The 230,686-nt window shown below is 35.0% G+C and carries 181 protein-coding genes (2 of these 181 only partly in view); 81 read left to right on the plus strand and 100 right to left on the minus strand.

Annotated features, from left to right (window positions below):
- From Q9Q97_RS09075 to Q9Q97_RS09145, 15 genes are all read left to right on the plus strand, one after another.
- Positions 1-278, plus strand: partial view of a glycoside hydrolase family 78 protein gene (locus tag Q9Q97_RS09075; RefSeq protein WP_306156274.1) — the 3' end only. It extends 2,503 nt beyond the left edge of the window; only the last 278 of its 2,781 coding nucleotides appear in the window; its start codon lies beyond the left edge, outside the window; the stop codon is at positions 276-278.
- Positions 279-557: 279 nt separating this feature from the next.
- Positions 558-1,973 (plus strand): acetylxylan esterase, encoded by a 1,416-nt coding sequence (locus Q9Q97_RS09080; protein ID WP_306156275.1) that lies wholly within the window; start codon positions 558-560, stop codon positions 1,971-1,973.
- 255 nt (positions 1,974-2,228) lie between these two features.
- On the plus strand, positions 2,229-4,676 hold the full coding sequence (locus tag Q9Q97_RS09085) for a glycoside hydrolase family 95 protein (RefSeq protein ID WP_306156276.1): 2,448 nt from the start codon (positions 2,229-2,231) through the stop codon (positions 4,674-4,676).
- A 404-nt stretch (positions 4,677-5,080) separates the two neighbouring features.
- Complete coding sequence (locus tag Q9Q97_RS09090) at positions 5,081-6,646, plus strand: glycosyl hydrolase family 65 protein (protein WP_306156277.1); 1,566 nt, start codon at positions 5,081-5,083, stop codon at positions 6,644-6,646.
- Between the two features lie 107 nt (positions 6,647-6,753).
- Positions 6,754-7,377, plus strand: a complete 624-nt coding sequence (locus Q9Q97_RS09095; protein WP_306156278.1) for a hypothetical protein — start codon at positions 6,754-6,756, stop codon at positions 7,375-7,377.
- Between the two features lie 267 nt (positions 7,378-7,644).
- Positions 7,645-10,395, plus strand: coding sequence for a glycoside hydrolase family 78 protein (locus tag Q9Q97_RS09100; protein ID WP_306156279.1), 2,751 nt, complete (start codon positions 7,645-7,647; stop codon positions 10,393-10,395).
- 318 nt (positions 10,396-10,713) lie between these two features.
- Positions 10,714-11,859, plus strand: coding sequence for an exo-alpha-sialidase (locus Q9Q97_RS09105; RefSeq protein WP_306156280.1), 1,146 nt, complete (start codon positions 10,714-10,716; stop codon positions 11,857-11,859).
- A gap of 97 nt (positions 11,860-11,956) precedes the next feature.
- A complete protein-coding gene (locus tag Q9Q97_RS09110) occupies positions 11,957-12,844 on the plus strand; it encodes a sugar phosphate isomerase/epimerase (RefSeq protein ID WP_306156281.1) in 888 nt (295 codons plus the stop codon).
- A gap of 338 nt (positions 12,845-13,182) precedes the next feature.
- Positions 13,183-15,912: a glycoside hydrolase family 20 zincin-like fold domain-containing protein gene (locus Q9Q97_RS09115; RefSeq protein ID WP_306156282.1), complete on the plus strand. Its 2,730-nt coding sequence runs from the start codon at positions 13,183-13,185 to the stop codon at positions 15,910-15,912.
- 391 nt (positions 15,913-16,303) lie between these two features.
- The gene (locus tag Q9Q97_RS09120) at positions 16,304-19,744 is read left to right on the plus strand and encodes a malectin domain-containing carbohydrate-binding protein (RefSeq protein WP_306156283.1); all 3,441 of its coding nucleotides are present in this window, start codon (positions 16,304-16,306) and stop codon (positions 19,742-19,744) included.
- Between the two features lie 366 nt (positions 19,745-20,110).
- The gene (locus Q9Q97_RS09125) at positions 20,111-22,516 is read left to right on the plus strand and encodes a sugar-binding domain-containing protein (protein WP_306156284.1); all 2,406 of its coding nucleotides are present in this window, start codon (positions 20,111-20,113) and stop codon (positions 22,514-22,516) included.
- Between the two features lie 230 nt (positions 22,517-22,746).
- On the plus strand, positions 22,747-23,958 hold the full coding sequence (locus tag Q9Q97_RS09130) for a DUF4272 domain-containing protein (protein WP_306156285.1): 1,212 nt from the start codon (positions 22,747-22,749) through the stop codon (positions 23,956-23,958).
- A gap of 201 nt (positions 23,959-24,159) precedes the next feature.
- Positions 24,160-25,569 carry a hypothetical protein gene (locus tag Q9Q97_RS09135; RefSeq protein ID WP_306156286.1) on the plus strand — a complete coding sequence of 470 codons (1,410 nt, stop codon included), beginning with the start codon at positions 24,160-24,162 and terminating at the stop codon, positions 25,567-25,569.
- Between the two features lie 137 nt (positions 25,570-25,706).
- Positions 25,707-26,267 carry a YdeI family protein gene (locus Q9Q97_RS09140; protein ID WP_306156287.1) on the plus strand — a complete coding sequence of 187 codons (561 nt, stop codon included), beginning with the start codon at positions 25,707-25,709 and terminating at the stop codon, positions 26,265-26,267.
- 49 nt (positions 26,268-26,316) lie between these two features.
- Positions 26,317-26,955, plus strand: a complete 639-nt coding sequence (locus tag Q9Q97_RS09145; RefSeq protein ID WP_306156288.1) for a Pr6Pr family membrane protein — start codon at positions 26,317-26,319, stop codon at positions 26,953-26,955.
- Between the two features lie 9 nt (positions 26,956-26,964).
- On the opposite strand, the gene Q9Q97_RS09150 is transcribed toward Q9Q97_RS09145, so the two are convergent.
- The gene (locus Q9Q97_RS09150; RefSeq protein WP_306156289.1) at positions 26,965-28,332 is read right to left on the minus strand and encodes a hypothetical protein; all 1,368 of its coding nucleotides are present in this window, start codon (positions 28,330-28,332) and stop codon (positions 26,965-26,967) included.
- Positions 28,333-28,560: 228 nt separating this feature from the next.
- Here Q9Q97_RS09150 and Q9Q97_RS09155 point away from each other — a divergent pair, with 228 nt between their 5' ends.
- Both Q9Q97_RS09155 and nagB read left to right on the plus strand, forming a co-directional pair.
- Entirely contained in the window at positions 28,561-30,654 is a 2,094-nt protein-coding gene (locus Q9Q97_RS09155; RefSeq protein ID WP_306156290.1) for an alpha-L-fucosidase, read from the plus strand.
- Between the two features lie 139 nt (positions 30,655-30,793).
- Entirely contained in the window at positions 30,794-32,707 is a 1,914-nt protein-coding gene (nagB, locus tag Q9Q97_RS09160) for a glucosamine-6-phosphate deaminase (protein WP_306156291.1), read from the plus strand.
- A gap of 633 nt (positions 32,708-33,340) precedes the next feature.
- Here nagB and Q9Q97_RS09165 read toward each other — a convergent pair.
- Both Q9Q97_RS09165 and Q9Q97_RS09170 read right to left on the minus strand, forming a co-directional pair.
- The gene (locus Q9Q97_RS09165; protein WP_306156292.1) at positions 33,341-34,054 is read right to left on the minus strand and encodes a LytTR family DNA-binding domain-containing protein; all 714 of its coding nucleotides are present in this window, start codon (positions 34,052-34,054) and stop codon (positions 33,341-33,343) included.
- Positions 34,055-34,125: 71 nt separating this feature from the next.
- Entirely contained in the window at positions 34,126-35,184 is a 1,059-nt protein-coding gene (locus tag Q9Q97_RS09170) for a sensor histidine kinase (protein WP_306156293.1), read from the minus strand.
- A 130-nt stretch (positions 35,185-35,314) separates the two neighbouring features.
- On the opposite strand from Q9Q97_RS09170, the gene Q9Q97_RS09175 reads away from it, so the two are divergent.
- From Q9Q97_RS09175 to Q9Q97_RS09245, 15 genes are all read left to right on the plus strand, one after another.
- Entirely contained in the window at positions 35,315-37,555 is a 2,241-nt protein-coding gene (locus Q9Q97_RS09175) for a GH92 family glycosyl hydrolase (RefSeq protein WP_306156294.1), read from the plus strand.
- Positions 37,556-37,577: 22 nt separating this feature from the next.
- Positions 37,578-39,455, plus strand: a complete 1,878-nt coding sequence (locus Q9Q97_RS09180) for a sodium:solute symporter family protein (RefSeq protein ID WP_306156295.1) — start codon at positions 37,578-37,580, stop codon at positions 39,453-39,455.
- 336 nt (positions 39,456-39,791) lie between these two features.
- Entirely contained in the window at positions 39,792-40,757 is a 966-nt protein-coding gene (locus Q9Q97_RS09185) for a glycoside hydrolase family 130 protein (protein WP_306156296.1), read from the plus strand.
- A gap of 7 nt (positions 40,758-40,764) precedes the next feature.
- Positions 40,765-41,832, plus strand: coding sequence for a carbohydrate-binding family 9-like protein (locus Q9Q97_RS09190; RefSeq protein ID WP_306156297.1), 1,068 nt, complete (start codon positions 40,765-40,767; stop codon positions 41,830-41,832).
- Positions 41,807-42,925 carry a putative glycoside hydrolase gene (locus Q9Q97_RS09195; protein ID WP_306156298.1) on the plus strand — a complete coding sequence of 373 codons (1,119 nt, stop codon included), beginning with the start codon at positions 41,807-41,809 and terminating at the stop codon, positions 42,923-42,925. Before Q9Q97_RS09190 ends, Q9Q97_RS09195 begins: the two co-directional genes overlap by 26 nt.
- A 93-nt stretch (positions 42,926-43,018) precedes the next feature.
- Positions 43,019-44,038: an isoaspartyl peptidase/L-asparaginase family protein gene (locus Q9Q97_RS09200; RefSeq protein ID WP_306156299.1), complete on the plus strand. Its 1,020-nt coding sequence runs from the start codon at positions 43,019-43,021 to the stop codon at positions 44,036-44,038.
- A gap of 325 nt (positions 44,039-44,363) precedes the next feature.
- Entirely contained in the window at positions 44,364-46,676 is a 2,313-nt protein-coding gene (locus Q9Q97_RS09205; protein WP_306156300.1) for a beta-N-acetylhexosaminidase, read from the plus strand.
- 19 nt (positions 46,677-46,695) lie between these two features.
- Positions 46,696-48,546 carry a beta-galactosidase family protein gene (locus Q9Q97_RS09210; protein WP_306156301.1) on the plus strand — a complete coding sequence of 617 codons (1,851 nt, stop codon included), beginning with the start codon at positions 46,696-46,698 and terminating at the stop codon, positions 48,544-48,546.
- Between the two features lie 55 nt (positions 48,547-48,601).
- Positions 48,602-50,086: an alpha-L-fucosidase gene (locus Q9Q97_RS09215; RefSeq protein WP_306156302.1), complete on the plus strand. Its 1,485-nt coding sequence runs from the start codon at positions 48,602-48,604 to the stop codon at positions 50,084-50,086.
- 11 nt (positions 50,087-50,097) lie between these two features.
- The gene (locus tag Q9Q97_RS09220; RefSeq protein ID WP_306156303.1) at positions 50,098-52,341 is read left to right on the plus strand and encodes a GH92 family glycosyl hydrolase; all 2,244 of its coding nucleotides are present in this window, start codon (positions 50,098-50,100) and stop codon (positions 52,339-52,341) included.
- A gap of 13 nt (positions 52,342-52,354) precedes the next feature.
- Entirely contained in the window at positions 52,355-55,015 is a 2,661-nt protein-coding gene (locus Q9Q97_RS09225; protein WP_306156304.1) for a glycoside hydrolase family 3 N-terminal domain-containing protein, read from the plus strand.
- A 263-nt stretch (positions 55,016-55,278) separates the two neighbouring features.
- A complete protein-coding gene (locus Q9Q97_RS09230) occupies positions 55,279-58,365 on the plus strand; it encodes a SusC/RagA family TonB-linked outer membrane protein (RefSeq protein ID WP_306156305.1) in 3,087 nt (1,028 codons plus the stop codon).
- A 16-nt stretch (positions 58,366-58,381) separates the two neighbouring features.
- A complete protein-coding gene (locus Q9Q97_RS09235; RefSeq protein WP_306156306.1) occupies positions 58,382-59,968 on the plus strand; it encodes a SusD/RagB family nutrient-binding outer membrane lipoprotein in 1,587 nt (528 codons plus the stop codon).
- 230 nt (positions 59,969-60,198) lie between these two features.
- Positions 60,199-61,251, plus strand: a complete 1,053-nt coding sequence (locus Q9Q97_RS09240; protein ID WP_306156307.1) for an exo-alpha-sialidase — start codon at positions 60,199-60,201, stop codon at positions 61,249-61,251.
- A 333-nt stretch (positions 61,252-61,584) separates the two neighbouring features.
- Complete coding sequence (locus tag Q9Q97_RS09245; RefSeq protein WP_306156308.1) at positions 61,585-62,478, plus strand: M20/M25/M40 family metallo-hydrolase; 894 nt, start codon at positions 61,585-61,587, stop codon at positions 62,476-62,478.
- A 299-nt stretch (positions 62,479-62,777) separates the two neighbouring features.
- Here the strand turns inward: Q9Q97_RS09245 and Q9Q97_RS09250 are convergent, their stop codons facing one another.
- Positions 62,778-63,143: a helix-turn-helix domain-containing protein gene (locus Q9Q97_RS09250; RefSeq protein WP_125721855.1), complete on the minus strand. Its 366-nt coding sequence runs from the start codon at positions 63,141-63,143 to the stop codon at positions 62,778-62,780.
- A gap of 81 nt (positions 63,144-63,224) precedes the next feature.
- Here Q9Q97_RS09250 and Q9Q97_RS09255 point away from each other — a divergent pair, with 81 nt between their 5' ends.
- Positions 63,225-64,100, plus strand: a complete 876-nt coding sequence (locus Q9Q97_RS09255; protein WP_306156309.1) for an NAD(P)H-binding protein — start codon at positions 63,225-63,227, stop codon at positions 64,098-64,100.
- 268 nt (positions 64,101-64,368) lie between these two features.
- On the opposite strand, the gene Q9Q97_RS09260 is transcribed toward Q9Q97_RS09255, so the two are convergent.
- The 6 genes from Q9Q97_RS09260 to Q9Q97_RS09285 form a co-directional block, all read right to left on the minus strand.
- Entirely contained in the window at positions 64,369-65,703 is a 1,335-nt protein-coding gene (locus Q9Q97_RS09260; protein ID WP_306156310.1) for a hypothetical protein, read from the minus strand.
- A 37-nt stretch (positions 65,704-65,740) separates the two neighbouring features.
- Entirely contained in the window at positions 65,741-68,134 is a 2,394-nt protein-coding gene (locus Q9Q97_RS09265) for a TonB-dependent receptor plug domain-containing protein (RefSeq protein WP_306156311.1), read from the minus strand.
- A 287-nt stretch (positions 68,135-68,421) separates the two neighbouring features.
- On the minus strand, positions 68,422-69,411 hold the full coding sequence (locus Q9Q97_RS09270) for an FAD:protein FMN transferase (protein WP_306156312.1): 990 nt from the start codon (positions 69,409-69,411) through the stop codon (positions 68,422-68,424).
- A 256-nt stretch (positions 69,412-69,667) separates the two neighbouring features.
- A complete protein-coding gene (locus tag Q9Q97_RS09275; protein ID WP_306156313.1) occupies positions 69,668-71,851 on the minus strand; it encodes a PepSY domain-containing protein in 2,184 nt (727 codons plus the stop codon).
- Positions 71,852-71,878: 27 nt separating this feature from the next.
- Positions 71,879-72,361: a DUF2271 domain-containing protein gene (locus Q9Q97_RS09280; protein WP_306156314.1), complete on the minus strand. Its 483-nt coding sequence runs from the start codon at positions 72,359-72,361 to the stop codon at positions 71,879-71,881.
- Between the two features lie 109 nt (positions 72,362-72,470).
- Positions 72,471-73,961 carry an ankyrin repeat domain-containing protein gene (locus Q9Q97_RS09285; protein ID WP_306156315.1) on the minus strand — a complete coding sequence of 497 codons (1,491 nt, stop codon included), beginning with the start codon at positions 73,959-73,961 and terminating at the stop codon, positions 72,471-72,473.
- 824 nt (positions 73,962-74,785) lie between these two features.
- On the opposite strand from Q9Q97_RS09285, the gene Q9Q97_RS09290 reads away from it, so the two are divergent.
- From Q9Q97_RS09290 to Q9Q97_RS09300, 3 genes are all read left to right on the plus strand, one after another.
- Positions 74,786-75,760 carry a ribonucleotide-diphosphate reductase subunit beta gene (locus Q9Q97_RS09290; protein ID WP_306156316.1) on the plus strand — a complete coding sequence of 325 codons (975 nt, stop codon included), beginning with the start codon at positions 74,786-74,788 and terminating at the stop codon, positions 75,758-75,760.
- 18 nt (positions 75,761-75,778) lie between these two features.
- Positions 75,779-77,476: a ribonucleoside-diphosphate reductase subunit alpha gene (locus Q9Q97_RS09295; RefSeq protein WP_306156317.1), complete on the plus strand. Its 1,698-nt coding sequence runs from the start codon at positions 75,779-75,781 to the stop codon at positions 77,474-77,476.
- Between the two features lie 510 nt (positions 77,477-77,986).
- Complete coding sequence (locus Q9Q97_RS09300) at positions 77,987-79,591, plus strand: Na+/H+ antiporter (protein ID WP_306156318.1); 1,605 nt, start codon at positions 77,987-77,989, stop codon at positions 79,589-79,591.
- Positions 79,592-79,698: 107 nt separating this feature from the next.
- Here Q9Q97_RS09300 and Q9Q97_RS09305 read toward each other — a convergent pair whose 3' ends face one another.
- Positions 79,699-81,471: a DNA mismatch repair protein gene (locus Q9Q97_RS09305; RefSeq protein ID WP_306156319.1), complete on the minus strand. Its 1,773-nt coding sequence runs from the start codon at positions 81,469-81,471 to the stop codon at positions 79,699-79,701.
- A 61-nt stretch (positions 81,472-81,532) separates the two neighbouring features.
- On the minus strand, positions 81,533-82,366 hold the full coding sequence (locus Q9Q97_RS09310) for a universal stress protein (RefSeq protein WP_306156320.1): 834 nt from the start codon (positions 82,364-82,366) through the stop codon (positions 81,533-81,535).
- Between the two features lie 180 nt (positions 82,367-82,546).
- Between Q9Q97_RS09310 and mnmE the strand changes: the two genes are divergently transcribed.
- The 4 genes from mnmE to msrA all read left to right on the plus strand — a co-directional run bounded on the left by mnmE (position 82,547) and on the right by msrA (position 88,876).
- Entirely contained in the window at positions 82,547-83,947 is a 1,401-nt protein-coding gene (mnmE, locus tag Q9Q97_RS09315) for a tRNA uridine-5-carboxymethylaminomethyl(34) synthesis GTPase MnmE (RefSeq protein WP_306156321.1), read from the plus strand.
- Between the two features lie 188 nt (positions 83,948-84,135).
- Positions 84,136-87,381 carry an AsmA family protein gene (locus Q9Q97_RS09320; RefSeq protein ID WP_306156322.1) on the plus strand — a complete coding sequence of 1,082 codons (3,246 nt, stop codon included), beginning with the start codon at positions 84,136-84,138 and terminating at the stop codon, positions 87,379-87,381.
- A gap of 159 nt (positions 87,382-87,540) precedes the next feature.
- Complete coding sequence (rpiA, locus tag Q9Q97_RS09325; RefSeq protein ID WP_306156323.1) at positions 87,541-88,227, plus strand: ribose-5-phosphate isomerase RpiA; 687 nt, start codon at positions 87,541-87,543, stop codon at positions 88,225-88,227.
- 157 nt (positions 88,228-88,384) lie between these two features.
- Positions 88,385-88,876, plus strand: a complete 492-nt coding sequence (msrA, locus tag Q9Q97_RS09330) for a peptide-methionine (S)-S-oxide reductase MsrA (RefSeq protein WP_306156324.1) — start codon at positions 88,385-88,387, stop codon at positions 88,874-88,876.
- 117 nt (positions 88,877-88,993) lie between these two features.
- On the opposite strand, the gene Q9Q97_RS09335 is transcribed toward msrA, so the two are convergent.
- Entirely contained in the window at positions 88,994-89,257 is a 264-nt protein-coding gene (locus tag Q9Q97_RS09335; RefSeq protein ID WP_306156325.1) for a hypothetical protein, read from the minus strand.
- Between the two features lie 72 nt (positions 89,258-89,329).
- On the minus strand, positions 89,330-89,551 hold the full coding sequence (locus Q9Q97_RS09340; RefSeq protein ID WP_306156326.1) for a hypothetical protein: 222 nt from the start codon (positions 89,549-89,551) through the stop codon (positions 89,330-89,332).
- A gap of 503 nt (positions 89,552-90,054) precedes the next feature.
- Between Q9Q97_RS09340 and Q9Q97_RS09345 the strand changes: the two genes are divergently transcribed.
- Positions 90,055-90,702 carry an outer membrane beta-barrel protein gene (locus Q9Q97_RS09345; RefSeq protein ID WP_306156327.1) on the plus strand — a complete coding sequence of 216 codons (648 nt, stop codon included), beginning with the start codon at positions 90,055-90,057 and terminating at the stop codon, positions 90,700-90,702.
- 77 nt (positions 90,703-90,779) lie between these two features.
- Here the strand turns inward: Q9Q97_RS09345 and Q9Q97_RS09350 are convergent, their stop codons facing one another.
- Complete coding sequence (locus tag Q9Q97_RS09350; RefSeq protein ID WP_306156328.1) at positions 90,780-92,777, minus strand: GAF domain-containing hybrid sensor histidine kinase/response regulator; 1,998 nt, start codon at positions 92,775-92,777, stop codon at positions 90,780-90,782.
- 209 nt (positions 92,778-92,986) lie between these two features.
- Here Q9Q97_RS09350 and Q9Q97_RS09355 point away from each other — a divergent pair, with 209 nt between their 5' ends.
- The 5 genes from Q9Q97_RS09355 (at position 92,987) to Q9Q97_RS09375 (ending at position 95,807) form a co-directional block, all read left to right on the plus strand.
- Positions 92,987-93,598 carry a hypothetical protein gene (locus Q9Q97_RS09355; RefSeq protein ID WP_306156329.1) on the plus strand — a complete coding sequence of 204 codons (612 nt, stop codon included), beginning with the start codon at positions 92,987-92,989 and terminating at the stop codon, positions 93,596-93,598.
- Between the two features lie 39 nt (positions 93,599-93,637).
- Positions 93,638-94,123 carry a hypothetical protein gene (locus tag Q9Q97_RS09360; protein ID WP_306156330.1) on the plus strand — a complete coding sequence of 162 codons (486 nt, stop codon included), beginning with the start codon at positions 93,638-93,640 and terminating at the stop codon, positions 94,121-94,123.
- Positions 94,124-94,150: 27 nt separating this feature from the next.
- A complete protein-coding gene (locus Q9Q97_RS09365) occupies positions 94,151-94,879 on the plus strand; it encodes a hypothetical protein (protein ID WP_306156331.1) in 729 nt (242 codons plus the stop codon).
- Between the two features lie 182 nt (positions 94,880-95,061).
- The gene (locus Q9Q97_RS09370) at positions 95,062-95,232 is read left to right on the plus strand and encodes a hypothetical protein (RefSeq protein ID WP_306156332.1); all 171 of its coding nucleotides are present in this window, start codon (positions 95,062-95,064) and stop codon (positions 95,230-95,232) included.
- A 77-nt stretch (positions 95,233-95,309) separates the two neighbouring features.
- Positions 95,310-95,807 (plus strand): PRC-barrel domain-containing protein, encoded by a 498-nt coding sequence (locus tag Q9Q97_RS09375; RefSeq protein WP_306156333.1) that lies wholly within the window; start codon positions 95,310-95,312, stop codon positions 95,805-95,807.
- A 107-nt stretch (positions 95,808-95,914) separates the two neighbouring features.
- On the opposite strand, the gene Q9Q97_RS09380 is transcribed toward Q9Q97_RS09375, so the two are convergent.
- Positions 95,915-96,898 (minus strand): SDR family NAD(P)-dependent oxidoreductase, encoded by a 984-nt coding sequence (locus Q9Q97_RS09380; protein ID WP_306156334.1) that lies wholly within the window; start codon positions 96,896-96,898, stop codon positions 95,915-95,917.
- Between the two features lie 429 nt (positions 96,899-97,327).
- Here Q9Q97_RS09380 and Q9Q97_RS09385 point away from each other — a divergent pair, with 429 nt between their 5' ends.
- Both Q9Q97_RS09385 and Q9Q97_RS09390 read left to right on the plus strand, forming a co-directional pair.
- Positions 97,328-97,696, plus strand: coding sequence for a nuclear transport factor 2 family protein (locus tag Q9Q97_RS09385; RefSeq protein ID WP_306156335.1), 369 nt, complete (start codon positions 97,328-97,330; stop codon positions 97,694-97,696).
- A 208-nt stretch (positions 97,697-97,904) separates the two neighbouring features.
- Complete coding sequence (locus Q9Q97_RS09390; protein WP_306156336.1) at positions 97,905-98,540, plus strand: hypothetical protein; 636 nt, start codon at positions 97,905-97,907, stop codon at positions 98,538-98,540.
- Positions 98,541-98,544: 4 nt separating this feature from the next.
- Here the strand turns inward: Q9Q97_RS09390 and Q9Q97_RS09395 are convergent, their stop codons facing one another.
- The 5 genes from Q9Q97_RS09395 to Q9Q97_RS09415 all read right to left on the minus strand — a co-directional run bounded on the left by Q9Q97_RS09395 (position 98,545) and on the right by Q9Q97_RS09415 (position 102,701).
- Entirely contained in the window at positions 98,545-98,772 is a 228-nt protein-coding gene (locus Q9Q97_RS09395; protein WP_306156337.1) for a hypothetical protein, read from the minus strand.
- Between the two features lie 217 nt (positions 98,773-98,989).
- Positions 98,990-100,474, minus strand: coding sequence for a hypothetical protein (locus tag Q9Q97_RS09400; RefSeq protein WP_306156338.1), 1,485 nt, complete (start codon positions 100,472-100,474; stop codon positions 98,990-98,992).
- 37 nt (positions 100,475-100,511) lie between these two features.
- Positions 100,512-102,317: a T9SS type A sorting domain-containing protein gene (locus tag Q9Q97_RS09405; RefSeq protein ID WP_306156339.1), complete on the minus strand. Its 1,806-nt coding sequence runs from the start codon at positions 102,315-102,317 to the stop codon at positions 100,512-100,514.
- Positions 102,318-102,360: 43 nt separating this feature from the next.
- Positions 102,361-102,528 carry a hypothetical protein gene (locus Q9Q97_RS09410; RefSeq protein ID WP_306156340.1) on the minus strand — a complete coding sequence of 56 codons (168 nt, stop codon included), beginning with the start codon at positions 102,526-102,528 and terminating at the stop codon, positions 102,361-102,363.
- Between the two features lie 29 nt (positions 102,529-102,557).
- A complete protein-coding gene (locus Q9Q97_RS09415) occupies positions 102,558-102,701 on the minus strand; it encodes a hypothetical protein (RefSeq protein ID WP_306156341.1) in 144 nt (47 codons plus the stop codon).
- Positions 102,702-103,139: 438 nt separating this feature from the next.
- Here Q9Q97_RS09415 and Q9Q97_RS09420 point away from each other — a divergent pair, with 438 nt between their 5' ends.
- From Q9Q97_RS09420 to Q9Q97_RS09460, 9 genes are all read left to right on the plus strand, one after another.
- Positions 103,140-104,897: an FAD-dependent oxidoreductase gene (locus Q9Q97_RS09420; RefSeq protein ID WP_306156342.1), complete on the plus strand. Its 1,758-nt coding sequence runs from the start codon at positions 103,140-103,142 to the stop codon at positions 104,895-104,897.
- A gap of 6 nt (positions 104,898-104,903) precedes the next feature.
- Positions 104,904-106,085 (plus strand): sensor histidine kinase, encoded by a 1,182-nt coding sequence (locus Q9Q97_RS09425; RefSeq protein WP_306156343.1) that lies wholly within the window; start codon positions 104,904-104,906, stop codon positions 106,083-106,085.
- Positions 106,086-106,090: 5 nt separating this feature from the next.
- Positions 106,091-106,741 (plus strand): response regulator transcription factor, encoded by a 651-nt coding sequence (locus Q9Q97_RS09430; protein ID WP_306156344.1) that lies wholly within the window; start codon positions 106,091-106,093, stop codon positions 106,739-106,741.
- A 133-nt stretch (positions 106,742-106,874) separates the two neighbouring features.
- Positions 106,875-107,432: a hypothetical protein gene (locus tag Q9Q97_RS09435; protein WP_306156345.1), complete on the plus strand. Its 558-nt coding sequence runs from the start codon at positions 106,875-106,877 to the stop codon at positions 107,430-107,432.
- Positions 107,433-107,485: 53 nt separating this feature from the next.
- Entirely contained in the window at positions 107,486-107,914 is a 429-nt protein-coding gene (locus Q9Q97_RS09440; RefSeq protein WP_306156346.1) for a hypothetical protein, read from the plus strand.
- A gap of 5 nt (positions 107,915-107,919) precedes the next feature.
- The gene (locus Q9Q97_RS09445) at positions 107,920-108,375 is read left to right on the plus strand and encodes a hypothetical protein (RefSeq protein ID WP_306156347.1); all 456 of its coding nucleotides are present in this window, start codon (positions 107,920-107,922) and stop codon (positions 108,373-108,375) included.
- 97 nt (positions 108,376-108,472) lie between these two features.
- Positions 108,473-109,099: a hypothetical protein gene (locus Q9Q97_RS09450; RefSeq protein WP_306156348.1), complete on the plus strand. Its 627-nt coding sequence runs from the start codon at positions 108,473-108,475 to the stop codon at positions 109,097-109,099.
- A 41-nt stretch (positions 109,100-109,140) separates the two neighbouring features.
- The gene (locus Q9Q97_RS09455; RefSeq protein WP_306156349.1) at positions 109,141-109,467 is read left to right on the plus strand and encodes a hypothetical protein; all 327 of its coding nucleotides are present in this window, start codon (positions 109,141-109,143) and stop codon (positions 109,465-109,467) included.
- A 10-nt stretch (positions 109,468-109,477) separates the two neighbouring features.
- Complete coding sequence (locus Q9Q97_RS09460) at positions 109,478-110,422, plus strand: hypothetical protein (protein WP_306156350.1); 945 nt, start codon at positions 109,478-109,480, stop codon at positions 110,420-110,422.
- 86 nt (positions 110,423-110,508) lie between these two features.
- Here Q9Q97_RS09460 and Q9Q97_RS09465 read toward each other — a convergent pair whose 3' ends face one another.
- From Q9Q97_RS09465 to Q9Q97_RS09580, 24 genes are all read right to left on the minus strand, one after another.
- Positions 110,509-110,967 carry an RNA methyltransferase gene (locus tag Q9Q97_RS09465; RefSeq protein ID WP_306156351.1) on the minus strand — a complete coding sequence of 153 codons (459 nt, stop codon included), beginning with the start codon at positions 110,965-110,967 and terminating at the stop codon, positions 110,509-110,511.
- Between the two features lie 154 nt (positions 110,968-111,121).
- Positions 111,122-113,140: a DUF4157 domain-containing protein gene (locus Q9Q97_RS09470; RefSeq protein WP_306156352.1), complete on the minus strand. Its 2,019-nt coding sequence runs from the start codon at positions 113,138-113,140 to the stop codon at positions 111,122-111,124.
- Positions 113,141-113,266: 126 nt separating this feature from the next.
- Positions 113,267-114,379, minus strand: coding sequence for a hypothetical protein (locus tag Q9Q97_RS09475; RefSeq protein ID WP_306156353.1), 1,113 nt, complete (start codon positions 114,377-114,379; stop codon positions 113,267-113,269).
- Between the two features lie 26 nt (positions 114,380-114,405).
- Positions 114,406-115,884, minus strand: coding sequence for a DUF4157 domain-containing protein (locus tag Q9Q97_RS09480; protein ID WP_306156354.1), 1,479 nt, complete (start codon positions 115,882-115,884; stop codon positions 114,406-114,408).
- A 2-nt stretch (positions 115,885-115,886) separates the two neighbouring features.
- Positions 115,887-116,663, minus strand: coding sequence for a GH-E family nuclease (locus Q9Q97_RS09485; protein ID WP_306156355.1), 777 nt, complete (start codon positions 116,661-116,663; stop codon positions 115,887-115,889).
- A 49-nt stretch (positions 116,664-116,712) separates the two neighbouring features.
- Positions 116,713-117,270, minus strand: a complete 558-nt coding sequence (locus tag Q9Q97_RS09490) for a hypothetical protein (protein WP_306156356.1) — start codon at positions 117,268-117,270, stop codon at positions 116,713-116,715.
- Between the two features lie 6 nt (positions 117,271-117,276).
- Positions 117,277-118,644 (minus strand): ATP-binding protein, encoded by a 1,368-nt coding sequence (locus tag Q9Q97_RS09495; protein ID WP_306156357.1) that lies wholly within the window; start codon positions 118,642-118,644, stop codon positions 117,277-117,279.
- Positions 118,634-119,557: a hypothetical protein gene (locus Q9Q97_RS09500; protein WP_306156358.1), complete on the minus strand. Its 924-nt coding sequence runs from the start codon at positions 119,555-119,557 to the stop codon at positions 118,634-118,636. The genes Q9Q97_RS09495 and Q9Q97_RS09500 overlap by 11 nt, the downstream gene beginning before the upstream one ends.
- A 67-nt stretch (positions 119,558-119,624) precedes the next feature.
- The gene (locus Q9Q97_RS09505) at positions 119,625-120,464 is read right to left on the minus strand and encodes a hypothetical protein (protein ID WP_306156359.1); all 840 of its coding nucleotides are present in this window, start codon (positions 120,462-120,464) and stop codon (positions 119,625-119,627) included.
- An 11-nt stretch (positions 120,465-120,475) separates the two neighbouring features.
- On the minus strand, positions 120,476-122,410 hold the full coding sequence (locus tag Q9Q97_RS09510) for a hypothetical protein (protein WP_306156360.1): 1,935 nt from the start codon (positions 122,408-122,410) through the stop codon (positions 120,476-120,478).
- Positions 122,411-122,481: 71 nt separating this feature from the next.
- Entirely contained in the window at positions 122,482-126,174 is a 3,693-nt protein-coding gene (locus Q9Q97_RS09515; protein ID WP_306156361.1) for a contractile injection system tape measure protein, read from the minus strand.
- The gene (locus Q9Q97_RS09520; RefSeq protein ID WP_306156362.1) at positions 126,158-128,890 is read right to left on the minus strand and encodes a hypothetical protein; all 2,733 of its coding nucleotides are present in this window, start codon (positions 128,888-128,890) and stop codon (positions 126,158-126,160) included. Before Q9Q97_RS09520 ends, Q9Q97_RS09515 begins: the two co-directional genes overlap by 17 nt.
- Positions 128,891-132,610, minus strand: coding sequence for a hypothetical protein (locus Q9Q97_RS09525; protein ID WP_306156363.1), 3,720 nt, complete (start codon positions 132,608-132,610; stop codon positions 128,891-128,893).
- Positions 132,607-133,041, minus strand: coding sequence for a GPW/gp25 family protein (locus tag Q9Q97_RS09530; RefSeq protein ID WP_306156364.1), 435 nt, complete (start codon positions 133,039-133,041; stop codon positions 132,607-132,609). Before Q9Q97_RS09530 ends, Q9Q97_RS09525 begins: the two co-directional genes overlap by 4 nt.
- The gene (locus Q9Q97_RS09535) at positions 133,034-133,333 is read right to left on the minus strand and encodes a PAAR domain-containing protein (RefSeq protein ID WP_306156365.1); all 300 of its coding nucleotides are present in this window, start codon (positions 133,331-133,333) and stop codon (positions 133,034-133,036) included. Before Q9Q97_RS09535 ends, Q9Q97_RS09530 begins: the two co-directional genes overlap by 8 nt.
- A 169-nt stretch (positions 133,334-133,502) precedes the next feature.
- Positions 133,503-135,302 carry a type VI secretion system tip protein VgrG gene (vgrG, locus tag Q9Q97_RS09540; protein WP_306156366.1) on the minus strand — a complete coding sequence of 600 codons (1,800 nt, stop codon included), beginning with the start codon at positions 135,300-135,302 and terminating at the stop codon, positions 133,503-133,505.
- Positions 135,302-135,976 (minus strand): hypothetical protein, encoded by a 675-nt coding sequence (locus Q9Q97_RS09545; protein ID WP_306156367.1) that lies wholly within the window; start codon positions 135,974-135,976, stop codon positions 135,302-135,304. Before Q9Q97_RS09545 ends, vgrG begins: the two co-directional genes overlap by 1 nt.
- A 201-nt stretch (positions 135,977-136,177) precedes the next feature.
- A complete protein-coding gene (locus Q9Q97_RS09550) occupies positions 136,178-136,348 on the minus strand; it encodes a DUF5908 family protein (RefSeq protein ID WP_306156368.1) in 171 nt (56 codons plus the stop codon).
- A gap of 6 nt (positions 136,349-136,354) precedes the next feature.
- Complete coding sequence (locus Q9Q97_RS09555; RefSeq protein WP_306156369.1) at positions 136,355-136,825, minus strand: phage tail protein; 471 nt, start codon at positions 136,823-136,825, stop codon at positions 136,355-136,357.
- A complete protein-coding gene (locus Q9Q97_RS09560; protein ID WP_008469163.1) occupies positions 136,812-137,282 on the minus strand; it encodes a phage tail protein in 471 nt (156 codons plus the stop codon). The genes Q9Q97_RS09555 and Q9Q97_RS09560 overlap by 14 nt, the downstream gene beginning before the upstream one ends.
- 49 nt (positions 137,283-137,331) lie before the next feature.
- Positions 137,332-138,909: a phage tail sheath C-terminal domain-containing protein gene (locus Q9Q97_RS09565; RefSeq protein ID WP_306156370.1), complete on the minus strand. Its 1,578-nt coding sequence runs from the start codon at positions 138,907-138,909 to the stop codon at positions 137,332-137,334.
- A gap of 36 nt (positions 138,910-138,945) precedes the next feature.
- Complete coding sequence (locus tag Q9Q97_RS09570) at positions 138,946-139,776, minus strand: hypothetical protein (RefSeq protein ID WP_306156371.1); 831 nt, start codon at positions 139,774-139,776, stop codon at positions 138,946-138,948.
- Complete coding sequence (locus Q9Q97_RS09575; RefSeq protein WP_306156372.1) at positions 139,773-140,342, minus strand: Pvc16 family protein; 570 nt, start codon at positions 140,340-140,342, stop codon at positions 139,773-139,775. Before Q9Q97_RS09575 ends, Q9Q97_RS09570 begins: the two co-directional genes overlap by 4 nt.
- Before the next feature lie 380 nt (positions 140,343-140,722).
- On the minus strand, positions 140,723-141,583 hold the full coding sequence (locus tag Q9Q97_RS09580) for a LuxR C-terminal-related transcriptional regulator (RefSeq protein ID WP_306156373.1): 861 nt from the start codon (positions 141,581-141,583) through the stop codon (positions 140,723-140,725).
- Between the two features lie 667 nt (positions 141,584-142,250).
- On the opposite strand from Q9Q97_RS09580, the gene Q9Q97_RS09585 reads away from it, so the two are divergent.
- Positions 142,251-142,493 (plus strand): hypothetical protein, encoded by a 243-nt coding sequence (locus Q9Q97_RS09585; protein ID WP_306156376.1) that lies wholly within the window; start codon positions 142,251-142,253, stop codon positions 142,491-142,493.
- 6 nt (positions 142,494-142,499) lie between these two features.
- On the opposite strand, the gene Q9Q97_RS09590 is transcribed toward Q9Q97_RS09585, so the two are convergent.
- A complete protein-coding gene (locus Q9Q97_RS09590; RefSeq protein ID WP_306156378.1) occupies positions 142,500-143,009 on the minus strand; it encodes a DNA-deoxyinosine glycosylase in 510 nt (169 codons plus the stop codon).
- Positions 143,010-143,158: 149 nt separating this feature from the next.
- On the opposite strand from Q9Q97_RS09590, the gene Q9Q97_RS09595 reads away from it, so the two are divergent.
- Together Q9Q97_RS09595 and Q9Q97_RS09600 are read left to right on the plus strand one after the other, a co-directional pair.
- Positions 143,159-143,872 carry a hypothetical protein gene (locus Q9Q97_RS09595; protein WP_306156380.1) on the plus strand — a complete coding sequence of 238 codons (714 nt, stop codon included), beginning with the start codon at positions 143,159-143,161 and terminating at the stop codon, positions 143,870-143,872.
- Positions 143,873-143,887: 15 nt separating this feature from the next.
- Complete coding sequence (locus Q9Q97_RS09600) at positions 143,888-144,589, plus strand: hypothetical protein (RefSeq protein WP_306156382.1); 702 nt, start codon at positions 143,888-143,890, stop codon at positions 144,587-144,589.
- A 73-nt stretch (positions 144,590-144,662) separates the two neighbouring features.
- Here the strand turns inward: Q9Q97_RS09600 and bioB are convergent, their stop codons facing one another.
- Positions 144,663-145,652, minus strand: a complete 990-nt coding sequence (gene bioB / locus Q9Q97_RS09605; protein WP_306156383.1) for a biotin synthase BioB — start codon at positions 145,650-145,652, stop codon at positions 144,663-144,665.
- 402 nt (positions 145,653-146,054) lie between these two features.
- Here bioB and Q9Q97_RS09610 point away from each other — a divergent pair, with 402 nt between their 5' ends.
- The 4 genes from Q9Q97_RS09610 to Q9Q97_RS09625 all read left to right on the plus strand — a co-directional run bounded on the left by Q9Q97_RS09610 (position 146,055) and on the right by Q9Q97_RS09625 (position 150,717).
- Positions 146,055-146,657 (plus strand): murein L,D-transpeptidase catalytic domain-containing protein, encoded by a 603-nt coding sequence (locus tag Q9Q97_RS09610; protein ID WP_306156385.1) that lies wholly within the window; start codon positions 146,055-146,057, stop codon positions 146,655-146,657.
- A gap of 260 nt (positions 146,658-146,917) precedes the next feature.
- Complete coding sequence (locus Q9Q97_RS09615) at positions 146,918-147,943, plus strand: NAD(P)-dependent alcohol dehydrogenase (RefSeq protein WP_306156387.1); 1,026 nt, start codon at positions 146,918-146,920, stop codon at positions 147,941-147,943.
- 405 nt (positions 147,944-148,348) lie between these two features.
- Entirely contained in the window at positions 148,349-148,855 is a 507-nt protein-coding gene (locus tag Q9Q97_RS09620) for an ACT domain-containing protein (RefSeq protein WP_306156389.1), read from the plus strand.
- A gap of 77 nt (positions 148,856-148,932) precedes the next feature.
- The gene (locus tag Q9Q97_RS09625; protein WP_306156391.1) at positions 148,933-150,717 is read left to right on the plus strand and encodes a mechanosensitive ion channel family protein; all 1,785 of its coding nucleotides are present in this window, start codon (positions 148,933-148,935) and stop codon (positions 150,715-150,717) included.
- 59 nt (positions 150,718-150,776) lie between these two features.
- Here Q9Q97_RS09625 and Q9Q97_RS09630 read toward each other — a convergent pair whose 3' ends face one another.
- The 13 genes from Q9Q97_RS09630 to Q9Q97_RS09690 all read right to left on the minus strand — a co-directional run bounded on the left by Q9Q97_RS09630 (position 150,777) and on the right by Q9Q97_RS09690 (position 164,605).
- Positions 150,777-153,389 carry a beta-glucosidase gene (locus Q9Q97_RS09630; protein WP_306156393.1) on the minus strand — a complete coding sequence of 871 codons (2,613 nt, stop codon included), beginning with the start codon at positions 153,387-153,389 and terminating at the stop codon, positions 150,777-150,779.
- Between the two features lie 122 nt (positions 153,390-153,511).
- A complete protein-coding gene (locus tag Q9Q97_RS09635) occupies positions 153,512-154,870 on the minus strand; it encodes a hypothetical protein (RefSeq protein WP_306156395.1) in 1,359 nt (452 codons plus the stop codon).
- An 82-nt stretch (positions 154,871-154,952) separates the two neighbouring features.
- Entirely contained in the window at positions 154,953-156,023 is a 1,071-nt protein-coding gene (locus Q9Q97_RS09640) for a response regulator transcription factor (RefSeq protein ID WP_306156397.1), read from the minus strand.
- 141 nt (positions 156,024-156,164) lie between these two features.
- Positions 156,165-156,872, minus strand: a complete 708-nt coding sequence (locus tag Q9Q97_RS09645) for a DNA alkylation repair protein (protein WP_306156399.1) — start codon at positions 156,870-156,872, stop codon at positions 156,165-156,167.
- Positions 156,873-156,888: 16 nt separating this feature from the next.
- On the minus strand, positions 156,889-157,347 hold the full coding sequence (locus Q9Q97_RS09650) for a hypothetical protein (RefSeq protein WP_306156401.1): 459 nt from the start codon (positions 157,345-157,347) through the stop codon (positions 156,889-156,891).
- Between the two features lie 246 nt (positions 157,348-157,593).
- Complete coding sequence (locus tag Q9Q97_RS09655; protein ID WP_306156403.1) at positions 157,594-158,091, minus strand: 4'-phosphopantetheinyl transferase superfamily protein; 498 nt, start codon at positions 158,089-158,091, stop codon at positions 157,594-157,596.
- Entirely contained in the window at positions 158,088-158,342 is a 255-nt protein-coding gene (locus tag Q9Q97_RS09660; protein WP_306156405.1) for an acyl carrier protein, read from the minus strand. Before Q9Q97_RS09660 ends, Q9Q97_RS09655 begins: the two co-directional genes overlap by 4 nt.
- Position 158,343: 1 nt before the next feature.
- The gene (locus Q9Q97_RS09665) at positions 158,344-159,612 is read right to left on the minus strand and encodes a beta-ketoacyl synthase (RefSeq protein WP_306156407.1); all 1,269 of its coding nucleotides are present in this window, start codon (positions 159,610-159,612) and stop codon (positions 158,344-158,346) included.
- Positions 159,609-160,046, minus strand: a complete 438-nt coding sequence (locus Q9Q97_RS09670; RefSeq protein WP_306156409.1) for a 3-hydroxyacyl-ACP dehydratase FabZ family protein — start codon at positions 160,044-160,046, stop codon at positions 159,609-159,611. The genes Q9Q97_RS09665 and Q9Q97_RS09670 overlap by 4 nt, the downstream gene beginning before the upstream one ends.
- An 11-nt stretch (positions 160,047-160,057) precedes the next feature.
- Positions 160,058-161,110 carry a type III polyketide synthase gene (locus tag Q9Q97_RS09675; RefSeq protein ID WP_306156411.1) on the minus strand — a complete coding sequence of 351 codons (1,053 nt, stop codon included), beginning with the start codon at positions 161,108-161,110 and terminating at the stop codon, positions 160,058-160,060.
- Positions 161,107-161,820 (minus strand): methyltransferase domain-containing protein, encoded by a 714-nt coding sequence (locus tag Q9Q97_RS09680; RefSeq protein WP_306156414.1) that lies wholly within the window; start codon positions 161,818-161,820, stop codon positions 161,107-161,109. Before Q9Q97_RS09680 ends, Q9Q97_RS09675 begins: the two co-directional genes overlap by 4 nt.
- Positions 161,821-162,948 (minus strand): NAD(P)/FAD-dependent oxidoreductase, encoded by a 1,128-nt coding sequence (locus tag Q9Q97_RS09685; RefSeq protein WP_306156416.1) that lies wholly within the window; start codon positions 162,946-162,948, stop codon positions 161,821-161,823.
- Positions 162,949-163,204: 256 nt separating this feature from the next.
- Positions 163,205-164,605 (minus strand): alkaline phosphatase, encoded by a 1,401-nt coding sequence (locus tag Q9Q97_RS09690; protein WP_306156418.1) that lies wholly within the window; start codon positions 164,603-164,605, stop codon positions 163,205-163,207.
- Positions 164,606-164,817: 212 nt separating this feature from the next.
- On the opposite strand from Q9Q97_RS09690, the gene Q9Q97_RS09695 reads away from it, so the two are divergent.
- Positions 164,818-165,174 carry a hypothetical protein gene (locus tag Q9Q97_RS09695; RefSeq protein WP_306156420.1) on the plus strand — a complete coding sequence of 119 codons (357 nt, stop codon included), beginning with the start codon at positions 164,818-164,820 and terminating at the stop codon, positions 165,172-165,174.
- Between the two features lie 87 nt (positions 165,175-165,261).
- On the opposite strand, the gene Q9Q97_RS09700 is transcribed toward Q9Q97_RS09695, so the two are convergent.
- The 6 genes from Q9Q97_RS09700 to Q9Q97_RS09725 all read right to left on the minus strand — a co-directional run bounded on the left by Q9Q97_RS09700 (position 165,262) and on the right by Q9Q97_RS09725 (position 172,822).
- Complete coding sequence (locus Q9Q97_RS09700) at positions 165,262-165,960, minus strand: CPBP family intramembrane glutamic endopeptidase (protein ID WP_306156422.1); 699 nt, start codon at positions 165,958-165,960, stop codon at positions 165,262-165,264.
- Positions 165,961-166,036: 76 nt separating this feature from the next.
- Positions 166,037-166,627: a Crp/Fnr family transcriptional regulator gene (locus tag Q9Q97_RS09705; protein ID WP_306156424.1), complete on the minus strand. Its 591-nt coding sequence runs from the start codon at positions 166,625-166,627 to the stop codon at positions 166,037-166,039.
- 134 nt (positions 166,628-166,761) lie between these two features.
- A complete protein-coding gene (locus tag Q9Q97_RS09710) occupies positions 166,762-167,274 on the minus strand; it encodes a PPC domain-containing DNA-binding protein (protein WP_306156425.1) in 513 nt (170 codons plus the stop codon).
- Positions 167,275-167,784: 510 nt separating this feature from the next.
- A complete protein-coding gene (locus Q9Q97_RS09715) occupies positions 167,785-169,314 on the minus strand; it encodes a glycosyl hydrolase family 32 (protein ID WP_306156427.1) in 1,530 nt (509 codons plus the stop codon).
- A 202-nt stretch (positions 169,315-169,516) separates the two neighbouring features.
- The gene (locus Q9Q97_RS09720) at positions 169,517-171,697 is read right to left on the minus strand and encodes an HAD-IIB family hydrolase (protein ID WP_306156429.1); all 2,181 of its coding nucleotides are present in this window, start codon (positions 171,695-171,697) and stop codon (positions 169,517-169,519) included.
- A gap of 225 nt (positions 171,698-171,922) precedes the next feature.
- The gene (locus Q9Q97_RS09725) at positions 171,923-172,822 is read right to left on the minus strand and encodes a carbohydrate kinase (protein ID WP_306156431.1); all 900 of its coding nucleotides are present in this window, start codon (positions 172,820-172,822) and stop codon (positions 171,923-171,925) included.
- Between the two features lie 345 nt (positions 172,823-173,167).
- Between Q9Q97_RS09725 and Q9Q97_RS09730 the strand changes: the two genes are divergently transcribed.
- Entirely contained in the window at positions 173,168-173,650 is a 483-nt protein-coding gene (locus Q9Q97_RS09730) for a hypothetical protein (protein WP_306156433.1), read from the plus strand.
- A gap of 19 nt (positions 173,651-173,669) precedes the next feature.
- Here Q9Q97_RS09730 and Q9Q97_RS09735 read toward each other — a convergent pair whose 3' ends face one another.
- Positions 173,670-174,149: a hypothetical protein gene (locus Q9Q97_RS09735; protein ID WP_306156435.1), complete on the minus strand. Its 480-nt coding sequence runs from the start codon at positions 174,147-174,149 to the stop codon at positions 173,670-173,672.
- 220 nt (positions 174,150-174,369) lie between these two features.
- Between Q9Q97_RS09735 and Q9Q97_RS09740 the strand changes: the two genes are divergently transcribed.
- Positions 174,370-175,101, plus strand: coding sequence for a hypothetical protein (locus Q9Q97_RS09740; RefSeq protein ID WP_306156436.1), 732 nt, complete (start codon positions 174,370-174,372; stop codon positions 175,099-175,101).
- 161 nt (positions 175,102-175,262) lie between these two features.
- Here Q9Q97_RS09740 and Q9Q97_RS09745 read toward each other — a convergent pair whose 3' ends face one another.
- The 3 genes from Q9Q97_RS09745 to Q9Q97_RS09755 form a co-directional block, all read right to left on the minus strand.
- Positions 175,263-176,072, minus strand: a complete 810-nt coding sequence (locus Q9Q97_RS09745; protein ID WP_306156439.1) for an SDR family NAD(P)-dependent oxidoreductase — start codon at positions 176,070-176,072, stop codon at positions 175,263-175,265.
- A 70-nt stretch (positions 176,073-176,142) separates the two neighbouring features.
- On the minus strand, positions 176,143-176,730 hold the full coding sequence (locus tag Q9Q97_RS09750) for a TetR/AcrR family transcriptional regulator (RefSeq protein WP_306156441.1): 588 nt from the start codon (positions 176,728-176,730) through the stop codon (positions 176,143-176,145).
- Between the two features lie 164 nt (positions 176,731-176,894).
- Positions 176,895-179,282, minus strand: coding sequence for an outer membrane beta-barrel family protein (locus Q9Q97_RS09755; RefSeq protein ID WP_306156443.1), 2,388 nt, complete (start codon positions 179,280-179,282; stop codon positions 176,895-176,897).
- 141 nt (positions 179,283-179,423) lie between these two features.
- On the opposite strand from Q9Q97_RS09755, the gene Q9Q97_RS09760 reads away from it, so the two are divergent.
- The 4 genes from Q9Q97_RS09760 (at position 179,424) to aspT (ending at position 183,362) form a co-directional block, all read left to right on the plus strand.
- The gene (locus tag Q9Q97_RS09760) at positions 179,424-180,446 is read left to right on the plus strand and encodes a sensor histidine kinase (protein ID WP_306156445.1); all 1,023 of its coding nucleotides are present in this window, start codon (positions 179,424-179,426) and stop codon (positions 180,444-180,446) included.
- Entirely contained in the window at positions 180,443-181,138 is a 696-nt protein-coding gene (locus Q9Q97_RS09765; protein ID WP_306156447.1) for a LytTR family DNA-binding domain-containing protein, read from the plus strand. The genes Q9Q97_RS09760 and Q9Q97_RS09765 overlap by 4 nt, the downstream gene beginning before the upstream one ends.
- Before the next feature lie 38 nt (positions 181,139-181,176).
- Positions 181,177-181,548 carry a hypothetical protein gene (locus Q9Q97_RS09770; RefSeq protein ID WP_306156449.1) on the plus strand — a complete coding sequence of 124 codons (372 nt, stop codon included), beginning with the start codon at positions 181,177-181,179 and terminating at the stop codon, positions 181,546-181,548.
- A 137-nt stretch (positions 181,549-181,685) separates the two neighbouring features.
- On the plus strand, positions 181,686-183,362 hold the full coding sequence (aspT, locus tag Q9Q97_RS09775; protein ID WP_306156451.1) for an aspartate-alanine antiporter: 1,677 nt from the start codon (positions 181,686-181,688) through the stop codon (positions 183,360-183,362).
- Positions 183,363-183,400: 38 nt separating this feature from the next.
- Here the strand turns inward: aspT and Q9Q97_RS09780 are convergent, their stop codons facing one another.
- From Q9Q97_RS09780 to Q9Q97_RS09835, 12 genes are all read right to left on the minus strand, one after another.
- Complete coding sequence (locus Q9Q97_RS09780; RefSeq protein WP_306156453.1) at positions 183,401-183,847, minus strand: copper resistance protein CopD; 447 nt, start codon at positions 183,845-183,847, stop codon at positions 183,401-183,403.
- A 228-nt stretch (positions 183,848-184,075) separates the two neighbouring features.
- Positions 184,076-184,792 (minus strand): anaerobic ribonucleoside-triphosphate reductase activating protein, encoded by a 717-nt coding sequence (locus tag Q9Q97_RS09785; RefSeq protein ID WP_306156455.1) that lies wholly within the window; start codon positions 184,790-184,792, stop codon positions 184,076-184,078.
- A complete protein-coding gene (gene nrdD / locus Q9Q97_RS09790; RefSeq protein ID WP_306156457.1) occupies positions 184,749-184,913 on the minus strand; it encodes an anaerobic ribonucleoside-triphosphate reductase in 165 nt (54 codons plus the stop codon). The genes Q9Q97_RS09785 and nrdD overlap by 44 nt, the downstream gene beginning before the upstream one ends.
- On the minus strand, positions 184,894-187,017 hold the full coding sequence (locus Q9Q97_RS09795; protein WP_306156459.1) for a ribonucleoside triphosphate reductase: 2,124 nt from the start codon (positions 187,015-187,017) through the stop codon (positions 184,894-184,896). Before Q9Q97_RS09795 ends, nrdD begins: the two co-directional genes overlap by 20 nt.
- 243 nt (positions 187,018-187,260) lie before the next feature.
- Positions 187,261-187,992 carry an iron-sulfur cluster repair di-iron protein gene (gene ric / locus Q9Q97_RS09800; RefSeq protein WP_306156461.1) on the minus strand — a complete coding sequence of 244 codons (732 nt, stop codon included), beginning with the start codon at positions 187,990-187,992 and terminating at the stop codon, positions 187,261-187,263.
- Between the two features lie 29 nt (positions 187,993-188,021).
- The gene (nadB, locus tag Q9Q97_RS09805; protein ID WP_306156462.1) at positions 188,022-189,536 is read right to left on the minus strand and encodes an L-aspartate oxidase; all 1,515 of its coding nucleotides are present in this window, start codon (positions 189,534-189,536) and stop codon (positions 188,022-188,024) included.
- Between the two features lie 29 nt (positions 189,537-189,565).
- On the minus strand, positions 189,566-190,498 hold the full coding sequence (gene nadA / locus Q9Q97_RS09810; RefSeq protein WP_306156464.1) for a quinolinate synthase NadA: 933 nt from the start codon (positions 190,496-190,498) through the stop codon (positions 189,566-189,568).
- Between the two features lie 249 nt (positions 190,499-190,747).
- Positions 190,748-192,067, minus strand: coding sequence for an OmpA family protein (locus Q9Q97_RS09815; RefSeq protein ID WP_306156466.1), 1,320 nt, complete (start codon positions 192,065-192,067; stop codon positions 190,748-190,750).
- A 29-nt stretch (positions 192,068-192,096) separates the two neighbouring features.
- On the minus strand, positions 192,097-198,360 hold the full coding sequence (locus tag Q9Q97_RS09820; RefSeq protein ID WP_306156468.1) for an MBG domain-containing protein: 6,264 nt from the start codon (positions 198,358-198,360) through the stop codon (positions 192,097-192,099).
- A 14-nt stretch (positions 198,361-198,374) separates the two neighbouring features.
- Entirely contained in the window at positions 198,375-199,505 is a 1,131-nt protein-coding gene (locus tag Q9Q97_RS09825) for an ABC transporter substrate-binding protein (RefSeq protein WP_306156470.1), read from the minus strand.
- Positions 199,506-199,555: 50 nt separating this feature from the next.
- Positions 199,556-200,158: a phage tail protein gene (locus Q9Q97_RS09830; protein WP_306156472.1), complete on the minus strand. Its 603-nt coding sequence runs from the start codon at positions 200,156-200,158 to the stop codon at positions 199,556-199,558.
- Between the two features lie 209 nt (positions 200,159-200,367).
- The gene (locus Q9Q97_RS09835) at positions 200,368-202,722 is read right to left on the minus strand and encodes a mechanosensitive ion channel family protein (protein WP_306156474.1); all 2,355 of its coding nucleotides are present in this window, start codon (positions 202,720-202,722) and stop codon (positions 200,368-200,370) included.
- A gap of 398 nt (positions 202,723-203,120) precedes the next feature.
- Between Q9Q97_RS09835 and Q9Q97_RS09840 the strand changes: the two genes are divergently transcribed.
- A complete protein-coding gene (locus tag Q9Q97_RS09840; protein ID WP_306156475.1) occupies positions 203,121-203,414 on the plus strand; it encodes a helix-turn-helix domain-containing protein in 294 nt (97 codons plus the stop codon).
- A 209-nt stretch (positions 203,415-203,623) separates the two neighbouring features.
- Here the strand turns inward: Q9Q97_RS09840 and Q9Q97_RS09845 are convergent, their stop codons facing one another.
- The 11 genes from Q9Q97_RS09845 to Q9Q97_RS09895 all read right to left on the minus strand — a co-directional run bounded on the left by Q9Q97_RS09845 (position 203,624) and on the right by Q9Q97_RS09895 (position 215,304).
- Complete coding sequence (locus tag Q9Q97_RS09845) at positions 203,624-205,243, minus strand: ATP-binding protein (protein WP_306156478.1); 1,620 nt, start codon at positions 205,241-205,243, stop codon at positions 203,624-203,626.
- A 5-nt stretch (positions 205,244-205,248) separates the two neighbouring features.
- Positions 205,249-206,262 carry a SpoIIE family protein phosphatase gene (locus Q9Q97_RS09850; protein ID WP_306156480.1) on the minus strand — a complete coding sequence of 338 codons (1,014 nt, stop codon included), beginning with the start codon at positions 206,260-206,262 and terminating at the stop codon, positions 205,249-205,251.
- Complete coding sequence (locus Q9Q97_RS09855) at positions 206,255-206,671, minus strand: anti-sigma regulatory factor (RefSeq protein WP_306156482.1); 417 nt, start codon at positions 206,669-206,671, stop codon at positions 206,255-206,257. Before Q9Q97_RS09855 ends, Q9Q97_RS09850 begins: the two co-directional genes overlap by 8 nt.
- Positions 206,652-207,050 carry an STAS domain-containing protein gene (locus tag Q9Q97_RS09860; RefSeq protein WP_125723478.1) on the minus strand — a complete coding sequence of 133 codons (399 nt, stop codon included), beginning with the start codon at positions 207,048-207,050 and terminating at the stop codon, positions 206,652-206,654. Before Q9Q97_RS09860 ends, Q9Q97_RS09855 begins: the two co-directional genes overlap by 20 nt.
- Before the next feature lie 16 nt (positions 207,051-207,066).
- Positions 207,067-207,906, minus strand: a complete 840-nt coding sequence (locus Q9Q97_RS09865) for an STAS domain-containing protein (protein ID WP_306156484.1) — start codon at positions 207,904-207,906, stop codon at positions 207,067-207,069.
- Between the two features lie 197 nt (positions 207,907-208,103).
- Positions 208,104-208,745 (minus strand): ligase-associated DNA damage response endonuclease PdeM, encoded by a 642-nt coding sequence (gene pdeM, locus Q9Q97_RS09870; RefSeq protein WP_306156485.1) that lies wholly within the window; start codon positions 208,743-208,745, stop codon positions 208,104-208,106.
- 6 nt (positions 208,746-208,751) lie between these two features.
- A complete protein-coding gene (locus tag Q9Q97_RS09875; protein ID WP_306156487.1) occupies positions 208,752-211,211 on the minus strand; it encodes a ligase-associated DNA damage response DEXH box helicase in 2,460 nt (819 codons plus the stop codon).
- 624 nt (positions 211,212-211,835) lie between these two features.
- Positions 211,836-213,437: an ATP-dependent DNA ligase gene (locus Q9Q97_RS09880; RefSeq protein WP_306156489.1), complete on the minus strand. Its 1,602-nt coding sequence runs from the start codon at positions 213,435-213,437 to the stop codon at positions 211,836-211,838.
- A gap of 96 nt (positions 213,438-213,533) precedes the next feature.
- A complete protein-coding gene (locus Q9Q97_RS09885; RefSeq protein WP_306156490.1) occupies positions 213,534-214,538 on the minus strand; it encodes a ligase-associated DNA damage response exonuclease in 1,005 nt (334 codons plus the stop codon).
- Between the two features lie 47 nt (positions 214,539-214,585).
- A complete protein-coding gene (locus tag Q9Q97_RS09890; RefSeq protein WP_306156492.1) occupies positions 214,586-214,972 on the minus strand; it encodes a YidH family protein in 387 nt (128 codons plus the stop codon).
- A gap of 14 nt (positions 214,973-214,986) precedes the next feature.
- Entirely contained in the window at positions 214,987-215,304 is a 318-nt protein-coding gene (locus tag Q9Q97_RS09895; RefSeq protein WP_306156494.1) for a hypothetical protein, read from the minus strand.
- Between the two features lie 225 nt (positions 215,305-215,529).
- Between Q9Q97_RS09895 and Q9Q97_RS09900 the strand changes: the two genes are divergently transcribed.
- Complete coding sequence (locus tag Q9Q97_RS09900; protein ID WP_306156496.1) at positions 215,530-215,661, plus strand: hypothetical protein; 132 nt, start codon at positions 215,530-215,532, stop codon at positions 215,659-215,661.
- 86 nt (positions 215,662-215,747) lie between these two features.
- On the opposite strand, the gene Q9Q97_RS09905 is transcribed toward Q9Q97_RS09900, so the two are convergent.
- The 6 genes from Q9Q97_RS09905 to Q9Q97_RS09930 form a co-directional block, all read right to left on the minus strand.
- A complete protein-coding gene (locus tag Q9Q97_RS09905; RefSeq protein WP_306156498.1) occupies positions 215,748-216,377 on the minus strand; it encodes a DsbA family protein in 630 nt (209 codons plus the stop codon).
- Positions 216,378-216,875: 498 nt separating this feature from the next.
- Positions 216,876-217,994 (minus strand): DNA polymerase III subunit beta, encoded by a 1,119-nt coding sequence (gene dnaN, locus Q9Q97_RS09910; RefSeq protein ID WP_306156501.1) that lies wholly within the window; start codon positions 217,992-217,994, stop codon positions 216,876-216,878.
- Positions 217,995-218,069: 75 nt separating this feature from the next.
- Positions 218,070-219,755: a gliding motility-associated ABC transporter substrate-binding protein GldG gene (gene gldG, locus Q9Q97_RS09915; protein WP_306156503.1), complete on the minus strand. Its 1,686-nt coding sequence runs from the start codon at positions 219,753-219,755 to the stop codon at positions 218,070-218,072.
- Complete coding sequence (gene gldF / locus Q9Q97_RS09920; RefSeq protein ID WP_306156505.1) at positions 219,755-220,480, minus strand: gliding motility-associated ABC transporter permease subunit GldF; 726 nt, start codon at positions 220,478-220,480, stop codon at positions 219,755-219,757. Before gldF ends, gldG begins: the two co-directional genes overlap by 1 nt.
- A gap of 169 nt (positions 220,481-220,649) precedes the next feature.
- Complete coding sequence (locus tag Q9Q97_RS09925) at positions 220,650-220,946, minus strand: putative quinol monooxygenase (RefSeq protein ID WP_306156507.1); 297 nt, start codon at positions 220,944-220,946, stop codon at positions 220,650-220,652.
- Positions 220,947-221,136: 190 nt separating this feature from the next.
- Positions 221,137-221,964, minus strand: coding sequence for an S-adenosyl-l-methionine hydroxide adenosyltransferase family protein (locus Q9Q97_RS09930; protein WP_306156509.1), 828 nt, complete (start codon positions 221,962-221,964; stop codon positions 221,137-221,139).
- A gap of 252 nt (positions 221,965-222,216) precedes the next feature.
- On the opposite strand from Q9Q97_RS09930, the gene Q9Q97_RS09935 reads away from it, so the two are divergent.
- From Q9Q97_RS09935 to Q9Q97_RS09970, 8 genes are all read left to right on the plus strand, one after another.
- Positions 222,217-223,167: a PhoH family protein gene (locus tag Q9Q97_RS09935; protein WP_306156511.1), complete on the plus strand. Its 951-nt coding sequence runs from the start codon at positions 222,217-222,219 to the stop codon at positions 223,165-223,167.
- 137 nt (positions 223,168-223,304) lie between these two features.
- A complete protein-coding gene (locus Q9Q97_RS09940) occupies positions 223,305-224,708 on the plus strand; it encodes a P-loop NTPase fold protein (protein WP_306156513.1) in 1,404 nt (467 codons plus the stop codon).
- A gap of 120 nt (positions 224,709-224,828) precedes the next feature.
- A complete protein-coding gene (locus Q9Q97_RS09945; RefSeq protein ID WP_306156514.1) occupies positions 224,829-225,659 on the plus strand; it encodes a Cof-type HAD-IIB family hydrolase in 831 nt (276 codons plus the stop codon).
- A gap of 112 nt (positions 225,660-225,771) precedes the next feature.
- Positions 225,772-226,365, plus strand: a complete 594-nt coding sequence (locus Q9Q97_RS09950) for a hypothetical protein (RefSeq protein WP_306156516.1) — start codon at positions 225,772-225,774, stop codon at positions 226,363-226,365.
- Between the two features lie 93 nt (positions 226,366-226,458).
- Complete coding sequence (locus tag Q9Q97_RS09955) at positions 226,459-227,412, plus strand: phosphoribosylaminoimidazolesuccinocarboxamide synthase (protein ID WP_306156518.1); 954 nt, start codon at positions 226,459-226,461, stop codon at positions 227,410-227,412.
- 31 nt (positions 227,413-227,443) lie between these two features.
- Positions 227,444-228,577, plus strand: a complete 1,134-nt coding sequence (locus tag Q9Q97_RS09960) for a glycoside hydrolase family 26 protein (protein ID WP_306156520.1) — start codon at positions 227,444-227,446, stop codon at positions 228,575-228,577.
- Positions 228,578-228,724: 147 nt separating this feature from the next.
- Positions 228,725-229,123 carry an ankyrin repeat domain-containing protein gene (locus tag Q9Q97_RS09965; protein WP_306156522.1) on the plus strand — a complete coding sequence of 133 codons (399 nt, stop codon included), beginning with the start codon at positions 228,725-228,727 and terminating at the stop codon, positions 229,121-229,123.
- A 375-nt stretch (positions 229,124-229,498) separates the two neighbouring features.
- A complete protein-coding gene (locus Q9Q97_RS09970) occupies positions 229,499-229,879 on the plus strand; it encodes an ankyrin repeat domain-containing protein (RefSeq protein ID WP_306156524.1) in 381 nt (126 codons plus the stop codon).
- A gap of 161 nt (positions 229,880-230,040) precedes the next feature.
- Here Q9Q97_RS09970 and Q9Q97_RS09975 read toward each other — a convergent pair whose 3' ends face one another.
- Positions 230,041-230,686, minus strand: the 3' end of a protein-coding gene (locus Q9Q97_RS09975) for an efflux RND transporter permease subunit (RefSeq protein WP_306156526.1). Its footprint extends 2,453 nt past the window's final position; 646 of the gene's 3,099 nt are visible here — the last part of the coding sequence; the start codon falls outside the window, past its right edge; the stop codon is at positions 230,041-230,043.

Here is a 230,686-nt window from a genome sequence, read left to right on the forward strand (position 1 = left end):
TTATTCAGCCAGAAGTTGTCGGCGATATGACTTTCGCGAAAGCGGACTATCAATCGGTTTATGGAAAAATTGTTTCTTCTTGGGAAAAGAAAGACGGAAAGTTTATTCTAAATGTTGAAATTCCGGTAAATACAACAGCGACAATAAAATTGCCAGTTGCTAAGAATTCTGAGATAAAAATTGATGGTAAAAAGCTTAGGGTAGGTTTTGATGAAAAAGCTCAGAAACCGAGTTTAGAATTAGGTTCTGGAAAATATATAATTGAATGCACAATATAGAACGCGGATGACACGGATTCGCTATCGCGAAGACGCAGATTTTCACAGATTTTTTTAATTAAATCTATTGCCTCCAGTTTTAACTGGAGGTTATAAATAAGACAAGTAATAAGGCTTTAGCCAAATTTAAAGTTCGGCTAAAGCCAATTTAAAAGCTAATATATGTTCCTCCAGCTAAAGCAGGAGGCAATTGAAAAAATAGAATATAAAATTAAAAATCCGTTTTTATCCGCGTCTTTACGAAGTAAATCCGTTAAATCTGCGTACAATCTCATAACAATGAAAAAAATAAAATACATCTTCTTAGTTTCCATTTTTGCTTTGACATTTGCCAATGCACAGACTTCTGATACCAATTTTAGAAAACCAGTATCAGAAACGCTAAAGAAAATTGAAACTTTATTTAATGTAACGATCAACGATGACAGAGGTTTATTGAAAGGAAAAGAACTCGACTATGCCGACTGGAGAATTGAACCGGGAAGCCTGCCGTTGTCGCTGACCAATATTTTGGCACCATTCGAATTGATGTATTTCAAACAGCCGGATGGAACCTACATTATTCGTAAATATGAAAACCATAAAGTTTCTGTTGATAAAGGAAAAGAACGTTTGTTTTATTTAGAAAGCCTTTATTCGACTAAAGAACAATGGGAAAAACGCAAAATGGAGTTAAAAGCTTGTATGATTTCATCATTTGGTTTGGATAAGGCGCCCCCTACACCTAAGTCTAAGCCACTTTTAACTCCAAAGAGAATCTATAAAGACTACAGTGTCGAGAATATCGCTCTGGAGATTTTACCGGGTGTTTATGCAACGGGATCGATTTACAAACCGTATCCGTTGAACAAAAAAGCAGCTGTTATTATAACTCCAGACGGACATTTTGGCGACGGACGATATAGAAAAGATGAACAGTATAGATGTGCAATGATGGCAAAAATGGGGGCCATTGTTGTGGGTTACGATTTATTTGCTTGGGGAGAATCCTTATTGCAGTTTCCAGAAGAAACGCACAGAAACAGTATTGCATCAACCGTTCAGTTGTTGACAGGAATTCGTCTGCTGGATTATTTAGCAACGGTTAAAAATGCGGATATGACGAGAGTTGGTGTTACAGGAGGTTCAGGCGGAGGATCACATACGATGTTTTTAGCAGCGATTGATGATCGTGTAAAAGTTTCGGCTCCAGTGGTAATGGTTTCCTCTCACTTTTCTGGCGGATGTCCGTGCGAAAGCGGGCGCGGCATTCACTTATGTGGAAACGGAACAAACAACGCTGAAATCTCAGCTATGATGGCTCCAAAACCGCAATTGATCGTTTCAGATGGAAAAGATTGGACATTGGCAGTTCCAGAATTGGAATTTCCTTTTATCCAGAGAACTTATGAATTATACGGTAAAAAGGATTTGGTAGAAAATGCTCATTTTGCAAAAGAAGGACATGATTTCGGAATTTCGAAGCGTATGGCGTTGTATCCGTTTATGGCGAAATATTTGGATTTAGATTTGAATAAAGTAAAGAATGATAAAGGTGAAATCGATGAATCGACTTGTGTGATTGAACCGAAAGAAAAGTTGTTTGTTTTTGGAGATAAAGGTGAAAAATTGCCTAAAAATGCGCTTAAAGACATCAACAAATTATATGAAATGTTCGGAGAAAAAAATCTGAAGGTTTATGAGGTTAAGAAATAAAGGTTAGTTGCCACGAATTTCACGAATTACACGAATTTTTTTATGCCACAGATTAAAATGATTATCTGGATTTTATCTGCCAGATCTGCAAAATCTGCGAGAGTTAAATTTTTCCCGCAGATTTAGTAGATCTAGCAGATTTTTAATCAGTGAAAATCCTTTAATCTGTGGCAGAAAATTAGAGAAAATGAATTAAAAATTAAAAAAGAAATTAGTGCAATTCGTGTAATTAGTGGCGAAAAAAAATATATAAGTATGAATCTAAAAATTAAAATAACCGCAATCTGTTTAGGGATTTTTTCCTTTGCATCGGCACAAAATGATTTGAAACTTTGGTACAATAAACCAGCTGCAATCTGGAATGAAGCCTTACCATTAGGTAATGGACGTTTAGGCGCAATGGTTTTTGGCGATCCAGCTGTTGAGCGTTTACAATTGAATGAAGAAACCATTTGGGCGGGTTCTCCTAACAGTAATGCACATTCTAAATCTATAGAAGCTTTGCCAATTGTTCGTAAATTAATATTTGAAGGGAAATTTGATGAAGCGCAAGATTTGGCTACAAAAGATATCATGTCGCAGACCAATGACGGAATGCCATATCAGACTTTTGGGAGCGTTTATATTTCGTTTCCGGGGCATCAAAAATATTCGAATTATTATAGAGATTTAGATATTAGTAACGCTTCCGCGAAAGTGAAATACACCGTTAATGGAGTTGAATTTACACGCGAAATTATAAGTGCTTTTTCAGATCAGGTTATTGCTGTGAAGCTTTCTGCAAGCAAGCCGGGACAGATTACGTGCAATGTTTTCATGAACAGTCCAATTGATAAAACTGTTCCGTCAACAGAAGGAAACCAGATTATCCTTTCTGGAGTTGGGACTAATTTTGAAGGCGTAAAAGGAAAAGTAAAATTTCAGGGAAGATTAACGGCAAAAAATAAAGGTGGCGAAATCGATGCGAGCAACGGCGTTTTGAGTATTAATAAAGCTGATGAAGTGACACTTTATATTTCGATTGCTACGAATTTTAAAAATTATCAAGATATTTCTGGAGATGAAATTGCCAAAAGCAAAGATTATTTGGCTAAAGCCGAAATAAAAGATTTTGAAACCATTAAGAAATCTCACACTGAATATTACCAAAAATTCTTCAATAGAGTTGCTTTATATTTAGGTTCGAATGAAAATGCTAAGAAACCAACCAACGAAAGAATTAGAGATTTCTCTAAACAATTTGATCCGCAGTTGGCCGCATTATATTTCCAATTTGGACGTTATTTATTGATTTCGAGTTCACAGCCAGGTGGACAGCCAGCGAATTTACAGGGAATTTGGAACGATATGGTAACTCCGCCTTGGGACAGTAAATACACGACCAACATTAATGCTGAAATGAATTATTGGCCAGCACAGGTAACTAATTTGCAGGAAATGCACGAACCGTTTTTGCAGATGGCTAAAGAGTTAAGCGTTACAGGTGCAGAAACTGCCAGAATGATGTACAATGCTGGCGGATGGGTTTTACACCACAATACCGATATTTGGCGTGTAACCGCTCCAGTAGATTCAGCTGCTTCGGGAATGTGGCCGACAGGAGGAGCTTGGGTTTGTCAGGATTTATGGGAAAGATATTTGTATACGGGAGATAAAAAATATTTAGCAGAGATATATCCAATAATGAAAGGTGCTGCCGATTTCTTTTTGGATTTCATGATTATAGATCCAAACACAGGATATTTGGTTGTTGTACCTTCAAGTTCGCCTGAAAACACGCATGCGGGAGGAACAGGAAAATCGACTATTGCATCGGGAACGACAATGGATAATCAGTTGATATTTGATTTGTTTACACATGTAATCGAAGCTTCAAAACTGGTTGCTCAAGATGCTGCTTACGCGAAAAAAGTAAGCGATGTTTTGGCAAAAATGCCTCCAATGAAAGTTGGAAAACACAGTCAGTTACAGGAATGGCAAGACGATTGGGATAATCCGAAAGACAATCATAGACACGTTTCGCATTTGTACGGATTATATCCGAGTAATCAGATTTCGCCAATTAAAACACCTGAATTATTTGAAGCCGCAAAACAATCACTGATTTACAGAACAGACGAATCTACAGGTTGGTCAATGGGATGGAAAGTGAATTTATGGGCGAGACTCTTAGACGGAAATCACGCGTATAAACTGATTCAGGATCAATTGCATTTGGTAACGGCAGATCAGAGAAAAGGAGGAGGAACGTATCCGAATATGTTAGATGCGCATCAGCCTTTCCAAATCGATGGGAATTTTGGCTGTACAGCTGGAATCGCTGAAATGCTAATGCAGAGTCAGGAAGATGCGATTCAGTTACTGCCAGCGTTACCAACGGTTTGGAAAGACGGAAGCATAAAAGGTTTAGTGGCAAGAGGTGGTTTTGTAATCGATATGACTTGGAAAAACAATAAGGTTTCGACTTTAAAGATCTATTCGAAAATTGGTGGAAACTGTCGTTTAAAAGTAGAAAATACTTTGAAAGGGTCGTCAATAAAAAAAGCAAAAGGTAAAAATTCAAATGCTTTGTTTTATGATGTAGAAGTGAAGAAACCAATTATTTCGAATGAAGCGAAACTTGAAAAAGTAAAACTGCCGAATTACAATATTTACGATGTGAATATGAAAGCGGGGCAGACGTATACTTTTACTGGGAATTGATTTTTTGAAACCATATAAGTGATATAAGGTAGTTTAAAGTTTTTTTCCTGCAAGGTTTTCGAAACCTTGTAGGTATAAATTTCAGGTTCATTTTGTCATTTCGACCTTAGGGAGAAATCGCACGCGTAACCACAAAGATTGTCGAAAATTGTTGCGGAATTTCTAGTGTGATTTCTCCTTACGTCGAAATGACAAAACCATGAGATTAATCTCTTGGAACTAATAAACACCTACAAGGTTTCGAAAACCTTGCAGGAGAAATAAAGGTGTAGTGAAAACGTAAACGTCTCTCGCGTGAGTGATGGAAGTGGAGCTCTCCCGATTTTTCATCGGGAAGCGGGAACGGACAGCACGATTCGCCGCGGCGAACACGCCCAAAAAAATATTAAAATAATACAATTAAAATGTTACGAGATTTTAAATACAAAATAATAGCCCTTACGGTTTTAATAGCTTTAAACACAAGCTGTAAATCGGGTGTAGATCATTCTCAGAAAGGAAAATCAGCGGTTTTAAACTCGACGGATTACAAACATTATGTTGATTATTTCAACACGATGGAAGACGAAAATTTAAAATTTGCAGTTCCGAATGACAGTGCGTGGGCTTGGATGGATAAGAATATTCCGTTGTTTGAATGTCCGCAGCAGAATTTTGAGGAAATTTATTATTTCAGATGGTGGAGTGTTCGTAAACATATTAAACAAACACCACAAGGATTTGCGATTACAGAGTTTTTGGTAGACCGTTCGTATGCCGATAAATACAATATGATTAGTTGTGCTTTGGGGCATCATATTAATGAATTCCGTTGGGTTCATGATACGAAATATATTGAGCAGGATGTGAAAATTTGGTACCGTGGAAATGACGGAAAACCGATGAACAAATTGTATAAATTCAGCAGTTGGACGGCGGATGCTTTGTACAATCGTTATTTGGTGAATAAGGATGAAAAATTCTTGTTGGATATGTATCCAGACATGGTTACGGATTATGCGGTTTGGGAAAAAGACCGTCAGCGAAAAGATGGTTTGTTTTGGCAGCATGATGTAAAAGACGGAATGGAAGAATCTTTAAGTGGCGGACGAAAAGTGCAAAATGCAAGACCTACAATTAACAGTTATATGTACGGAAACGCCGTAGCGATTTCTAAAATGGCTGAAATGAAAGGTGATAAGGAAACAGAAGGAAAATTTAAAACAAAAGCTGATGAGTTACAGCAATTAGTGGAAACCAAATTGTGGAATCCAAAGAGTGAATTCTTTGAAACTTTGACACAGAAAGATACTCTGGCACAAGTTAGAGAAGCAATAGGATTTATTCCGTGGTATTTTAATCTTCCTGAAAAAGGAAAAGGATTTGAAAAAGCTTGGGAACAGATTAAAGATGAAAAAGGGTTTTCGGCACCTTTTGGATTAACAACGGCAGAAAGAAGAAGTCCGCGTTTTAGAACTCATGGAACTGGAACCTGCGAGTGGGACGGTGCTATTTGGCCATTTGCAAGTTCGCAGACTTTGACTGCAATGGCAAATGTTTTAAATGGTTACGATCAGAATTTTGTTGGAAAACCAGATTATTTCAAACAAATGGAATTGTATGTGCAGTCGCAGTATTACAGAGGAAAACCTTATCTTGGTGAATATTTAGACGAAACAACAGGCTATTGGTTGATGGGAGACAGAGAAAGAAGCCGTTATTACAATCATTCGACTTTTAACGATTTGATGATTACAGGAATGGTTGGTTTACGCCCGAGAGCAGATGAAAAGATTGAAGTGAATCCGTTGATTCCACAAGAAAAATGGGATTGGTTTTGTTTGGATAATGTTTTGTATCATGGAAATATTATTACCATTCTTTGGGACAAAACGGGAGAAAAATACAAAAAAGGAAAAGGTTTTAGAATTTATAAAAACGGAAAAGAAATTGCGTTTTCTGAGAAATTGGAGAAAGTAATTTCGGAGTAATTTTTTGCTGAGATTTGGTTTTACGCAGATTCTGCAGATTTTGCGGATTTTTTTTGATTTTTAAATTCTAACTCTTAAAAAATATTCTAAACCTTATTTGAAATATTATGATTGAGAAGAAAGCGGTTTTTAAGCCTATACATAACTTAGATCAGTTAATAACTCTTGATGAATATTATGATCTTGAATATGAAGAATCTGAGGAAGCTATAAAAGACGTTCAGAAACTAGCTGTAAAAGATTTAGAAGCGGTAAAGCGCTTTTGTGAAAACAATCTTTATGCACAGCCCGATAAAGTTAGGTTTGTCTATTATGCTTTGAGTGAGGATGAAGATCTTGATAAATGGGGAGATTTTCTTTCGGATGAATTCAGCAGGGTTTATCAAATAGGATTGGACCAGAATCGTATTAAAGAACTTTCTTCTGTTATCAATGAAATTTTAGTCGAAACTCTAGATACGTATCCTGCAGAAAGAGTGAGAGAAAAATTATTGAAAGGATTGGATCATAAAGATTTTGTCATTCGCTTAAATGCTTTAGAATTTTTAGAATATTGGATTGATGAATCCGTTTTGAAAAATAATCCATCTATAGTTTCTAAGTTGAGGCAAAAACTCAAGGACCCTGAGTGGAAAATGCGTTGGGAAACCAGTAAATTGTTAGAACGAAATAAAATTGCATTTGAAAGTTTGAGTACAATGGATAAATTGAGAAGGTTTATTAATCCATGATTTTTTAAAATATTACGTATAGTTTGTCATCCCGAGGAACGAGGGATCTCCACAAGAAGCTCTACAAAGATTATCGATTTTGATTGTGGAATTACAGTGCGTGTCCTTCGACTTCGCTCAGGATGACAAAAAATGAGAATAAAATTTACTCTCGCAGATTTGGTAGATATTGGAGATTTTTTTGCCACGGATTACACAGATTAAAATGATTTTTATCTGCTCAATCTGAAAAATCTGCAAAATCTGCGGGAAACAATAAACAATACCATGAAAAAGTTTTTTTTACATCTTACCCTAATAATTTCACTTTTTACTATTTCGGCGAAAGCCCAAAACAAGATTGTGGTGAGTGATTTAAAATGCGAAATGCTGACAAATCCCGAAGGAATTGACGTTTTGCAGCCAAGATTGAGTTGGAAAATAAAAACAGACGTAAACAATGTAAAACAAACGGCATATCAAATTATTGCTTCTTCAAGTTTAGAAAAACTAAATGCAGGAAATGGCGATTTATGGAATAGCGGAAAAGTGCAAAGTGATGCTTCTATAAATGTGATTTATAATGGAAAAAAACTAAAAGACCGTCAAGATGTTTTCTGGAAAGTAACAGTTTTTACCAATATAGGAGAAATTCAATCAAAAGAAAATGCTCATTTCAGCATTGGTATTCTGACTTACGCGGACTGGAAATCAACGAGATGGATTGGGTATGAAAAAGCTTCGCTTGGAGATAGCATTTCACAGTATTCGAGATTATCAGCTCGTTATTTGCGAAAAGAAATCAATCTGAAAAAGAAAGTCAAAAATGCCAAAGTCTATATCATGGGAATGGGCTTGTATGAGTTGTACATTAATGGAAATAAAATTGGAGATCAGGTTTTAGCGCCTGTTCCGACGGATTATACAAAGAATATAAAATACAATGTTTTTGATGTGACTTCGCAACTTCAGGAAGGTAAAAACATGTTGGGAACGATTTTAGGAAACGGACGTTTTTTTACCATGCGTCAGGATTATAAACCGTATAAAATTAAAACGTTTGGTTACCCGAAAATGGCTTTGCAATTGTTTGTAGAATATGCGGATGGAAATAAGGACATAATTCGTACGGATGACACTTGGAAAATTACAACCGACGGACCGATTTTATCGAATAACGAATACGACGGAGAGGAATACGACGCCCGCAAAGAAATGAAGGGTTGGAACACCATTAATTTTGATGATAAAAAATGGCTTTCAGCAGAATATGTTCAAGAACCGGGTGGATTTTACGAAGGTCAGATGTCGGCAAATATGAAGGTGAAACGTGAAGTAAAACCAATTTCAATTAAACAAACACCAAAAGGAACTTATATCTTAGATATGGGGCAAAATATGGTCGGCTGGCTACAATTGAAAGTGAAAGGAAAAAGCGGAGAGAAAATCACGATGAAGTTTGCAGAATCGCTTCAGCCTGACGGTTCGTTATACATTGCGAATCTGCGTGATGCGAAAACGACTGATATTTATACTTTAAAAGGTGAAGACGAAGAAGTTTGGGAACCTCGTTTTATTTTCCACGGATTTCGATTTGTTGAAATTTCTGGTTTTACTAGCAAACTGACTTTAGACAATTTCGTTGGAAAAGTCATTTATGATGACATTCAAACAACGGGAACTTTCGATTCTTCGAATCCAATAATGAATCAGATTTTTAAGAATGCGTGGTGGGGAATCAGCGGAAATTACAAAGGAATGCCAATTGATTGTCCGCAGAGAAACGAGCGTCAGCCTTGGCTGGGAGATAGGACAACAGGCGCTTATGGCGAAAGTTTCTTGTTTGATAATCAGGCTTTGTATGCAAAATGGCTGGACGATATTAAATATTCCCAAACTATAGATGGCGGACTCCCAGATGTGGCGCCTGCTTTCTGGCGTTATTACGGAGACAATGTAACCTGGCCGGGAACGTATATCACGGTTGCTGATATGCTGTATCAGCAATTTGGAGACGCAAAAGTGGTCGAAAAACAATATCCAAACATGAAAAAATGGATGGATTATATGGAAGAAAATTATCTGGTTGATGATATCATGACCAAAGATAAATACGGAGATTGGTGCGTTCCGCCAGAATCTTTAGAATTAATTCGTTCGAAAGATCCAATGCGTTTAACAGATGGGGAATTGATTTCAAGCGCATTTTATTATCAGTTGTTGAATATCATGAAGAAATTTGCGGTGATTGCAAATGCTGAAAATGATATAAAACATTATGATGAATTAGCTTTAAGAATCAAAAAAGCATTCAACGCTAAATATTTAAATAGTGATAAAAATAGTTACGCGAATAATACCGTAACCGCCAATTTACTGCCTTTGACTTTCGGAATGGTTGCAGACGGACTACAAACTAAAATATTCGAAAATTTAGTACACCAAGTAGAAGTGGTTAAAAATGGTCATATAAGTACAGGCGTTATCGGAACGCAGTTTTTAATGAGAACCTTAACCAATTTTGGACGCGGAGATTTGGCTTTCAAATTAGCATCGAATAAAACGTATCCAAGCTGGGGTTATATGGTCGAAAATGGAGCCACTACAATCTGGGAACTTTGGAACGGAAACACAGCAGATCCAGCAATGAATTCGCAAAACCACGTTATGCTTTTAGGCGATTTACTGATTTGGTATTACGAAAATATGGCGGGAATCAAAAGCAATCCTGAAACTCCAGGCTTCAAGCAAATTATCATGAAACCCGATTTTAATGCTGGATTAACGTATGTAAATGCTTCTTATGAATCTGTTTACGGAACTATAAAAAGCGACTGGAAAAAAGATAAAAAAGGTTTGGCTTGGAATATTACAATTCCGGCTAATAGTTCTGCTGTTGTATATCTTCCAACCAGTGATATTTCTACTGTTTCGATTAATAAACAAAGGTTGGATAAGACTTTTAATTCTAAAATAGAAAATAATACTATTATCCTGACTTTAGAATCAGGTTCTTATGTTTTGAATGTAAAACAATAAATTAAAGAAGAATTTTGTTGTTATCGTGTAGGCAACTTTTAAAAATGCTACAGATCATATAAAAAAAACAGACGCAAATTATAAAGCTAGAAAGTTACACAGGGACAATTTGTCCCCAGATAAAGATGCTTTAATAATAAAAAGCTTAAGATATTTTGCGATAAACGTTAAATAACTTGCATTTTTAGTATTTCGGGACAGTACAGGATACATTGTTAATTTTTTAGTGTTATTTTTACACTTAATAAATATTTTTACCTAAAAAAATGTTAGGTCTATATTTATAGTCAGAAAAAATAATTCATAATTTAATTAAGAATGAAGATTACAAAATTAGCATTTGTCTTGTTTGGACTTTTCCTTTTAGGAAGTTGTAAGTCGGCTTTAGAAAAGAAAACTTGGAAAGAAGGAATTTTAGTAGATCAGTTTGTTTACGATAAAGCGCCTTATCCGTCTTGCCACGCTATTACAATTGTCGAAGCAACAAATGGTGATTTAGTAGCTTCTTGGTTTGGCGGAACTCACGAGAGAAATCCTGATGTCTGCATTTATGTGGCAATCAAACCAAAAGGAAGCGATATTTGGAACGAAGGCGTAAAAGTAGCCGACGGCGTAATGAAAGAAGGCCCAAGATTACCAACTTGGAATCCTGTTTTATATCAAATTCCAGGTGGCGATTTAATGCTTTTCTACAAAATTGGACCAAAACCATCAGAATGGTGGGGCGTAATCAGAACTTCATCTGATGGCGGAAAAACATGGTCTGAAGCTCAAAAAATGCCAGATGGTTTCTTGGGACCAATCAAAAATAAACCAGTTTTATTAAGCAACGGAACTTTACTTTGTCCGTCAAGTATAGAAGGCGACGGCTGGAGACTTCGCATGGAATCGACTCCAGATTTCGGAAAAACTTGGGTAATGGGTGACACACTTTCGAGAGGAAAACAAAAAATCAATGCCATTCAGCCAAGTATTTTATTCCATAAAGACGGCAGTATTCAAGCAATTGGAAGAACCAGAAACAGAGCAATTTTCAGCACTTTCTCAAAAGACAACGGAAAAACTTGGTCAGATGTGGAGTTAATCGGACTTCCAAATAACAACTCAGGAACAGACGCTGTAACTCTTAAAGACGGAAGACATTTGTTAGTTTACAATCACGTTCTGCCTCCAGGAAAAGAAGCAAAAGGACCAAGAACGCCTTTGAATGTTTCGGTTTCTAAAGACGGAATTCACTGGAACGCGGCTTTAGTTTTAGAAGATTCAAAAATCAGCCAATATTCTTATCCTTCTATGATTCAAGGTTCAGACGGAATGGTGCATATTGTGTATACTTGGAGAAGAGAAAAACTTAAATACGTAAAAGTTGATCCGAGTAAATTGGTAGCGCTTCCAATCAAAAATGGAATCTGGCCAGGCGAAGAAGGAAAAGTAGTGACAGCCGTAAAAGCAGAAGAAGAGTAAAGAAAAAAGTTCGCCACGAATTCCACCAATTTTCACGAATTATTATTTAAAAAATTAGTGCAATTAGTGTAATTCGTGGCAGAAAAAAAATATACCCATGATATATAAAAAACATTTATTAATTGCATTGCTAGTTGTTCTATCAACAACATTCAACAGCTGCGCAACGGCTCAGGCATCAAAAAACAAACAGCAGTACAAAGTAGCGGTTTGCGATTGGATGATTTTAAAAAGACAGAAATTAGGTGCTTTCGGATTAGCAGCTGAAATAAAAGCAGACGGAATCGAAATGGATATGGGCGGTTTAGGAAAGCGTCCGACTTTTGACAGCAAATTGGGTGATCCTGTAGAAAGAAAAAAGTTCTTAGATAAATCGAAAGAGTTAAATGTCGGAATCAGCTCAATTGCCATGTCAGGTTTCTACGCACAGTCTTTTGCCAAAAGAGAAACTATCGAACCGATGATTAATGATTGCGTAGCGGCAATGAAAAACATGAAAGTAAAAGTCGCTTTTTTACCATTAGGAACAGAAAGTGATTTGACTAAAAATCCAGAACTGCGTCCGATTGTTATTGAAAGATTAAAATGGGCAGGAAAGCAAGTCGGTAAAATTGGCGGAGTGATTGCTATTGAAACTTCATTAAGCGCCACAGACGAGAAAAAGCTTTTAGAAGAAGTAGACTCAAAATACATTAAAAGTTCTTTCAATTTTGCCAATGCCGTAGATAACGGAAGAGATATAGCATCAGAATTAAAGATTTTAGGTAAAAAACATTTAGCACAGATTCACGCTTCAAATACCGATAAATTTTGGTTAGAAAACGATCCTGCGATCGACATGCCAAAAATCAAACAAACGCTAGATGAAATGAAATGGAGTGGTTGGCTGATTGTAGAACGTTCACGAGATGTAAATCAAGTTCATAACGTAAAAGCCAATTACGGAGCGAATGTAGCTTATTTGAAGAAAGTTTTTCAGAAATAAAAATAAATTGGTGAAAATATGTAATCGTTAAACAACACAATTTTTCACTTAAAAATCTGCGTGATGTTTTTGCGCAGATTTTACTCTCATTTTTGTCATCCCGAGGAACGAGGGATCTTCGCAAGATGCTCTACAAAGATTGTCGATTTAGTTTGCGGAGATTTCTCCTCCGTTAGAATGACAAAAAGACGAAAACAATCTTATGAAAATGAATGCCCTAGCCCCGATAGAAGTGGAAATCCTTTTTTATTTTTTCTTTAAAAATAAAAAAGATTGTAACGGATAGCGGGATTAGCTCCTGAAAAAAAATTGATTGCCAAGAATAAAACCAGAACACAATGAAACATTTACAATTACTTCTTTTATTTTTTTACGTCACTTTCGCGCAAGCGCAAAACATCACCATTGTGAGTGATGCCAATGCACCGAGAGCAAAATACGGTGCAGAGAAATTAGCTGAGACTTTAACTTCAAAAGGATTTCAGGTTACAGCTTCAGACAAATTCAAAAAATCAAAAGATAAAGTAATTGTTATTGGTGAAAAAGGAACTGATTTTTGGAAAAAAAACGCCAAAAGCGCTAAAATAGACGACAGCAAACTGACTAAAAAAGAAGGTTTCCAGATTCGTACTCAAAACAATATCACGTATATCGAAGGAACAGATGCGACTGGAGCGTTGTACGGCGCTTTGGAATTGGTAGACCGAATTAAAGATTCAGGTAAACTGCCATCAGATTTGAACGTCGACGACAGTCCAGAAATGGTTTTGCGTGGCGCTTGTATCGGAATGCAGAAACCCGTATATCTTCCTGGACGTGACGTTTACGAATATCCGTATACGCCAGAAACTTTTCCATGGTTTTACGATCAAAAATTATGGATTAAGTACTTGGATATGATGGTTGATAACCGCATGAATTCCTTATATTTATGGAACGGACACCCATTTGCTTCTTTGGTAAAACTAAAAGAATATCCGTTTGCTGTAGAAGTAAGCGACGAAGATTTCAAAAAGAACGAAGAAATCTATAAATTCCTGACTGTAGAAGCGAATAAAAGAGGAATCTGGGTAATTCAGATGTTTTACAACATCATTGTTTCTAAACCTTTTGCAGAGCATTACAACATCAAAACTCAGGATCGTTCACGACCAATTACACCTTTGTTGTCAGATTACACCAGAAAATCAATTGCTGCTTTTATCGAAAAATATCCAAATGTTGGTTTAATGGTTTGTTTGGGCGAAGCGATTAATACCGTTGATGACGACGTAGAATGGTTTACCAAAACCATTATTCCAGGTGTTCGCGATGGTTTACAGGCTTTAGGAAAAACAGAAGAACCGCCGATTATTTTGCGTTCGCACGATACAGACGGACCTTTGGTAATGGAAAAGTCGCTTCCGTTATACAAGAATTTATACACAGAAAGTAAATACACAGGAGAATCTCTAACGACTTACACGCCGGGCGGACCTTGGGGTGAAACGCACAAACAGTTGAGTTCTCTAAAATCGATTCATATTGAAAACGTGCATATTCTAGCGAATTTAGAGCCATTCAGATACGGTTCACCAGATTTTATTCAGAAAACGGTAAAAGCCATGCACAATATTCACGGAGCAAATGCTTTACACTTGTATCCGCAAGCTTCGTATTGGGATTGGCCATATTCTGCAGATAAAACCAAAACAGGCGAACGTTTATTAGAAATGGACCGCGATTGGATTTGGTACAAAGCGTGGGCAAGATACGCTTGGGACAGTCAAAGGGATAGAAATGAAGAGATTAAATATTGGGATAATGACTTAGCCACAAAATACGGAACAAGTCAGGAAGCAGCTAACAATATTCTAAAAGCCTACGAAGAAACGGGAGAAATCGCTCCAAAAACGTTAAGACGTTTCGGAATCACAGAAGGAAACCGTCAAACTTTATTGTTAGGAATGTTCGAAAGCCAGTTGGTAAATCCGTCGAAATGGAGAGTATATCCGGGATTCCACGAATCTTGCGGGCCTCCGGGCGAATTATTATTGGAATACGCTAAAAAAGAATGGAATAAAGAACCGCATTCTGGCGAACTTCCAACGCAGATTATTGCTGAAATTACAGAACACGGGAGATTGGCAGTTGAAGCGATCGATAAAGCCGAAGCAAGCGTAACCAAAGATAAAGACGAATTCTTACGTCTTAAAAACGATGTACATTGCTATAAAGCTTTCGCCGATTTCTTCTCAGAAAAAGTAAAAGCTGCGATTTTGGTTTTGCGTTACAGCTATTCAAATGACATTGCCGATTTAGATAAAGCGTTGCCGCATTTAGAAAAAAGCATCGAATATTACGAGCTTTTGGTAAATCTTACGAAAGATCATTATTGGTATGCCAACAGTATGCAGACCGCACAACGACGAATCCCGATTGGAGGTGACGACGGAAACAACAAAACTTGGGCAGAATTATTACCACATTATGAGCGCGAATTAGCAAATTTTAAAAGAAATTTAGAAAAGCTGAAATCGTCTAAAGACGGTAAAATCGAAACCAAAGAAGGAAAACCTTGGAAACCTGCCGAAGTAACTTTTATTGACGAAAAACCAGGATCTTATTTAGTAAAAACAGGAACAAAAGTATATGGAACAGATATTTCTGAATTAACCAAAATTGCTCCTGAACTTCAAAATCTAAAAGGATTCTCATTCGTAGAAAACGACCAGAACGAAAAAGGTACCCATTTGAAGTTCAGAAACACAAAAGCGGTTAAATTAGTAGTCGGTTATTTCAACTCCGATCAGAAGAGATTTTTGTTACCGCCAAGTTTAGAAACCGATGCTGCAGGAAATGCACACGGTCAGGCCGAAGTAATTTTGGCAAGCGCCATGAATTTGAAAGAGTTACCACGTGTAAACATTCATACGTACACTTTCCAGCCGGGCGAAAACAAACTCGATTTGGGTAAAGGCAAAGTATTGATTTTAGGTTTCATCGACGCAGATCAGACCATTACACCGCGTGATGTTGGATATATCGATGCAGGAGAAAAAGCAGCAATCGACTGGTTATTTTATTAATAATTTGGGCGTGTTCGCCGCGGCGAATCGGGCTTTCTGCTAAATCGGGAGATACCGCCTCAATCCCTCACGCAAACCAAACGTTACGCTAAACCTGACGGGTTTTTAAAACCCGTCAGGTTTAATAAGAACTAATATACTCAATCTTGTCATCCCGAGGAACGAGGGATCTCCCCAAGAAACTCGACAAAGATTGGCGACATACTTTGTAGAGCTACTAGCGAAGATTTCTCCTTCGTCGAAATGACAAAAAAAGCCGAAGGCTTTGCATAATAAACTAAAAACAACCTTATATAACTTATATGGTTTTAAAAATATGAACAGAATAGTTTTTTTTATTTTTTGTTTTTTCTCAAGTTTTTGCTCTGTTTGGAGTCAGGGCAAAAGTTCAGTGCGTAAAGAAATTTCGCTGAATTCATCTTGGGAGACCGTAATGCTGGATAATCTTCCGCTGAAAGAAGAAGATTTTGTAGAAAATCCAAAAACTGATTCCAATTGGCAAAAGGTAAGTGTGCCTCACAATTGGGATCAGTATTATGGTTTCAGGAGAACAAAACATGGAAATTTGCACGGAACTGCCTGGTACAAAAGAACTTTAAAACTGGATAAAATTACATCCGGACAAAAGTTCTTTTTGTTTTTTGAAGGCGTAAGTTCTTATGCAACAGTTTGGGTAAACGGAAAAAAAGCCGGCGAACACAAAGGTGGAAGAACGACTTTTACGCTTGATATTTCCAAATTAATTTATGCAAATAAAGAAAACCAGATTCTGGTAAAAGCATCGCATCCATCCTTTATTGCCGATCTTCCTTGGGTTTGCGGAGGCTGTTCGGGTGAATGGGGATTCTCGGAAGGTTCTCAGCCAATGGGGATTTTCAGACCTGTTTCTTTGGTTATCACAAACGATGTCAGAATTGAACCTTTTGGCGTTCATATTTGGAATGACAAAACGGTTTCTAAACAAAAAGCGATTTTACATACCACTACAGAAATCAAAAATTACGGCACTTCAAACCGAAATTTAACCGTAGAGAATACTCTTTTTGATGCTTCAGGAAAGAAAGTTTCAAGCATTAAAAATCAAATCAAATACAATTCGGGAGAGAAAAAAGAAGTGGCGCTGACCTTGCCTGAAATTCAAAATCCGAAATTGTGGTCGCCTTCAAATCCGTATTTGTATAAATTGGTTACGACTATTTCTGAAAACGGAAAAATTATCGATCAGTTAACGACACCTTACGGAATCCGTTGGGTGAGTTGGCCGGTTAGCCGTGACGGAAAAGACAATCGTTTTTTCATTAATGACGAACCTGTTTTTATCAATGGAGTTTGTGAATACGAACATCAGATAGGAAATAGTCATGCATTTTCAAACGAACAGATTCATGCTAGAATCGAGCAAATAAAAGCCGCTGGATTTAATGCTTTCCGTGAAGCGCATCAGCCTCATAATTTATTATACCAAAAAGAATTAGACGAAAACGGAATCTTATTCTGGAGCCAGTTTTCGGCGCATATTTGGTACGATGCACCAGAATTTAAAGAAAATTTTAAAACGCTTTTACGCGAATGGATTAAGGAACGCAGAAATAGCCCGTCGGTTGTGATGTGGGGTTTGCAGAATGAAAGCACAATTCCGAAAGAATTTGCAGAAGAATGCACGCAGATTATCCGCGAAATGGATCCGTTATCGGAGAAACAAAGAATTGTAACGACTTGCAACGGCGGAGAAGGAACCGATTGGAATGTGGTTCAAAACTGGTCTGGAACTTATGGCGGTGATCCGTTAAAATATCATCTGGAAATGACGACTCAGTTATTAAACGGAGAATATGGTGCATGGCGTTCGGCAGATTTGCATACCGAAGGCGAATTCGATCAAAAAGGAACTTTGAGCGAAAATCGTTTTTCTCAATTAATGGAAATTAAAGTCCGCGAAGCTGAATCGGTAAAAGATAAAATTGCAGGACAATTCAACTGGCTTTTTGCTTCGCATGAAAATCCAGGACGCGTGCAGAACGGAGAAGGATTTAGAGATATCGACAAAGTTGGACCAGTTAATTACAAAGGACTTTTTACGATTTGGGGCGAGCCTTTGGATGCGTATTATATGTACCGCGCCAATTATGTTTCGAACAAAACCAATCCGATGGTGTATATTGTTTCGCACACTTGGCCAAGCCGTTGGGAAAGTGCCGGAATCAAAAACGGAATCGATATTTACTCCAATTGCGACGAAGTAGAATTGTTTAATGACGTCAATAAAATGTCATTAGGAAAACTAAAAAATCCAGGAATAGGAAAACATTTTCAGTTTAACAATGTCAACGTTCAGTACAATGTTTTATATGCCGTTGGATACGTAAACGGAAAAGCCGTTGCGAAAGATTATGTTGTTTTAAATAATCTTCCAAAGGCACCAAATTTAGAAGCTTTAACACCAAACAAAACAGATATTTTAAAAGCGAAAAGCGATTTAAATTATATCTACAGAGTAAACTGCGGTGGTTCTGAATTCACAGATTCCAACGGAAACACTTGGTTAACCGATACACACAAAAGCGGAAAAAACAGCTGGGGTTCTTTATCATGGACAGATAATTTTGAAAAACTGCCAGATTTTTATGCAAGCCAAAGAAGTACTTTTGACCCAATCGACGGAACAAAAGATCAGTCTTTATTTCAAACTTTCAGATATGGGGTTGACAAATTAAGTTATGAATTTCCTGCACCAGATGGAGAATATGTAATCGAATTATACTTTACAGAACCTTGGTACGGAACGGGTGGAGGATTAGACTGCAAAGGCTGGCGTTTGTTTGATGTTGCCATAAACGATAATATAGTTTTAAAAGATTTCGATATTTGGGCAGAAGCGGGTCATGATAATGCTTTAAAGAAAACGTTGAAAGTAAAAAGCGTTGGCGGAAAAATTAAAATTTCGTTTCCAAATGTCAAAGTGGGGCAGGCGATTATTTCGGCAATTGCAATCGCAACCAAAGATTATCACGCGAGACCTGTTGAGGAATCAGCTAGAAATATTCAGAATGTAAGTTTAGATTCTAAAGATTTTAAAATCGCTTCTTGGTTAGATATCAATTCAAAACAATATCTAAACTCAGAAGTTGTATTTACAGAACTTCCGTCAGAACTTTTCGGAGCTGATTATGTACAGTTTTCTGCTGATTCAAAAGTTTTAGGCTCGTTTACAGCAAAAGAAGAATCGAATATTTATGTTTTAGTTGACAATAAAATAAAGACATTATCTTGGCTTTCGGATTGTAAAAAAATAGAAGAAAAAGCGAAAAATAATGCTGGAGTTTCTTTTGATGTTTTCACTAAAAAAGTAAAAAAAGGGGAGAAGGTTTCTTTTGATAATTCAGAAACGACGACTTCAATTGTCGTAGTTCCAACCTATGATATGGGCGAAAAAGACGATTCGAGACCTGTTGTAATCATCGAAGCCGAAAAAACGAAAACAACTGGAACTGGAATCGAAAAAGGAAATTTCAAAAAAGCAGATTATATTGAATTCACAAAAAAGACGAATAACAGTATTGAGTTTGAAGTAAAACCTGGAGTTGCGGGGATTTATTTGATGCGTTTCCGTTTTATGAACCGAAATGAAACGCCATTAAAAGTAAAATTCAAAATGGAAGATGCATACGGAATTTTAATGCGAAATGATACGATTGAGTTTTTCCCTTCGCCAGAAAAATGGAAAATATTAAACACAACATCAGGAGGTTATATCAACGCTGGAACGTATAAAATTACTTTGGAAGGAGATGATTTGAAAGGGTTAATGTTGGATAATTTCGAGTTTCAATAAAAGGTATTTGCCACGAAGACGCGAAGGCACAAAGGTTTTTAAACCATATAAGTCATATAAGTTCAATTAAGTTTGATCGCGTTAAGATTCCTTTGTCAGGCTGAGCGGAGTCGAAGCCCGCGCAAGAAGCTCGACAAAGATTGGCGATTAAGGTTACGGAATTACTTTGTGTGGGCTTCGACTCCGCTCAGCCTGACAAATAAAGAGTATAGATTTAAATTAGAATAAAAAAATAATCGCGCAAAGTCGCAAAGACGCTAAGAAATTAACCATATAAGTGATATAAGAAATTTTACGTTTTGCTAAAATAAACTTATATCACTTATATGGTTTCAAAAAAAACTTTGCGAGAGAAAAAATAAAAATATGGTTAAGAAAATTTTACTTGCATTTACAGTTTTGCTTTCAGCATCAATAATGGCTCAAAAACAAGCCAGAATTGTAGAAGACTTCAATAAAAACTGGAACTTCAAATTAGGAGATCATCCAGAAGCGATAAACGCAAACTACAATGCATCAGATTGGAGAACGCTTCAATTGCCACATGATTGGAGTATTGAAGGAGCTTTTGATAAAGATGCTAAAACTAAACAAGCGCAAGGTTTTTTACCTGCTGGAAAAGGCTGGTATCGCAAGACTTTTACTATTCCTGCAAGTTGGAAAAGCAAAACAATTTCGATTGAATTTGATGGAGTTTTTAAGAATAGCGAAGTGTTTATAAATGGTAAATCATTAGGAATGCGTCCAAATGGATATATCTCTTTTGGATATGATTTGTCTCTTTATTTGAATTATGGACAAGCCAATATTATCGCTGTTAAAGTTGATAATGATGCGCAACCCAATTCAAGATGGTACACAGGTTCTGGGATTTACAGAAATGTGAGATTGGTGGCTAGCGAAAAACTGCATGTTGGGAAGTGGGGAACTTTTGTAACTACGCCTGAAGTTTCAACAAACAAATCAAAAGTGCATTTAGAAGTTACAATTGATAATGATAATGATACCGCTAGAGAATTTACATTGGTGACTTCTATTTTAGATGCTAAGAATAAGGAAGTGGCTAATAAAATTTCGATAGAGAAAATTGAGGCTAAAACATTTGAAACTAAAGTGCATAATCTGGATGTTCTAAAACCGCAACTATGGAATACTGAAAATCCCTATTTGTATAAAGTTGTCACTAAAATCTACGAGAAATCTATACTAGTTGATAATTACGTAACACCACTTGGATTTAGATTTTTCAATTTCGATTCAGAAAAAGGATTTTCATTGAATGGTGTTCCGACTAAAATTTATGGAGTTTGTCTGCATCACGACAATGGCGCTTTGGGTGCGGTTGAAAATATTCATGCCGTTCGCAGAAAGTTGACGTTGATGAAAGAAATGGGTGCAAACGCCATCAGAATGTCTCATAATCCGCATTCTTTGGAAATGATGCAATTGTGCGACGAAATGGGATTCATCGTTCAGGACGAAGCTTTTGATGTTTGGAAAAAGAAAAAAGTAACCAACGATTACCACAAAGACTGGGATGCTTGGCACAAACAGGATTTGGAAGATTTTATTAAAAGAGATCGAAATCATCCGTCTGTAATGATGTGGAGTATTGGTAATGAAATCCGTGAACAGTTTGATTCGACTGGAATTGCGATTACTCGTGAATTAGCAAAAATCGTAAAAAATCTGGATACAACGCGTCCCGTAACTTCCGCTTTGACGGAGAATGTAATCGAGAAAAATTTTATTTACCAGTCGGGCGCTTTAGATTTATTAGGTTTCAATTATAAACACGAAGATTATAAAGATTTCCCCACGAAATTTAAAGGGCAAAAAATACTAGCTTCAGAAAGTGTTTCGGCTTTGGAAACGCGTGGACATTATGATTTTCCTGACGGAATAAAAGCTTGGCCGACCAAACACGGCGCTCCGTTTGACGGAAATGCTGACTGGACGGTTTCGGCGTACGATCAGGTGAAATCGTATTGGGGAGCAACGCACGAAGAAAACTGGAAAACAATCAAAAGTCAAGATTTTATGGCGGGAACTTTTATCTGGACAGGATTCGATTATATCGGAGAACCAGATCCGTACCCGTTTCCGGCAAGAAGTTCGTATTTCGGAATTGTAGATTTGGCCGGACTTCCAAAAGATGTGTATTATATGTACCAAAGCGAATGGTCAAAGAAAGACGTTCTGTATATTTTTCCGCATTGGAACTGGAAAAAAGATCAGGAAGTTGCTGTTTGGGCGTATTATAATAATGCAGATGAAGTGGAGCTTTTCTTAAACGGAAAATCTCTCGGCAAAAAAGCCAAACAAAATGATGATTTGCATATTTCGTGGAATGTGAAGTTCGAACCTGGAACGCTAAAAGCGGTTTCCAGAAAGAATGGAAAAGTAGTTTTAGAAAAAGAAATTCATACCGCTGGTGAAGCTGTTAAAATTGATTTAAAGGCAAATAAAACTTCTATCAAAAATGATACTTACGATTTGGTTTATGTGACAGTTTCTTTAGCCGATAAAGATGGAAACCTTTTGCCAAATGCCATGGACTTAATCAATTTTGAAGTTACTGGTGGAGGAAAATTAGTTGGGGTTGATAATGGTTATCAAGCCAATTTGGAATCGTTTAAAGCGAATTCTTGTAAGTTGTTTAACGGAAAATGTATTGCGATTATTCAGTCGAATGGGAAGAAAGAGAGTATTCGTTTGAAAGCTTCTGCCAATGGATTGTCGTCTTCAGAAATTACAATAAAAGTAAATTAAAAAAATCTCGCAAAGGCGCGAAGTCGCTAAGCTTTTTGAACCATATAAGTTATATAAGTAATTTTAAGTTTTGCCTTTATGATCTTAAATGACTTATATGGTTTTCTTTTTTGTATAATCTTTGCGCCTTCGCGCCTTTGCGAGATTTTTCATAATATGCTTTGAAGTATTTTTTGTGTTGTTTGTAGAATTAAACCTATATTAGCTTTATAATATTTAAAAGCCGAAAAATGATTTGTACAATTTATTCGCATCATTTAGGACTGGAAAAAATCAAGCAAATATTTCTTTCTCATGTTCCTAATGGCGTTTTTTCTACTAATGGTGAAAATCTAGAATTTGAAGTAAAAGGCGGAATCTTAAGTCCGTCAAAGAAAATAACATTATTTTACAGAGAAAGAGCTGTTCCTTCTTATCAAATTCCACAAATAGATGATTCTGAATTAACTGCCAATTTAAAAGGTCTGTATGGATTTGTAGATTCGTTACCGACTGAAAATGAAAAGGTAAAAGGATTATTTCTTCATAAAATACAAACGCTGAATTCAGAATTTTCGATTCGAGAAGATAAAGGAGAATTAAAGGAATTAAATACCATTATCGCTGATTTGGCAAAGGAATTTGACGCTGTTCTATTTGTTCAGCCAAAAACTATTATTAGCAAATCTGAAACGCAGCATTTTCTGGATAAAGATTTAAATCTGATTATTGATACAGACGGAAAATGTGAAATAGAGGATTTAAAAGTTAATATCAATTCGGAATATTTTGATAACGATCAAACGGATTTAGATGAAGATCAAATAGAAAGAAAAGCAAAAAACGAAGCAATTCTGGAAAGCGAAAATATAAAAATCAACAAACATTTGCCTTGCATTGAATCGGAAAGAGAAACTACAATTCGATCAGCAAAGGAAATTGCCGAAAGAGTAAGCGTTTTGGCTGTGACGAATTTAGTTGCTTTCAATAGTATTTCTTCTGAAGAAGCGGTTGATTATTTGCAGGAATATAAACTTTGGGAATCTGTAACTGAAGGTGAAAAGGAATTTCTAGCAAACCCAACGGAAGACAAAAAAATGTACGAAACTTGGAAATGTGAAGGTATTTGGACCTTGATGTGGGCTTTGAAAAAAGTAGATGCAATAGATTTTCCGAATGAGTTCTGTGATCTTGGAAATATTAGTTCGGAAAATTATCCTGTCGGACAAGACAAAAATCCTTTTGAATTTATAAACGCAGTTCATGAAGTTCGTTCTAAAAAAGAAATTTTAGACGCTGCCGATTTGTATTACAGATATAATTGGGCTTGTGTAGACGAAAGAATTAATGGAAGACAAATAGAAAACATTAATCCAGGAATTGTGTACGAAAGGCAATATGCGCTCAATTGGCTAATTCATTACATGGATCAAGATTGGGATAATGTTACCTGCGACACTTAAACATAAGCTGTGATTTTTTTTGAACCATATAAGTTATATAAGAATTTTTAAGTTTTTGGCTTAATTAAACTTACATGACTTATATGGTTTAATTTTTGTGAATATGTTTTTTGTGATAGAAATAATGTTATTTTAGCTAAAGATTAGTCGTGTTAAATAATTCACTTCACGACCTAGAAATACTAAATCATAAACGGTTTTATGGATAAAACACTTTGGGAAAAAGTTGTAGTATTTAGTTTTGATAATCCGAATGATGAATACGGATTTTCGACACGATTAGCATTAGAAAATCAATGGACATTATATTTTACTCAAAGTGCTATATTGGAGTATAAAAAGTTCATGTTTTTAGCAGCCACAAACAACGAAATGGTCTCGCCATCTGAAATAGTGGATATTGTCTGGCATCAGCATTTAATTTTTACCAATTCCTATTCTGATTTCTGCAATTTATTGGGAAAAAGAATCGAGCATATTCCGTCAACGCATAATAAGTCTGAGTTTGAGAAATTTCAAACGGCTAAAGAACGAACTGCGGCACTTTACGAAATCAATTTTGGAAAACAGCCCGCAGAAGTTTGGCATTATAACAATGAATTTGATTCTCTACAACTGCAAAGAAGTAAATTTGATGTCAAGAAACTGAGAAAAAACTTCTTTAAATATACTTTGATAGGATCTTTTCCTGTTTGTCTGATAATTTATTTTCTTTTAATAAAAATTCAGAATCCTCATTTCATAATTGGTTATTTGTTACTTTTTGTTGCAGTATTTTTATTGTTGAAAGATTATGTTCGAAATAAATTCAATGCTTTATATGCCGAATTAGAATCGAATGCAATTATAAAAAATCTTACTGTCTTTGAACTTATTTACTTTAGAGATAATAATTTAGATGCGGTAATTCACGGCGTCGTCAATAAATTGATTGAACGGAATAAGGTAAAGATTTTAGAGAACAAAAGACTGGAATTAATCGACGAAAGTTTGGGCGATAATCCATATGAAAACTGTGTTGTCGAAATTATGAAAGAGTTTGAGCCCATGCCGTACAAGCAACTGTGCTGGAATGTGAGACAGAAACCTATTTTTGAACAGCTTCAAAAAGCAACTTATAGAATAAAGGATAGAATTATCGCATCGAAACCATTCACGAATGTGATGATTACAGTAATGATTACTTTGGGAGCACTTTTAACTATTGGTTTTAGCAGACTTTTTTCTGGGCTTTGGAGAGACAAACCAGTTATATTTTTGCTGGTCGCTCTCGTGCCTTTAATTTTCATTGTATTTTACTATTTAAATCAGTTATTAAATCTAATTTTTGTAGATATTATTCCTTCTTCGATTAAAGAAAAAGTATTAAGCAGAGGCGAGAGTATGCGAGATTGGGAATGGGATTATTTTCTCTACGGAACTGCAGTGCTTTCTGCAGCCTTTATTCCGTTAGTGAATTATGCTTCACCGTCATCTACTTCTTCTGGTGATTATTTCAACTTTTCGAGTTCAACCGATTCAGGTTCCTGCGGTTCTTCTTGTGGGAGTTCTGGAAGTTCCTGTGGCTCCTCATGCGGAAGTTCCTGTGGAGGTTGCGGTGGCGGAGATTAATATTTTTTGAACCATATAAGTTATATAAGAATTTTAAGTTTTTGGCTTAATTAAACTTACATGACTTATATGGTTTAATTTTTTTAATTTTAAACTTTGCGTCTCCGCGACTTTGCGAGATTAAAATTTTAAACAAAATGACACCGACTTTTTTTGCAGATCAAAAAGATTTTAGAAAATGGCTAGAAAAGAACCATCAAAAAGAAAAAGAACTTTTAGTTGGTTTCTATAAAGTTTCAAGCAAAAAGCCCTCAATGAGTTGGTCAGAATCTGTAGATCAAGCGCTTTGTTTTGGCTGGATAGACGGCGTTCGCAGATCGATTAATGATGAAAGCTACAGCATTCGTTTTACTCCGAGAAGGCCTTCTAGTATTTGGAGTGCCATTAATGTTCAAAAAATGGAAGATTTGACTAAAGCAGGTTTAATGACAGATGCAGGTTTAAAAGCTTTTAGTTTTCTATCAGAAAATAAATCAAAAATATATTCGCACGAAAAGAAAGAACCTATACCGCTTTTAGAAGCTTACGAAAAGGAATTTAAAAGCAACAAAATAGCTTGGGAGTTTTTTGAGAAACAAGCACCATCCTACAAGAAAGTTATGATTCATTGGATTATGAGTGCCAAACAGGAAAAAACACAATTGTCAAGACTGGAAAAAACTATTGTGGAAAGCGAAAAGCATAAACGAGTGATGTAGTAAAATCCAATAAAATTCCTTATATTAGTGGTTTGACTTATAGTATAATATGGAAAAAGAAAATACCATTATAAAAGGAGAGATTTTGTTGGGTATTATTTTTGCCCTCGAATTATATGCTTTACCCGTACAATTTTATTTATTATTAAAAGGACCTGGTTTTACCTTTTTTAGTGCAGCCGTGCGTTTTTTCAGTTTTTTTACAATTACAACAAATACAATTGTTTTCTTTTGCACCGCTTTTTTATTATTTGGAGGCAGATGCAAGCTTAATGCGTTTTTCAAAAAATGCACCACAATTACAGCCGTAACCGTTTATATTCTAATTGTCGGAATGGTTTTTAATTTGCTTCTTCGTCACATCGTCGATTTAAAGGGACATCATCTTATTGTAAGCGAAATATTTCATTCGGTAGTGCCAGTTTTATTTTTCTCGTATTGGCTATTTTTTGTGAGTCCACAAAGAATCTCTTTTAAGGTTATTTTGGGATGGCTCGTTTATCCTATTCTCTATATTATTTATACTTTGTTTCACGGAATTACGACCAATTTTTACCCGTATCCGTTTATTGACGCAACTAAATTGGGCTTTAAAACTGCTCTCGTAAATGGATTATTCGTTTTAATTGCTTTTGTGGTTTTGTCAGTGATTTTAATTTCTATTTCAAGGCTAAGAAAAGAAGTTTAGAATTAGCCATTATAAATTAATTACAGATTCTAATGTTGATTTCTTTTGGTTTATAATGAACAGCTGGCTTTTATCGTCTAATAAAATTTTATAGTTAAATTCTTTTTCCGAATCAAACTTCCAGTTTTTTAGTTCTTTAAAACTTTTTTTAATCAATTTTAAGTTTTCACTATTATTCTTTGAAACAATTATCATTTTTGTTAATGCTGTTTCTTGCATTTTTTCAATAGAACTTTTTGAAATTTCCGTTTCATATTCGGTTCTAGAGCGAAAACGGAATTTTTTTTGAATAACGTTAAAATCATCTTCATTTTCAGAAATGACATATCTGTAACTCATTACATTATCTAATTCGTTTATCCAATCAGGAAATTTCTGCTCATAAATCGCAATGTAGCGGTCAATGAAACTTTTATCGATAGGTTTTTTCTGAGCGATATATTCATTTACCATTGGATAAATTTCCTTAGACATCAGATTGATATACTTTTGATAGTACCAATCTTTTTCATCTATTTTACCATTAAGCTTTCCGTAAACATACCCATTTCCCAATGCGGTCGCGAGCACTTCATTTAACAGCTGATAAGCATAATTGCTGTATTTGGACTTATTTTCTTTAAAAGCATTTGAGATTTCAGTTTTAACCTCGAGAGATTGTTCATTATAAATAATATGATACGTTTCGTGTAGCATTACACTAAAAAGATCTTTGTAATTTGTTAAGTCAGTTTGAATGGCGCTGATAAAATTATTTTCAAAAGATTGAGCTGTAAAGCCTTTAGAATTGGGAAGCGGATAAAAAGCAATTTCGAACGGAATTGACGTGTCCCAACTCGAATTGTAGAATAGTAAACCTATTGTAAAGTAATCCTGAATATTGTTTTCATTTGCATATTTAGTAATTTCGACAATTTGCTTTTCAAACTTCTCTTTGTTCGGATTGTAAATCAATTCATTATAAATTGGAGTAAATGCAGAAATAATTCTGGTTAGATCATTTAAAGTCTTGTTCGTTACAATTCCAATTGAACGCATTTTGAAATCTTTTAAATTCTCAGTTTCAATGAGATTTTTTCTTAAAAAATCTTTAGACTGCATTGGTTTTTTTGAGTCTTCAGGAAATCCATCAAATTTATAACTGTAATCGATAGCGAGTTTGTCAAATTCTGACACTAATTTTTGAAATTCTTCTGTATTATATTTCGACTTATGAAATTCGGTTTTGAAAACATTTTCGGGATAGTTTTCAGAAAGATTCTGTATAAAAACAAAAACGGCCAATTGCTCAGAATACTTTATATTGAATGTCGCTTTTTGCGCAAATGATAATGAAGATTGTACAAAAAAGAGGAAAATTAAAATTTGGAATTTCATTAAAGTCTAGATAAATTAAAAGAATATTTTTTTACAATTGCTTTTGTAAAACGAAATCAAATTTAATAAAATCATTGTGGAGAAAAAGATAAAAATATAAGAATGTTATTATAAATTTGGTTTTTTAACCAAAACTCTTCTAAAATAGTCATTGGTCGAAATTCTTTAAATCAAAATCCTTAATTCTAGTACATTTATAGTTTAGAATATATTAAAACCAAAACCCTAATGAAAAATATTTTCCTTTCGCTTTGTCTTTTTGGCGCTTTCACAAGCAGTTTCGGACAAGAATTACCAAATGCTCCAAAACCTTTTGGACCGCTTCCGACACAGAAACAAATCGATTGGCAGGAAATGGAATTTTATGCTTTTGTGCATTTTTCATTAAATACTTTTACCAATAAAGAATGGGGTTACGGAGACGAATCGCCAGAACTTTTTAATCCGTCACAATTAGATGTTCGACAGTGGGCTCGCATTGTGAAAGAGTCGGGAATGAAAGGAATTATTTTGGTTGCCAAACATCATGACGGTTTCTGTTTATGGCCTTCGGCGTATACAGAACGTTCAGTTAAAAATTCGCCTTGGGAAAATGGAAAAGGCGATTTGGTAAAAGAATTAGCCGCTGCTTGTAAAGAATACGATTTAAAATTAGGATTATATCTTTCGCCTTGGGACAGAAATCATCCGCAATACGGAAAACCCGAGTATATCACGTATTTCAGAAATCAGCTAAAAGAATTATTGACGAATTATGGAGATGTTTTCGAAATGTGGTTTGATGGCGCAAATGGTGGCGATGGCTACTACGGTGGAGCCAATGAAATGAGAAAGATCAATTCGTTAACTTATTACAACTGGGAGGAGACCTATAAATTAATTTATGACATAGCGCCAAAAACGTTGGTTTGGGGCGTTGGTCCGTCTGAAGCGAGATGGATTGGAAATGAAGAGGGTAGAGCGGGAAAAACCAATTGGTCATTATTGCGTCAGAAAGATGAATTGGCTGGAAAAGTGCATTATACCGAATTTATGTCGGGTCATGAAGACGGTGAAAAATGGGTTCCAGGAGAAGCCGATGTTTCGATCAGACCAGGATGGTTTTATCACTCCGTTGAAGATGATAAAGTGCGTTCGCTTGACGAAATGGTCGATATTTATTACGAATCGATTGGTCGAAATGCAACTTTGTTATTGAATCTTCCAGTTGATCAACGTGGTTTGGTTCATGAAAATGATGAAGCGAGATTGAAAGAATTAGTTGCTACAATTAAAGCCGATTTCAAAACAGAATTATTGGCAGATACACAAGTTCAAGCTTCAAATACAAAAGGAGCCGATTCTAATTTTGGCCCTCAAAATGTTATTGACGGAAATAAAAACACGTATTGGGCAACTGACGAAAAAGTAAAAGAAGCCACAATTGAATTTACGTTTAAAAAGCCAACTGCTATCAATAGAATTTTACTTCAGGAATATATTAAGCTAGGACAGAGAGTTAAATCTTTTTCTGTTGAAGCCAAAATTGATGGAAATTGGAAAACGATTGCCAATGAAACTACAATTGGCTACAAAAGAATTCTACGTTTGGATCGTGTTACAGCTTCGGCTATTCGAATTAATGTTTTAGATGCGAAAGCTGGATTTGTAATCAGTACGATCGAAGCCTATAATGCTCCGACCTTCGTTAGGGAACCTCAAATTCTTCGCGATAAAAATGGTTTGGTTACGATTAAATCGGAAGATGGAGCTGCTGTTTATTATTCGCTTGACGGAAAAAATCCTTCGGAAAAAAGCATTCTGTATAAAGCTCCATTCGTATATAATAAAGCAGTAGAAATAAAAGCGATTGCTAGAAACACAAAAGAGAAAATCAATAGTGCAGTAAAAACAGCTAAATATGGGGTTTCTAAAGAAAAATGGAAAGTAATTTCTGTTTCGAGTGGCGACAATACATCTGCTGAACGCATTATCGACGGAAATCCAAATACAGATTGGGGATTTGGAAATGATGAAAATAAATTGCCTCAAAGTGTTGTGATTGACATGGGAGAATTGGTAAGCATTAAAGGTTTTACGTATACGCCGCAACAGGTTGGCAACAACTTGAATCTGATCTCCAATTATGAATTGTATACGAGTGTTGACAGTTTTTATTGGGACAAACAATCAGAAGGGGAGTTCTCTAATATCAAACATAATCCAATTGAACAAATTAAGAGTTTTACTGCAGTTAAAGCAAGGTTTTTAAAGTTTGTCGCTACAGCTGGCGTTGGAAAATCACAAAGTGTTTCGATTTCTGAAATTGGAGTTGTCGAATAAAAGCTTTTTCGGAAACTTTAGAAATAGCTTAGCATTCTTATTTTGTCTTTTGCCGAAGCGCAGCCGTTATTAGTCGAATTTTTAAGACGAACGAATAATTTAATTCTACTTTTATCTTAGAAATTAAATGGCAAGGCAAATGATTAAAGAAGATATAGGTTTTAGAGAAGCAGGGAAATTTGAAGAAACTCGTTACGAGAAAATTCACAATGTTATTTTCGAATCTTCGCAAGAAGCTTCTTTACTTGTAGCGCAGGAAATTGCCAATTTAATTCAGAGAAAAAATGAACTGAACGAACCTTGTGTTTTAGGTTTGGCTACAGGTTCTTCGCCAATTAAGGTTTACGAAGAATTGGTAAGAATGCACAAAGAAGAAGGACTGAGTTTTGAAAACGTAGTGACTTTCAACTTAGATGAATATTATCCGATGGATAAAAATGATATTCAGAGTTATTATCATTTTATGCACGAGCATTTGTTCAATCACGTCAATATTCTTCCAAAAAATATAAATATTCCAGACGGGCAGGTGAGTGCCGAGGAATTACAGCAATATTGCATCGATTACGAAATGAAAATCAAGTCGTACGGCGGATTGGATTTTCAGCTTCTCGGAATCGGCAGAACAGGACATATCGGATTTAATGAACCAGGTTCTCACGTTAATTCGGGAACGAGAAGTATTACTTTGGATCATATAACCCGTGTCGATGCGGCTTCTTCTTTTTTAGGAATTGATAATGTTCCGAGAAAAGCCATTACAATGGGAATTGGAACCGTTAGGAATGCAAAAAGAATAGTTTTACTTGGTTGGGGAATCAGTAAAGCAGGAATTATAAAAAAGACAATCGAAGGACAGGTTTCTTCGCAAGTTCCAGCGACGTATTTACAAGAGCACAACAACACAACATTTGTTCTGGATACGGAAGCTTCGTCTGAATTGACACGAGTAAAAACACCTTGGCTGGTGAAATCTTGTGTTTGGACAGATGAATTAAAATTGAAAGCGGTGGCTTGGTTAAGTGAGCTGACTAAGAAACCATTTTTAAAACTGACAGACAAAGATTATAACGACAACGGAATGTCGAGTCTTTTGACGGAAGAAGGAACTGCATACGATTTGAACATTAAGATGTTTAATAAAATGCAACAGACAATCACTGGCTGGCCGGGCGGAAAACCCAACGCAGATGATACTTATCGACCGGAGCGTTCCACGCCGGAGAGAAAGAGGATCATTATTTTCAGCCCGCACCCAGATGATGATGTGATTTCGATGGGAGGAACTTTTGACCGTTTGGTCGAACAAGGACATGAGGTTCATGTGGCGTATCAGACTTCTGGAAATATTGCCGTTTCTAATGAAGAAGCTTTGAAGTTTGCAGAAATTTCTAAAGCATTGAATCCGAATTCTGAAGTTTCTCAGGAAATTATCGATTTTCTTAAAAACAGAACGGGGACAGAAATTGATTCGCCTGAGGTTAGAAAATTGAAAGGATTAATTAGAAGAAGCGAATCTTTTGGTGCAACACGTTACATTGGCTTGCCAGATTCAAATGTTAACTTTTTAGATCTTCCGTTTTACGAAACAGGAACGGTTAAAAAGAATAATCTTTCGGATGCAGATATCGAGATTATGTGCGATATCATTGAAAGAATAAAACCGCATCAAATTTATGCCGCTGGAGATTTAGCAGATCCGCACGGAACTCATAAAGTGTGTTTAGACAGTTTGTTTGAAGCTTTGAAAAGATTAAAACACAAAAGCTTTATGAATGATTGTTGGGTTTGGCTGTATCGAGGCGCTTGGCATGAATGGGAATCGTACCAAATTGACATGGCAGTACCAATGAGTCCTGACCAGGTTATGAAGAAACGACATGCTATTTTTTATCACCAGTCTCAAAAAGACGGCGTTATGTTTCAAGGTGATGACAGCAGGGAGTTTTGGGTGCGAGTTGAAGACAGAAATAGATTGACTGCAGAAAAATACCACAGCTTAGGTTTAGCAGATTATTCGGCTATAGAAGCGTTTAAAAGATATCACTTTTAGTGATTTTTTGCAGCAATGAAGATAATAGACTATTTCATGGTTTATTTTGGTTAGTTACCTATAATTGAGTAAAATGCGGTCGTGGTTGGCCGCATTTTTTTTTTTTTTTTACTGTGAATGGTTTTACCGCAGAGAGCGCTAAGGATACGCAAAGATTCGCAAATATTTTTTTAAAGTTTTGTCATCCTGAGCGTCCCGAAACTTCGGGAGAAGGGCGCAAAGGTTTTTCTCAAAGATTGTCTGTAGAGACGCACTGCAGTGCGTCTAACGTTTGTAATATAATCGCGCAAAGACGCAAAGTTTTTATAAAAACTTCAATATCAAAAAACAATAAAATTCCGTAGGAATGGACAATTTTGTAGCAACGGATTTTAATCCGTTGAAATGATAATTTTTGTTTTGAATTAGTTCCGTAGGAACGACATATATAAAAAACAAAAAATGCTTCGATCCTACGGATCTAATTTGTATTGGAATCCATCAATCCCGGGATTAAAATCCCGGGCTACAATATGAATCGAGCTTACAGCTCTTTTTTTTATTTTTATCTCTCCATAAAAAAAAATCGCAAAGCTTAAAAAATAAACTTTGCGACCTTTGCGTAATTCTTTGCGCTCTTTGCGGTTAAATCTACTATATCGAAGAATTCAAGATTTTCTGTTTCACTTCGTCAATATAAGATCTTCCTATAACGTAACGAAGTCCTTCAATTTCAATACTATTTCCTTCAACGGCGTCAATTTTGTCAATCGCAATGGTGTAAGATCTGTGGATTCTGATAAAATCTCTTTCGGGTAATAAACTTGTAAAATCGGATAAAGTGCTGTGAATGATAAACTTTCCAGAGGTTGTGCTTATTTTTAGATAATCTTTTAAACTTTCAATAACCAAAATTTCGTTCAAGAAAATCTTCTTCATTTTCTTTTTATCAATCTTAACGAAGATAAACGGATTTTCTTTACTGTTTTCTATAGGTGCTTTGGTATTGGCATTTAGACGTTTGCTGATTTTGTTTACTGCTTTCATCAAACGTGGAAACTCAATTGGCTTTACCAAATAATCTAATACGTCCAGTTCGTAAGTTTCAATAGCAAATTGGTCATAAGCGCTTGTAATTACCAATAAGGGCGGATTTTCTAAGCTTTTAATAAAATTAATACCGTCCAAAACAGGCATATTGATGTCTAAGAAAATTACATCAATCGTATTGTTTTTTAAAAAATTAAGGCCTTCAATAGAATTACTGAAAGTGCTTACCAATTCTAATTCTTCAATCTGCTCAATATAATTTTTAATAACGTTTATTGCCAATGGCTCATCATCGATAATTAAACACTTTATTTTCATTTGTACTGTTATTTTGGGCCAATGTGTGGTTATCTTGTAAGTATAATTTTAGTTATATCTAAAAGCAGGGGCTATGTGACTTTTATAACTAGTTTAACGACAAAAATATTCTTTTTATTTTTAAATGAAAGCTTATAGTCACTTTTATTATATCCCAATTCGAGTCTTTTTTTCACGTTTTCGATACCTATACCACTTGACTTGTTAAAATTATCTTTATGTACGGTAAATTCGGGCATTGGGTTTGAAATTGTAAAATGTAAGTAATCTCCTTTTACTTTAAATCTAATGTCAATTAGTACATTCCCAGTGTTTTTGTTCACTCCATGTTTGAATGCATTTTCGACGAAAGTCAAAAGTAAAACAGGCGAAATTTCCTTGTCATGAATATCTCCAGAAATTGACATATCGACTTCTAAGCGTTCTCCGTTGCGAATTCGTTCCAAATCCAGATAATTCTGAATGCACATGATTTCGTTTTCTAAAGTTTGTTTTTTGCCTTTTGTTTCATAAAGCATATAACGCATTAATTCAGAAAGTTTCAGAACGATTTTTGGAGTTTTGTTAGATTTTTCTACAGAAAGCGAATAGATATTATTTAAGGTGTTAAAGAAAAAATGCGGAGAAATCTGCGACTTCAAAAATAACAATTCCGTTTCTAGTTGCGATTTCTCAAGATCTGTAACACGTCTCTGTTCTTTTAAAAAATCCAAAGTGATTTTTATTGCAGTTACAAAAGTCATTACATACAATTCGCCCATCATCATATCTATAGTATAATTCAGCGTAAGTGTATTGATGGTTTGCGGACCTTCGGGCCAAACATCATGAGTAATCAGTAAATAAGTCAGATTGAATTTAAGAACCACCATGACAAAAATTGCGGACAATACACTTATAATATATAGGACATATTTTTTTTTGTAGACCAAATGTGGCATTAAAACCAAAATATTCAGATAACACAATGCCATGTGAATTGGGAATCCGAGTAAAGTGGTTTTTAAGGAGTAAACGTAGTCGTTAAAATAGCTTCCCCAGCGAAATGTATTGAATACAAAATACGTCAGCCAGAAATAAACATGATAGCGAATAGGTAAGCTGTATGGTTTGTTGGCATTAAAAATCATATGCGGTCTTTAAAGTGTCGTTTGTTACTATTTTTTGATGTTTAGAGCTGTTTAAATGTCGTCCGTCTAAAAATATTTTGGTAAAAGTTGAATTTATCTAAATTTAAAGTTAAATTAATATTGTTTTGATATGAAGAAAATTACTCTGCTTTCTTTAACGGTAATTTTTGCTGCAAGTTGCAAAATAAATGTAGATAAAAACAAAGATCGAAAAAGTTTTGCAACAAATTATGTAGATCCTTTTATAGGTACTGGCGGTCACGGACATACTTATCCTGGCGCAACAGTTCCGTTTGGGATGCTGCAAGTGAGTCCAGATAATGGAATTTCGAGCTGGGACTGGTGTTCTGGCTATCATTATTCAGACTCTATAGTTTCTGGATTTAGTCATTTACACTTAAGCGGAACAGGAATCGGTGATTTGGCAGATATTTTATTTATGCCGACAAACAAAAAGTTAGACTTAACCGCCAAAGCCGCTTCACGCGATTTCCTTCCGTATAAATCAAAATATAGCCATGCTAACGAAAAAGCAACACCGGGTTCTTACCAAGTTTTTCTTGAGGATCCTAAAATCAATGTAGAATTAACGTCTACGCAAAGAACCGCATATCATAAATATACCTATAATAATAACGACACACAATCTGTAGTTGTCGATTTAGGTTTTGCCATCAATTGGGACAAAGCGACCAAAACGGCTATTAAGATTGAAGATGAAAATACGATTAGCGGTTTCCGTTACAGTACAGGATGGGCAAAAAATCAGAAAGTATTTTTTGTAGCTAAATTTTCTAAACCTATTACAGAATCTATTTTAACAGCTGATAAAAAAGTAGTTTCTGGCGGAAATGCTGAAGGAGAAAATACAGCTTTGCAATTGTTCTTTGATTCTAAAAATTCGAATCAGTTAGATGTAAAAGTGGCTCTTTCTTCGGTAAGTATTGAAAATGCAAAATTGAATTTAGATACAGAAAAACAAGATTTTGAAAAAGTAAAATCGAAAGCTGCTGCAGACTGGAACAAAGCGTTAAGCAAAATTACAGTTGAAACTCCAGTGGATTCTTTAAAAACGATTTTCTATACGGCTTTGTATCACGCACAAGTGGCGCCTGTAACCTACAGCGACAAAAATGGTCAGTTTAGAACAGAAGATGATAAAATTGTAACCGCAAAAGATTTTACCGCTTATTCTACTTTATCACTTTGGGATACGTTTAGAGCAGAGAATCCTTTGTTGACGATTTTGGAACCAACAAAAGTTTCTGATTTAGTTAATTCGATGTTAGCGTATTACGAAACAAAAAAAATACTTCCAGTTTGGACGCTTTACGCGAATGAAACCAATACAATGACTGGATATCATTCAATCCCCGTTATTGCTGATGCTCATTTTAAAGGTATAAAAGGTTTTAATGCTGAAAAAGCTTATGAAGCGATGAAAGCAACGATGATGCAAGACGAACGCGGATTGAATTTCTACAAACAATACGGTTATATTCCGTACAATTTATTAGACGAATCGGTTACGATTACTTTAGAATACGCTTACGACGATTGGTGCGTGGCGCAAATGGCAAAAGCTTTAGGGAAACAAGCTGATTATGAGCTTTTCTCTAAACGCTCAAAAGCTTACGAATATTTATTTGATTCGAAATCTGGTTTCATGAGAGGAAAATCTCAAGACGGAAAATCTTGGAACGAACCTTTTGATCCGAAACACTCTAACCACAGAGAACATACAGATTACACAGAAGGAAACGCTTGGCAACATAGCTGGTTTGTGCCTCATAACGTAGATAATTTCATCAAACTTCACGGAGGAAATGAAACTTTCACCAAACGTCTAGAGCAATTGTTTACTGAAAGTTCTGAGATCACAGGAAGTAATGTTTCTGCTGATATTTCTGGATTGATCGGACAATATGCGCACGGAAACGAGCCGAGTCACCATATTGCGTACATGTTCAATCATGCGAAACAGCCTTGGAGAACACAATATTGGGTACGTCATATTTTAGACACACAATATAACACCACAGCAAACGGATTGAGCGGAAACGAAGACTGCGGACAAATGTCAGCTTGGTACGTGTTCAGTTCGATGGGATTGTATCCAATGAATCCTGCTTCTGGTGAATACGAAATCGGAAGTCCGATTTTCGAAAAATCAACTTTAAATCTTCCAAACGGAAAAACTTTTGTGATCGAAGCAGAAAATGTTTCAAAACAGAATTTCTATATCCAATCGGCTACCTTAAACGGAAAGCCGTTCAATAAAACAGCAATTTCTCATCAAGAAATGCTAAAGGGCGGTGTGCTTCATTTTGTAATGGGAGCAGAGCCAAACAAAAATTTCGGTCTAAACTAACTAACTCAAAATAAATATATTAATGAATATTATCGACGTATCAATCATTTTAATCTACATCGTCCTCTCGGTCGGTATAGGAATCTGGATTTCAAGAAAAGCATCCAAAGGCTTAGATGATTATTTCTTGGGAGGAAAATCAATCAAATGGTATTTTTTAGGGCTAAGTAATGGCTCTGGAATGTTTGATGTTTCGGGAACTTCCTGGATGATTGGCGTTCTGTTTTTATACGGAGTAAAAAGTTTCATGTTTATGTGGCTTTGGCCGATTTGGAATCAGATTTTCGTGATGATGTTCCTCGCAGTCTGGATCAGAAGATCGAAAGTAATGACGGGATCTGAGTGGATTCTGACGCGTTTTGGAAGTGATAAAGCTGGAAAAGCTTCTCATATTATTGTAGCGATTTTTGCGATTATTTCGACTATTGGTTTCATTGCTTATTTTTTCGTTGGAATCGGAAAATTTGTAACGATTATTTTACCTTGGGATTTGACCGTTCACATGAACGGATCCGTTTTCTTAACATCAGAACAGGCTTATGCGCTGTTAATCATTTTCTTAACGACAATTTACACGGTTAAAGGAGGAATGTTTTCCGTGGTTGCGACAGAGGTTGTACAATACATTATTATGATTGTAGCCGGAGTTTTGATCGCAGGTTATGCATTCATTAATTATACTGATATTCAAATCAATTCTGTGATTACGCCAGAATGGAAAAATGTTTTCTTCGGATGGGAATTTGAAACACAATGGAGCGATAAATTCGAAACTTTCAATAAATTAATTGATACGGAAGGTTACAAAATGTTTGGCGCATTTATCGGAATGACTTTGTTCAAAGGATTTTTTGCAAGTGTTGCTGGTCCAACTCCAAGTTACGATTTACAGCGTGTTCTTTCTACAAAATCAGTAAAAGAAGCGGCTTATATGAGTGGTTTTACCAACTTGATTTTATTCATTCCGAGATATTTATTGATTACAGGAATCGTAGTAATTGCTTTGGTGAATTTAGCGCCAGAATTAAATGCAAACGTAAATTTAACAGGTGCAGATTTAGAATTATTAATGCCGAAAGTCGTTAATCTTTATATCCCAGTTGGAATTAAAGGAATTCTTTTGGCTGGACTTTTAGCCGCTTTCATGTCTGGATTCTCAGCTTTCGTAAACGCAGGACCAGCGTATATTGTAAATGATATTTATAAAAAATATTTCAAGCCAGTTGCTTCAAACAAGCATTATATTAAAGTAAGTCAGATTTCATCTTTCTTAGTAGTTGGTTTAGGAGTTTTCATGGGATTCTTTGCGGATTCTATCAATTCGCTAACACTTTGGATTACAAGTGCTTTGTACGGAGGTTACGTTGCAGCGAACTTCTTAAAATGGATTTGGTGGCGTTTTAACGGATGGGGTTATTTCTGGGGAATGGTCGGCGGATTAATAGCAGCGTCTCTTCAGTTTGTTTTAGATCAGAACAAAGGAAATTTAGCAGCGGGAACTTTCTTGCATGATCTTTCGCAAGTGCCATCGATTTACTTATTCCCATTAATCTTCGGAATGTCGATTTTAGGTTGTCTTCTTGGAACTTACCTAAGCAAACCAACCGATATGGAAGTTTTAAAATCGTTCTACCATAACGTAAGACCTTGGGGATTTTGGGGGCCAGTTTACAAACAATTAAAAGCAGAAGATCATTCTTTCCAAAAAAATAATGATTTCTATTTAGATATGATGAATTGTATCATCGGAATCGTTTGGCAGTCAAGTATGATTTTGCTTCCGATTTATTTTATCATCAGAGATTATCCAAAAGCTCTAGTAGCGTTGGCAGTTTTCTTAGTGACAACGACAGTATTGAAATTTACTTGGTTGGATAGAGTTAGGAAGATAGAGGAGTAGATTTTAGAAAATAGAAAATAGAAAATAGATGCAAGAAGCAAGATTTCTTGGATTGAGATAAAAATTAAACATATAGAAACATAGATTTTTCTTTTGCTTGAAAAGGAGAAAGAAAGAAACTAGTTTCTAACACATAGCATTGAACATAGCCATAGTTTCAACTATGGGTACGCAAGATTGTCATTCTGAGCGGAGTCGAAGAACCGCGAGTAGCTCGACAAAGATTGGCGAAATACTGGATGGAGCTTCTTGCGGAGATCCTTCCTTCGTCAGGATGACAAAACTGGCGAACAACAAACAATAAACAAAAAACTACAAACAATAAACAATAAAAAAATGAGCACTATTCCTTGGCAAGACAGACCCGAAAACAGTAAAGATGTAATGTGGAGATATTCTGAGAATCCAATTATCGACAGATATTCGATTCCTTCTTCAAACAGTATTTTCAATAGTGCGGTTGTGCCTTTTGGAGATGGCTATGCTGGGGTTTTTAGATGTGATAATAAAGCAGTTCAGATGAACATTTTTGCTGGTTTCAGTAAAGACGGAATCAATTGGGACATCAACCACGAACCAATCGAGATGAAATCTGGAAACACAGAAATGATTGAGTCTGCTTATAAATACGATCCGCGTGTAGTTTGGATCGAAGATCGTTACTGGATTACTTGGTGTAATGGTTACAACGGACCAACAATCGGAATCGGATATACTTTCGATTTTAAAGAATTTTTCCAATGCGAAAATGCCTTTTTGCCATTCAACAGAAATGGAGTTTTGTTTCCACAAAAAATCAACGGAAAATATGCAATGTTAAGCCGTCCAAGTGATAATGGACACACACCTTTTGGAGATATCTGGATCAGCTACAGTCCAGACATGAAATATTGGGGAGAACACAGATTGGTAATGAAACCGTCTCCATTTGAGCAAAGTGCTTGGCAATGTACAAAAGTAGGAGCAGGACCAATTCCGATTTTAACTGACGAAGGCTGGTTAATGATCTACCACGGAGTTATAAATACTTGCAACGGTTTCCGTTATGCAATGGGTTCAGCACTTTTAGATGTTGATTCGCCAGATCAGGTAAAATACAGAACACAGCCTTATTTATTAGGACCTGCAGAAACGTATGAAATGGTTGGAGACGTTCCAAACGTAGTTTTCCCTTGTGCCGCTTTACACAGTATTGAAGAAGATAAATTAGCGGTTTATTACGGTGCAGCAGATACTCACGTAGCGATTGCTTTCGGAAAATTAAGCGAAGTAATTCAGTTTACAAAAGAAAATAGTTTATAATAAGAAGATGCATAGTAGAAGTAAATTATTGTCCCTTGCCGTATTTTTTGTTGCGTTGATGGGGTATGCGCAATCTGAAAAAGAGGTTTCACCAAAAAGTTATATTGCGTATAAAACATCTAAAGAAATTGTTATTGACGGCGATGAAGCAGATAAAGCTTGGGAAAAAGCATCTTGGACAACGCCTTTTGTCGACATAGAAGGTGTTGAAACTCCAAAATACAAAACTCAGGTCAAAATGCTCTGGGACGATAATTACTACTATATTCTCGCTAAAATGGAAGAGCCTCATGTTTGGGCAAATCTAAAACAGCGCGATACTATTATTTTTTATAATAATGATTTTGAGGTTTTTATCGATCCAGATAATGATACGCACAATTATTATGAATTAGAAATAAATGCTTTAAACACGGCTTGGGATTTATTTATAAATAAACCTTATCGTGAAAAAAACACGGTTCTAAACGACTGGAATATCGACGGATTAAAATCTGCCGTGAAAGTACACGGAACTTTAAATAATCCTTCGGATATTGATAAAGGCTGGACGCTGGAAATTGCGATTCCGTGGTCGGTTTACAAAACGTCTTATTTTGATAATATTGTTCCGAAAGATAAATTTTGGAAAGTCAATTTCTCGCGTGTGAATTGGCAGCACGATATTGTAGACGGAAAATACGAACGCAAAAAAGATAAAGAAGGAAAATTTCTCCCAGAATACAATTGGGTTTGGTCGCCTATGGGAGTCATAAATATGCATGAGCCCGAAAAGTGGGCTTATGTATACTTCTCTTCAAAAGAAAGCGAGGATACATTTACAATTCCGCAGGAAGAAAAAGTAAAATGGGAATTGTACACTTTGTATAGAGCTCAAAAAAGATATTTTGACAAGAATAAAACATGGGCTAAATCCCTAAAAGATATCAGTACAAAAAATATAATTGTTGACGGAAAAGTTTTAAAACCGACATTAGAGAATCATTTATCAGGATTTAATATTGCTGTAAAAAGCCCTTTTTCAAACAAAACCTTAATAATTAAAGAAGATGGTAAAATTATTACGAACGAATAAGTTACAGAATATTTCAAAAGTTATTGTTCTGGCGCTTTCGCTGAGTTTATTTTCATGCGGACAAAAAGATGCTAAAACAGCAGAAAACGGAAAATTCAATTTTGGAGTCTGGACAACTGCTGATCCTAAAAAATCGGATGCAGATTACACAACAGAATTCAAAAAATACAAAGACGGCGGTATTGATGAAGTTTTAATCAATACCAATACAGATCCGAAACTTTTAGGAAGATTGGTTCCGTTAGCGAAAAAAGAAGGTATAAAAGTTCACGCTTGGATTATGGCGATGAATCGTCCAAACGATTCAGTTGCATTACAGCATCCAGACTGGTACCAAGTTAGTAAAGAAGGAAAATCTTGTTTTGACAACCGTCCGTATGTAGATTATTACCAATGGCTTTGCCCGACTAAAGAAGAATCTAGAAACCACGTTTTAGGATTGGTTGAAGGTTTAGCAAAAGTAGAAGGAATCGAAAGCGTTCATTTAGATTACATTCGTTTCCCAGATATCTTTTTGCCAATCAGTTTGTTGCCAAAATACAATTTAGTTCAAGACGTAGAATTACCGCAATTTGATTTCTGTTATTGCGATGCTTGTGTTTCTAAATTCGAAAAAGAACATCATAAAAATCCAAAGAAAAGTCACAACACTTCAATCGATATGGAGTGGAAAAACTTTCGTTTAAATGCTGTAAAAGCAGTGGTTGACGATGCGTATAAAATTGCTCACAAACACAATGTAAAATTAACAGCAGCCGTTTTTCCTTATCCAGAAATGGCAGATCATATGGTGCGCCAACGTTGGGACAAATGGAATATTGACGAAGTATATCCGATGATTTACCACAGTTTCTATGACGAAGAAATTGACTGGGTTGGTTATGCAACTAAACAAGGTGTAGCCGATTTAGAAGGAAAACCTACGAAAGTAAATACGGGAATTTATATTCCAGGATTAAAATCGGATGCAGAATTGAAAGAAGCGATTCTTCAAGCTAAGAAAAATGGGGCGACTGGAGTTTCATTTTTTGACGGAAATGCTTTATCAGAAAGTAATTTAAAGACGATAAAAGCAGTAAAAGCAAGCTTATAAAAGATTTTACTGGGATAAAAATTTTTTACGAAGTAAATTAGCGACATCAAGAATAACTGAATTCTTAATGTTGAACCAAAAACAAAAAACCACATGTCAAATAGAAGAGATTTTATCAAGAAAACAGCTTTAGGCACCTTGGCCGTAAGTTCTGTTTTGGGCGTTAGCGGATTTGCTGCAAATCATGAAAATGAAGTTGAAGATGTAAAAGAGAAAAAACAGCAGAAACCGATCATTATTTCGACTTGGAATCATGGTCTTCCTGCCAACAAAGAATCTTGGAAAAATTTAAAAGAAGGAAAATCAGCTTTAGACGCAATTGAAGCTGGAATGAAAATACCTGAAGCAGATCCGACTGTTCGAAGCGTGGGTTACGGAGGATATCCAGACCGCGAAGGAAAAGTGACTTTGGATGCCTGCATTATGGATCATAATAGTAATTGCGGTTCGGTTTGTTTTCTTCAAGGAATCAAACACCCAATTTCTGTTGCCAAAAGAGTGCTTCAAAATACGCCTCACGTAATGTTAGCGGGACAAGGCGCATTGCAATTTGCTTTATCAGAAGGATTTAAAGAAGAAAATCTTTTAACTCCAGAATCTGAAAAAGACTGGAAAAAATGGCTGGAAGATTCAAAATACAAACCAGTTATCAATATAGAAAATCACGATACCATAAGCATGCTAATGTTAGACCAGGATGGCAATCTTTCGGGTGGATGTACCACGAGCGGTGCAGCTTGGAAAATGCACGGACGCGTCGGTGACTCCCCAATAATCGGCGCGGGTCTTTTCCTGGACAACGAAGTAGGAGCAGCTGCAGCAACTGGTTTAGGCGAAGCCGTGATCAGAACTGCGGGAAGTGCAATGGTAGTCGAATTAATGCGTCAGGGAAAATCTCCTTATGATGCTTGTAAAGAAATTACAGAACGTATTTACAACAAACATAAAAATCACAAAGACATGGAATACCTGCAAGTCGGTTTTATCGCTTTGAATAAAAACGGTGAATATGCAGGGTATAGTTTAAGATCTGGTTTCAATTTTGCCGTTTCTGATGACGTAAAAGGCCACAGAATGGAAGACGCGAAATTTAAAATGTCTTGGGAGAAATAATTATCAGGTTTATAATTTGCCAAAAATGATGGATTAAAATCCATCCCTACAATATGTTTCGAGCCGAAGGCTCTTTCGTAAGAGTTCCGGAGGAACGAACCATTTTGTAGCAACGGATTTTAATCCGTTGAAGGCCAAAGATTAAACGCATTTTTGTCATCCTGAGGAACGAAGGATCACACAAGAAACTCTACAAAGATTTGCGAGTTACTGTGAGGAATTACTAGTGTGATCCTTCGTTCCTCAGGATGACAAACTAAAACAAAAAACTATGTCTCTATGTGTTTAAAAACGAACCACAAAGAGACAAACCAAAAAACAAAGAATGAAAAAATTACTATTCCTATTAACCCTAATCACTTCAGTTTTCTCGGCGAATGCACAGAAAGTTTACACAGAAAGTGATATAAAGATCATTCCTAAACCGAGTCAGACTCTTATTAAAACAGGTGTTTTTGAGTTTACAAAAGACACAAAATTTGTCGTAAATGGTGATTTCCAAAAAGATGCAGCGAATGCTTTAGCTTCTAAATTTGAAATTGCTGCAGGATGGAAACCAGAAATTACGAACAAGATTCCGGCTGGAAATTTTGTTCAGTTTAAAGTAGATCCGAACTTAAAAAATGAAGCTTACGTTTTAGATGTAAATCCGACGAATATTGTGATTTCTGCAAAAGGAAATGTTGGTTTTCTTTACGGATTAGAAAGCGTTCGTCAATTACTTCCTGAAGCGATTGAAAGTAAATTTGCGATTACTTCTGCAAAATGGCAGATTCCGAGTTTAACGATTAATGACGAACCTCGTTTTAAATGGAGAGGTTTAATGTTGGATTTATCTCGTCATTTCTTTGATAAAAATTATGTTCTGGCGACAATTGATCGTTTAGCAATGCACAAAATGAACGTTTTGCACATGCATTTGGTTGATGATCAGGGTTGGAGAATCGAAATAAAAAAATATCCAAAATTAACAGAAGTTGGTGCGTGGAGAGTAGATCAGGAAAATGTTTCTTGGAATGCAAGATTAACTACAAATCCTGATGAAAAAGGAACGTACGGCGGATTTTTTACGCAAGATGAATTAAGAGAAATCGTAAAATACGCAGCTACAAAAGGAATCGAAGTAATTCCAGAAATCGAAATGCCGGCACACGTAAGCAGTGCGATTGCAGCCTATCCAGAATTGGCTTGTTTCAATCAGCGAATTGGTGTTCCGTCAGGCGGCGTTTGGCCTTTGACCGATATTTATTGCGCTGGAAAAGAAACCACTTTTGAATTTTTACAAAATGTCATTGACGAAGTAATCACGATTTTCCCTTCAAAATACATTCATATCGGCGGTGATGAAGCTACTAAAACCAATTGGGCAAAATGTCCGCATTGCCAAAAAAGAATCAAAGACGAGAAATTGAAAGATGTCAACGAATTACAAAGCTATTTTGTAAAACGGATGGAAAAATACATCAACTCAAAAGGTAAAAAAGTAATCGGTTGGGATGAGATTTTAGAAGGCGGTTTGGCTCCAGATGCAACGGTTATGAGCTGGAGAGGAATGAAAGGTGGAATCGAAGCAGCAGATCAAGGTCATGATGTAATTATGACTCCAGAATCTCCTTGTTATTTCAACTTTTATCAAGGGCCGCAAAACGAAGAACCTTTAGCATTTGATGCTTATAATCCGTTAAGTGAAGTTTACAAATTTGATCCTGTAGTTTCGACTATGACACCTCAGGAAGCAGCACACGTTTTAGGCGGACAAGCAAATCTTTGGGCAGAACATTTAGCCTTGCCAAAAGATTCAGAATACATGATTTTTCCAAGATTGGCCGCTTTATCAGAAACTTTATGGAGTCCGAAAGAAAAACGCAATTGGAATGATTTTACAACAAGATTGTTCTCTTTATTAAAACGTTACGATTATTTAGGAATCAATTATGCAAAAAGCGCTTATTTGGTAACCGCTTCTTCTACAGCTGATTTGGCCAATAAACAAATTAAAGTTGAGTTGAAAAATGAATTTCCTAATCCAGACATTCGTTACGTTTTAGGAGACAAAAGCATAGATCATCATGCGATAAAATATGTTGCACCAATTGAAATCAAAGAAACGACAGTTTTAAAAGCTTCTTTATTTCAAGATGACAAACCAGTCGGAAAAACTTATACCGATACGATTGTTTTCCACAAAGGATTTGCTAAAAAAGTAAAATACTTAACGCCTTACAATTCAAATTACAAAGGAGATGCGAATACTATGGTAAACACCATTCGCGGAAGCAAAAATTTCCATGATGGACAATGGCAAGCTTGGTTGGTAAACGATATGGAATTGGTTATCGATCTTGAAAAAGTAGAAAGCATCGAACAAGTATCAGTTGGAACTTTAGAAAGCCAAGGTGCTGGAGTTAATTTCCCAATTCAAGTTAAAGTCTTGATTTCTACAGATGGAGTTAAATATACTCAGGTAGGAAAAATTATGCGTCAGTATGCTGTAAATGCAGTTCCAGAATTGAAAGATTTCAAAATCAATTTCCAAAAACAAAATGCACGTTTTGTAAAAGTAATTGGAGGCAACTTAAAGAAAAGCCCAAAAGGAGAAAGCTCTTGGTTGTTTGTAGATGAAATTGTAATCAATTAATTATTTAGCGATATAAAAGATGAAGAAGATATTATTTAAGCTCGGGATATTATTGATTTGTTTGATGCCGTTTTTTAGCACAGCACAAACCAAAGGATTTTCTATATCTAATGGAGAATTTAAGCAAGACGGAAAAATTGTAAAAATACATTCTGGAGAGATGCACTATGCGCGTATTCCTAAAGAGTATTGGAGACATAGATTGCAAATGCTTAAAGCTATGGGAATGAATACCGTGGCGACTTATGTGTTTTGGAATTATCACGAAACAGCACCAGGTGTATGGGATTTTAAAACAGAAAATAGAGATTTAGGAGAGTTTTTACGTATCGCTAAAAGCGAAGGATTGTATGTGATTCTTAGACCAGGTCCGTATGCATGTGGCGAATGGGAATTTGGAGGATATCCTTGGTGGTTGCAAAATAATCCAGATTTAGTAATTCGTACCAATAACAAAGCATTTTTAGACGCTTGTAAAACGTATATTGAACATTTGTATGCAGAGGTAAAAGGACAATTTGCTAACCAAGGAGGGCCTATCATTATGGTTCAGGTTGAAAATGAATTTGGTTCTTATGTTTCTCAAAGAACAGATATTGCAGCTGCTGATCATGCAGCATACAAAACAGCAATTTACAATATGCTAAAACAAACTGGGTTTCAAGAGCCTTTTTTTACTTCTGATGGTTCTTGGTTGTTTGAAGGAGGTTTGGTTGATGGCGTGTTGCCAACTGCAAATGGAGAATCGAATATTGAAAATTTAAAGAAGCAAGTTGATAAATTTCATAAAGGGCAAGGACCTTATATGGTTGCAGAGTTTTATTCTGGCTGGTTGGATCATTGGGCAGAACCATTTATTAAAATTGGATCTGAGGAGATTGCAAGCCAGACTAAAAAGTACCTTGATGCAGGCGTTTCTTTTAATTATTATATGGTGCATGGCGGTACTAATTTCGGATTTACTTCAGGAGCAAATTATAATGAAGAAAGAGATATTCAGCCTGATATTACAAGCTATGATTATGATGCACCAATTAGCGAAGCGGGTTGGGCGACACCAAAATTTATGGCTATTCGCGATCTAATGCAAAAGTATTCTAAAGCAAAATTAGCGCCGATTCCAGAGAAAATACCAGTTGCAAAATATCCTAATCAGCCTATCAAATCTAGCATGGATGTTTTAAGTTGGATCAAAAAGGAGAAAGCTGTTGTAAATGATCAGCCTTTAACATTTGAAAAACTGGGTCAGGGACATGGATATGTTTTGTATAGAAAAAGATTTACGCAACCAATAACAGGCAAATTAAAAATTGAGGGATTAAGAGACTTTGCCACAGTTTATGTAAACGGAGTTAATGTTGGCGAGTTGAATAGAGTTTTCAATAACTACGAGTTGGAAGTCACTATTCCTTTTAACGGTATTTTAGAAATTCTAGTTGAAAATATGGGGCGTATTAATTACGGTGCCGAAATAGTTCATAATACGAAAGGAATCATTTCTCCAGTATTTATTAATGAATATGAAATTAGTGGCGGATGGGAAATGTATAAAATGCCTATGAATGAAGTTCCAGTTCTTAAAAATGAAAAGGTAAAAACTGGACGTCCAGTTATCTATGAATCTATTGTAAACATTGATAAACCAGCCGATACTTTTCTTGATATGACAAATTGGGGAAAAGGAATTGTATTTGTTAACGGACACAATCTTGGACGCTACTGGAAAGTAGGACCGCAGCAAACGCTTTATGTGCCAGGCTGTTGGTTGAAAAAAGGAGAAAATAAAGTTGTTGTGCTTGAGCAGCTTAATGAAAATAACAAAACAGAATTAACTTTTACAGACCAGCCGATACTTGAAAAGTTAAATTAAGAATACTATTAAACAAAAAACATAGAATAAATAAAACCTAATAAATAGATTAAAGATGAAAAGAGGAATATTCATTATCGCCCTTTTATTTTCAGCTCAGCTATTCGCGCAGGCGATATATGAAGATGAAAGATACGTACCAGAAACTGACCCGTTAGTATTGAAAAACTTAGATGAATGGCAAGGCAAAAAATTTGGTTTGCTAATGCACTGGGGAACTTACAGCCAGTGGGGTATTGTAGAGTCTTGGTCTATTTGTCCAGAAGATTACGGTTGGTGTGAGCGTAAAAAAGGAAGCAATCCATCAAATTATAATGATTATATAAAAGATTATGAAGGTTTAAGAAAAACTTTTAATCCAGTAAAATTTGATCCTGCAAAATGGGCTAAAGCAGCTAAATATGCGGGAATGAAATACATGGTTTTCACGACAAAACACCATGACGGATTTAATATGTACGATACTAAATATTCTGATTATAAAATTACTAGTAACGACGTTCCTTTCCACACAAATCCAAAAGCAGATGTTTTAAAAGAGATTTTCAACTCATTTAGAGGAGAAGGAATTTCTACTGGAGCTTATTTTTCTAAACCAGACTGGCATAACGAAAACTATTGGGATCCCTATTTTCCACCATTCGACAGAAACGTAAACTACGATCCGTCTTTATATCCAGAAAAATGGCAGAAATATGTTGATTTCACGCACAACCAAATTATGGAAATCTTGACTAACTACGGAAAAGTTGATATTCTTTGGTTAGACGGAGGATGGGTTCGTAAAAGAGACCAAGTGAACATCAAAGAAAACTACGATGAGAAGTTTGCAGAAAACGAATCTAAAAATGGTTTCATCAAACACAGAGTGGTAGATCAAGATCCAAAAATGGATGAATTGGTGGTTAAAGCACGTCAGAAACAACCAGGATTAATCGTAGTTGACAGAGCAGTTCACGGTAAAAATCAAAACTACTTAACGCCAGAAGGGCGTGTTCCTGCTAAAACATTGCCTTATCCATGGGAATCTTGTATTCCTGCTGGCGGCGGATGGTCTTATTCTTCAGGTGCTACTTACATGACTGGAAGACAAGGTATTCACATGTTAATTGATATCGTGGCAAAAGGCGGAAACTTATTATTAAACGTTGCTCCAAGTCCAGAAGGAGAATGGGATAAAGGGGCGTATGATTTGTTACAAGCTTACGGAGATTGGATGAAAGTAAACAGCACAGCGATTTACAACACCAAACCAATCGAGCCTTATAAAGAAGAAAACATTTGTTTTACACAAAATAAAGCGGGGAATGTATTTGCCTTTTATTTAGCTAAAGAAGGAGAAGACAAAATTCCTGCAACAGTTACAGTAAAATCGATTAGCCCTAAAAAAGGAACGAAAATTACAATGTTAGGTTCTAAAACTTCATTGAAATGGGTAAAATCAGATAACGGATTTACCGTTACTATTCCAGAAAGTTTAAGAAACAATCTTCCTGCAAAAGAAGCTTGGACTTTAAAAATCGAAGCGATTAACAGATAAGAACGAAGCCTATGGTTTTAAATACAAATAATAAATTCAAAACAGCATGTATTTTGTACCTGCTGTTTTTTAGCATCAGTATTTTTGCGCAGGAGCCTGCCGATTTTGTCAATCCAATTATTGGTACTTCCAATTTTGGAGTAGCATTTCCCGGACCAATTGCACCACGCGGAATGGCAAGTATTAGTCCGTTTAATGTGGCGGGAATAAAAGGTACACCGATGGAAAAAGACAGCCAATGGCTTTCTAATCCATATGTGAATGAAAATACGTTTTTGACAGGATTCAGTCAGGTGAATTTAAGCGGTGTCGGCTGTCCAGAATTGGGGGTTATTTTATTGATGCCAACGACTGGAGCAGTAGAAATCGATCATTTAAAATACGGTTCGACTTATTCTAAAGAAGTGGCAAAAGCGGCGTATTATAGCGTAAACATCGACAAGTATAAAGTAAAAGGCGAATTCACGGCTTCAAAACGAGCTGGGGTGAGCAGATTCACTTTCCCGAAAGGGCAATCAAACATTTTGCTAAATCTTGGATTAGGTTTAACGAATGAAGAAGGTGCGATGATAAAAGTAGTATCGCCGACAGAAATTGAAGGAATGCGTTCGGTTGGTTCGTTTTGCTACAACAGTCCAGAAGATGCTTATCCCGTTTATTTTGTGGCTCAATTTTCTAAACCTGCCGATAAATTTGGGATTTGGAAAAAACCTGCAAAATACAACGGCGTTGAAGCGCAATGGATGGGTTACAATGGAAAAGCGAGAATAATGGAAAATACAATCAAAACCGTTGTAGGTGATAGTATTGGAAGTTATTTTACTTATAAATTTGAAAAAGAAGAAACAGTTGAAGTGAAGATCGGAATTTCGTACGTAAGTATCGAAAATGCCCGTGAAAACTTAGCAAAAGAAGTAGGTAACAGATCTTTTGACGCCATTTATAAAGAAACCTACAACGAATGGAACGAAGAATTGTCTAAAATTTTGGTTGAAGGTGGTACAAAAGATGACAAAACGATTTTCTATACGGCTTTATACCACACTTTAATTCACCCTAATACATTAAATGATATTAACGGAGAATATCCCGTAATCAAAAGAACTAAAATTGGTAAAACCGATGGCACACGTTATACCGTATTTTCTTTATGGGATACGTATCGAAATGTGCACCAGTTGATGTCTTTGGTTTATCCAAAACAGCAATCTGATATGGTAAAAAGCATGTTGAGCATGTTTGATGAAAACGGCTGGTTACCGAAATGGGAATTGAATTCTACAGAAACTTTTACGATGGTTGGTGATCCTGCAAGTATTGTAATTACAGATACTTACTTAAAAGGAATTCGTGATTATGATGTCAATAAAGCGTATTACGCAATGTTGAAAGGCGCAGATCAGGTTGAGCATAATCCGCTTCGTCCAGGATTGAAAGATTATATCAAAAAAGGATATTTAACGACAGATAATAAAGGTCCGGTTTCGACGACTCAGGAATACAATATTTCAGATTATGCTATTTCGCTTATGGCTAACGAATTTGGGGACAAAGACAATGTAAAACGTTTTAAAAACCGATCATTATCATATAGAAAATTATTTGATAAGAATCTGAATTTACTTCGTCCAAGAACTGCAAACGGAGATTGGTACGAGCCTTTTGATCCTGCTTCTGGAGCCAATTTTGAAGAAAATGTTGGTTTTATCGAAGGAAATGCGTGGCAGTATAATTTCATGGTTCCTCATGATATCATCGGATTAAAGAAATTAATGGGCGGCGATCAAGCATTTTCGGCACAATTGCAGAAAATCTTCGACATGAAGCAATTTGATATGGCGAATGAGCCAGATATTGCCAATCCGTATTTGTTTAATTATGTGAAAGGTGAAGAATACAAAGCTCAGGATCATGTAAAAAGACTGGTTCGCGAATATTTCAAAAACGAACCAAAAGGATTGCCAGGAAATGATGATACCGGAACGATGTCGGCTTGGTTGGTGTATTCGATGATGGGAATTTATCCAATATCTCCGGGAGATCCAATTTACACTATTACAACGCCAATGTTTCATAGAGTGACGATTAAATTAGATCCAAGATATTATAAAAAAGAAAGCATTGTAATTGAAAGACAAGTCAATAATGATGGGAAAATCAATTCGATTGAGCTAAACGGAAAAACACTTAATACTTTTTTTATTTCACACGATGATTTTGTGAATGGAACAAAGCTTAAAGTGATTCAAAATTAAAATACACACAACTATGTTACAATTAAGAATGAGAAAAACAGCCATTATTTTTGTAATGGCTGTTGGCTTTTTTAACCAAAGCCATGCCCAGAAAAAGTATCCGTATCAGGATGCCAAACTGCCAGTAGAAGAGAGAGTGCAGGATTTGTTAAGCCGTATGACACTTGAAGAAAAAGTACGTCAGATGGATATGTACAGAGGAGATTTTTTTAAAGAAAAAGAAGATTTTGCTAAAGGTAAATCAGCTGAAAAAATCGGGAAATTAGGAATTGGAGCGATTCATGATCTTTATCCGCGTTCAGCGAAAATGATAAACGATCTTCAGACTAACGTAATTAAAGGAAACCGTTGGGGAATTCCTGCACTTATTATGTGCGAAATGCTCCACGGATATTTAGATGAAGGAAGTACTGCTTTTCCAATGAACATTGGACTTGGAGCAACTTGGGACGTAAATGTTCTGGATAAAGTGGGTAAAGTTATCGGTATGGAAGCCCGTGCTCATGGAGTTCACTTTGGTTTTGGTCCAAACTTAGATTTAGGACGTGAGCCAAGATGGGGGCGTGTTGCAGAAACTTTTGGTGAAGATGCTTTCTTAAACAGCGAAATTGGTTTGGCTTTCATTAAAGGATTACAAGGAGACGATTTAAAATCGGATCGTTCTATTATTGCAGAGCCTAAACACTTTGCAGTTCATGGTATTCCACAAGCGGGAGGAAATTCTTCTCCAATTTTGGTAGGAGAACGTTCGGCTCGTGAAGATCATTTGCCTTCTTTTAGAAAAGCGTTTACAAAAGGCGGTGCATTGGGAACAATGTGTGCGTATTCTGAGTTAGACGGAATTCCATGCGCGGCAAATCATTGGTTATTGACAGATGTTTTGAGAAAAGAATGGGGTTTTAAAGGAATTGTAGTTTCTGATTTAGGAGCTATTAAATACATTCAGACCACTCATAAAGTGGCTGATTCTCCAAAAGATGCTATTAGAGAAGCAGTTTCTTCTGGTGTTGATATGCAGTTTTATGATTTTTCAAACGAATTCTGGCAGAATACCATTATCGAATTGGTTAATGAGAAAAAATTAACTGAAGAAAACATCAATCGTGCTGCAGGTGGAGTTTTACGTTTGAAATTCTTATTAGGATTATTTGAAAATCCGTTTACAGATAAAAACTTAATTAAAGAGCGTTTTCATACCAAAGAAAATCAGGCTGTTGCTTTAGAAGCGGCTCAAAAATCGATGATTTTATTGAAGAATGAAAACAATCTTCTTCCATTGAAAAAAGATCTTAAAAACATCGCGGTTATCGGACCAAACGCCAATGCGTCAAGATTGGGAGGTTATTCTCCTAAAAATAGTGTTGGAACAACCGTTTTTGAAGGTATTCAGCAAGTAGTTGGAAAAACAGCAAATGTGGTTTACGAAGAAGGTGTGCCGCTGATTGTAAAAGGACAAGCAATTCCATCTAAATATTTATTTACTTCTGACGGATCTCAAAACGGATTAAAAGGGGAATATTTCAATAACAGAAATTTAGAAGGAACTCCAGCTTTAACTCGTATTGACAGCCAATTAGAATTTGACTGGCCTTGGGCTCCTGGTGATGGTGTGAATGTGGATGATTTCTCTATTCGTTGGACAGGTTATATTCAATCAGATAAATCATTTGACGGTTGGTTAGGTTTAAGTTCTGATGACGGAATCAGAATGTGGGTTGATGATGTATTGGTTGTTGACAACTGGACAAAAGGAGCGACAAGCATTGTAACCACTCCAAAAAATATTGAAGCTGGTAAGAAATACAAAGTCCGCATTGAAATGTGGGAAGGAGGCTGGGGAGCCAGAGCTCACTTGCGTTGGAACTTAGAAAAAGTAAACATGCAGCCAGCGATTGAAGCCGCTAAAAAAGCAGATGTTGCGATTGTAGTTTTAGGAGAATCTAACGAATTGGTAGAAGAAAACCGTGATGTTGCTGATTTGAATTTACACGGTATACAGCAAGAACTGATTGAAGCGATTCAGAAAACAGGAACTCCTGTAGTTTGTGTGTTATTAAACGGACGTCCGTTATCTACAAACTGGATTGCTGATAATATTCCAGCGATTATCGAAGGATGGTTCCCAGGAGAAAGTGGAGGTAGAGCTGTGGCTGATGTTTTATTCGGAGATTACAATCCGGCGGGAAGATTGCCAATTACGGTTCCAAAATCGGTTGGGCAGTTACCTATATATTATAACCAAAAACCTTCTGCAATACACAGATACGTTGCAGAGAGCGAAAATCCGTTATTCAATTTTGGTTTTGGTTTGAGTTTTACCAAGTTTGAATATTCGAATATGGCTATTAGTTCGACAGAAATTAAAAAAGACGGTGAATTGAAAGTTTCAGTTGATGTGAAAAACGTTGGAAATTTTGATGGAGACGAGGTTGTTCAGCTTTATGTAAATGATGTTTACAGCAGCGTTACAACACCAGAAAAAACATTAAAAGGATTCAAAAGGTTATTCATTAAAAAAGGAGAAACCAAACGTGTCGATTTTACACTTACAAAGGATGAGCTATCTCTCTGGAACAGAGAAATGAAGGAGGTTGTAGAGCCCGGAGATTTCGAAGTTTTAGTCGGCGGAAATTCGGTCGATTTGTTAAAATTAAAATTCAAGGTTTTGAACTAAAAACCCGAAAACGCCGAAGATATTTCGGCGTTTTTGCTTTAAAAAAATGAATACAATTATAAAAGGCTTAAATCTCTAAATTATTTGGGGTTTAGGCCTTGTAAATAAACAAGACTAGGATTACAAATGAAAACGTTTTCTTTCATTTTTGGACTAAAGATTCACCAACACCTTTTCAAAATTGTCATTTGTCGAAATTTTGATTCGTTAACAAAATGTATTCTTAAGTTTAACATGTTATTAACTCTAAAAAAACAACTAATATGATTAAAAGCGTACTAAAATTACTGTTGGTCATATGCCTTTTTGGTTTCCAAAGCCTAGAAGCGCAGACTACAGTAAAAGGAACGATAACAGATGCTCAAACTGGGATTCCAATTCCTGGAGCAAATATTATTGTTAAAGGAACTAAAACAAGTGCTTCTACCGATTTTGACGGTAAGTATGCGATTAGTGTTCCAAATCAATCAGCAGTTTTAGTTTTTACCTATGTAGGATCTGCTACAAAAGAAGTTGCTGTTGGATCACAAACTACAATTAATGTATCTTTAGGCCCAGATACACAGCAGTTAGGAGAGGTAGTTGTTACAGCTCTTGGTATTAAAAGAGAGAAAAAAGCAATTACGTATTCTGCACAGAACGTTTCTGTAGACGAGCTTTCTGAAGCAAGATCATTAAACGTTGCGAACTCACTTTCTGGTAAAGTAGCGGGTCTTAACTTCTCTACAACCTCAAATGGTGTTGGTTCTTCTTCTAGAATTACTTTAAGAGGTAACAGATCTCTTAACGGAAACAACCAGCCATTATATGTAGTAGACGGTGTGCCAATTAGTAATGGTACAACTACTGGTAATCCTGATATTGATACAGGAGGTACTACACAGCCAGATGGTATTTCTAACATTAACCCAGAAGATATTGCGTCGATGACTGTTCTTAAAGGACCATCTGCTGCGGCTCTTTACGGTTCTAGAGCATCAAATGGTGTAATCGTAATTACAACTAAATCGGGTAAATCTGGAAAAACTTCAGTTACATTATCATCTAACTTTATGGCATCTTCTGCTTATAATTTGATGAACTTGCAAAATGAGTACGGTCAAGGTACAAATGGAGCTTATGTTTCTAACTCAAGTTCAAGCTGGGGTGCACCTCTAGACGGACGTCAGGTTTCTGCATGGCAGTTGGTTCGTAACCCAAATTATGCTGGGCCAGCGACTCAAAGTTATATTGCACAGCCAAACAACGTTATTGATTTCTACAAAACAGGTTATAACTTAGCTAATACATTAACAGTAACTGCTGGTAACGAAAAAGCGCAAGGTTATTTCTCTTATACTAACACACGTGCTGAAGGTATTGTTGGAGGAAACCAAATGGACAGACACAATCTTAACTTAAGATTGACAAGCAAAATTTCTGATAAATTATCTTTGGATGTAAAAACAAACTACATCGTTCAAGACATCGATAACTTGTTAAGAACAGGTGAAGAATCTATCGGAACATCTGCTTACTTATTGCCTCGTAGTATCGCTTATAACGATTACAAAGATTTCGAATTCTTTGATGCTGCAGGACAAAGACAAGTAAACTATTTCTTAGACGAAACTGGAGCTCCAGGTGGAAACCCATTCTGGTCTGCTTTACGTGACGATGCTCGTACAGACAAAAGAAATAGATTTATTGGTTTAGCTTCTCTTAAATATGAGTTTACAAAAACGTTAAGCTTACAAGGTAGAGCTGGTTTAGACCAAATGACAAACAAAAACGTAAGAAACAGATATGCTACAAATGCATTTAACAGCAACATGGGTTCTTACAGCGAATCTTATGAAACGGTGAGCGAACTAAACATTGATGCTTTACTTTCTTACAGCGAAAAATTTGGAGATTTCTCTATTGGTCTTAATGGAGGAGCAAGTTCATTGCAACAAAACAGTTCAGCTTTAAACTCTGGCGGTGTTTTAAGTAAAAGAAACTTCTTCGCATTGTCAAACGTACAAACTGTTCAATCTACTTCTACAGCTTCAGAAAAAAGAATTAACTCTATCTACGGATTTGGTCAAATTGGTTTCAGAAACTACTTATTCTTAGATTTAACAGCTAGAAATGACTGGTCTTCTACATTGCCACAAGATTATTTCTACCCATCTTTCGGACTTTCTGCTGTACTTTCTGATATGTTTACATTGCCAGAAGTAATCAGTTTTGCAAAACTTAGAGCTTCTTACGCAGAAGTTGGTAACGATACAGATCCTTATCAGACACAGCAAAGATTCTCATACATCGGAGGTAACGGTGGTATGTTATACGGACAAAATACAAAAGCAAATCCAAACTTGAAGCCAGAGATTTCTTCTTCTAATGAGTTTGGTGCTGATGTTAGATTCTTCAACAACCGTTTAGGTTTAGATTTCACTTACTTTAAAACATTAACAAATAACCAAATTTTTTACATCAACACTCCTGAGTCTTCTGGATATTCTAGAGCAATCGTAAACGGTGGAGATATTGAAAATAAAGGTATTGAGTTAACGCTTTCTGCAACTCCAATTCAAACAGAAAACTTCTCTTGGGATATTACAGCAAACTACGCTTCTTATAAGTCAAAAGTTAAATCTATCTTTGAAGGACGTGATGAATTAGTAATTGGTGAAGGACGTTTAGTAAGAAGTAAAGTTGTTCAAGGTGGTGAGTACGGTGATTTATACATCAAAGGTTTCCAAAGAAACGAAGCTGGACAAATCATTGTAAACAGTGCAGGTATTCCATTAGCTACAAATGGTTTTGATGTTCGTGCTGGTAACTTTAACCCAGATTGGACTGCAGGTTTCAAAAACAACTTTAAATACAAAGATTTCTCTTTAAGCTTCTTAGTTGATTTCAGAATCGGTGGTGAAGTTATTTCATACACTCAAGCTAGACAAGCTGGTTTAGGGGTAAGCGATATTACGTTAGCAGGAAGAAATGGTGGAATCATTGTTGATGGTGTAGTAGATAACGGAAACGGAACTTACTCTCCAAACACAGCAAGCATCAATGCTGAACAATACTGGACAGCAATCGGACAAAGAACTCCAATCGCAGAGCCATTCGTTTATGATGCTACAAACATCAGATTAAGAGAGCTTGTTTTTGGTTATTCAATGCCAAAAAAATTATTAGGTAACTCAGGATTTACAAGCATCGATTTCTCATTAGTAGGTAGAAACTTGTTCTTCTTCTTAAACAAAGCAGAACACTTTGATCCAGAAGCTGGAGCAGGTACAGGAAACTTACAAGGGATAGAATCTTTCAACATTCCTTCAACGAGAGATTATGGAGTTAATGTTAAATTCGGATTTTAATTAAAAAAGAGATATCATGAAATATAGTTTTAAAATAAAAACACTAGGAATTGCTGTAGCGATGCTATCTACTTTTTCTAGCTGTACAAAGGACTTCGACGAAATAAACAAAGATCCTAATTCATTGACTGAAGATCAGTTGGATGCTACTTTAGCAGGTCCTGCATTTGCATCTGCACTATATGCAGGTATCCACAACGGTTCTTATTCGTCACCAGGTGTAGATGATCAAGGTACTTGGGGTATTGCAACAGGTATTTTATCATCAACATTTATCCACTACTTAAACTGTGGATACGGTACAGAAAGAAATGCTTTCGTAAACGGATACGAAGGTAGAGGATGGACAAGATTTTACACGGTTGCAGCTCCAGCTCTAACAAATGCTTTTAAAGCATCTGAAGGAAATGCAGAAGCTACTGCGGTATTAAAAATCTGGAAAGTTTTTATGTACAACCAAATGGTTGATGCTTACGGACCACTTCCTTACACTGAAGCTGGTAACGGAAAAGAAAAAGTTCCTTACGACAGCGTAGAGTTTATTTATGCAGACTTCTTTAAATTATTAGACGAAGCAAATGCTACATTAAGTTCTACTTCTGCAACTTCAGTTGCCTCTCTTGCCCCAAACGATAGAGTATACGCAGGAAGTGTTGACAAATGGAGAATCTTTGGAAACAGTATGAGATTACGTTTGGCTTTAAGAATTTCTGATAAAGAACCTACAACTGCAAAAACTCAGGCTGAAGCTGCTGTAGCTGCCGGAGTTATGCAAACAAACGATCAGAGTGCATTCTTTAAAGCAAGTAATATTACTCCAAACAACTTAAACATGATTGTAAATAGCTGGGGTTATGTAATGACTTCTTCTATGGAAAGTATCTTAGTAGGATACCAAGATCCACGTTTATCAAAATGGTTTGCCCCAATCGCATCAGGAGTATATAGAGGAAACCCAGTTGGAGGTTTAGAAGATCAATTTGGAACTACTGAATTTTCTAAATTTAATAATGACGAATTAGGGAATGGTCCAAATAATACACGTAGCGAAACTAAAAACATCGAAATCTTTATGGCCTCTGAAAACTACTTGAGTAGAGCAGAAGGAGCTTTAAATGGATGGAACATGGGTGGAGATGCAAAAACATTATACGAAACAGGAATTAGATTATCTCTTGCACAATGGGGATTCACAGATACTGCTGTAGTTAATGCTTACATCAACGGAACAAGTTTGCCAACATTGCCAAACATCTTAACAGTATATCCAACATTAGACTTACAAGATATTCCAGTTAAATTGCCAGTTGCATGGTCTGCATCTACTGCTGATCAGAGAACTCAGATTGCAGTTCAAAAATACTTAGCAATTTTCCCAGAATCTTGGGAAGCTTGGGCAGATTTAAGAAGAAGCGATGCTAAAGTTATCTATCCAGCTTTAAATACTGATAACCCAGATGCTGGAGTTGGTAAATCTTTGATGAAAAGAATTATTTACACTACAAATGAGTACTCATCAAACAAAGCGGCTGTAGAAGACGGAGTTTCTAAATTAGGAGGTCCAGATTCAGGTGGAACAAGACTTTGGTGGGACACAAAATAATTAATTTGGTAAAGTAAAAGATCAAAAGATTTGTTACTTGAGCAGAAGGAGAGGTAACTCTCCTTTTGTTTTATAATTAAGTTTCTAAGGTGCAAAGGCTCTAAGCTTCTGAGTTTCTTGGTAACTAATTAATACTAAAAATATAAATCCGTTTTTATCTGCGTTTTTACGAAGTAAATCCGTTTAATCCGCGTCAAAAGATTTTAACGAACGCATAAAAAAAATAAATAATGAATTTCAAATTAAAAACTACCGCTATCATTTTTGCAGCATTTTTATTTTCAAATAATGCAATAAATGCACAAATGAAAGCCGTAAATATAGAAAGCAGTTATATTGCAGATCCGCCTGTTACAGCAGCAAGCCATGCATCGACATTGGTAGAATACAAACCGAACGAAATTTTAGCAGCTTGGTTTGGCGGAAAATATGAAGGTGCAAAAGATGTCGGAATTTACATTTCGGCTTATAAAGACAAAAAGTGGTCGGCACCTATAAACCTCATTCGGCCGTTGATTAAAAACGGAGACACGCTTCCATGCTGGAATCCGGTTTTGTTTAAAAGCAAAAGCCAGAATTTGTATTTGTTTTATAAAATTGGAAAAAATCCGAGAGAATGGTTTGGCGCTATGATTGTTTCGAAAGATAACGGAACAACCTGGGGAGAACCGAAATATCTTCCAGACGGAATTTTAGGTCCAATTCGAAATAAACCAATCGAAACTACACCTGGCGTAATTTTATGCGGAAGCAGTACAGAAAGTGTCAATATAGACGAATGGCGCGTACATGTTGAAGAATACACAGAAGCAACCGATTCTTGGAAAAAAATAGCGGTAGAAAACAATCAGAACTTTGATATCATTCAGCCGACATTTTTAATTCACAGCGCTACAGATATTCAGATGTTGTCTCGAAGCAAACACAATAAAATAGTTGCCAGCTGGTCGGGAGACAATGGTAAAAGCTGGATTCGGACGAATACCATAAATGTTATTAATTCTAATTCTGGTATTGATGCTTTAACCGTCAATAAAAACACCTTTTTATTAGTAAATAATCCGTTACCAATGGGTAAAGATTGGTTTAACGGAAGAAATATTTTAGATGTTGAATTTTCTAGAGACGGATTAAGATGGAGTAAACTATTCGATCTCGAAAAACAAGAAAAAGGAGAATTCAGTTATCCGGCTATCATACAAACCACAGATAAAAGAATACATGTTTTATATACTTACGATCGAAAATATATCAAACATACCGTTTTTGAGCTTAGTTTATAACAACTTGCAATGGTACGCTGATAACGCAGATTCGCTATCGCGAAGACGCTGATTGAGCGGATTTTTTGTTTCACGCAGATTTAAAATAATTTAGGCAGATCTGACAGATTCTTTTTATTTAATTAAAAATGATTTAAAAAATAAATCTGCGCTTTCTGCTAAAATCTTTTTTAATCTGCGTGAAACAAAAAATCCGTTTTAATCCGCGTCTTTACGAAGTAAATCCGTTTTATCCGCGTCCCAAATTTTTAGATAACGAATATGAAAATTTTACAGAACATTATTATTGTATCCAGTTTCTTCTTTTTGAGCACTATTTCAAACGCTCAGAACATGGCACAAACGTTTTACAAACACGATAAATATTTATCATCTGATAAGATGGAAGGCCGTTTTCCTGGAACTAAGCAAAACAATAAAGCGGCGACTTACATTCAGAAGCATTTCAAAAAATATGGTTTGAAAGAGTTTAGAAACTCCTATTACCAGCCTTTCAAAGTTTTTGTAAAAGAAGGAATCAATAAAATGAAATCGGATAGCGTGACAACTCAAAATGTTGTGGGTTATGTCGAAGGTTCAGATCCGAAATTAAAAAACGAATACATCGTAATCGGTGCGCATTACGATCACTGGGGTTGGGGCGGACAAGGTTCGGGAAGCAAGAAGAAAGAAGCTTTTGCAATTCATAACGGAGCAGATGATAACGCTTCAGGAGTTTCGGCTTTGCTGTGCATTTTAGAAGAAGTTTCTAAAATGGAAGTAAAACCAAAACGAAGCATCATTTTTATTTCGTTCAGCGGAGAAGAAGAAGGATTAATAGGTTCAAAATATTTCGTAAATCATCTTCCAGTTGCCAAAGAAGCTGTAAAAGTAATGCTGAATATGGATATGGTCGGAAGATTAAACGATAAAAAAGAGCTTTACATGGGCGGTGCGGGAACTTTTCCTAACGGAGTAGAATTAATGAAAAAACTCCAAATAAACAGCGGATTAAATCCAGTTATACACGCAGGCGACGTGGGAGGTTCCGATCATGTTTCTTTTTATAAAGAATCTATTTCGGCGGTTGGTTTTCACACAGGCGGACATCCGCAATATCACACACCCGAAGATGATATTGATTTAATCAATTTTGAAGGCGGTGCATTAGTCTCAAAATATATTTTTAATGCATTAACAGCAATCGCAAATTACGATCAGGATTTGGTTTTTATTAAGCAAAACTAAATTGGATGGAACGCGGATGACACGGATTCGCTATTCGCGAAGACGCTGATTTACGCGGATTTTTATTTTTTTGTTTCACGCAGATTTTAAAATAATCTAGGCAGATTTAACAGATTCTTTTTTTTGTTTAATTAAAATGATTTAAGAATAATCTGCGCATTCTGCAAAAATTTTTTAAAATCTGCGTGAAACAAAAAAATCCGCTTTTATCCGCGTCTTTACGAAGTAAATCCGCGTCATCAGCGTCCTTAACAAGTTAAGTTAATTAGTTTTTGTTTTTTAAATGAAGGCGGTGTCTATCAAATGGTATAGACGCCGTCTTTGACTTTAAAAGCCCATGCAGCCATCGCATCAATAACGGGAAGCAAGCCTGTTCCAGCGTTGCTTAATTTATACGTTACAAATGGAGGCACAACGGGTTTCGCTTCACGAATTACCAATCCGTCTGCTTCTAATTGTTTTAAATGTTGAATGAGCATTTTTTCTGTAACTGCAGGAATGGCTCTTTTCAATTCGCTATAACGTTTATCTCCAGTCGATAAATGATATAAAATAATAGGCTTCCAGTAGCCTCCAATTTTCTCCATAACAAAAGTCACGGGACATTTTTCCAATGCATACTGCTTGTTTTCCTGAATAGTAGATGATTCTTTAATTGCGGTCATAATACATACTTTAGGGTAAGTACTTGTATAAAAGTAAGTACAAATATACCTTTGTCTTGTTAAATAAAAAAACATTTTAAGATGAAAATTATAATCTCAGGTTCATTAGGAAACATAGGAAAGCCATTAACGGCACAATTAGTACAGTCAGGACATGACGTAACGGTTATTAGCAGTAATGCAGATCGAAAAGAAGCAATTGAAAATCTGGGCGCAAAAGCCGCAATAGGATCAGTTAGTGATCCCGATTTTCTTTCTAAAACTTTTGTTGGAGCAGATGCTCTTTTTGCGATGACTCCTCCAAATATGGGTGGTGTCAATATTATTCAAAACACGACTGATGCTGGTACCGCTTTCGCGAAAGCAATCCAAACCGCCAACATTAAAAGAGTAGTAATGCTAAGCAGTATTGGAGCCGATTTGCCAACAGGAAACGGACCAATTGCAGGTTTGTATAATATTGAGAAGATTTACGAGAAATTAGACACTTCTATCACTTTTTTAAGAGCAGGATATTTCTATTTCAATTTCTTTAATGATATCCCGATGATAAAAGGAGCGGGGATAATGGGAGCCAATTTTCCTGCATCAAACCAAATTCCGCTAGTGCATCCAGAAGATATTGCTGCCGCTGCCGCAGAAGAATTGCAGAAAACTCAAGAAGGTAAAAACATTCGATATATTATTAGTGATGTAAAAATACCTTCAGAAATTGTAAAAGCGTTTGGAACTGCCATTGGCAAACCAGAACTTCCGTGGGTTGAATTTACAGACGAACAATATTTCGGTGGAATGACGCAAGCTGGCGTTCCAGAAGAAATGGCTGGTTTGTATACCGAAATGGGAACGGGCTTAAGAAACGAAACCATAGCTGCAGATTTCTTAAACAATGATGGAAAGGCAAATGGTAAAATCAAATTGGAAGATTTTGCAAAAGAATTCGCTTCAAAATTCTAGTGCTTTAAATATTTTAAACACATAGAAACATAGTTTTGCATACTTGAAAAAGGCGTTTCACTTATTTAAATGCACATAGCAGACTATTAAATTATTTGTTTCCTTCGCATATTTTGACATAAAAAGTCTATGTTTCTATGTGTTTAACTTAAAAACTATTTTAATAAAAAAAACATTCCGCTTGCTATAAATAGAAGCGGAATGTTCGATTAAAAAAAAACTCAAGTGAATGAAATCTTAGAGATTGTTATTCACAACCTTTTATTTTTTAGAATACCCCAATGTAGTGGTTTCCTGGTTTGTTTAGCAATTTAGCACCTTTAGTAACTTTTCCAGAAGGAATATCAATTACATAAATGTTACCATCTTTTCCAACTGGTGTTACAGCGATGTAGAAGTTGTTTCCATCAACAACAAAACCTTGGTATTGTCCGAAATTTAAATCAGCATCATAATCAATTCCTTCAACTTTTGTAGCAGTTTTTGCATTTAAGTCTAATCTAGCTAGATAACCTTGTTCAGTTCCCTCAAAAGTATATACCGCATACGCAATTCCGTTTCCAGCATATCTCCAAGCATCGATATAACTTCCTTTAACTCCTAAAGCTGTATCTAAACTAAATACATAAGAATTGTCATATTCGTTGTTTTGGTTGATTTTTAAGATGTAAGAACCTTTTTGAGCATCTCTTTGTGTTGCTTGGTAAATATTACCATCTGTAGCCACAAAACTGTTGAAACTTCTGTATCCGCTTGTATCTCCAAAACCTACAGTCGAAGTAATAACTTTTGGATTTTCTAACGAAGGGTAATCAACAACAACAGATTTTGAACCTAAACGAGTGAAAGAAGATGCATTTTGTCCTGTTGCAGGATCTGTTTTACGCATCCAAGTTCCAATGATTAATTTGTTTCCTGCTTTATTTAAAGTTGGAGCATCTAGACGGAAAATATGGTGTCCTTGTGCTTCTTCTTCAGCGCTTAACGGAATTTCATATTGTTTGAATGCAGAAATTAGAGTTTGCTTCATGTCTAAAGACAGTACTGTAGCTTTTCCTCTTGTATTTTTATAGGTCTTGTCTTCATTTGTATTTACTATTGGAGTACTTACGTTTACAGCCACACCCGTTTTATCTCCGTCAAAAAGTTTTACCCATCTTGGAGAAGTTCCAGCATATTGAGAAATATTTACTTTTGCATTAGATTCAATAAATTTATTTCCTCCAGTAACTTGGTACGTCATAAATTCTCCACCATTTGCACCGGTATACGTAATATTGAAAAGTGTGTTTCCATCTACAGAAGACTGTAAACGAGCCGTTCTATTCGATTGAACAGCAACTCCCTGATCGTAAACATTTACAGAGAAGTTAGGGTCAATTGCATTTTCTTTACTAATAGCGTAAACTCTAGTTCCACCGTTTCCATCACCTGGATCTGTTTGCATCAAAGCTCCTGCTACAGTAATCCATCTTCCGTCTGTTATTGGATTAACTGGTTCTGCATTTTCATTTTTGTTATCATCACTACTACATGATGCAGTCAGCGCTAATGCACCTAGTAATAAACCAGAGGTAAATAGTTTAAAGTTGTTCTTTTTCATATTTATGGATTTAAAAAATTAGTTATTTATAATGTGATTAAAATTTACTGATCGTGTAATTTAGCTTGATATAAAAAGCTCTTCCAGGTTTTTGAGCAGCAAAATTGTCATAAACCTGCTCGTCAAAAATATTTTTAGCATCAAAGCTTACTATAAATTGTTTGTTTGGAAATGCATAGCTTAAACCTAAATCCTGCGGAAATTGAGCTGTAGTTCTATCAATCTCAAGCCAAGAAGTATAGAAAGGTGCTACATAGCCACAATAGTAATAGAGGTTAAGTTCTGATTTGCTTTGAATTAAATTTTTGAAATTGTATTGCAGATTTCCATTTATATTAAAGAAAGGCTCATTTGGCAATTGCTTGTTATAATAAGAAAGCAGATTTCCGTTAGCGTCATATTTCTGTTTATAAACCGAATTGAATTTAGAAAGATTGACACCGGCAAATAATTTATCTTTAAACGAATATTGAACAGAAGTTTCAAAACCAACAGATTGAGATCTTCCTAAATTAATAAAAGGCGTTGCTTGAACAGCCTCATTAACACGATCACTAATTTGGCGAACAATTTTATCTTGGATATTTCTCCAAAAAGCATTTCCGTAAAATGAAAATTTATGATGATTGATTAGATACGGACCTAATCTTAAACCCACGTTAAGATTTTCACTTTGCTCAGGACCTAAATTAGGATTGCTTAGAACATTCTCGCCTGGTAGTCCAAAAATTTCATTTTCGTTAGGCAATCGAATAGCTCTTTCGGCAGAAAGCATTAACATTGCCTTTTGTAAAAAAGAATAAGAACCCGCAAAACCATAACCAGTAAAATTGGTATTTCTTGAATCGGCTTCAAATACTAGATTACTCTGACCATTTTGATTCACTAATCTAGGAGTAACCTGTTCTGTTTTTAAAGCGTAATTTTTTAGAAAAAGATTGGCTTTTAAGCGAGATTTGAAAGCCTGCATTTCGTACGAAGCTGAAAAAACATTTTTTTCTAAATCGCGTGTAGCTAAAAAATTACGAACCAATTCTGGCAACATTTCATCCAAATCATTTCGGTCCACGCTATAGAACATATTATTTACCAAAACTTTATGGTTGTCGGTAATAGTGTATGTTAAACCAGCTCGTGTATTAAAAATATCTGATCTTTGATGCAATATTGTTGGCGCTCCCTGTTGTGCTCCTTGAGTTGTTGTGGTAGGCTCGCCATAAAGACCCAGCGCTTTTTCGCCATCCCAATTATAATTCCATTTTACGGTGTCATTGATTACGTCATTTCTGTGGCTGTAAACAGAAATTAAAGAGAAATCAAGTTTTTTAATCAAGAAATCTTTTTTATTATAATTGATGCTGAAAACATTGGCAGCAGATTCGCTAAAGCGCCCTTTGTAAGGTTTGGTCATATATTGTCCGTGCTGAATCTGGTTGTAATCTTCAGAACCATTATAGCTGATCGAAAAATTATCGGCCCATTTTACATCTGTAAAACCTGCTTCGAGTCTTCCTCCATACGATCTGTACATACTTTCGAATCGTTTTGCTCGTATGTAATCGTAACGTCCGTTTGGCAGAATGTTATAGACGAATCTTCCCCAGACTTCATAATCATTATCAGAATAGTTTTGGAATCCGTTTGCTTTAACAGTAAAGCCAGATTTGTCTCTGTAAGTCGTACTGAAATTGGATTGTATCGTATTAAAAGAACCATAAGAAACAGACGCAGCAATCATATTTTTAGATCCCTTTTTAAGAATAACGTTAATAGCTCCTCCTAGCGAATCATCTGCTAAATACCCAGGAACTACACCTTTGTATACTTCAATTCTTTCAATTAAAGCGGGTGGAATGCTATTTAAGCTAAATGATGCCCCATAAGTCTGAATCGGAATTCCATCAATAAAGATGCGTATGGCATTTCCAGACATTCCATTAATGTTGTAGGTAACACTAGAGCCTAGACCTCCATTCTGTCTAATCCTTACGCCACCAGAACGATCCAATAAATCGTTGGTTTGCAGATTTCTTTGTGCTGCTTCCTGTGTTTCAATTACGTTTACAGCAAAACCTTTTTCCATTATTTCTTTTCTGATAGAAGACTTCTTAATTACAACTTCTTGTAAATCTTTAGGAGCATTTCTATCTAATGAAATGTTGAATTCGGTATTGGGTTTATTCACATTAATTTTGGTAATTCTTGTTTGGCCTTCCATAGAAGAAGTTTCTAAAATGTACTCGCCATACTTTAATCCTTTGAATTCATAACGTCCAAAATCATTTACAATAGCATATTTTTGGGTTCCTTTGATAATTACAGTAGAACCATAAGCTAATTCATCGGTTCCAAAAGTGACTTTTCCAGTAAGATTTCCAGATTGCGACCAAGCTGAAATAGTAAATAAAAATAGAAGTAAAGTTGTTCTCATATTGAGTCTGCATATAAAGGTGCCGCAAACTTATATGATAATTTAAATTTAATCTAAATAAAGCAATTAGAAGATTATTAGAATTGCATGGAGGATTCTAATGTTTTTTTAATGTTAATTTTTTGAAACCATATAGGTCAAGTAAGACTATTTATGTTTATAGTTTTTAACCGCAAAGAGCGCAAGAATTTTAGAGTAACTTTTAAAAGCGCAAAGTTCGCAAAGCTTTATCAAAAAAACTTTGCGAACTTTGCGTAAATCTTTGCAAACTTTGCGGTTAAATCAATCTACAATTTATAAGCAAAATTCTTAGACTTAATAACTTTCCCTTTATCAGTAATCATTACACAACTGTAATCAGGAAATTTTTGAAGTAAAAGCAAACCTTCTTTCTGGCCTAGAACCATCATAGAAGTGCTCAATCCATTAGCGGTTTCGGCATTTGGACCAAAAACCGTTACACTGCACAAACCCGTTGCGGGATAACCCGTTGCAGGATTTATAATGTGCGAATAACGTTTTCCGTTAAAAACCACAAACTTTTCATAACTGCCCGAAGTAGTGACAGCGCCCTCTTTAAGCGGAACAGCAGCTAAAATCTTCTCTGGTTTAAACGGATTCGTAATTCCGATTTTCCAATCTTTTCCGTTAGGCTGTTTTCCCCAAGTGCTCATGTCTCCAGAACCGTTTATAATTCCCGCCTGAACTCCTTTTGCAATCATCATGGCACGACATTTATCAGTTGCGTAACCTTCACCTAGAGCGCCAAAACCAATTTTCATTCCCTTTAACTTCAAGAAAATAGTTGATGCTGTACTGTCTAAAATGATGTTTTTGTAGCCCACTTTTTCTACCGATTTTTTTATGGCTTCCGCCGAAGGCATTTCGGTCATGGAACCGTCAAATTTCCAGATGCGATCTAAGGCAGCAAAACTAATATCAAATCCGCCGTTGGTTATTTCAGAAAATTTAATTGCCCTTTGCGTCAATTCGAAAACTTCTTTGTCCACTTTTATCGGTTTAATTCCCGCATTCTGATTGACTTCAGAAACCTGAGAATCGGATTTCCAATCGGAGATTAAGTTTTCAATTCGCGTAATTTCGCCAATAACAATATCAATATTCTGTTCAGCCGAAAGCGAGTCTTTATCGACAATACTAATGTCAAAACGTCCGCCCATAAGAAGCGTTGTTCTTTTTCGCAATACTTGAGAATGTGCTGAAAAGCAACAAAGAATAGTATATAGAAGCAAGAATTTATATGATATTTTATGCATAGAAAATTGATGGGAATACATATGTATCGGGTTTACTTCGTAAAGATACGGATTGAGTAGATTTTTTGTTTCACGCAGATTTTTAATGATTTAAGCAGATTTGATAGATTTTTTTTATTTAATTAAAATGATTTAAAAGAATAAATCTGCGCTTTCTGCTAAAATCTTTTTAAATCTGCGTGAAACAAAAAAATCCGTTTTATCTGTGTCTTCGCGATAGCGAATCAGTGTCATCTGCGTATTTATTACAATCAGATTAATAGCAATCTGTTAAAAACTGCTTATTAGCTTTATATTCTTCGAGTGTTTTTAATCCTTTTGTTAAACACAATTCACTTAAAATAGCTTCAACATCTTTCTGCATGGCAAGCGAACCGCAGATCATAACGACACCGCCTTTTTTTAATAAAGTCACAAAAAAAGAAGAATCTCTTTTAATTAAATCCATCACATAAATATGTTCCGCTTCGCGCGATAAGGCCACATGAAAATTGTCCAGATGTTCTTTCTGAATCATGATTCCAGCGAACTTTTTATAAGCCATTAAAGTTGGCGTTTCCATTCTAAAACCGCTGTATAAATGAAGTTCTTGTTTTGCTTTATTTTGTTCGATCATTCCTAAGAAAGGAGCAATTCCTGTTCCGTTTGAAATGAAAGCTACTCTAGAAGCTTTCTTTGGAAGGTGAAAAGCAGGATTTTTAACGATTTGAGCTTTTATCACATTTCCAGGTTCTAAAGCATTTAAGAAACCAGAACCCAATCCGTTTGGATGCAGTTTTACAACCAATTGAATATTTCCAGAATGATTTCCGATAGAGTAGAGTCGTTCTCTAGAATCGTTGGCAGGATAAATGGCCAATAAATCGCCAGAACTAAATTTAGCCCTTGCACTCGCTCTCAGCGTCAGAATAAATGTGTGTTCGGTTTCAGAAATTGGTGTTTTGTCTAAAACCATTAATTTTTGCAAACCTTTCGGAACATGGTTGTATAAAGAAGGTGTAGTTGCGAGCAGAATTCCCGTTTTTTCGCTCCATAATTTTACCCATTCTACAAATTCCACGGCCGATTTATCATTGACAGTCTGTAATTTCAAATAACGATCTGCCCATTTTTGTTTTTCTAAAAGCTGATCAATTTCAATGGCAAACTGGCAAAAATCAGGATAAGATTTAGAACCAAAACCTACAACAGAAAAATTAATATTTTGCTCTTGATTTTGTTTTTCTAGCAAAGTTTTAAATTGCGTTCCGTTAGAAGGCGCATCTCCCAAGCCATGAGTTGATGTAAAAACAATAATATGTTCGGCTTTCGGATAAACAGAAAACTTATTTAATTCGTTGACAAAAACTTTTTGTCCGTGATTAATTAATTGTTTCTGAATGGAATTGGCAAATCGGAATGTGCTTCCGTTTTCTGAACCGACCAAAAGGATAAACGTACTTTCGTTCGCTTTAAATTTATTCTTAATTCGGCTTGATCTTCTTTTCAAAGTAATAGCAAAACCAGAATAGATAAAGAATAGAATATTAAGGCAAGCAATAGCTAAAATTACAGCCCAGATTCCGTTAATTCTTCCCGTATGAAGATCTAAACTCAATGCAGCAAATTGTGCCGTCATTGGAGAAAGTTTTTCAGAAATTACAGCTCCTGTGACCTGATTTACTTCAACTTCTCGGTCTTTCAATTCAATAATATAATATTCTTCGGGATCATCCGTAAAGGGAAATTCGATCTTTTTTACATCAGATAATAAGGTCGTATTGAAGATTGAATTTGTTTTGGCTTTTTCTGAAAGTTCAGTTTTTACAGGTTTTGCTTTTTCTTCGCCCATAAAAAAATTAAATCTTTCCAGCGATAAATAAGTCCCTGTTAAGGCAATAATCAAAATCGGAATTAAAGCCAATCTTCCTAAAAGCACATGATAATATTGTGCAAAATATTCTTTGATTATTTTAGAAAAGAAATTTCGGATGCCGCGCTGTCTTTTTAAAACCAGAACGAAACCCGAAATAGCTATTAATAATAAGCAAAAAGAAATTACACCTACAAAAAAACGTCCAGCTTCATGAAGAAACAGCGAACGGTGCAGACTTGTAATCCAATTTATGAATTCGCTTTTCTTTACAGGAGTTCCAAGTGCTTTTCCAGTTTTTGGATCAATGTATACCTTAATGTCATTTCCGTCTGCATCAATGGCTTGAAGCGTTACAAATTGATTGTAATCTACACCCAATTCTGTAATTTCTGAATATTCTTTCTTTAAAACGGGTAGCGTTTCGCCCAGAGTTATTTTATTGAAATTTTCAGCTTTATACGGAAGTGTTTTTTCCTGAACCGCATCGACGGCCAAAATGATTCCAGTTACCGAAGCCAAAAGCAAAAAAATAGAAGAAAATAAGGCCAAAGCCAAGTGTGCGTAACGCCAAAAAGAAAGAGTCATTGAGTGTATTCTAGAAATGTAATCGTATTATATTTTACTTAATCTTACGTATTTGATGTAGCCTTTGCCATCTGTTTTATCAGCAAGACCTTCAGTTGAAAGCGGAATTTCAAGATCGCTGACATAGTATTTCTGATCTTCAACAGCAGTTTCAAAACGTAATTTGTATCCTTTATTAATTTTAGAATTTTCGATTTCGATGGTAGTCACGCTACGGTCACCGCCCGTTACAGAAGCACCAGTTTTAGCACTGATGTCATCATTTTTTACCGTGTGAAATTTATTCCATTCTTTCAATGATTTGTACCATTTCTTGTCGTCTCCCATTACATAAAGCGTTTTTTCGTATTCACCGCTTGCATTAATCAGAGAAACAACGATATAAGCGCCTTCTCCCATATAATTATTCATCTGCAGCATAATCTTGTATTTGTTTGATTGTGCTTGAGATTGAAAAGAAGCTAAAAAAATAAAAGCGCCCGCAAGAGCCATTTTTAATATTGATTTCATAAAAATTGTATGTATTGATTGGTAATTTAAATTCTAAAATTCAAATTCCAAATCCCAAAAATAGAGTTTGGAATTTGGAATTTCAAATATTGATTATTATCTAATTGTTTTATTTTAAAAATTCAACAGAAACGTTGTTTTTAGTAAGCAGTTCATTTTCTTTAGCTAAAGCGTAAGCCGTTTCGTCAAATTCTGTGCTGATGTCTTTTTTCGCCCCAGCAGAAACTAGATATTTTAAAATAGCATCGTCCTTAGAAGTCATGGCAGCTCTGTGCAAAGCGGTTAAACCATCTTTGTTTTTAGCATTAATATCAACTTTTAAATCAGTGATTTTTTTAAGAAGATCGACATCATTTTTCGTAATCGCTACATGATACAAAGTATTTCCGTCTTTTTGAGGAGCAGCCAGGTTTAGTCCTTTGTCTTGAAGCAGTTTTGCTTTTGCATCAAAAGGATCTGCTGTTGCTTTTTCTCTTCCCGCTGGGCGATAAGATTGTACTAAATAAACACCTAAATTATTTCCGTCTTTATCTTTAACATTAACATCGGCACCTTTAGCCAAAAGTAAACTTACCGCTTCTGGAGTTCCATATTGTACTGCTTTTGTTAAAGCCGATTCTCCTTTTAAATTCTGTGCATTTACGTTTTTTGCTTTCGGAAGAAAAAGCTCTAATACAGCAATTTCTCTTGCCGAAGCTGCAGCCATAACAGGCGTATTTCCTTCTTTATCAGCTTTGTTTACATCAACACCTTTATCTAAGAAATATTTAATAATTTCCGTCTGGTTTGGTTTTCCAGCTAAAATGTGAAATACATTTTGACCTGATTTATTTTGCGCAGTTGCTTTAATTTTTACTTCTTCAACCAAATATTTATACGTTTCAAGTGTATTTGTTTCTCTTCGGCTTCCTTGTGCAGCAACCAAAAGCGCTTCATCTGTTGGTTTGATTCCTTTTTCAAGAAGTTTTTTCAAAAGAGCAATATTTCCAGACCTTGCTGCATAAGTAAAAGCAGTATTTCCGTTAGCATCAACATCTTTTAGAGACATTCCTTTTGTAGAAAAATAGTCAGCAGCTTTTAAATCTTTGTCAGATGCAATAGCTAAAAGCAAAAGATTGGCACCGTTTGCATATTTTTTGGTCGGATTAACTCCTGCCTTAAAAAAAGCCTCATACATTTCTGGATTTGCTTGTCCGTTTGAAGCTGCAAAATCTGCTGGAGCAGTTCCGTGGCTGTCTTCAAAGTTTACATCAGAACCTTTTGCAATTAAATATTGCACTAATTCTGTATTGCCTTTGTAAGCTGCCCAGTGCAAGTAAATACGGTTATCGTGAGTTAATTTTGTAATTGAATTTCCTGGCTGATCGATTAAAAATTTGATGGTTTCTACTGGAGCTTCATTATTGATGGCTAAAGTCGTAACGTCAAAAGCATTTACATTGGCTTCTGCCGGATTATTTCCTTTTGCGATTTCAGCTTTCACAATTTCCGTATTTGGAGAAGTTTTCCAGAAATTGGCATCTAAAAGTGTATTTTTTTGCTGTGCACTTACAAATAATGTTGTTGCGAAGGCAAAAGAAACAAGTAGATTCTTTTTCATATCGAAATGTAATTTATGTTTGTTAGAATAATCTGTTTTGGATTTTCTTTATCTATTTAGAATAAATAAAAATAAAGGCAAATGTAAAGATTAATATTTTAAACCAACAACAATTTGAAGTAAAAAGCCTTTTCTCATTGATATTTACTAAATTTTAAGAATCGCTTAAGCGAATTTTAATCTTTCTTTAATTTAAGATGGAAAAGTAATTTTTGAAATGAGGCTTTTTTGAAATGTTCAAGGAAAATAGTTTTAACTGGAAATTAATTTTTAAGACGTTTCTAAACCTAAAATTGGAACAGTAGAATTTTAACTGTTAAAGTTGATTTAAATCATTAGTTTATTAAAATCAATTATTTTAAATTTTATTCATTTTTGTTTAAGTGATTGTTATAAAGTGGATTATGTTGAGTTTTAGAAACGCTTTAAAATTCTATTTAGAATCGTTATTAATAATTAGACGTTTTTTTCTACTCCAAAAAAGGATGAAAATTCGATTTTAAAAAAAGTATTGTTGATAACTTGTTTTCTGATTTGTTCCAAAATCGATGCTTTTTTGATGTTGATAACTTCCCGAAGTTTACATAGAAACTGCTAGCTCCATGCAAATTACAAAATGCTCGCGAGCTGTTGATAAAAATTCTTTTACAGCTCTTTTTTGAAGTTTTTAAACTGTTGATAATTGAGCTGATTTTTAACAACAAAAACTGGACATGAGAATATATGCGACTTAAATTTGTATAAATAGAAATACACGCTGCCACTTCCCCAAATACAGTGTTCTGTTTTTCTATCTTAAAAAAGTCACTTAAAACTCTATATATATGTCAATTTTTGATAAAAGAATCAATTATAAACCTTTTGAATATCCTGAGGTTCTGCAATTTACCGAAGCTATTAATAAAGCTTACTGGGTACACACTGAAGTAGATTTTACTGCCGATACGCAAGACTTTCATGCGCATTTAAATCTGGCAGAAAAAACGGCAATCAAAAATAGCTTATTGGCAATTGCGCAAATTGAGGTAGCTGTAAAAAGTTTTTGGGGTAATATATACGAGCATTTTCCAAAACCAGAATTCAACGGACTTGGAACTACTTTTGCAGAATGTGAATTTAGACATTCAGAAGCGTATTCTCGTTTATTAGAAGTTTTAGGTTATAATGACGAATTCGAAAAATTATTGGACGTTCCTGTGATTCGCAGACGTGTAGATTATCTTTCGAATGTATTAAAAGACACAAAGTCTCAGGACAACAGAAAATACATGGTTTCGCTGATTTTGTTCAGTATTTTGATCGAAAACGTGTCTTTATTCAGTCAGTTTGCCATTTTATTGTCGTTCACAAGATTCAAAGGATATATGAAGAATGTGAGCAATATTATTGCTTGGACTTCAATCGACGAACAGATTCATGCGAATGGTGGAATTTACATCATCAATAAAATTCGTGAAGAATTTCCAGAATATTTTGATGCGACAACTTTAGAATTAATTAGAGAAACTGTAAAAGAATCAATTACTGTTGAAGCCGATATTTTGGATTGGATTTTTGAAGATGGAGCAGTTGAAACAATAAATAAAGAAGATTTGGTAAACTTCATGAAATTTAGAATTGATGAAAGTTTGAAACAAATTAACATCGAACCTATTTTTAATGTTTCTCCAGATGAATATTCAAAAATGACTTGGTTTGAAGAAGAGGTTTTTGCCAACAGTCTAGACGATTTCTTTGCAAAACGTCCTGTCGAATATACGAAACACGATAAGAGTATCACAGCAAACGATCTTTTTTAATACAAGCCCATAATACACATGAATACGATAGACACAAACCCAGCAAATACTAATTTTGAGCCACAAAATGACAGCAAAATGTGGTGGAAAAATTCTGAAAGTGAACAGATTTTAAACCGCGGTTATCTTCTAAAAGGAGAAACTGTAGAGGGAGCGATCGATAGAATTTGTACTGCCGCAGCTAGAAGATTGTACAAGCCAGAATTGAAAGAATCTTTCATGGAAATGATCGAAAGAGGCTGGATGAGTATCAGTTCCCCAGTTTGGGCCAATATGGGAACAGAAAGAGGTTTGCCAATTTCTTGTTTTAATGTGCATGTCCCAGATAAAATTGAAGGCATTACGCATAAGCTTGGAGAGGTAATTATGCAGACGAAAATTGGAGGTGGAACTTCTGGTTACTTTGGTGAATTACGCGAACGCGGGAGTGCTGTAACAGATAACGGAAAGAGTAGTGGAGCAGTAAGTTTTATGAAGCTTTTTGATACGGCAATGGACACGATTTCTCAAGGTGGAGTTCGTCGTGGTGCATTTGCAGCTTATTTGGATGTGGATCACCCGGATATCGAAGAGTTTTTGAAAATTAAAAGTATCGGAAACCCAATTCAGAACTTGTTTACTGGAATCTGCGTGCCAGATTACTGGATGCAGGAAATGATTGACGGTGATGCAGAAAAAAGACAAATTTGGGCTAAAGTATTAGAAAGCCGTCAGCAAAAAGGGTTGCCTTATATTTTCTTTAGTGACAATGTAAATAAAAATAAACCACAAGTTTACAAAGACCAGAATCTTAGAATCAATGCCAGTAATTTATGCAGCGAGATTATGCTTCCGTCAACTCATGATGAATCATTTATCTGCTGTTTGTCTTCTATGAACTTAGAATTATATGAAGAATGGAAAGATACGGAAGCAGTAAAACTAGCGATCTTTTTCTTAGATGCCGTTTTGCAAGAATTTATCGAAAAAACAGAAGGCAACTATTATCTTTCGGCAGCGAATAAATTTGCTAAAAGACACCGTGCACTTGGCTTAGGCGTTTTAGGATGGCATTCTTATTTGCAGAAAAACATGATTCCGTTTGAAGGAATGGAAGCAAAAATGAAAACGACAGAGATTTTCAAACATATTAGCGATAAAGCCGACAAAGCAAGTCAGGAATTGGCTAGAATTTATGGCGAACCAGAATTGTTAAAAGGTTACGGAAGACGTAATACGACAACAATGGCAATTGCTCCAACAACATCTTCTTCGGCAATTTTAGGACAAACTTCGCCAGGAATTGAGCCTTTCAGCAGTAATTATTATAAAGCTGGATTAAGCAAAGGTAATTTTATGCGTAAAAATAAATACCTTAAAAAACTGTTGGAAGAAAAAGGCTTGGATAACGAAGAAGTTTGGAGAGGAATTATGCTAAACGGAGGAAGTGTCCAGCATATGGAACAATTGACTCAAGCTGAAAAAGATGTTTTTAAGACATTTAAAGAAATCAGCCAATTGGAAATTGTACAGCAAGCAGGAATTCGTCAGAAGTTTGTAGATCAAGGACAAAGTTTAAATCTTAATATTCCAGCCGAATTGGCAATTAAAGATGTAAACCGTTTAATGATCGAAGCTTGGCAGCAAGGAGTAAAAAGTTTGTACTACCAAAGAAGCCAAAGTGTTTCTAAAGAATTGGTTACAAGTCTTGTTTCGTGCAGCAGCTGCGAATCATAAATATCATAAAACCGGATCTTCTTAGATTCGGTTTTTTTATGTTGTGAATTTTACCACAAAGATTCGCTAAGATTAAGCAGAGGAACGCAAAGAGTTTTCCGCAGATTCTACAGATTTAAACAGATTTTTAAATAAAGTACTTTTGCGCTGTATGATTCCCATACTGTTTGTCAATGTCGACGAAGGAGACATCTTAGCAAGTAGCTCCGCAAAGTTTTTTTGCCACGACTCGAGCGATAGCGAACTGGCGAAGCAATTCACGAATTTCGCTAATTATTTTTAGCCACAGATTAAAATGATTCTCACAGATTTTAATCCTTTTAATCTGTGCAATCTGTGGCTAAACAAAAAGAAATTTGTGAAATTCGTGTAATTCGTGGCAAAAAAACTTAGAGCCATTGCGTCTTAGTGGCAACTCTATTTTTTTAAGGTTAAGCTAATTTAATTCTCATAAAATCTTAATTTAGTACCCAAATTCTATCATCCAAAATCTTATAAATACCACCTCAAATGGAGAATATTACCGTTATTATAATGTTGCTTTTTGGCGTTGCTTTTCTTAGCCTTGTTAGTAAAAGATATAATTTCCCAATTCCAATTGTTTTGGTTTTATGCGGTGTTGTTATTAGCGTTGTTCCTGGACTTCCTGTGATTGCGCTGAGTCCAGAAATCGTTTTTATCGTATTTCTTCCGCCACTTCTGTATCACGCTGCGTGGCATACTAGCTGGTCTGATTTTAAACAATCGATTCGTCCGATCACTTTTGCTGCTGTTGGTTTGGTGTTTTTTACAACAGGATTGGTTGCTGTGGTAGCACATTGGCTTATAGATGATATCTCTTGGCCGTTAGCGTTTTTGCTTGGTGCAATTGTTTCGCCTCCCGATGCGGTTTCAGCAACAGCAATTACAAAAGGTTTAGGACTTAATCCGAGATTGATTGCTATTTTGGAAGGAGAAAGTTTAGTAAACGATGCTAGTGGACTTGTAGCGTACAAATATGCTCTTACAGCGATTACTGCTGGAAATTTTGTTTTATGGCAGGCAGGATTAAATTTTGTACTAATGTCGGCTTTGGGTATCGCAATAGGTTTGGCTGTCGGTTATGTCATGTATTATATTCATAAAAGATTTGTTTGCGACGATATTATCGAGGTTACGCTTACTTTATTGACGCCATTTGCATCGTATTTGCTTGCAGAGCACTTTGAAGGTTCAGGAGTTTTGGCTGTTGTAACGACAGGTCTTTTTCTGGCGGCAAGGTCGGGAGCAATCTTTTCTCACGAAAGCCGAATTATGACCAATACGATTTGGGATGTATTAAATAATATTTTGAACGGTCTGATCTTTATTTTAATCGGACTCCAATTGAGGCAAATTATAGACGGAATCAGTAATTATTCTGGAAATTCGTTATTTATTTGGGGTGCGGTTATAAGTATTGTGGTTATTTTGGTTCGTTTTTTATGGGTAATTCCAGCAACTCTTATTCCGAGAATGATTAGTAAAAGAATTCGCGAAAAAGAAGAATTTGATTATCGAAATATGATCATTTTTGGATGGTCAGGAATGCGTGGCGTTGTTTCTATGGCCGCTGCTTTGGCGCTTCCGCTAATGCTGAACAAAACAGAAGAGTTTCCACTTCGAAATTTAATTATATATTTAGTTTTCTGCGTTATATTGTCCACTTTGGTTATACAAGGTCTTACGCTTCCGTGGCTGATTAAAAAGCTTAAAATTGAGCGTTATTCAATTCTTGCAGAAGAGTATAACATTCGTAATGTAATAGTTTCGGAAACCATTGCACATATCGAAGATAATTTCTCATTATTGAATGGCGAATTGCTTCACAACATTAAAAGCAAATACGAAGTAAAATTTAACCGTTTGCAAAAGACAGAACTTCCAGCAAATTTCTTCGGAAATGGAAAACTTCTTGGTGGTGAAATTTTTAATGATTTTACCAAAATTCAAATCGATCTGCTAAATGTAGAGCGTTCAAAATTAGAATCAATGCATAAATCAGGCTCAGTAAACGAAGAAATATTTCGTAAAATTGAAAAAGAATTAGATTTGGAAGAAACCCGTCTGTGGATGGAAATGTATGAGGAAAACTAATATTATTTATGAATTATGAGTTATAAATTATGAATTATAAATTTATTCTTTGCGTAAATACGATCAAAGTCATAATCCACAATTCATAACTCATAATTCATAACTCATTAAATAACTCCCATTTTCTGCATTAAGAAAGTCGCGCTTTTGTTTTTGCAGATTCCGTTTCGGAGTTTGTAATCGAAGTGCAAATCGTTATTTTGAATTTCAACTTCAAAACATTGATTGGTTAAAATTTCAGGAAATTCGTTTGTTGTTAGGCAAACTTCTATGTCGTGAGTTGCGATGGCGCCAATAGCTTTTTTCGAAATTATTTTCTTAACCACTTCAATTGTTCCGTTTCTTTTGTCATCAGAATTTGTACCTCTTAAAATTTCATCTAATAAAACAAAAGCAGGCTGATTTTCAAGCGCATCCATGATCTGTTTTAAACGTTTAATTTCAGCAAAGAAATAAGATTCGCTATCCGATAAAGAATCTGATAATCGCATTGAAACTAATACTGGAAGTGGATGAACTTTAGCTTCTGAAGCACAAATAACTGATCCAATTCCACTCAATACCATATTGATTCCTAAGCTTCTCAAAAATGTGCTTTTTCCAGACATGTTCGATCCAGTTAAAATCACGAAAGATTGCGGGTAAAATTGCGTATCATTTCCAATTCTTGTTGCAGGATTAAGCAACGGATGGCTCAAGTTTTTAAACTCAATTTTATATTCAGAATTGATTTCTGGGAAAACAAAATCATCGTTGTTATACGCTAAATTGGCTAAACTATTTAGGGCTTCAATTTCGCCAATAATAGAAATCCAATGGTTCATTTCAGAAGCATAATCTTCTTTCCATTTTAATAATGCTTTTAAAACATGAAGATTGAATAAAAATGTTCCGTTGAATAAAGTCGCGGTAACAAAATTATTTATAGTATCCATTCTCGAAAATAACTCAGAAAGCTGTTTTAAGTGCTGGCTAGCTTTGGCATTTTTAAAATTAAGCTGTTGCTGTAAATGAAGTAGCTTTTTGGATTGGAAAGACTCGCGTTCAATTTTTTCAATCAGTAAACTGTATTGTTTTATGATTTTATCAACGTTGTCTGCTTTTGCTATTTCCGACTGGATCCTTTTTAGACATCTTCCTAAAACAATCAGATTAGCAATAAAAATGTATGTCAGATAAGAAAGTATAATGGTTTTAGAAGTGATAAAATAAGCCGCTAAAAATCCAAAAAAAGTTACAGGAAGAATAATTGAAAGTGCAACTAGAACTTTAGGTAATGAATTGTTTTGAAAAGAAGTCCAATGTTTTATGGCTTCATAAGAAGCTTTGGAATCATTGCCAATAATGGCAAGCGCTTGAAATTCTTGTCTCCAGTCTATTTTGCTTTTCAATTCGTTAACCGATTCCTGATTTTCTAAAATTTCAGTTTCAGGCAACGTATGAAGCAATAGTTCTGCAAGCGTTTTTTTTCCGATAAAAGAAGCTGTTCTGTTGAGATTTTGAAATAAAGAATGTTCTCCAAAAATATCCAAATCGTACGCATAAGGATGATGAAAATCGATGAACTCGACGCCATTTTCAAAAGGTGTTTTTTCTCTTTTTAAGAAAGCAATTTCGTTTTGGTTAATTTTCAAAAGCGTTTCGGCCAGTAATTTTTTGAAAGAAAGCCTAGAATGTATTCGCATTAAAAAAAGAAAACCAGCAAAAGATAAAACAGCTAGAATGACATAAAGTATTTGATCTGTTTTGATGTAATAAAACATAAAAAACAAGAAAAGAAAAATACTTAATAGCCTCAAAAGACTTATGCTGTTATATTTTTTGTTGGTTTTATTATAGATTTCTGAGTATTTTGTAACGTTGTCTGTATATGCTTTCATTCTAATATTTTGCTTGAAATACAAATATAGCTTTTAAGTTACAAAATCATCATTTATTACATTAATCTTCATGCATAACCAAAATCGGAATCTGAACTTCTTTGGTAATCTTTTTGGTAAAACTTGAATCAAAAAGACTTTCAAAGAAAGAGCGTTTGTGTGTTATGGTAGTCAGAATATCAATGTCTTTATACAACACAAAATCGAGAATGGTTTCTTTTACATCATCACTTGGCAATACAAGAAATTCCACATTTTCTGCTGCAAACTCACTTTCAAATTCTTTTCGTACTTGATCTGTCACATCAGAATTAGATGTTTTGACATATAAACTTTTGACTTTAGCGTCCGTTTTTTTAGCAATTTTCAGAATCTTTTTCAGTTCTTTTTTATCTTTTTCGCGATAGCGCGTAGTAAAACCAATCGTTTTTACTTTTTTAAATTTAGCATCAATAGGAACACACAAAACCGGAACTTCAACTCCAGAAATTACAGATTCGGTATTTGATCCCGTAAAGAATTTTGTCCAGTCAGAAACGCTGTTGGTACCCATAATTACAAAATCTATTTGATCTTCTTCTACGGCATTTTTCAGGTTGTAAATCAGATCGCCATCCATTAAACGGTGTTTGATAACAATATCATCTAATTTGCGCTCAGCAGCAATTTCTCGAAGTTTAGGGATTTCATCTTTAAACATTTCAAATTTTGCCAATTCAATTGAGCTGTAAATAGAAGCATAATTCTCTGGAAAGAATTGGCTGTCGTAAACAGGAATCTCGAATGTATGAAGTAAGATTAGTTCGGCTTTTACGACTTTAGCAAATTCTAAAGCATGAACAAATGCATTGGTAGCAGCATCAGAGAAATCGGTTGGAAATAATATCTTTTTCATAGTATTAAGATTAAGGTTTGTCTCTCAAATTTACTCATTCTGCGAAGAAATCAACCTGATATTTATCAGTATTTTAACACTTAATGATTTAAAAATATCAATTATTTTAAAGATTTCTTTAGCGAATGGACGATAAGCTGCTATAGAAAATAAATTACAGTTTTTTTATACCTTTGCAGCATGATAAATCAAGATTCTATAGTTGCTTTAGCTACGCCTTCTGGAGCTGGAGCCATTGCCATAATTCGTATTTCTGGAGCTGATGCCATTACAATTGGTAATTCGGTTTTTAAATCTATTAAAAACAAAGATTTAACCAAGCAGAAAACGCATACGTTGCACTTAGGACATATTGTAGACGGGAGCAAAACGTTAGACGAAGTTTTGGTTTCGGTATTTAAAGGTCCGAACTCTTATACTGGTGAAAATACTATTGAAATTTCTTGCCATGGATCGACTTATATTCAGCAGCAGATTATTCAGTTATTGCTTAGAAATGGCTGTAGAATGGCCGATGCGGGCGAATTTACCTTGAGAGCTTTTCTTAATGGGAAATTAGATTTATCACAAGCAGAAGCAGTTGCCGATTTGATTTCGTCAGATAATGAAGCTTCTCATCAAATTGCAATGCAGCAAATGCGCGGCGGATTCAGTAATGAAATTGCCAAACTTAGAGAAGAACTTCTAAATTTTGCTTCTTTGATTGAATTGGAATTGGATTTTGCAGAAGAAGATGTGGAATTTGCTGATAGAACCCAATTTCATGAATTATTAAACCGAATCGAATTTGTTTTAAAACGTTTAATTGATTCGTTTGCTGTTGGAAATGTAATCAAAAACGGAATTCCAGTTGCTATTGTCGGTGAGCCAAATGTTGGGAAATCGACTCTTTTAAATGCTTTGTTGAACGAAGAACGCGCAATTGTTTCGGACATTGCGGGAACAACTCGTGATACGATCGAAGACGAATTGGTTATTGGCGGAATCGGATTCAGATTTATTGATACTGCCGGAATTCGTGATACCAAAGATGTTGTAGAAAGCATCGGAATCAAGAAAACTTTCGAAAAAATCGATCAGGCTCAAGTTGTAATTTACTTATTTGACGGATTAAAATTCCAAGCTTCAAGTTCTGAATTTGTCAATGAAATTGAGCAGATTAAGAACAAATATCCGCTAAAACCGCTCCTTATTGTCGTTAATAAAAAAGATATTTTATCTGCTGAAGAAGTGGCCAATATTACGAATCAGTTAGAAAATCTAAATGCTAAACTGCTATTGATTTCTGCGAAAGAAAAAATAGGAGTAGAGGATTTAAAAAATGAATTATTGTCTTTTGTAAATACTGGCGCACTTCGCAACAATGAAACCATTGTAACCAATACCAGACATTACGATTCATTATTAAAAGCTTTAGACGAAATCCAGAAAGTAAAATTTGGTTTAGAATCGGGTCTTTCAAGCGATTTAATGGCGCTTGATATTCGCGAAGCCTTATACCAATTTGGGTTGATTACCGGGCAGGTGTCAAACGACGAATTGCTGGGAAATATTTTTGCTAATTTTTGCATCGGCAAATAAATTTTGTAAAATTTTCACTGTTAACCTGTTTCTTAACCACTTTCATTAGGAGCCTTTAATGATATACTTTGTCATGTCATAATACAAAAGTTTATGCATTATGTTATTTTTGAGTTAATATCGATTTGAAGATTTTTTCATGGAAGTTAAATTGATATTTTTAAAATCTAAAAATATACTTTTTAAAAATGACCCTAAAGTTATTAAAGAAAACGGCCATAATTATTTCAACCTTATTTTTGCTTTTAATAATTGTTCTGACAGTTGTACCTTATATATTCAAAGATGAAATAACAGCTAAATTGGAAAGTTTAGCTAATGAAAAACTAGACGCAGACGTGCGTTTTGATGAAATTGGACTTTCTGTTTTCAAACATTTTCCAGCTTTAACGGTTTATGCAAAAAATGTAAGTATCGTCAATAAAAAGAACCATTTTACAGCAAGAAATGTTGTAAAAGCAGATAGAGTATCAGCTGGTGTAAATTTTTACAGCTTAATAAAAGGCAGGATTGTTCTCGATGCTGTGTATTTGGATCAAGCAGATTTAAATCTTGAAATTGATCCTAAAGGGAATGCCAATTTTAATATTTTAAAACCCAGCACTTCTACCGATACAACCGAAACAGAATTTAATATTAAAAGGATTGTTATAAAGCAAACAAACATATCGTACAATGACAAAAGTGCCCTTTTAAAATTCAAGGTTCAGGATCTTAACTATAAAGGAATAGGAGATTTGAGTGCAGCACATTTTGATCTTGATTCTAAAGTAAAAATAAAATCATTCGATTTCAGTTTAAACGGTGTTGATTACGTTCGTAGTAAACCGATCAATGCCGAAATTACCACTTATATAGATGCCAAAGCGCTTAAATTTAAGTTTGAGCGAAATGTCATTCGTATTAGAAATTTTCCATTTTCATTTAATGGATCTTTTGCATTTATAAAAGGAGGTTATGATTTTGATTTACGCATGCAGTCTAAAAATTCTACTTTAGAAGAAATGCTTTCGCTTGTGCCTCCAGCTTATGACAAATGGCGCGAACAAATGACCATTACGGGTAATATTGATTTTAGAATATTGGCACGAGGCAAATACATGCAAGATCAGTCAGAGAAACCGGTTGTTTCTGGAGATTTGCAGATTAATAATGGTGCAATTGTTTATAAAAGAATTAAAGATCCAGTAAAAGACATCAATATATCGGCTAAAGCGCAGGTCAGAGATTTAGATATCAATAAATTGAAATTTGATTTGGATAATCTGTCTTTTAATTTGGATAAAAAGCAGACCGTAATTAATTTTCATTCAGAGGGTTTCAAAAAACTGAAAATCAAAACCGCTGTAAAAGCAGCTATAGATTTAGCAAAATTAAAAGATGCTTTACATCTGAACGACCATGAGATTCGTGGAGAAGTAGCTCTAGATTTAAAAGCCGATGGTGTTTTTTTGAGAGACTTAGGTTTCAGTCCGCGTTTAAATAAAATAGATACCATAATTAAAAGTATTCCTAAGTTTCAATTAAACGCAAGCTTGAAAAATGGATATCTGAAAAATATAAAGAAAACAGAGGCAGTAAAAAACGTAAATTTCAATTTGAGCTTAACAGCTAAAGACAGTATTTTACGCAACGTTTCGGGTAAAGTAACCAACTTGAATGCAGAGGCTCTGAATAATTTTGTCCACGGGCGCTTTGAGCTTCATAAATTATATCCTTTTACTGTAGACACAGAATTGGAGTCTAAAATTAATCTGGCAGAAGTGCATAAATTTTATCCATTAGACAGCTTGGAGATTAAGGGAGATCTTAATTTAAAACTGAGTATGCATGGCATTTTAAACCGTAAGCAGAAAAAATATCCGTCATCAAAAGCAATCGTAAATATTAAAAATGGGTATTTAAAAATGCTTAAATACCCTAAAATACCGGTTGAAAATATAAACATAAATGCAACTGCCATAAGCCACAATGGAACTGGAGAAGATTTGAATGTAAAAATAGTGCCTGCGGAGTTTGTTCTGGCGGGATCACCGTTTAAAGTTCAGGGAGAAGTCACCAATCTATATGATTTAGTATATAATATTAAAACTCAAGGCACTTTGGATGTTGGTAAATTAACCCAGATATTTCCGGTAAAAGATATGAGCATTTCAGGAGTTATCCAGACCAATCTGATCGCGAAAGGCTCTAAAAAAGATATAGAGGCTAAAAACTACGGGAATATTAAAAATGGAGGAAAACTAGAAGCTAAAAATGTAGTGATCAAAAGCGCCATGTTTCCAGAACCATTTGAGGTTTCTAAAGGAACATTTAAGTTCTTTAAAGACAAAATGCGTTTTGAAGAATTCAATCTTACTTATGGCAAATCAGATGTTGTGCTAAACGGTTATATCCATAACGTATTGCGCTATCTATTTAATAGAAAGCATTTAAGGGAGTCCAACGAAAAACTTAAGGCAGATATTGAACTTTTCAGTAACCAGATTGACGCCAATGAGTTTTTTGATATGATTGCCAAATATACAGATCAGAAAGCGGAAGAAGAAACCCTGCAGCAAACAGATTCTGCTGCTGTTAAGGCAATTTCTAAAAACCCCACAGCGAAAAACAAAAACTACGTTATCAGGATACCAAGCACAGCCGATCTGAAAATTGCAGCAAAAGTAAATAACCTTCAGTTTGATACGTATAAGATTAAAGATTTTATAGGAACTCTGGCGGTTAATGACCGAAAAATTAAGATAACAGAAGCTGCTTTTAGTATGGCAGGCACCAAAATTGAAATGTCAGGAGAATATAAAGCTCTGCATAGGCGTTTGGCTAAATACAATGCGAATTTTAAAGCCAGCAATTTTGATATCCAGCGCGCTTATGCAGAGATTCCGATCTTTGCTGAATTGGTTAGTATGGCTAAGGATGCTTACGGTTTGGTTTCGGTTGATTACCAGCTTGGAGGCAATATCGATCAGAATATGGATATTGATTTTAAATCTATTGATGGTGAAGGAACGCTGACTTTGGAAGATATTAAATTTAAAAATTTTAAACTTTTAAACCATGTAGCGAAGAAAGCCGCTGCTGCCGACTTGGAAAAAGCTTCATTTAATAAAATTGCAATTCATTCCGCTATAAAGAATAATGTGATGACAATTACTCCTACAACTATGAAAATGGCGGGATTTAGGGGCAAACTCGAGGGGCAGGTTACTATGGATGGAAAAATAAACGTCGGGTTTCGTTTAGGATTGCCGCCAATGGGGCTTATAAATGTTCCGATGAAAATTACGGGTACCGCAGATGATTTTGAAATTTCGACAGGTAAATTTAAAGAAGATGAAACCTTTGCAGAAGAAAGTGAACTTAAAAATCTGAAGCCAGAATATCGTAGAAACAGAGTGAAAGATACTTTAAGTTTATCTGAAACAAAATAATAAAGGACTTTAAAGCACTATAAATTTTGTTTGGTCTTACTTTGATAATTGTTTATATTTAATAAAGTAGACGAAATATCAAAAGTTGAAATTAGTTTAAACAACGACTAAAGCGATTATGATTCAAGTAAAAGTTTATCTGAAATCCATTATTTTTTTATGAAAACAAAATCAGATTTTGAAAGAGAAAAGGAGCTTGCCGCCAAAGAAGCGGTAAAACTTATCGGAGATAATATGATCGTTGGTCTGGGAACAGGTTCGACCGCATATTATGCTATAATGGAAATAGGACAGAGAGTTAAAGAAGGACTAAAAATTAAAGCGGTGCCAACTTCAGAGGAAACGGAAAAATTGGCAGCTTCTCTAAATATAGAATTGATTGATATAAAAACGGTCGATGCAATTGACTTGACAATTGACGGTGCCGATGAATTTACCTCTGAGTTAATGATGATTAAAGGCGGGGGCGGGGCACTTTTTCGAGAGAAAATAGTGCTTTCTCTTACCAAAAAGAAAATTATTATTTCTGATTCTTCTAAAAAAGTGGAAATGCTAGGGAAGTTTAAAGTGCCTGTTGAAGTAGTGCCATTTGCTGCAAATTATGTGCTGAAGCAGATTGCATCTAAAGGTGGAAGTAGCGAGTTAAGGATGAAAGACGGCAGAGAATTTCTAACCGATCAAGAGAATTACATTATTGATGCGGACTTCGGACTGATAGATGATCCCAAGACTTTGTCGACATTACTAAATGGCATTGAGGGAGTACTTGCCCACGGACTTTTTATAGAATTGGCCGATCAAATAATTATGGGTGACGGTGATACTGCAATAGTTTTTGAGAAATGAAGCTGACATTTCTAAATGGATAAATTCTTTTACTTTTATCTATGACAGCATAAGATTTTGAAATCATTTCCATTTCTGTATTACGCATTATTATGCTAATTTTATATGCATTTAAAAATAGACAGATTATTTTATTAAAATTTCGAAAACAAATACTATGGAAAATTTGAAGAAAGCCTATATAGCTGGAGGATGTTTCTGGGGCATGGAAGACCTATTTAGGGTGCGTCCTGGAGTTGTAGATACCGAAGTGGGGTACATAGGAGGGAATAATGAAAATCCGACCTACGAAAATCACCCAGGTCATGCCGAAGGAATTGAAATTACATACGATACACGCGAAACTTCTTTTAAAGAGTTGCTAGATTACTTTTTCCGTGTGCATGATCCAACAACAGTCGACAGACAAGGAAATGACAGAGGATCAAGCTACAGATCGGCTCTATTTATTCAGAACGAAGAAGAGAAACAAACTGCAGAAGAAGTGATCAAAATAGTAGACGATTCTGGAAGATGGAATGGACCTGTTGTAACACAGCTGGAGCCTATTGCGAAGTTTTGGCCTGCCGAAGACTATCATCAAGACTATTTGGTTAAAAAACCAGACGGCTATACGTGTCATTTTGAGAGATTCGGGACGTTTTTATAAACGGAATAACATTCATTACATAATCAAAATAATCAAAGCTGTACGGATTAAAGATCTGCACAGCTTTTTTTACGTTTATGATTAAAGTTGATCTGAATTGTGATTAGTGAAAAGCAACTAATTTCTGATTGTTAGATTTAGAGTACTTGAATCTGTTGCTTGATCCAGTATGATCAGATTAATATCAGATAGGAAGAGTAATGCGTTCATTATGCGGGTGTGCTGCACTTTTTCTGCCACAGGATTTTCGGTTGAAAAGGGCTCTCCGCCTCCAGATAGGAAAAGAATGATGCATAATTCTTCAAAAGGCACTAAGCGGCCTTGGTTCAAACAGATGTATTTATAGATTTGGGCAGGCAGACGGTAGGAATTGACAGTCATAACAAGCTTTTATTTTATATACGAGAACTGCCCAAATTTGGTTTTAATCTATCTTTAGTCTTCAGATTCCGCCTAATAGTAACTCTGCTCCAAATACGGATCGTAGATGTCAGTATCCCACTCTCTGTCATTAAAGTCATCGGCAAATTCTTCATCTGGATCTGGATCAAGAATGCTCTCGTTTCCGCGAGCGTCAATGCTGTCGCCTGATAAAAATTCGCAGTCAAAATCTGGTTCGTCGTTAGGTCTGTTATATAAGGAAGTTATATTGTGTGATAATTGTGATGGCTTCATATTGTATTTAGTTACTGGTTTATAATGATTTATTGTAATCCAAAAATAGATAGACCAAGAACGTTTTAAATTACAGAATTATGTGGGGTTTTTATATAATTTTAAATGATAAGCAATGAGCGGAAATATTTCTATTCCTGATTCTGAAGTTGTTATAAATTAAGTATTTCTACCTTTTTATAGAGTGCTATACCGCAAGCATTCAGCAAATTATTTATGATTGTACTAAAACTTTAGGGTTAAAAAATGGTTTCATTTTATAATTTGCAACATCATTGAACCCGTTTCTTTAGCCCAAAATGTTTTTGTAGGATAACTTTGGGTCAGATAGATTTAGCATAATCCTTAAAAGCCCATGCCATGAAAGCAGTTTTAGATTTTTTATCAAATCTGACTTTTAAAGCTTCTAGAAAAAGTGAATATCAAATAGGATTGATTCTATCTAATTAGACTAGAAACCCAAAGTAAAACAAATCATTTATTGTAAATTAAAATTAGAAATTATGAAAAAGTATCTTTTATTAACTGTTGTTTTTTCCTTTTCATTGACGCTGTCGGCGCAAAGTGCCCAGTCGTTTTTGCTTAATCTTTACGGAGGTTATACCTTTTCTGATAAAGTAGATTTTGATCGCTCATACGCACGAGTAGAAGATGGCTTTGAGTATGGTATAGGTTTGGAATATTTTATAATGGATAACGCTTCTGTAGAATTAAAATATAATAGGCTTGATACCAAAATGCCATTGTATACAAAGATTGCTTTAGATGGTGGAATTGCACCTGGAACTCAGGTAAACGCTGGAGATGATAAAGGGGCTATTAATTACATATTAGCCGATTATACATACTATTTCGGAGCCAGTTCTCAAAAGGCGCTTCCGTTTCTAGGTGCAGGTTTAGGAGTTGCAATTCTTGAATCGCCAAATAGTGGTAATGGGACTTATTTTGCATGGGAAGTTAAGGCTGGTGTAAAAGTAAAAACCAATTCGCCTCTTTCAATTAACCTTCATGCGTATCTGCAATCTATGTCTGCTGCTGTTGGATATGATTACTATTGGGACTACTATTGGGGACCAGTAGAAGTTGCTGATTATGCCTCAACCTTTCAATTTGGATTAGGAGCGGCGATTAGTTATGATTTTAGTAAGTGATAACAATACATAAAATATAAGAGCTAAGGTTATTTAATGAATTATCTTGGCTCTTTTTAATTTAGAATATATTACAATTAATAATTCTCTTTTTGAAGATCCTTAATTATTTCATGAACGCTACAGTATATAATATCCAAATGATCTGCAGTTTCGGCTGTGAATTTTTTGGCAATGGCTTCTCTTTCTACAGCTTTAAGATCCATACTTAGCCCTTCTAAAAGAAAGAGATGTAGCCAAAGCTGAAGCTGTTCTGCAGTTTGAAGCACGGCATTATAGTCACCGCGTTTTACAGCGTTTTGGAGTTCTTCGAGTTCTGAGGGCGCTTTTTCTATGAATTGAGAAGTAACCTCTTTTTTCCAGCCTGGTTTCTGGCGATCGGTTTGTTCTATTTGTGATAAATCAGCTTTTGGGCGGCGCATCGGACGGCGTTCTTTTCTAATAACCGTTTTAATAGCCTCCAAAAGTTCATACTGTTTAAAAGGTTTCGGCACATAACCATCCATTCCCGCATTAAAACAGCGATCTTGTTCACCAGCAAGAGAATGTGCTGTCATAGCGATGATCGGAATAGCATTGTTCATTTCTCTACGAATAAATTCTGTTGTCTGATAACCGTCGCGTACTGGCATCTGTAAATCCATTAGCACCAGATCATATTTTTTATTCGAAAGCATTTCAATACCTTGATCGCCATTTTCGGCAGTATCGATTTCAAATCCGAAACCTTCAATTACATTCTGAGCTAGTTTTTGATTCAGACGATTGTCCTCGCAGAGCAGAATACTAAGCTTTCCAAGATCGTTGACAGGTTTAATTTCTGCTTGTACGTTCTCGTTTAATGCTTTTTTGTAAGCAATAGTAAAAAAGAATTCCGATCCGCGTCCTTCTCGGCTTTTAACCTCGATTTCCGAATCGTGAAGTTCTGTAAGCTGTTTTACAATGCTGAGTCCAAGTCCTGTACCTCCAAATTTTCGGGTCGTACTTTCTTCAGCTTGTGTAAAACGTTCAAAAATAGTGTCTAAATATTCTTCGGGTATTCCAATGCCGGTGTCTTTTACAGAGAAGCGAATCAGGTAGTTATCAGCGGTTTCTCCCGTTTTTTTTACGGAAATGGTCACTTCACCTTCAGTTGTAAATTTCAATGCGTTTCCAGCTAAATTGACGAGTATCTGATTGAGCCTTCCTTGGTCACCAGCAATCATTACCGGCAGATCTGCATCTAAATACAGATTAAATTCGACCCCTTCGGTTACCTTTACTTTAAGTAAATCGTAGATATGTCTTAGGGCTTTCGGTAAATCAAATGGCTGTAATTCTAAAGTAAGACCTCCAGATTCAATTTTAGAAAGATCCAAAATGTCATTTACGATAAGCAACAGGTTTTCTCCAGCAGTTTGCACATCCTGCACAAAGCTGCGCTGTTCTTGATCCAGTCTAGTACCCGAAAGCAGTTCGGTAAAACCGATAACGGCATTTAACGGAGTACGGATTTCATGACTCATGTTGGCCAGAAAGTTTTCTTTGGCTGCAACTGCTTGCTCGGCTATTTTTTTCTGGCGTGCAAGCTCATTATTCTTCGTTCCGAGCTCCAAAGTGTTGATTACATGTCGAGCCACGATTTTAAGTGCATTTCGCTGGCTCTCATTTAGTTTTTTTGGCATGTGGTCTGCCGCGCACAAAACTCCTATATGGTAGCCGTCTGGAGTGGTAAGAGGTACTCCAGCATAGAAGCGTATTTTAAAGCCGCCTGTTACATTGGGGTCATCTTTGAAGCGTTCGCTTAGTAGCGTGTCAGGAATTTCTACCAGTTCTGAATCCATGATCGTATAACGGCAAAAAGTAATCTCTCGTGGGACTTCAGAAACGCCCAATCCAATTTCAGATTTGAACCATTGGCGACTCTCATCAATAAAAGAAATATAAGCAATAGGAACTCCGCAAATGTACGAGACAAGCGCTGTAGCATCGTCAAAGGCATTATCAGGAAGTGTGTCCAGAATGTTATAGCGCTTTAAGGCATCAAGACGCTCAGCTTCATTATGAGGAATTACTGGTAGTGGGGCAGTATTCATAATACAGAAAATTAATCATAAAGATAGAAATAGCTGACGATGAGTTCTTTATATTCTTATCTGATGCTGTTATATAATTTACAGCTTCTTACTAATTATGAATTTTAAAATACATTATAAGTTATCGAATGTAGTAAAGATGTATTTCATTCAAAAAAAATAGGAAAAGGATGAGCATTTTTATATATTTAATTAATAAAGCTGATTTAATGAAAAACAAAATTATAAATTTTAGCTTATTCCAAAAGCTGTTTTGTGACAGCCGTTACGGAGTCATTCTATTTGTTCTGATTTTATTTTCTTCTTGCGCAAAAGAGATTTATCAAAAAGCAGATTATACTTTTTACGATCAAAATTTTAAGCTTGACAATTCCACTTCGTTGAGAACAGATGGTGTTTATGTGTTGAAATCCATTTGGACAGATGAAGATGGCGGTAAGCTCAAACAGCCTGAAGATCATCGTTTCTATAAATTTTATCCGACTGGACAATGCAATCTGACATTGGATTCTTCCTTTAAAATAAAAACAGAAAAGGATTATACTGATGTAATAAGTAAGGATTTCGTTAAGCAGAAAAGAACACTTTTCCAAGCGTATTACAAGCTCAGTGGAGACAGAATTGTAATAGAGAGCAGAGTAGTTCAACGACGTCAGTTTGCCTATAAATATGGCTATGTTAAAAATGACAGTTTAATCATTGTTAAAGCAGGAACTCACGGCAAAGGAACTTTTGCTGACTCCAATTTCCCTTCCTATTATAAAGAATATTATGTATTTAAGCCATTGGCTCTGCAAAATGAAAAACAGCCGCAATGGTAGCAATTATAGCTATTTAAAGTTAACTCAATTGATTTAGATATGAAAATACGATTCAATTTAAACTCCATTCTCAAAAAAGTCAGTACTTTAATGCTACTGATTTTGTTTGCAAGTTGCTCACACCAAGAACCAGATTTTATTGTTAAAGGAGATTCCGCTTTACTTAAAGATGTCAAAGTGAATATCGAAATGATTAGAGACAAACAGACTAAAATAGCCACGGCTTTTTATAATGGAAGTTCTTATGCTGTTGATAATGATGATGTATTGCGTTATAAAATATATGTGTCGTATCAGGATAAATATTTCAATACCATTGAAATGGATAATCTGCATGACAAAATTAAAGGAAAACCATTAAATGAAATTACTGTTGTGAAGAAAGACAATAAAATTATGGTTTCTTATAAAGGAATAGAAGAGAGCAGTGGCAGTGAAAGCAAAGAACTTCTTGTGGATGAAGTTTTTTTTGCTTCTAATGATGTGCAAGAACAAAAACAGAAATTTATTGATTTTTATAAATAATGACCAAATCCAATTAGAAATTAAAACATGAAAAAAATATATTTTATCTGCTCTTTACTAGTAATTTTTATGGTGAGCTGTAAAGAAAAATCAAATGAAGAAACGAAAGAAACTGAGGCGAGAAATGAAAATGTTCCTGATACTTTAGCGCATTCGCAAAAAACTGAAGATTGTCCGAAAGAAGAATCTTTAGTCTGGCAGGGAGAAACCTTTGCATCTTATACTGAAGATACTATGAGAGGGAAAGGTGTAATTTCTTTTACAATGGATATTAACGACAGGCTAGATTTTTTTAATGAAGACGATAGCGCTTTTGGCGAAATTGTACTAAATGAAGATATGACTTTCTTTACGCTTAAAATGCCGGGAAAAGTGATAGCCAGAAAAGTTATTCCCAACTATGATTTTGCCGCTTTCGATTTTGACTGCGAAGATATAAATGCAGACCCCAATTATTTTATCATTTATATTAATAAAGAGAAAAGAAAAATAAAGAAAGACGTCATTAAATATAGCTTTTCGACTTGGGAAGATTATATTAAAAAACAGCACATCGGACTTAAAAGCTGTAACTTGATTGCAAACCCTAAAAGTAGCAGTCAGGTTTTTACAGTAGAGAAAATAAATGGAGACGAAATAGAGATCGTATCAAATAAAGACTGTTTGGGAGAAGATGCGCCATTTGAATCTCTTAAAGGAAAAGTAAAATGGAAAGTGGGAGACAGGTTACTGATAAATTTTGCGCTTTGCAATTAACCGCCTTCAAAAAATGATTTCTTCTTTTTGAAAATAGTTTTCTGTTTTTGATCATTCAAACAAAAATTTTCTAGTTTTTCATACTGGGAATTGTATAACATCTGCCTGAAATTTAATATTTTATCCTGCGTCTGCCTTTGTAACTTTAATATGAAATTTAATAATCATATAAAAAATAAGTTATGGCAGAAATTAAAATTGAGAAAAAGAAGCCAGTATGGCCTTGGATTATCGCGGTATTGCTAATTGCTGCGCTTGTATACTATGTCTTTTTAAGAGAAGACCATGCACAGGATCCGAACAGAACAGAGATCGAAAATACCACAGCAGTTGACAGTACAAGTAACTATTAAACTAGTATAGCAAACAAAATAATGTTTTGCAGTCAATGCTCAGGGAGAATATATAATTCATAAAAGAAGAAATTAACATGGAAAATAAAGACAGAAATTTATACAGACTGGACGAACTTTCAGATTATAAGATTGCCTCGAACTATCCAGATGTGAGAGGTTGGAAAATTGTAGACGCAGACAATCGAACTATAGGGACTATTGATAACCTGTGGGTGAATAAAGATATGCAGCGTGTCGTGTATCTTGATGTAAAGGCGGATAAATCGCTAATGGATGACAGCCGTAAAGAGGTGCATGAGACTATTGCTAATGATAACGGCAGGGAATTTATGTATCGTGACGGAGACAGTCATTTGATTATACCAATCGGATCTGTAAATATCAATAAGGATACAAAAATCGTGATGGCAAACGGCATTGGATACGACACTTTCAGAAGAACAGGACGTTATAATACACAGCAGCGTTTTGATCGTGATTACGAAAGAGCAGTACTAAGAAGCTACTATCCTAATGAAAATTATGATAATGACGATACTTTTTACAGTCGAAGAGAGTTTGATAACCGATAAATAAGGTTTAAAATTTTCAGAGTGTTATATTTAAAAAAATACTAGATGTTTGAAATGAAGCATCTGGTATTTTTTTATGTTTCTATAAAAGAGTAATCCGAAATTAGTTAAAACTTTTTATTTAGAAAAAGTAATGCTGTGCTGACGGCTATTCCAGCAAACAAAGTTATAGCAAGAGGAGATGTTTTATTTAAATTTGGATTTCCGTAAACGCGAAGCGGTTCTTGCGAGTTCTCCAGAACATTTCCGGGATTATTTTGTTTATTATGGTTCATTTTCATTTTTAGACGCAAAGCTGCAGATGCTGTATTCATAACTGTTTTAGGAAACATTTTATACGTTTTGGTAAGCGCCGCAGCTTTTAAGTCTGGAAAATGATCTTTTTTAGGATTTTTAGCCAGATTAACGATTGCGGCAGCCGTATCACGCGGATCAGAAGCTATGAAAGGAATTTGTATGTCGAAACCTGAATACTTTGCGGAATGCAGATTGCCAGTTGAATTCTGCAGTTGCGGATACAGATTGCTGATATGAATATTTTTATGATTTGATATTTCGCCCTGAAGGCATTCCATCATTCCTCTGATTCCATATTTCGTCGCTGAATATACTGCGCTGTAAGGTGCAGGCATAAATCCGCCGATCGATACATTATTAATCAGAATGCCTTCATTTTGTTTTTTGAAAATTTTGATTGCATTATAAGCACCGTGCATATATCCGAAAAGATTGGTTTTAATAACCTGCTGATGGATTTCCATCGGAATTTCTTCAAACTTTCCGCTGGCCATTACTCCGGCATTATTGACCCAAATATCAAATTTTCCATTTATAGTAAGGGCTTCTAAAGCTACTTTCTCAACATCTTCAGCATTTGACATATCTGCAGAAATGCTGATTGCTTTTATAGGATATCTTCGGCAGTTTTCCGTTGCAGCATCTAATCCTTTCTGACCTCGAGCCACGAGCACAACATTGCATCCTTCATTTGCAAAAGCTTCTGCAGTTGCAAGACCTACACCGCTGCTTGCTCCTGTGATTACAACAGTTTTTCCTTTAAGACCATTGTCCTTTGTTTGAAAGTCTTTCATAATTTTATTGTTTTAATATGCACTAAAGATTTAATTTAGAAAGCTATGGATTTAGCCGTATAGCTTTAGTTGCTTCAGATGCAATTTTTTCGTTAGTTCTCGATGAGACAGTTTTTGATTGGAATTTTTTATCACATGTCCTTGTGTTTGAAACGATGTTTTTATTATTCTGTGTAATCATGTTGTCTGTTTTTAATTATAAATAAGCAGAGAACTTAATTTTAGCCCACGGCTTTTATATTGTTTTTATAAATAGCTAATTTACAGCGGTAATAATGTTAGAATTTTACAGAAGCCAGTGTGAATCTTATTAAATTTTCATGCAGACCCCTATTAAATTTTTAACTATTTTAAAACTGTGTTAAAAGTCTAAGAGCATTGTAATATAAATCTGAACTTTACTATACTGTTTAATTTAAAAATGATGATATGGAAACGCAGATAATGGAATTAGAAAAAAAGTATTGGCAAGGAATGGAAAATAAAGAGTATGAAACAGTGAGAAACCTCACCAGTTTTCCTTGCATTGTAGCAGGAAAAAATGGCGTGCACAGCATTGATGAAGCCAATTTTAAAAAGATGTTTGAGTCGGGAGAAGGAGATAAAATAAAGGTTTTAAATTTCTCTGATTTCCATTCGCAGCAGCTGGATGAAAACAATGCAGTTACAGCGTACATAATAGAATTGGGAAAAGATGTTGGAGGAGAATCTTCGAAATGTGCCTGCACTTCGGTCTGGATTAAGAAAGAGAACAAATGGCACTGCGTACTCCATACAGAAACGGAACTGTCGAAATAATGAAAATCAAATTCTAAGATGAAGCCTGAGAAAACTATTTCTTAGGCTTTTTTATTGGAAATTACGATGTGATTGTAAGCCAGAAAAGAAGTCTAATTGTTAAAACTGGACCATTATGAAGAGTATATATCTTTATACCTTTACATTGTAAAATAGAACGAGATAATTGATTTTACAGAATGTTTATCATATCTAAATAATTATAGCGATGTCAAAATTTCATCTTAATATTCAGGATTTAGTTCAGGGAGAGTTCAAATTGCAGAAAGTTAATGTAGCATTTGTTTTTCAGGTCAATTGCCCTGGTTGTTTTATATACGGAATTCCCATAATGAATGAGATTAGCAGCTTGTTTGCAGATAAAGCTGGTTTTATTGGAGTTGCTACTGCTTTTGAAGATTTTGAGTTTAATAACGAAGAAAACTTAAAATTACTGTTAGCTGATGGTACGCTTGTAGGAGAAACAAAAAAGTATTACAATTCAAATTACGGTGTTTCTAATTATTCAGAGCCTTTAAATTTTCCAGTAACTTTTGATCGAATGAGCAAATCGGAAGATTTTTTCAATTCTCCATCTTATGATATGATGTGTAATTCGATTCCAGATTTTACCTCTTTTTCTGAAACAGAGCAGCAGATTTTAAAGCAAAAAATAAAAGCGCATTACGCTCAGATTCCTCTTATTGGTGAAACATTCACGATTAATCAGCTTAGAGGTACGCCATCATTTATTATTTTTGATGACAATTTTAATACTTTAGGACATTATTTCGGACATCAGAGTCAAGAGGTTTTAAAAGCTAAATTAGCAGAGTTGGTGAGAATGTCTAATAAAAAGTTATAAAAGTTTATTCCATTCTTGAATCAATAAACTCATTTAGGATACGCTGAACAGAAGCTTCCACATCTCCTGCAATAAGTTCAGAAGATTTCAAAAGATAATCATCGACGAAAGCAAAAGCGGCCTTTTCGGTTTCATTAAATCTTTCAGCACTATCTTGCGCTGCCGATAAATTATAGCGGAACTCCAAAAATGCTTTTAATTCCGACTCAAATTGTTCTATGGCTTCATTCATTGGAGTATAAATTTAAGTTGACAATTTCGTTACTTCAATTGTAATTTGTTATAGCGCAACAATTTAGTTTTAAAATATTCCTGTAGTGTTACAATTCTTTGGTCGGATCTTATAAAATTATATTGTAAGATTAAACGTGAATCATTACAAATGCAAAAAGCAGCTGATAGTTTTATCAGCTGCTTTTTGCATTTGTAAATTTTGCTGTTTTAAAATTTTATCTCGCACTAAGATTTAAAGATACCGTTGACATATTTCCTGATCCGTCATAGCGCTCTGCCCAAACTTCAATAAAATCGTTGGTTTTTAGCTGTACGGTTCCTACAACCGGAAGTGACAGAATTCCGGCAGTGGATAAGAAACCAGTAGAAGGTTTTCCGTAAACTTTAGTATCTGTAAGTACCACGCCATTTCTAGCAATGTACAGAATAACGGTAATGTCAGAATTTGTGACCTGAAAAGAAACAGAAGCTGACACCTGAAAATATCTGGTTTTATTTCCTTTATAAGTTATTCTATTATCGCCGTCCTTAGTAAAACGGAATAAATTATTAGAAGTTGTTGTACCGTTTAACTTAACTTTGGTTCCCGTGCTTGGAAGGGTAGTTGTGGTTCCTGCGCCCACCGCTGCAGCCAGATTAATGTCACCTGTAGCATCAGCATCACCTTCTCTTGGAATACCTGGAGCATCTACAGTCCACGCTGTACTGAAATTATATCCTGTGTATGTGGAAGCTGCAGGGTAACGGTTAATGTATCCTCCCACATTGGTGGTGGTGCCTGAGAAAACTGTACCGAGAAGCACTCCTGTTCCGACGGATAGTGTTGGGCTGCTCACGTCCATTGCGACATCTGCATTGTTCATAGAACTGAAACCACTATTTTTTTGTATTAATCCGAAAGAATTGATAAATGTTTCAAATGTACCGCTGTTGCTATTAGTCCACGCCTGATTATTGAGCAATAGACTTCCGATATTAGAATAGGTGATGCCGTTTGCATTACCTATAAACTGAATAATATTTCCAAAGTAAAGTCCAATTGCCGATATGCTTCCTACACTAGAGGTCATGCTGTCAATCACAACGTTCTGCACAAGAAATGATGATGCAGTTGCAGCCCCAGGACCAGTAATTGCAAAAGCTGTTGCTCCGCGTAGAGTTACATTTCTGATACTGCCTCCGGCGCCTTGGATAATAGTTCCTCCTGTATAGGATAAAATATCTTCATTAGCATCTAGACCAGCGATATAAGCATTATTTATATTAATTGGGCGTGCAAGAGTAATGGTTCCGTTGATTTCATACAAAGTGTTACTAGTAAGAAGGTAAGTGCTTCCTCCACCTGCCGCGAGTTCAGGAGCCAAATCGGTAGCAGATTTTACGAGTTTGTAGTTATTTCTTTTAAGAGCACTTTCGTTAGCCATTTTTATCCAAGTTGCTGTAAGTGTATTATAGAAATAAAAAGCTTTGTCTGTGGTGTCAAAGACTAGCAGACTTTCAGCAGGAGTTGTAATTGCCGTGCGTTGTGCTGTAGTCATTCGCGGTGCCAGCATTCCTTGTGTTGTTGAGGTGATATCCAGTATCGAAGTAGCATCTGGAGTAATAGTTCCGATTCCGATTTGCGCTTGTGATGCAGCTGATAGTAAGAAAAAAAACAGCAGGATAATGGTCTGGTAGGATAAAGTAGATCTTGTATACATATGCTTTATTTTTAGTTTATTATTTTGCTTCAGCAGTTTATTTATTTCCGCTATTGGAGATTATTACTTTTTTGGTGATTCGCTGATTTTCATCTGTCAGAAATTCGGCAATATACACTCCGTCGGACAAGCCATCAGTTGGGAAATTATAAGAAGGCTCCGCATTTAAATCTTTTTTTGAAATCACCGCTTTTCCTGACATGTCGAATAAAGTGAAAGACTGCACCGTGAGTGTTTGCGGATTGGAAACTTTGATATTCTTACGTTTGCTGTCCTGATAAATTGTAAAATTTTGCACGTCAAGATTTTCATCTACTCCAAGAGTCTGATCTGTAAAGGCAATAAAAAAACGGTCTGTGTAAGTTCCTGGTGTGGCTAGCAATTCATAAGATGCATTTCTGATTTCATGGTAAGAATCATCAGCTTTATCATAGAGATATACAGATTGTGAAACATCAATATTAACTGCTTCCGATACGTGAAATTTCAAAGTGCTTGCTTTGGATGCTTTTACAGAAAGTGGAATCTTTTTATAAGCATCAAAATTTACACCTTGTATAAGATAAGCTTTGTCTTCAATCCAGAAATTAACATCATCAGGAAGGTCCAAAGTCATGTTTAATGCGTCTATTCCAAGATCAGGTCCGTCTGTTGCCTCATCGAGAAAGGCAAGAGCAAGCTGTCTGGTAAACTGGTTGTTGATTATGGTATTCAGTCTAAAATAAGAAAGAGGTTCTGCTTCTTCTGTTTCTTCTACTTCTTCCGTTTCAAGTTTCTTCTGTGCTTGTTTTTCAAACTGAGACAGTCCTGTTGTTTCCCTGATAAAAACGCGGTGGGCATTTTTGAAAGTGACATTTCCATTAGTTGTTCCATTAAGTAAAAAGCCTTGTCCTATTTGAGCGTATCGGCGAAGCTGTACTGTTCCTGATCCAGTTCCTGGACCGGGATTGACTGTTCCATCCTGATTATAGGCATTAAAAGCTGGCGGAACATAAAGCCCTTCAGTAGTAGTATTGAGAGCAGCATAAGAACCGTAGCCTCCGCGGTAAGCGCTTAGGTAATGCGAATTTACGGTACGATCCTGTTGCCAGAAATAAGCTGTTCCTCCCGTCAGGGCAAGATTGTCAGGATCCCGTAAAAAGGCATTAAGATGCAGAACCGAAGGATAAGGATTTCCAGTCAGCGTGGCACTGCCAGCTCCGAGCGCGACTGTAATATTTCCGTTGTTTGGTTTTCCCCTAAAATCGTAGCGCTGTGCACCGCCCGGATTATTAGGAACTCCCATACTAGCTGGATCGAGCATATCGGTTCCTGAAGTGCCTTTCATGGTGAAACCCTCGCCTGGAGCTATAGAAGAAGCTGTTCCAACCGAAATCCATTGGGAATAATTATTGGCATTTATCAGTTTGTAAATCCAATGGGAAGCTATAGCAAGCGGACTAGCAGTTCCGTCATAACTTCCCGTAGGCAATAGCGTAGCAGGAGTAAAAGCGATTGGGCCGTCTGGACGTGAGAGCAAACTGATACCGAAACTGGTATTTCCAGAAGTACTAGAAGGCGTTCCGACTGGAGAACACCAATAGTTATAATCAAAATTGTCAGATGTTCCTTCTTGGTAAACGGACAATGATCCAAGACCAGTGTTGGCTGAAGTAGTGTTTCCGCCCTGAACCAGTTGGGCATCATTCCTTAAATAAAGATTGGAATTAGCATTTAAATTCAAGTTTTGCCCGACATATAGAACTTGATTTTTAGCATAAATACTGGAATTTGTACTCAGATGCAGTTGAGGAAATCCTTTGATACTGAGCGTTAGAATAAACAGCGTAAATAGTTTTTTCATAATATCTTCTATAAGGTATACTGTTTTAAAGTAATGTGATGCATTAAAATTTTCTTCGCGTAATCACGACAACAAATCCGAGAATAAGACCCGCAGCGAGTAACTTAGAAGAGTGTGTGTCAATCGGAAGAACGGGATCATCATCAGGAAGACCAGGCGGTGGCGGACCTCCTCCCTGTGCATACACCGCAGTCGAAAAAAGGAAAAACAAATAGAATACGGAGGTTAGTTTTCTGATGTTCATAACGCTGCTGGATTTACGTTGACGTCACCAGCAATAATTAGGACGTTATTTTTCTGATTGTTACTGAATTGTGGACAGCTTTTAAAAAGGGAAAATGGAAGAACCATTAAAGTAGGATGGTAGATTGAATTTTTCAGCATAAGTCTTGGGGTTTAGTGAAAAAGACAAAGTTAAAAATCGAATCAGATTTCACTTACATAATTCTTTCTTGGAGTTACATAATTCCCACTAAACAAGTGGATTGTGAAATTTATTGTTTGAATACTTCAGAATAAATTTTGCTTAGATATAAAAGCAATACTTCCTATATGAAAGTCATATAAATTATTGATCTGCTAAAATTATTATTAAATTACAATCAGGTATTTTTACGTGATTGTATTTTAATTAAAAAAAATATTTTTACTCAATAAAATATTTTTTATGCAATTTATATATTAAATAATTCGTATTAAAAAACTTATTTGAAATCATTAGTTTTTTTTAATCTAAGCAAATAAATAGTTAAATCGTTGATCATTTTAATACTGTGAATAAAGACATGAAATTTTACTTAATTTTTTTTCAGATGAATATAAATGAATAAACACGTAATTATTATTGGCGGAGGAGTAGCCGGAATGAGCGCTGCTCATGAACTTGTTGAACGCGGATTTAAAGTAACTGTATTTGAGCGTCAAGAAATTTGTGGCGGAAAAGCCCGAAGTATATCTATAGAAAATACAGCTACATCTCCAAGTAAATTATTGCCAGGAGAACACGGTTTTCGTTTTTTTCCAGGGTTTTACAAGCACATTATTGACACTATGCAACGCATACCTTTTAAAGGGGATTTTAATGAAAAATGTGTTGCAGATAATTTGGTAGACTGTCCCAATATGATGATGGCAAAAGCACATACAATTCCTATTGTTTTGCCAAGCCACCTTCCTCTTTCAATAAAAGGTATTAAAGATTTGCTAAAAAAAATACAAGGACTTGAAACTGAATTAAGTGAAGAAGAAAAACAATTAATTGCTTCAAAATTATGGCAGTTACTAACCACTTGTAAGGATCGACGTTTTAATGAATATGAGAGAATGGGGTGGTGGGAATTTACAGAGGCTGCAACAAATAGTGAAGCCTACAGAACTGTATTTGTAGATGGACTGACTAGAACGCTAGTGGCGGCAAAAGCAGAAACTTGCAATACTAAAACCAATGGAGATATTTTAGTGCAATTGATGTTTAATATGGTAGATCCATCGAGACATACAGACAGAATTCTTTCGGGACCTACAAATGAAAAATGGCTTACCCCGTGGTTGAAGTACCTCAAATCAAAAAACGTAGATTTTAACTTTAATAGTGAAGCTGTAGATTTTGAGGTTAAAGACAGAAAAATAGCTTCTGTTAAAATTAAAAATAGCGATAAAGTATCAAGCCATGAAGCAGATTATTTTATTTGTGCGGCTCCGGTAGAAAGGGCAGCACCAATTTTAAATAAATCGCATTTACTTGCATTAGACCCTAATTTAAAATTTACCGATACGCTCAAGAACTCTGTTGCATGGATGAATGGCATACAGTTTTATTTGAAGGAAGATGTTAAAATTGTTGATGGGCATATTATTTTAGCTGATAGCCCTTGGTCGTTAACCGCAATTTCGCAGGCACAATTCTGGAATGTAAACCTTTCTGATTATGGAGATGGTGCTGTAAAAGGAATAATATCTGTAGATGTAAGCAATTGGGAAAAAGAGGGGTTGTTAGTTAAAAAACCAGCCAATAAATGTACTATGTGCGAAGTCATTCTTGAAGTTTGGCATCAGCTTAAAATATCTTTCAATACACCCAATACTATATTAGAGGACGAAAATTTTTTCATGGCTTTTGTTGATAATTCGATAATATTTAACGAAGAACTTTTTAATGAAGAAAAAAGAAAATCTAATAGCAATATGTGCAGGCCTGCGCTATATGGTAATAATAAAATAGATATAAACGAAAATGAAGAACCGCTATTGGTTAATGAGATTAATACATGGTCTATACGTAATGATTCTAGAACATCAATTCCTAATCTTTTCTTAGCATCAGATTATGTTAGATCATTTACAGATCTTGCTACTATGGAAGGTGCTAATGAAGCCGCACGAAGAGCAACAAACAACATTATAGATGTAAGTGGAAGTAAAGCTAAATATTGTAAAATATGGGATATTCATGAGCCTAAATGGCTACTGTTTTCTAAATATCTAGATAAAAGAAGATACAAAAAAGGATTAGCGTGGAAATCTCAAGAACTTTGGTGGATAAAATTACTAAACTATATTTTTTATTTGTTTAAAAAATAAATAGAGATGCTAAAGAAACTAACATTATATTTTATTCCTGAAGAAAAGCAAGAACTGCCAGAAGTATTGCTAAAATACAAACTCGTAGTAAACATAATCTTAATTACTTTTTTGTTTGATCTTGATTATGCTTTTATTACTATAACTATTAAAATGAGTGAAGGCACAGTGAGTCTAATCATTGCTGCGATACTTCATTTGTCGCTGCTTTTTGCAGTAAAAAAGAATATTTTGCTTTCTTTTATTATCAATTTCTATGTTCTTGTTGGCGTATTGGCTGTTGTTATTTCCATTTATTTCTCAGGAGGATTAAGTTCGCCTGTTCTGCCTTGGCTTGCAACATCACCCGTTGTTGCTTTGTTAATGAATGGAAGAAAAACGGGATTAACATGGCTTTTTATTAATTCGTCTATTGCATTGTATTTTGGAATTTCAGACAAATTAGGTTATTCTTTTCCATTACATTATGATTTGGAATGGAAAAATTCATTAGCTATAAATTGTTTGGTAGGATTGATTCTAATTGTATTTTTTGTCTCCTATGTATTTGAAACCGGTAAAAATACAGCATTCAAAAAGCTCGCAGAGAACAGCATTCTTCTTGCAGAAGAAAAACGAAAGAATGCTTTTCATGAAATTTCACAAGAAATTCATGATGGGGTTGGTCAAACCTTATCAATCATTAAACTTAATCTTCATTTGCTTGAAAAAATAAAAGATGAATCTGGAGGGAAACTTAACGAAACAGTCGAGCTTGTTACAAAAGCTATTGTTGATCTTCGCAATATTTCAAATCATCTGTATAGTGAAAACCTTCATAGTTTTATTCTTGAAAATGCACTAAGTGATGATCTTACTCTTATTAAAAATATTGGAACACATTCTACTGTACTTAATGTGACTGGCAAATCAAACATTGACCCCAAAACTGCTTTTTCCTTATATAGGATAGCTAAAGAAGGGTTAAATAATATTCTAAAACATGCTAGTGCAACATCAATAATCATTACATTAGATTATTCAAATCAATTTACTATGGTAATACAGGACAACGGTGTTGGAATTTCTTATAAAAACGAAATCGGTGGACAAGGCATTGCTAGTATGCGTGATAGGATCAATCTTTTGGGAGGTTATATGTCGATTGAGGATTCGGGTAAAGGAACAATATTAAAATTGATATTATAGCATCAATGAAGACCCAAACCTCAAATATACTTATTGCTCTTGCTGATGATCAGCAGCTCTTTTTGCGGTCACTAGCTACACTTATTGATGGTTTTGCTGGGAAAAAAGTGATTATGGAAGCATTGAGTGGAAAAGATCTTGTGAATCAACTAGAAAATGCTTTAGAACTTCCTCACATCATACTCATCGATGTAAACATGCCTGTCATGAATGGAGAGGAAACTGCTCTTTTATTATCAAATAAATATCCTAATATAAAGCTTGTGGCTCTTTCAATGAAAGATGATGACCGCACAATCATAAAAATGATAAAAGCCGGATGCTGCTCTTATCTTTTGAAAGACATTCACCCTAATGAACTGGATAAAGCATTAACTGAAATCGCGACCAATGGTTATTACAATAGCGATACGATTAATAAGAATCTAAGAAGATTGCTTTGTCATGATGAAACTGAATTGAAATTATCAGTTAACGAGCAACTATTCTTGCACCATGCCTGTAGTGATATGACTTATAAAGAAATTGCATCTAAGATGTGCCTTTCAGAAAAAACAATCGATGGCTACCGCGAATCTATCTTCGTAAAATTAAATGTAAAAAGCCGCGTAGGCATGGCTTTAGAAGCTGTTCGCCTCCAGTTAATAACATTATAATTCAAAAACAGGAATTTTCCCCCTTCCTGACAGGAAATATCCCCTAAACCATTCTTCATTCACATTGTACTTTAGCGATGTAATTCTTTGAGCTTTTTAAGCAATAAAGAATAAATAACTAAATCGTAAAAGAATGAAATTAAAACTTACTGCATTAATGCTAGTAATCCTTTTTTCTGGATGCAATCAGAAAGAAGAAAAAACTGGTATCGAAAAAACAAAAGCGCATGAAAATTTTCAACAAGGCGCGAGTGATTCAGCTGGTACAGCTGAGTTAAATGAAAAAACCGGTGCGGAAAAGACAAAAGCGAGAAAGTATTTTGAAAAAGGTACAATCGATTCGGATAGCAAAGCTGAATTAAAGCTTTTGAAGATATCATCAGATAACTTGTCTGATGCTTCCGTCAATTCACTAAGGGCAGAAAATTATTTTGCAGATCAATTTTCTTGTGTAGTTCATGGTTATAGCTACTATAGGCTTACAAACATGCATTCTTCTAAAGAAATTACTGGTTGCGTAACAAAAAGCTGGCTTTATGAAGGCAGAACAGTTTATGAACATGTTCCTTTTACTTTAAAGCCCGGAGGTTGGCAGTTGTTTGGTTGCTTTTTTGTAACGGCTAGTCAGCCTATAACATTTAAGATTTGTTCATTTTTTGGCAAAGAACAGAAATGTGCTTGTCCAAATTAATAATTTTTCATACAAAAGATTAATAAGATTTAACCACTAACAACTAGAATATTATGGGAGAAATAACCTCAAATTTATTAAATGATTATACTTCAGCTTTATTCACTTCAAACCCTTATAGAATAGCATTTCTTTTGAACGAAGTAATTCATAATTCAGATTCGGCCATTCTTGTGGAGCCAATCAAAAATGAATATTGGATTTTTTATACAGGAAGTATCTCATTTCCTGAAGAAAAACTAAATGATATAAAGCATTTCCAAACAGAGAAGACTCAAAGCAAAAATTTTACAGTAGGTGAAAATTTAGTTTCTAATGCGGGTAAATGGTTGTCTGAAATTGTTAAGATAGAACCTGGCGAATTTTTTGTTGCTTCTATTTGTGCCGCTATAAATAAAATTAAAAACAAAAGCAGTATTAGAATAGCCGTAGAACAAGGTGAAGGCGTGAATCGTAACTTACACATTTACTACAAAAAATAAAACAAGTGAAAAATCTAGGTCTTGTTTTAATTTTTACAATCCTTTTTTCATCAAAATGTTTTAGTCAAGATAATCTACATGGTCTTTCAGCTAAGGTAGCATATAGTACGTTAGAAAAATATTCGTTTGGTGTTGGATATAATTTTGTAAAATTTAAAGATGATTGGGGCTGGTCTCGACTCGCACATAATTATTACTTAGAATATGTGCCCGAACATAAAGCGCTTGGTTTGTCTGCTAATATACAATACACTTTAATATTTGCTAAAGCTGGAATGGAAGCGAGTTTCCGTTCAAAAAATGAAATGAACAATTCTTACTTTTCATTTTATCCCTATTTAGGCTTTGACTTGCTTAATGGCGATTTATCGTTTGGGCCAGAGTTATTGACTTATAAATCAGATAGTAAAGATGTTGGTTTTAAAATAGTTTTTAAAATCCATCCGAAGCTGATTAAATAATTTGTGCTAATCGTTAAAAACAAAAAAGAACGATTAAAACAATTTACTTCTATAATTATTCATAAGCTTTTAATTTTTATACAATATGTGGAAATTTTTGAAAAAAAATAATGAGATAAATTCAGAACCAAATTTAGAAGATGAGAAAGAAAACAGTGCGCTACGATTCATTTTCTTTCTGGTTGTTATTGGTATTTGCGGTATTGCTTTGTTTGTCTGTAATGGTTTTACACGAGTACAAGGCGCAAAAGTGTTTGCAATATGTGCCACACTATTTTTTATTGCGGGAGCTGCTTTTGTACTAACAAGTATGATTGGTTTCCTTTTTGGCATTCCGAGAACTACTGTAATTGCGGAGTCTGAAAAGTCAAAATCACGTTATATAGGTAATGATAATTTACTGCAAGTTAGCGATTGGTTAACCAAAATTATTTTAGGACTTGGACTTACTCAGATTCATGAAATGGCTCCTTTTCTTAAAAAGACAGCCATATTCATGAGATTAAGCACGCAGTTTAATAATGATGCATTAATAGTCTTAATTATAATCTATAACGCATGTCTTGGTTTTCTATTTGGCTATCTCTGGACAAGATTATATTTTATTAGAATGCTGAAAGCAAGCGACAGTGACATAAACAATGTAGAAGAAACATCAGCTCAAATAAATACCCATATCACAACAGATATTAAAACTGGTGTAACAACTGCTGAAGAAAAATAACAATAATTGCCCTTTAATACTAACCTAAATAAATAATAAAAATGAAAAAAGTAAAATTTCACTTTAAGCTGATTTCTAAAGGAACTCTTGCAAATGTTTTTTTTTACCCAGAGCAAGAAGAATCTACAATCATTTTAAAAACTGATTCAAAAAGAAAAGAATGGGAAAATGAAGAGTTTGAATTGCTCATTGAGAATCCCTTCGAATACACTTTAAAAGTGTTTGGTGTTACAGGAACAGAATGGGAAGCAGAATTGAAAGTCATTACTCCTGATGGAGAAAAAGCTTTTCTAAAATGGGAAGGAGAGACAGGGGATACAAAACGAAATATTTCTGTAAGAACGAAACCTACAAAAAACATCGAATAACATTTTTACTATGAAAAAACGACTACTAATTATTGTAAATTTAATAATTGCGTTTTACGGACACGCTCAATTCAGCGTAATTCAAGACGGAGAAGGAGAAACATCTTTTCAGGTTTTTCAGGCAAGTACACTATTAATAAATGCAGAAAAAGAGTCTATCGGCTTTTCCTTTAGTCCTAAAGAATTTGTAAATGGATCAAATCAGAAATACTGGATTATAACCTTGTCTGCTAATGCAAAAGATGGTACTTCAAATTTATTTAAAGGGGGAGAATTTCAGTTTAGCGGTAAGCTAGGAGGAAATTTGGTATTTGATGTGACTGATTATGGAAAAGGAGCTACTGGCAATCTTGTCTCTCATTTTGTAGGTTTGGAAGCACTGTATTCAAGAAACAATGTTTTTGACATATCTAAGCCTTTTGAAGATCAAATTTCTGAACAGACCAATCTTGGTTTTCGACTCAATTATGGTTTGAATCTTCAGAATGTAGCATATGATAAATTGAAATTTTTAGGCGCATTTACTTTAGGAATCTCAGGTTCTGTCGGCTTAAAGGATAATTCGGATATTCTTGATGAGATGGAAATCATTACAAGCGAACAAATCATAACTAACGGCAGTACGACTCGAACAGTTTCAGAAACCTCTAAGGTTTATCTTGCAGATGAAGTAGAAAGAAATCAAATGTTTGCAAGATTGAATTTTGATTTTGGAAAATATATTATTAGTAAAAGATTTTTTTCAAATTTGCACATGACGTATGCATTTGATGAAAATTACAAACCCTCCTTTAATCCTGCTCTTGGTTTATATGTTACAGCAAAAGGGGCTCCAATAGAAGCGATTGTAGGATTGCAAGTTCAGACCAAAGATTGGACTAATAACCGTAATTCTGAAAAAGACAGATGGGAAAGAACGTCTATTGTTCTTACTGCTGGATTTCCGTTTAATTGATTTAAAAAGGAAGTATATATTAAAAAAGAGTCAGAATGTTACTGAATAACGTTCTGACTCTTTTTTCTTGAAAATTTTAAAAAAAATTAAGATCGCGGTTTAGATAAATTCCTATCATACATAACAATAGTACCTGCCACAGCTACATTTAAACTTTTTTCTGATTTAAATTTCACTAAATGATGGCATTTCTCCATCGCTTTTTTAGGTAAACCATGATCTTCTGCGCCTAATAAATAAACACAGCGTCTAGGATGTTCGAAGGTTTCTAAATCGACAGCTTTATCAGATAGTTCAACTCCAACCAAACGGGCTCCTTTTGGTAAATTTTCAAAAAAAGCTTCAAATGTATCGTAATGAAAATACGGAATTGCTTTTACAGCATCATGAGTATCACAAGCTTGTTTGGCATAACGATTACCAATAGTAAAGATAAAAGTAGCCCCCAAGTTTTGAGCCGAGCGCCATAAAACACCTAAGTTTTCTGGCGTTTTACCATTTTGTATTCCGATGCCGAAGTATTCGTTTATAAAATTATCATTCATACGGCAAAAGTACAAAGTGTAGGTACATAAATCAATTTTTTGTGGAATGAATGGAAGTTCTTGTAGATTACTCGAGCAGCTTTGCTATCTAGAATATCTATTTTCAAGATTATTTGTTTTATAAAGCTCGCATGCACCCAATCCTCTTGATTCATTATTGAGACAACTCCTCTTGTGCTGTAATTAATTTTTCAATAATATCTTCAACCTCTTTATCAGACTTGTCAGGATCTAATTTTTCAATATAAATTCTAATCATTTCTTTATCTACTTCACTTGGATCTGCATCTTCGCCTAATTTTTTGGCTTGCCTTTTTGCTGCTGTATTGATAGATGTTGCTTTAGTTGTGCTCCATTTCTTTTTAATAAATTCTCTTGCCTCTGTAATTGCTGGGTGTATAGGTTTAGGCGGAATTTTCTTTGCGGGACTGCCGTGCGTTTTACGCCATTGTGATGCTAAATTGTAAAGTGGATTTCCATTGACCTTTCCATTGCTTTTTATCTCAACATCATCTATACCCATATGCATTGGAGATTCAGGGTGATAATCTGATCCTCCATGTCTTGCAATCAATGGAGAACTATTTCCAGAGACAACAGCTTTTTTCCTAAAAACTTGAAGATAACTTTTTAATACATCCCTGTGTTTGTGTAAATCCTTTAATATTTCGTCATATCGCTCATCCACAGAATGTCCATCAGAAGTTAAAGCATCGCTGGCCTTTACACCAGTGTACTTTTCTTTTATTAGACCTTCAACATTTTCTGTAATTCTCAAATGAGTAGCAATGGCTTCTACAATACCAGTTGCGGGATTGCTTCTTTTTGAAATGGCATCGTCTCTAACTTCATGCATTACAGATTGTTTTTGTGTCATCCAGTTTCTTTGATATTTTTTTTGGAACGTGCCAGTATGTCCAGAAATTTCATCAACAAGATCACCAGCCCATATAATAAATTCTGTAGAAAGTCTTATTTGTTCTTGTGCATCCATCCAATCAAACTCTTCTCCATCAAAAGTGGCTACAGCCGACATCTTTTTAGGAGGGCGATAAGACAATTCTAAATACTTCATAGTTTCTGAAGTTTTAAAAAGCTCATCTAATCCAGTGCCCGAACTGGCTCCTTTTGCTTTTGTAGCCTTTACTCTTACAGCATTATCAATTAATTTTTTTACAGATTCGTGTTCTTTGTAGCCATTTATGAGTTCATCCAATTTTTTTATTGCTTCTTTATTGTCTTTATGCACAGGATCTCTGGCTATCTTTAACAATCCGCGTACTTTTGAATAAAAATCCTTAGTGTTTGATCCTTTCCATTCTTCTTCTAATTTTGTTTTGGATGTGGCAGCCAATGGTACACTAGATGTAAATACAGGTCTAGTTCGGGTATCGCTAATATCTATTGCAGCACGTTTAGAGATTTTTTTATCAGTTTTAGCCCCATCTTCAGTATTTTCTACAGGTGCTGTCATGGCATTGTCATGCATTATTCCATTATTTATCCTCTCAATTGCGGCCTCATAGTTATCTGTCATCTCAATAGCATCGTTTATTAAAATGTTTAATACTATTGGATCTATATTTCTTAGAGCATAATGACTTTTAATTCTATTTATCACATGACTATCAATGATTTTTCTTTGAATGGTTATCATTCTCTGACTAATAGTATTATGACGAATCTCTTTTTGTATAATTTTTTTTTCGTTAGGGTTATTCTTTAATTGCATTGCTTTCGCTCCCATAACATCAGCTTCATTCTCCAAACCCTTATTATCATTTACATTCACTTTGCCTTTCATCTGCAAAGTAGGCTTTACGCGTCCTTGTTTTTGCTGAACCACGTGCCAAGCTTCATGAGGTAAATGCTTTTCTTGACCAGAAGCCAGATGAATATCTGATCCTTGTGCATAAGCATGAGCATTCAGTTGTCCAGGCTTATCTGAGTTATAGTGTACCTTTACATCATCCATAGAATGACCTGAAAGATTTTCGATTCCTGATTTTAGATGGTCGGGCAGACCCGTATTGTTTTCTTTTTTCTGTAAGACAGATTTTGGCCTGTTATCTTGTAATGAAACAGCAGATTGCGTGTTGTCCTTTTTCTGGATTGAATTTGCTGCCGAAAATTGTTGTTTTGTATCTTCAGTATGTATTGTTTTATTATCCATAACTGTAATTGATTAAGATGTCTAAACGGCACGTTAGTGTTTTAAAATCAGTGAGCAGTTCTCATTGCAATTGAGTAGAAAAGTACCCACTGATTTATTGTAAATAATAAACATTAAAAAACTATATTAAAAATTTGAAAAACCTTTTTTGACACTTTCATACAATGGCTTTTTTGCTAGTGTATCTATGAAATAGGGTTCTCCGCCTCCAGGAGTATAACCAAACGTAATAGTACCTGCTTTTGTATATCCCTCTCCTTGTTTCATCATTCCAAATGTAGCTTCAGATCCCTTTTTAAGAGCGGTTTGATCAAGAAATTGAAAGATACAGACTCCTAAAAAGTTATTTCGTGGGTGTGAATTTTCTATTTGAGAAAGTACCCATGCAGCTTGATCATCTTCAGTTTTTACAGCCGAATCCGATTTGATGGGAACTCCCATTTCGGCAAAGAAAAAGGGAAGATTAGGAAAGTAAGATGGAAATGTCACATCAATATAATTTTTAATATAGGCACCATCATTCTGCGGATTTGTTGAAGCAATAAATCTGGTATCCCAAACATCCTCTAAGTCTAGAGCTATAAAAGCGGCTTGAAGTTTTCGAATAGCCTTAATTCCAGGTATATTTTTATTTGTTGGATCAGCAAATGAAACTGGCGAAGTAATTGGAAGTAAAGCCGATGCTGGAATTCCTAAACTTTTTTCAATATTGATAAGAATCTGAATCATCTTCGCAACCTCAATTACCGTAAAACCTCCCGCTAGATCAAATTCATTTCCAATTCCCCACATACCTGCGGCTTTATGCGGAGTGGTTCCAGCATTGTAAATTTCAGTTACCATTGCCGTAATAAAAGGTATGACATCGTTCCCTTTATGTAATTCCGACAGAAAATAATTAGAAATTGGCACGAAAACTTTAATATTGTTAGCTGCACATTCGTCTAAAAAGGAAATATGTGACCTTTGATACGGACCTGGTTGCTTATCTGGAGCTGGTGGAGTGCTCCAATCATACAGATGTAAAAAATTTACTTTAAGCTCATTAGCCAAATTAGAAACATCTCCACGACCACCATCTGCTTTTCCCCATAAAAGTGGAAAGTGAGAATTGGTAAAATCAGTGTCAAAATACTTGGGTGGAGGATTTGGTGTATCATCTGCTGGAGCAGGAACATAAGCACTTCCCCGTAATGGAACCAATGCCGAAGCATTTGCAATTTTTGATAAATCATTCATTTTTTATAGTTTTTAAGGGTTAATATTTATATAAATGTTATTGTGTAATGCACCTTATATTTGGGTAGAATTTGATCTGCATTTCGTATCAATATTTCATTCGAATCAAAATTATTTCGGTAATAAATTGCTCCATAAGAACCGCTTCCGGATTCATAAGTTTTTTCACCTCTTATTGAATCATATTCGGTTTCATCAACATTATTCTGCTTTTGGTATCCAACAGGCACTGGAACTTGGTGGTTTCCGACTCGCTTTACCATAGAATTATGTGTGTTATGCCTTTCACTAGATCCGTCTACAACATTTTTTTGGTTTCCCTCTATAACATCGCTAACAATTAGAACTCCTCCTGATATAGGATCGAGACCACCATAAGTAGCCGCTTTTGCTGCTTGATCACTAAAATAGGAGCCTCTTCCAAGCGCACCAAATCCCTTCTGCGTATCATGTGCACCTATGTCTGGGCGATAGCCTCCACTGACTACTAAATCGGTAACATGGCTTCCATGTCCTGCGTATAATTCTCTTGAAGTTTTTCCTTTTTTATGCGATCCATTAAATTTTGCCTTTTGAAATGCATTTGTTCTAACGCTTGGATTGATAATCCTAAAAACCTGTTGAATATCTATTGTAAAAGCTCTTCCGCCTCCGCCTCCTAATACAGCACTTTTGCCTGCCCATAGTTTTCCAAAAAAGCCATTTGCTGCCATAATACCTTTCATAAGTGGCTGAGTTTCATGAAATGCATCTGTTTTATAAGGTTTAGTTCTAACATTTTGTTCTATTTTCCCTTTAACTTGATTAAATTCGTTAGTTCCATTAGGTACTAGTGCCAATTGTCCTTTACCAGTTGCATCAGCTTTTGCTTGTTTGCCTGCTATTTTTTTATTTCGAGTAGTTGGGTCATTCCAATTTCTAATTGCGTTGTCGTGTTCATTACGTTTTTTTCTTTTTAACTGAATTATAGGTATGGCATTGCTAATGAGCCTATTTTCATATTCTTTCGATTTCATCTGCAAAGCCTTAGCTCCCATAACATCAGCTTCCTTCTCCAAACCTTTGTCATCATTTACATTAACTTTACCTTTCATTTGCATAGTAGGTTTCACGCGTCCTTGTTTCTGCTGTATCACATGCCAAGCTTCGTGAGCTAAATGTTTTTCCTGTCCAGATGCAATGTGGATATCTGTTCCTTGTGCATAAGCGTGAGCATTTATTTGCTGAGGTTTATCAGAGTTGTAATGAACTTTGACATCGTCCATAGAATGGCCAGAAAGATTTTCGATTCCTGATTTCAGATTGTCAGGGAGCCCAGTGCTATTTGCTTTTCTTTGAACTGGAGTAAAAGAAACTGGCACAGCTATTGGTTTTTCTGAAAGTTTTTGTTGCAGGACAGAATATTCCCGATTATTTTTTAACTGCATAGCATTGCGTCCGCTGTCAATGCTGAAAGCAGTAGCTATAGTTTTGTTTTCGGATATTTTTTCTTGTTGCTGTTTCATTTTTATGCTGTTATACCCGCACCACCTGTACCTGGATCGGGATCCTTGCGAAAATCTTTATAAAAACCTTTGTTTTCTGGTTCATCATCTGGAGTATGATATCCATCTTCATCATCTTCACTATCATAATTCACTTTTTTCTTTTTCTCATATTTATGGCTTTCATTACATACTTTGCAAAAAGCCCTTAAACGATCTGGATCATTGTGATCTTCCTTCATTTCTTCATCAGTTGCGCCTCTTGACTTTAAATCGCGTTCTCGAGGTGCCCAAGTAGGGAAGTGGTCCAATGTCAAAGCACGTTGTTGGTGATGTTTGCCACTTTTACTTGTAAAAGCGTATTTAGTTAGTTGAAGTTTATTGTTTCCCTTTTTTGTATAAGCTAATGGTCGTCTGCATCCAGGACAAGTGTATATTTCATCAAAGTTGCTATTTACATTAGTACGTTTATGAGCAGTATGTCTTATAACATGTTCTGTTGTGTCATTTGGAATGTGGAATCTTTTCTGTTTTTTTGCTTGTGGAGGAATATAATCTCCACTGCCATCGTCATCGCTTTCTGAGTCTTGCCTTTTTCTTTTCTTTTGATTCTTCTTTCCACCGTCGCCACCTTTTAATTGTGTAACGGCATTATTTGGTATTGCAGTTTCTTGAAGTTTTCGTTGTACAATAGAAAATTCACGATTGTCTTTTAGCTGAACCGTATTATTTCCATGAGCAGCATTTGCAGCAATACTATCGGTTTCATTTTGAGATATTTTTTTGTGCTGTTGTATCATTTTTCTTCTTTATTAGAATTATATAACTGCTTAACTTTTCACGATCTATTTAATCCCTCAACGGCGTAACCTCAACAGGACCAACACCGCCTAAATAATTTATTGCTGAACAAAAAGGATGATTGTGAATCATAACTTTTAAACTCTCAAGATCTCGATCAAAATAGGGGATCGTTACTTTTTTTCCTGTAAGGAGTTTTACCAGATGATCATTTTCTAAAGGCAAAATTTTGAATAAAGGTTTTCGGGCGGCATAAAAAAGATTTTCATCATCGGTAATAAAAGAAATTTCTCCACGGTTTTCTTTTAGTTTTTGGCGGTTATTTTTTAATAAAATAATAATCTGAGCTTCAATTTTATTAACGGTTGTGTCTATATGCTTCTCATTTGTCTGTATGACCAGATAAAGATTCTGACTCGTAATTAAATAGCCATTTATAAAAACAGCATTATTTTTACTGCAATAATTTAAAGCCATTGCAATTATGGTGTTTACATAGTTGAGGTCGAAATGTTTCTTCCAATTCCCAATTTTAAGCTTCAATTCATGACGGTGCAATTTGGGCTTAGTAATAGTAACTTGAATAATGTTTTCATCCTTTTTCATAAGCCATCAACTCATTTGAGTAACCACAAGTGTTTTATTCTCTTTTTTAAATTCACGTCTAATGCCTTCCAATAAATCCTGCTGACTGACAATAGTTTCATCTTTCTGAATGGCAGCTAAAGCGCAAAATCGCAACACATTGATAATCGCTCCGCCGGCAAGTTCATAGTTCTCGGCAATGCTTTCGATATCAATATCTGGACTAAGCTGACACTTTCCAGAGAATGCTTTTTCCCATAACAGAATTCTTTCTTCGGCGGTTGGCATGGTAAAATGAATCATCGATTGAAATCTTCTAGAGAAAGCTTCATCCATATTTTCTTTTAAGTTTGAAGCTAGAATTACAACTCCTGGAAAATCTTCAATTCTTTGCAGTAAATAACCCGTCTGCTGATTCGCATGCCGATCGTTTGAAGATGAGGTAGTCGTTCTTTTTCCGAAGAGAGCATCGGCTTCATCAAAAAATAAAATCCAATCTTTGTGCTGTGCAACATCAAATATCTTAGAAAGATTTTTTTCGGTTTCACCAATGTATTTAGAAACAATCATAGAGAGGTCAACTCTGTAAACTTCTCTGTTAGTGCTTTTTCCTAGTAAAGTTGCCGTAAGCGTTTTTCCAGTTCCAGGAGGGCCATAAAAAAGCGTTCGATATCCAGGTTTAATTTTATTCTCGAGACCCCAATCTTTCATCAGCGTTTCGCCATGATTGAGCCAAGCATTTATTTCCATAACCTGATTCATAACGTGTTCTTCCAAAACCAAATCATCCCAGTTTAATTTGGTCGAAATTTGCTGAGCGGGAAACGAAACGCTATGTTCGAGTTTAGGCAAAGTTCCCGTTATAAAAAATTGCAGCCAGCGTTCGTTAACCGAAAGAAGCTGATTTAAAACAGGCACATTTGACTCAGAACTTTCTAAAACTAAAACCTGTTCTTTTGCTAGAATATTGGTGTTGTTGAGAATCTGAAGCAATTCGATCCTTAATTCAGGATTCACAGCGGTAATTAAAAAGGACAAGGTTTGGCCTGTAGGCAGAAATCCGCTATGGGTTTTATTGATGACACCGCCAAATTCTGTAAAGCCGCGATCGTACATGGCATTTTTGCTAAAGAAAATATCGAGAACTTCAGGTTTAATTTGAGGCGCGAGAATCAAAGCAAGACAAAGCCTTTCGTAAAGATTCAAATCCCATTCTTTTATTTTTTTGTAATAAACGCTATCTATAGAATCATCATCAGCTTCGGGTGGCGCAATATCCTGCCATCGATTTTCATGACCTTCCTGAAGCAGATAACTGCAAATAACTTGATCGATTACTTTTTGCAGCCAATCCATTTCATTATACAAAACAATTATATTGGAATTAGTTTCCATACGCTCCAAATAATTTTTCTACATCGTCAAGATTAGCATCAGCCCATTTAAAATACAATAAAGCCGTATTAGGATTTAACTCGTTGCATTGCAGCATATCCAAATAAAAACCCTGCGCATTTTGCATGATCATTTGCGTATTATAGTCCACATCATTATGAAAATTGGAATCAAAAAAAGAATCTGCCCATTCGCTCGTACTATTTTCTTTCGAGATAAAATCACTGATGAAATAAGAGAGCTTTTCATCTTGAACGACTAATTTTTTAGCTTTAAAATAAGCGGGTTTTCTTTTGGTTTCCCTATGATAATATTCAATATCCTTTGATTGGATTGTTTTGGTATTTGGGTGTCCAAAAATATCTGATAAACCAAAATTTTCTGCTTCACAAGCCAATTCCAATTCTGCATTTGTTTCTCCTGCAATAGCGAGAGTGGTGTTTTTGGCAGTAGCGCTTTCAGTTACTACATAAAGTTCCCTGAAAGAATATAGGGTTTGCGTGAGTTTTATAATTAACTGCTGCTGAATGTCATTCCAATTATTAATTTTTACAGATTCAGGTTCTTCGGCTTTAAAGATGAAATTTCCTCTATGGGAAAATGCTAAAATCTGTTTGCTGAATTCAAAATTTCCATCTATAGAACCATGCGCCTGTGAACGCCCCGAATAAGGTTTCGAAATTCCGTCGCTAAAATTCCAATTGGCTTCATTTAAAGCAATCACACTGCTAATATCTGCGTCGTGATGCGAGATAATGCCATTGCGATAAATATTTCCCAATAGAATGATTTCTCCATTTTTAATCTGGAAATAATCGCCTGGAAAAAGACTATTATTCAACGGTTTCGTAGGCAGAAATCCTCCAGTTTTGAGATAAAACTGTCTATAAAAATTCTTGTTAGTATGATTCATGACCTTAAGAATTATGGATTAAAGTCCACTGAATCCAATATTGGAACAGTGGACATTTTAATGTGTTTTAAGAGGCATAAGCAGCCGCAGTTGCCGCAGCTAAGCTAGATTGAAGCGACTGAAGTTTAACCTGAGCTTTATTTAAATTGGCCGTCGCAATACTCAATTGTCTTGCTGTTTCGTCATTTGCATTATTAGCTTTTTCATAAGTAATCTGAGCATCTTTGTAGGCATTATACAATAACCCTCTGATCGAAGTGTCTGAAGTTGGCTGTGATGTCAATGAGGCATCTATAGATTTTTCGTCTGTTAAAGTCAGATACAATTTAGCAGCCTGTCTATTTTCAAGCGTAATCGCTGCTTCAGACTCCAGAACTGCAGCTTCTGCTGCCAATGTAGATTTTAAAGCAACCAATGTTAGGGCAACTGCATTATTAGCGTCTGTACCAGCAGTGCCGATTCTTGCAATCAAATCGTCTGAAATTAGCGGATTAAGCGCTTTCTTGCGGATAACAAGATTAGACAGCTTATTAATTATTTCTACAGAATAAATTAATTTAGTGATTAAATCGCTAATGTTCTGGCTTACTATTCCTGCATCTTTAGTGGCAATTGTCGTTTTAGAAAAAGCATTATTTGAATTAAAAGCTAAATCAGAAGCATTTTGAATGACCTGATCAATTAAGTTTTTATTGCTTAACGCATGCGAACGATTGCTTTCTGCAACCAATAAATAGCCTTGATATCTAGTCGATTTTTCATTCAGCGAGGTTACAATCGTTTGCTGTTGCTGTACAATTGCTGCTGCATCTGTCACTTGATTTTTTAGTAAATCTAGTTCTGCTTTCTTTTTCTCTGTAATCCCGTATTTCTGCAATTTCGGGCCTGGTGCTATTTGAGTTTCCATAGAATTGTAGTTTATTTAGTTGATGGATTTTGATTTTCTTTTGTAGAATAAGGTATTGGCTCCGTATTTTGCCAATCTGAAAGACTGTTGGTGTATTGGCTTTTGTTGTTTTCGCTGCCTTTGTAATAAGACAATACAACCGGAATGTAATTTTTATCTTCAATCAGCGGATTTCCGAAATTATCTGTAGTGGTGCCGTCAATATGCACAGCATAACTATTGTCAGCTTTATGATGTCTGGCACTCGTAAAGTTTCCGGCTGGAATGTTTTCTGCTAAGTTTAAATTGAAGTAAAAAGCTTTTGAGTTTTTAGCCGGTTTCGGAGCTTTGTCTGTAAGCTCTTTCAGTTTAGCATTCAAGTCAGTTGATAGCGCTCTTGCAATACGCAATTTCTCTTTTGCATCTGCCAAAGCTGTTTTCAGGCTTGCATTTTTTTGTTTTTCCTGATCCAAATCTTTGGCATTTTTATCCGTATTTGTAGCATTTGCAGAAGCATTTAAAGCTTCTATTTCGCTAGTATATAAGTCAATATCTGCTTGAACAATTTTAATTTCTTCAGTTAATTCACTAGTTTCAATTTTAAAATCAAGCGTGTTCAAATCTTCATTTGTAGCAATATCATCAGGATAAGGCAGGAAGAAACATCTGTAATCGACTTCATTTGATTTTAAAACTTCTTTTTCAACATTAAAAGTAACTTTAGACAAATCTTCTGAAGATGATTTTCTTGAAAAATCAAAGCCTTGAGCACTTTTTAAAGTATAAGTCAATGCAAATGTTTCAGAAGGAGCAGACAAGTAATCGTCAAACGTATTGATTTCTTTTTTGTAGTTTTCAGAAAAAGTGATCAAAAGAAAAGCAACATAATTTTGGCCCAAAACCAACGGATCATTGTCTGCGTCTCTAAATTGCTTATAAGCTATAGAAGCTTTGTATTTGCCTTTTGCATCTGGAGTTTGAGAAGCAGGAATATTTTTGCACTGATCTGCATTGCCAACTAAATCTTCTGCATTAGAAACGCTGAAGAATGATTTTTTACTGTCTTTTACCAAAATCAAATTATAGCTTAAAACAGGCGCTTTTAACCCGGTATTTGGATTTTCAGGATCTCTATCTTCTGGAGTAAAAGGAGTTTTATAAGCATCAAAAGAAATATTGAAATTCCCGACAGCAGGGTCAAAAAGCTTCGGAATTTCGACAATTAAACTCTGGTTAAATTGCTCGTTATTATACGAATATGCTTTTTTAGAAGCTTCATATTCCACTTCATTGCACTTTATAGCACCTTCTGCCGCTCTGGTCGCAATGCTAGCTTTAGCTTTAGTATCATTGTCTACCGTTAACACTGCCGTAATTGACGTTAAGTCAGCTGTAGTAACCTGCAATAAATTGTTTACAGAAGCATTCGTTAGCTTAGCTCCGTCGGCCACTACAGAAGTCGAAACTTCAGAAATAGAAGCTGTCGCTTCCATAGCAAATTGCGAAGTCTGCTCTGCCTTATAAGCTGTTTTATTGATGAGGTTGTATGCCACGCGCGCTTGCTGGTAAATTTGAGTTCCATAGTCGGCTGCATTTATAATACTGTAAATACTCCCGATATCGCTAGCCAGACGTACAACCGAATTAGCCGCAATTTGTATGTTTGAAGCACAAACTGCCATATTGGTAACCGATTGTGTAACATAGGTTTTTTGCTGATTTGCAGATAATAACAGGTTGTCTGCCATGTTTTTATTCTTTACCACAACAGTATTTATAAGCTGTTTTTCCTGGTATAATTTTGTTGTAGCATCAAGTTTTTCTTGCGCAATAATTTCGGCTCCTTCGGCATAATAAAGCGTAAACATTGAGTTGTTCAATTCGTTGCTCAATTGCTTTTTGGTCATTTCTTGGCTTTCTAATGAAGACAATACACTAGAATGCAGATTTTCATTGTAAGTGTTCATAATAGTTCTTTTAGTTAATTAATTTATATTTCAATATTGTATTCAAGGTTTTATTAGCTTTTTTTGGAATGTTAATAAGGCCAGATCACATGCAGAGGCTTATCTATCCAATGGTATTTCATAATCGAAAAAGCAAATGGAGATCGGTTTATCAAAATATCATACGCCCTTTTGTCAACAGTCAGTTCCCATTTATCTTCATGTTCTACTAGAATTCCGTCGCGAACGAGCCAGTTTCCTCGAAAACCATCTACAGAACAATCTCCAATTTCTGGCCAATGCGAAATCGCAGCTTGTATCAAACCATTTATCAATTGTTTTTCAGAATCAGTTATTTCGACAAAATCTGGAACAGTATCGGTCAAAGGCAAACCGCATAACACTTTATTCAAAGGCAGATAAATCTCTTCTGTTTCCTGCATTCCCGTAATTACGTATTGCAGATACTGAACAGCTCGAACCTGATGCTCATTGCTTATAAATTTATTTTCAGAGGTTAGCTGCAGCCGTTCAAACAGCATCGCGATATAATCGTTTAAGAGCACAATTCCAGCGTTTCTAACTGGAATTCCTAGTTTAGGACTGTTTTTTGGTCTTTCTTTAATTTTAATTAATTCCATTTTCGAAAATATTTCAGGTTGTTTTAAAAGAGGAGCAGTTTGTTTTTCAGTTCTTAGAATTTCTTTAAACCCAAGCTGTAAAGCGGGCGGAAACTGATAGATATATTTTTCCAGATCAGCCAAAAAGCTTTTTTTAGAAATCCCTTTTTTCGTTACCACTTCCCAGATCAATTCATTCCAGATTCTGTCGGCAGTAATAAGTCTCCAATTGTCATTGGTTACAGCTTTTAAAAGTTTTCGCAGTAAAAGATGCTGCATTTCTTTAGAAGCCAAACCTTTGATTTTAACAGAGCCTAAAACATGGTTGAATTTTTCTAGAATTCTTAAATACAATTCTTTGTTTTTATCTACTTGACTAACCGCATTGCACAGATTATGAAAATTAATGTTGCGGCAAAGCCAATCCATTTGAGCTTCGGGAATAAACTCTTTTTTCATTATGCTAAAGAAAATCTTAGGCTCTTTTATAATAATCATATTCAGTATTTCTTTGATTTCGATAGTTTTTGAAATGCTGAAAACAGTTGAAACCTTACGTTCTATAACAATTGACGAAATCCAACTGTATTTTTCTTTTTCGGATAAATTGTTGATTTCGAATAAAATGGCTGAACTAATGGATTCTGAAATTTCATTAGAAATCGTATCATCTGATAGTATTTGATTCTCCAAAAGAGGCATTAATTCTGTAAGTGAATTGGCAGATTCAAAAGAATTTGCTTCGTTTTGAATTGCTGTTTCCTCTTTCGTAATATTCTTTTTTACGTATAATTTGAGTTCTTTCTGAAGCAGTTTTTCAAAAAGCATTTCATTGCCTTTATAAGTCGAATATTTTAAAATTGAATTCCAGAAAAGCTCATTTAATTCACCAATTATTTTAGTTTTCGAAATTGATTTTGCATTGCGAATTATTATTTCTGAAGTTTTCTGAACCCAATTCTTTTTCAGCACAGCTCCATTTGTTAGAAAATAATTCAAAATGTTTTCGCTTTCTTTTCTGTCTTGTTTTCGAAGCAAAACAAATCCTGCGTCATTAAAATTTACAGTCAATAATTGAGCTAATTCCTGCTGATCTTCCTGTGAGGTATTTTGAATAAGCAATGCAAGCGCAACAGTATCAATAGATTTTGTGTTTTTTAATTGATTGATGAAAGTTTTTTTAATGGCAACTCCAAAAGATTTAATTCGTTTGGACTGAATCAGTTTTGTAATGAACTGAAAATAATCGCTTCGTCTCGTCTCAGTTACTTTTTTGGATAACTGTACAATAATCGTTTCCAAGAATAAAGAAGCATTATGTTCCGGATGAAACAATATTTCCTGCATGCCGAGAAGCAATAAATTATCGGTCATTAATTCTTCTGGAAAATCATAGTTGTCTTTTTCGTTCAGAATTTCATAGACAACTTGTATTGTCTGTACGAGTTTTGTTTTTTTATAATTGGCTGTTTTAACTAATAATTGAAGCATTTCGCGATTCAAAATCAGCGGTAAAATTTTCTTCAAAACTTCTTTATTTCCATAAGAAAGCATGACCTCAAAAGCCATTTTTGGATGCAGTAAAATAGTTCTCGTCAGCGATCGTTGCAAGTCAACAAAAAAGACACTTTTGGCACTGTTTTTCTGCAATTCTAATTCTAGTTTTGCAACTAGATTCTTAAAATAAACAGCAGGATAATTAGAATTATTTTTACTGATTTCTTTGCAATAAATAGCATTTAAACTGGTGTAAATAGTTGCCGAATTATTGTTTTTCACAGCTGCCGGAATTTTAGCATTGGTAAATAAAGCCAGCAAATGCTCATGGCTCAGATTATTTTCTTTGCTCAATTCTTTAATGCAAAACAATAAAAATGCAGTATTGTCAGCATTTTTATTTTTGATGAGAAAAAGAATTCCAATTTGCCATAAAACCTTACTGTTTTTTTTTAGTTTAAAAGTCTGGCTCAGCTTATTCAGATACATTACAGATTCTGTGTGAAGCTGCGATGGAGTAGTGTCCAGTTTAGAATATAGTATTTTTATCGAAGTTTCGTTTAAATCTTCAATAAGCGAAATCAGCAGATTTTCATCTTTGAAAATAGGTTGGATAAGAGCACTGAATTTTGTTTTATTCTCATTGCTCAAAGCCAAAATCAATTCATTCAGATTGTCTCTCTCCGTTTTAAATTTTCTAGTGTTTTTATTTTTTAGCAGTTGCTCCAAAACAATCCAATAGTTTGTAGCTGTTTCAGGTTTGTAATTTTCGCTTTTTTGCGTTTCATATTCCTGAGTCAATATTTTTAGACAAGCAATAAAATTGTTATTCTGAGACGTTTTATCAGAGAGTTTTACAACTGTATTTTCGATCAGAATAATCAATTCTGCATAAGCAATATTGTAATGATTGGCCATTTGCAGAATACTGCTTTTCATGAAAGCCAGTTTATTGAAAAGTGTACCGCGTTCCAACAGCAAAAAGTTCAGAATAAAGAACCACAGATTCTTTTTGAAACTTGCCGTACTAGTCTGAATAATAGTTTCTTTAACCTGAATATTAACCATAATCGAGCTGAACTCAATAATCGAGCTATTATTAGGCTCAAGCGATGCAATTATTTTGGTGATGTTTTTCTCGTCAAATTGCCACGCAATTCGTTTTCTAACCTCTTCGTGCGATAATCCGGTTTCTTTAATAATTGCTATAACTTCGGTTAGGTTATTCTGAAGCAATTCTGCCATAATCTGGTTGACAGAACCTTCTTTATGCTGATAATTCCAAGGCAGAGAACCTTCAAGCAAAAAGACCATCAAATTCTCAAGAATTGATTTTTCTTTATTGTAAACCGCAATTCTGTTTTGCTTCTGATTGTTTTGATACAGAATTAATTCGGCTATTTTTTCTCTTAGCAAACTGCGTATTTTTCGACTCAGATCAAACTCGAGATCGCTATAATCGCAAGAACCCAAATCGAGTTCCAGCGATTCAATTCTCCAGCTTTGTTCCTGCGGACATAATTCGTTAAAAATAGCGGCGACTTCTCTCGGAAGCGTAATTTTGCTCCACGAGCTCAAACGCTCCTGAAGTTTATAACCTTCATTTTTCTGGTCAAAAGTCGTGTCCCATTTTAGACTCGATACAATATGGCTATTTATTTCTTCCATTTTTTGTCGCTAAAATTGAGGTTAGACTATTGATTAAATTAACCGCTGATTGCTCAGGATCTGAACTTGCTGTTTCTGAATTATCTTTTGGTTTATAAATTAAATCTTGTGCGTTTTTGAATCTCAAACTCTCATGCCAGCTGCTATAATTGGGCATAAAGGTTTCCAATTCCTGAAGGCTTACAAACAAACATTCGCATTTTATACTTGTCGGAAGGCTGACCGCAAGAAACTGTTTAAGGCGTTTTTTGAACTCAGGAGTTTGCAACTCCGGAATAAAGTCGGGAAATAATAAGACGGCATTTTTCTTAAAGAGTTCATTATTGATTGTAATTGTCCCATTTCCAGATGAAATCGAAATCCTAAATAAATAATCAGATAATTTACTTTTTGTATAATCGCTAACCGTCACAGCTTCAGAATCGTCAGAAATAAAAGAATATTTCTGGTTGGCAAATTCCAAATAACCCTCAACAAGCTGGGCATCTAGCACTGCTTGACTAGTAGTATTTAAAATATAGTTGATATTTGCTGTTGATTGAAAATCAACATTTTGAATTTTATGACTTAAATTTTTACTTTTATATAAAATTTCGATATTGTATTTTAACTGACTTAATAAAAGTGACGTTTCGATTAAAAAACATCCTTTTCTTTTCTCTTTCAGCCAATATACTTTTTGTATTGTTTTATTACTGTTCAGTTGATCTTGAATAGAACTTTGTTCTGTTTCAAATTTCGTCGTAATAAAATTGTTGTAGATGTTTTTTAATCCGAAAAGCAAACTCAGTTTTAATTCTAAACCCGAAAAATTATTGAAATCGGTTTTGCTTAGTTTTTCTTTTTTATTGAGTTTATCAGACTGAAAAACGAAATCGGAAGTATTCTCGCTGATACGATCAAAATGTTCGTTTTTGATATTCGACAAACCAAAATCGGCATTCTGATTGATTTTAGAAGCAGTCAGAAAATTGTAGCCTTTTAGTCGGTTGTACGATAACAGATCGAGGTTTTGCAAATACAGACTTTTCAAAATGATCTGATCTTTTTTCTTATTTCCGGTATAAATCGTATCCTCGATAATCGCATCAATAACCTTTGGAGATTCGCCATGTCTGGCCAATAAATGATCTAATATTTTGTTTCTTCTATCGAAATTTACATCTTCCTCTTCCATGATTTTCATCATTCCGAAGATGTACGAATTGTAAGGATCTTGCTGATATTCGAACCAGCTTTTTTCTTTCAGTTCTTTTTTAGTTTCCTCGCTAGAGCTGTATTCAAAAACAGTATTATTTTTTAATAAAGGCTTGATATGAGGAACATTGTACAAAGATTGATAGAAATAACTCGGAGCAAACATTTTGTACGGAACAGGATATTCTAAATGTTTTTTCTCGAATTTGTCTTTCAAAGCATAAAAAGTTTCATTGTCTGAAGGCGCTCCGCATACCGAATTGGTAAAAGAAAATAGCTTTGAAACATTTGCCAATTGCGAAAACTGATTGGCCAAAACCTGATCAAATAAAGTCAGATATCCTTTTAACTGGCGAGACTGCGCCACTTGAATTGGTGCCGAATCATCTTCGATTTTGTCGTCGCCAATGCCATATTGCTGCGGAAATGTATTTTGAATGGAGTAGTAGCTATTGATATCTCTAAAACTGCTTTTGGGCAATTTTATAGCGGGTTTGTTGTTTAAACTTGTGGCCGTGTCTTGATATTTGCTTAAATTAATTTGCAACGGACCAAAAGCGTCCGCCTGTATTTCTTTTCCGTTCGACTGTAATAATAGCTTTTTCTCTTTATAAGAAGCCATTACATCTATTGATAAGATTTGGCTTTCAGTTGATTGCAATGCTTGCGTGCTGATTTTGTTCTGATAAAGCTGTAATCCTGAAACCGAAATAATTCCTGCTACAGATTCAATTACAGGAATCAGATCAATGGCTTTTACAGTGTCTTTTTTATCGGATAATGATTCGTCTAAAATCCAGCCGTTTTTAAGATACGGCCCATCATATATTTCGGCAGCATTATATCCTTCTTCTTTTAAAGCATCATAATTTACCTGATCGATTTTCGGAAATATAAACGAGCGGAGTTTATTTTGAAGTTCTAATAAAACCGCATGTTCGTCTGCATCTTTTTCCAATTCTATTTTTCCGCCAATCCAGCAATTTTGAGTTTGCAGTGCAATTGGCATATTAAAAAGCTCGCCAATATTACGGCTTTGATTAAGGTAATAAAAAACCGATTTGCAAATATTTTGGCATTTTTCAGCATCGGTAATGTCAGGATTGATATACAGATAAACTTGATAAATTCTGCTAAAAGGCAAAATATTATCCTTGTACGTGGTAATAACAGCATTATAAACATCGTCTATGCCATCGATAATATATTTTCTATAGTCATCAATAGTATAAGGAGCTGTAGTCAGGATTTTATAAGGCAAATAAAACTGATTTTCGATTTCCATCTTTCCAGTAGAATCCGTCAAAATATCTGGAATCGAAAAATCGGTGCAATAGCCCAATTCGGTCAGCGCATAACAAACCTGATCCAGAATGGTCATTCCGGGATCGCTCGGATTAAAGTTAGTCCACTGATTGCCAATATGGTTTTGGATATAATCAATAGCTTCGTCTTTCAGAAAATTAAAATCCTGATGCGGCGGAAGCTGTATTTTTGTTATTTGATTATTGGTATCCATTTATGCTAAATATGAAATGTTATGATTGGGTGCAGAAACTAAAAGTGTCGCTGGTCCATAAGGCATTAAAGCTTTTTTTTCGGTTTTTAAAGCCGTTTGTATTCCCGTAATGGGATTGATGTAATAACTCGTAAAAGTTACTTTTTCGACAGAAAGAACTCCTTCAATATTTTGAACAAAACTGCTGACTTTGCCATCGATGAGCGGTTTGCCAATTTCTATTTCAGAAGGAGAATTTGCAATCCATGGCGATAGATATTTTTTTAAGGCAAGATTTACATTCTTGCTGATTAATGCCGTCTGATAGTTCTGTTCGATTTGAATCGTGATGTTTATGCAAACATATTCCAGATTAAAATTGGATATGTTCAGGTTTATAAAAGGCGACGAATTGGCTTTTAAAAAGTTTCTCACTTCAATTTCCAAAGCATTTGTAACCAAAGGAATAAAGGCGTTTGAATCATTGTCTGACGCTACTTTTTTTACCAAATAAACATTGGTGCTGTTGTCGCTTTTTTTAGTCACTACTTTTGAGTAATAGACAGTATCAAATTTTTCGGCAATTAGCGTATAATAATCTGCCGCTGTGCTGGCTCTGTTTTTGGTTTTAATGCTGTTGCTTACTCTTTTATTTCGGTCGGTTTTGTTTTCTGCAACTTTTCCTCCAAAAGAAGCAAAAGGCTGAATTATGTTGCCTATTTCAGGAATTTTGATTTCTGGTTTTGTAATAACATTGGCATCAATATGCGGACTTTCTGTATCGGTTAAAAATGAAGTTCCAGTTCTCTTTACACTAAAACCGTTGGTTTGCATAAAAGTGGTTTTCGAAAAAGATTTAAGATTGCCAATTGCTGCAATAGAAATCCAATTTTTGGTTCCAGGCATTATAGTGCTATCATTGTTGCAATCTGCCGGAATCGGAATTTCGATTATTCCAGAACATCTAAACTTACTGGTTTCATCAGATAATGGCTGTATGTTTTTCCAGCCAGAATTACTCAAATAGTAATACATAATATCATTCTGGTCGGTAAGTGCGGTTGAATTTCTTGCCAATTCAAAATAGAGATTGAGAGTGCTGTTGCAAATCAAATTATCGAGTTCTATAAATAATGCCCCGTTATGGTCAAAAGACGGATAAAGCGGAAAACCTTTTACAGCGTTGCTTTCAGCGCTTCCAATAATTTCGGTATTGAATGTATTTGTTTCAGTCTTATCGGCTGTGGCGCTATCAAATACGGTATAATTTGAAAATGGCGCATAAATAAAATACTGAAACGGATAATCTCCCGCTGTACCATCAAGTTTGTACGTTACGCTGGCATTATAAATGGCAGAAAAGGTTTGTATTTTTGGCGCAAATGGCACATTCGCAGCAGCGATAAAATCTTTTACTTCTTTGTCTCCTGCCATCGCCAGTTTATTGCCGTTTTGCAAAGCAATACTAGCCACAACGTTGGCATATAATTCTGAACCGAAACCATATTCTGGAGTCGCTAAAGTCATTCTGATAAATCCTGACGAACTTTCTTCAGTAAATTTTAAAGGCTCTTTTTGAATATTCGGATCGGGCTCCCAAATTTTAACCGCAGTTTGCGTTAAACTTAAATTTGAAGGTGATTTAGCATACACATAACAGCTGCTAGATGTACTGAGAATTGGATTGGCATTGTTTAGAGGTTCTGGATCGAATAAATAAACAGAATCGGGAGTTTCATCAACTGCAATAAAAACTTTATCGACATCACTGCACTCTATTTTTGTCATTTTAAGACCCTGCCATGATTTGTCCTGCATGATGGTAAAATCAGCTGTAAAACTGGCGTTTGTAAATTCTTTTTTAACAACAATATTTTTTTCTCGTGGATGCAAAAATCTAATTGTTTTTGCAAGCCTTCTATTTTCTTCTTTTATTTGCGGATTCAGATAGTTATTGTATTGTTGGTAATACAATGAAAAATCATTAGGCCTTTTGTCCCAATCTATTTTCACTATAAAACTATCTAGAGGTTTGCTTAAGATTTCGTTATTTCCGATAATAAAATTGGCATTCACCAGCGGAACTGGCCCAAAAGGAGTGAAGGGGTTTTTGGTACTTAACTCTCCATAATCATTATACAGTTGAAATGATTTAACTCCTTCTACATCTAATGCAATAGTTAGCGAAGTAATTTTTGGCGGTTCTTGCGGATTAGGAACATTTTGAAACAAAATTTTCATCATTGGCCAATCGCTTTTTAATCCGTCGGGATTTATTAAAAAAGGTTCAATTGCTACTACAGTGGGATCAAGCTCAATCTTAATCGTAATTGTATTCTGTTTGGTAGGGTCGACTGTGAAATTTGCAGGAATTAAATCCAATTTTAACCATTCTTTTTGCGTGCTTAAAAAATAGCTGGCTTCTTGCAGGATTTTCAAATCTATTTGCAAATCAAATTCCAATGTTAGCGTTATAGTTCTCTGTCCTTCGCGTAATAATAGCATCGGCGAAGCAAATGCAATTCCGATTAAAGACGGATTTAAAGAAGCATCATCAGAACCAAAAGTTTCCCAGCTTATCGCTTTATTTTCTGGATCTAATTGAATTTCGGTAGGCTTTACAATGGTCTGCAAATTATACGAGGCATTGTTTTGATCCTGATAAGAAAGTTTGTGAACGCTTGAAATCGTCGCTGGATTTAGATTTACATTTTTATGAGAAGCAAATAGTATCGGATTCTTTTGCGCATCGACTCCTGCATTAAACAAAGTTTCCGCTGGCAAAGTATAAACCGATGTTGGTTTTGTGAGCGTTGCACACAAAAAAGTCTGATCTGGAACGGCAGGCAATTTGGTTTGCTTTAAAATATCTTTGTAATAAAAATCAAGATGTTTTTCAGACAGTCCGTTCAATTGATCTTGCTGAATTTTTAGAATATTGACGAAAGAACGCAAAAGAACTGTATCTGGAAATTGCCCTTTTTTGAGGTTTAATTTCTTAAATTCTTTTCCCGCGTGATGAATTATCGTTTCTAAAAACTGAAATAATTTATCGCCAATTTTAGTTAGAATATCTAAGCTAAAAGACGTTATTGAAGCTGTTTCCTGTAATATTGGATGTTCGGTTTCAAGCCCAAAAACTTGCCAGAAAGGCGTTTTATCTTTATTTATGTACCAGATGTTTTTATCGAAAGAATTAAAGTCTTCTAATGGTGCAGAATTAATAAACAAACCATCGATAGCCAGTTTGTATAAATATTGCCTAAAAGACTGGATTGCCCAAAAATCTACACTTAATTTGTTTTTTACTTCTTGTAAAATATAGGTTTTGAGATCGTATGTTTCGTTATTGCTCTGCAAATAATGCGTCCAGCGTTCTATAATTTTATAAATCGCCGTAATGCGGTCAAACAAGCTGTTTAAAGCTTTTGAGTAAGGAATTTTAACGTTTCCGTTTGTGATTAATCGCTGAATTTCTGTACAGCTGTTTTTATAGTCAGTGTACAGTTTTTTATAATTGGTTTTCGAAATGGAAGCCATCAGAAAAACGGGATCTTTTAATAAAAACGGACTCCAGTTTCCTTCAATGGTATTGCTGTCATTATAAAAATTGATCAATTTGCTAAATTCCGCCAAAAAGTGTAGCCAGTCTTGCTCGGTTCTTCCGTCTATCAAATGCGGATTTGGAACGAGTGCTTCGTTGAGAGAATGTATAGCGCTATTTTGATCAATTAAAATCATTTTTTTCGATCTAAGTTGGTTCCTTCTTTTAAATAAAAAGGAAATACATAATTGTGTCTTGTATTGGTTTTTGAATAGATATAACTAATCAGGATTTCTATTTCTCCGTTTACAATGTCCGTTGAAGCGACTTTAACGTCCTGCACCAATATTCTCGGTTCATATCGCAATAAAGCAAACTTGATGGCTTCTATAATTTCGCCTTTCAACGTACTGTCAATTTTTCTAAACATAAATTGTTGTATTCCAGAGCCAAATTCAGCTTCAAGAGTACGCTCGCCTTTTCGGGTATTTAGAATGACATTGATAGATTCGTTAATGTTGGTTTCATTAGCAGACAAATTCAGCTGATGATTATCTGCAGAAAAAGACACGGGAAATGCCCATCCTGAACCTAAAAAAGCAGTGTCTGTATGTGCTGAATTATCCACCGATCATAACATTAAATGCTCCCAACATAATTGATCCTCCATGAGCGGTTGAATCTCCCATTCTTGCGGCAGGCATACCGTTTATCATAACTGTTGCAGATCCTTTTATAATAGAATCTGGCGGGCCAACACAAACCAGCATATCGCCAACTTTGGCGGCTGGCAATCCTGCTATTAAAACAGTTGGCGCACATGGGCCAACTATAGGTCCGCCTAAATGCGGAATCGGTGGCACTCCTGGAGTAACCATCGGACATTGGTGAAAATCGGTAAGTCTTGCTGCTGGTGGCATAAGTTTATTGTTTATTGTTTGTTGTTTGTTGTTTGTTGTTTGTTTTTGGCGGCTTTGTCAAAGTTTTAAACTTTGACAAAGTTTAATCGTAATTAATTATTTGTCGTTAACCAAAAACGATAAACGATTAACTATAAACCACAAACCACAAACCACAAACCATCAACCTTTAATTAATCATAACCATGGCGCCTTTCAAGGTTAATTGCATTCCTCCGGTTACTTGCGCCATTTGTCCGCCTTGAGCGTTATATTGCATAGATGCATTTTCTTTAATGTTCAAGCCTTGCGTGGCTACATCGCCGCCGCTTGACTCTATTTTTACGCCTTGATCTCCTTTGATAGTAACATTCTGATTGGCTGAAATATTGATGTTTTTTTGGCTTGTTAAATCTATACCGCTGCTAGACATTACGATACTGTTGTTATTTTCATCCTGAATCGTAATTTTCTTGTCTTTATCGCTAATTATGATGGTGTTTTTATTGGGTGTTGCAACAGTCCATACTTTGTTTTCGTCGTCAAATTGTACGGAAATTCCCGATTTGGAAACAATAGCTTTTACCGAATTTTTCTGATTCGGATCTAATCCTGTAAAAGGCTTTATACTTGTGCTACTGTAAACGCTGCCAAGAATAATCGGGTAACGCGGATCTTCGTTTATAAAACCTAAAACGACTTCGTCTCCAACTTCGGGCATGAAAAAAGCTCCAGCTCCGCTTGTCGAATAAAAGTTGGTCAATCTTGCCCAGATTCCTTCACCTTTCGGATCCAATAGCGGAACATCGACTAAAACTCTGTATTCTGAATCAGGATCTTCATACATCTTTTTTACAGTTCCGTTAAAGAGACCTTTTGCTCCAGGCAGAAGCCCAGAAGCGGGCGGCGCCATAACATCTGGCTCTTCGGTAAACCATAACGGAGAAAGCCCGAGCGAAACTTCTGTAACCCAGTTTCCTTGTGATAAATCATGTACAACGCCACCAATAAGATAATCGCCATTAAAACGATCTCCAAGACCGGCAAAAGTTATGTATTTTCCGGGATCGACTAAACTGGTGCCTTGAAATTTGGCTTCGCCCATTATTTTAGCATATTCACTTTTAATTATTTGCGCTTTAGACCAATTAGTTAAATCTGCCGTTTCCAAAGGTGCCGAAGTCTGCAATTGATAAGTCGAAAGTCCGATAGCCTCGGATAGTTTTTTAGTGGTTAAATTTCCAGCTCCAGTGACATTTGGTGTAGCATTACCACTTACAACGGCTTGTGTTTTAAAATCCCAGCTGTTGGCGGTTGCACTTCCTAATTGTGTCACAGCATTCAATTTGGCATTGAATTCAAGCAGATTATCGCCATAGGTTACGGTTAGCACCGATGTTGTTGTTTTATCAGGAGGATTTACAGCTACTTTTCCATTTAAAGTGGTTACAATTAGTCCGTTTGCTTCGGCTAGAGCCAAAATATAATCCCAGTCGGTAGCATAAAATTGGACTTGTTCTGGCCAAACTGTACTGGTTGCAGTAACATCTGAGCTTAATCCGGAATACGTTCCTATTATGGAAGAAATGATATCGCTGTCTTTTTGTTTTGAGAAAGTAAGGCTTTTGCGCCCCACAATCATTTTTATGGCTTTGTCACGGCATTCTATTTCTAAAGCTGATCCGACCAGATTATCAATACGAAGCGTCTGACTCATAATAACACCAGAAAAAATAACGGTGTTAGTGGCATCATATCCAGCTTCGATACTAATTTCTGCGCCAGGCACAAAAATAGAAGAGGAGCTGGCGTCAAATTTACCCGTATTAGGTTCTCCGTCTAGAATAGTCACTTTGGCAGAAGCAATTCGATTTACTTTTTTTTCGATATGAATGGAAAGCACGCTCAGTTCATCGGCTATTGCGGTTCCGTTAACTTTAACTGCGAATGTTGCGATTCCGCCACTTTTTATTTCAGTTGAGGCACTCATTAATTGGAAGGGATTATAGGTGGAAATATTAATTTGTCGATACCATTAAGGTTTCTGAATTTGTTGAGTTTATTATACTCAGCAACTTGTATATAAAACGAATCATCGTTCCAGACTTTCTGGCACAATTGCGGTAACGACATTCCTTCAGAAACGGTTACAATGTGCGTAAGATCTGGAGATTCGGGAGCGTCTGTTCTAGTTACTGTTTTTGGTGAAATGTAACGGCTAAAAGACAATGATAGCTTGGCTCTCAGCGGACTTCCATCGGGTTTAAACAAGGTGTACGAAATGTCAATAGAATCAAGCACTCCGTTGAATGTAATATTCTGACCCCATTGCACTTTTACAAAATTAGGACGGTGTATTTTACCGTTGTAAGTATAAATTATCGTTTCTAATGCTGTTATTTCTTTGGCCATATCGGTACGTTTTGCATCTACGATTCCGGTACAGTCAATCACCATTTCAAAACTTAATTTATCACTTGGAGTACTTTTATATTTTTGCGAAGCCGAGCTTGTGGCAGGTGCTTGCTGCTCATTATACTCGATGCTTTTTTGTATTTTGATATTATCAGGATTAATCATGAAAGCATACGGATTTCCAGAGAATTTATTTTGAAATTCTTCGTCTGTGTAACCCGTTATTTTCATTAATTCCAAGCTGGCCATTTGTTTACTATTTTAAGTTTGTTTTTTTTTACGCAGATTTTTTCTTTTTAATTCTTTTAATCTGTGTCTCAAATTATTTCACGCAGATTTTAAATTGATCTAAGCAGATTTCGCAGATTTATTGTAACTGCATTAAAATTAGATCTGCTTTAATCTGCAAAATCTGCGTGAAACTTTTTTTAAATTCTTTAATCTGTGCCTTTAACGTTTATAGCTATTTTCCTGATTTTTTTCTGCGATTAATCTTTTGCATTCTTCCAGCAGCTGTTTTCTTAAAATAGACAGCTCTCGTTCTTTGGCTAGAGCCGAATTTTTTGCGTTTGTTGTAACGATTTCAGTTTTGATAACGAGTTCTCTTATTTCGATTGGCATAATGGTTTACGTAAAAAGTTTATCAAATTTGGTATCCTTTGAAATGTCAAAATAGGTGTAAGCCAGTTCAATAGATTCTATCGCTATGTTGCTTTCCTGAGAGTTTAAATCAGAAACCGAATATTTTACGGGATAGGCATTATTAAAAGTCCATTGCATGCATACAACACCTGAGGCATTAAGCAATTTCAGAATCACATTTTTGGGCTGAATTGGGTTTGATAATCCTTGATCAATGCAGTTGGCGCACCAATTTACCAGCTGCGATCCTGCGGGTACCATAGCTCTTTTAAGGACTAAGTTCTGACTGTTGGAAATGGTTGGGAGGCGATATTTAAATCTATTTTCGCCTCCACAAACAATTTCTTCTACGCTTAGTTCTTTAGAAATTCCAGATACCTCTTTGAAAGCCGCATCTACACCTGCAAACGAAAGTGTAAAATAAAAGCTAACAGGATAATCGTTACTTACCGCCATTTTTAATGATCAGTTGTTCGTGTGCAATTTCTATAGTGTCTACCGCAACCTCATTACCATCAGATTTTAAATCGGTGCTGGTAATTTTAGTGGGCCAGGCATTATTTAAAGTCCATTGCATGGTTACGCCGCCTTTTTCGTCTAATAATTTGATCAGAACCGTTCTTCTTTTAATCGTATTCATTACGACTTGCTGATGCCAATCCCAGAAAGTATTATCATTTACAAAGATTCCACGTTTCATGGTTACGTTTCCGTATTTGGTAATTCCCGGCATTTTCTCCACAGAAAAAAGCGGACTATTACTTTTACGATATTCTATAATTTGATTTTCGACGTCCATTCCGGTAACTTCCTGAAAAGCTACTTTTGTTAATTCTGTTCCAAGGTCTACTTCGAATCTAAACTTTGGCATGGGCCATGTTGCGCCTTGTACGCTTCCGTCATCTGTTGCCATATTCTTTTATTTTTAAATTAAAATTTTACTTAATTGAGTATTTATTTGATTAACTAGAAGTTGCCATTTGCTGTTGAAATGTCAAGACAATGAATTCAGCTGGATGAACAACTGCAACTTTAACTGTAACATTCATGAATCCATTTAAAATGTCGTCTGCTGTCATGGTAGAACCCAATCCGCAGGCTACAGAAAAGGCATCAGAAGCGCTGGCTCCTTGCAAACCTCCTTGTTTCCAGATCGAACTAAGGAAACTGCTAATCATAGAAATCACGGCTTCCCAAGTATTTTTGTCATTTGGCTGGAAGACATAAGCTTGAGCTGCCAGTTTACAAGATTGTTCTAAGAATATCATGGTTCTGCGCACCGGAATATATCTCCAGTCTTGGCTGTTTCCGTCTAATGTTCTAGATCCCCAAATTAAAATCCCTAAACCGTTAAAAGTTCGAATTGCATTGATCGATTTACCCGAAACAGCATCTACATTTAAGTTGGCTTGTTGACTTTCAGAAATAGAAATTGGCAATGAAGCTGCACCTACGATCGAAGTATTTGCAGGAGCTTCCCACGGACCGACAGTATTGTCTACAGTTGTGATAACTCCTGCCATAGCACCGCTTGGAGGAAGAATATTAGCGTCGGCCACAATGTGTTTGATCATTAAGGAATAGGTCTGACTTGCAATAAGTAACGCATTGTGATTTTGAGTAACAGTTAAAGTACTTGCCGGACTTTGAATATTAGCAATAATTGCCGCCGCCGCCGGATTTGGAGCGCTAGCAGGATTAAGAATTGCTTCTAATTGTTTTACGTCTCCGCCAAATAAATTCGTATAATCAATATCTGAATTTTGCATTATCGTAGTCCCGATAAAAGGATAATATGCCATTCCATAATTCAACCCAACAGAACCTGTATTCATTCTAAAATTGGTAATGTCTTGAGTGTACAAAATTGGGTCTGGGGCGTCACCTCCAATAATATCAAACAAACACATTGCTGTTTGCATTTGCGTTGCTTGCAAAAGCATTGACTGCATTAATGTTCCATTGTTTTCTACGCTTAACAAAGTCGCTTCCGGGCAGATGTACATAGTTGGTTCTTGCTCGTTTAGCAATAAAGCAAGTCCTTTAGTCAAATCATTCAGCTGTACATTCGGATTTACAACAGGAACGCCTGGAGCTGCTGGTTTTTGCGACGGAGGTCCGTAGCTTCCAACAGAAACAATATAAGCATCTCCACCGCCATTTTCATAAAAAAGCCTTACGCTATTGTACAAATAATAAACGGTGTTCGGGTCTGGAACTATAGAATAATAAGTTCCTGCAATTAGCATGTAGTCGCCTTTTAAGGGCTGACTTTTTTCTGCTACCAAGTAATATTCAGGATTGTACTGTTTCGACGGACTTGCAGGTGCAGGTGGATCTGGCAAACAGAAAAAAGCCTGAAAATCAGCAAAAGATGTGATTTTTACTGGCACATTCGTATACGATTTTCCTTCGTATGCGGCCTGTGGTGTGTACCCTATAAATGCTGGTATTGCTGTGGCAACTCCAACAACAGAATTGGGAAAAGCATTTAATTCTTGAATGTAAACACCAGGAGTTTGAATGGTAGATAAATTCATTGATTTTAGTTTTTAGTGTTCATTTTTAATAGTTTTTTATAAGTAGATATACATTGGTGAGGCGACTTCATTTTGGTCGCTATTCTCGATTATTCCTATTCGGGAGACATCTGGACACGGAAGTCCTTTTATAATTACTTTAGGTTTGGCATTGTTTTGATTTGAAACAGAACTGTTTATTAAATCAAATTTATATTTCGGTTTTTCGCTAAGCGTAATGTAAGTTTTGTTGGAAGTAAACAGCAAAGCCGATTCTCCAGTTTGAATCGTGACTTGCTGCGGCCCGTCAAATTGTATGTTTTCTTTTTGAGTAATCGAAGGATTGTTTAGCTGTACAGCGTTTTTATTAATAAAATAATATTGCCATTGTGTGGCTCTTGCCGTAAAATTGATTTCAAAAAGTATAGAATTAGCGGTGTGTTGCTCTTTTAAGATATCTTCAAAATAGACTTTTAAATGCCCAAAATGAGATGATGCAGGTTTGTTTTCTAAAGTCTGATTCAATACAATTTTTCCCTCGTTGTTTAGATTTTTAGGATCTTGGCTAGAATAATTAACGGTTCCGATCCAATTTATTGGCAAAGTCGTAAAGAGAATAAAATTGGGATTGCTGCATCTGATATTAAACTCGAAGTAATCTTGCCCTGTAGTTGTAGAAATATAGTGTAATAAATCTGAGAGCGATGATTTTGTGTTTGAATATAAATCGAATCCGTTTGAAATGTGATTTGTTTTGAAACCGAATTTCTTGAATATTTTATCGGTTTTATTATTTGGCGTAAAATGAAGACAATTGCATTTTCCGTTATCAAAAAAAGTATGATAAGCGGCAGTAGTAAAGATTTTTATGTAATTGCTCTGTATCATTTTACGATATTATTACTAGTGTTTTTTACAGACGGTATGATTTCCATAATTTCATGTCCTTGCGCTTTTATCAGTTTCATTTTATAAATAATCGAAGGCTGGTATTTTGCGCCCATCGCCGTCCATAAACTGTGCATTTGGTGGTAAGAAATCTTTTCGTACTCAAATTCTAATCTGCTTAAACCGTCTGGAATAGAGGAGGAGGACGATGCATCGATATAATTATTAATCTGAAAGAAGATGATAATGGCATCCAGAAATTTTAAGGATTCTGTGTAATCTTCAAAATTGCTGCTGATCAATAAGTCAATGTTGTATCTTTCTGTTGGATTGAAATTAGAGTAGTTGCCACTTTCTAATTTCTGATTTCTGATGTAAAAAGGCTGATTGGTTTCTTTTTCAATATTTATAAGAGACAAAACCACTTTGTTCTGATTTACTTTTGGCAAAGTGCCACTTGGTTCAATGAGATAGTTTACAGTCGTTTTGTCTTCGGTTAGACCAAAACGATTTTTTAAAAACTGTCCCAATAATTTATTCGTAAATTGAAGTGATTGATGTATCATCGTATTTAACTGTTAAATTAATTAAGTGTGATAGCTAATAAATTAGCTGTTCTTAATTGTAAAAGTAACTGAGAATTAGATTTGTACGAAAAATTTGTAATATACTTTTCATAGACAAATTTGGCAGATAGTCGATGTTTTTATAGACAAAGTATAGACAAAGTTTTTTTTGTCTACACTTTGTCTCAGTTTGGTATATATAGCCCTAAAAAGTAATGCCGCATTTTGACAAATACAGCAAAAAATACTCTCAATGCAAGTATGGATTTTAAAATTTAGTGAAAGAAAAATGTTCAGCATTTTTATAGTATAAAGCTGTTTAACATTGCTAAAATTTACTGAAGCATGTAATGGTAAAATAACAAATAAGGGAAAGGAAATTAAGAAACAGTTCTTAAGTACGAAATGATATCGTCTTCTTTCTTAAGAGTTAATTTCTTTTTAAGACGATATTTGTGAGTACGAACACTTTCTTGATTAATGCCGAGAAGATTGGTAATGTCATTGTTGCTCATATTCATTTTAATATAGCAGCAATATTTTAAATCTCGAGAACTTAGAGAAGGATGTTTTTTGGCAAGAGCCAAAAGAAAATTAGGATTTGACTGCTCGAAATAAATTTTGAAATCATCCCAAAGCTTATTATCGTTGGCAACTGTTTTTATGGAATTTACAATCGACATCAATTCAATTCTGGTCGCGTCATCTACATTGGGATACAAATAAGAAATACGTTCTTTTACTTTCAAAAGCACTTCAACCTTTTGATCAAGTTCCATTACATAATGACTCAGTTTATCAGGATCATTCTTCTGAATCGCAGCTTCTGCAAAAGACGTTGGAGCTTTGCTTTGTGGCTCTGTTTTTTTTAGAAGAAAAATAGATCGGATTCTGTAAATTAAAAAGTCAGTATTCTTAAGTTGCTGATAAGGAAAAGTAAAAACAATGCTTTGTTTGGACCAGCATAACGATTCGCATTCATAATTCTGTGTCAAGTATAAAATGGGAATATTCCTTTTGTCAGAATCAAAATTAGTATCATTCAAAACAAACTGATTTTGTTTGAATCCTAAAATGACTAAATCTGGATTTAAAGAGTTTATGGTGTTTTTCAAATCTACTCCTCTCGAAACAGAAACTGTAGAAAAGGCGTAATCAGATACTATTGATATTGCGTTTAATATCATAGTCAATATCGTGATATCGTCACATCCGATTACTATAGATTTTTTCTCAAGCATTTTTTGGGGTACTATATGTTGCTTTTTTTATGCGTTTTCGGTTTAATTTCTAAGACAGCATATCAAAATGAAATAAACATTTTTTCTCGTTAAAAACAGCTCTTAACATTGACAGAGTTTATCAGATAAAATAAAACTCACTTCTCCAGACAGTATTGATAACTTGATTTGAATAAAATAGAATTGCAGCTATTTTTGATGATTTGTGGCTTATAAATTAAAGGGATGTAAATTTATTTAATCATAAGAATATTACTATAAGTACTATTACGTGTTTTTGCATTTCTTGTGTTAATTAACAATTTCATCACTTTAGACATTGAAAATTAACTAAAAGCCGATTTTTAATACTAAAATCTAGAAAGCATGATGAATTATATGGCCTATGTTAGAAAACAACTCATTTCAGCATTGTTTCATTTTAAAATATTGATGGTTCATTTTACTATTTCTGGTTTCAGATTATAAACTGAAACCATTTACAGAGGCTTAAACAAAAAAGATTAAAGTTTTTCACTCTAATTTTAATATTATGAAAATGCAGCTTTTTAAATCGGTTGATCGAGGAGCTGTCTGAAGAATGCTTAGCACTTATAATTATATTATGAGTATTGTAAAATGAACCTGTAAGGTAAAATACAGTATTAATTTAAACGCAACAGAACCTATGGCGGCTATTCCTGACGAATTGTATAATGTTAAATTTGCAGCGTACTTTGATTCTATGAAAGAATTGTACATACTCGACGAAAAATTTAAGGTTATGTGCGACGCTTATTGTATAAGTACTGCAAAAACGGAGCTTTATAAGGATAAAAGCGAAAAAAACTACAAACGCAAGATGAAGTTTGAAAATTTGTCAAGAGAATTAGAAGAAGAAATACTTTTTTACATTATGAGAAACAGATAGTTTTTATTACTGATCTTCAATAGATTTGCAAAGAGCTATTTGCGATACAGCTTTCCATTGTTCCATTTTTTCTGCTGTAGACAAACCAGCATTTAATCCACTAGTTGATGGTAGAGTCGTATATACGATACCTTTCTGTGGGGCAGAATGCTTTTCGAAGTATTTTGCAGCAGCTTTACTTTCAAAAAAAACATATTTTATATTCGGATATTGTTTATGCAGTTTTTCAAAATCGTTTATCTTTTCTTCTGTTATCTTAGCATCACTGCTTCCTTCTCTTTTGCAGCTTTCTAAAACATTCCAAAGGCCAATCTTATACTTTCTTACGAGTGCTTTTCGATCTTCATAAGAGGCGCTGAATTCTTCCTCAAAAATAGCAAACAGAATTTTCCAAAAAAGGTTTCCTCTATTAGCGTAATATTCCTGCTTAGCAATAGACTGCTCGCCCGCCATGGTACCCATAATAAGAATGGTTGTGGAATTGTCGATTAGTGGGGGTAGGGCTTTTTTGAGCATGTTTTGTTTTCTTTTAATGCTATAAAATTATTAATAAAGATTTGAAATGTTTTTTAAAATGGCATACAAAGAATATTTTTAAAGTTAATATATTTACCGATGACAATTCCAGTAATTTGCTAAATCTGAAAGAAATTTAAATCTTTAAAATGAGTATAAACATAAATTCTCTAATAGATGCTTTATATAATTATTATAATGAGCATACCTATGTAAAGTTAAATATTGAGTATGAATTTACTCAATCGGGAAGCTATAAGTTTTTAGTAAGATATGTAACAGAGTCAGGGGAAATATTTCCAACTATTATAAGTCCAAGAGCTATTGACGATGAAATAGAAATCATTTCAGACTATTTTGAAGAGACAATTCATACTGATAAAAAGTTTAATCGTTTTATTTTAGAGTTAAATAATGACAAAACGTATTCTCAAAAACACTTTTGGGACAATGAAAAAGAGAAACAGGATTTATTAAGAGGTGCCGAAGTATTTTACCAATGGACAAATGATCGAATGATGTCTATGATTTTTGAATATGAAAAAGAAAACGGTCTTGTTCCGACTCAATTAGATGATGATGGAGATTTAGAATATTTAAGTTCTTGGGATAGCGGTTTATTTACTTTTCATATTAATGATAAAAGTGATCTCGAATATAAAATATCGCTTACAAAAGATGGAAAAGTAAGAATTCTAGATATGCCATTAAAAGATTATTTCATAGAAGGAATTTTTGAGCATCATAAAATAACCAATACAGAACTTACTGATGAGTGGCAATCTTGGAATACTATGGAATTAAAATCTCCTCATTACCATATTCCTTATGATAAGAGGGATGAGTTTGTAAGATATATTTAGCTTAAGCATTAAAAAATGAAAGAACAAGATGCTATAAAAGCTTTCCTTGAATACTATAAAGAATTCTCTTATGATATATTAGAAGTAAAATTTACTTTCACACTGGGAGGAAGTTACGATATAGCAGTTTATTATTATAATGATGATAAAAAAGAAACATCTTTAGATGGTAGAGAATTGTTTGCTTATGAAAGATTTATTTATGAAATTTTTAAAGATAGAATTGAAACAAATGATAAGTTTAATATTGCCATATTTCAAATTCAAAGTAACGGGGAGTATTCAAGTACATATAAGTGGGAAGATGATAAAGCAAAACAAAATTTGTTAGATTATGCTGAAGTTTTTTACCAATGGGTAAACGATCGTATGATGTCTATGATTTTTGAATATGAAAAAGAAAATGGTCTAGTTCCTACTCAATATGATGACGATGGAGATTTGGAATATTTAAGTTCTTGGGACAGCGGGTTATTTACCTTTCATATTAATGATAAAGGAGAGTTAGAATACAAAATAGTGCTGACACAAAATGGAAAAGAACGAATTTTAGATATGCCTCTGAAAGATTACGTTATTGAAGGGTTTTTAGAACATCATAAATCTACCAATGGAGAACTTTCTGACGAATGGAAATCTTGGGATACTATGGAATTAAAATCTTATCATTCTAGTATTCCGCATCATAACAGAGATGAATTTGTGAGATATTTTTAATACTAAGATTTAAAAACTAAAAAGAGGCTTTAAAAAAGGCTCTTTTTAGTTTAATTAATAGTATAACCAATCTTTAAGCCACCGAACAACCCCTTTTACTTTCCTTACTCAAAGGCTTAAGTCCAAGATTTTGAAACATCTGCATATCTTCAGATAATCCTGGATTTGGTGTAACGAGTAAAGTTTCGCGTTCTCCCGTAAAAATAGAATTAGCGCCTGCCATAAAACACCAAGCTTGTTCTTCTTCGGTCATTTCGATACGTCCTGCACTTAAGCGGACAACAGCTGCAGGCATAATAATACGCGCGGTAGCAATCATTCGAACCATATCCCAAAGCGGCACTTTTGGATTATTTTCTAATGGAGTTCCTTTTACTCTAGCTAACGCATTTACAGGAACAGATTCTGGATGAACCGGCATTCTGGCTAAGGTTAAGAGCATCGATACACGATCAGCAGGAGTTTCTCCCAAACCAATAATTCCGCCAGAACAAACAGTGATACCCGCTTTTCTGACATTGTTAATAGTATCAAGACGCTGATCAAACTTTCGTGTGCTAATGATTTCGTCATAATAACTTTCTGAAGTATCTAAATTGTGATTATAAGCATACAATCCAGCTTCTTGTAAACGTATAGCTTGTTCTTCGGTTAGCATTCCTAAAGTGCAGCAGACTTCTAGTCCGAGATCGTTTACGCCTTTGACCATTTCTATAACGCGATCGAAATCTTTATTATTACGGACTTCGCGCCAAGCGGCAGCCATACAAAAACGGGAAGAACCTCCGTCTTTAGCTTTTTGCGCATGTTCTAGTACCTTTTCTGTTGGCAAAAGAGCCTGTACTTTTATATCGGTATGATAACGCGCTGCCTGACCGCAATACGAGCAATCTTCTGGACAGCCACCTGTTTTTACAGAAAGTAAGGTACACACCTGTATTTCTGATGGTTTGTGCCATTCGCGGTGTACAGTCGCAGCCTGATAAACCAATTCTAATAAAGGCTTGTCGTAAATCGCTTGAATTTCTTCTTTGCTCCAGTCGTGTCTTATTTGTCCATTCATTTTATCTGATATACTTTTATTTTTAGCCAAATGTATTGTTTTGCCGTATCACTAAAATGTACCAGTTTTTAGATTATGAGTGGTCCGGTTGAAATTGAAGATTCAGTCGGAATTATTTCAAGAAGAACTGTCTTTTTGATTAAACAGTTTCTGAAATATAAAATAAGATTATAAGTAGATGATTTTTAGGTAGCTATAGGCCGAACAAAAATTAACTTCTGCTTTAACGGATATTCTGCACATTAACGTATTTTAATTAAATCTTAACGTTTAATGTTGTTATTTTCAGATATTTATAATATCTTTAACTTATGAGATGGGAATTGTATAATCTTTCTACATAATTTTGCAGCATTAGATTATCGAACCCCAAACTACGTTTAACCTAACTTTTTGCCTGATATGAGAATATTTTTAATGGCACTGCTTTTTTCTTTAAGTTCCTTTACTGCTGTAAATGTATGGGAAGAGAATGAAATTTTAAGCGAAGTTGAATTCGCAAGACTTACCGAGCATGTAAGTGAAATTAAGGCTTACACATCAACTAATCACAAGTACAGTAATAAAATTGCTTTTCTTGTTGATATGAAAATTAAATCAGGAAAAAATCGCTTTTTTGTTTACGATCTTGAAAACAATCAGATTCTAGATCAAGGATTGGTAGCGCACGGCTCTGGTTCTGAAACAGGAATAAAAGGAGATATCCTGCAATTCAGCAATACTCCAAATTCAAATTGCACTTCGCTAGGAAGATATTCAGTAGAAAAGCCGTATAAAGGTGTTTTCGGAAAAGCTTTCAGATTGGCAGGATTAGATGAAACGAATAATAATGCCATGAAGCGTGCTATTGTATTGCACCATTACAAAGAAGTTCCGTCTGACGAACAAGGTTATTACATTATCAACAGCCACGGTTGTCCAATGGTTAACGAAGCATTCTTCAAAAGACTTGAAAAATATATAGAAAGTTCAAATTCTAAAATCTTATTGTCTGTTTATTATTAAAAGATGGAACAATAAGTTTGGAGTAAACTAAAATTCCATTAGATTTTTGAACAGTAAAAATAAATTTAAAAGAGAACTTAGGTTCTCTTTTTTTATGCCGATAAATTAAATTTTATGCCGTTTAAATTTTTGCCCTTTATCTCTAAGTTCCTATAAATGCTCAGTAAAAGCAATAAATTAGGATAAACTTAACTTGTCTGATAAACTAGATAGAAAATACAAGTTGTAAATTAGTAGAATAGTAATCAAAAGTTTATTTTATGAAAGCAGTACGTTTTTTTGGGCACAAAGATGTCCGCGTTGTTAATGATCTTGAAAGACCTGTTCCAAAAGGTGATGAAGTTTTATTAAAAATTGGCGGAGCTGGTGTTTGCCACTCAGACCTGCACATTATAGACGAGGGAACAGTTGTAGGAACCGTTTTTACTCTAGGACACGAAAATGCGGGATGGGTTGAAGAAATTGGCGAAAATGTGAAAGGATATAAAAAAGGAGATGCCGTGCTGGTATACGGTCCGTGGGGTTGCGGACATTGTAAGCCCTGTCAGCAGTCAAAAGAAAATTATTGTGATCATCAGTCCGAGCAAGCTTACGGAGGCGGTTTAGGACTAGATGGCGGTATGGCAGAGTACATGCTGGTTCCGTCTTCGAGACTTTTAGTGCCTATTTTCGATTTAGATCCTATAATTGCAGCTCCATTAACAGATGCAGCACTTACACCGTATTCTGCCATAAAACGTTCTCTTCCTAAATTAATGGCAGACGAGTTTGTTGTGGTTATTGGTGTTGGCGGTTTAGGACATGTCGCACTTCAGATATTAAGAGAAATCAGCGGAGCAGCTATTATTGCCTGCGATGTTACCGAAGATAAATTAGCATTTGCAAAAGAATTAGGGGCCGAATTTACCATTAATTCTAAAGATGCCGATGCAGCAGAACAAATTCAGAAAATTACCGGAATCAAAAAAGCTAAAGTTGTTCTAGATTTTGTTGGAGCAACTTCAACAATAGATTTAGGAACAAAGGTTGTAAGCTTAGATGGAGATCTTACGATTGTTGGTCTTGGCGGCGGACATTATCAGTATAGTATGAATGTTTTGCCTTTCGGAGTGAGTATGACCAATCCGTATTGGGGATCAAGAACAGAATTGATGGAAGTTGTAGGCTTGGCTAGACAAAAGAAAATTCATATCGAAATAGAAAAACATAAACTTGACGATGCTAACGAAGTGTATGATAGAATGAGACAAGGAAAAATAAAAGGCAGAGCCGTTTTAATACCTTAAAAGTCATAAGAAAAGAATCCGTCACAACAGAGGCGGATTTTTTGTTTTGATAAAATACTATTTGCAGATTAAAAAATATCGATATATTTGCGCATCCAATCAAGCAAATGAAAAACACAATTAACATCGCTTCTATTATCATGATTATCATTCGATAGTGATGGAGAGGTGTTATATAAATAAGTAAAAGATACAATTTAGAAAGCCTCCCATAATCGGGAGGCTTTTTGTTTACAGCAATTATGAAAAAATTAGTTCAGAATAGCATTATTATTTCAATTATCATTATTCGCATTACATGACGAGTTAGGATTATATTGTCTATTCAAAAAAGCCTTTCTCAGTCCTGCGAAAGGCTTTTTTTATTTCCCTCCAGCAACAAAAAAGCATAAATAAAATCACACAATGAAAAACGAATTTACCCTCACCATTTATTCTGAAGATCAAATAAGATTAATCAATAAACTCAGCTCGATGTTTATACGAAAACAAGTAGCTATTTTGAGTCTTAATATGTCTATTTGCGAAATTGATCAAATGTACAGGCACACTATAGTAGTAAATGAAACATTAGATACCGTAATAAACTTAGCTGCACAGATTGAGAAAATTATAGAAGTTTTTAAATGCAGTTATTCTTCGAAAGATGAAATCTTTTACAGGCAGACCGCATTATTTAAGATCTCGACTGCGGTATTTATGTCAGATCCAAGAATGGAAAGTATACTTCGCGAAAAAGATCTCACGGTTTCAGAAATTCAGAAAGAATACACCGTATTGCAAGCCACAGGAACAGATGAAGAGATAATCAGCTTGACTGAAAAATTAAAACAATTGAAGCTTGTAGAATTTATAAAGAGCTCCAGAATTGCACTTACAAAATCTGAAGAAGGCTTTTGTGCAGAATTTTAGAAAAAAACTGAGTTTAAATCAGTTGTTTTCTGCTAGATTTCTTATTTTTAATAGTCTAAGTTACTAAAGCTAAAAATATGATTTTAGGTACTAAACGTTTATTGTCTTTTTTATTGCTGTTCTCGGCAGTACTGATAACGCCATTAAGAATGGAAGCGCAGCTTTTGGGTGCAGCCAAAACTACGGCCGAAGAACCAGCAAAAATTCCAGATGATTCACTAGGAAGAAGAACACCTCAAGGAACTGTAAATGGTTTTATCAAGGCAATTGGCGATCAGAATTATCTGCGTGCCAGCCAGTATTTTATGCTTAGTAAACGTTCGTACCGCAAAACGGCTGAAAGAATACGAATAGCCAAGACCTTTCAGCAGCTTTTGGATCAGGGTGGTAATTTTTCGCCATCATCTATTCTTAGCAATAAAGAATTGGGACGAATAGATGATAATCTGGCAACGGGAATCGATTTAGTCGGAAATATATCGACAGACAAAATAAACATACAGCTTTATCTGGAAAATCAGTCAGATGATAGTGAGCCGGCTTTATGGCTTTTTTCGGCAGAAACCATTGAAGCCATTCTTTCAGCAGATGTTAGCGGAGAAAAAACATTTTTGGACAGAGTATTGCCAAAAGTCTTAAAAGAAAAGAAATTTGGAAATGTTCCTATTGGACATTGGGGAGTAGTGGTGATAATGACGATTGTTTCCTACCTGCTTTCCAGACTGCTTATATTCGTCTTTATATTTCTGCTTCAAAAAATATGGAAGAAAGCAGACAGCGAGAAAGGGAACGCTATAATCGAGGCTTTTACGTTGCCGGTGCAAATGTATCTCACGGTAATCTTATTTGTAGCAACAACGCAACGCATGGGAATTTCGATAATTGTGCGCCAGCGATTTAGCATCATCATAATCACAATCGGAATTTTGGCTTTTTTAATCCTGCTTTGGAGAATGACCGATTTTGTGAGCATGTTTACCAGAAGCAGAATGAATAGGCGAGGACGTGCTTCTGCCGTATCTGCGGTTTTGTTTTTAAGCCGCACCATGAAAGCAGCAATTGTAGTTATCGGAATTATTGCCATACTGGGAATTATTGGAGTAGATGTCACAGCAGGACTTGCTGCACTTGGAATTGGGGGGATTGCATTGGCTCTTGGAGCACAAAAAACAATAGAAAATTTTGTGGGAAGTGTCAGCCTTATTGCCGATCAGCCCCTACGCGTTGGTGATTATTGTCGTGTTGACGATATTAAAGGAACGGTAGAATCTATCGGAATGCGTTCTACGACACTTCGTACGGCAGCCCGAAGTATTGTTACGATTCCGAATGGACAGCTTTCGGCTAGTAAAATAGAAAATTATGCCCATCGCGACCGATTTATATTCAATCCGATTTTTGGTTTTAGAATGGAAACCACTCCAGACCAAATGCGTTATCTGCTTGTCGAATTAAGATCTTTGCTCTACGCACATCCCGGAGTAATCAATACGCCTCCAATAGTCCGTTTTACGGGCATTACAGCCGATGCTTTAAAAGTTGAAATTACTGCTTATATTGAAGCGGTTAATTTTGAAACCTCACAAGAAGTGCAAGAAGATCTTTTATTGCGAATGATGGATATTATAGAAAAAAGTGGTACTTCTTTGGCTTATCCGTCGCAGACATTATACATGGCGAGAGATATTCCTTTTTCAACTGAAAAAGCAGAGGAAGTTGCAGAAACAGTTAAAAAGTGGAAGGAAAATAATGAATTGCAACTTCCTAAATTTGACCCGAAAAGGGTAGAGAACTTAAAGGGAAGCATTAAATATCCAGACGATGGAAGTTTTAATCCAGATACGGATATGACTATAATTTAAAAGAAAATAGGCTGTTCAAAAGACAGCCTATTTTTTTATTGCAATTTATAATTTCAGAACTATTTCTCTAGAGTTATAGTTTTACCTGTAAAGTTTATTCTGCCACTTTGAACATCTTTAGAACCATCAGGCTGTTTTCCGCCAACAAAAATTGTAAACCATCCCGGTTCTACCACACGCTGTTTTTTCTTATTGATCATAGAAAGCTGTCTTGGCGTAATAGTAAAAGTGACCGTTTTGGTTTCTCCTTTTTTAAGATGAATGCGCTCAAAACCTTCCAATTGCAAAATCGGACGCGGAGTAGAAGCTTTTTCATCTTTCAGATATAATTCAGCCACTTCATCTCCGTCACGTTCTCCTGTATTGGTTACATCTACAGATACTTTAAAATCATTTTCGGAATTTAACTCTTTTGGAAGCTGTAAATTAGAATAGTTGAAATTCGTATAACTCAAACCAAATCCAAAAGGATATAAAGGCGTTTTATGAAAGTAGCGATACGTTCTTCCTTCCATATCATAATTTTCAAATTTAGGAAGCTGGTCAACAGATTTATAATACGTAACCGGAAGTCTTCCCGCTGGATTATAATCTCCAAAAAGGACATCCGCGATAGCGTTACCACCTTGCTGTCCAGGATATCCTGCTGTAAGAATTGCGGGAATATTGTCATTTGCCCAATTGACAGAAAGCGCACTTCCGTTTATTAAAACTAATATAACTGGTTTTCCAGTAGCTTTAACGGCTTTCATCAATTCTTCCTGATTTGCTGGTAAATCCAAACTTGTTCGGTCACCGCCATTAAAACCATCTGCTTCAACTTTCATTTCTTCTCCTTCCAAACGCTCATTCAATCCTAAAACTAAAATTACAGCATCGGCTTGATTGGCAGTCTGTACCGCATTTTGAACCAAATTTTCTTCTGGTTCTGCCCAAAACAGTTTTGCAATGGCGTCTCCGTAGTAATTCTGATACTTGATTTCTATTTTATATTTCTTTCCTGCTTCTAAATTAATTTTTTGCGGACGAAAACGTGGGTGATGATCGTTTTTTCCGCCTTCAGCTTTTCCTCCTTCAATTTGAACAGTCATAAAAGGTTTTGACCACTCTGAAATGTTATAAATTCCCGTTTTAGGAACCGTAAGAAAACCTGTCCATTTTACACTGTAATGCCCCATTTTCAATCGAGGATCTGGCGTGTTAATATCCCATTCAAAATCTATATTATCATCAATTTGGGTAAATAATGGTTTTCCTTTCCAATCCAAATTATTAAAATATTCTCCAACTAAACCTTGCGTTCCGTTTTCATTCTGAAAATAAATAGACGGAATAATTTTCATTGCTTCAACTCCTTTAGCTAAGTCCGTTCCTTTGGCATATAAAACTTTAGCGTTCGGCTCCAATTTGTTTTGAATTCCCTTTAAAACCGTAACCGGATTGCTCGGAACTCCGCTGTAATTTCCCCATAAAGACTGAATATCATCTGCATTTGGACCAATTACGGCAACTGTTTTAATGTTTTTAGAAAGTGGCAGCGTATTATTCTGGTTCTTCAAAAGCACAATACTTTTTTGAGAAGCTATTCTAGCAAGATAATCGTGCGCTGCATTGTTATTATCAGAATACGGAATCTGAGCAAAAGGTACAATATCGTCTGGATCAAACATTCCTAACTTGAAACGAGCGGTATATAAACGTTTAACAGCAATATCAATGTCAGCTTCAGCAATTAATTTGGAATCTACGGCCTCCTTTAAAGATTTAAAACTGCTTCCACATTCCAGATCCAAACCATTTTTTACTGCTAGAGCTGAAGCACTTGGCGCATCAGTTGTTATTTTATGGTATTTCCAAATATCCGTTACAGCGCCACAATCGGATACTACATAACCTTTAAAACCCCAGTCATTTCTTAGAATATTAAACAAAAACGGACTAGCGCTAGCCGATTCTCCTCTAAAACGGTTATAAGCACCCATTATAGAGTAAACATGTCCTTCTTTTACCAATGTTCTAAAAGCTGGAAGATAGGTTTCATAAAGATCAATATCGCTTGTATTGGCATCGAAATAATGGCGTGATGGTTCTGGCCCAGAGTGTACGGCATAGTGCTTGGCAGTAGCGACTACTTTTAAATATTTCTCATTATTGCCTTGAAGTCCGTTTACATAATTGAGTCCCAACTGGCCCGTTAAAAACGGATCTTCGCCATAGGTTTCATGCCCGCGTCCCCAACGAGGATCTCGAAATATATTGACGTTTGGCGACCAAAATGTCAAGCCTTGATAAATACCGTGCTGACCTCTTCTTAAATATTCATGGTGTTTCGCGCGTGCTTCATCAGAAATAGCAGTAGCTACGTCCAAAATCAATTGGCGATCCCAAGAAGAAGCAATAGAAATAGATTGCGGAAAAACAGTGGCAAATCCCGCACGGGCAACGCCATGCAGCGATTCGTTCCACCAATTGTACTCAGGAATTCCCAAGCGGTCAATTGCTGGAGCAGAATCCATTAATTGATTTATTTTTTCGTCTAATGACATTCTCGATACTAAGTCATTAACACGCTGTTCTGTAGGTAGATTGGGGTTTTTGTACGGAAAATTTTCTTGCGCAAAGGTGGTTAAAGCAAAAAAATGTAACGCAACAACGATGGATCTTTTTTTCATTGGTTTTGGCTGGTTGGATTTGATTTAGTAAGTATTAAATAAATATACTTAAAATCTATTTATAGCCAACTTATAAAAATATAAATAATTTTATCGAAGAGTTTTAGAACCCCAAAACCTCTTTAATGTTCTTCGGGTTCTCTCACAATTTCCATATTCCCATCATTTTGCTTTACCGCTTTCCAATCGGGATTCAATTCTATTTCGTAAAATTCGCTTATAATTTTTCTGCCCTCAATTTTAGAAGGAAGCGGAAACACAAAATATGTTTTTCCCTCTTTTTCATAACTTAGAATTCCAGCTTTGCCCAATTGGTTTTTTCCTTCAATTGTGCCAAAATTTCCAAAGTTTTTTCCCGATTTATCACGACCTTTTATACTAGAATACACAATTCCCTTATCGTTTAAAGTTAAAGTGCCATTCATATTAAAAGTACGTCCGTAATGTTCAATATCAGTAATGGCGACTTTTAAGGTTGGTTTATTAAACAGTAAATCGGTGTAATAGTCAATTAGCTTCTTTTGTTCTTTTTCTCGCGCAATTTCTTGTCTGTTTATTTCCTCAAAATTGTTTCTGAGTTTAGCAGATTCTAAACCCTTTTTATTGACATTTAATGCCGATTTAAGAACCATATTTTCGTAAATGTCGGCAAAATTATAAATTTTGTCTAAGCCATTTTTCCAAGGAATATCCAGATAATCAAAAATTAATCCATAGGCTGGGCCAGTGGCGTAGGGGAAAGGTCTGGTATATGTTTTGGCCTCTTCACGATCATTAATTTCCTCGATTGCCTTTTCGTATTTATTAGAATAAGAAGATAAAGCGAAACCAGTGTAATTGGCTAACGCTTCTAAGGTTTCTATTTCCAATTCGTCGTTAAGGCATTTTGCATATTGCTTTTGTCTTTCTTTTCTAAAAATAACGGCATCTTTCAGATGGTTTTTGACTTCAACGTTTTTTCTTTTTTCGCTAATAGCCTTCAAAGCATTTTTTAATGCCTGATATTCTAATCGCAATAAAATACGGGCATTAGTTTCGTCCAAATATTCAATCGGATTTCCTTTAAATTTTCGAGATTTCATCTGCAGTAAATGAAACAATTCATGAATAACTGTAGCGCTTTTATCATCCAGATAGTTATTCAAAACTGTAGCATATTCTTTTCCTTCATATTTTTGAGTGGTATTGACAAAAACCAGAGAATTGCGTTCCATTGTTTTATAATGTAAAGTATCATTATCGGTTTTACTGTTTGGTAAGTTTGCCAAACTGTAAATAGAAGAATCAAAATCGATTACAATAATACTGTCATTCCAAATTGGTTTTCCCCAAAGTTTTCCATTATCTTTTTCTAAGAGGACTTTGGCTTCCAGAAGTTTTGTTTGAATGTTTTGCCTTTTTGCTAAAGCTTTTTCTGTTTCTTGTGCTGTGGCAAATTGTAAAAGCATCGTGAAGATTAGCAATAAAAAATTCTTTTTCATTTTCGATTGATGTTTAAGATTTCGAAAACAAAATTAGAATTGCCAGTATTGAAAATGAGTTACTAAAGGGCTGAAATTAGGACTAATCCCTAGGATGATTTTTTAATTTCTCTGCCAATTCATGCCGATTTGCTACATCTAATTTGGCGTAAAGATTTCGGATATGCGTTTTTACCGTGCTCAAAGAAATAAAAAGTGCGTTAGCAATTTCTTTATTGGTCTTATCTGCCAAGATCAATCTGGTGATTTTCTCTTCTTGACTCGTCAAGCTTAAGTTTGAAAATTGGAGCTGGTTTTCTTTTGGTTTCAGCAGTTTCAATTTTCTGAATTGAAAAACAGCAACAATATTCAAAACGAAGACTAAAAAGCCTAAGAAATAATTTAGTTTTTTATGAAAAGCATATTGTTGCTGTAAAATAACATTCGATATTTTTGAGATTTCATCTTGATATTGAAGATAATAAGAGGTTTCGCCATAGTAGTTTTTTAACGAGTTTGAAATGGCTTCGTAAAACTCCAGATTTTTTTCAAAATCGGTTTTTACATCAAAATCACTTTTTTTAATATCCCAAAAAGCTAAAAGTTTTAGAAGCGGATGCTTCATATTCTTTTCACTGTACGATTTCACTTTTTCAGCAAAATCATTTATAGCCTGCTGCTGTGCTTCTTTGTTTTTGATTTGAGAATTGCTTTTCTCCAATTGTCCTTCAAAAGATTTTAGCTTTTCCCATTTTTTATCAGTTAAATTGCTATTTTTTGATTGACTAAACCAATTGCTTCCCGATTTTGAAAAGTAAATAGTATCTCGATTAGAGAAAATAAAATTATGATAATTGCTTTTCTCATTATCCTGAATCAATTGCAGTCCTTTGCCTGAGTTAATGTTAGAATGGATGCGATACAATTTGTCTTTTTCTGATAAAAGCTGTCCTTTAAATTCAAAATAACCAGAACTGTCCGTTTGCGTCGAAAAAAGAATCTGATTTTCGGTAATCATCGTTTCTTCGTCATATTTTAGCAGACTCAAATAAACCGTTTTATTTTGCTGTTCTGCTTCAATATATCCCGAAATCTTGTACTGTCCGTAACAAATGGGAATTGAAAACCCGATTAGGATTGCATACAAAAAAAGAGTCGTTTTTATCTGCTGCATTTTATTTTTATATAATTGAAGAAACTGATAAAGTATAATTAATTATAATTCAATATTTTATGAATAACTAAAATAAAGAAAAAACGCATTCGAATAAAAATAAAAGTAACTGAATTTTGCAGAGTTGAAGAAATAGGCATACTACTTCTTCATCGCTTCGGCTCGCATATCGGGAGGCATTTTTTCGATAGCATATCGAAGTGCGGTTCTTGGCATGGTCGCTTTATTTTTGATTACAAAATCGAATACTTCTTTTTGATGTGCTTCACTTGCCGCTTTCAGCATCCAGCCATAACCTTTTTGAACCAAATCGTCTTTATCATGAAGTAGGATTGTGGCTATTTCAAAAATCTCTTCTAAGAATAATCCTTTTCGGGCGGGAATTATCAAGGTTACAGCAGCGGCACGACGTGTCCAACGGTTAGAGGAAAGTGCCCATTTTTTCAGTTTCGCAATGTGTGCAGGATACATTTGGAGAAAATCACCAATAGTGTGATTACACAGCGTATCACACGAAGCCCAATTGTTTACATAGTTTTTTACCCATTTTTCGAACGTTTCAAAATCTGAAGGCTCGTACTGTTTACGCAGAGCATACGATAAATTGCACGCGATAATAGATTCTTCGAGATTGCCAGATTGCCAAAGAATTTCACACAAATCAAAAATTTCTTGTTTCGGTTTGCCTTTTATGTCACTTAAAATTTCTTTACTGATTTGATGTACAACTGGAATTTTAACTCCATACGAATTAATTTCTTCTTTAAAGAAATGCTGAGAGCCGTTTTTTGTTTTTTCATCAACACTGTCTTTGAGCGTTTGACGAATATCATCGATAATTGTTTTCATATTGGGTTATTATCGTTTATTTGAACTTGCTATTGTCATAATTATAAGGAATACTTGACCCAACAATTACGTCTTCAATTCTTTCTAGAATTAACCAGTCATCCATATTTTTTTGGTGTTCGAAGTTCAGAGGTGGATCTATTTCCTCTACTTTCGCAAATTTAACGAGAATGAGGCATTTTTTTCGCCAGCGTTTTTTCTGGTTATCCGTCAAATTGAGATTTTCCTGATTGCTTTCAAGAATAGTTATAATCTCAGAATCTGCTAATTTAATATAGTTTTCTACATTGGTTACTAGCGCTTTAGCAGAAATTTGCTTAGTTCCTTTCTCCATAAAATATAAAACCTCATTTCTGAATACTCTGCTGTGAGGAATTTTTCTCCCTGTTGCACCACGCACAACCATTGTTTTTTCTCCTGATAGTATTTTTTCTAATACTTTTTCTTTGTCATCACAATATACTACATGTACCATACGATTATTATTTATCTTATTTCTATCTCAAATAATATAATTAGGATACAGCTATTTAAAACGCTGTCGGCACAACGAGCATATCAATAAGCTGCTTTAATCGTTTTTGGATTTCAGGGAGTTTTTATAAAAGTAAGTAATTTCTGTAATGTATAAATACTTGATAAACAATTTTATTTTAACGAAATTAAGATCGAGGTTTTAAAATGAATAGAAAGTATTTTAGATACTAGAAGTTTAGTTTCCTCATTGTTGAATCATTACCCATTTTTCAAATCTTCCGTGATGGCTGATTGAAATATCCTGAAGCGAATTTGAAGTTTTTGAATACGGAATACCATTTTCGTCTTTTATAATTTCGACGTTTTCAACTTCAATCACATAATTTAAGTTTTGGAGATTGTTTACAGCAATGGTATGAATGCTTTCAGGAGAAATTGTGGTTTTGGTATAATAAACATTTTCATTGCAAATTACTTTTCCGAATGCTTGATTAAGATTGAAAGAATCTAAAAAACAGCAAAGCTTCTTCGGACAGAATTCGCGTATTTTAGTTTGACGGTTGTAGATTTTATAAGCCGCTTCTTTCATGCTCCATAAAAGCCAAACCATAGTTTCGGGTTTCGAATGATTTCTTATAAACTCTTGTTCTTCTGTGGTAAAAAGTTTTTCTATAAAACCTTTGCGCTGCCAGTTGCTTTCCAAACGTGACTGCGCAAGATCTATAATGTCATTGCCAATCATTTTTCGGCAAGTTTGGTTTCGATGATTTCAACTGCGGTTTTTACGTCAAGCATACGTTCCATGTCGGCATTGTCGATCACAATATCAAAATTTTCTTCGATATCCAGTACAATATCAACCAGATTAGCCGAATTGATATTGAGGTCTTTAATAAAATCGGTTTCTTCTGTAAGATTGTCAAACGCTTCTGTGTTTGTTGTAAAAGGCTTTATAATTCCTTTTAATTTTTCGATAAGTTCGGTTTTGTTCATATTAGTTTTCAAATTTTTTAAAGATTATGCATGCGTTCACATCGCCAAAACCAAAACTGGCTTTCGCAATTATTTTTGGATTTGTTTTAATTGTTTCTAAAAGCACTTTCGAAGGATCAATAAGAGAAGCGATTTCAGGATGAAGATCAGAGCAGTTTTTATTTCCAAACAAAAAACCTTCATGAAGCTGTAAAACCGAAGCTACACTTTCAATACTTCCAGAAGCGCTTAAACAATGTCCCGTTAAACTTTTTAGAGAATTAATGTACGGAAAGTCAGAACCACTTCTTTCTAAAGCTTTGGTCCAATTTTCAATTTCCAAACTGTCTTTTGTGGTCGCGGTTAAGTGGCCATTTATAGCATCAATTTCATTTGGGTTTATTCCAGCATTTTCGACTGCACTTTTAATACATCTTTGCACAGCAGTACTGTTGGGAGCCGTCATAGTACCGCCATCGCGCTGCCCGCCAGAATTGATATTGCCTCCTAAAATTTCGGCATAAATCGTGGCATTACGTTCTAGGGCGCTTTCCAAATCTTCAACCACAAAAGCTCCGGCACCGCTTCCGGGAACAAATCCTGCAGCCGAAGCACTCATGGGTCTTGAGCCTTCTTCGGGATTGTCGTTAAATTTAGAAGAACAGACACGAAGCGCATCAAATCCTGCCCATATATAAGGTCCGCTATCTGAAGTGCTTCCTGCTAAAATCCGTTTGGCATGTCCAGATTGTATTCGGTCATACGCCATCAAAATCGCTTCTGCACCCGTAATACAAGCCGAAGAATTGGTTGTAACCTGATTTCCGAATCCGATTTTGCCGCCCAGATAAGCGCTGACACCGCTGTTCATGGTTTGAGCAACGACGGTGCTTCCTAATTTGCGGGTTTGCAATTCGTCAATTTTATAAATGCTTTCGCGAAATTTATCTATTCCAGAAGTTCCAGCACCAAAAATGGCACCGCTGTCCCAATCTGGAGTTTCGTTTAGTGGCAATCCTGCATGGTTCCAAGCTTCCATACCTGCCATAACGCCGTAGAGAATTCCCGTGCTATTAAATCCGCGAAGTTCGAGTTCGGTAAAATATTGCGCTTTTAATTCTTCTGAAATTTGTGGCTGACCCGCAATCTGACAGGAAAATTGCAATTCTTCTAATTGTTTATCATGACGAATACCAGAAATGCCGTTTTGCAACGCATTTGTAAATTCCGAAATTCCAACACCATTTGGCGCCGCAACTCCAAGACCTGTTATTACGATTCGCTTTTTCATAATCTTTTTGTTATCATTCCAGCCAGAATTCCGCGACAAACTTCTTGTCCAGCCTCATTTTTCATTACGGCGTTGCACTTTAATTTTCCAAAACGAAAAAACAATTTCTCAGAAGTTACGGTTACTTTTTCGTTTGGATAAACGGGTTTTAAAAACTCCATTTCAGCCGAAGTAAAAGCAATTACGGTATTTTCACTCAATTCATTTCCCGACAGAAATATTCCCAAACAAACCATTCCAATCTGAGCCATGGTTTCGGTTAAAATAACGCCCGGAGTAACTGGATTGTCTTTAAAATGCCCTTTATAAAAGTCTAAATTTTCGTTGAAAGTATAGGTTCCCGTCACGCCATTTTCATCTACGTGAAGCAATTCCTCTACAAATAGAAAAGGTTCACTGTACGGAAGCTGTTTGATGATTTTATTTAATTCCATAAGCTTTCAAATTACCATTGCAATAAAACTCTTTGTGCCGAAAAACCTGGACCAAAACTCAGCATTATACCTTTTTCTCCTTTTTTCGGTTTTCGGTTCATAATGCTCTCCAAAACATACAAAACAGTCGCACTCGACATATTTCCATATTGTTTTAGCACTTCTTTTGTATCGTTGATATTTTTATGTAATCCTGCGAAAAGTTCTTCAACCGTTGTGACAATTTTTTTTCCGCCGGGATGAAAAATCATATGGTCAATATCTTTGATTTCTAGATTATTCTGTTTTAAAAACGGATGTATAATATCGCCAAAATGAGAGGCAATTGTATCTGGAACTTCAATATCTAGAACCATCTGCAATCCGCCGTTGGTGAGTTTAAAACCCATCATGTGTTCGGCATCGTAAAAATGATACATTTGTTCATCCAGAATTTCGGGACCATTATCACTTTCGCTTGACGACAACAAACAGCAAGCGGCTCCATCTCCAAAAATAGCGGCACTGACAATGTTCGGCATCGAAAAATCATTCAACTGAAAAGTGGCTGTTGGCGATTCTACCGCAATTACCGCAGCACGTTTTCCTGGATTCGATTTTAGAAAATTCTTCGCATAAATAATTCCTGATATTCCTGCCGCGCAGCCCATTTCGGTTACCGGAAGGCGAACAATATCTTGTCTTAATTTCATTTTATTGATAAGATACGCATCGAGCGACGGAATCATAATTCCGGTGCAGCTTACCGTAATAATGTAATCTAAACTCTGCGGATCCCAATCTGCTTTTTGGAGTGCTTTTTCTAGTACTTTTTCTCCCAGAACAATCATTTCGCGACTGTAAATATCATTTTTTTCTTCGAATGAAGTGGCTGTAAAAACCTCTGTAGGTTCCATAATAGAATACCGTTTATCTACAGAAGCGCCTTCAAATATCTTTTTTACTTTTTTGACAAAACGTTCTTCCTGACCTTCAAGCCAAACTTCTACAAGCGGAAGGATTTCTTCGGTCGTACGGGAATATTGCGGAAGCTGTTTTACAGCTGTAACTATCTTTACACTCATATTTTTGTAATTATCCATTGGTAACGGAAAGCCCATTTCCAGTTGATGGAATAGTTTTTTAAATTTAATTTTTTAGAAAAATGTTCTAATTCTTTCTTTTTGAATCCTTTTAGAATAGAAATCAAACCATCGTTGCGAGACATTTTGTTAAGATTGAAAACCACGCCAATTAGCTGAAATAATCTATAGGCAACTTTACTGCGATGCAAATCATTCACCACAATTCCGATCGAAGCATTATCGTTTAATGTTTCCATCAGATCGTTTATCTGATTTGTGGTAAAATGATGCAAGGTCAGCGTGCATAAGACAATATCGTATTTTAGCGATTTAAAATCTTCACTGAAAATATCCAGACATTTATATTCGATATTGGTAAAATCTGCTGAAAGTTTTCGGGCATAATCAATCGTAAAAGCATTGGCATCAATTCCAATTAATTGAAATTTTAGATTATGTTTTTTTCCATAATTGGCAAGCATTCGAAGCATATCGCCATTTCCGCATCCAATGTCGGCAATGGTAATCGTTTTAGAAGTATCGGTCTTTTTTAAAAGCTCTTTTATCCCATGAAGCGTCAGTTTATTTCCGCCAAGTAACTGATTGATAGCAGCAATCTGATCTAGCGCACCGATAAGTTCTTCGCTTTGAAGCGAAAAATCATCCATCATTTCGATTTCTTCTGTTCTATATTTGGTATTTACACTCATTTATTCACTAGTTATGGGACGACCGTGTGTTTGTTTTATAATAATCGAAAGTAATGACGGCATGGATGCTGCAACGGTTGTTAATACATGAGTAAGGTTTTTATGTGTTAGGGCTTTGGCCAGTATTCGTCCGAAGAATAATCTTTTTCCGAAATGCTTTTTCCATTCTTTTCTGTATTTTTTTTCGAATTCATTTCTGGATTCGATTTTTCCATAATAAAAATCCAAAACTAATTCTGAAGCTATTTTTGCACTGTGAATCGCCATTGCCATTCCGTTGCCGCACATCGGGTGAATTAATCCAGCGGTATCGCCAATCATAAGAATATGATTTTCTACAGGTTCTTTTTTATCAAATGAAATCTGACTGATCGTTAAAGGTTTTTCGAATAGGGAAGTGCTGTTCTCCAAAACAGCTTTCAGTTTTTTATTTTTATAAAGAACTGCTTTCTGATATTCTTCGATGTTTTTATACTTTTTAAAAGTTTCAAAATCGGCCAGATAGCAAATGTTTATAATGTTTTTTTCGACTTTTGAAACCCCGCAATATCCGCCTTGAAAATTGTATAAAGCGACAAGACTTTCGTCAAAGTTTCCTTTATAATGACTTTTCACAGCCAGCCACGGAGATTTTTTAGAAATAAAATCTCTGGAAAGGATTTGGTCAATATTGGATCTTTTGCCAAAAGCGCCCAAAACTATTTTTGCATTGAGCATTTGTTCAGAGGTGGTTACCGTAAAAATGTCGTTTTGAAAAGAAACATTGGTCACCGTTTCTGTAATAACGGTACAGCCATTTTCTATTGCTTTTTGAAATAAAAAATGATCCAATTCGTAACGGCTGATTCCGAAACCGCCTAACGGAAGTTTTGTTTTTGCTGTTTTACCATTTTGCGCGGTGAATTCAAAGTTTGAAATAGCTGTTGGATGAAGTTTTGAAACGTCTATGTCCAGCCAGAATAAGTAGGGAAGAATTTCATTTGAGATGTATTCTCCGCAGACTTTGTGTTTTGGAAAAGTATTTTTTTCGATAAGAATAACCTTCAATCCTTTTTTGGATAAGTGTAAAGCGCCTGCCAGACCAGCAAGCCCGCCTCCAATAATAAGTACATCCGGATTTGTTCTCATACTACCAATTTAACTATAAATTTTGATATGGATTTATTAAATTCTATAAGAAATTAACAAAATATCAACGTGGGGAAGTATGAGTTATGAGTTATAAATTATGAATTATGAGTTATAAATTATGAATTATGAGTTATGAGTTATTAAATGGGAATGATTAAATGTGAATTTTAAATTATGAGTTATAATCTTTGTGCAAGGTATAAAAACTGATTTAGTCATAACTCATAATTTATAATTCATAATTCACAAAAGTCTAACTTTCTATCGAAGCTTTTAACATTAAATAATGCATATCGGTATTTTTAACAAAAGGTTTCAGAAGTTCGCTTCCTGGCCCAAAAGCGGCAAGTTCGACATAATCGCCAGAATGATCCATGCTGATCCAGCCCACATTATTGTGTTTTTTCTGGATTTCTGAATAGGCTTTAAAAGGCAATTTTTTATAATTATACAGTCCACCTTCTTGTTTTTCGAGTCCCGAATAAAAGTCCAGCAAGTGTTTTGCTTCTTCATCGGTCAGGCTTATTTTGTTGGTTTCAAAAATCCAATCTTTAATTTGCTGCAAATTAAAATCGCTATGAATGGCATTTAAAATGTATTCGTTTGTGTATTTATAATCAGCAATGCTTTTGAAATTCTTTACGGCATCTGCTCCATAAATAAGCCCCGGATTAGCATTTCCATGATCTGTTGTAATAATGACAAGCGTTTCTTTGTCTTTTTCGGCAAAATCTATGACTGCTTTTATGGCATCATCAAAAGCCAACTGATCGTGAAGCAAAGCCGAAATATCATTGGCATGAGCCGCCCAATCGACTTTTCCGCCTTCAATCATTAAAACAAAACCATTTTCATGATCTTTCATTTGGTTAATGGCTGCTGTACTCATTTCGGCAAGAGTTGGCGTATTTTGCAATTCAGCAATATTGGTGCGGTCAATAGAATAGGGAAGTGCGCCTGAAGAAAAAATGCCAAGCGTTTTATTTCCTTTTTTTAAATTATTTAAATCAGCACCATTTTTTAGAATCTGATATCCTTTCTGTTCGTATTTGCCGTAAAGATCTTTTTTATCGGCTCTTTTTGCAGCATTGAAAAACTCATCTCCACCGCCCATTAAGACATCAATTCCAAGATCTGCGTACATTTCTGCAATTTCAGGCTCTGCGTTTCGGCTGTCAGAATTTACGCAAAAACCTGCGGGAGTGGCATGAGTAATGGTAACGGTAGTCACGCAGCCCGCTTTTTTACCCGCATTTTTAAACTTTTGCCAAATCGGAAGATATTTTTCTCCATTAGCACCAACGTTTAAAACACCATTTTTAACACGATGTCCACCTCCAAAAGAAGAACTTGCTGCGGCAGAATCGGTAACAATAGAACTTGCAGAAGCAGTATCCATTAAAGCTCTCGAAACTTTATTTTCGGCATAGAGATTCATCCAGTTTCCGTTTTTGCCTAAAATATTCTGTGAATATAAATTTGCCATTTGCAGCGTTCCGGTACTCATACCGTCGCTTATCAGGATAATGATATTTTTTGCTTTTTTACTTTTTTTAGAAATAGATTCTAAATCATTTGCCAGAATAACTGACGGACCTAATGTAAAAAGTCCGGTTAATGCTGTTGAGCCTTTTAAAAATTTACGCCTGTTCATTTAGTTTATTTTAGTGACGTAAAGTAAAGATAATTTCTTTACTAATGAAACTCTGTTGCATTAAATTAATGTTGTTTTTCGAAGAACTTTCGAGAGGTTTTAAAATTAATTGCTAAATATATTGCTGTAATAATTTTTACCTTTGCAGTACTACAAATACATTTTAATGATTACGATTTGAAAGAATGTATATTTTATCATCAAAAGAATAAATGACTATACAAGATTTAATTGGAGATTATTCCATTTCAGGAAGCAATCAGGACGAGAGCAATGAGATAAGTTATAAAGGGACGCTGAGTTTAACTTTGGATCAAAATAACCGTATTAAAGCGGACTGGCTTATTAATTCGCACAAACAAAAAGGAACAGGATTTTTTAAAGATAATATTTTAGTAATTAATTTTAGTTACAAAGGTGATGACAGCAAAACCTATAAAGGCGTTGCCGTTTACAGATGTATTACTAAAGATATTTTGGAAGGATTCTGGTCGGAGAAACATGGAAACCCTTTATATCTTGGAAGTGAATATTGTTTGAGAATAGAAACTACTGAGCGATTGAATTAATATTAATTAATTTAAACACATAGTTTTACATCAGGATAACTTTGTCAAAGTTCAAAACTTTGACAAAGTTTACCGCACTGGCTTATATTAAGTGATTTGAGTTGCTACAGCTTTTGTTCTATATTTTCTGTTATAAAGAATGATAAAACCAACCCATATTGCTAGAAGAACTACAATTAAAGTAAGTTCTGTTTCGTGAAGACCGTTACGAAAGAAATTGTTTAAAGAATGCACTCCTGCAACGGCTAACAATGATCCTGTAGAAGAATACACTTTCCCGATTCCCCATGATCCGAAGAAAATAATTCCGAAGAAAATCATATTGCTTGGGGTGGTTTCGAAATTAAGATGCCAAGCAAACCAAAGAACTGCAATAATCAGAATTGAAGTAAATTTAGGAAGCGATTTTAGCTGTTCCTGTAAAAAGCCTCGCCAGCCAATTTCTTCCAAAAGTCCGTAAGCTAAAACGGTAAACATTAATAAAATAGGGAATTTGCCGATAGTGAAATAATAAACTGCAGCGATTAAAACCGCAGGAAGAATCCAGTAAACGGCAAAAGGAACAATTGCATTTTTGTAGATTCCTTTTAAAGACATTGGATTATGAAGAGAAAATATTTTAATTGCAGCTAGAGCGCCCAAAGCGGGACCAACACCACGAAGGAGAATTACCAAATACGGATTTTCGATTCCAGATAATAAGTTAGTTTTTGTAGCTGCATATCTGCAGATTACAGCGATTACGTAATAAACTAGGATAGCGGCAAAGTTGATTTTATTTTTCATCGTTTTAAATTTGTTTGGTTTAGTGAAGCAAACTTAGTACGCGAAAATGAAAATAAAATTGACTTTGGGTAAGAAATCATTTTTCCATAACTCTTTTTCGAATTCGGCTTAAACTTTCAGCCGTTAATCCGAGATAAGAAGCAATGATTTTAAGAGGCGTTCTCTGGAAAATTTCCGGACGGCCTTCTATAAGTTTTAAATAACGTTCTTGAGGAGAAAGCGTTAAAAGGTTAATCTGTTCCTGCTGTTTGCGCACGTAAAGCATTTCAGAAATCGCTTTTCCGATTCGCAAACCTGTTTCAGATCTTTGATACAATTCTTTTAAATCGAGATGCGAAATAGACCAAAGCGTTACATCTTCTAAAGCCTCCGTTTTAATAACAGACGGCTGCTGATTCAGAAAAGACATATAATCGCTTATAAAACTATTTTCGTACAGCAAATTAATGCAAATGTCTCTTTTGCCGTCCCAAACAAATAATCCAGCCGATCCTTTAATGATGATGTTCAGGTATTTTTCGACTCCGTGATAATCTTTTATAATATCAGATTTATCAAATTCACGCACTTTAATTTTCTCCGAAAAACCTTTCCAGATATTCATGTCGGCGGTAAAATAGTTTTCGAAAATTCGCTTTACATCTTCTGGAGACGGACTGTGTGGCATTTTGTAAAAGTATCAGTTTAGAATGCCAATATAAGTTTTATCTCTCAAAATAAAAACAATTCTATTAACCAGAACTGATGTTCAACTTTGTCAAAGTTTTAAACTTTGACAAAGTTTGATTTGCCAACCAAAATCTACTTTATACAAGGCAATTGCAAAACATTGGCATTTAGCGGCTGTTCAACTTTTCTTTCCAGTTTTTCAGGATTTACCGTGATGTAAATTTCCATAGAACCCGTCCCGACTTTTAATGCGAGAATGTGACCGCCATAAGCATCAAATTTGTCATCGGTTGCTACGCCGTGCATGTGAATAGAAGGTTTCTCGCCACTCCAGGCAATAGATCCTGTAATGCTGCCCATTTCGACTTTATTGAAAGTTTTGGGATGAAATTTCTTTTCGCCAAAATCATAAAATCCAAAAGTAGCATCCTGCGCAAAACCAATTCCGGTAAAATTTGCCGAAGGAATATTTTGTTCTTGAACCAGTTTTTCAATTAATTCCAAAACATTATCGCCTTCGCGAAGAACCATCAGATAACCCTGAGGCGTTTTTGTGTAACGACATTTTGATGCGTCATTTTGCTGCGCCTGTGAAAGATTAAAAACCAGAAAAAATAAAAACGTAGTTGCGATTTTTTTTATCATAAGTAGTTTTTTTATTGTTGAAATATTTTTAAACGCATAGAATCATAGTTTAGTTTATCTACAAAAGGCATTTCATTTACATAAATACACATAGCTGTGTGTATCAAGTTTTATGAAAGAAATCTAATTTCTCTATAATCCTCTTTTTAGAGAAATAATCCCGAAGCTTCAGGACTATGTCTCTATGTGTTCAAATTTTTTAGCATTATAAAAGAGCAAACGCATGTTTTTTAAACACATAGAGTCATAGTTTAGTTTGTCTATAAAAGGCATTTCATTTACATAAATAAACATAGCTGTGTGTATCAAGCTATGTGAAAGAAATTTAATTTCTCTGAAATACTCTTTTTAAGCAAAATAATCCCGAAGTTTCGGGACTATGTTCCTATGTGTTCAAATTTTTTTAGTCATATTAAATTATATAAATAAAAAATCCGTTTAAATCCGCGTCTTTACGAAGTAAATCCGCGTCATCCGCGTCCCAAGCCGTCCCAAGCCGTTACAGCCGTCTTATAGCTGCCCCGTTCCCTGAACCTGAATAATTCTGTTATGATCTTTTTCATATTTTTCAGGATCAGAAGCCGCATACTCGTTTTCCGGTTCCGGAATAACATGAATTTTAGAATCGCTTACCGAAATAACAGCAGAGCAAACATAAATTCCCACTTTTCCTTCGCTGTATTTAAAATCAAGCAAAGTTAGTTTTACAATATCATTTATAGAAAGTTCATAATAATTTCCGTAACGGATTATCTTAAAATAAATCTGTTTTTCTTCGTCAATTTCAAATTGATTGGTTTGAATATTCTGAAATATAAAGTTGTTTTTGACGTCTTTTTCATTAAATCCCCACGCTCTAAACTGCACAAAACCATTCATAAAATCGATCGAAATATAATATCCCGTTCCTTCTTTATCGCATTCGATTACAAAACCCGTTTTTCCCATTCCTTCAACAGAAAGCGTTCCTTCCCAGACAAAATCCATTGAAGGTTTTTCGAAGCAATAAATTTCGTACCCGCTTCGGCATCCAAAACGCCATTTGTTTTCATTTTCCTGAAGAAATTCCGCTGTAGGATTTCCCAGAATTGGCATAGGCTGCGGCAGATCTTTCTGCAGAATTGTTTTCTGATATAGTTTTTCCCAGAAATAATAACTTTTTAAGCGAAGTCTTCCGCTTTTATCGGTATCCAGTTGTTTTGGCGGCGGAATCACGCGGTGTGTATTCACATTTCCGTCAGCAAAATAAAAATTATAGAGCAGATAATGTTTTCCTTCTTTCACAACTCTTGCAGCATAATTTCCCTGCGGAAGCAAAACATTGTTGTGAAAAGCGCAATATTCACCTCTGAATTCCGGTGCCGACCAATAACGTATTTTAATGTCTTCTCTGATAGAACCCAAAAGATAATGCGTTCCTTTAATTTCGAAAACACAAGGACATTCGACATCGTCATAAACGTACGGAATATGAAGCGGCTTTTGCAAAACAAAACCTTCTTTTTCTCTCTTTGCAACGCCAATACAACCTCTTCGATATGTTGGTCCTGAAGCACTTCTGGCGCAAATCAGTAAATAATCTTCGCCTTTGTACTGATATTTGAAAGGATCACGAAAACTAATCCATTGTCTGGGATTATTATTTTGTCCCTCATAATGCGGCGCCTCACTTTTAAATGGAAGTCCGTAGATATTTTCTTTTTTCCAATTGATCAGATCGGTAGAAACCGCTCGTCCTACTTTTTGTTCAATTCCCTTATCCTGACGTTTCAATCCGGTATAATACATTTCATAACCTTCGCCATCCGATTTTTTACTCACATGCATGGTCCATAACATATCATCGTCCCATTCGCCGGGATCGCCAACAAAAAGAGCATTTTTTACTCTTTTCCATGAAAGACCGTCTTTTGAAACTGCATGCGCAATATAATCGTGATTTGGAATAATTAAATGAAATAAATGATGAACGCCTTTTTCGTCTATAAATACATCAACATCTCCAATTTCCCAGTTGCTAAATCCTGAACCTGAATACATTTTATTACTTATTTTAAACTGTTAGTATATTTTTTTTAGCCACGAATTCACGAATTTTATGAATTTGTAAAACTTTGTCAAAGTTTCAAACTTTGACAAAGTTCGTCTGGCTAGATTTTTACTTTGAGTAAATCTTTTTAGCCACGATTTTCTCGAATTATAAATTTGTGTAATTTGTGAAATTCGTGGCTATCTTTTTATTTTATTTGATGATTTTATAATGTTTTAAACCTTCTAAAATCCCTTCAGATGCTGCGGTTTTAGCCACATAAATACTTTTTGTGGTTTCGTAAGCCAAAAGTTCCACACTTCTGTTTCCCACAATAATTCCCTTTACAGGACCTCTGAACATATCAACATCATTTCCGGAATCTCCGGCAGCAATCACATTTCCTAATGGAATTGCCCATTTTCGGCATAAAAATTTAATAGCATTTCCTTTAGAAGCACGTTTCGGAATAAAATCCAGAAACTGGCCGTGGCTCGGAATGATATTTACTTTATACCATTCTTTTCCCAAAACCTCAATTAACTCTTCATGATTGTAATGATCTTCTTCATAGTAATAAGAGATTTTATACGGATTCTGAGCTTCGTCTTCCTGAAGTTTAATCCATTTAACGGCTTTTAGTTTAGTGACAATTTCTTCTCTTTTCCATCTTCCGGAAAGAAATTTTGCCCATCCTTTGTCCAGAATAAAATCTTTTCCATTGGTATAATAAATCTCTGTTCCAACCGAACAAATAATGAAATCGGGCAGGGGAAATTCTTCTTCCGTTATTACCTTTTTTACCAAATCCAGATTGCGGCCTGAAGCCAGGGCAAAAGCCATTTTATCGGTGCGATTATTTAAGTGCGATTTTAATTCTTTTAAACCTGGATTTAAAAGTTTAGGTTCAATTAAAGTTCCGTCGATATCAGAAACCAACAAATGGTCGATGCTTCTTTTTAAACGGCTGATATTGATATTTGGATAATGCTGTTTTTTGATTCCGGCACCAGACGAAAGAGACAGATTTTCTTTTACCAGTTCCACATAATGATTTACGTGGCTTACCCAGCTGTAATGTTTCTGAATATTAATGGCTCCGTTATTTGAATAATATTTCCATTGATTTTCATCTGTAAGAATGTTTCGAAGTGCTTTTTTAATCTGACTTTCTTCCTGCGGATCTACCAATTCACCGTTCTGGCAAACCGGGATAATTTCTGAAGGTCCGCCATTTTTTGTAACCACAACCGGAAGTCCCGAACTAGCAGATTCTATAACGGTCAGACCGAAATTCTCATGCAAGGCTAAATTCACAAAAACACCTCTTTTTTCTGCGGCGTAACGATAAATAATCGAAACTTCATTTTCTACATCATGTTTCTTCGGAATTGCCATTTTTCCGTACAAATCGTATTTGTCCATTAAGAGAAGTAAATCCGTCAGAACATCTTTTTCCGATTCCGGCATTTTAGCAATATCTTTTCGGATTCCGGCAAAAATAACCAGATTGGCAATGCTTTGCAGTTCTTTGTCTTTTCCGTAGACTTCTATTAAAGTATGAAGGTTTTTATGACGGTCAGGTCTTGAAAGTGCCAGAATAATTGGCTTGTGCGGATTGGTAAGGAATTTAGAAATTGTTTCTGCAACCCAATATTTTCTTTGTGTTTCTTCCAGATGTTTATCAGAATCATTTTCCTGAAAATAATACGGAACAAATTTTCTGGTATCTATTCCCGGAGAAATAGCGTGGTATTTTCCGAGTTCAAAATTTTTATACGCTTTGTAAGTTTCAATTTCCTGTTCGGTAGAAGTTACAATGAATTCGGCAAGTTCTAAGGTTTTTTCTTCTGCGGCAATTCGTGTTTTAAATTTGAATTTTTTCTCCAGTTCTTCTTCATTTTCTCCACTTTCTATTAATTTTTTCTTTTTATAAAAACCCAGAGAATGTCCCGTGTGAGCGAAAGGAATATTTAAAACTGCAGATAATTCGGCCGCTGCATATCCGGCGTCGCCATAATGAGAATGAATCCAGTCGGGGAAAATATTATGTTCTTTAATGTGCTGCATTGCGCCATTCACAAAAGTGTCCAAACCTTCCCAAAGCTGTTCTTTTGCCTTGTATTTTTTTCCCAGAAACGGAATTCTTCTAATATCTAATTTGTCATTGATTATTTCAACAGGAACGGCATATTCCGGTGAAAGAGCGGGATCGTCAATTAATCTGGTAAAAAGGTGAACATGCTCAACATCTTCATGTTGCGATAAAAATTCTGCTAATTCGTAAATGTATTTAGTCTGACCTCCGTTATCGGCATCCCGTCCAATTTCCAGACCGGAACCTTTTAAAAGTCCGTGTATATTGATAAGTGAAATTCGTAATTTTTTCATCATTTTTTCCTGATTATATGAAAATGCAAGTTACACCGCCCACAAGGATTAAGAAGAAATAATTACGTTTTAAATTTACATATTTCCCATGTTTTAAGCTTAAAGATGGTGTTTATAGTATAAAAATGTGTTATTGATGAAATCTTTTATGAATATTTTAAAAAATAAACCCGACATGTTAAAAACCTGTCGGGTTGTATCAATATTTAACTATATGAAGTGTATTTTTTAATTCCTGTTAATTAGATTTTGAATTTCAGATATAGAAATTTCAGGATTTCCTCCTGCAGATCCCGCCACTAAAGCTCCTGTTGCGCAGGCAAAGTTTAACGCTTCCTGTGGTTCTTTATCTGTTAAAAGCGACGTTATTAAAGCTCCCAAAAAAGAATCTCCTGCACCAACTGTATCTTCAACTTTTACGGTGTAACCTTCATTTTCATAAAGATGTTTATCCCACAAAAGAAGAGCGCCATCTTTTCCTCTCGTAACGCAGATTGCAGTAGCGTTTGTGAGCGAACAGATAAAATTCATGTTTTCTTCCAAAGTAGTATAAGGTGAATCAAAAGCCTGACATATTTCGGTTAATTCCTCATCGTTAAATTTGATAAAATTTGCCGACTGCATGAGATCCTTCAAGATTTCATAATCGTAATGAGGATTTCTTAAATTGACATCAAAAACTTTATAAGTGTGCGTATTAAGTAATTCATCTAAAGCTTTTCTCGAAACCTCATCTCTGCATACCAGACTTCCGTAAATTAAAACATCTGAATTTACAACTAACTCGCGGGCTTCTTCGTTTAAGATAATTTTGTCCCAGGCAGAAGGATAAAGAATTTCATAAGTAGCAGATTTACTTTCGTCTAATGTTACATTTACCAATCCTGTAGGATAATCGTCTGATTTTAGAATAGTAGCTGTATTTAAGCCCAGTTTATTGACCTCAGTAATAATAGCTTGTCCATCAGAATCATTACCAACGCAGCTAATCATGTTAGAATCGACTCCAAGTGCTTTCATCCGAAGTATAACATTTAAAGGCGCTCCGCCAATTTTTTTTTCATTTCCAAAAACATCCCAAAGAACTTCTCCGAAAGCGACAGCTTTTAAATTTTTGTCGTTGTTCATTTTAATTTCCTCTTTTTTATAACGTTAAATCGGGTATAAGTGGTTTACCAGATTTTATAAAAATAGAAAACATTAATGGTTTTTCCAACCCGCGGTTTATTTTAAAACGATTCCTTAACTTACAAATAGTTAAAAATTAAGTAGTAAAATACTGAAAATTAGAGTTTTATTTTCTTTGTGAAATCTTTTTCAGTAAGACTGGCTTTTGTGATTTTGGTTTCAGATTCAGATTTCTCTTTTCCTTCATTTTCTATTCTTTTACTTGAGCTTTTATTCTTTTGGATTTAGAATTGATGAAACTATTTTTGTTAGTTTTGGAAAGTATTATTTTTAATATTATTACAAATGAAAAAGCTTATTTCTATTGTTCTCATCTTAATTACATTCTTCGTTTGGTTTAATTTTAAAGATGTAAAGGCTCTAAAAGAAGAAGAAACCTATATCCTTGTAAGTGAAACAGGAAAGAAAATCCAAGCAACTTTATTCTACAGAAATGTAGACGTAGAAGTGGGGCAAAAAATAGAGAATGTACAGGAAATTCTAATATTTTTTAGTAAGGAAGCAGAAATGAAGTTTAATCCAATTATTGTAGTTCCTAAGTTTAAAATGATTGGTGTTATTGAGGGCGGAGAAAGCGGATTTTTGAAATTAGGAAATAAAGTTTTTCAACTATCAGAACAATCAAATAAATTTACAGCTTTAGACAATAATACCTATTTTGATAATGCTCCAGTAGAAAAAATAAATTTTAGTGAGCAGTCCATTTCTTTTAATAGTTTTGGAGGATTACGAAAATATGGAGAAGTTATAATGCTAAAAAAGATATAGAGTTTTTAGTTGTAGCATTTTACATCTCCAATTGCACTCCGAACTTTCCAACATAAGGATTCTCCGCCATTTGAGAATGACCAATTACTAAAATATAATCTCCTTTCTGTTCCAGTTTTTTTTCTAAATCCATACCAAATGGCCCGTCTGAAGATTTATCAGGAGCTATGATTTGATTAAAGCGAATGTTTCCGCCTTCAGGAAGTATAATTTTTGCTTTCAGGTTTGCAGAATTTTCGTTTTTAAATTTTATGTAAACTTTCGAAGTAGCAGAATTCAAAGTTCCTTCAGCAGTGTAGAGACCTTTTTCATTTTTTACATTCATGACAATTGTATCGCCAGTTTGCAGGTTGTTTTCTATAACAGGTTCTTTATCTGCAACTTCCATTTGTTGCGTTGTATCCTGAATAGTTTCTGTAGAAGTAGTATCAATGCTGTTTTCTTTTTTTCCGCAGGAAAAACAGAAAACGCATAAAAGTAGAATTGCCAGATTTCTCATGATTATTTTTTTAGTATAAAAGCAAATTTACTTTCTTTCTATTTAATTGTGTTACAAAATAATGTCCAGAATTTCTATTTAAAGGTTTCAAAGTTTCTGTTTTTTATTTCACTACAATTTTTCCCTGACTCATTACAAAATGTAAACTTTTGCCCTTATTTTATAAAAATAATAAATTTCAACCTCCTAAATTTGGTTATCATGCAAAAAATAAACGACCATGGAAATCAATTTAATTACAGACTCAATATGGGAGAATAAAAGGAAGATTTCCTTTTGGGAAAGATTATTCAAAAGGAATAAACCAATTGAAAAAGAGCTAAGTACGCCAGAAATTATCCATAATAATTGTGACGGATTGCAATTTGGAGATCATAATGTAAAATCGTTTTTGTTTTCTACGGATATGGCGCTTATCGAAAACAACGATGCCGACGCTATTTTGGCGGTTTATCCTTTTCCGCCTTCGCCCAAAATAATCAAAACACTTATTGATTTTGCCGGAAAGCCAATTGTCTGCGGTGTTGGCGGGGGAAAAACAAAAGGCAAAAAGTCTTTAGAAATGGCCATTTATGCAGAAGAAGCCGGTGCGGCAGGAATTATAGTAAATGTTCCGTTTGAAAATAAGGATATCAAAATAATCAGAGAAAAAGTAGCAATACCAATCATATCAACGGTTACTACTTCGAATTATAAATTTTTAAAAGAAAGAATCGAAGCAGGAGTAACTATTTTCCATGTTTCTGGCGGAGCAAACACAAACGAAATTGTAAAAGAAATTACAGCTCAATTTCCGAATTTTCCTGTTATGGCAACGGGCGGTAAAAATCTGAAAAGTATAGAAGAGTCCATAAACTCGGGTTCTAAAGCGATTGTTCTTTCGCCGCCGTCCAATAAGGATTTGTTTAAAACTGTAATGGATAAATATAGAAAGACGTTTGGTTCTTTTTGAGGTTCTAAGCTTCTAGGGTTCTGAGGTTCTGAGATGCTAAGACGCTAAGATTCTAAGATTAAACATAGCCGAAGGTTTCAACCTGGGGTACACAAACAGAAGAAATTATTGTACTCAAGGTTGAAACCTTCGGCTATGTTTGAATTAGAAAATGTAATTAATTATCCGTGAGCTTCAACAGAAACATCGTTCCATTTTTCCCAGCTGTCTAATCGTTGTTCGTAGCTTTGTTTTACGAAAGGAAGCGCCACTTTTCCAAGTAATAATCGCAAAGGAGGATTTTCGTTTTCTACCAGATTTACAATTATCGGAGCTGTTGCTTCAACTTTTCCGAAGATATTTTCTCTTTCTGCCTGAGCTTTTTTAATTTCATCGTAATAAGGCAAACTTTCGCTGGTAATTCCGGTGTGCCAAATGTTGGATGCGTATCCGTTTGGTTCTAATAAAGTTACGTTGATTCCGAATTGTTTTACTTCTGAAGCTAAAGTCTCGCTTAAACCTTCAACCGCAAATTTAGAAGCGCTGTAAAGTCCCATTGCTGTTGGTAAAGTTGCCAGTCCTAAAATAGAAGAAACCTGAATAATATGTCCGCTTTTTTGTGCTCTCATAACTGGAAGTACGGCTTGCGTTAACCATAAAGTTCCAAAAAAGTTGGTTTCAAATTGTTCTCTTGCTTCGCTTTCGCTTGCTTCTTCTACAGCGCCTGTAAGTGCGTAACCTGCATTGTTGATTAAAACGTCAATAGTTCCGAAATGCTGTTTTACTTTTTGAACGACTTCTAAAGATTCTTCGCGTTTGTTTACATCCAGTGTTAAAGGTAAAATCGATTTTCCGTATTTCTCTTTTAAATCATGTAAGCTTTCTAAATTTCTTGCTGTTGCCGCTACGTTGTAACCTTTTGCTAAAAATGCTTCTGTCCAGGCTCTTCCGAATCCTTTTGATGCTCCTGTAATTAAAATTGTTTTTGACATGGTATTTGTTTTTTATAATTAATATTAATTTTAAAAAATGACCAATCGGTCATTTTTATGATAAAAAAAATTAAATCTTCTTTTCAGAAATAATTTTTCTAAGTGATTGTACAATGGTTTTCATGTTGTCATTATTGCCGGACATTCTGGACATTAAGTGTCCGCCTTCCAGCATAGCAAAAAGAACGGTTGCAAATTCTGCTGCATTCCAGTTTGGATCAAATTCTTTGTTTTCGATTCCTTTTTCGATTATCGAAGTCAAAAGCTTTTGTCCACGTTTAATTACGTTGTTTACTTTTTCTTTTACAATAGGGTTGGTGTCGTCTGCCTCAGTTCCAAAATTCAATAAAGGACAACCGCCCGTAACCGGAGGATTTATCGGATTACTGAAAAAATCGATATAAGCAAAAAGCTGTTCTTCGGCAGTTTTTCCCTGAGTTATTTCTGCCTGAAGTTTGCTGTTCAGCAGTTTCATATTATGATCTACAGCAGCGCAGGCGAGAACGTCTTTGTTTTCAAAATGTACGTACATACTTCCTTTAGACAGTTTGGTTGCCTCCATAATATCGCTCATAGAAGTAGCTGCAATTCCTTTTGTGTTAAAAATAGGAGCGGCTTTTTCTATAATAAATTGTCTGGTTTCTTCACCTTTTGTCATGATGGATTGTATTTACGATGCAAATATATGACCGATCGGTCATTTTACCAAATGTTTTGCTTTTTTTTTTCAATTTGATTTTTTCCATAAAATAAAAATCTCTTGAAAAGCCTTTAAAAATAAGCCTTTCAAGAGATTTTTTTTAAAAGAATAAAACAGAGAAATTAAATTGCTCTATTCCTTTCCTCTTCATTTCCAAAATTTCTCTCTTTAGATTTTACATTTTCATTTCCGAATTTGTAACTCAGAGCAATTCTAAAACCTCTTGAATCTCCATAGTTTTTCATCGTATTTTTAATTCCGTTTGAATAATAAGAAATCAACGGTTTTTGCGCATTCAATAAATCTTCTCCTGTCAAAGTAATCGAAAGGCTCTTTTTTAAAGCTAAAACTTTCACAGAAAAATCTAAAATATTCAAAGTCGAAATATTAAAAACCTGATAACGCCCCGGAAGCTGTAAACCATAATTTAATCCTAGAAAAAGTGTTTTGGACTGATTTATTGTAAAATCGTTATTCGTATAAATATAGCCGTTGTAACCGTCTACAGAAGCGATAAGATTCGTTTTTGATTTTACGTTTTGATAATTTAAATTGAATCCCATATAGCTGTTCCACCAATTGTATTTGTTGGAATTGTAATAAGTTGAAAGTCCGATTTGGTACGTATTGGCATAATTAATCGGCGTGCTTTTGGTAATATTAGTTTCTGGGTTTATGATTGCTAATTCCTGTCCGAAATCTGAAACCTGAGAAAAGTAAACGGAATTCACCCATTTTTGATTGCGGATATACGTAAACTGCAGATTATCAATAAGTGAAGGTTTCAAAAACGGATTTCCCTCAGAATAATAAAACGGACTTGTTCTAATCACGAACGGATTTAGATATTCAAAATCGGGTCTGCGGATTCTTCGGCTGTAGTTTAAAGAATACGAATTGTTATCGTTTGCATTATAAGTCACATAAGCCGTCGGAAATAACTTTAAATAATTATTTTTATTAGTCTGATTAAGATTTTCAGAATAACCTTCTGTTTGTGTTGCTTCGGCTCTTATTCCAATTTGCGTTTCCCATTTTTCGTTTAGTTTTTTATTTGCAGAAAAATACAAAGCCTGATTGTATTCTTTGTAAGTGAAGACATTAGAATAATTTGAGTTTAAAATCGGAGTTCCGGTTTCGTTATCAAAAACGGTTAAATTGTTTTTCGTATTCGTATAAAATCCTTTTCCTCCAAAACTAATATTCGCCCAGGAATAGGGAAGTGCGACATCGATTTTAGCCGAATAATTTTTTAATCGGTTTAAGTTAGAACTGATTGACGAAAAATAAGTTCCCGGAATATTTTCTTTTTGATTGTTCATTTCGTTGCCCGAAAATGAGCGAGAATCGTCTTTTTGATAATCGAAATAATCCAAATCTACCGTAATATTTTTCCCTTCATTATTTAAAACAAAAGCATTATTCCAGTTTAGCGAATTCATTTGCGGTTTATTTTGTGAATTCACATCAGACAAAATATAAGAATTGATTTCTCCCGAAGTATTATAACGAGTCGTCAACGGATTATTAGATGAATTTCTGTCATTAAAACTTCCTAAATATTTAATTCCAGATGTCCATTTTTCAGTCAGTTTATAATCTCCACCAAAACTAATGCTTAATAAATCGGTTTTAGATTTGGTTGTAATATCCTGTTTCCAAATTTCATTCGGATAATAAATTCTGTTATCTGAAGTCGTTCGAAACTGATCTGTACCTTTATTTATAGAAGCCTGTAGCGAAAGTTTATTGTAATTGTAAATAAACAATCCGTTTATGTTTCCGCTTGCATAACTTCTTTGCGTGTAAGTAGTTCCAAGATTTGCATTCCACGAATTGGCTTTTGCAGTTTTCAATTTAATATTGATTAAACCGCTGTTTCCTTCGGCTTCGTATTTTGCCGGCGGCGTTGTAACTACTTCAATACTTTTAATGTTATCTGCCGGAATCGACCTTAGAAAAGCAGCCAGATCTTCCTGCGTCATTTTATTTAAACGGTCATCAATCATCACCAGAACTTCTCCTTTTCCAACAATAGAAATCGTTTCGTTTTGAACTCGCACAGTTGGAGTAGATTTTAAGGCATCCAAAGCCGTCCCGCCAGTTGCTGTTACCGAGTTTTCGACATTAAAAACCAAACGATCTACTTTTTGTTCTACGAGTTTCTTTTTCGATTGGATTGTCACTCCATCAAGCTGAATTTGTTCTTTAACTTCCAATTCACCCCAATCCAGATTTTGGTCAATTTTAATGGGTTTATTACTGAATTCAGTTCCGAATTGTTCTATTATCAATTGATAATTTCCTTTTTCGGCTTTTAGAATAAAATTTCCTAAACTATCTGTCGAAGCTTGCTGATACAAAGTTTTATCTGCTTTTAATAAAGTTGCTGTGGCAAATTCCAACGGCATTTTATTTTGGTTGATAATTTTCCCTTTTAAAGAAAACTGTTGGGCAAATACATGGATTTGAAAGAGAAATAAAACGGAGATGAAAATGATTTTGTTCATGGTTTAAAAATTAATTACAGGGCAAAACTGTTTCATTTACAACCCAAAAACCACTTTTATCGACAAACCCCTTCGATTAATCTGCAAACCCGTTCGAATGCTTTTTTCTGAATGTATATCTTTGTTTTAAAATCAAACCGAATGTATAAAGGCACTTTAACCAAAAAGCTCGAATTCATAATTCATATCATTTATTGGCTTTTAATTTTTTATTTCACTTTCGTGAAAAATGCGATTAAAACCAAGTTTGTTGTCCCTGATTTATTCATTTGGACCTATTTTATTGTTTTTATTTTAACCTTCTATTTTCATTATTTACTTGTAATGAAACAGGTTTTTAAATCTTTCAGTTGGAAAAAACTGTTCGTCGGTGTCTTTATTTCGTATTTGGTTTTTACTTTTTTGAGATGGATAACCGAGCAGGTTATTACAGGAATTTTATTTGATCGTATCAATTATACTAAACCAGATTTCATCAATTATTTGTTAGATAATGTTCAGTACAGCAGTATGACCATTATTTTGAGTTCGCTTCTTTGGTTTGTCATTTATTCGATTCGTCTTCTCGAATACAACCAATTAATTTTGGAAGAAAATAAGAATACCGAAATCAAATTTTTGAAAGCACAGATCAATCCGCACTTTGTATTTAATACTTTAAATAACATTTACTCGATGGTTTATTTTCAGTCAGATAAGTCATTGACTGCAATTGATAAACTGAGCCAAATTATGCGTTTTACAACTTACGAATCACAGAAAGAAAAGATCAAATTGACAGATGAAATTGACTATATAAAAGCGTATATTGAACTCGAAGAACTAAGACATCAGGATACTATTTTGGTTGATTTTAAGGTCGAAGTAAAAAATGAATTTGAAGAAATCCCGCCTTATATTTTATCGCCTTTGGTTGAAAATGCTTTAAAGCACGGAGAAGTTTCTAATGCCGAACCGATACATATTGAATTGAAAGTTTGGGAAAACCAATTGAATTTTAAAGTAAAAAATAAAATCGGAACACAGAAAAAAGACAGTCTTGGCGGAATAGGTTTGGATAATCTGCAAAAACGTCTTGAAATTCATTATCCTAAAAAACATCAGTTAAAAATAGAAAACGACCAAAGCCATTTTACAGCCGAACTTGAAATAGATTTGAAATGAATAAAAAAATAAACTGCATTATTCTAGACGACGAACCGTTTGCTGTAAAACTAATTGCCGATTACGCTTCTAAAATTTCTAGATTAAATGTTTTATACGCCGACAGTGATGTTTTTAAAGCCATAGAAGTTTTAAACACCGAATCGGTTGATTTGATTTTTATTGATATTCAAATGCCACAGTTAACTGGAATTGAATTGATGCAGATGTTCAATCAGAAATATAATTTTATTATTACTTCGGCGTATCCGCAATATGCTTTGCAAGCCTTTCAGTTTCATGTAATTGATTATTTATTGAAACCCATAACTTTTAATCGGTTTTATCAGAGTGTGGAGAAGTTTATTCGCTGGCAGGAAAGTTTTCAGACAAATGAAAGTTCCGAAGATTTCTTATTCGTAAAAGCAGACCGAAAGCATTACAAAATTGCAGTTGAAGATATTCTATATATCGAAGGTTTGCGAGATTATATCCGAATTCATACGAATGACGAAAAAATTATGGCTTTAGAAAACATGAAAGATATTCTGGAGAAACTGCCTTCAAACCAGTTTATTAGAATTCATCGTTCGTATATTATTCCGAAAAATAAAATTAAAGTAATTGATGGAAATCAGATTGTAATGAAAAGTGGTATGGCTTTGCCAATTGGTGAAACTTATAGGAAATTGGTTAGTGAGTGGTTTAGATAGTTTTTAATTAGTGCTTTAAAATTTTAAAATAGCAACTTATGAAATGGAACATTATTATTTTTATTTTCTTGCTAATTTCTTGTAATAAGAAGAATGAAGATGTAGCTGTAACCTCAGATAATTCAGGAAGTTATTTTAGAAGGAAATTAGATGATAAAAAACTCATGGATAGTTTGAATTATCTTGTTCTAAATAAAGGAGATACTTTAGCTTATAATGAATTAAAAGGCATTCACTACATTGGAGAACAGAAGTTTAGTGGTTTTTTATATTACGCCTTAATAATGTCAAATAAGTACAATTATAAACGAGCTTCTTTTGATGTGTATGACATTTTAATGATAGATAAGGAATTTTTAGATGAAAAAACAAAAAAGATGGCTGAAGAATATTTAATGAAAAGTAAATAAAATCATTTTCTGTAATCAACAAAGATTGAATGTTTACGGATAAATTACTTAAAAATAAAAACGTAATTAATTGTTTGTAAGTGTTTTAGGTGTAGTGCGTTCTTTTTTTGATTAAATTTATCAGAAAATAAAGCAATATGTTTACAACTATACTTAGAGAACATCCTGAACTGGCGCTTTTTTTATGCTTGGCTCTTGGATTCTTAATCGGGCGCATTAAAATAGGTACATTTAAAATCGGTGTAGTATTAGGAACTTTATTCTCTGGAGTGCTAATTGGTCAGTTGGATATTCAAATTCCTGATATTGTAAAAACCATTTTCTTTGATCTTTTTCTCTTTTCAACAGGATACAAAGTAGGCCCTCAATTTTTTCAAGGTTTTAAAAAAAATGCTTTTCCGCAATTATTGCTCACTTTGGTAATTTGTTTATCGTGTCTAGTAGTAGCCTATTCTATTTCTGTTTTTTTAGGTTATGATGTAGGAACCGCAGCGGGATTATTAGCAGGAGCGTTTTCTGAATCTACTGTAATTGGGACTGCTTCAGATGCTATCAGCCACTTAAATATTGATGAAGCAGAAAAAATAAGATTAATCAATAACATTCCGGTGGCTTATTCTGTAACTTATTTGGTTGGAGCAGCAGCTTTTGTTTTTTTCCTGACTGGAATTGCTCCAAAATTGCTTGGTGTAGATTTAGTTAAAGAAAGTGATAAACTGGCCGAAATCATTTCAGGAGAAACGGAATATGGCCCAGGAATGAAGAGTGCCTATCAGAGATGGATCATTCGGGCATACAGAATTACCAATGAGAAATGGATTGGAATCAGTGTAAGCGATTTTGAAAAATTAATTTCGAACAAAAATATTGTTGTTCAGAGAATACGCCGTAAAGATCAATTGCTAGATTCGAAACCCGATATAATCATTCAGGAAGATGATGTCATGGTTATTATGGCACAGCACGGAATCATTTTAGATAGCCTCTTTTCTATAGGACCAGAAGTCTTGGATGAAGAATTGTTGAATTTTCCGTTGGCACATTTAGATGTGACCATAACCAATGAGGCTATTGAAGGAAAAACGGTAAAGTTTCTTCGAAAAAGCAGTTTTTATCATGGATTAATGCTTAACAGCATAACTAGAGAAAACCATGAAATACCACTTGAATCGAATACGGTTTTAAACAGAGGTGATATTTTGAATCTTTCGGGCAGATTTGCAAAACTGGAAGAGGCTGCAAAAGAAATTGGTTATCTCGATCGTTTAAGCCCAGAGACAGATATTATTTTTGTTGGTTTGGGTATTGTCCTTGGAGGACTCTTAGGTTTGCTGTCGGTAACATTATTTGGAATTTCAGTAACTTTAACAACAAGCGGTGGTGCATTGGTAATGGGATTGATTTTTGGCTGGCTGCATTCAAGAACTCCAGTTTTTGGCAGAATTCCGGAACCTGCTCTATGGATATTTGACAACGTTGGTCTTGCCGCATTTATTGGACTTGTCGGTCTAGCTGCCGGTCCAAGTTTTATTTCAGGTCTTAAAGAAACGGGTTTTGGTATTTTGTTTGCTGGCGTAGCTGTTGCCCTAATCCCTCACATCATCGGACTATATTTTGGAAGGTATATATTAAAAATAAATCCCTTAATCTTACTTGGCGCGCAAACAGGTGCAGGTACATCAACAATTGGATTAAAGGCAGTTCAAGATGCATCAGGCAGTAAATTTCCAGTTTTGGGCTACACTATTCCTTACGCATTAGCAAATATATTATTGACAGCATTCGGACCAATACTTGTAGGGATGATGTCTTAATTCGTATTTAAATAAAAGTGTAGCGCTTCAATTTAAAGTTATATTCCACCATAACGCAGTGTTGATCCTAAAATAAGCATTGCAACTCCTATTGAAGTTACAGTTAAAATAATCACGGCCATATTTTTGATATTGTATATATTGAGTTTTGGAATAATATAAAGCTGTGCAATAACCGCGCAAATAAAAGTGCAAAGAAGTAAAATCAGTTTTATAGAAACTACTTTTTCAAATCCGCTAGAAAAACGAAACCAGGTTTCTGCTGTAACGCCGAAATCGTATGCCATCCAAATTCCAGTTATAATTAATAAAGCGAGAGAAGACATTCCGAGTTTTTCGAATCTCTTTTCAAAATTTAAAATAATATGCGGATCTTTTTTTTTCAATGCTGTCGGAAGATAACAAATAGCTAAAAGCAAATGACCGCCAACCCAAATTGTCGCTGCCAATAGATGAATTATAAGTACATAATGATGTAAAGTCATAATACGTTTATTTTCAAATTAAAAGTCGATAAATTTTATATTCCGTAGGAATGTTTGGTTGGTAAGCCAATGTTACGACTCGAGAAAGTGTCCCGTAGGGACACCTGTTTTATAGAATCCAAATAATTCTTTTGCCTGTCAAACGTTCCTCTGGAACGTGTAATCTATGATTCTACCGATGAAACATTCCTACGGAATGAAAAATTCTTCAATACCATTTTAAGTTTGTTACTCTCTAAAAATAACTTTTATTTTTGGAGTTGAGAACTCTTTGATCTGGATTTTTTTATTCGAATCGTCTAATTTTGAAAGCGTTGGCACATTATTCATGAAATGCTGTACATAATAATTTCCTTCAAAATTCTGTTTTTCTAAATATTTAATCATTTTCACAAAATCACTTTCTGTAATTAAAGAAGAATGAAAAGTGGTGCGGACTTCAAACGGAATATCCGAACGAATTAAAATCTCGAGACTTTCTTCAAACTCAGAAAATAAGCCTGATTGCGTTAGCTTTTCAAAGGTATGAGGAAGACTTTTATAATCTAACGCGACATAATCAATTAATTGATCATGAATCAGGCTGTTCAATATTTTTGGATTGGAACCGTTGGTATCTATTTTAACCGCAAATTCCATTGCTTTGATTTCTTTTATAAAAGCAATTATTTTTTTGTGTAAAGTGCATTCGCCACCGCTTAAAACCACACCTTCTAATAATCCTTTTCTGGTTTTGAGAAACGAAAGAACATCGTCAAAACTTATCTTTCCTTTTCCTAAAACAATATCTGGATTGTAGCAGTACAAACACCGCATGTTACAGCCCGCAAACCACACTATGCAGGCTGTTTTGTGCGGATAATCTAATAAAGTAAAAGGCGTGAGGCTAAATATTCCTTTACTAGATAATGGTTTCTTCGAAATGCGTACGCTGTTGGTGTTCACCTTTTTTTCCAATATTAAAACTTTCTACAGGTCTGTGATATCCCATTACACGTGTGTAAACCAAACATTTACTTCTTTGGGATTTGTTTTCTTCTAGAACTTTATGCGTTTTCGTTTTCATAAGCCAAGTGTTTTTGATTGTTTGTATTGAGTAAAATTTCGTCGCATTTTGGACAATATTCATGTTCTCCGTTCAGATAGCCGTGAATAGGGCAGATGCTGAAAACTGGAGTTACCGTTATGTAAGGCAGTTTAAAATTGGTTAAAACTTTTTTTACGAAGTTTTTACAGGCTTCAGGACTGCTTATTTTTTCTCTCATGTAAAGATGTAAAACTGTACCGCCAGTATATTTACATTGCAATTCGTCTTGAAGCAATAAGGCTTCAAAAGGATCGTCGGTATGATCTACCGGAATTTGTGAACTATTGGTATAGTAAATATTTTCATTTTGTCCCGCTTGCAGAATCTCAGGAAAACGTTTTTTGTCTTCTTTAGCAAAACGATAGGTTGTTCCTTCTGCCGGAGTCGCTTCAAGATTGTATAGATTTCCTGTTTCTTCTTGAAATTCTTTCATTCGCAATCGAATGTGATCCAGAATTTCTGTAGCAAAATGAATTCCTGAATTTGAAGTGATATTCTGCTTTCCTTCAGAAAAGTTCAAAACCATTTCATTCATTCCGTTTACGCCAATTGTAGAAAAATGGTTTCTAAAATGTTTCAAATAACGCTGCGTGTACGGATAGAGTCCGCGGTCGTACATTTGCTGTATAAAGGTTCTTTTCTTCTCTAAGGTCGATTTTGCAATTTGCAATAATTCATCTAAATGTTGAAATAGGCTGATAATATTCCCTTTGTGAAAATATCCCAAACGCGCCATATTGATGGTAACAACGCCAATACTTCCCGTCATCTCGGCACTTCCAAAAAGGCCGTTTCCTCGTTTTAACAATTCTCGCAAATCGAGCTGTAAACGGCAGCACATGCTTCGTACAGCATTTGGTTTATAAGCATCTGGATTTTCGATACGATTGCCATTTTCATCCAAAATATATTGGCTTCCGATAAAATTCTGGAAATAAGACGAACCAATTTTGGCTGTATTTTCAAATAATAAATCGACATTTTCTCCTTGCCAGTCAAAATCTTCTGTAATATTTACTGTCGGAATTGGAAAAGTAAACGGCTGCCCGTTGGCATCTCCTTCAGTCATGATCGTATAATAGGCCTTATTGATAAGATTCATTTCGATTTGAAAATCGGCATATTTTAAATCTATCAATTTAGACGCACCTCTTTTCTCAGCTTCCATAAGAAGATTTTCATTAGTGCTATTTAAAAATAAATGCTGATCGTTTCGAGTCGGAATCTGTTCTTTTAGATCTTCTGGAACATTCCAGTCCAGAGTAATATTCGTAAAAGGGGACTGGCCCCAACGCGCTGGCACATTTAGATTGTAGACAAAACTTCTAATGGCTTTTAAAACCTCATCATAAGTAAGCTGATCTTTAAAAACATAGGGAGCCAAATAGGTGTCGAAAGAACTGAAAGCTTGAGCGCCTGCCCATTCGCTTTGCAAAATTCCCAAGAAATTAGCCATTTGCCCTAATGCTTCTCTAAAATGAGAAGGAGGTCTGCTCTCGACACGGCCACGCACGCCATTAAAACCTTCATTTAATAGCACACGCAAGCTCCAACCAGCGCAGTATCCGGTAAGACAATCCAAATCATGAATGTGTATGTCGCCATTCCTATGAGCAGAACCTTCTTCTTTATTATAAATTTTATCAAGCCAATAATTGGCAATAATTTTTCCTGCAGTATTACTGACTAAACCAGCATTTGAATACGAAATATTTGCATTCGCATTAATTCTCCAATCTGACTGATTGATGTATTCTTCGACAGTTTGCGTACTGTCTATATAAGTGGTGTCGTCGTTTAAACCATTAATATGTTCTCGTTGCAATTTTCGCGTATGGCGATAAATTATAAACGAACGCATCACTTGAAAATACCCATTCTCAAAGAGCACTCTTTCTATTATGTCCTGAATTTCTTCGACTGGCCACGAATATTTTGCCTCAAGACCAGCAAGAACAACTTTAAAGATTCTCTTGTCTACTGGCTGATTAACGCTTTGAAAGGCTTTCTGGATAGCATCCTGAATTTTATAACCTTCAAAAGGCTTATACTCTCCATTGCGTTTGATTACATATTTTTCCATTATTTATGACAGGTTTCAAGTTGTTTTTTCTTTGGGGTCTTTTTTTTTTACCGCAAAGTCCGCAAACTTATTTTATAAAGAAACTGAGCAGAATCTTTATTTTAAGTTCGCAAAGCTTTGTCTACACAAACTTTATTTCAATTAAAGCTTTGCGAACTTTTCAGTATTAATAATCTTAAAAAGAGCCTCGCGTTCTTTGTGTAAACCTTCGGGTTCTTTGCGTTTAATTTTGCACAAAGTCCGTTAAGATACTTTTTCAAATGCTTTTTCAAGCTCAATTGCTTTTGGGAATAAAATATTGTTTTCCAAATGAATATGTTTTTTCAAATCTTTATCAAATTCTTCGAGCATGGCAAATGCTGCTTTATAAGTATTACATGAATCAATAGGCGGAATATAATTGTTGCTTAACGCTGCAATTCTTCTAAAACGTTCTCCTTCGGTAACATGGTCGTCTTTTAATGTGGCAATTGGATTTTCTATAGATAAAAAAGGCGGTGTTTCCAGTTCTGTACCTTTACTGTGGGCGATTTTCATTTTTTTGATGAAAGGAAAAACAACCAACTCTTCTCTTTTCATGTGAGCTGTCAGATCCAAATACGATTTTGAAAAAATAGTATGAATCTCGTGCAACTCCGGATGGATCGCACCGTGAACACCGCATAATTTATCTAAATATTGAAGAATTATTGGGGATTTTTCTTCAACATATCTATGATGGATTTTAGTAATATAATCTGCTATCATGTCTGCAGTCCAGCTTTTATAATCAAAAGACTGATTGGCAGAACCGTTTCTTGCTTTTTCTATATGTTCAATTAAAACACTTTCTTCAATATCTCTTTTTCTACAGACTTCTTCGATTGTGCGATGTCCTTTGCAGCAAAAATCAATATGCAGTTTTGTAAAAATGGCCGCTGTTTTGAAATCGTCTGCTACGATTTCACCAATTGTGGTATTGCTTGTTAGTTTCATAGTGGTAGGGGTATAGATTAATTTTGGTTTCAGCACATTTGTTTGTTTGCCGAAGCTTTACATTGTTTAACTATAAGTAATGAAGCGGCAATCATATTCGAAAATTCTATAAACGGAATCGTAATTTCATGTTTTTCTATAAGCGAAATAGCATGATTATGCAGTGATTTTATTTTTTCGAAAGCCAAATTGGCATCACGTTCTTCACTGGTATAAAAAGCAGTCACCAATTTTTGCAATTCCTTCTTTAGTATTTCAAAAGCATGATAATCATCGGTTTGTTCTGCTTTTGGAAATTTTGGAATTAATATTTTCGATGAAAAAAGAAATTCTGCAATAGTTTTATCTACATTTTCTGAAGCTTGATGCGCAAATACTAAAGCTTCGAGAAGGGAATTGGATGCCAAGCGGTTTTTTCCATGAAGTCCTGTTCTGGCACATTCGCCAATAGCATAAAGATTTTTAATTGTTGTTACGCCATTTTGGTCTACACGTATACCGCCGCACTGATAATGCGCCGCAGGAACAATTGGAATCAGATCTTTTTCTGGATAAATTCCTAAATGGTTACAATGGGCAGTAATAATAGGAAAATGTTGTGAAAAAGCTTCGTGATCCAAATGTCTGCAGTCTAAGTACACATGATCTTTTGAACTCAATTGAAGTTCTTTGCTAATAGCGTTTGAAACAATATCTCGTGTTGCGAGTTCGCCGCGTAAATCGTATTTAAATAAAAATCTTTTTCCTTTTTCATTGACAACATGCGCGCCAAAACCTCTAACGGCTTCTGAAATTAAAAACAGCTGATTTTCTTTTCCTGTATATAAAGCAGTTGGATGAAACTGAATATATTGCATATCAGCAATTTCGGCTCCCGCACGCGCTGCCATTGCTAGTCCGTCTCCAGTTGCTATTTTTGGATTTGTCGTATTTTCAAAAAGCTGTCCGCATCCGCCCGTACTTAGAACAACAGTTCGGGTTCTGATGTATTTAATGCGATTGTATTTTTTTTCATAAAAAAAAGCTCCGGTACAAGTAGTTTTAGCTTTTTTTGTTTCGGTATTGATATCGATGACCATATGATTTTCTAAAAGTTCAATGTTGGGCATCTTTTTAATCATTTTGAGCAGTTTACGCTCAATTTCCTGTCCGGAGCTATCTTTATGATGTAATATTCTGTGTTGTGAATGTCCGCCTTCTAAGCCTAAATCCCATTGTCCGTCTTCGGTTTTGTCGAAAGAAGTTCCTATTTCAAGCAATTCATTCAGTCTCTCTGGCGCTTGGCTGATAACCATTTTGACAATTTCTTCATCGCATAAACCTCCTCCAGATTTAAGTGTATCTTCAATATGCTGGTTAAAACTGTCATTTAAATTTTCTGTTACCACAGCAATACCGCCTTGAGCCAGCCTTGTATTGGTGTTTTTGGCTGTTTCTTTCGTCATTATAACAATGGATAAATCAGGGCGTTTTTTTGCTGTTTTCATGGCAAAAAATAATCCCGAAATACCAGAACCGATGATTAGTATATCTGTTTTAAGCATGTTATTTTGATTTAGAGTTTATTGCGTTTTTATGATAATTCGAGCATTCTTTTTATTGGTTTCAGCGCCTCGATTCTCAGTTCTTCTGTAATCAGCATTTCTGGGCTTTCATTTTTAAGGCACAAATACAATTTTTCTAACGTATTCATTTTCATGAAAGCGCATTCACTGCAAGCGCAGCTGTTGTCTTCTGTGGTAGGAGCCGGAATCAGCGTTTTATCGGGTACTGCTTTGGCAAGCTCATGCAGGATACCGGCTTCTGTGGCCACAATGAAAACGGAAGCAGGATCCGTTTTAATGAAATTAATAATTCCCGAAGTCGAGCCAATGTAATGTGCTGCTTTTAAAATATGGCTTTCAGATTCTGGGTGTGCCGCGATTTTGGCTGTTGGATTTTTATTGTATATTTCGATGAGTTTGTCTAATGAAAAGGCTTCGTGCACAACGCATGAGCCTTTCCATAAGACAAGTTCGCGCTTGGTTTCTTGTTGAAGATATTTGCCTAAATTTTCATCTGGAGCAAATATGATTTTTTGTTCTGCTGGTATCGAACCGATTATTTTTTCGGCATTCGCCGAAGTGCAAACTAAGTCGCTCATTGCTTTTATTTCGGCAGAACAGTTGATGTAAGTTACCACAACATGATCGGGATGCTGTTCTTTAAATAATTTAAAATCTTTTGGCGGACAGCCATCTGCAAGAGAACAGCCAGCATTCCAATCGGGTAGGACTACTTTTTTTTCTGGGTTTAGAATTTTAGCTGTTTCTGCCATAAAATGGACTCCTGCAAAAACGATTAAATCGGCATCGGTATCCTGAGCTTTTTTTGCCAATTCGAGACTGTCTCCGATAAAATCTGCCACTTCCTGAATATTCTCATCTTGATAATAATGAGCCAGAATAACAGCATTTTTTTCTTTTTTCAATCGGATTATCTCCTGTGCTAAAAAGTTCTTGTCCATATTAATTCTTGATTTTCTGCTTACTTAAAATATATTTAAGTACATCATTTTAATAGGGTAAATATATTATCATCATTTTGTTCAAAACATGATTCTAATCATAGTGTGTTAGATTTGTTTTTTTATATTACGCGGATGATTAATTTATAAAAGTAGCTGAAAGAAAGGGGTTTGTGTTTTCAAAGAAAAAGCCTGAAAAAAGAGAAAATCTCTTCTTTCAGGCTTTAATTTTTTAGTGAACTAATAAGATTACTTCGCGTCTATCAGCGTAAGCGTAACTCTTCTGTTTAGTGGTTTATTTTCGTCTGGAGTATTTGGAACTAAAGGTTCTTTTTCTCCTTTTGAAAACAAATGCATGCGGTTAGATTCTATTCCTTTATTCTTCAAATAATCAGAAACTGCTTCAGCTCGTTTCATACCGATTTCAAGATTGCGGGCTTCCGTTCCGATATCGCAAGTGTAACCTGTAATATTTAAGTCGGTATCTTTATTCGTTTTTAGAATTTTAGCAATTTCGTCTAATCTTGTCGCCAATTCTGGAGTTACATTTGTGTTTCCAATTTCTTGAAAGGCAAGAGGTTTTTCAACGATGCTTCTTTCAGTTGGCGTAAGATCTTTTTTAACAGGTTCAGTTGCAACAGCTTTTTGTTCTACCGGAGCTGTTTTTTGAACTGGCGCTTCAGTCTGAGCTACTGGTTCTACTTTTGGAGCTGCAGCTACAGGTTCTGGTTTGCTTTTATTTAGCATAAAACCTAATTTCAGCTGAATACCAGCAGAGAAGTAACGGCTTTCCTGAACAATTTTTCTGTTTCCGCTCGTGCCATTTGCCTGAATATTGTCAAGTCCACTCGGATTGTAGGCAACGATATTAACATCTATATTCTCCTTTGCTAATTCGGTTAAGCCGTAATCGACGTATATTCCAGTGTAAAGCTGTGTGTTTTCTTTTAATTTGAAAGTAAGTCCGGTTTCAGCACTTAATAAAAAAGAAGGATCTAAGCTTACCGTTGTTTTATCCTGCCAGTTTGTTACTTGACCAAATCCGTGAGAAGGCAGATCATCAATTAAGAGATTCATGTCTGGATAATAACCGCTCAATTGTAATTCAGACGCCGAAGCTTTTACAGTTTGTTTTCCTGGAAACATAATTTTTCCTCCAAAACCAAAATACAATTGTGTTTGAGAAGCTATCGAAGTTCTGTATTGCATCAGAAGCGGAATTGCTACACCAATAAAATGCTGGTCTTCTTTATAATTGGTCGGGGTTACTTGATATTCAAATGCAGAAGTTTGGTCATCAACTTCATAAGTTGCAATTGTCGTTCCGTTGTTCAGTTCAAAACTATTTTGATTGTAAGTAACGTCAACTCCTGTTGAGATTCCCCAGTGATCGCTGAAGAAATAGGTGTATCCGACACCTATTCCTCCGCCAAATTTTAATTTACCTTCTCCGATATTGCTATCATAAAGAATTCCCGAAGGGCCTCCATTAATCTTAAAATTAAGTTCTTGGGCTTTTATCGTGACACTACAGAGCAGTAGTATAGTTATAGTGATTTTAATCTTCATTGCGTGTAATTTTAAATTGAATCTCATTTTTATTTAACCAATAAGTTGATTGTTTTTAGCTGACCATCGGCCAGTTTAAGAACGACAACATATAAGGCAACCTGCGATGGAGCGATAATCTTATTTTGATTTTTTACATTAGAAATAGTCTGAACTAATTTTCCAGTAATATCATAAATTACCACTTCAGATCCGTTTAGTTGAGATTCGCTAAAATCACATTCTAAAGTAAATTCAGCTCCAGGTTTAACTGGGTTTGGATAGATTTTGATTTTTTTAGTGAAAATCGTTCCGCTAGTCTCAATTGGACAAGATTTGATTGAGTTTCCATTTTTATCTTTTGCAACTACATAATAAGTTCCATTTAAAGGTAGGATTTCGCTATAATATTGGCGAGTTGCACCAGAAACAGCCACTCCATTTTTGTACCATTGCCAAGCCACATAATTATTCGATTTATTATCAAAGAATAAAACATTTGCCCATTGCTGAATTACAAGTCCTGATTGGCTCACTTCAATTGGTTTTACAACAGCTGTTGCAGCATTATGATTTTGATCACCATTTTGCACGGCAGTAATTGTTGAGCTTCCTGATCCAGAAATGTTTAAAGTAGATCCTGAAATTGTCCCCAATGAAGCATTTGCAATAGTATATGAAATTGGTAAACCGCTGTCTGCTGTTGCCGTTAGAGTTACCGTATTAGAATCGGAACAACCAAATTCTAAAGTCTGGTTCCAAGTAATTATTTGGTTAGCTTTAGTAATTTCAAACTCTGCGCCAGTAAAGACAATGGTATAATCTGCACCAGCATTGATTGTTCCTAGTTTAATATTGTATTTTCCAACATTTTCGCCAGCATCTCTAGAAAGCAGACCTGTAATGATAGCACTTGTGTCTCCGTTAGCAAAACCTAGGGGTGTATAGTTGAAAACAGGATCGGCTGTACCATATACTTTAGTATGTCCTGCAGCTGCAGTTATAGTAAGCGTATATTTTTGTGTGGTAAAACTAACTTCATTTCCATAATTGATTACTCCATTGCTGTTTATTGCATAGGTTCTAACATAATACGTTCTATTTCCTCTAAGTCCAGATAATGTATTTGTAAATGTTCCTAAAGAAGCAGTAACATTTATTTTAGTATCTGCTGTTGTAGGGTTTGCATGCAATGCGTATACAAAACCAACTTCTGTTAAACATTCTCCTTTATCCGTATTTATTCCGTTTGAAGACGCTGTACCAGATAAAGAAACACTAGTAACTCCGACTTCAGATACTGCTAAAGTATTTAATGTTACAGGATTAGCTGGCTGAACGATTTCGACAGTTGCAGAAGCTGAACAGGAGTTACCATCTGTAACAGTTACGGTATAACTTCCAGCAATTAGACCAGTTGCGGTTGCTGCATTTCCTCCAGATGGTGACCAAGAGTAAGAATAAGGAGCTGTACCACCAGTTACACTAACAGTAGCTGATCCGTTATTTCCATTATAGCATGAAACTTCTGTAGGAGTTGCTGTTAAAGATAACACGTCTGGTTCCGTAATGGTAATAGTATTTACCACAGAACAAGAGTTTTCGTCTGTAACAGTTACGGTGTACGTTCCAGCAGAAAGACCAGTTGCCGTTGCAGCTGTACCTCCTGATGGTGCCCATAAATAGCTGTAATCGCCTGTTCCTCCAATAGCTACTACTGAAGCAGTACCATCATTGCCATCTTTACAAGATACATTAGTTTGCGAATCTGTTGCTGAAAGCTGAGTAGGCTCTGTAATTGAAACAGTTGCTGTTGTGAAGCATCCGTTTGAATCGGTAACTGTAACAGTGTAAGTGTTTGGACTTAATCCTGTTGCTGTTGCTGCAGTTCCTCCAGATGGTGACCAAGAATAGGTATACGTTCCAGTTCCTCCAGCAGGAGTTACTGTAGCTGTTCCGTTATTTGCTTGATTACATAAAACATCTGTTTTAGCTATTGTTGCAGTAAGTAAAGGTAGCTCTTCTATAACTACAGTCGCTGTTGTTTGGCATAAATTGGCATCTTTTACAGTAACAGTGTAAGTTCCTGCAGAAAGTCCGGTTGCAGTTGCAGAAGTTCCTCCAAAAGGTGCCCAAGAATAGGTATAAGCGCCTGTTCCTCCAGTGACATTTACTGTTGCAGATCCGTTAGTGCCTCCGTTGCAAGAAACATCAGTTTTAGATGTTGTTGTGTTAAGTGCATCAGGTTCTGTGATCGTAAAAGTTTGTGATTGAATACATGAATTAGCATCTGTAACAGTTAAAGTATAAGTTCCAGCTTGGAGTCCATTTGCAGTTGCAGCTGTTCCTCCAGAAGGTGCCCAAGAATACGTATAAGCTCCAGTTCCTCCAGCGACAGTAACGCCTATAGAGCCGTTAGAACCTCCATTACAACTAACCTCTGTTTGTGAATTTTTGGTGATTACAATTGCAGGTGGAGCGTTGATTGTAAAGTTTTTTACAATAGAACATCCATTTCCTGAAGTAATCGTTACAGAGTAATTTCCAGCAGCTAGATTAGTAGCTGTATCTGAATTTCCTCCAGAAGGAGACCATGCATAAGTAAAAGGTCCAGTTGCTCCTGATGGAACTACTGAAGCAGATCCTGTATTTACACCATTACAATCTAAATCAGTTTGTGAAGTAGTTGCGACTAAAGTATTGGTTGTACCTATTGTAAAGTTTTTAGTAATAGTACATCCATTAGCATCTGTAATAAGACAGCTATAATTTCCTGCAGCCAAATTGCTAATAGTTTGGGTTGTTTCATTTCCTGGAGTCCATAAATAAGTATAACCTCCAGCTCCTCCAGCTGGTGTAACTCCTGCTTCCCCTCCAGTAGTACAGGTAGCATCTATTTTAGAAGGAGTAGCTGTCAATGCAGGAGGCTGATTAATGGTAAAAGATTCAGTGAGAAAACATCCTTTTCCATCGGTAATTCTACAGGTGTAAATACCCTGTGTAAGTCCTGTAGCTGTAGCAGCTGTTCCTCCAGATGGAGCCCAAGAATAGGTATATGAGCCATTTCCTCCTGATGCAGTAACTGTCGCTGTTCCTGTAGCGCCGCCATTACATAGTACATCTGTATGTGATTTTGTAGCTGATAAAATTGACGGCTGTGAGATAGTAAAGCTCTGTGTAGTCATACATAAATTAGCATCAGTTACGGTTACAGTATAAGTCCCTGGGGCAAGACCAGAAGCTGTAGCAGCAGTTCCTCCAGATGGAGCCCATGAATACGTATAAGTTCCAGTTCCTCCTACGACATTTACTGTTGCATAGCCGTTTGTTCCGCCATTGCAAGAAGCATCAGATTGAGCACCTATACTTGCAACAAGGGCAGGTGGTTCTGTTATAGTAAAGTCTCGGGTTGTTTGACATCCATTAGCATCGGTTACGGTTACAGTATAAGTGCCTGCAGTAAGTCCAGTTGCCGTGGGAGTTGTTTGAACAGGAGTTGTATTCCAAGAATACGTATAATTTTTCGTTCCTCCACTTGCTATAACTTGCGCAACACCATTAGCACCTCTATTGCAACTTGTATTTTGTTTAGTTCCTTCAATTGTGCTTAAAGGCGCGGTCGGCTGCATGATGGTAAAGCTCCTAGTTGTTGTGCAGCTGTTAGCATCCATTACCGTTACAGTATAAGTTCCCGCAGCTAATCCCGTTGCAGTAGCCGTTGTCTGAACAGGAGTTGTATCCCATGAATACGTATAAGCTCCAGTTCCTCCAGTTGGAACTACTGTTGCAGTACCATTTGCGCCTCCGTAGCATGATACATCCGTTTTGCCCCCTCCAGTAGCTATGTTTAAAGCTGTAGTTGGCTGGTTAATGGTAAAGCTTCTAGTTGCTTGGCATCCATTAGCGTCGGTTACTGTCGCAATATAATTGCCTGCGGCAAGTCCGGTTGCTGTAGCAGTTGTCTGAACAGGAGTTGTATTCCATGAATAGGTATAATTTTGAGTTCCTCCAGTTGCAAAAACCGTTGCAGTACCATTCATGCCTCCATAGCAGGATACATCTGTTTGGCCTCCTCCAGTGGCTGCGCTTAAAGGCGCAGTTGGCTGGTTAATGGTAAAGCTTCTAGTTGTTTGGCAGTTATTGGCATCGGTAACTGTTACGGTATAAGTACCTTGTGTAAGACCTACTGCAGTAGCGGTTGTCTGAACAGGATTTGTATTCCACGTATATGTATAGCCTGGAGTTCCTCCAGTAGGCGCAACGGTTGCAGTACCATTAGCACCGCCATTGCAAGACACATCTGTTTTGCCACCTCCTGTCAATGCGCTTAAAGGTGCGCTAGGTTGAGTAATTGTATAACTAAATTCTTTTGTACATAATCTATTGTCGGTTATTGTTACAGTATAGGTACCTGCAATAAGCCCCATTCTATCTTCTGTAGTTACTCCGTCATTCCATAGAAAAGTATAAGGGCTTGTTCCTCCACTCGGAACAAGGTTTATAGCACCTGTATTTCCGCCATTACACGCAACACTAGTTATAGCTGCTGTCCCTTCAATTAGAGAAGGCTGAGTTATAGTTAGGTCAGTAATGGTTTTTGTGCAAGTTTTTGAATCCGTAATAGTTACAGAATATGTACCTACTGGAAGTCCTGTTCTATTTTGAGTTGTAGTTATATTGTCATTCCACAGATAAGTATAGGGGCCTGTTCCTCCAGTTGGAGTAAGATTAATTGCTCCTGTACTTTCGCCATTACAAAGTACATTTGTAATTAGTGCTATTCCGTTAAGTGCTGCTGCAGGTTGACCAACGACAATATTGTTTATAGTGGAATTACAAGAGTTAGTGTCGGTAATGGTAACAGAATAAGTTCCTGCAGTAAGATTTGCTCTATCTTGTGTTGTTATTCCGCCTCCCCAGTTATAGGTGTAAGATCCGCTACCGCCTGATGGTGATATATCTATAGCTCCATTATTTCCGCTGTTGCAACTTACATCAGTAATTTGAACCAATGTTATTATAGCGGGGTTTTGACTTATTACAAAGTTTCTTTGTATTGAAGTTCCTTCATTATCTGTTATTGTAACAGAATAATTAGTTGGGGATAAGTTAGTTGCAGTTGCTCCAGTTCCTCCTGATGGAGACCATGAATAGAAATATGGTGATTTTCCTCCTGAAGGTACAACAGTAGCGGTACCATTATTAATACCATTACAAGCAATTGTTTGCGACTGCGTTGCAGATAGGGCAGCATTGGTTGTAAATGATTGGTTACTTCCGTAAGATGTCCCTGCAGAATTTTCGGCATAAGCTCTATAATATATAAGTGTTCCCTCAGGCAATGAAGTTGCATTTACAGTAAAAGCACCAGTCCCATTACTTGTCGTAACATTTGTAACACCCCCGCCAGCTAATACTGGATTTGGTGTTGTTGACCATACAATTCCTCTATTAAGTATTGTTGCACCACCATTGTCGTTTGAACCTCCTAATGTGGCTGTTTTTGCTCCAAAATTTGTTACTGGGGTAGTGGTGGTTACGGCTGGGGCTTGGATAAGCGTCACGCTTGGTGTAGGATAATTAGTATTTGTTATTGGGTAATTGGTGTTATTAGTTGTGTCTTTAAGCCAGTTTGCAGGATTATTAATTGCAAGTAATAAGTCAGTAACTGTACCTGTTAAAGTGCCATTATATTTTGCATTAGCATATTCTTGACCAGGTGGGTTAGGAAATAGAGAGATACAGGTTTCACCATTTTTTAAACCTGATGGTTTAGCACTTGAGTTTCCTCCGCTTGTATCATTACTGTTCCATGTGGTATCAATATTGTAGTCACCAGAATTATAATCTGCGTTAACACCGGCAATAAATATTGGAGATGATGGTTGAGCGGTTCCAGTTGTTGATTGATATGCCAATACTTGATCGCCACCTGAGGATAGATTGAAGTTAGTGAAGCCAGGCGCAAGACCAATACCAGATGTACCAGTAACCGTAAATGTATCACCAGCAGCGGTTTCCATTACCGAAATAATTGTACCGACAGGTGTTAAGTTAGGAACTGTCCATTTAAGATGAGATTCTGTACTTCCTGATACCCAAGTTGAAGCTGTGGCATTCCATCCTCTTTCTGTAAAATAAATTTCGGTTCCCGCTGGTATCTCTTTTAGTACGATAAAAGAAAAACCATCCAGCAGGTTGCTATTATAGCCGATGAAGGCAATATCACCAGGCGCTAAATTCTGTCCTTTTATATTTTGATGTAAACCAAAGAGGCAAAAGAACGTAAAAAATAAGAGTAATTTTTTTTTCATAACATACAATTTAGTTAATGACATAAGTAAGCATTGTCCCAACCTCCTATATTGTCAGGTTTTGGCAATGAGGCAAAAGCTTTAACAAAATCTCCATTGTTTATCAATGTTTCAATTTTTTTAAAGCTCGTATTATTAGATGAATCCAAATTCAATTGGTATATATAATGATTGAATATTGTTCTGTTGGTATCTTTATCAAATTTGATATTGCCTCTAGGGCCTTCAATATCTAATTTGTGCATTTCTTCAATTAAAGAACTGGTTTTTAAATTAGCAGTATTTAAAAGTATGTTCTTTAATGTCAGACCATTTTCATAACCTAAAATGGAAAAAATAGATGGATTCTCATCGTATGTATCATTATATCTAGAAGTAAAATCCGTAGTATCCGTATCGTTTTGCATCCAGCTACTAACTACATAAAGTTCGTGAGGATTATTTTTATATTCGTCCAAAATTTTATCATTGATAAAAAAAGGTGTCACATAAAAAGGATATTTTTGAGTCAATTTATTTTCTTTTAGAAAATCAGCATTTTCTTCTGCATATAAACCACTATAAAAAGCAAAAACAGCATTTGGTTGTTGCACATTTATAATCTGATCCATATATGAAGCTTCGTTTTCTCTAGGCATAAAAGGAGTGATGTAATGTCCTGTAAAATGGATTTTTTCCTTAAATGCATATTCTAACGCATGCAGCAAGCCATATCCTGAATCATAAAATGAAGTAGATGTGGCTATTTGATATTGCTTATTTGTAAAATATTGGCCTAAATGGTAACAAGATTCATTTAGTCCCAATGAGTTAATATATATGCCCTTCAGTGCAGATGTTTGGTAAGGAGTTGTTGCTCCCAAATCTGCTGCTATTAATAAAATGTCATTATTAGAGGCATATTTATAAACTTCAGACATATTATGATGTCCTAAAAAACCAATTATGATTGATACTTCTTCTTGGAAATTAAGCTTTTGTATTTTGTCAATTATAAGTTTTTCATCTGCACCAACACCAATATTTTCGATAAAAAAATTCACTTTCAGATTATTAAGTTTTAACCCCCTTATAAAATCTTTATCTAATGAAGGATACTGTTTTGACTTTGGTATTAAAACTCCTATTTTAATGTCGTTATCCATAAAATGAGATTAAAAAAATAGAGGCAAAAGTTGCCTCTATTTAAATTTATTTAGTTTCTAGAAGGAAAAAGTCCATTTAGTGCAATACACATATTTACACCAAGATATGGGTTACGAGAGGGAAAAGGCAGACCACTTCCGGTTATTCCAGTGTTGCCGCCTAATGTTGCGCCTGCAACAGCAGTTATGCCTTTAATAGTTGCAGTTCCAGTTCCGCCTGGTTCACTATAGATATTTGCGGTAGCTGTACCTGATGCAAAAGAGTTATTTCCATTATCAGTTTCATTTGTTATTGTTCCTCCTACAATAGAAGTGGCAGTTACATTTACATTTACTGATGCTGTACCACTTGCAAGGGTATGTACGTGAGCAGGAATATTTGTTGTGATTAGAGTAATATTTTCAGTTCCTGCAATTTGACCCATTTCTACTGGACTTAATCCAAGTCCTTGCCCAAAGTGGATCTGACTTCTTCCTCTTAAATCAGGAAGGGCAAATGTAGTAACACCATTACCGCCGAAAGTTGTTCCAAGTAATGAGAATAAAGCACTATTCGTAGAGATTGCTATGATTTGACCATTGCAATAAGCCCATCCTCTTGGGGGATAATTAAATGCGAAACTTAGAATTGTTCCCATGTAGACTTCCATCATAATTTTTAAGATTTAATAGTTAATGTTAGTTTTAGTAGTATTTTACTACATGGCTAAATTACTTTATAACTAAATTATGGGTACGGGGGTTTTTACCTGTTTTTACTAAAATGCTATTATTTAACACATTACTGCTAAAACATGATAAAAATAGAAATAGTATCATAAAAAAAAGACGATAATCAATTTACCGTCTTTCTTATTTTGCTCTAACTTGAGAATGTTAAACCTTTGTTTTTGAAACTGATATAGAGTTCTTGTCTGGCTGAACTTATCGTTTCTTCTGTCCTGTAAATACTGCACCAGAACTTGATTAAAAGTTTATATTTTCCATCAGAAATTGAGCTGTAGTATATTTGCGATGGTTTTGAATTGTTCACCAATGGAAGATTTGCAAGCGTTTCGTTAACGATTGTATTAATTTCTTCTGGAATAGTTTCTCCAGTAATTTCAAAAGTAACTTCTACTAATTTGAAGTTGTCGGTATACGTCCAGTTAGTAATGTTTTGAGATAATAAATTACCGTTCGGAATAATAATCTCGGCACCGTTTGGAGCATTAATTTTGGTTGTACGGAGTCCCATCGACTTGATTCGTCCAGATTCTGAACTAATTTCTACAACATCACCAACCTGAATTGGTTTATCAAAAATCAAGATAATTCCCGATACAAAATTGTTTACCACATTCTGAAGTCCAAGTCCGACACCGACACCTAAAGCCCCTAAAAGAATACTCAGTTTATCTAAAGGCATTCCAGACGCAGCAACTGCAAGGAGGTAGCCGCTTATTAAAACCACCAATCGGGTAATAAGCAATTTCGAATGCTGTCTTTTGTTGATGTTTTCTTCGTTTTCATCGTCGATTTCGCCAAAGAAATAGGCCACATATTTTTGCAGTAAATGCGCAGCCCAAATAATAATAAAGAATAAAACAACATTACCCAAAGTAAACGTAATACTTCCAATCGTATTTGGATGGCTTAGTAATTTTGTTAAAGAGCCACGAAGCGATTCCCAAATATTCAAATTTGAAGCAATCACAATTACCCACATATAACTGATTGCAATGATGAAAGGCTTCTTTAAGGTGTCTGATAAACTTTCGTAATCAAACATTTTTTCAATTCCTCTTTTTACTCTAGTGGTGTAGATTTGAAGTAATATAATCTCTAAAATAATTTTCAAAAGAACACTTAAAGCAACAATTTGAGTAAGCGATATAAAAGCTGTAAGACTTAACATATTAGAAAGAGAAACTCTTCCGAATAAATTATAAAGAATAGACAAAACATTTAAGCCAATAAATAGGATACTTGCCCATTTAAAAAAGCCTTTTATATAAAGCTCTTCTTTAAGTGTTTTAATCTGCACTAATCCGTAGCGAATACCAAAAAGATTGATAGCTACAAAAGCCAAACGCTGCAATAATCCGATTGTGATAAATAAATCTAGAAAGCAAAGTGCAAAGAATAATCCTAAAAGGAAAAGCCAGTTTCTCATAGCAACGCCAGACCACTGATTTTTGAAAAGTACAATTAAAACGCCAAGCAGGAAAAGCTGAATTAACTCTAAAAATAGGGCAGGAGCGTACAGATTGGTAACGACAGCAATGTTTAATGCAATAACCAAAACAGGCATTAAAACCCCTCGATTTAGATATTTAAAGTTTAAAAGTTGCAGGTTTTCGGCATAACCGTTTGTTTTTAGGTATTTGATATTTCGAGAAATATACCAAAACAAAAGTCCCATAAAGAAACAAAGCGTAATAAGTCCGCCAGCTTTGTAACTCAGGTAATAAGCAGCAACATTTTCTTCAATTATGATTTTTGCCTTTATATTATGCGTCACTTTTTTCTTTGAGACAGAATCATTAATCTGCCATAAAGAAGGATATTCTTTGTTGAAAATACTAATTCCAGATTTTTCCAATTTACTTTCAACGGCAACCAAAGCATTAGAAACCGAAATTTTTCGCTGTACAGTAAGTCTTTTTTTGTTGTTTAAAATCGTTTGGTTTTTAGTCATCAGACTATCAGTAGCCACGTATCTTTTTCTAAGATCTCCAAATTCTTTCTTAAACTGTTTGCGACGAATCGTATCTTTTAATAGCGTAATTAACGTTTTGTCTTTACGAAGATCGATTACGCGTTTTTTTATGCTTTCAAGATTCAGATTTCGCGCATCAATTGATTTGTTCTGTTCTTCCAGTTCTTGCTCGATTTCTTGTAGCACGATACGATACATCTGCTGGTTTCGCACATTCGGATTTGCACCTTTTAAACTGGCTAAAATCAAGTCTAGTTTGCTTTCCGTTCGTTTCATATCACCAAAAAGATGACGAGTGTCGCCGGCAAAATCAATATCGTTATAAGCAGATTCTAATACTTCTCCAGCTTTTTCAATAGCCATTAAGTAGTCACTGTCTGTGGCTGTAGTATCATTAAATAGTTTTCCTCGGCTTTCTTTTTTGACCGTTTTTTGCTGTTGGGAGTAGTTAAACTGCGAGAAAAAAAGAAATACAAATAGAGGGAATAGATAAAAAGTCTTTTTTTGAATAATCATAATTAAGGGCTATTTAGGGAAGCCAAATTTAATTTTTTTTGAAAGACTTTCAGTTAAGAAAAATTAAATTTAAAAGAAATTATGCCTATTCTATTTCTGAGTTTTTACTTCAAATATTTTGCAGAATTTTCCTTTTTTTAAAAGAAAAACAATTAAACTTAAAAATCTATTTTCTAAAGAATTGCAAATACAATGATGATAAATAAGAAGATAGCGATTAGAATTAAGATCTTAATGGCAGATTGAATTGTTTTCTGAGTTTTTAAGAGGTCTTCAGTACTTATTTCGCTTGGTTTCTTTCCTTTCATTTTATATTTTTACTTTAGAATTAGAACAAATTTTAATCAAAAAACTTTCCAAAACAATAGGTCAATTTTTTTTGACTACCCGCAATAATTATGGAAGAAAAAGAAACTTGCCCAGCACAAAGATTATTAAAGATTTTATCTGGTAAATGGAAGGCTGAGATTTTTCGTCTCGCTGTAGAATCTCCTTTAAGATTTAATGGTTTACTGAGGCAAATTCAGGGTTCAAACAAACAATCCTTGTCTACGGCTTTAAAAGAGTTAGAAGAGGAAGGGCTTTTAGAAAAAACAACAATTAATCTTAAACCTTTGCATATCGAATACAATTTGACAGAAAAAGGAAAAGCGCTAATACCTGTTTTTCAGCAATTAGAGGGACTTTCTTAATCTTCAAAAAGTAAGAAATAATCCGTTTGGTTTATTCAAAAGGTATAAATTTATACGCATATTTTTTGCATTTCGCTCATAAGAATCCGAAGGATTCAAATGTTTATAGCGCTTAATTCCTCGCCACGGTTATGTGACTCCGAAGGAGTCATACTCACCATACAGCATATAATTCTATAAATATTTGAATCCTTCGAATTCTTTGGTAATTATTTTTTCGGAAAATAAATCCAAAAAGTAGTGCCTTCTCCAGGTTTACTGCTGAAATTGATTATTCCGTTATGGTTTTCAATAATTCTTCGGCATAGCGCCAATCCAATACCATTTCCGCCATACTGATCGCGTTCGTGAAGACGCTGGAACATATCGAAAATTCTATTCGAATATTTACTATCCATACCAATTCCGTTATCAGAAATGGCGATTATATCATAATTTTCAGTCCCTATTGGTTTGTTTTCATCTTTAGGAAGATCTTCAAAAGAAACTGTTACAGAAGGTTGGGTTGCATTAAATTTTAAGGCGTTATTAATTAAATTATAAAATAATTGACGAAGCTGAGTGCCAAGACCCGAAACTTTAGGAAGCGGATTTACATTAATTACAGCGTCTTTTTCTTCGATCACCAGACTTAAATCCCCTAAAACTTCAATCAGAATCTGGTTAAGATCGACTTCTTCAAAGTATTGTTCATGATTATCGATTCTCGAATAATTTAAAACGTCGGCAATTAAGTTTGAAAGCCTTCCAGCCGCCAGTGTAATTCGGTCAAAATAATATTTTTTCTTCTGGTCTTCGCTTAAATGCTCTCCGGCACGAGAAAGCATAATCATGATTTTTCTAAGAGGCTCTTGTAAATCATGACTGGCAATATAGGCAAACTGTTCCAGTTCTTTGTTTTTGAAGCGAAGTTTGGAGTTAGCACTTTCCAATTCGCGCTGAATAAGTTTTAATTCGGTATTGTCTTTTAATGTCTCAACCATCATTTTCTGAGCGTTGATATCTACAAAATAAACCAGCCAGCTATTAAAACTGCCATCTTCGGCATTGTTTGGTATAATCGAAACCAAATGCCAAATATAGCTTTCTCCATTTTTTATTCGGGTTTCACCCAAAAAATTAGATCTGTTTTGTTTAGCTCGATTCCAGCCTTCTAAAATGGCGTCAATATCTTCTGGGTGAATAAAACTGATTAGAGTTTTGCGGTCAAAAACTAATAATGGTCTTTCTAAATAATTTTCTAGAGATTCGTTTACCAATAAAACATTATTTCGATCATTAATAACACAGATTAAAATCGGAATAGTATTGGCTAACTGTTTGTATTTGTTTTCACTTTCGGCCAATTTTTCTGAAAGTGCAATAAGCTCAATGTTTTTCTTTCTTATTTCGTCATAAGGAGACAAAGGCGGCTCAAATTTGAAATAGTCAATCAGCGTTTTTATCTTAGTTTCTGATAACAGGCCTGGCGATGAAATGGGTTGGCTGATTGTTGTAGTAGATTGATTATTACAATAATTATAATCAATGTTACCTGAGATTTTTGAGGCGTAAATGAATGCTTCTGGGCTGGAGCTTTTTAAATCTTCTGTATCTGTAATTATCGCAATAATTTCTTTCTGGGTAGCTTTTATAATATTAACTCCCAAAACAAGCAGCGAATTTTTGCCTTTTGCAATAGCGCATCTTGCCACTTCAGATACAGCAGTAGAAAATCTTGTCTGAAATGAAGATGGCATACCACACATTTCCGCAATTTTCATGCATCGTTTATGAGCCAGTATCAAGTCCATTTCGTTATCAAGATTTATTTGAATAATCTCCTTCATACGCCTTAATTTATTTTGCCTACAAGAATTGTTGCATCATCTGTACCTCTAATATTTTCTTTATAAATAGCCGATGCAATAATGCCGGGACTTTGTTTAAAAACGCCATTTAAATCATTTAAATTCCATCTCGTGCGTAGTCCGTCACTGTGCATTATTATAATCTGATGCTTTTTATAAGGCACAATAGTATTGTTCAAAGTTCGCGGAATATTGTGACCGATAATTCCATTATACGGAGTATAAGTTTTATTCTCCAGTCCGTTATAAATTCGGGTATTGATATTGCCAATACCACAAATATTCCAAAGCTCTGATTTGTAATCTACTGTTGCAATTGTGGCAACTAATCCTCGTGTTTTTTTTACTTTTGAATGAATATCTTTAAGAATTTCTATAGGATTAGTTTCGAGTGATTGCCTGAAAACTTTTATTGCAGATTCAACCGCTTCGTTGGCACTTTCTCCATGACCTAATCCATCGCCTACAAATATCTGAAAACCTTTACTGTTTTGTTTTATATAATACCCATCTCCGCAAAGTTTTTCACCTGGATAATTGACAGCAATTGTAGTGAAATTAAGACTGCTTTTTAAAGGAGGCAATTGAATTTCTGGTTTTTCGCAAATTCGTACATATTGAACACATCCCCAATTTTTGATGGAATAGATTTGAAATTCATTGCTCAGCCTTTTAATAGAACCCAAGCCATGACCAAGTGTGTTAGTAGAGGAGTAGCCATCATTCATAATTTTGGCCACATTATCAAAACCTACGCCTTTGTCAAGGCAGTAGATTTCGATTTCATTATATTCTCTATTTAAATGTGCGCGATAAAGCAGTTCACCGCCATTCGCAAATTTCATTAGATTTGATGTAAGTTCTGCAACAATAATATCTGTTTCTGCAGCTCTATGTGGAGTAAAGCCCAACTGAAGGGCTAGATTGTGTATTTCTCTTTTTATAAAAGCAATGAGACTTCTGTCATCTATTTTATAAGTGGAAAACGTATTATCCATTTTTCCATTTTGTTATAGTAACGGTTGTTCCGTTTCCTAGTTCTGATTTTATGTCAAATTCATTGACAAGTCTTTTTGTTCCGGGCAGGCCAAGTCCTAAGCTCTTACCTGTGCTGTAGCCATCTTTCATTGCCAGTTCTATATCTGCTATTCCAGGACCATTATCAATAAAAGTAACTCGTACGCCATTTTCTTTTCCTTTGCTTACAGATTCGATAATGACTTTTCCGCCTCCGCCATATTTGAGCAAATTACGCACAAGTTCGCTAGTGGCCGTAATGAGTTTGGTCTGATTTAAAATACTCATTCCAATCTTTACGCCATATTCCTTGACACGATTGCGCAATGGCACAACGTCCTGTTCTCTTACGATAAGGGATTCTTCTTTGTTATTCGTTATCGTCGTCATACTCCAGCTCTTCGTTATCGCTTGTGTGCATTCTTGAGCGAAGTAAATCCATTCCTCTTTCAACATTTAGGGCGCTTAAGACCCCGTTTAAAGAAAGTCCTAGTTCAACCAATGTAATAGCAACAGCAGGCTGCATTCCAACTACAACAGTTTGAGCATCTAGTATTTTTGACATAACGGCAATGTTTCCTAATATACGCCCCATAAAAGAGTCTATAATAGAAACGGCTGAGATGTCAATTAAGACACCTTTTGAACTATGTTTACTGATGGTATTTATTAAGTCTGATTCAAGATTTTCTGCCAATTGATCATATAAATCTACCTGTATCGTAACAAGCAGAAAATCTCCCATTTTTAATATTGGAATTCTTTCCATAAAAAACCTTTAATCTTTATTCTACAATTTTCTTTCTTTTTACAACAGCTAGCTGAAGCATGTCGAAAGCTGTCTGCAATGCACTTGCAAGTGATGCTTTAGTTGTAATTCCGCTTAAGTCAATTCCTAAATGGACAACTGTTTGTGCAATTTCTGGACGAATACCGCTAATGATGCATTCTGCTCCCATTAAACGTGTTGCGCTTACTGTTTTGATAAGGTGTTGCGCTACCAACGAATCTACGGCAGGAACACCAGAAATATCTAAAATCGCAATAGAACTTCCTGTGTCTACAATTTGCTGTAAAAGACTTTCCATTACCACTTGGGTACGCGAGCTATCTAGCGTTCCGATAATTGGCAGAGCTACAATACCGTCCCAAACTGTGATTACAGGAGTAGAGATTTCGCTGATTTCATCTACTTGTCTTGAGATAATATCTTCTCTTCCTCTCATAAAAGCTTCGAAAGTCATAATCGTCATGTCGTCTATGATTGCATTTAATTTTAGATTGGCATCATACAATTTTGCGGAGTCGCTAATTAAATCAGATAATATTTGAGAGCAAGCTTCTTTAAACGAAATTAAGTACTGTGCATTTTCTCTTGGCGAAAATCCGCGTTTACCTCTAGAAGAAGAAATTCCAACAATTAAATCTTGAACTTTTTCAAATTCTTGAGAGTCGTATTTTTCGTCCGACTTAGCTAGTGCGTTTAAAAATAGCGAAGCAAATTCTTTTGACTCTTCTTCTTCCATTGCACCATCACCAGATCCGCTTTCTAAAAGAATTTGAGACCATATAGTTAATAATTTGTTTTCGTGCTCTTTTAGCACGCCTAGTAAGTTGTTTTGCATTTTGCTGTAATTTGGATTTTTCTCTATCAAATATAAAAATTATTTTTTAAGAGAAGAAAAGAATTACTAAAATGAATTAGCAATAAAGAAAAAAAAATCTGTTTTTAGAATGTGCTTATTATCTGTTGTTTACATAATTATATTTCTAATTTTAGTTTAAATGTTTTTTCGTTCTAGAAAAAAGTAACTTGATTACATCATGTTTGTTTCCTATTTATTAAAATAACTTCATTACCCGCGATAGCATAAATGATATGATCTGTTTCTGGCTTCAAGATAAATTTACCGGTAAATTCTCCAAACGCAGGCAAAATCATCTGGTTGGATTTATGAAAGAAACAACGCAGTTTTAAACTTTGCATTCCCAATCCGCGTAGAATGATTCCGGGATGAATATGTCCCGAAAAGTTGAATAAATTGTCTTTTTCTGTCGGATGATGTGTAAAGAAGAATTTGCCAATTTCTAGGATTTGTACAACAGAAATTCCAATTTGATGATAATGTTTTTCATCAATAATATCATGGTTTCCAGCAACAAGAATCAATTGGCTTTTGCACTTTGTAACCCAGTTCTCAAACAAATTCCATTCTTTGTTTTTGGCACTATGAAATAAATCTCCGAGAAAAATGACTTTTTCAGGACAAAAATTTTCAATCACATCAGTTAATCTTTTAAAATTTTCTGCAACAGCATTTTGTGGAATCGCGATTCCGTGTTTTCTAAAATGAGATACTTTGCCCAAATGAACATCAGAAATAATTAAGATATTTTGATCTTCCCAATAAACAGCTCCGCTTGCGTCAAGTATAAATATTTCGTCTTGTATTTGAATTTTCATAAGCTGTTATTTCATGTAGGATGCCGTCATTTTCTGGATTCTTTCCGCCAGAGTTTCGCTCGAAAGTTTTTCTCGTAATCGGTCTGTGATAATTGGGAAACTGAAAGGTGTTGGTTTTAAACATTGCTTCCAAATGATATTCTGATTGGCAATTCTTTCTAAAGCCAAAATTAATCGTCCTTCTTCCAACTGATGTTCAAATGTTTCGCGATAAGCTTGATGCAATAACAAATTATCAGGTTCAAAATCTCTAAAAACTTCAAACAACAATTGAGAACCGCTTTGCAGATGTTTTGTCTTCACCATTTTTCCTGGAAAACCAGTAAAGACCAATCCTGAAATTACCGCAATATCTCTAAACTTTCTTCGCGCCATTTCGGTCGAATTTAAGCTTTTCTGCAAATCATGATGTACATATTCGGTCGAGAATAAATTATTATCTAAAACCGCCTCGATATCAATTTCTTGATCCGAAAGCAATTCAAATCCGTAATCGTTATAAGCAAGAGAAAAAGTGATCGATTGCAATAAACTAATTCTGAAAGCCAGTAAACTTGCTAAGGCTTCATGTACAAAACGGCCTTCAAAAGGATAAAAAATGGCATGAAATCCTTCTCGGGTTTTGAAAGTTTCAATCAGAAATTCGTCTGAACTTGGCACAATAGATTCTTTTCGCTGTCTTTGAAATAAAGGTTGTAAAGCTTTTAATTCTGGTGAAAGATTATCAGTATTGGCGCGATATAATTCTTTTCGAAGCAATTCGCTCATTTGAGAAGAAAGTGCCAAACGGCCACCCATCCAGCTGGCGATTTTTGATTCTTTCTTCGGACTTGCCTTTTTTACCAAAACCTGCATATTTCTGATTTTGAACAATTCGAGTTTTTTTCCAGCGAAAATAAAAGTGTCGCCAGGTTTCAATTTCGAAATAAACCATTCTTCAATTGTTCCAATATAACCGCCACTCAGAAATTTAACATTCATAACAGCATCTCCGACAATAGTTCCGATCTGCATTCTGTGATGCATGGCAATCATTCGACTGTTGATTTTATAACAGCCATTTTCGTCGATTTCAACTTTTTTAAATTCGTCATAAGCATGAAGACTTTGGCTTCCTTGGGTAATAAAATTGAGAATCCAATTCCAGTTTTCTGATGTTATGGTCTGATAGCTGAAAGTGCCGCTGATTTCTTTGAAAATTTCGTTAGGATAAAATCCGTCAGAAACGGCTAAAGTATTGAGATATTGCACCAAAACATCCCAACTATTTAAATACGGAACACGATCTTCGATTACGCTGTTTTCTACCGCTTTTTTTAAAGCAGAAGCTTCTATAAGTTCGATAGCATGCGTTGCTAGAAAATAAATAACACTTTCTTTACCAGGCTGATGTCCGCTTCGTCCGGCACGCTGCATGAAACGCGCCACGCCTTTTGGTCCGCCAACTTGAATAATCGATTCGACAGGAGCAAAATCAACTCCCAAATCCAGACTTGAAGTGCAGACAACAACTTTTAATTCTTCATTTCGAATGGCATTTTCTACCCAAAGTCGGGTTTCTCTATCGATACTTCCGTGATGCATCGCCATTTCGCCAGCAAATTCAGGATATTTTTCTAATAAACGCTGATACCAGATTTCACAAGCCGAACGAACATTCGTAAAAATCAACGTGGTTTTACTGGCTTTGATAATTTTTGCCGCTTCATCAATCAAATGCAGTCCCATGTGCCCGCGCCACGGATACGTATCCATCTTTTCAGGAATAATAGAAACTACTTTTATTTTTTTATTAATCACTGCTTTGATCAAAACAGAGTTATTGAAAGCTTCAGAATCAACACCAAGCAAAACTTCTTGTGCTTGCTGTAAATTGCCAATTGTTGCCGAAATTCCCCAAATGCGTAAACCTTTTGCAATTGTTTTTAATCTGGATAACGCCAGTTCGATTTGTACCCCACGTTTTGTTCCAAGCAATTCATGCCATTCATCAATAACAATCGAAGTGCAATTTTTAAATGTATTAGCATACCCTTTGGAAGCCAAAAGCAATTGCAGACTTTCTGGAGTAGTAATAAGCAAATCTGGCATTTTTCCTTTTTGTTTGGCTCTTTCAGCTGTAGAAGTATCTCCTGTTCGTATTCCAACTGTCATTGGAATATCCAAATCATTAAGAACTCTTTCTGCAGCTTGTTTGATTTCAACCGATAAAGAGCGAAGCGGTGTAATCCAAATGGCTTTTAGGCCAGGATTATGTTTCGCTTTATAATTCGGATTTTCTTTGATATAATTTAAAATGATCGGAAGCCAAAGCGCATAGGTTTTTCCGCTTCCAGTCGGGGCATTTAATAAGCCATTTTTTCCTTGTAGAAAAGCAGTCCACGTTTGAGTCTGAAACGGAAAAGGTTTCCATCCCTGACTTTTAAACCAATTATTGGCGATCGTAAATAACTCTTCTCTATTCATTTTTATTTTTTTTGTTTTGCCACGAAGGCGCTAAGGCACGAAGTTTTATTAATCTCGCAAAGTCGCTGAGTCGCAAAGTTTTTTTGTTCATTTTTGTCATCCTGGGCGGAGTCGAAGGACACATAATTAGCTCTACAATCTAAGTCGACAATCTTTACAGAGTTTTATTTTTTGCCACAAAGTCGCTAAGGCACGATATTTTTTTAATCTCGCAAAGTCGCTGAGTCGCAAAGTTTTTGTTTTACACTGATTTATTCTCATTTTTTGTCATCCTGAGCGGAGTCGAAGGGCACATAATTAGCTCGACAATCTAAGTCGACAATCTTTACAGACTTTTATCTTTTGCCACAAAGTAGCTAAGGCACGGAGTTTTTTATTAATCTCGCAAAGTCGCTGAGTCGCAAAGTTTTTGTTTCAGACTGATTTATTCTCATTTTTTGTCATCCTGAGCGGAGTCGAAGGACACGCAAGTAGCTATACAAAGATTGGCGATTTTGATTGTGAGTTTCTAACGTGTCCTTCGACTTCGCTCAGGAGGACAAGCGTACTATGTGGATTAAAACAAAGTGAAACGCCTTTTAACCATCCTCTAAAACTATGTTTCTATGTGTTTAAAAAAAATCATCAAACAATCATACTTTTCAAATCTTCTATTGAATTAGCTTCCTCAATTTTTTTATCATGACGCCATCTTAAAATTCTAGGAAATCTCGTTGCAACACCGCTTTTGTGCCTTTTAGAAAGTGCAATGCCTTCAAAACCAATTTCAAAAACCAATTTTGGCGTAACACTTCTAACAGGTCCGAATCGCTCTAAAGTATTTTTTTTAATGAAATCATCTACCATTCTAAATTCGGCATCTGTTAAGCCAGAATACGCTTTCGCGAAAGTGACGAGTTCGCGTTCGTTGTTTTCGTTTTCCTGCCAAAGCGCAAAAGTATAATCTGTAAATAAGTTCGATCGTCGTCCGTGGCCGCGCATGGCGTAGGTGAGGACTGCATCGATTGTTAAGGGTTCGATTTTCCATTTCCACCAATCGCCTTTTTTTCTTCCAACCAAATACGGAGAATCTTTTCGTTTCAGCATCAAACCTTCGCTTTTCATTTCGCGAGATTTAAGTCTTTCATTTATAATGTCTTCCCAAGTAGAAAAAGTAACTCTTTCTGAAAGCTGTAACGGAATATCTTTTCCTAGTAAAGTCGTAAAAAGTTCTTCCAATAAATTTCGTCGTTCTTCATAAGGCAGATTTCGAATATCATTTCCTTGCCATTCCAATAAATCGTAAGCTTTAATAATTACGGGAGTTTTCTTTAAAACAGAAGCAGAAACATTTTTGCGTCCAATTCTAGTTTGCAAATCATTAAAAGTTCCGATTTCATTTTCTATGAATGGAAGAATTTCGCCGTCAATTACAGTTCCATTTGGAATTACTCCAATAAAAGAATTGAATTCTGGATATTTGTCGGTCACCAATTCTTCGCCACGGCTCCATACATAAATTTCATTATCGCGAATGATAGTTTGAGATCGTATTCCATCCCATTTATGCTCGGCACTCCAATCTTCAGGATTTCCAAGATTTTCTAGTTCGCCTTCAATAGGATAAGCCAAATAAAAAGGATAGGGTTTAGACAAATAATCACTGCTTTTTTCGTCTAAAATCAATTCTTGAAACGTAACTGTATTCGGATTCCAATCACCCATTAATTTGTAAGCCAGCGTATCTTCGTCAATATTTTCCGCTTTAGAAAGTGCTCTCGTCATCAACTTCTGACTTAAACCAATTCTGAAACTGCCTGTAATTAATTTAGTGAAAACGAAGCGTTCGTAATAATTTAAATTCAGCCAATTGGTCTGTAAATATTCCTTTTTCTCTAAATCTGTTTTCTTTTTTAAAGCAATTATTTCTTGTAAATATTCGGTAAGACTTTTATCGGAATGTTCCTTTGTAGTCGGAATAACAAGCGCAATAGTTTCGGCCAAATCACCTACGATATGATAACTTTCTTCAAACAGCCAAAGCGGAATGTTGGCAAGTTCGTTTGCCCATAAACGCAATAAAGTCGTATTAACTGGTCGGGGAGGACGGCGATGCGAAAGTATAGCAATCGTCCAAACTTTATCTTCATCGCTTGCTTTCAAGAAATAATGAGTCAGCGCATCAACTTTTACCGATGTTTTATTAGAACTATCTAAGGTTTTTATAAGCTCGGCAAAGTTTTTCATTTTGAATTATAAATTATGAGTTATGAGTTATGAGTTATTAGTTATGCGTTATGCGTTATGAGTTATGCGTTATGAGTTGAATTTATAATTCATAACTCATAATTCATCAGTGTCATTCGTTTCTCCATCATATTGTGTATGAGCTGTTCGCGCATCGTAACCAAGTTCTCTAAGGTATCTCGAAAATATATCTGAATAACCATGAGTGCAGATTACCTTTTCGGCGCCAGTTGCTTTAATGCTTTCTAGTAATCCTGTCCAATCGCAATGATCACTAAGTACAAAACCTCTGTCTACAGCTCGTCTGCGCCTTGCTCCGCGAAAAGCCATCCAGCCGCTTGCAGTTCCGGTTACAAAAGGAGTCATTCGTCTAATCCAAGAACTTCCATGCGCGCTTGGAGGCGCAATGACAATACTGCCCAACAAATCTTCTTTTTTAGTTTCTACGGTAACTCTGGTTGTTGGTGGCAAATCAATTTGCGGACGAACAATATTGGTCATATTTTCGATCGCACCATGCGTATAGATTTGTCCAATACTTGGATCAAGATATTTTAATAAGCGCTGTGCTTTTCCTAAAGAGTAACCAAATAGAACAGAAGTTTTTCCTTCTGCACGATTTTCTGCCCACCAATTATTAATATCAGTCATTACATCGGTTTGCGGTTCCCATTTAAAAGCGGGAAGTCCGAAAGTACATTCGGTTATAAAAGAATGGCATTTTACGACTTCGTATGGAACTGAAATTCCGTCATCTTCCGTTTTGTAATCGCCTGTAAATACCCAGATTTCACCTTTGTATTCAACTCTAATTTGAGCAGAGCCAATAATATGCCCAGCAGGATGAAAAGAGAATTTTACGCCATTTATCGTAAAAGTTTCGTTCCAGTTTTTGCCTGAGACATTTATTTCGCCCAAACGATATTTAATAATAGGAACATTTGAATAATGTGTAATATAATTTTCATGTCCCCAGCGCGCATGATCAGAATGTCCGTGCGTAATGATCGCATTTTTTACCGGACGCCACGGATCCAGATAAACATCTGCCTGCTGGCAATAAATTCCTTTATCGTTAAACTGTAATAGCGGCTGATTCATTTTTTAATTAGAGAATTAGAAAATTTGGACAATTAGATAATTATATTTTATGCAGTGGCTGCTATTATTAGGTAGGCTATAAGCGATATGCTTAGCACAAATAGCATCATGGTAATAAAGGTAAGCATTGCGGTCGAATATTGGTACTTTCCTTTCTTTAAGAGTTTTATAGTGTGAATGTAACGCAGATAAGAAAGTAAAATCGTTAGCGCACCAGAAATCAACAATCCAATTCCTAGATAAATAGTGTAATTGCTATTTGGCGCGACAGTTTCGGCAATATATTTTGCGGGAAGCTGTTTTAGAAATAATGAAAATTTAACCGCTACAAATCCAAAAACCATTATTCCGATTCCAGTACGAATCCATGCTAATAAAGTTCTTTCATTAGACAAGTATTCGTTCATAATTTCCTGATCATTTTTCGGCGACATAATGTTTGTTCAAATTAATAGTGATCAAAATTTCTATAAGGTGGACAATTGTATTTATCATCTTCCTGATCTAGATTGTAACTGTCATACGGATTTGATTCGTCATAAGAAGAAAAGGGCGTATTGTCTTCAGCCAGATTTAATCCGCTTTCTATGATTTCGTAACAGTCATCAGATAAGTCATTGCATCTGTAATTTGTATCAGGATTCTCTCCAGAAGTAAATTCAGTATCCATTGCTTCATTTTCATGTGCAGTGTCAATATGATCAGGTTTACTGCATCTAAAATCATTTATTTCTGCAGTGTATCGGCTGTTGGCATCTTTTCTCATGGCTGCTTATTTTAAATTAGTAAGTTTTTCCAAATTCGTTAATACAAATTTGAAAATTAAGCACTTAAAAAACTTATATGATTCACATTTAATCTTACAAGATTTATTTATAGCCGATTTTTGAGTTACTTTTTATTTTATAAAACTGAAATATAATTCTGTAAAATAAGAACTTATGTATTTTGCAACTTTGTATATATTAATAATTTAAAAAATTATAACATTATGGAAACTTCAAGAAAAGATTCGAAATCTGGAATGAAAGATTCTGGAAAAACTCAAAGATCAACAACTGGTACTAGAGGAAAAAGCACTACAACAAAATCAAATGATTCAAAAGGTAGAGCTGGTCATTAATTTTTTAGTTTATTAAAAAAACTAAATAATAAAAGCGTGCTGTTTAATTGTAGACAGCACGCTTTTAAGTTTTATGATATTGAAGTTTATTTTAAAACTTCCTGAATTGTTTTTACAAAAGTTTCTATAGGCTGGGCACCCGAAACAGCATATTTGCGATCAAATACAAAAAAAGGAACCCCTTGAACGCCAATTTCGGCAGCTTCTTTAATATCTGCTTGCACTTCTTTAATAAAAAGGTTTTCGCTTTCTAGAACTTCTCTAATTCCATTTTCTTCCAAACCTGCTTGAATTCCTAACTTAATTAAAGTTGGACCATCATTTAAATCCTTGCCATCTGTAAAATAAGCTTTAAAGAAAATTTCTTCCATTCGGTCGCCCATATTCTTAGTTTTCGCAAGCTGAATGATTCTGTGCGCGTTTAAGGAATTAGAAATAACAGCTTTGTCAAAATTATAATCTAAACCAACGCTTTTAGCGCGTTCTGCGACATTTTTATGCATTTCTTTAGATTGTTCAACCGACATGCCTTTTCTTTCTGCTAAGAACGTATAAACATCCATATCAGGCTGTGAAGTGATCGTTGGATCAAGCTGAAAGCTTTTCCATTCAATTTCAAATTCATCATTAGGAAATACCGCAAGAGCAGTTTCCAATTGTCTTTTTCCGATATAACAAAACGGACACATGATGTCCGACCAAATTTCTATTTTCATATTGTAAAGATAGCGAAATTTGTTTGTTTTTGTTTCAGTTCTTGAGTTTCAGGTTTCAAGTTTAAAGTTTCAAGTTCTCTGATTATGTAGATTTAACCGCAAAGTTCGCAAAGAAAATTTTAAAAAAGAATCTCGCAAAGGCGCTAAGTCGCAAAGATTTTCTAAACTCAATCAATATAAAACATAGCCCACGGTTTTAACCGTGGGAAACGTTTTTATTAAGTGCAAACCTTTTAAAAATTATAACCTTTGCGTACCCACGGTTAAAACCTTGGGTTATGTTAGACATTGATTGCGAAAAAAAACACAAAGTATATCAACTTGAAACCTGAAACTTGAAACAAAAAATAACTCAAATAAAAAACCGCAACTCTTTATGGGAATTGCGGTTTCTAGGTATAAAAAATGGTTGGTTAATAGCGATATCTTTTTTTTTACAATGATATATCTTTAATTCGAAACTAAAAAATATCCCTGTAACAGAAAGAAACTTTAATGTTAACTATTTAACATTACAGGCATTACCAGCATAGTAACTGTTTCTCCTTCTTCTAAACCATCAACTGGGGTTAAAATTCCAGCTCTGTTTGGTAAAGACATTTCAAGCATAATCATATCAGACTGAAGGTTAGTCAGCATTTCTGTTAAGAAACGTGAGTTGAAACCAATTTGCAAATCATCACCTTGATAATCGCAAGTCAATCTTTCTTCTGCTTTGTTAGAGTAGTCAATATCTTCTGCAGAAACGTTTAATTCAGCTCCAGCGATTTTTAAACGAATCTGGTGTGTAGTTTTGTTAGAGAAAATCGCAACACGACGAACAGAACTTAAGAATAAAGAACGGTCGATCATTAATTTGTTTGGATTTTCTTTAGGAATTACCGCTTCGTAGTTAGGATATTTTCCATCAATTAAACGGCACATTAAAATATAATTGTCAAATGAGAAAGTCGCATTTGAATCGTTGTATTCAATTTTTACTTCTGCGTCAGAAGTTCCTAAAATGCTTTTTAAAATGTTTAAAGGTTTTTTAGGCATGATGAAATCTGCAACTTGAGAAGCTTTTACGTCTGTACGTGCATATTTTACCAATTTATGAGCATCTGTAGCAACAAAAATTAATCCTTCTGGTGAGAACTGGAAGAATACTCCAGACATTACCGGACGTAAATCATCGTTTCCGGCTGCGAAAATAGTTTTGCTTACCGCAGTTGCCAAAACTTCTGCAGGAACAAGCGTTACAGATGGATCTTCAAGACTTACAGCTTTTGGAAATTCTTCTCCAGCCGCATAAGCCAAGGCGTATTTACCAGAATTTGAGCTAATTTCTACCGTATTGTTATCTTCAACAGTAAAAGTTAACGGCTGTTCTGGGAAAGTTTTTAAAATTTCAAGCAAAAGTTTAGCAGGAACTGCTACGCTTCCTTTACTTGTAGAATCGATCGATAATGTAGCCGACATTGTTGTTTCAAGATCTGAAGCCGAAACGGTCAACTCATTGTTGTTTAGTTCAAATAAAAAGTTGTCTAAAATAGGCAACGTATTATTACTATTGATTACACTACCTAAAACTTGTAATTGTTTTAATAAGTACGAACTCGATACTATAAATTTCATCTGTTTTATTTTCTAAATATAAGGATTACAAATATATCTTAAACTATTCAAAGTATTACATTTTTTTATTAACATCTATTTGCTGTATTTTCTTTTTCTTACAAAAGTGAATACAAGACCAAATATCAATAAAATTAGAATTGGAACTCCGATAGTTATGAATTGGGTCAAAGTGTAACTTTCGTAAACTTTTTCCTTATCCAATAAAGGCAGTTCTACATCTTTGCTTCTAATGTTAATAAGTCCTGTGTCATCAAGAAGGTAATTGATACAATTCATGATGAAGTCTTTGTTGTCGTATAATTGGCCAGTTCTTTGGTCGTAACCCAATTCAACTGGCATTCTATTTTTGTCTAATTGATTTCGGGCTAAATCTCCGTCGGCAACCACAATCATTTTATTCGGTTTTCCTTTTGCAGTAAACGAATTGTCTTTGAAAGGCAAAACTCGATTTTCGAAAGCCGAATCAAAAGAACCCTCCAATAAAACAGCAAGCGGTTTGTTGCCTTTGTTCAAATATTCTTGTGGAGTTGTTTTTTCGGTAACCATGTTCAAGCTAACTTCTACTGGTGTTCCAATGGTTTTAGAATATTGAGATGATTGCAGTAAAACTGTTTTTTTGATTCCGTTTTTCAAAGTATCAATCGGATTAGCGAAATCAAATTTAATTCCGCCCAGATTTTTTACGATCGGGTGCTGGTTTGTCGGATACACTTGCGGCGCAAATTTCCAGATAAAATCTTGGTATTGCGTTGCACTTCCTTGTTCGCCAGTGGCTAGTTTTATTGGGCTTCCTTGTTCGTCTTTAACCAATTCAGGATTAATTCTGAATCCGTATTTGAAGAACATATCATTCAGATTTAAATCTCGTGGATACGCCAATGTTGCGCCCATATCATTATACAAGCTATCCATATCGGCAGCCGCCTGATCGATTAGCCAAAGCGTTTTTCCGCCATTCATAATAAACTGATCTAGAACTTCTTTTTCTTCGTCAGAGAATTTTTCTGTTGGTTTCGAAATAATTGCTAAATCGTATTTTTTTAATGCGTTTAAAGTTCCGTTTGGATCTTTGGCAACAGAATCTAAAGTGAAAGGTCCGATGTAATAACTTTCTTTAATTTGCATCAGCATTTTAGCGATATAAATCTCTTTCAATTCGCCGTTACCTCTTATGATCGCAACTTTTTTCTGTTTGTTTTTAGTGATTTTATTGATAGCATCGGCAATAGAATATTCCAAATGCTGAATCGATCCGATTACTTTTTGCGTAGTCGAAGCGCCCATTATATTTTTCAATAATGGAATATTGACTTCTTTTTCGTTATAAACCGCAACAGCCCACGGAAAAACCATTTCCTGAGATTGTTTTCCTTTGTCGTCAACGGTAATATTTATTGGGGTTAATCCTTTTTGAAAAAGCGATTTTGTAAGTTCATCGCTTTCTTCTTCATTTTCTAACGGATCAACAAATTCGAAAACTATATTTTTATTATAAGCTTGAAATTCTTCTAATAATTGTTTGGTTTCCTGCTGTAAACGTTTAAAATCTGCTGGAAGATCTCCTTCCATATAAATCTTTATAGAAAGCGGATTTTGAACTTGTTTTAGAATTCCTAATGAAGTTGGAGATAAGGTATATCGTTTGTCTTTGGTTAAATCAAAACGATGAAAAAATAGGGTTCCAAGAACATTTAAAACAACTAAAATAAAAATAGTGATGCCTAATGTCTTTAAATTATGTTTGGTAGCAGATTTCATTAAGCTTTAAAAGATTTTAATTGGTAAACAGTAAAAGACAAAAATGCGATTGCAATGCTTAAAAAGTAAATAACGTCACGCGTGTCAATGACTCCGCGGCTCATACTTTTAAAGTGATTTTGCATTCCTAAAGCAGAAATAAAACCATTTGATCCTGGAATTAGCGAACTTAATCCTTCAAATCCAAAATAAAAGAAAAAGCATAAAAATACGGCAATAATAAAAGCCACAATCTGATTTTCTGAAAGGGTAGAAGTAAAGATTCCGATTGCTGAATAAGAAGCGATTAAAAACAATAAACCGAAGTAAGAACCAATTGTGCTTCCCATATCGATATTGCCTTCTGGCGAACCTAAATCGGAAATCACTTTTACATAAATTAAAGTTGGGATTATAGCCAAAATGATCAATAAAAATGAACCAAAGAATTTACCATTTACGATTTCCCAGATGGATAAAGGTTTGGTTAATAATAACTCTAAAGTTCCTTGTTTTTTTTCGTCAGAGAAACTTCTCATGGTTACGGCTGGAATTAGGAAAATTAGAATCCAAGGTGCCAATGTGAAAAACGGAGTTAAATCAGCATAACCTGTATCTAATATATTGTATTCTCCTTTAAAAACCCATAAAAAGAGTCCGTTGCTGATTAAGAAAATCGCAATGACCAAATAGCCAATTGGAGAACCAAAAAAGGATTTTATTTCTCGTAAAATGATTGATTTCATTTAAATATTTTGTTTCAAGTTTTTTATTGTTTCAAGTTTCAAGTTGCCTTACCTTGTGTTTAATTTTTTTAACCGCAAAGTTCGCAAAGTTTTTACTCAACGCTTTGCGAGCTTAGCGTTTTTAAAAAGCATCTAAAGATAAAATCCTTGCGTGCTTTGCGGTTAAATTTTAATCTAAACTAACAAGTTTATCAACACTCCACGCTTCTGGTTTTGCATTGAATAACTTTTTTGTAAAAGTCCAAACCGAATCGAAAAGTTCAGAATTTCTATAATTTTCCAAATCGGCTTCAGTTTCCCAATAGCTGTATGTGAAAAATATTTCTTTATTGTTTTTGTCTTGATATAATTCTAAAAAACGATTTCCTTCAGCATTTCGTATTTTGTGTTTTATAGATTCAAAATTCTCCAGAAAAGCGGGAATATTTTCTTCATGAAAACTCATTTTTACTATTCGAACAAACATTCTTTTTATTTTAGATTTGAGATTGCAAATTTTAGATTTTTTGAAAGTCTAAAGTCTTACAGGTGCGCAAAAATACCAAATTTGATTGTTGTTTTTAGAAAAAAAAATAAATTCCAATAATCAAATTCCAAATTCCAATTTTCCAGCATTTATAAATCTAAAATCTGAACTCTAAAATCTAAAATTGTATCTACGAAAACTTAATCGTAATCACATCACGATAATTCAATCCTAACAAACTATTTGCAGAACCAACTTTAGAAGGATTGCTTCTAAAAATGGCAATTTCAAGATAACCAGCTTCGTTAAAAATCGCCAGTTTTTCGCCTTCGTACGTTTTAATCGGATATTTATCAGAAGTCGCAATTGCCGAATAATTTGGCAAAATGGTTTTGATGCTTTTTGGCTTCATGAGGATTTCATACGGACGGCCACGCGAAATTTCTAAGAATTGCTTTTTAGAAATATTCGTAACCACGTTTCCAAAATGATCAATGTAGATGATATTGCCTTTTATAGAATTTCCGTCATCGGCCACAAGAGCTTGGAGTTCGGTGGCTTCTTTTATGGCTGAAATTTCTTTTCCAATTACATTCAATAAACCGCCTTTAGAAAGGTGAGAAGCGACCTGAATGAAAATATCCAAATCTGTTGCTTCAATCGGGAAACGATCGTGAATATTGATCGCGACAATTTTCTGCGGAACGATTTTCTGCGTCAGCATACTTAAAATTCCGTTATCGGCACAAATAAAGTAATGGTCGTTCCACTGCATGGCAATGTGCTGATTCTCTTTATTGCGCTCAATATCAACGCCTATAAGGTGTACCGTTCCTTTTGGAAAGCTCATATAAGCAGCGCCAATAATGTAACTGGCTTCGGCAGTATTAAAGGGATCAATGTCATGAGAAATGTCAACGATTTGAACCTCTGGATTTTCAGAAAGTATTTTACCCTTCAGCGACCCCACAAAGTGATCTTTCAAGCCGTAGTCTGTAGTAAGGGTAATTATTGACATAATTTTGTTTATAACTATTGATAGTATTTAAATCTAAATTTCATTAAATTTGAGAAATGCAAAGCTAATAATAGTAAACGCAAATTGAAAGAAAGAAAACACAATTTGTTAAAATACTATCAGTTTATAGCTTTAAGTATTCAGTTATATTTGTTTAGAAAATTAGAACAATTGAAAACGGAATACTGAAACAAAATAGAACCCGACAACTCTAAAATAATAACTGAATTATTTAATTTAAAACTACTTCATTTGAACGAAAGAATAATCGAGCTAGTAGATATTGCACCAAAAGAGTTTTGGGGCGCGCAAGACAGCCATTTAGAAATTATTAAAAAGTATTACCCGAAGCTTAAAATCGTAGCGCGAGGGACAACTTTAAAAGCATTTGGCGAAAAAGAAGTTTTAGACGAATTCGAAAAAAGATTTCAGCGATTAATGCTTCATTTTACACGTTACAATAATATTGATGATAATGTGATTGAACGTGTTATAATGAGTGACGGTCAGGATGAAAAAAGAGCTTACGATCATGACAAAATTTTAGTTCATGGTGTTGGCGGAAAAATAGTTAAAGCCATGACGCCCAACCAGCAGTTACTGGTAGATACGATCAAAAAGAACGATATGGTGTTTGCTGTTGGTCCCGCTGGAACAGGTAAGACTTACACTGGTGTTGCAATGGCAGTAAAAATGCTGAAGGACAAAGAAGTAAAAAGAATCATATTAACGCGTCCTGCGGTTGAAGCAGGAGAAAATCTGGGATTCTTGCCTGGAGATATGAAAGAAAAACTGGATCCTTATATGCAGCCTCTTTATGACGCTTTGAGAGATATGATTCCGAATGAAAAATTGGAAGATTATATCTTAAAAGGAATTATTCAGATTGCGCCATTGGCTTTTATGCGCGGACGTACATTGGATAATGCTTTTGTAATCTTGGATGAAGCTCAAAATACCACGCATTCGCAAATGAAAATGTTTTTGACCCGTATGGGAAAAAATGCCAAATTTATGATTACAGGAGATCCTGGTCAGGTCGATTTGCCTAGAAGAACTATTTCTGGACTTAAAGAAGCGCTTTTGGTTTTGAAAGACATTGATGGTATCGGAATTATTTATCTGGATGATAAAGATATTGTGCGTCACAGATTGGTTAAAAAAGTTATCGATGCTTATAAACAAATCGAAAATCACGATTAATACTAATTTTAGTAAAATGTTAAATGTAAATCGTGAATTGTGTTTTAACATTTATTAATATTCGTTTTGCACGTTTCTGTGAAAAGTGCAAAACGTTTTTTTTTTTACACTTTAAATTTTACAATAATTAGCTAATAATGGGTATAAAACATAAAGAATTTGAAATATCTCAAGACAATCCTTTTGAAAATTGTAAATTAAATAGAAAAAAGTATGCTGATATTCTCACTAACATTATAGAATCTTATACTGAAGGTTTTGTTCTAGCGATTAATAATAAATGGGGAAGCGGTAAAACAACATTTGTAAGAATGTGGGAACAAGAATTAAAAAACAAATCTTTTCAAACATTATATTTTAATGCTTGGGAAAATGATTTTGAAAACAATCCATTAACGGCTTTAGTAGGTGAACTTAAAAAATTAACAAAAAAAGATGAAGAGCCTAAGTTTCAAGATGTTTTAAAAAATGCGGCAATTTTATCGAAGCATATTGGTCCAATATTAGTTCAAGCAATTGCTGAAAAATATTTTGACACTTCAAATTTAAAAGATTCAATAGGAAAGATTACAGAAGGAATTGCTGATATTTTTGAAAAGGATGTTGACAATTATATTGAAAAAAAGAATGGCATAGCTGATTTTCGTAAAAGTTTATCTGAGTTTATTGCAAATAGTTGCAATGATAGGCCTTTAGTGTTTATAATAGATGAATTAGATAGGTGTAGACCTAACTATGCGGTACTAATTTTGGAGCAAATAAAACATTTCTTTTCAGTTCCTAATATTGTATTTATTTTGGCTATAGATAAAGTTCAGCTAGGTAATGCGGTTTGTGGTGTATATGGCAGTGAGAAAATCGATTCTGATGAATATTTAAGAAGATTTATAGATATTGAATACAATATTCCAGAACCATCAGGAGCCGACTTCAGTCTATACTTATATGAATATTTTGAGTTTAGTGAGTTTTTTACTAATGCAAATCGTGTACAATATTTAGAGTTAAAAAATGATGAAACTATTTTTATTTCAATTGCCAAAGTTTTATTTGCCAATTCATCTATTACATTAAGAAAACAAGAGAAAATATTTGCACATTCTAGATTGGTTCTAAGAACATTTCCGGAGAACTTCCAAGTAGTTCCATTTGTTTTTTTGTTTTTGATTTATGCAAAAATATTAAATGAAGAGTTCTATATGGAGATAAAATCTAAAAAACTAAATCTTTCACAATTACAAATTAAATTTTTTGAAATTGTTAGAACGAGAAAAAATGAAGAAAATGAAGAGCAATTAATGTGGTTAGAAGCGTATTTAATTATTTATTATAATAACTACACTAAAGAAGATTCAAATATTTTTTATAGAGATCAAAGTGGAAAGAGGATTCTCAATATTAAATCGATGATTGATAAAAATGACACATCGTATTTTTTGGATGTATTTAGACGAATTTATGAAACTAGGAATTTATCAAGTTTTTCTATAGACTATTTTTTGAATAGAATTGATTTAACGGTAGATTTAATTAGAGCTTAATCAACTTTTAAAGTTAAATAAATAATAAACTTGCCGTATTTCATGCTTTCAAATGGCTCAAACTTTGGTCTTCCGAGCTTAAAACCGTAAATTTGCAATTATACCTATTTGAATATTAAGATGACAAAACTTAAAAATATAAAAGTGGTGGTAAGTGACCTTGACGGAACTTTACTTAATCCACAGCACAGAATTTCAGATTATACCAAAACAATTTTTCAAGAACTTCACAATCAAGGCTATTTAATTGTGGTAGCAACAGGGCGCCATCATTTGGATGCAATGGCTATCATTGATAAACTTGAAATTCCTGTTTACTTAGTAAGTTCAAACGGAGCTCGAATTCATTCGCCAAATAAAGAAGAACTTTTTGCATTCAACTTAAACAGTGATGTTGTAAAAGCGGCTTTAAATGTAGAAATCGATCCAGAAATTACGGTAGTTTTATTTAAAGAAAATACTTGGCAGACCAATAAATGGAATGAAAAATTGAATTCTTTTCAAGAAGAATTAAAATACCGTCCAGAATTGGTTGACTATAAAGCTTTGGATGATTTTGCTGCCATTAAAATTTTCTTCTCTTGTGCAGATCATGAGAAATTAGTGAAGTTGAAAGACGAAATTTTAGCGAATTCTTCAGAACATTTGCACCATGCTTTTAGCTTGCCGACTTGTTTAGAGTTTATGGACAAATCGATCGACAAAGCGGTTTCTATTGAAAGAGTTTTAGAAAAAGAAGGTTTCACTTTAAAAGAAGCAGTTGCTTTTGGAGACGGCTACAATGATGTTCAAATGCTTTCTGCGGCTGGAAAAGGACTTATTATGGGAAATGCGCCAGCTTCGCTAAAAGAAGAACTTTCCGATTTAGAAGTTATTGAAACCAACGCCGAAGATGGAGTAGCAAAATATATTGCCTCTAAAATTCTAGACAAAGAATTTGCAACAACCTAATTCATAATGTTTTATATTCAGTTTTATTGCTGGATAATAAATTATGGTTATTTTTATAAGAGCTAATTCTCTGTGAATTAGCTCTTATTTTTTTAACCTTAATTTTCAAACCATGAAAAGATTTTTACTTCAAGTTGAACGAAATTGTATTTCGGGAGCATTGGTTTTATTGCCGCTTTTAGTTTTTTTTGTTTTGCTGGAAAAAGTCTGGAAGTTCTTTCAGAATTACGGAGAAAAGTTTGCGCATTTACTACGATTGGATCTTGTTTTAGGAAAATATGCCACCGATATCGCAGGCGGAATAATTCTGCTGGCTTTAATTTATTTTAGTGGTTTTTTGATGCGTTTGGCTGTTTTAAAACACTTTACAGAATGGATAGACGAAAAATTAATGATTTTTTTGCCAGGTTATGAAAAGAATAAGAAAGAAGCGGAAGAAAAATTACTGAAGAGAAATGCTATTCCAAAACCTGTAACAGATTTGCCAATTTTACTTAAAAATGGAAATTTTTGGCAGCCAGCCCATTTAATTGAAGAAGATCAAAACGGAAACGCTGTCGTTTTTGTGCCCAATGCGCCAGCCAAAGATCACGGACAAATTTTGATTGTTTCATCACATGATATCAAAAAGTTGCCAGAAACTACGCTTGGCAGTTTAGATAACTCCATAAAATCATTTGGAAAAGGCATTTTAAGTTTTAAATAATTGCCTCTTTAAATTGAAGTAATATTTTCTTTGTTTGCTCTGTCAAATAGTTTTAAATTTGCATTCATAAAAAACAACACAACCAAAAGGATAATGAGTAATACGATCACAACTACAAATTTTAATTTCCCGAACCAGAAATCAGTTTACCGCGGAAAAGTTAGAGAAGTTTATAATATTAACGACGAACTTTTAGTAATGGTGGCTACCGATAGACTTTCGGCTTTTGATGTAGTTTTACCAAAAGGAATTCCGTACAAAGGACAAATCCTAAATCAGATTGCAACAAAATTTATGGAATTGACACAAGATATCGTTCCAAACTGGCTGATTGCAACTCCAGATCCTAACGTTGCTGTTGGACATTTATGTGAGCCTTTTAAAGTAGAAATGGTTATTCGCGGATACGTTTCAGGACATGCTGCACGAGAATATGCTGCAGGAAGAAGACAAATTTGCGGTGTTACTATGGCAGAAGGTTTAAAAGAAAATGATAAATTTCCAGAACCAATTATTACGCCAACCACAAAAGCAGATAATGGTTCTCATGACGAAGATATTTCTCGTGAAGACATTTTAGCAAAAGGAATTGTTTCTGAAGAAGATTATTTAGTTTTAGAAAAATATACTCGCGCTTTATTTCAAAGAGGAACAGAAATCGCTGCTCAAAGAGGATTGATTTTAGTAGATACAAAATACGAGTTCGGAAAAACAAAAGATGGTGTTATTGTTTTAATTGACGAAATCCATACTCCAGATTCTTCTCGTTATTTTTATGCTGAAGGATATGCAGAAAGACAAGAAAAAGGCGAGGAGCAAAAGCAATTATCTAAAGAATTTGTTCGCCGCTGGCTAATCGAAAATGGTTTTCAAGGTCAAGAAGGACAGCAAATTCCAAATATGACAGACGAATATATTGAGTCTGTTTCTGAAAGATATATCGAATTGTACGAGAATATTTTAGGAGAAAAATTTGTAAAAGCTGATATTGACAATATTGATCAACGTATTGAAAAAAACGTATTAGATTACCTTTCTTCAAAATAGTAATTTCGGGTTTAAATTAACTATTTAAACCATGAACTTTATACCGAAAAAAAATGCCCTGTTATTTGTATGTCTTACAGCAGGGCATTTTCTTTTTGCGCAAATTGATAAAAATGCGACAAAAGAAACCAAAAATCTTTACCAGAATTTAAAAACGATTTCAAAAAATCATATTCTTTTCGGGCATCAGCACGCACTCGAATACGGTCACGGATGGAGTAACGAACCCAATCGCTCAGACGTTAAATCAGTTACGGGTTCGCATCCTGCAGTTGTCGGAATTGATTTTAGTGATTTTTCTGGACGATCAATAGAACAGATTGAAAAAGCTAAAGAAGTTTTAAGAAAAAATGTAATTGCCACTTATGAAAGAGGCGGAATTACAACGGTTTCTTGGCATTTTAATAATCCCGCTTCTGAAGGCGGATTTTACTGGAAAGACGGAATTTCAACAGCTTCAATGTCTTTAATAAAACCCGGAGGTTCTCATCATGAACAGTACAAAGAAATTTTAAAAACAATTGCCGATTTTGCTCATTCGGTAAAAGCAAAAGATGGAAAACTTTCTCCAATGATTTTCAGACCTTTTCATGAATTTGATGGCGATTGGTTCTGGTGGGGAAAATCGCATGCTTCTCGAGAAGATTTTATTGCAGTTTGGCAGTTTACGGTTTCTTATTTGAAAGAAACTTTAGGAGTCCACAACTTTATTTATGCTTTTTCTCCAGATAATCGTTTCAACTCTGAAACAGAATATTTGGAACGTTATCCTGGTGATGAATTTGTTGATATGTTGGGGATGGATGATTATGGAGATTTTGGCAGAGATGGAAAATATGATTTGGAAGCAGGAATAAGAAAGCTTAAAATATTTTCTGATTTAGCTATTAAAAAGAAAAAATTGGCGGCATTTACAGAAACAGGATTAGAATCTATTCCAAACGAAAATTGGTGGACAGAGGTTTTGCTGAAAACATTAAAATCTGAAAATCTAGAATTGGCTTACGTTTTAGTATGGCGAAATGATGCTGTAAGTCCGACGCATTATTATGCGCCTTTTCCTGGACAGGTTAGTGAAAGTGATTTTCTAAAATTTTATAATGATCCTTTTACTTTATTTGAAAAAGATATAAAGAATATTTATAGCAAGAAGTTTAAAATTTAGACTATTCTTATGTCTATGCGAAAGCGCAATTTGGATTAAACCGAATTGCGCTTTTTATTTTTTTTCAAAATCATGCAACCAAATTCATTTTTGAGTCGTCTAAATAGTAAATCATCATCATCATCAATCATTTAACAAACAATCATCATGAAAAAAACAGTAATTATTTTAGGAGCAGTTTTCTTTTTAGGAAATGCTTCATTTGCATCAAACTTTGATTTAGAAGCTAAAAACCAAGTTGAATTCTCTGCTTTTGGAAACTCACCATTTCATCTTGCAGTAAGCAAAGGCGATATTGACGCTGTCAAGAAATTTATAATGTATGGAACCAATGTCAATAAAATGGTAAATAATATGACGCCATTAATGCTTGCTGCACGATTTAATTATTGCGAGATCATAAAAATTTTGATTGAAAATGGAGCAGATTCGTCAATTGAAAATTCGCATGGACTTACAGCCTTGAATTACGCAGAGTATGCAAAAGCAACCGATTCTATTACGATATTGAAAGTAATAAAAGAAAATCGCAGAAGTAGTAAATAAGAAAAAATAAAGTGCAATTCAAAAAATACTGAATTGCACTTTTCTATTTACAGGCTTTAGAATCAGGCTTCTCTTCTCTTAATTTTATCCATAAAAATAAGATTTAGAAAAGAGCGCTTTTGTTGTAATGTTATCTTTTTCATGCTAGTTGAAAAATAAATAAGATTTATTGTAACATTTTTGATTTTCTGTAGTCTATTATAGTAAAACCATTAATTTGGTAACGTTAAGGTTCTTTAATTATCGTATTATTAAGTAAATGTTAAGAATTGGTTAAAACATGGTACTTTGTAATGCATAATACATAAAATAATTTACCTTTACATCAGAATTAAAAAATCATCATCATCAATCATTTAACAAACATCAATCATTATGAAAAAATCAGTTATTTATTTAGGACTAGCCTTAGTAACATTTGGAAATGTAGCAATGGCTTCAAACAAAATTTCAACTTTTAAAAATCCAGTTGAACGTACAGGTTATGCAGCAAATCCATTAAATGTTGCAATTAGCAAAGGAGATCTTGAAACGGTTAAAAAGTTTATTGAATATGGCGCAGACGTTAACCAAATGTCTGAAGATCTTACTCCTTTAATGATCGCTGCACTTTACAATAAACACGAAATCATTAAAGTTTTATTGGCTAGCGGAGCAAATCCAAGCACCAAAAATGAAAAAGGTTATACTGCATTGAAATATGCACAAGGATCAAATGCTTCAGATGCAATCGCACTTTTGAAAGATTTGAAATAACAGTTTAAAAAAGTTTTGAGTTAGTATAAAAATGACCTTTCTGAGCAAAAGGTCATTTTTTTTTGCTTTAGATTTTGCATACTAAAACAAAAAAGCACCATTATTTCTAATGATGCTTCTTCTTTTTTAAATCCCAACAAATGATTTAAAACTAAATATTTTTATTCTATTGGTACATCTTTCTTTCTGTTGAATACCCAGAATAAGATCGGGAATACCAATAGTGTCAAGACTGTTGCGGTCATTAATCCGCCAATAATTACAATGGCAAGCGGTTTTTGCGATTCAGAACCAATTCCGGTAGAAATTGCAGCTGGCAATAATCCGATAGAAGCCATTAAAGCAGTCATAACTACGGCTCTTGTTCTGGCTTTTACTCCTCTGAAAATGGACTCTTCGAGCGAAAATTTTGCCTTCAGATTATGATGAAATTCCGATATCAGAATAACACCATTTTGAATACAGATTCCTAAAAGAGCGATAAATCCAACTCCAGCAGAAATTCCGAAATTCATTCCTGTAATATGTAATGCTATAATTCCACCAATAATCGCAAACGGAACGTTAGCTAAAACGAGAAGCGAATCTTTAAAGTTTCCGAACAGAATAAATAAAAGAACAAAAATCCCGATTAAACTGATTGGTACAACCTGCGCCAAACGTGCACTCGCACGAACCTGATTTTCAAATTCGCCTGTCCAACCCGTTGTGTAACCCGCAGGAAGTTTAAGTTTATTTACTTTAGATTGCGCTTCGGCAATTGTACTTCCTAAATCTCGATCACGAACAGAGAATTTTACTCCAATA

Source organism: Flavobacterium sp. DG2-3 (assembly GCF_030730925.1).
Taxonomy (GTDB): Bacteria; Bacteroidota; Bacteroidia; order Flavobacteriales; family Flavobacteriaceae; genus Flavobacterium.

Bases quoted from the DNA above. Each gene is read 5' to 3' on its own strand.
- Q9Q97_RS09355 (WP_306156329.1), top strand. From the start codon at position 92,987: ATGAAAAACAAAATTATAAATTTTAGCTTATTCCAAAAGCTGTTTTGT.
- Q9Q97_RS09880 (WP_306156489.1), bottom strand. From the start codon at position 213,437: ATGAAAAACTTTGCCGAGCTTATAAAAACCTTAGATAGTTCTAATAAA.
- Q9Q97_RS09860 (WP_125723478.1), bottom strand. From the start codon at position 207,050: ATGGAAAGAATTCCAATATTAAAAATGGGAGATTTTCTGCTTGTTACG.
- Q9Q97_RS09840 (WP_306156475.1), top strand. From the start codon at position 203,121: ATGGAAGAAAAAGAAACTTGCCCAGCACAAAGATTATTAAAGATTTTA.
- Q9Q97_RS09525 (WP_306156363.1), bottom strand. From the start codon at position 132,610: ATGATTTTAATTGATCAAAATAGCGCTATACATTCTCTCAACGAAGCA.
- Q9Q97_RS09475 (WP_306156353.1), bottom strand. From the start codon at position 114,379: ATGAATGATTTATCAAAAATTGCAAATGCTTCGGCATTGGTTCCATTA.
- Q9Q97_RS09710 (WP_306156425.1), bottom strand. From the start codon at position 167,274: ATGATAAAAAAAATCGCAACTACGTTTTTATTTTTTCTGGTTTTTAAT.
- Q9Q97_RS09535 (WP_306156365.1), bottom strand. From the start codon at position 133,333: ATGCCACCAGCAGCAAGACTTACCGATTTTCACCAATGTCCGATGGTT.
- Q9Q97_RS09825 (WP_306156470.1), bottom strand. From the start codon at position 199,505: ATGGATAACGACATTAAAATAGGAGTTTTAATACCAAAGTCAAAACAG.
- Q9Q97_RS09510 (WP_306156360.1), bottom strand. From the start codon at position 122,410: ATGAACACTTACAATGAAAATCTGCATTCTAGTGTATTGTCTTCATTA.
- Q9Q97_RS09250 (WP_125721855.1), bottom strand. From the start codon at position 63,143: ATGACCGCAATTAAAGAATCATCTACTATTCAGGAAAACAAGCAGTAT.
- Q9Q97_RS09235 (WP_306156306.1), top strand. From the start codon at position 58,382: ATGAAATATAGTTTTAAAATAAAAACACTAGGAATTGCTGTAGCGATG.
- Q9Q97_RS09885 (WP_306156490.1), bottom strand. From the start codon at position 214,538: ATGAATCAGCCGCTATTACAGTTTAACGATAAAGGAATTTATTGCCAG.
- Q9Q97_RS09555 (WP_306156369.1), bottom strand. From the start codon at position 136,825: ATGGCGGTAAGTAACGATTATCCTGTTAGCTTTTATTTTACACTTTCG.
- Q9Q97_RS09670 (WP_306156409.1), bottom strand. From the start codon at position 160,046: ATGGAATTAAATAAAATCATCAAACAGCTTCCGTACAGTGAACCTTTT.
- Q9Q97_RS09170 (WP_306156293.1), bottom strand. From the start codon at position 35,184: ATGATTTTTAATGCCAACAAACCATACAGCTTACCTATTCGCTATCAT.
- Q9Q97_RS09185 (WP_306156296.1), top strand. From the start codon at position 39,792: ATGAGCACTATTCCTTGGCAAGACAGACCCGAAAACAGTAAAGATGTA.
- Q9Q97_RS09130 (WP_306156285.1), top strand. From the start codon at position 22,747: ATGATTTGTACAATTTATTCGCATCATTTAGGACTGGAAAAAATCAAG.
- Q9Q97_RS09645 (WP_306156399.1), bottom strand. From the start codon at position 156,872: ATGAAAACAATTATCGATGATATTCGTCAAACGCTCAAAGACAGTGTT.
- Q9Q97_RS09955 (WP_306156518.1), top strand. From the start codon at position 226,459: ATGAGTAATACGATCACAACTACAAATTTTAATTTCCCGAACCAGAAA.
- Q9Q97_RS09405 (WP_306156339.1), bottom strand. From the start codon at position 102,317: ATGAAAAAACTATTTACGCTGTTTATTCTAACGCTCAGTATCAAAGGA.
- Q9Q97_RS09210 (WP_306156301.1), top strand. From the start codon at position 46,696: ATGAAGAAGATATTATTTAAGCTCGGGATATTATTGATTTGTTTGATG.
- Q9Q97_RS09820 (WP_306156468.1), bottom strand. From the start codon at position 198,360: ATGAAAAAAAAATTACTCTTATTTTTTACGTTCTTTTGCCTCTTTGGT.
- Q9Q97_RS09115 (WP_306156282.1), top strand. From the start codon at position 13,183: ATGAAACATTTACAATTACTTCTTTTATTTTTTTACGTCACTTTCGCG.
- Q9Q97_RS09695 (WP_306156420.1), top strand. From the start codon at position 164,818: ATGACTATACAAGATTTAATTGGAGATTATTCCATTTCAGGAAGCAAT.
- Q9Q97_RS09220 (WP_306156303.1), top strand. From the start codon at position 50,098: ATGGTTTTAAATACAAATAATAAATTCAAAACAGCATGTATTTTGTAC.
- Q9Q97_RS09610 (WP_306156385.1), top strand. From the start codon at position 146,055: ATGAGAATATTTTTAATGGCACTGCTTTTTTCTTTAAGTTCCTTTACT.
- Q9Q97_RS09650 (WP_306156401.1), bottom strand. From the start codon at position 157,347: ATGGTACATGTAGTATATTGTGATGACAAAGAAAAAGTATTAGAAAAA.
- Q9Q97_RS09200 (WP_306156299.1), top strand. From the start codon at position 43,019: ATGTCAAATAGAAGAGATTTTATCAAGAAAACAGCTTTAGGCACCTTG.
- Q9Q97_RS09205 (WP_306156300.1), top strand. From the start codon at position 44,364: ATGAAAAAATTACTATTCCTATTAACCCTAATCACTTCAGTTTTCTCG.
- Q9Q97_RS09370 (WP_306156332.1), top strand. From the start codon at position 95,062: ATGGCAGAAATTAAAATTGAGAAAAAGAAGCCAGTATGGCCTTGGATT.
- Q9Q97_RS09480 (WP_306156354.1), bottom strand. From the start codon at position 115,884: ATGAAACAGCAACAAGAAAAAATATCCGAAAACAAAACTATAGCTACT.
- Q9Q97_RS09925 (WP_306156507.1), bottom strand. From the start codon at position 220,946: ATGTTTGTTCGAATAGTAAAAATGAGTTTTCATGAAGAAAATATTCCC.
- Q9Q97_RS09390 (WP_306156336.1), top strand. From the start codon at position 97,905: ATGTCAAAATTTCATCTTAATATTCAGGATTTAGTTCAGGGAGAGTTC.
- Q9Q97_RS09335 (WP_306156325.1), bottom strand. From the start codon at position 89,257: ATGACTGTCAATTCCTACCGTCTGCCTGCCCAAATCTATAAATACATC.
- Q9Q97_RS09635 (WP_306156395.1), bottom strand. From the start codon at position 154,870: ATGAAAAAGAATTTTTTATTGCTAATCTTCACGATGCTTTTACAATTT.
- vgrG (WP_306156366.1), bottom strand. From the start codon at position 135,302: ATGAGTGCCTCAACTGAAATAAAAAGTGGCGGAATCGCAACATTCGCA.
- Q9Q97_RS09815 (WP_306156466.1), bottom strand. From the start codon at position 192,067: ATGAAGATTAAAATCACTATAACTATACTACTGCTCTGTAGTGTCACG.
- Q9Q97_RS09895 (WP_306156494.1), bottom strand. From the start codon at position 215,304: ATGAGAAAAGATGCCAACAGCCGATACACTGCAGAAATAAATGATTTT.
- Q9Q97_RS09940 (WP_306156513.1), top strand. From the start codon at position 223,305: ATGGGTATAAAACATAAAGAATTTGAAATATCTCAAGACAATCCTTTT.
- Q9Q97_RS09580 (WP_306156373.1), bottom strand. From the start codon at position 141,583: ATGCTTGAGAAAAAATCTATAGTAATCGGATGTGACGATATCACGATA.
- Q9Q97_RS09225 (WP_306156304.1), top strand. From the start codon at position 52,355: ATGTTACAATTAAGAATGAGAAAAACAGCCATTATTTTTGTAATGGCT.
- Q9Q97_RS09140 (WP_306156287.1), top strand. From the start codon at position 25,707: ATGACACCGACTTTTTTTGCAGATCAAAAAGATTTTAGAAAATGGCTA.
- Q9Q97_RS09215 (WP_306156302.1), top strand. From the start codon at position 48,602: ATGAAAAGAGGAATATTCATTATCGCCCTTTTATTTTCAGCTCAGCTA.
- Q9Q97_RS09100 (WP_306156279.1), top strand. From the start codon at position 7,645: ATGAAAAAGTTTTTTTTACATCTTACCCTAATAATTTCACTTTTTACT.
- Q9Q97_RS09640 (WP_306156397.1), bottom strand. From the start codon at position 156,023: ATGCAGCAGATAAAAACGACTCTTTTTTTGTATGCAATCCTAATCGGG.
- Q9Q97_RS09360 (WP_306156330.1), top strand. From the start codon at position 93,638: ATGAAAATACGATTCAATTTAAACTCCATTCTCAAAAAAGTCAGTACT.
- Q9Q97_RS09850 (WP_306156480.1), bottom strand. From the start codon at position 206,262: ATGGATAATACGTTTTCCACTTATAAAATAGATGACAGAAGTCTCATT.
- nrdD (WP_306156457.1), bottom strand. From the start codon at position 184,913: ATGAAAACGAAAACGCATAAAGTTCTAGAAGAAAACAAATCCCAAAGA.
- Q9Q97_RS09190 (WP_306156297.1), top strand. From the start codon at position 40,765: ATGCATAGTAGAAGTAAATTATTGTCCCTTGCCGTATTTTTTGTTGCG.
- Q9Q97_RS09255 (WP_306156309.1), top strand. From the start codon at position 63,225: ATGAAAATTATAATCTCAGGTTCATTAGGAAACATAGGAAAGCCATTA.
- Q9Q97_RS09685 (WP_306156416.1), bottom strand. From the start codon at position 162,948: ATGAGAACAAATCCGGATGTACTTATTATTGGAGGCGGGCTTGCTGGT.
- Q9Q97_RS09400 (WP_306156338.1), bottom strand. From the start codon at position 100,474: ATGTATACAAGATCTACTTTATCCTACCAGACCATTATCCTGCTGTTT.
- Q9Q97_RS09440 (WP_306156346.1), top strand. From the start codon at position 107,486: ATGGGAGAAATAACCTCAAATTTATTAAATGATTATACTTCAGCTTTA.
- Q9Q97_RS09455 (WP_306156349.1), top strand. From the start codon at position 109,141: ATGAAAAAAGTAAAATTTCACTTTAAGCTGATTTCTAAAGGAACTCTT.
- Q9Q97_RS09765 (WP_306156447.1), top strand. From the start codon at position 180,443: ATGAATAAAAAAATAAACTGCATTATTCTAGACGACGAACCGTTTGCT.
- Q9Q97_RS09550 (WP_306156368.1), bottom strand. From the start codon at position 136,348: ATGCCAATCGAAATAAGAGAACTCGTTATCAAAACTGAAATCGTTACA.
- Q9Q97_RS09900 (WP_306156496.1), top strand. From the start codon at position 215,530: ATGGAAACTTCAAGAAAAGATTCGAAATCTGGAATGAAAGATTCTGGA.
- Q9Q97_RS09520 (WP_306156362.1), bottom strand. From the start codon at position 128,890: ATGGATACCAATAATCAAATAACAAAAATACAGCTTCCGCCGCATCAG.
- Q9Q97_RS09300 (WP_306156318.1), top strand. From the start codon at position 77,987: ATGGAGAATATTACCGTTATTATAATGTTGCTTTTTGGCGTTGCTTTT.
- Q9Q97_RS09705 (WP_306156424.1), bottom strand. From the start codon at position 166,627: ATGCCACACAGTCCGTCTCCAGAAGATGTAAAGCGAATTTTCGAAAAC.
- Q9Q97_RS09780 (WP_306156453.1), bottom strand. From the start codon at position 183,847: ATGACTTTACATCATTATGTACTTATAATTCATCTATTGGCAGCGACA.
- Q9Q97_RS09715 (WP_306156427.1), bottom strand. From the start codon at position 169,314: ATGTATTCAGGTTCAGGATTTAGCAACTGGGAAATTGGAGATGTTGAT.
- Q9Q97_RS09585 (WP_306156376.1), top strand. From the start codon at position 142,251: ATGGCGGCTATTCCTGACGAATTGTATAATGTTAAATTTGCAGCGTAC.
- Q9Q97_RS09430 (WP_306156344.1), top strand. From the start codon at position 106,091: ATGAAGACCCAAACCTCAAATATACTTATTGCTCTTGCTGATGATCAG.
- Q9Q97_RS09970 (WP_306156524.1), top strand. From the start codon at position 229,499: ATGAAAAAATCAGTTATTTATTTAGGACTAGCCTTAGTAACATTTGGA.
- dnaN (WP_306156501.1), bottom strand. From the start codon at position 217,994: ATGAAATTTATAGTATCGAGTTCGTACTTATTAAAACAATTACAAGTT.
- Q9Q97_RS09625 (WP_306156391.1), top strand. From the start codon at position 148,933: ATGATTTTAGGTACTAAACGTTTATTGTCTTTTTTATTGCTGTTCTCG.
- Q9Q97_RS09260 (WP_306156310.1), bottom strand. From the start codon at position 65,703: ATGAAAAAGAACAACTTTAAACTATTTACCTCTGGTTTATTACTAGGT.
- Q9Q97_RS09275 (WP_306156313.1), bottom strand. From the start codon at position 71,851: ATGACTCTTTCTTTTTGGCGTTACGCACACTTGGCTTTGGCCTTATTT.
- Q9Q97_RS09175 (WP_306156294.1), top strand. From the start codon at position 35,315: ATGAAGAAAATTACTCTGCTTTCTTTAACGGTAATTTTTGCTGCAAGT.
- Q9Q97_RS09745 (WP_306156439.1), bottom strand. From the start codon at position 176,072: ATGTCAAAAACAATTTTAATTACAGGAGCATCAAAAGGATTCGGAAGA.
- Q9Q97_RS09655 (WP_306156403.1), bottom strand. From the start codon at position 158,091: ATGATTGGCAATGACATTATAGATCTTGCGCAGTCACGTTTGGAAAGC.
- Q9Q97_RS09845 (WP_306156478.1), bottom strand. From the start codon at position 205,243: ATGAAGGAGATTATTCAAATAAATCTTGATAACGAAATGGACTTGATA.
- Q9Q97_RS09470 (WP_306156352.1), bottom strand. From the start codon at position 113,140: ATGGATAATAAAACAATACATACTGAAGATACAAAACAACAATTTTCG.
- Q9Q97_RS09385 (WP_306156335.1), top strand. From the start codon at position 97,328: ATGGAAACGCAGATAATGGAATTAGAAAAAAAGTATTGGCAAGGAATG.
- Q9Q97_RS09295 (WP_306156317.1), top strand. From the start codon at position 75,779: ATGAATACGATAGACACAAACCCAGCAAATACTAATTTTGAGCCACAA.
- nadA (WP_306156464.1), bottom strand. From the start codon at position 190,498: ATGGACAAGAACTTTTTAGCACAGGAGATAATCCGATTGAAAAAAGAA.
- gldG (WP_306156503.1), bottom strand. From the start codon at position 219,755: ATGAAATCTGCTACCAAACATAATTTAAAGACATTAGGCATCACTATT.
- Q9Q97_RS09875 (WP_306156487.1), bottom strand. From the start codon at position 211,211: ATGAATAGAGAAGAGTTATTTACGATCGCCAATAATTGGTTTAAAAGT.
- Q9Q97_RS09425 (WP_306156343.1), top strand. From the start codon at position 104,904: ATGCTAAAGAAACTAACATTATATTTTATTCCTGAAGAAAAGCAAGAA.
- Q9Q97_RS09590 (WP_306156378.1), bottom strand. From the start codon at position 143,009: ATGCTCAAAAAAGCCCTACCCCCACTAATCGACAATTCCACAACCATT.
- msrA (WP_306156324.1), top strand. From the start codon at position 88,385: ATGGAAAATTTGAAGAAAGCCTATATAGCTGGAGGATGTTTCTGGGGC.
- rpiA (WP_306156323.1), top strand. From the start codon at position 87,541: ATGAAAACAAAATCAGATTTTGAAAGAGAAAAGGAGCTTGCCGCCAAA.
- Q9Q97_RS09340 (WP_306156326.1), bottom strand. From the start codon at position 89,551: ATGAAGCCATCACAATTATCACACAATATAACTTCCTTATATAACAGA.
- Q9Q97_RS09595 (WP_306156380.1), top strand. From the start codon at position 143,159: ATGAGTATAAACATAAATTCTCTAATAGATGCTTTATATAATTATTAT.
- Q9Q97_RS09345 (WP_306156327.1), top strand. From the start codon at position 90,055: ATGAAAAAGTATCTTTTATTAACTGTTGTTTTTTCCTTTTCATTGACG.
- Q9Q97_RS09890 (WP_306156492.1), bottom strand. From the start codon at position 214,972: ATGTCGCCGAAAAATGATCAGGAAATTATGAACGAATACTTGTCTAAT.
- Q9Q97_RS09095 (WP_306156278.1), top strand. From the start codon at position 6,754: ATGATTGAGAAGAAAGCGGTTTTTAAGCCTATACATAACTTAGATCAG.
- Q9Q97_RS09415 (WP_306156341.1), bottom strand. From the start codon at position 102,701: ATGCTGAAAAATTCAATCTACCATCCTACTTTAATGGTTCTTCCATTT.
- Q9Q97_RS09395 (WP_306156337.1), bottom strand. From the start codon at position 98,772: ATGAATGAAGCCATAGAACAATTTGAGTCGGAATTAAAAGCATTTTTG.
- Q9Q97_RS09380 (WP_306156334.1), bottom strand. From the start codon at position 96,898: ATGAAAGACTTTCAAACAAAGGACAATGGTCTTAAAGGAAAAACTGTT.
- Q9Q97_RS09495 (WP_306156357.1), bottom strand. From the start codon at position 118,644: ATGGAAACTAATTCCAATATAATTGTTTTGTATAATGAAATGGATTGG.
- Q9Q97_RS09490 (WP_306156356.1), bottom strand. From the start codon at position 117,270: ATGAAAAAGGATGAAAACATTATTCAAGTTACTATTACTAAGCCCAAA.
- Q9Q97_RS09150 (WP_306156289.1), bottom strand. From the start codon at position 28,332: ATGAAATTCCAAATTTTAATTTTCCTCTTTTTTGTACAATCTTCATTA.
- Q9Q97_RS09110 (WP_306156281.1), top strand. From the start codon at position 11,957: ATGATATATAAAAAACATTTATTAATTGCATTGCTAGTTGTTCTATCA.
- Q9Q97_RS09285 (WP_306156315.1), bottom strand. From the start codon at position 73,961: ATGAAAAAGAATCTACTTGTTTCTTTTGCCTTCGCAACAACATTATTT.
- Q9Q97_RS09240 (WP_306156307.1), top strand. From the start codon at position 60,199: ATGAATTTCAAATTAAAAACTACCGCTATCATTTTTGCAGCATTTTTA.
- Q9Q97_RS09830 (WP_306156472.1), bottom strand. From the start codon at position 200,158: ATGATGGAAGTCTACATGGGAACAATTCTAAGTTTCGCATTTAATTAT.
- Q9Q97_RS09680 (WP_306156414.1), bottom strand. From the start codon at position 161,820: ATGAGTGTAAATACCAAATATAGAACAGAAGAAATCGAAATGATGGAT.
- Q9Q97_RS09305 (WP_306156319.1), bottom strand. From the start codon at position 81,471: ATGAAAGCATATACAGACAACGTTACAAAATACTCAGAAATCTATAAT.
- Q9Q97_RS09465 (WP_306156351.1), bottom strand. From the start codon at position 110,967: ATGAATGATAATTTTATAAACGAATACTTCGGCATCGGAATACAAAAT.
- gldF (WP_306156505.1), bottom strand. From the start codon at position 220,480: ATGAAATCAATCATTTTACGAGAAATAAAATCCTTTTTTGGTTCTCCA.
- Q9Q97_RS09105 (WP_306156280.1), top strand. From the start codon at position 10,714: ATGAAGATTACAAAATTAGCATTTGTCTTGTTTGGACTTTTCCTTTTA.
- Q9Q97_RS09230 (WP_306156305.1), top strand. From the start codon at position 55,279: ATGATTAAAAGCGTACTAAAATTACTGTTGGTCATATGCCTTTTTGGT.
- Q9Q97_RS09375 (WP_306156333.1), top strand. From the start codon at position 95,310: ATGGAAAATAAAGACAGAAATTTATACAGACTGGACGAACTTTCAGAT.
- Q9Q97_RS09720 (WP_306156429.1), bottom strand. From the start codon at position 171,697: ATGATGAAAAAATTACGAATTTCACTTATCAATATACACGGACTTTTA.
- Q9Q97_RS09195 (WP_306156298.1), top strand. From the start codon at position 41,807: ATGGTAAAATTATTACGAACGAATAAGTTACAGAATATTTCAAAAGTT.
- Q9Q97_RS09665 (WP_306156407.1), bottom strand. From the start codon at position 159,612: ATGAAAAAGCGAATCGTAATAACAGGTCTTGGAGTTGCGGCGCCAAAT.
- Q9Q97_RS09575 (WP_306156372.1), bottom strand. From the start codon at position 140,342: ATGATACATCAATCACTTCAATTTACGAATAAATTATTGGGACAGTTT.
- mnmE (WP_306156321.1), top strand. From the start codon at position 82,547: ATGATAAATCAAGATTCTATAGTTGCTTTAGCTACGCCTTCTGGAGCT.
- Q9Q97_RS09960 (WP_306156520.1), top strand. From the start codon at position 227,444: ATGAACTTTATACCGAAAAAAAATGCCCTGTTATTTGTATGTCTTACA.
- Q9Q97_RS09245 (WP_306156308.1), top strand. From the start codon at position 61,585: ATGGCACAAACGTTTTACAAACACGATAAATATTTATCATCTGATAAG.
- Q9Q97_RS09690 (WP_306156418.1), bottom strand. From the start codon at position 164,605: ATGAACAGGCGTAAATTTTTAAAAGGCTCAACAGCATTAACCGGACTT.
- Q9Q97_RS09760 (WP_306156445.1), top strand. From the start codon at position 179,424: ATGTATAAAGGCACTTTAACCAAAAAGCTCGAATTCATAATTCATATC.
- Q9Q97_RS09905 (WP_306156498.1), bottom strand. From the start codon at position 216,377: ATGAAAATAGAAATTTGGTCGGACATCATGTGTCCGTTTTGTTATATC.
- Q9Q97_RS09290 (WP_306156316.1), top strand. From the start codon at position 74,786: ATGTCAATTTTTGATAAAAGAATCAATTATAAACCTTTTGAATATCCT.
- Q9Q97_RS09735 (WP_306156435.1), bottom strand. From the start codon at position 174,149: ATGAGAAATCTGGCAATTCTACTTTTATGCGTTTTCTGTTTTTCCTGC.
- Q9Q97_RS09270 (WP_306156312.1), bottom strand. From the start codon at position 69,411: ATGCATAAAATATCATATAAATTCTTGCTTCTATATACTATTCTTTGT.
- Q9Q97_RS09310 (WP_306156320.1), bottom strand. From the start codon at position 82,366: ATGAAAAAGATATTATTTCCAACCGATTTCTCTGATGCTGCTACCAAT.
- Q9Q97_RS09835 (WP_306156474.1), bottom strand. From the start codon at position 202,722: ATGATTATTCAAAAAAAGACTTTTTATCTATTCCCTCTATTTGTATTT.
- nadB (WP_306156462.1), bottom strand. From the start codon at position 189,536: ATGCTTAAAACAGATATACTAATCATCGGTTCTGGTATTTCGGGATTA.
- aspT (WP_306156451.1), top strand. From the start codon at position 181,686: ATGTTTACAACTATACTTAGAGAACATCCTGAACTGGCGCTTTTTTTA.
- Q9Q97_RS09180 (WP_306156295.1), top strand. From the start codon at position 37,578: ATGAATATTATCGACGTATCAATCATTTTAATCTACATCGTCCTCTCG.
- Q9Q97_RS09755 (WP_306156443.1), bottom strand. From the start codon at position 179,282: ATGAACAAAATCATTTTCATCTCCGTTTTATTTCTCTTTCAAATCCAT.
- pdeM (WP_306156485.1), bottom strand. From the start codon at position 208,745: ATGAAAATTCAAATACAAGACGAAATATTTATACTTGACGCAAGCGGA.
- ric (WP_306156461.1), bottom strand. From the start codon at position 187,992: ATGAAACTAACAAGCAATACCACAATTGGTGAAATCGTAGCAGACGAT.
- Q9Q97_RS09080 (WP_306156275.1), top strand. From the start codon at position 558: ATGAAAAAAATAAAATACATCTTCTTAGTTTCCATTTTTGCTTTGACA.
- Q9Q97_RS09320 (WP_306156322.1), top strand. From the start codon at position 84,136: ATGACCCTAAAGTTATTAAAGAAAACGGCCATAATTATTTCAACCTTA.
- Q9Q97_RS09125 (WP_306156284.1), top strand. From the start codon at position 20,111: ATGGTTAAGAAAATTTTACTTGCATTTACAGTTTTGCTTTCAGCATCA.
- Q9Q97_RS09505 (WP_306156359.1), bottom strand. From the start codon at position 120,464: ATGGAAACTCAAATAGCACCAGGCCCGAAATTGCAGAAATACGGGATT.
- Q9Q97_RS09950 (WP_306156516.1), top strand. From the start codon at position 225,772: ATGAAAAGATTTTTACTTCAAGTTGAACGAAATTGTATTTCGGGAGCA.
- Q9Q97_RS09620 (WP_306156389.1), top strand. From the start codon at position 148,349: ATGAAAAACGAATTTACCCTCACCATTTATTCTGAAGATCAAATAAGA.
- Q9Q97_RS09420 (WP_306156342.1), top strand. From the start codon at position 103,140: ATGAATAAACACGTAATTATTATTGGCGGAGGAGTAGCCGGAATGAGC.
- Q9Q97_RS09600 (WP_306156382.1), top strand. From the start codon at position 143,888: ATGAAAGAACAAGATGCTATAAAAGCTTTCCTTGAATACTATAAAGAA.
- Q9Q97_RS09085 (WP_306156276.1), top strand. From the start codon at position 2,229: ATGAATCTAAAAATTAAAATAACCGCAATCTGTTTAGGGATTTTTTCC.
- Q9Q97_RS09560 (WP_008469163.1), bottom strand. From the start codon at position 137,282: ATGGCAACAGATGACGGAAGCGTACAAGGCGCAACATGGCCCATGCCA.
- Q9Q97_RS09145 (WP_306156288.1), top strand. From the start codon at position 26,317: ATGGAAAAAGAAAATACCATTATAAAAGGAGAGATTTTGTTGGGTATT.
- Q9Q97_RS09730 (WP_306156433.1), top strand. From the start codon at position 173,168: ATGAAAAAGCTTATTTCTATTGTTCTCATCTTAATTACATTCTTCGTT.
- Q9Q97_RS09280 (WP_306156314.1), bottom strand. From the start codon at position 72,361: ATGAAATCAATATTAAAAATGGCTCTTGCGGGCGCTTTTATTTTTTTA.
- Q9Q97_RS09725 (WP_306156431.1), bottom strand. From the start codon at position 172,822: ATGAACAACGACAAAAATTTAAAAGCTGTCGCTTTCGGAGAAGTTCTT.
- Q9Q97_RS09965 (WP_306156522.1), top strand. From the start codon at position 228,725: ATGAAAAAAACAGTAATTATTTTAGGAGCAGTTTTCTTTTTAGGAAAT.
- Q9Q97_RS09135 (WP_306156286.1), top strand. From the start codon at position 24,160: ATGGATAAAACACTTTGGGAAAAAGTTGTAGTATTTAGTTTTGATAAT.
- Q9Q97_RS09365 (WP_306156331.1), top strand. From the start codon at position 94,151: ATGAAAAAAATATATTTTATCTGCTCTTTACTAGTAATTTTTATGGTG.
- Q9Q97_RS09930 (WP_306156509.1), bottom strand. From the start codon at position 221,964: ATGTCAATAATTACCCTTACTACAGACTACGGCTTGAAAGATCACTTT.
- Q9Q97_RS09855 (WP_306156482.1), bottom strand. From the start codon at position 206,671: ATGACGACGATAACGAATAACAAAGAAGAATCCCTTATCGTAAGAGAA.
- Q9Q97_RS09700 (WP_306156422.1), bottom strand. From the start codon at position 165,960: ATGAAAAATAAAATCAACTTTGCCGCTATCCTAGTTTATTACGTAATC.
- Q9Q97_RS09770 (WP_306156449.1), top strand. From the start codon at position 181,177: ATGAAATGGAACATTATTATTTTTATTTTCTTGCTAATTTCTTGTAAT.
- Q9Q97_RS09795 (WP_306156459.1), bottom strand. From the start codon at position 187,017: ATGGAAAAATATGTAATCAAACGCAATGGAGAGTATAAGCCTTTTGAA.
- Q9Q97_RS09675 (WP_306156411.1), bottom strand. From the start codon at position 161,110: ATGAGTGTAAAGATAGTTACAGCTGTAAAACAGCTTCCGCAATATTCC.
- Q9Q97_RS09350 (WP_306156328.1), bottom strand. From the start codon at position 92,777: ATGAATACTGCCCCACTACCAGTAATTCCTCATAATGAAGCTGAGCGT.
- bioB (WP_306156383.1), bottom strand. From the start codon at position 145,652: ATGAATGGACAAATAAGACACGACTGGAGCAAAGAAGAAATTCAAGCG.
- Q9Q97_RS09945 (WP_306156514.1), top strand. From the start codon at position 224,829: ATGACAAAACTTAAAAATATAAAAGTGGTGGTAAGTGACCTTGACGGA.
- Q9Q97_RS09265 (WP_306156311.1), bottom strand. From the start codon at position 68,134: ATGAGAACAACTTTACTTCTATTTTTATTTACTATTTCAGCTTGGTCG.
- Q9Q97_RS09660 (WP_306156405.1), bottom strand. From the start codon at position 158,342: ATGAACAAAACCGAACTTATCGAAAAATTAAAAGGAATTATAAAGCCT.
- Q9Q97_RS09090 (WP_306156277.1), top strand. From the start codon at position 5,081: ATGTTACGAGATTTTAAATACAAAATAATAGCCCTTACGGTTTTAATA.
- Q9Q97_RS09565 (WP_306156370.1), bottom strand. From the start codon at position 138,909: ATGAATTTATCTACCATTCAAACTCCTGGTGTTTACATTCAAGAATTA.
- Q9Q97_RS09460 (WP_306156350.1), top strand. From the start codon at position 109,478: ATGAAAAAACGACTACTAATTATTGTAAATTTAATAATTGCGTTTTAC.
- Q9Q97_RS09515 (WP_306156361.1), bottom strand. From the start codon at position 126,174: ATGGAAGAAATAAATAGCCATATTGTATCGAGTCTAAAATGGGACACG.
- Q9Q97_RS09435 (WP_306156345.1), top strand. From the start codon at position 106,875: ATGAAATTAAAACTTACTGCATTAATGCTAGTAATCCTTTTTTCTGGA.
- Q9Q97_RS09500 (WP_306156358.1), bottom strand. From the start codon at position 119,557: ATGAATCATACTAACAAGAATTTTTATAGACAGTTTTATCTCAAAACT.
- Q9Q97_RS09545 (WP_306156367.1), bottom strand. From the start codon at position 135,976: ATGGCCAGCTTGGAATTAATGAAAATAACGGGTTACACAGACGAAGAA.
- Q9Q97_RS09740 (WP_306156436.1), top strand. From the start codon at position 174,370: ATGGAAATCAATTTAATTACAGACTCAATATGGGAGAATAAAAGGAAG.
- Q9Q97_RS09165 (WP_306156292.1), bottom strand. From the start codon at position 34,054: ATGAAAATAAAGTGTTTAATTATCGATGATGAGCCATTGGCAATAAAC.
- Q9Q97_RS09485 (WP_306156355.1), bottom strand. From the start codon at position 116,663: ATGATACAACAGCACAAAAAAATATCTCAAAATGAAACCGATAGTATT.
- Q9Q97_RS09750 (WP_306156441.1), bottom strand. From the start codon at position 176,730: ATGACAAAAGGTGAAGAAACCAGACAATTTATTATAGAAAAAGCCGCT.
- Q9Q97_RS09570 (WP_306156371.1), bottom strand. From the start codon at position 139,776: ATGATACAGAGCAATTACATAAAAATCTTTACTACTGCCGCTTATCAT.
- Q9Q97_RS09155 (WP_306156290.1), top strand. From the start codon at position 28,561: ATGAAAAATATTTTCCTTTCGCTTTGTCTTTTTGGCGCTTTCACAAGC.
- Q9Q97_RS09630 (WP_306156393.1), bottom strand. From the start codon at position 153,389: ATGAAAAAAAGATCCATCGTTGTTGCGTTACATTTTTTTGCTTTAACC.
- nagB (WP_306156291.1), top strand. From the start codon at position 30,794: ATGATTAAAGAAGATATAGGTTTTAGAGAAGCAGGGAAATTTGAAGAA.
- Q9Q97_RS09865 (WP_306156484.1), bottom strand. From the start codon at position 207,906: ATGCAAAACAACTTACTAGGCGTGCTAAAAGAGCACGAAAACAAATTA.
- Q9Q97_RS09615 (WP_306156387.1), top strand. From the start codon at position 146,918: ATGAAAGCAGTACGTTTTTTTGGGCACAAAGATGTCCGCGTTGTTAAT.